This is a genomic window from Paenibacillus sp. HGF5 (assembly GCF_000204455.1).
Classification (GTDB): Bacteria; Bacillota; Bacilli; order Paenibacillales; family Paenibacillaceae; genus Paenibacillus_AQ; species Paenibacillus_AQ lautus_A.
The window spans coordinates 1-184,392 of sequence record NZ_AEXS01000067.1; the positions used below are offsets into that span (position 1 = coordinate 1).

At 52.1% G+C, this 184,392-nt stretch carries 163 protein-coding genes, 1 tRNA gene and 1 other annotated feature; of the genes, 49 read left to right on the forward strand and 115 right to left on the reverse strand.

Annotated elements, in window-relative coordinates:
* Positions 1-435: 435 nt before the first annotated feature.
* Both HMPREF9412_RS11075 and HMPREF9412_RS11080 read right to left on the reverse strand, forming a co-directional pair.
* Positions 436-3,234 (reverse strand): DEAD/DEAH box helicase family protein, encoded by a 2,799-nt coding sequence (locus HMPREF9412_RS11075; RefSeq protein WP_009591625.1) that lies wholly within the window; start codon positions 3,232-3,234, stop codon positions 436-438.
* A gap of 146 nt (positions 3,235-3,380) precedes the next feature.
* On the reverse strand, positions 3,381-3,824 hold the full coding sequence (locus HMPREF9412_RS11080; RefSeq protein ID WP_009591718.1) for a GNAT family N-acetyltransferase: 444 nt from the start codon (positions 3,822-3,824) through the stop codon (positions 3,381-3,383).
* Positions 3,825-3,956: 132 nt separating this feature from the next.
* On the opposite strand from HMPREF9412_RS11080, the gene HMPREF9412_RS11085 reads away from it, so the two are divergent.
* The 3 genes from HMPREF9412_RS11085 (at position 3,957) to HMPREF9412_RS11095 (ending at position 7,501) form a co-directional block, all read left to right on the forward strand.
* Positions 3,957-4,385: an EamA family transporter gene (locus HMPREF9412_RS11085; RefSeq protein WP_009591741.1), complete on the forward strand. Its 429-nt coding sequence runs from the start codon at positions 3,957-3,959 to the stop codon at positions 4,383-4,385.
* Between the two features lie 144 nt (positions 4,386-4,529).
* Complete coding sequence (locus HMPREF9412_RS11090) at positions 4,530-5,294, forward strand: class I SAM-dependent methyltransferase (protein ID WP_009591647.1); 765 nt, start codon at positions 4,530-4,532, stop codon at positions 5,292-5,294.
* 58 nt (positions 5,295-5,352) lie between these two features.
* Positions 5,353-5,578: a binding site (T-box leader), on the forward strand.
* 60 nt (positions 5,579-5,638) lie between these two features.
* Positions 5,639-7,501 carry an arginine--tRNA ligase gene (locus tag HMPREF9412_RS11095; protein ID WP_009591610.1) on the forward strand — a complete coding sequence of 621 codons (1,863 nt, stop codon included), beginning with the start codon at positions 5,639-5,641 and terminating at the stop codon, positions 7,499-7,501.
* Between the two features lie 84 nt (positions 7,502-7,585).
* On the opposite strand, the gene HMPREF9412_RS11100 is transcribed toward HMPREF9412_RS11095, so the two are convergent.
* The 3 genes from HMPREF9412_RS11100 to HMPREF9412_RS11110 form a co-directional block, all read right to left on the reverse strand.
* Positions 7,586-8,026: a hypothetical protein gene (locus tag HMPREF9412_RS11100; RefSeq protein WP_009591674.1), complete on the reverse strand. Its 441-nt coding sequence runs from the start codon at positions 8,024-8,026 to the stop codon at positions 7,586-7,588.
* 61 nt (positions 8,027-8,087) lie between these two features.
* Positions 8,088-8,552 (reverse strand): GNAT family N-acetyltransferase, encoded by a 465-nt coding sequence (locus HMPREF9412_RS11105; protein WP_009591700.1) that lies wholly within the window; start codon positions 8,550-8,552, stop codon positions 8,088-8,090.
* 282 nt (positions 8,553-8,834) lie between these two features.
* Positions 8,835-8,908: transfer RNA gene (locus tag HMPREF9412_RS11110), tRNA-Arg, on the reverse strand.
* A 158-nt stretch (positions 8,909-9,066) separates the two neighbouring features.
* Here HMPREF9412_RS11110 and HMPREF9412_RS11115 point away from each other — a divergent pair.
* Entirely contained in the window at positions 9,067-9,363 is a 297-nt protein-coding gene (locus tag HMPREF9412_RS11115; protein ID WP_009591576.1) for a DUF4870 domain-containing protein, read from the forward strand.
* Between the two features lie 50 nt (positions 9,364-9,413).
* Here HMPREF9412_RS11115 and HMPREF9412_RS11120 read toward each other — a convergent pair whose 3' ends face one another.
* From HMPREF9412_RS11120 to HMPREF9412_RS11130, 3 genes are all read right to left on the reverse strand, one after another.
* Complete coding sequence (locus tag HMPREF9412_RS11120; protein ID WP_009591695.1) at positions 9,414-10,895, reverse strand: copper amine oxidase N-terminal domain-containing protein; 1,482 nt, start codon at positions 10,893-10,895, stop codon at positions 9,414-9,416.
* Positions 10,896-11,191: 296 nt separating this feature from the next.
* Positions 11,192-11,557: a hypothetical protein gene (locus HMPREF9412_RS11125; RefSeq protein ID WP_009591743.1), complete on the reverse strand. Its 366-nt coding sequence runs from the start codon at positions 11,555-11,557 to the stop codon at positions 11,192-11,194.
* 52 nt (positions 11,558-11,609) lie between these two features.
* Positions 11,610-11,924: a hypothetical protein gene (locus tag HMPREF9412_RS11130; RefSeq protein WP_009591573.1), complete on the reverse strand. Its 315-nt coding sequence runs from the start codon at positions 11,922-11,924 to the stop codon at positions 11,610-11,612.
* Between the two features lie 162 nt (positions 11,925-12,086).
* On the opposite strand from HMPREF9412_RS11130, the gene asnB reads away from it, so the two are divergent.
* Positions 12,087-13,931: an asparagine synthase (glutamine-hydrolyzing) gene (gene asnB / locus HMPREF9412_RS11135; RefSeq protein ID WP_009591594.1), complete on the forward strand. Its 1,845-nt coding sequence runs from the start codon at positions 12,087-12,089 to the stop codon at positions 13,929-13,931.
* 74 nt (positions 13,932-14,005) lie between these two features.
* Here the strand turns inward: asnB and HMPREF9412_RS11140 are convergent, their stop codons facing one another.
* The 3 genes from HMPREF9412_RS11140 to HMPREF9412_RS11150 form a co-directional block, all read right to left on the reverse strand.
* On the reverse strand, positions 14,006-14,638 hold the full coding sequence (locus tag HMPREF9412_RS11140; RefSeq protein ID WP_009591642.1) for an XTP/dITP diphosphatase: 633 nt from the start codon (positions 14,636-14,638) through the stop codon (positions 14,006-14,008).
* Positions 14,639-14,642: 4 nt separating this feature from the next.
* Positions 14,643-15,401, reverse strand: coding sequence for a ribonuclease PH (rph, locus tag HMPREF9412_RS11145; RefSeq protein ID WP_009591725.1), 759 nt, complete (start codon positions 15,399-15,401; stop codon positions 14,643-14,645).
* 115 nt (positions 15,402-15,516) lie between these two features.
* A complete protein-coding gene (locus HMPREF9412_RS11150) occupies positions 15,517-16,575 on the reverse strand; it encodes a GerMN domain-containing protein (protein ID WP_009591740.1) in 1,059 nt (352 codons plus the stop codon).
* A 166-nt stretch (positions 16,576-16,741) separates the two neighbouring features.
* On the opposite strand from HMPREF9412_RS11150, the gene HMPREF9412_RS11155 reads away from it, so the two are divergent.
* Positions 16,742-17,305, forward strand: coding sequence for a phosphatidylglycerophosphatase A family protein (locus tag HMPREF9412_RS11155; protein ID WP_009591635.1), 564 nt, complete (start codon positions 16,742-16,744; stop codon positions 17,303-17,305).
* A 367-nt stretch (positions 17,306-17,672) separates the two neighbouring features.
* Here HMPREF9412_RS11155 and HMPREF9412_RS11160 read toward each other — a convergent pair whose 3' ends face one another.
* The 7 genes from HMPREF9412_RS11160 to HMPREF9412_RS11190 all read right to left on the reverse strand — a co-directional run bounded on the left by HMPREF9412_RS11160 (position 17,673) and on the right by HMPREF9412_RS11190 (position 28,054).
* Entirely contained in the window at positions 17,673-20,117 is a 2,445-nt protein-coding gene (locus HMPREF9412_RS11160) for a glycogen/starch/alpha-glucan phosphorylase (protein ID WP_009591716.1), read from the reverse strand.
* A gap of 37 nt (positions 20,118-20,154) precedes the next feature.
* A complete protein-coding gene (gene glgD, locus HMPREF9412_RS11165; protein ID WP_009591739.1) occupies positions 20,155-21,258 on the reverse strand; it encodes a glucose-1-phosphate adenylyltransferase subunit GlgD in 1,104 nt (367 codons plus the stop codon).
* Positions 21,259-21,271: 13 nt separating this feature from the next.
* Positions 21,272-22,453 (reverse strand): glucose-1-phosphate adenylyltransferase, encoded by a 1,182-nt coding sequence (locus HMPREF9412_RS11170; RefSeq protein ID WP_009591653.1) that lies wholly within the window; start codon positions 22,451-22,453, stop codon positions 21,272-21,274.
* 441 nt (positions 22,454-22,894) lie between these two features.
* Entirely contained in the window at positions 22,895-23,917 is a 1,023-nt protein-coding gene (locus tag HMPREF9412_RS11175) for an MBL fold metallo-hydrolase (RefSeq protein WP_009591749.1), read from the reverse strand.
* Positions 23,918-24,597: 680 nt separating this feature from the next.
* Complete coding sequence (locus HMPREF9412_RS11180; RefSeq protein ID WP_009591720.1) at positions 24,598-26,325, reverse strand: proline--tRNA ligase; 1,728 nt, start codon at positions 26,323-26,325, stop codon at positions 24,598-24,600.
* A gap of 372 nt (positions 26,326-26,697) precedes the next feature.
* Positions 26,698-27,003, reverse strand: coding sequence for an ArsR/SmtB family transcription factor (locus HMPREF9412_RS11185; protein ID WP_009591630.1), 306 nt, complete (start codon positions 27,001-27,003; stop codon positions 26,698-26,700).
* 4 nt (positions 27,004-27,007) lie between these two features.
* Entirely contained in the window at positions 27,008-28,054 is a 1,047-nt protein-coding gene (locus HMPREF9412_RS11190; protein ID WP_036671936.1) for a flavin-containing monooxygenase, read from the reverse strand.
* Positions 28,055-28,297: 243 nt separating this feature from the next.
* Here HMPREF9412_RS11190 and HMPREF9412_RS11195 point away from each other — a divergent pair, with 243 nt between their 5' ends.
* The 3 genes from HMPREF9412_RS11195 to HMPREF9412_RS11205 are packed head-to-tail and all read left to right on the forward strand — an operon-like array spanning position 28,298 to position 30,628.
* Complete coding sequence (locus HMPREF9412_RS11195; RefSeq protein WP_009591622.1) at positions 28,298-28,549, forward strand: FeoA family protein; 252 nt, start codon at positions 28,298-28,300, stop codon at positions 28,547-28,549.
* Positions 28,546-29,292 (forward strand): FeoB small GTPase domain-containing protein, encoded by a 747-nt coding sequence (locus HMPREF9412_RS11200; protein WP_009591632.1) that lies wholly within the window; start codon positions 28,546-28,548, stop codon positions 29,290-29,292. Before HMPREF9412_RS11195 ends, HMPREF9412_RS11200 begins: the two co-directional genes overlap by 4 nt.
* Entirely contained in the window at positions 29,243-30,628 is a 1,386-nt protein-coding gene (locus HMPREF9412_RS11205) for a nucleoside recognition domain-containing protein (protein ID WP_009591592.1), read from the forward strand. The genes HMPREF9412_RS11200 and HMPREF9412_RS11205 overlap by 50 nt, the downstream gene beginning before the upstream one ends.
* Positions 30,629-30,824: 196 nt before the next feature.
* Here the strand turns inward: HMPREF9412_RS11205 and HMPREF9412_RS11210 are convergent, their stop codons facing one another.
* The 7 genes from HMPREF9412_RS11210 to HMPREF9412_RS11240 form a co-directional block, all read right to left on the reverse strand.
* On the reverse strand, positions 30,825-31,709 hold the full coding sequence (locus HMPREF9412_RS11210) for a carbohydrate ABC transporter permease (protein WP_009591597.1): 885 nt from the start codon (positions 31,707-31,709) through the stop codon (positions 30,825-30,827).
* Between the two features lie 13 nt (positions 31,710-31,722).
* Complete coding sequence (locus HMPREF9412_RS11215; protein ID WP_009591638.1) at positions 31,723-32,604, reverse strand: carbohydrate ABC transporter permease; 882 nt, start codon at positions 32,602-32,604, stop codon at positions 31,723-31,725.
* A gap of 96 nt (positions 32,605-32,700) precedes the next feature.
* Positions 32,701-34,020 carry an extracellular solute-binding protein gene (locus HMPREF9412_RS11220; protein ID WP_009591727.1) on the reverse strand — a complete coding sequence of 440 codons (1,320 nt, stop codon included), beginning with the start codon at positions 34,018-34,020 and terminating at the stop codon, positions 32,701-32,703.
* 115 nt (positions 34,021-34,135) lie between these two features.
* Positions 34,136-34,921 (reverse strand): response regulator transcription factor, encoded by a 786-nt coding sequence (locus tag HMPREF9412_RS11225; protein WP_009591687.1) that lies wholly within the window; start codon positions 34,919-34,921, stop codon positions 34,136-34,138.
* Positions 34,896-36,689, reverse strand: coding sequence for a cache domain-containing sensor histidine kinase (locus tag HMPREF9412_RS11230; RefSeq protein WP_009591601.1), 1,794 nt, complete (start codon positions 36,687-36,689; stop codon positions 34,896-34,898). The genes HMPREF9412_RS11225 and HMPREF9412_RS11230 overlap by 26 nt, the downstream gene beginning before the upstream one ends.
* 178 nt (positions 36,690-36,867) lie before the next feature.
* Positions 36,868-37,140 (reverse strand): hypothetical protein, encoded by a 273-nt coding sequence (locus HMPREF9412_RS11235; RefSeq protein WP_009591732.1) that lies wholly within the window; start codon positions 37,138-37,140, stop codon positions 36,868-36,870.
* Positions 37,141-37,419: 279 nt separating this feature from the next.
* A complete protein-coding gene (locus HMPREF9412_RS11240) occupies positions 37,420-37,644 on the reverse strand; it encodes a helix-turn-helix domain-containing protein (RefSeq protein ID WP_006208732.1) in 225 nt (74 codons plus the stop codon).
* Positions 37,645-37,933: 289 nt separating this feature from the next.
* Between HMPREF9412_RS11240 and HMPREF9412_RS11245 the strand changes: the two genes are divergently transcribed.
* The 3 genes from HMPREF9412_RS11245 to nagA are packed head-to-tail and all read left to right on the forward strand — an operon-like array spanning position 37,934 to position 40,725.
* Entirely contained in the window at positions 37,934-38,809 is an 876-nt protein-coding gene (locus HMPREF9412_RS11245; protein ID WP_009591639.1) for a MurR/RpiR family transcriptional regulator, read from the forward strand.
* A gap of 3 nt (positions 38,810-38,812) precedes the next feature.
* The gene (nagB, locus tag HMPREF9412_RS11250) at positions 38,813-39,541 is read left to right on the forward strand and encodes a glucosamine-6-phosphate deaminase (RefSeq protein ID WP_009591745.1); all 729 of its coding nucleotides are present in this window, start codon (positions 38,813-38,815) and stop codon (positions 39,539-39,541) included.
* The gene (gene nagA, locus HMPREF9412_RS11255) at positions 39,538-40,725 is read left to right on the forward strand and encodes an N-acetylglucosamine-6-phosphate deacetylase (RefSeq protein ID WP_009591633.1); all 1,188 of its coding nucleotides are present in this window, start codon (positions 39,538-39,540) and stop codon (positions 40,723-40,725) included. Before nagB ends, nagA begins: the two co-directional genes overlap by 4 nt.
* A 94-nt stretch (positions 40,726-40,819) precedes the next feature.
* On the opposite strand, the gene HMPREF9412_RS11260 is transcribed toward nagA, so the two are convergent.
* The 15 genes from HMPREF9412_RS11260 to HMPREF9412_RS11330 all read right to left on the reverse strand — a co-directional run bounded on the left by HMPREF9412_RS11260 (position 40,820) and on the right by HMPREF9412_RS11330 (position 55,800).
* On the reverse strand, positions 40,820-41,977 hold the full coding sequence (locus HMPREF9412_RS11260) for a YhcN/YlaJ family sporulation lipoprotein (RefSeq protein WP_009591731.1): 1,158 nt from the start codon (positions 41,975-41,977) through the stop codon (positions 40,820-40,822).
* A gap of 187 nt (positions 41,978-42,164) precedes the next feature.
* A complete protein-coding gene (gene rfbB / locus HMPREF9412_RS11265) occupies positions 42,165-43,151 on the reverse strand; it encodes a dTDP-glucose 4,6-dehydratase (protein ID WP_009591626.1) in 987 nt (328 codons plus the stop codon).
* A 6-nt stretch (positions 43,152-43,157) separates the two neighbouring features.
* Positions 43,158-43,715 carry a dTDP-4-dehydrorhamnose 3,5-epimerase gene (gene rfbC / locus HMPREF9412_RS11270; RefSeq protein ID WP_009591604.1) on the reverse strand — a complete coding sequence of 186 codons (558 nt, stop codon included), beginning with the start codon at positions 43,713-43,715 and terminating at the stop codon, positions 43,158-43,160.
* Between the two features lie 172 nt (positions 43,716-43,887).
* Positions 43,888-45,063 (reverse strand): ATP-grasp domain-containing protein, encoded by a 1,176-nt coding sequence (locus tag HMPREF9412_RS11275; RefSeq protein WP_009591691.1) that lies wholly within the window; start codon positions 45,061-45,063, stop codon positions 43,888-43,890.
* Positions 45,060-46,211 (reverse strand): DegT/DnrJ/EryC1/StrS family aminotransferase, encoded by a 1,152-nt coding sequence (locus tag HMPREF9412_RS11280; protein WP_009591596.1) that lies wholly within the window; start codon positions 46,209-46,211, stop codon positions 45,060-45,062. The genes HMPREF9412_RS11275 and HMPREF9412_RS11280 overlap by 4 nt, the downstream gene beginning before the upstream one ends.
* Positions 46,212-46,220: 9 nt before the next feature.
* On the reverse strand, positions 46,221-47,258 hold the full coding sequence (locus tag HMPREF9412_RS11285) for a glycosyltransferase family protein (RefSeq protein ID WP_009591606.1): 1,038 nt from the start codon (positions 47,256-47,258) through the stop codon (positions 46,221-46,223).
* Positions 47,259-47,280: 22 nt separating this feature from the next.
* Positions 47,281-48,483 carry a glycosyltransferase gene (locus HMPREF9412_RS11290; RefSeq protein WP_009591603.1) on the reverse strand — a complete coding sequence of 401 codons (1,203 nt, stop codon included), beginning with the start codon at positions 48,481-48,483 and terminating at the stop codon, positions 47,281-47,283.
* A gap of 1 nt (position 48,484) precedes the next feature.
* Complete coding sequence (locus tag HMPREF9412_RS11295; RefSeq protein ID WP_009591684.1) at positions 48,485-48,748, reverse strand: hypothetical protein; 264 nt, start codon at positions 48,746-48,748, stop codon at positions 48,485-48,487.
* A gap of 23 nt (positions 48,749-48,771) precedes the next feature.
* Positions 48,772-50,106 carry a glycosyltransferase family 2 protein gene (locus HMPREF9412_RS11300; protein WP_009591582.1) on the reverse strand — a complete coding sequence of 445 codons (1,335 nt, stop codon included), beginning with the start codon at positions 50,104-50,106 and terminating at the stop codon, positions 48,772-48,774.
* Positions 50,103-50,867, reverse strand: a complete 765-nt coding sequence (locus HMPREF9412_RS11305) for a GT-D fold domain-containing glycosyltransferase (RefSeq protein ID WP_254664030.1) — start codon at positions 50,865-50,867, stop codon at positions 50,103-50,105. The genes HMPREF9412_RS11300 and HMPREF9412_RS11305 overlap by 4 nt, the downstream gene beginning before the upstream one ends.
* A gap of 346 nt (positions 50,868-51,213) precedes the next feature.
* A complete protein-coding gene (locus tag HMPREF9412_RS11310) occupies positions 51,214-52,341 on the reverse strand; it encodes a CgeB family protein (RefSeq protein ID WP_009591676.1) in 1,128 nt (375 codons plus the stop codon).
* 40 nt (positions 52,342-52,381) lie between these two features.
* The gene (locus tag HMPREF9412_RS11315; RefSeq protein WP_009591750.1) at positions 52,382-53,089 is read right to left on the reverse strand and encodes a sugar phosphate nucleotidyltransferase; all 708 of its coding nucleotides are present in this window, start codon (positions 53,087-53,089) and stop codon (positions 52,382-52,384) included.
* 28 nt (positions 53,090-53,117) lie between these two features.
* Positions 53,118-53,846: a glycosyltransferase family 2 protein gene (locus HMPREF9412_RS11320; RefSeq protein WP_009591572.1), complete on the reverse strand. Its 729-nt coding sequence runs from the start codon at positions 53,844-53,846 to the stop codon at positions 53,118-53,120.
* Positions 53,847-53,858: 12 nt separating this feature from the next.
* Positions 53,859-54,962, reverse strand: a complete 1,104-nt coding sequence (locus tag HMPREF9412_RS11325) for a glycosyltransferase family A protein (RefSeq protein ID WP_254664031.1) — start codon at positions 54,960-54,962, stop codon at positions 53,859-53,861.
* A gap of 31 nt (positions 54,963-54,993) precedes the next feature.
* Positions 54,994-55,800, reverse strand: a complete 807-nt coding sequence (locus HMPREF9412_RS11330; RefSeq protein WP_009591742.1) for a glycosyltransferase family 2 protein — start codon at positions 55,798-55,800, stop codon at positions 54,994-54,996.
* 186 nt (positions 55,801-55,986) lie between these two features.
* On the opposite strand from HMPREF9412_RS11330, the gene HMPREF9412_RS11335 reads away from it, so the two are divergent.
* From HMPREF9412_RS11335 to HMPREF9412_RS11355, 5 genes are all read left to right on the forward strand, one after another.
* Entirely contained in the window at positions 55,987-56,388 is a 402-nt protein-coding gene (locus tag HMPREF9412_RS11335; RefSeq protein ID WP_036671939.1) for a CHRD domain-containing protein, read from the forward strand.
* Between the two features lie 251 nt (positions 56,389-56,639).
* A complete protein-coding gene (locus HMPREF9412_RS11340; RefSeq protein ID WP_009591692.1) occupies positions 56,640-57,554 on the forward strand; it encodes a right-handed parallel beta-helix repeat-containing protein in 915 nt (304 codons plus the stop codon).
* Positions 57,555-57,670: 116 nt separating this feature from the next.
* A complete protein-coding gene (locus HMPREF9412_RS11345) occupies positions 57,671-58,687 on the forward strand; it encodes a glycosyltransferase (RefSeq protein ID WP_009591652.1) in 1,017 nt (338 codons plus the stop codon).
* Positions 58,688-58,734: 47 nt separating this feature from the next.
* A complete protein-coding gene (locus tag HMPREF9412_RS11350; RefSeq protein ID WP_009591753.1) occupies positions 58,735-59,181 on the forward strand; it encodes a hypothetical protein in 447 nt (148 codons plus the stop codon).
* Between the two features lie 167 nt (positions 59,182-59,348).
* Positions 59,349-59,681 (forward strand): hypothetical protein, encoded by a 333-nt coding sequence (locus HMPREF9412_RS11355; RefSeq protein WP_009591643.1) that lies wholly within the window; start codon positions 59,349-59,351, stop codon positions 59,679-59,681.
* Between the two features lie 48 nt (positions 59,682-59,729).
* Here HMPREF9412_RS11355 and HMPREF9412_RS11360 read toward each other — a convergent pair whose 3' ends face one another.
* The 14 genes from HMPREF9412_RS11360 to HMPREF9412_RS11425 form a co-directional block, all read right to left on the reverse strand.
* Positions 59,730-61,250 carry a glycosyltransferase gene (locus HMPREF9412_RS11360; protein WP_009591609.1) on the reverse strand — a complete coding sequence of 507 codons (1,521 nt, stop codon included), beginning with the start codon at positions 61,248-61,250 and terminating at the stop codon, positions 59,730-59,732.
* Positions 61,243-62,619 (reverse strand): nucleotide sugar dehydrogenase, encoded by a 1,377-nt coding sequence (locus HMPREF9412_RS11365; protein ID WP_009591708.1) that lies wholly within the window; start codon positions 62,617-62,619, stop codon positions 61,243-61,245. Before HMPREF9412_RS11365 ends, HMPREF9412_RS11360 begins: the two co-directional genes overlap by 8 nt.
* 244 nt (positions 62,620-62,863) lie before the next feature.
* Entirely contained in the window at positions 62,864-63,451 is a 588-nt protein-coding gene (locus HMPREF9412_RS11370; protein ID WP_009591613.1) for a GNAT family N-acetyltransferase, read from the reverse strand.
* Positions 63,448-63,678: an acyl carrier protein gene (locus HMPREF9412_RS11375; RefSeq protein WP_009591683.1), complete on the reverse strand. Its 231-nt coding sequence runs from the start codon at positions 63,676-63,678 to the stop codon at positions 63,448-63,450. Before HMPREF9412_RS11375 ends, HMPREF9412_RS11370 begins: the two co-directional genes overlap by 4 nt.
* Positions 63,675-65,090, reverse strand: a complete 1,416-nt coding sequence (locus tag HMPREF9412_RS11380; protein WP_254664032.1) for an HAD-IIIC family phosphatase — start codon at positions 65,088-65,090, stop codon at positions 63,675-63,677. The genes HMPREF9412_RS11375 and HMPREF9412_RS11380 overlap by 4 nt, the downstream gene beginning before the upstream one ends.
* 391 nt (positions 65,091-65,481) lie before the next feature.
* Positions 65,482-66,663: a phosphotransferase gene (locus tag HMPREF9412_RS11385; protein WP_009591593.1), complete on the reverse strand. Its 1,182-nt coding sequence runs from the start codon at positions 66,661-66,663 to the stop codon at positions 65,482-65,484.
* Positions 66,664-66,896: 233 nt separating this feature from the next.
* The gene (locus HMPREF9412_RS11390; protein ID WP_009591709.1) at positions 66,897-67,868 is read right to left on the reverse strand and encodes an aminoglycoside phosphotransferase family protein; all 972 of its coding nucleotides are present in this window, start codon (positions 67,866-67,868) and stop codon (positions 66,897-66,899) included.
* Positions 67,869-68,113: 245 nt separating this feature from the next.
* Entirely contained in the window at positions 68,114-68,407 is a 294-nt protein-coding gene (locus tag HMPREF9412_RS11395; RefSeq protein WP_036671944.1) for a hypothetical protein, read from the reverse strand.
* Between the two features lie 20 nt (positions 68,408-68,427).
* Positions 68,428-68,730, reverse strand: a complete 303-nt coding sequence (locus HMPREF9412_RS11400; RefSeq protein WP_015733940.1) for a hypothetical protein — start codon at positions 68,728-68,730, stop codon at positions 68,428-68,430.
* Complete coding sequence (locus tag HMPREF9412_RS11405; RefSeq protein WP_009591657.1) at positions 68,727-69,041, reverse strand: hypothetical protein; 315 nt, start codon at positions 69,039-69,041, stop codon at positions 68,727-68,729. The genes HMPREF9412_RS11400 and HMPREF9412_RS11405 overlap by 4 nt, the downstream gene beginning before the upstream one ends.
* A gap of 35 nt (positions 69,042-69,076) precedes the next feature.
* The gene (locus HMPREF9412_RS11410) at positions 69,077-69,433 is read right to left on the reverse strand and encodes a hypothetical protein (protein WP_015733939.1); all 357 of its coding nucleotides are present in this window, start codon (positions 69,431-69,433) and stop codon (positions 69,077-69,079) included.
* 84 nt (positions 69,434-69,517) lie between these two features.
* Complete coding sequence (locus HMPREF9412_RS11415) at positions 69,518-70,222, reverse strand: glycosyltransferase family 2 protein (protein WP_009591719.1); 705 nt, start codon at positions 70,220-70,222, stop codon at positions 69,518-69,520.
* Positions 70,223-70,576: 354 nt separating this feature from the next.
* Positions 70,577-71,158 carry a WIAG-tail domain gene (locus HMPREF9412_RS11420; RefSeq protein ID WP_009591589.1) on the reverse strand — a complete coding sequence of 194 codons (582 nt, stop codon included), beginning with the start codon at positions 71,156-71,158 and terminating at the stop codon, positions 70,577-70,579.
* A 76-nt stretch (positions 71,159-71,234) separates the two neighbouring features.
* Positions 71,235-72,380: a glycosyltransferase family 4 protein gene (locus HMPREF9412_RS11425; RefSeq protein WP_009591728.1), complete on the reverse strand. Its 1,146-nt coding sequence runs from the start codon at positions 72,378-72,380 to the stop codon at positions 71,235-71,237.
* Positions 72,381-72,663: 283 nt separating this feature from the next.
* Between HMPREF9412_RS11425 and HMPREF9412_RS11430 the strand changes: the two genes are divergently transcribed.
* The gene (locus HMPREF9412_RS11430) at positions 72,664-73,767 is read left to right on the forward strand and encodes a YheC/YheD family endospore coat-associated protein (protein ID WP_009591621.1); all 1,104 of its coding nucleotides are present in this window, start codon (positions 72,664-72,666) and stop codon (positions 73,765-73,767) included.
* A 53-nt stretch (positions 73,768-73,820) separates the two neighbouring features.
* Here HMPREF9412_RS11430 and HMPREF9412_RS11435 read toward each other — a convergent pair whose 3' ends face one another.
* From HMPREF9412_RS11435 to HMPREF9412_RS32875, 6 genes are all read right to left on the reverse strand, one after another.
* A complete protein-coding gene (locus HMPREF9412_RS11435) occupies positions 73,821-76,589 on the reverse strand; it encodes a DUF5704 domain-containing protein (protein WP_254664033.1) in 2,769 nt (922 codons plus the stop codon).
* Positions 76,590-77,531: 942 nt separating this feature from the next.
* A complete protein-coding gene (locus HMPREF9412_RS11440; protein ID WP_009591705.1) occupies positions 77,532-78,731 on the reverse strand; it encodes an S-layer homology domain-containing protein in 1,200 nt (399 codons plus the stop codon).
* Between the two features lie 325 nt (positions 78,732-79,056).
* A complete protein-coding gene (locus tag HMPREF9412_RS11445; protein ID WP_009591580.1) occupies positions 79,057-79,455 on the reverse strand; it encodes a helix-turn-helix transcriptional regulator in 399 nt (132 codons plus the stop codon).
* A gap of 114 nt (positions 79,456-79,569) precedes the next feature.
* Entirely contained in the window at positions 79,570-80,301 is a 732-nt protein-coding gene (locus HMPREF9412_RS11450; RefSeq protein WP_009591746.1) for a hypothetical protein, read from the reverse strand.
* Positions 80,302-80,486: 185 nt separating this feature from the next.
* A complete protein-coding gene (locus HMPREF9412_RS11455) occupies positions 80,487-81,221 on the reverse strand; it encodes a hypothetical protein (protein WP_009591628.1) in 735 nt (244 codons plus the stop codon).
* Positions 81,222-81,480: 259 nt separating this feature from the next.
* Positions 81,481-81,639 (reverse strand): hypothetical protein, encoded by a 159-nt coding sequence (locus HMPREF9412_RS32875; protein ID WP_009591751.1) that lies wholly within the window; start codon positions 81,637-81,639, stop codon positions 81,481-81,483.
* Positions 81,640-81,860: 221 nt separating this feature from the next.
* Here HMPREF9412_RS32875 and HMPREF9412_RS11460 point away from each other — a divergent pair, with 221 nt between their 5' ends.
* From HMPREF9412_RS11460 to queF, 6 genes are all read left to right on the forward strand, one after another.
* Positions 81,861-82,313 (forward strand): cell division protein ZapB, encoded by a 453-nt coding sequence (locus HMPREF9412_RS11460; protein WP_009591693.1) that lies wholly within the window; start codon positions 81,861-81,863, stop codon positions 82,311-82,313.
* A gap of 54 nt (positions 82,314-82,367) precedes the next feature.
* The gene (locus HMPREF9412_RS11465; RefSeq protein WP_009591651.1) at positions 82,368-83,072 is read left to right on the forward strand and encodes an AIM24 family protein; all 705 of its coding nucleotides are present in this window, start codon (positions 82,368-82,370) and stop codon (positions 83,070-83,072) included.
* Positions 83,073-83,350: 278 nt separating this feature from the next.
* Positions 83,351-84,028, forward strand: a complete 678-nt coding sequence (gene queC, locus HMPREF9412_RS11470; RefSeq protein ID WP_009591701.1) for a 7-cyano-7-deazaguanine synthase QueC — start codon at positions 83,351-83,353, stop codon at positions 84,026-84,028.
* Complete coding sequence (gene queD, locus HMPREF9412_RS11475) at positions 84,025-84,516, forward strand: 6-carboxytetrahydropterin synthase QueD (RefSeq protein WP_009591644.1); 492 nt, start codon at positions 84,025-84,027, stop codon at positions 84,514-84,516. Before queC ends, queD begins: the two co-directional genes overlap by 4 nt.
* Positions 84,509-85,303, forward strand: a complete 795-nt coding sequence (gene queE / locus HMPREF9412_RS11480; protein WP_009591611.1) for a 7-carboxy-7-deazaguanine synthase QueE — start codon at positions 84,509-84,511, stop codon at positions 85,301-85,303. The genes queD and queE overlap by 8 nt, the downstream gene beginning before the upstream one ends.
* 68 nt (positions 85,304-85,371) lie before the next feature.
* On the forward strand, positions 85,372-85,869 hold the full coding sequence (gene queF / locus HMPREF9412_RS11485) for a preQ(1) synthase (protein WP_009591586.1): 498 nt from the start codon (positions 85,372-85,374) through the stop codon (positions 85,867-85,869).
* A 112-nt stretch (positions 85,870-85,981) separates the two neighbouring features.
* Here the strand turns inward: queF and HMPREF9412_RS11490 are convergent, their stop codons facing one another.
* The 3 genes from HMPREF9412_RS11490 to HMPREF9412_RS11500 form a co-directional block, all read right to left on the reverse strand.
* Positions 85,982-86,887, reverse strand: a complete 906-nt coding sequence (locus HMPREF9412_RS11490; RefSeq protein WP_009591699.1) for an EcsC family protein — start codon at positions 86,885-86,887, stop codon at positions 85,982-85,984.
* 195 nt (positions 86,888-87,082) lie between these two features.
* Positions 87,083-87,553, reverse strand: coding sequence for a Dps family protein (locus HMPREF9412_RS11495; protein WP_009591755.1), 471 nt, complete (start codon positions 87,551-87,553; stop codon positions 87,083-87,085).
* A gap of 204 nt (positions 87,554-87,757) precedes the next feature.
* The gene (locus tag HMPREF9412_RS11500; protein WP_036671949.1) at positions 87,758-89,206 is read right to left on the reverse strand and encodes a potassium/proton antiporter; all 1,449 of its coding nucleotides are present in this window, start codon (positions 89,204-89,206) and stop codon (positions 87,758-87,760) included.
* Between the two features lie 211 nt (positions 89,207-89,417).
* Here HMPREF9412_RS11500 and HMPREF9412_RS11505 point away from each other — a divergent pair, with 211 nt between their 5' ends.
* The gene (locus HMPREF9412_RS11505; protein WP_009591747.1) at positions 89,418-90,527 is read left to right on the forward strand and encodes a GNAT family N-acetyltransferase; all 1,110 of its coding nucleotides are present in this window, start codon (positions 89,418-89,420) and stop codon (positions 90,525-90,527) included.
* 287 nt (positions 90,528-90,814) lie between these two features.
* Here the strand turns inward: HMPREF9412_RS11505 and HMPREF9412_RS32880 are convergent, their stop codons facing one another.
* Together HMPREF9412_RS32880 and HMPREF9412_RS11515 are read right to left on the reverse strand one after the other, a co-directional pair.
* On the reverse strand, positions 90,815-91,096 hold the full coding sequence (locus HMPREF9412_RS32880) for a hypothetical protein (protein WP_175320761.1): 282 nt from the start codon (positions 91,094-91,096) through the stop codon (positions 90,815-90,817).
* Between the two features lie 103 nt (positions 91,097-91,199).
* Positions 91,200-91,877, reverse strand: a complete 678-nt coding sequence (locus tag HMPREF9412_RS11515; RefSeq protein ID WP_009591703.1) for a general stress protein — start codon at positions 91,875-91,877, stop codon at positions 91,200-91,202.
* A gap of 236 nt (positions 91,878-92,113) precedes the next feature.
* Here HMPREF9412_RS11515 and HMPREF9412_RS11520 point away from each other — a divergent pair, with 236 nt between their 5' ends.
* Both HMPREF9412_RS11520 and HMPREF9412_RS11525 read left to right on the forward strand, forming a co-directional pair.
* The gene (locus tag HMPREF9412_RS11520) at positions 92,114-93,112 is read left to right on the forward strand and encodes a hypothetical protein (protein WP_009591577.1); all 999 of its coding nucleotides are present in this window, start codon (positions 92,114-92,116) and stop codon (positions 93,110-93,112) included.
* 26 nt (positions 93,113-93,138) lie between these two features.
* Positions 93,139-93,378, forward strand: coding sequence for an NHLP leader peptide family RiPP precursor (locus HMPREF9412_RS11525; protein ID WP_009591587.1), 240 nt, complete (start codon positions 93,139-93,141; stop codon positions 93,376-93,378).
* A gap of 91 nt (positions 93,379-93,469) precedes the next feature.
* Here the strand turns inward: HMPREF9412_RS11525 and HMPREF9412_RS11530 are convergent, their stop codons facing one another.
* The 3 genes from HMPREF9412_RS11530 to HMPREF9412_RS11540 all read right to left on the reverse strand — a co-directional run bounded on the left by HMPREF9412_RS11530 (position 93,470) and on the right by HMPREF9412_RS11540 (position 99,163).
* The gene (locus HMPREF9412_RS11530; protein WP_175320762.1) at positions 93,470-95,359 is read right to left on the reverse strand and encodes a sensor histidine kinase; all 1,890 of its coding nucleotides are present in this window, start codon (positions 95,357-95,359) and stop codon (positions 93,470-93,472) included.
* A gap of 153 nt (positions 95,360-95,512) precedes the next feature.
* Positions 95,513-97,426, reverse strand: coding sequence for a sensor histidine kinase (locus tag HMPREF9412_RS11535; RefSeq protein WP_009591669.1), 1,914 nt, complete (start codon positions 97,424-97,426; stop codon positions 95,513-95,515).
* A 285-nt stretch (positions 97,427-97,711) separates the two neighbouring features.
* Positions 97,712-99,163: a SulP family inorganic anion transporter gene (locus HMPREF9412_RS11540; RefSeq protein WP_009591698.1), complete on the reverse strand. Its 1,452-nt coding sequence runs from the start codon at positions 99,161-99,163 to the stop codon at positions 97,712-97,714.
* Positions 99,164-99,504: 341 nt separating this feature from the next.
* On the opposite strand from HMPREF9412_RS11540, the gene HMPREF9412_RS11545 reads away from it, so the two are divergent.
* The 4 genes from HMPREF9412_RS11545 (at position 99,505) to HMPREF9412_RS11555 (ending at position 102,144) form a co-directional block, all read left to right on the forward strand.
* Entirely contained in the window at positions 99,505-100,203 is a 699-nt protein-coding gene (locus HMPREF9412_RS11545) for a hypothetical protein (protein WP_009591575.1), read from the forward strand.
* A gap of 282 nt (positions 100,204-100,485) precedes the next feature.
* Entirely contained in the window at positions 100,486-100,662 is a 177-nt protein-coding gene (locus tag HMPREF9412_RS32885; protein ID WP_009591634.1) for a hypothetical protein, read from the forward strand.
* Between the two features lie 96 nt (positions 100,663-100,758).
* Positions 100,759-101,151: a hypothetical protein gene (locus HMPREF9412_RS11550; protein ID WP_009591738.1), complete on the forward strand. Its 393-nt coding sequence runs from the start codon at positions 100,759-100,761 to the stop codon at positions 101,149-101,151.
* Positions 101,152-101,421: 270 nt separating this feature from the next.
* Positions 101,422-102,144 (forward strand): peptidylprolyl isomerase, encoded by a 723-nt coding sequence (locus tag HMPREF9412_RS11555; RefSeq protein WP_009591670.1) that lies wholly within the window; start codon positions 101,422-101,424, stop codon positions 102,142-102,144.
* A 171-nt stretch (positions 102,145-102,315) separates the two neighbouring features.
* Here HMPREF9412_RS11555 and HMPREF9412_RS11560 read toward each other — a convergent pair whose 3' ends face one another.
* On the reverse strand, positions 102,316-104,424 hold the full coding sequence (locus tag HMPREF9412_RS11560) for a class I SAM-dependent methyltransferase (RefSeq protein ID WP_009591689.1): 2,109 nt from the start codon (positions 104,422-104,424) through the stop codon (positions 102,316-102,318).
* Positions 104,425-104,594: 170 nt separating this feature from the next.
* Here HMPREF9412_RS11560 and HMPREF9412_RS11565 point away from each other — a divergent pair, with 170 nt between their 5' ends.
* The 5 genes from HMPREF9412_RS11565 (at position 104,595) to HMPREF9412_RS11585 (ending at position 110,311) form a co-directional block, all read left to right on the forward strand.
* Positions 104,595-105,314 (forward strand): 3-ketoacyl-ACP reductase, encoded by a 720-nt coding sequence (locus HMPREF9412_RS11565; RefSeq protein WP_009591616.1) that lies wholly within the window; start codon positions 104,595-104,597, stop codon positions 105,312-105,314.
* A 324-nt stretch (positions 105,315-105,638) separates the two neighbouring features.
* Positions 105,639-106,562, forward strand: a complete 924-nt coding sequence (locus tag HMPREF9412_RS11570) for an AEC family transporter (protein ID WP_036671951.1) — start codon at positions 105,639-105,641, stop codon at positions 106,560-106,562.
* A 33-nt stretch (positions 106,563-106,595) separates the two neighbouring features.
* Positions 106,596-107,777: a MalY/PatB family protein gene (locus HMPREF9412_RS11575; protein WP_009591623.1), complete on the forward strand. Its 1,182-nt coding sequence runs from the start codon at positions 106,596-106,598 to the stop codon at positions 107,775-107,777.
* Between the two features lie 164 nt (positions 107,778-107,941).
* A complete protein-coding gene (locus tag HMPREF9412_RS11580) occupies positions 107,942-109,204 on the forward strand; it encodes an MFS transporter (protein WP_009591607.1) in 1,263 nt (420 codons plus the stop codon).
* Positions 109,205-109,216: 12 nt separating this feature from the next.
* Positions 109,217-110,311 carry an ArsR/SmtB family transcription factor gene (locus tag HMPREF9412_RS11585; RefSeq protein ID WP_009591690.1) on the forward strand — a complete coding sequence of 365 codons (1,095 nt, stop codon included), beginning with the start codon at positions 109,217-109,219 and terminating at the stop codon, positions 110,309-110,311.
* 156 nt (positions 110,312-110,467) lie between these two features.
* On the opposite strand, the gene HMPREF9412_RS11590 is transcribed toward HMPREF9412_RS11585, so the two are convergent.
* Positions 110,468-110,995 (reverse strand): hypothetical protein, encoded by a 528-nt coding sequence (locus tag HMPREF9412_RS11590; protein ID WP_009591730.1) that lies wholly within the window; start codon positions 110,993-110,995, stop codon positions 110,468-110,470.
* A gap of 174 nt (positions 110,996-111,169) precedes the next feature.
* Between HMPREF9412_RS11590 and HMPREF9412_RS11595 the strand changes: the two genes are divergently transcribed.
* The 4 genes from HMPREF9412_RS11595 to HMPREF9412_RS11610 all read left to right on the forward strand — a co-directional run bounded on the left by HMPREF9412_RS11595 (position 111,170) and on the right by HMPREF9412_RS11610 (position 114,012).
* A complete protein-coding gene (locus tag HMPREF9412_RS11595; RefSeq protein WP_009591696.1) occupies positions 111,170-111,763 on the forward strand; it encodes a M15 family metallopeptidase in 594 nt (197 codons plus the stop codon).
* Positions 111,764-112,032: 269 nt separating this feature from the next.
* Positions 112,033-112,419 carry a GntR family transcriptional regulator gene (locus HMPREF9412_RS11600; protein WP_009591591.1) on the forward strand — a complete coding sequence of 129 codons (387 nt, stop codon included), beginning with the start codon at positions 112,033-112,035 and terminating at the stop codon, positions 112,417-112,419.
* Entirely contained in the window at positions 112,409-113,287 is an 879-nt protein-coding gene (locus tag HMPREF9412_RS11605) for an ATP-binding cassette domain-containing protein (RefSeq protein ID WP_009591599.1), read from the forward strand. The genes HMPREF9412_RS11600 and HMPREF9412_RS11605 overlap by 11 nt, the downstream gene beginning before the upstream one ends.
* Positions 113,284-114,012 (forward strand): hypothetical protein, encoded by a 729-nt coding sequence (locus tag HMPREF9412_RS11610; protein WP_009591694.1) that lies wholly within the window; start codon positions 113,284-113,286, stop codon positions 114,010-114,012. Before HMPREF9412_RS11605 ends, HMPREF9412_RS11610 begins: the two co-directional genes overlap by 4 nt.
* 86 nt (positions 114,013-114,098) lie before the next feature.
* Here the strand turns inward: HMPREF9412_RS11610 and mmsB are convergent, their stop codons facing one another.
* From mmsB to HMPREF9412_RS11650, 8 genes are all read right to left on the reverse strand, one after another.
* A complete protein-coding gene (mmsB, locus tag HMPREF9412_RS11615; protein ID WP_009591707.1) occupies positions 114,099-115,265 on the reverse strand; it encodes a multiple monosaccharide ABC transporter permease in 1,167 nt (388 codons plus the stop codon).
* A gap of 2 nt (positions 115,266-115,267) precedes the next feature.
* Entirely contained in the window at positions 115,268-116,800 is a 1,533-nt protein-coding gene (mmsA, locus tag HMPREF9412_RS11620) for a multiple monosaccharide ABC transporter ATP-binding protein (RefSeq protein ID WP_009591641.1), read from the reverse strand.
* A 43-nt stretch (positions 116,801-116,843) separates the two neighbouring features.
* A complete protein-coding gene (gene chvE / locus HMPREF9412_RS11625; RefSeq protein ID WP_009591605.1) occupies positions 116,844-117,929 on the reverse strand; it encodes a multiple monosaccharide ABC transporter substrate-binding protein in 1,086 nt (361 codons plus the stop codon).
* 357 nt (positions 117,930-118,286) lie between these two features.
* The gene (locus HMPREF9412_RS11630) at positions 118,287-125,126 is read right to left on the reverse strand and encodes an invasin domain 3-containing protein (RefSeq protein WP_009591714.1); all 6,840 of its coding nucleotides are present in this window, start codon (positions 125,124-125,126) and stop codon (positions 118,287-118,289) included.
* Between the two features lie 262 nt (positions 125,127-125,388).
* Positions 125,389-126,609, reverse strand: coding sequence for a response regulator (locus HMPREF9412_RS11635; RefSeq protein ID WP_009591734.1), 1,221 nt, complete (start codon positions 126,607-126,609; stop codon positions 125,389-125,391).
* Complete coding sequence (locus HMPREF9412_RS11640; protein ID WP_441295367.1) at positions 126,606-128,549, reverse strand: cache domain-containing sensor histidine kinase; 1,944 nt, start codon at positions 128,547-128,549, stop codon at positions 126,606-126,608. The genes HMPREF9412_RS11635 and HMPREF9412_RS11640 overlap by 4 nt, the downstream gene beginning before the upstream one ends.
* On the reverse strand, positions 128,530-129,537 hold the full coding sequence (locus HMPREF9412_RS11645; protein WP_009591655.1) for a substrate-binding domain-containing protein: 1,008 nt from the start codon (positions 129,535-129,537) through the stop codon (positions 128,530-128,532). The genes HMPREF9412_RS11640 and HMPREF9412_RS11645 overlap by 20 nt, the downstream gene beginning before the upstream one ends.
* A 244-nt stretch (positions 129,538-129,781) precedes the next feature.
* Complete coding sequence (locus tag HMPREF9412_RS11650) at positions 129,782-130,372, reverse strand: TetR/AcrR family transcriptional regulator (protein WP_009591733.1); 591 nt, start codon at positions 130,370-130,372, stop codon at positions 129,782-129,784.
* A gap of 189 nt (positions 130,373-130,561) precedes the next feature.
* Here HMPREF9412_RS11650 and HMPREF9412_RS11655 point away from each other — a divergent pair, with 189 nt between their 5' ends.
* Positions 130,562-131,272 (forward strand): futalosine hydrolase, encoded by a 711-nt coding sequence (locus HMPREF9412_RS11655; protein ID WP_009591579.1) that lies wholly within the window; start codon positions 130,562-130,564, stop codon positions 131,270-131,272.
* Complete coding sequence (locus HMPREF9412_RS11660; protein WP_009591617.1) at positions 131,269-132,126, forward strand: 1,4-dihydroxy-6-naphthoate synthase; 858 nt, start codon at positions 131,269-131,271, stop codon at positions 132,124-132,126. Before HMPREF9412_RS11655 ends, HMPREF9412_RS11660 begins: the two co-directional genes overlap by 4 nt.
* A 215-nt stretch (positions 132,127-132,341) precedes the next feature.
* On the opposite strand, the gene HMPREF9412_RS11665 is transcribed toward HMPREF9412_RS11660, so the two are convergent.
* Positions 132,342-132,857: a mismatch-specific DNA-glycosylase gene (locus HMPREF9412_RS11665; RefSeq protein WP_009591661.1), complete on the reverse strand. Its 516-nt coding sequence runs from the start codon at positions 132,855-132,857 to the stop codon at positions 132,342-132,344.
* Between the two features lie 41 nt (positions 132,858-132,898).
* On the reverse strand, positions 132,899-133,402 hold the full coding sequence (locus HMPREF9412_RS11670; protein ID WP_009591702.1) for a hypothetical protein: 504 nt from the start codon (positions 133,400-133,402) through the stop codon (positions 132,899-132,901).
* A 155-nt stretch (positions 133,403-133,557) separates the two neighbouring features.
* On the opposite strand from HMPREF9412_RS11670, the gene HMPREF9412_RS11675 reads away from it, so the two are divergent.
* Together HMPREF9412_RS11675 and HMPREF9412_RS11680 are read left to right on the forward strand one after the other, a co-directional pair.
* Positions 133,558-134,076 (forward strand): RNA polymerase sigma factor, encoded by a 519-nt coding sequence (locus tag HMPREF9412_RS11675; RefSeq protein ID WP_009591721.1) that lies wholly within the window; start codon positions 133,558-133,560, stop codon positions 134,074-134,076.
* The gene (locus tag HMPREF9412_RS11680) at positions 134,073-135,041 is read left to right on the forward strand and encodes a DUF4871 domain-containing protein (protein WP_009591682.1); all 969 of its coding nucleotides are present in this window, start codon (positions 134,073-134,075) and stop codon (positions 135,039-135,041) included. Before HMPREF9412_RS11675 ends, HMPREF9412_RS11680 begins: the two co-directional genes overlap by 4 nt.
* Positions 135,042-135,276: 235 nt before the next feature.
* On the opposite strand, the gene HMPREF9412_RS11685 is transcribed toward HMPREF9412_RS11680, so the two are convergent.
* The gene (locus tag HMPREF9412_RS11685; RefSeq protein WP_009591735.1) at positions 135,277-136,155 is read right to left on the reverse strand and encodes a DUF6612 family protein; all 879 of its coding nucleotides are present in this window, start codon (positions 136,153-136,155) and stop codon (positions 135,277-135,279) included.
* 125 nt (positions 136,156-136,280) lie between these two features.
* On the opposite strand from HMPREF9412_RS11685, the gene HMPREF9412_RS11690 reads away from it, so the two are divergent.
* Positions 136,281-136,841: a DUF1273 domain-containing protein gene (locus HMPREF9412_RS11690; protein ID WP_009591650.1), complete on the forward strand. Its 561-nt coding sequence runs from the start codon at positions 136,281-136,283 to the stop codon at positions 136,839-136,841.
* A 16-nt stretch (positions 136,842-136,857) separates the two neighbouring features.
* Here HMPREF9412_RS11690 and HMPREF9412_RS11695 read toward each other — a convergent pair whose 3' ends face one another.
* From HMPREF9412_RS11695 to HMPREF9412_RS11750, 13 genes are all read right to left on the reverse strand, one after another.
* Complete coding sequence (locus tag HMPREF9412_RS11695) at positions 136,858-139,464, reverse strand: TPM domain-containing protein (protein ID WP_009591685.1); 2,607 nt, start codon at positions 139,462-139,464, stop codon at positions 136,858-136,860.
* A 185-nt stretch (positions 139,465-139,649) separates the two neighbouring features.
* Entirely contained in the window at positions 139,650-140,768 is a 1,119-nt protein-coding gene (gene ald / locus HMPREF9412_RS11700) for an alanine dehydrogenase (protein ID WP_009591645.1), read from the reverse strand.
* A gap of 273 nt (positions 140,769-141,041) precedes the next feature.
* A complete protein-coding gene (locus HMPREF9412_RS11705; protein WP_009591729.1) occupies positions 141,042-142,541 on the reverse strand; it encodes an alpha-glucosidase/alpha-galactosidase in 1,500 nt (499 codons plus the stop codon).
* A 107-nt stretch (positions 142,542-142,648) separates the two neighbouring features.
* Positions 142,649-143,566 (reverse strand): AraC family transcriptional regulator, encoded by a 918-nt coding sequence (locus HMPREF9412_RS11710; protein WP_009591629.1) that lies wholly within the window; start codon positions 143,564-143,566, stop codon positions 142,649-142,651.
* A gap of 157 nt (positions 143,567-143,723) precedes the next feature.
* Positions 143,724-145,712, reverse strand: a complete 1,989-nt coding sequence (locus HMPREF9412_RS11715; protein ID WP_009591722.1) for a methyl-accepting chemotaxis protein — start codon at positions 145,710-145,712, stop codon at positions 143,724-143,726.
* Complete coding sequence (locus HMPREF9412_RS33585; protein WP_009591659.1) at positions 145,712-145,840, reverse strand: hypothetical protein; 129 nt, start codon at positions 145,838-145,840, stop codon at positions 145,712-145,714. The genes HMPREF9412_RS11715 and HMPREF9412_RS33585 overlap by 1 nt, the downstream gene beginning before the upstream one ends.
* 222 nt (positions 145,841-146,062) lie before the next feature.
* Positions 146,063-146,731 carry a response regulator transcription factor gene (locus tag HMPREF9412_RS11720; protein WP_009591585.1) on the reverse strand — a complete coding sequence of 223 codons (669 nt, stop codon included), beginning with the start codon at positions 146,729-146,731 and terminating at the stop codon, positions 146,063-146,065.
* Between the two features lie 57 nt (positions 146,732-146,788).
* The gene (locus HMPREF9412_RS11725) at positions 146,789-149,083 is read right to left on the reverse strand and encodes a sensor histidine kinase (RefSeq protein WP_009591686.1); all 2,295 of its coding nucleotides are present in this window, start codon (positions 149,081-149,083) and stop codon (positions 146,789-146,791) included.
* Between the two features lie 541 nt (positions 149,084-149,624).
* On the reverse strand, positions 149,625-150,425 hold the full coding sequence (locus tag HMPREF9412_RS11730; RefSeq protein WP_009591620.1) for an ABC transporter ATP-binding protein: 801 nt from the start codon (positions 150,423-150,425) through the stop codon (positions 149,625-149,627).
* Positions 150,412-151,422 (reverse strand): ABC transporter ATP-binding protein, encoded by a 1,011-nt coding sequence (locus HMPREF9412_RS11735; RefSeq protein ID WP_009591640.1) that lies wholly within the window; start codon positions 151,420-151,422, stop codon positions 150,412-150,414. Before HMPREF9412_RS11735 ends, HMPREF9412_RS11730 begins: the two co-directional genes overlap by 14 nt.
* A gap of 7 nt (positions 151,423-151,429) precedes the next feature.
* Entirely contained in the window at positions 151,430-152,266 is an 837-nt protein-coding gene (locus HMPREF9412_RS11740; protein ID WP_009591588.1) for an ABC transporter permease, read from the reverse strand.
* Position 152,267: 1 nt separating this feature from the next.
* On the reverse strand, positions 152,268-153,278 hold the full coding sequence (locus HMPREF9412_RS11745) for an ABC transporter permease (protein ID WP_085981266.1): 1,011 nt from the start codon (positions 153,276-153,278) through the stop codon (positions 152,268-152,270).
* 104 nt (positions 153,279-153,382) lie between these two features.
* Positions 153,383-155,206: an ABC transporter substrate-binding protein gene (locus HMPREF9412_RS11750; RefSeq protein ID WP_009591744.1), complete on the reverse strand. Its 1,824-nt coding sequence runs from the start codon at positions 155,204-155,206 to the stop codon at positions 153,383-153,385.
* A gap of 246 nt (positions 155,207-155,452) precedes the next feature.
* Between HMPREF9412_RS11750 and HMPREF9412_RS11755 the strand changes: the two genes are divergently transcribed.
* Positions 155,453-156,706, forward strand: a complete 1,254-nt coding sequence (locus HMPREF9412_RS11755; RefSeq protein WP_009591665.1) for a sensor histidine kinase — start codon at positions 155,453-155,455, stop codon at positions 156,704-156,706.
* Between the two features lie 67 nt (positions 156,707-156,773).
* Here the strand turns inward: HMPREF9412_RS11755 and HMPREF9412_RS11760 are convergent, their stop codons facing one another.
* Together HMPREF9412_RS11760 and HMPREF9412_RS11765 are read right to left on the reverse strand one after the other, a co-directional pair.
* Positions 156,774-157,118, reverse strand: a complete 345-nt coding sequence (locus HMPREF9412_RS11760; protein WP_009591724.1) for a hypothetical protein — start codon at positions 157,116-157,118, stop codon at positions 156,774-156,776.
* Between the two features lie 169 nt (positions 157,119-157,287).
* Positions 157,288-158,586, reverse strand: a complete 1,299-nt coding sequence (locus HMPREF9412_RS11765) for an alpha-glucosidase/alpha-galactosidase (protein WP_009591631.1) — start codon at positions 158,584-158,586, stop codon at positions 157,288-157,290.
* A 191-nt stretch (positions 158,587-158,777) separates the two neighbouring features.
* Between HMPREF9412_RS11765 and HMPREF9412_RS11770 the strand changes: the two genes are divergently transcribed.
* Positions 158,778-159,662: a helix-turn-helix transcriptional regulator gene (locus HMPREF9412_RS11770; RefSeq protein WP_009591663.1), complete on the forward strand. Its 885-nt coding sequence runs from the start codon at positions 158,778-158,780 to the stop codon at positions 159,660-159,662.
* Between the two features lie 74 nt (positions 159,663-159,736).
* Here HMPREF9412_RS11770 and pepT read toward each other — a convergent pair whose 3' ends face one another.
* From pepT to HMPREF9412_RS11825, 11 genes are all read right to left on the reverse strand, one after another.
* Positions 159,737-160,969 carry a peptidase T gene (gene pepT, locus HMPREF9412_RS11775; protein ID WP_009591584.1) on the reverse strand — a complete coding sequence of 411 codons (1,233 nt, stop codon included), beginning with the start codon at positions 160,967-160,969 and terminating at the stop codon, positions 159,737-159,739.
* A gap of 145 nt (positions 160,970-161,114) precedes the next feature.
* Complete coding sequence (locus HMPREF9412_RS11780) at positions 161,115-161,951, reverse strand: MetQ/NlpA family ABC transporter substrate-binding protein (RefSeq protein WP_009591712.1); 837 nt, start codon at positions 161,949-161,951, stop codon at positions 161,115-161,117.
* 57 nt (positions 161,952-162,008) lie between these two features.
* Positions 162,009-162,707: a methionine ABC transporter permease gene (locus HMPREF9412_RS11785; protein WP_009591649.1), complete on the reverse strand. Its 699-nt coding sequence runs from the start codon at positions 162,705-162,707 to the stop codon at positions 162,009-162,011.
* A complete protein-coding gene (locus HMPREF9412_RS11790) occupies positions 162,700-163,461 on the reverse strand; it encodes a methionine ABC transporter ATP-binding protein (RefSeq protein WP_009591715.1) in 762 nt (253 codons plus the stop codon). Before HMPREF9412_RS11790 ends, HMPREF9412_RS11785 begins: the two co-directional genes overlap by 8 nt.
* A gap of 145 nt (positions 163,462-163,606) precedes the next feature.
* Positions 163,607-165,577, reverse strand: coding sequence for a tetratricopeptide repeat protein (locus HMPREF9412_RS11795; RefSeq protein WP_009591595.1), 1,971 nt, complete (start codon positions 165,575-165,577; stop codon positions 163,607-163,609).
* Between the two features lie 218 nt (positions 165,578-165,795).
* Positions 165,796-166,296, reverse strand: a complete 501-nt coding sequence (locus tag HMPREF9412_RS11800; protein ID WP_009591737.1) for a DUF3995 domain-containing protein — start codon at positions 166,294-166,296, stop codon at positions 165,796-165,798.
* A 170-nt stretch (positions 166,297-166,466) separates the two neighbouring features.
* Positions 166,467-167,141: a response regulator transcription factor gene (locus HMPREF9412_RS11805; protein ID WP_009591748.1), complete on the reverse strand. Its 675-nt coding sequence runs from the start codon at positions 167,139-167,141 to the stop codon at positions 166,467-166,469.
* 93 nt (positions 167,142-167,234) lie between these two features.
* Positions 167,235-168,221, reverse strand: coding sequence for an ABC transporter ATP-binding protein (locus HMPREF9412_RS11810; protein ID WP_009591636.1), 987 nt, complete (start codon positions 168,219-168,221; stop codon positions 167,235-167,237).
* A 15-nt stretch (positions 168,222-168,236) separates the two neighbouring features.
* Positions 168,237-169,037, reverse strand: a complete 801-nt coding sequence (locus tag HMPREF9412_RS11815) for an ABC transporter permease (RefSeq protein WP_009591717.1) — start codon at positions 169,035-169,037, stop codon at positions 168,237-168,239.
* A complete protein-coding gene (locus HMPREF9412_RS11820; protein WP_009591706.1) occupies positions 169,034-169,810 on the reverse strand; it encodes an ABC transporter permease in 777 nt (258 codons plus the stop codon). Before HMPREF9412_RS11820 ends, HMPREF9412_RS11815 begins: the two co-directional genes overlap by 4 nt.
* A 354-nt stretch (positions 169,811-170,164) precedes the next feature.
* Positions 170,165-171,076, reverse strand: a complete 912-nt coding sequence (locus HMPREF9412_RS11825; RefSeq protein WP_009591624.1) for a LysR family transcriptional regulator — start codon at positions 171,074-171,076, stop codon at positions 170,165-170,167.
* 119 nt (positions 171,077-171,195) lie between these two features.
* Between HMPREF9412_RS11825 and HMPREF9412_RS11830 the strand changes: the two genes are divergently transcribed.
* A complete protein-coding gene (locus HMPREF9412_RS11830) occupies positions 171,196-172,590 on the forward strand; it encodes an MFS transporter (protein WP_009591598.1) in 1,395 nt (464 codons plus the stop codon).
* Between the two features lie 306 nt (positions 172,591-172,896).
* Here the strand turns inward: HMPREF9412_RS11830 and HMPREF9412_RS11835 are convergent, their stop codons facing one another.
* The 8 genes from HMPREF9412_RS11835 to HMPREF9412_RS11870 form a co-directional block, all read right to left on the reverse strand.
* Entirely contained in the window at positions 172,897-174,759 is a 1,863-nt protein-coding gene (locus tag HMPREF9412_RS11835) for an ABC transporter ATP-binding protein (protein WP_009591688.1), read from the reverse strand.
* Positions 174,740-176,482: an ABC transporter ATP-binding protein gene (locus HMPREF9412_RS11840; RefSeq protein ID WP_009591615.1), complete on the reverse strand. Its 1,743-nt coding sequence runs from the start codon at positions 176,480-176,482 to the stop codon at positions 174,740-174,742. The genes HMPREF9412_RS11835 and HMPREF9412_RS11840 overlap by 20 nt, the downstream gene beginning before the upstream one ends.
* Before the next feature lie 283 nt (positions 176,483-176,765).
* Positions 176,766-180,080 carry an ABC transporter permease gene (locus tag HMPREF9412_RS11845; protein ID WP_009591697.1) on the reverse strand — a complete coding sequence of 1,105 codons (3,315 nt, stop codon included), beginning with the start codon at positions 180,078-180,080 and terminating at the stop codon, positions 176,766-176,768.
* A gap of 10 nt (positions 180,081-180,090) precedes the next feature.
* Positions 180,091-180,792, reverse strand: coding sequence for an ABC transporter ATP-binding protein (locus tag HMPREF9412_RS11850; RefSeq protein ID WP_009591627.1), 702 nt, complete (start codon positions 180,790-180,792; stop codon positions 180,091-180,093).
* 379 nt (positions 180,793-181,171) lie between these two features.
* A complete protein-coding gene (locus HMPREF9412_RS11855) occupies positions 181,172-181,762 on the reverse strand; it encodes a hypothetical protein (RefSeq protein ID WP_254664034.1) in 591 nt (196 codons plus the stop codon).
* A gap of 16 nt (positions 181,763-181,778) precedes the next feature.
* Positions 181,779-182,786: a C45 family autoproteolytic acyltransferase/hydolase gene (locus tag HMPREF9412_RS11860; RefSeq protein WP_009591574.1), complete on the reverse strand. Its 1,008-nt coding sequence runs from the start codon at positions 182,784-182,786 to the stop codon at positions 181,779-181,781.
* Between the two features lie 130 nt (positions 182,787-182,916).
* Entirely contained in the window at positions 182,917-183,399 is a 483-nt protein-coding gene (locus HMPREF9412_RS11865; RefSeq protein WP_009591680.1) for an SRPBCC family protein, read from the reverse strand.
* Positions 183,400-183,465: 66 nt separating this feature from the next.
* Positions 183,466-183,783: an ArsR/SmtB family transcription factor gene (locus HMPREF9412_RS11870; protein WP_009591672.1), complete on the reverse strand. Its 318-nt coding sequence runs from the start codon at positions 183,781-183,783 to the stop codon at positions 183,466-183,468.
* A gap of 160 nt (positions 183,784-183,943) precedes the next feature.
* On the opposite strand from HMPREF9412_RS11870, the gene HMPREF9412_RS31690 reads away from it, so the two are divergent.
* Positions 183,944-184,392: AraC family ligand binding domain-containing protein (locus HMPREF9412_RS31690; RefSeq protein ID WP_009591619.1), on the forward strand; the 449-nt coding region annotated here is incomplete at its 3' end.

Sequence of the window (184,392 nt, forward strand, 5' to 3'; positions counted from 1 at the left end):
CATGACGGTGTTTTTTATGTCCCGTGAGGATGAGAACCCCATATAGGGGTTCGTCGGAGTATACGCTTCGTTAGGACTGCTTTCGCAGTCGGCCTGGAAGGCCGTATCCCTTCTGATGCACTATCGACATTCTACATATGAACCTCATGGCCGATTCCAATACGTCCTACACCCTAACACGACTTTTGCGGACCGTAGGTTCGTTATTTCATCAAAAACGGCCCGATTTAGAAATTAGCGGACACCACAGCCGTTATTTAGCGAAATCACAGTCAAAATACCCTCATTTTTCATAAATAACGGACTTCAGGTCCGTTACCTTACCTATAAGAGTGTTTTTCACTCAATTAACGGCCCCTGTGTCCGTTAAGGCAGCCCAGCCCAGCGCAGCACATCCCATGACTCCCTCCACATTCCGCGAACAGTCCGGATCCTCTACCTCCAAGCACTAACCCGCTCCGATTTCTTCACGAACATGGAGGACAAAGCCCGCGTTCGCGCCGTCAGGAGCATTTTTCTGCCTTCCGGCGTACGGGTGTAGACCAGCTCGGCCGGACCGATATGCTTGCGCCACAGCCGGGCAAAGCGTTCCGCATGCTCTTTTCGACGCCCGATTTCCTCCGGCACGGCATGGTAATCCCGCCTGGTCGAAAACCAGCCGCGCGCTTCGCGGTACAAAAGATAACGCGGGTTCTCGATCGGGTCCAGCACCTGCTGCAGCGAATTCAGGAAAAGCGTTTTTTCCTGGGTGGTTCCGTCCTTCATCCAACACACGACGGCTCCTCCTTCCTCCTCCGCTCTCAACCGGTGAAGGCTTGGCTCGGTTTCGACCAGCTCCATATCGTATAGCGACGTATACACGACCAGAGCCACTTCTCGAATGCTCCGCTCCAGCGATTGATGACGCATTACCATTTTGACGGCTTTAAATATCCAAGGACCGGATGCGATCAAGGCAATGGCGACTGAGAACAGCAGGCTGAACCAAGCCGGCGCGTCCGATTGAAGCAAATGCGGCGACGTTAACGTCTCGATGAAGGCGCCCAGCCCCAAACCAACGGCAAAAGCAAGCACGGCCTTCACCGTATGCGAGAAAATCAAAGGCTTAGGAATACGCTCCCGATCCACCGTCAGTTCCTCCGTCATGGAGCTGTGAAGGGCAATCGCCGAATTCCATCGCTCCTTCAAAAGATGCCGCTGCCTCGCCCGCTCGCATGTGTCGCGGTTATAGGCGTTGATGCTTTCTGCGGTTGGGTTTTTCCGAAGATCAAGGCCCATGCGCTCCATGCCCGACTCTATGGTTTGATGCGAGATCGATAGACCGACGAGAGATCGAAATCTGCGCGCAAGCGAGCTCAAATCCTCGCCCCCATTGATTAGGGAAGTATCGACGCATGCCAGATGCCAGATCGCTCCGGTCTTATCCGGGTTCCCGCGTTGGGCCCGGATCGCCCGTCCCCGCATCTGATTGGACAGCATGAACGAGCCTACATACGATGCCATGATCAAGGAATTGATCACGGGAGCATCCCATCCCTCGCCCAGAAGAGCCGCCGTACCGATCAGCACTTGAATGCCCCCCTCTGAAAACACCTCCGTTATCATGGCGACGATAGCCGAGCGATTTGCATCTCGAACATCTATCGTTACATAGCGGCTGTCGTGGGCAAGGGGGCGTTCCGACAAGCGGAGGCCCCGGCGTTCGGCGCAAGCTATAGCCAGGGGCATAGCCGTCACCGGGAGCACCACAAAGGAGCCTGTCAGAATGCCGATGGGCAGCTCGTGCTCGCCCCGGGAGCCGCTTTTCTCCGCTAGCTGCCTGCGGATCAGCTCAAAAATCGGGACAACTCCGAGCCGATGCAGCGGTTTCTCGTCGTCCGCATCCTTCGGCAGGTCCTCCTTGCGGATATAATCGGTCAAGATCACCATCCGCATGCTCTCCCCCAGCATGGAGCGCTCGAATTCAAGAATGCGGCCAATGCTGTGCAGTTTCGAAACGCTCTGGACCAGCATTTTATCAATCGCAGGCGTCGATCTCATATACACCTTCCGCCGTTCAATCATCCCCAACCGGCTGAGCCTCTTCTGCAACGCCTTTAACTCCGGCAGCTCGCGATCAATATGGGCATCTTTATACAGCATGCCGCCAAGGAGCTCCTCCAGCCACTCCTCCGTAAAGTCGGGCGTTTCCTTCTCTTTCATGCCGAGCAGCTTCACCCCCTCCTTCCAGATCGGGCGATTGGCAGCTCGCAGATAGAGCACCATGCTGGAGTAATACCCCGGGGAAGACAAAATGTCCTCCATATACGCTTCGGACCGTGTTATCCAGGGGTGATGGACGATCAACTCCGCCAAAAACTCATCTCGGACCAACTCGTCTTTGACCTGTTGTGCCTGCATTCGAAATTCCCGCAGCTTAGCGGCCTCTTCATGAGTTGGCCTTGTCAGGCTGATATAATCCTGATGGGGACACAACTCCCCATGGCGAACCAGCTCGGGCACGCTGATCTCCTCGTCGATAGGGCCGCAAAGCTCGATATACCGCTGCCACTCCCTCGGATTGACATCGTATGGCGGAGTGGCCGTAAGCGCGATCTTGGTCGGCTCGTCCAGCATCTCGCACAGCTGCATGGCGCTTTGCCACCAAGACATTCGAAGATGATGCGCCTCGTCAAAAATGAGTGTATGATATCCCTGCCGCTTCAACAATTCCAGAGCTTCTTGAGCCTCGGTACCGTCCGTGATATCATCCTCGCGGACACCGTCCCTCCCGGCCGGTTCAGCCTCAGCGTCTTCCATGCCCGTATCCGAAAACTCCTGATTCTCATCACCGGTTTGGTCCGCTTGCACCATCCCCGCGGTGACCTTCTTCGCAGAAGTCGGCTGCCCTGCTGCACTAATCAGGCTGTGGAGGGCTTGATAGGTCGTAATCGTTACCAATGCCGGTCGCTTGAGCGAGGTCGAGACCCACTCCGGCTGGACATCTTCGTCAAGAAACAGCTCCACAAGACGGCTTGCCCATTGCTGTTTAATGGTGATGGTGGGAGCCAATATAATCGTCGGCCGATTTATCCGAAGCATGACCTCCAGTCCAAGAACGGTCTTCCCCGAACCCGGCGGCGCCACCAGATGCAGTTGGCGATTCTTCAGATGATGGTCAAGCCCGTGAAGCACGCGCTTCTGATAGGAGCGCCAAGGATAGCGAAACGACAGGTTGCTCGGAAAAAACTTCATTGACTCCTCCAGTTTAGCTGCACTCCCTTTTTCATTGGATAGCTTAAAATATACTGTCTATCGATGTTCTTTGACCAAAGAAAGGCTGCGTTTCGAAAATACTATACTCGCGATTATCGTGGACTCAGCTGTGCCGATCCATGACATTACCGCAGCTGCATATGAAGTAGCGGAAACGGCTTTCCGGAACCATCCAGCTCCGAACGGCCGATCTGCACGAATCCGTATTTTTTATAAAAAGCGTGGGCCTTGGGGTTCTGTTCATTCACATCCACTTGAAGTCCACGCCCCTTCAGCCGTTCGGCATGCCGGATCAATTTTGTTCCCGTCCCTTGGCCGTGGTGCAGGGGATCCACAAACAGCATCTCGATTTTGGAGCCGTCCAGTCCGATAAATCCAATCGCTTGCTGTTCCGTATTCAAGCATATCCAGATCTCCACGGACCTCAGTGCCCCGCTTTGCATCATGCCATAATAGAACCGGATATCTTCCTCCGTCAGAAAATCGTGCGTTTGAGATACGGCACGAAGCCATAATTCCACCAGCTGATCATGGTAAGTTTCCGTATAAGCCGCGATATGATGTGTCATTTTTCATCCAACCCTTTCCAAGTCGTTCAATCCTTTGAACACTCATGAGATCCTTCAAATTGCTCTATACTATTATAAAGGAATCCGGTACATTAATCAGAGACTTTATCTTGTCAAAAAGGAGAGGTACGCATGCCATTATGGCTTGTATACGCATTGCTGTCGGCAGTCACGGCGGCACTTGTGGCCATTTTCGGAAAAATAGGCCTGCAAAACATCGATGCCAATTCGGCAACGGCCATTCGCTCCGTCATTATGGCCCTGTTTCTGCTAGGGGTCGTAGGGGTTCAGGGGAAATTCTCGGAGCTCGGAGAAATTCTGGTTCAAAAAAAGGCACTCAGCTTTATTGTGCTCAGCGGCATCGCGGGCGCTTTGTCCTGGCTGTTTTATTTTCTGGCGTTAAAATACGGCAAAGTATCGCAGGTAGGTCCTATCGATAAACTGAGCGTGGTCATTGCCGTGATTCTGGCCTTTGTGTTTCTGGGTGAGAAGATCTCCTGGATTAACGCAGCCGGCGTTGCACTCATTGCCGTTGGCGCGCTTCTTGTTGCCGTTAAATAGTCCCCTGCATAAAACCGCTGACACAGCGGCTTTTTGTTTATTCATTTATTGTTAAAACCTATCAATGTTATCGAATTTATATATTTCTAATTATAAGACAATCATGTCACAATGAGGATAAATCATGCGTGGAGGGGTGTTGTTATGTCAGAGCAAGTATGGAAGCCTTACGATTACGATCGACAGCTATCGTTTGTATCTGCTTATGGAAAAGGAGCGGCAGAGCTGCTGGCGCCTCAACCCGGAGAACGGATTCTCGATCTGGGCTGCGGAACCGGCGACTTGACTCATGAAATTTCCAAATCCGGCGCTCATGTCACCGGCATGGATTATTCCAGCGAGATGATTGAGCGGGCCAAAAGCAAATATCCTGGACTTCCGTTTCTAGCCGGGGATGGCGAGAACTTCGAAACCGAAACGCCATACGACGCCGTCTTCTCAAACGCGGCCCTGCACTGGATGAAGGATGCTGAAGGCGTGGTACGCTCCGTACATGGAGCCCTTAAACCCGGCGGCCGATTCGTTGCCGAGTTCGGAGGCAAAGGGAATATAGACGGCATCTACCAAGCCTTGAAAACCGTGTTCGTCGATCATTATGGAATCGATGCGGACAGCCGGAATCCGTGGTATTTTCCTAGTCTTGGCCAGTATGCCAGCCTGCTAGAAGCCCAAGGGTTCCGCGTGCATCTCGCCCATCATTTCGACCGTCCCACACGATTGTCCGAAGGCAAGAACGGCATAAAGTTTTGGCTGCTGCATTTTGGCGATTGCTTTTTTGCCGGATTCTCGCCTGAAGCGAAGGACGAAGCGATCGCTCGCATCAGCCAAGCTGCTCAATCGACGCTATGGCAAGAGGATGCTTTCTACGCGGATTACCGGCGCCTGCGAGTATTTGCAGAAAAGATTTAGCCATTTGGGGGTTGCTTTTCTAAATAGAATGGTTATAATATGAAAAAACTTGAGAATATTATTTTCGTTGATTGGGAGAGTAACTGCACTTGACTTTAGTCCAAGCGAGCCGGGAGGGTGGAAACCGGTACAAAGTCGGCCGTGAAGCGGACCCAGGAGATGGCCTTCCGAAGCACCATGCTGTAGGGAGCCCCGGCTTACGCCGTTATCGTATGAAGGTGGTTAGACCCTTGCGGGGTTTAACAACAAGAGTGGTACCGCGAGCACAAGTCCTCGTCTCTTTAGGAGATGGGGGCTTTTTTGATTTTCTGAGTCGTTTTTATATTTTCAAAGGGGGATTTACCGTGTTAAGTCAAAAGATTATTTCGAGCCTTCAACAAGCCGTGAACCAGGTCTGCGAAGCTTACGGCACCAAACTTCCGGAGTCCACTCCGATTCGGATCGAGCAGCCTGCCAGCATGGAACATGGGGATTACGCAACCAACGTTGCGATGCAGCTTGCGAAGGTGCTCCGCAAGGCTCCCCTGCAAATCGCCGAGCTGATCCAAGCCGAGCTCGAGCAGGACGCATCCTACAAACAGCTCGTCCGCTCGACTGAGATTGTCGCCCCGGGCTTTATGAATCTGCGCATCGATTGGGAGTATTGGGCGAGCCACCATTTTGAACTCCCCCCGGCAGCTAACGAAAAGATCGTCATTGAGCACACGTCCATCAACCCGAATAAGTCCGCCCATATCGGGCATCTTCGAAATTCCTGTATCGGAGATACACTTGTGAGATTAATGAGGAAGCTGGGTTACGAGGTCGAGGTGCATAATTATATCGACGACCTGGGCAATCAGCTGGCGGATACGGTGGTCGGCTTGCTCCACACGCCCCTGACGAAGGAGCATGCCCGGTTCGGCGATTACTGCTGGGACGTGTACTCAAGCACCAATAAAGCCTACGAAAGGGAGCCGGGGCTGGTTGAGCATCGGACCGAGGTTCTGCACGCATTGGAAGAGGGCAATCAGAACCTTTCCTGGATTGGACTGCTCGTTGCCGAGCGAATCGTTAAGGAGCATCTTGAGGAGATGAAGCAGTTCGGCATTGAATACGATCTGCTTGTATGGGAGAGCAGCATTGTTAAGGAGGGATTCTGGGCGTCCGCGTTCGAGCTGTTGAAGAATACCCCGCTGTTCCATCAGGAAACCGAGGGTAAACTTGCAGGCTGCTGGGTACTCAAGCAATCAGGAACCGAAGCCGGAGACGAGGCGGAGTCGGACCACAGCATCGATAAAGTGCTGGTGCGCTCCAATGGCATCCTGACTTACACCGCCAAAGACATCGCCTACCACTTGTGGAAATACGGCGTGCTTTCCAATGATTTTGTATATAAAAAATTCACCGACGAGGTTTGGACGACGAGCTCGCACGCCGAGGAGCGTACTTACGGCAAAGCGGACATGGTCATCAACGTCATTGATTACAGGCAGCAGTACCCGCAGGCGATGGTGAAGCAGGCTTTGGAAGGCCTGGGCTTCCAACAAGAGGCTGAGAAGCTGCGCCATGTCAGTTACGGCGTCGTCTCGTTAAGCCCTTCCGCTGCAGCGGATCTCGGCATCGATACTTCCGACGGTAAGGCATCCTATGCGATGTCCGGACGTCAAGGAATCGGGATCAAAATCACCGAGCTTATTCATCAAGTAGCCAAGGTCATCGAGGACACCCGGTCCGATAAAAACGGTTTGTCCAGCCATGCGATCGCAACCGCCTCCATCCGTTACTACCTGCTTCGCTTTGCACTGCAAACCGAGGTGGTGTTCGATCTGAAGCAGGCCACTGAAATATCGGGAAATACGGGGGTGTATTTGCTCTATTCCTACGCGCGTGCACTCAGCGTGCTTAATAAAGCTCAAGAAGCCGAGGTTACGCCGTCTGTGCCTTCCCGGTTCCCTGCCATGGAAAAAGCGGAACATGCGCTGCTGCGGCATATTAGCACCTGGCATGATACCTTATATGCCGCCGGACGGGATCTATCTCCTAGTGCCATTTGCAACTTCACCTATGAGCTGTGCTCCCTGTTCAACAATTTTTACTCGGCATGCCCGATTCTGAAGGCGGAGGAGGAAGTTCTCCAATTCCGTGTATGGCTCACTTCCTTATTCAAGAACACCCTTGGCGAAGCGCTGGAGGTGCTGGGTTTGCCTACTCCGAGCCGGATGTAAATTCACTCTGATGAATGAGCGGATCATGACTTATAAAAAAGCCACCGTACTATTATGTTGATCAAGTACGGTGGCTTTCTTATTTTATTGCAATCCTCTGACGGTCAATCTGACCTGAACGCCGTCTGCCGCCGGCTCTTCCTGCAGGGTCCAGTTGACAGCCAGCGCTTCCTTCAAGCGAGCCAACTGCTCCTTCTGGAGCTTCAATCCTTCGATAATGCCCTCGCCCACGCTGAAATCGGATTCCGAGCTGATGCGGAAGGCTTCCTCCAGCCAGATCTTCAACCCGTTGCGGGTATTAAACGTAATTTGGTACCCCTCGCTAACGGCCTTCTCCAGATCTTCCCCATGCTCTTTTGCGTAAGAGAATAATTCCTCATAGTGAAAATGACCGTTATTGGCGATTTGGAATCTTTCTGCCTCACCAGAGCGCACAGCCTCCAGCAGATCGGAAGAAGTCAGCCCCGATTTTCTGGCATGCTCCAATAGAATGGCGGTATTCTGTGATATTTTAGTAAGCTGCATGCTCGATGCCTCCTCGATAGGGTTCGTAAAATATTTTTTCTTCTATTATAAGACCAAATGGCTAGGATGTCAGACTCTTCTCAAAACATAAACTATATTCGCTCCCGATGTATTCGCCAAACGGTTCAATCTGAGCATACCCCAGCTTCTTGTAAAAATGAACGGATTCCTTCTGCGGTTCGCCTGTTTCGAGGCGCGAGAGACGATAGCCCCGCTTCTTCGCTTGTTCTTCCAGAAAGAGCAGGATCCGGGAAGCTATTCCCCTATTCCGGTAAGGGACATCCACGAAAAACCGTTTAATTTCAACCGATTCTGCATCCAGCGGCCGGATGGCTCCGCAGCCGACAGGCTGGCCATCATGGTAAGCCACCACGAATAGCGTTTCGTTTACTTTGGGATCGGCCAGATCCAGCCCGAATATGCCTTCCGCCGGGTATAACGTCGATAAATAATCGTCCAGCTTCGCGATGAGCTCCTGAAGATCCTTGTGAGTCTCTCTTACCAAAGTCATAGTGATGTCATTCATCCCATGCATCCCTCCACTGTTCTAATCGTGTCACGAATACCATTCGTTTGCAAGAATGCCTTCCGGCCGACTGCGATGTAATCCTACCGAAGCGTAGGCGCAGGCGGAACCCCAACTCGGGGTTCTCATTCTCACGGGACATTTCGTCCCAGTCGGGATACGGCCCTTCGGGCCGACTGCGATGTAATCCTAACGAAGAGTAGGTGCAGGCGGAACCCCAATTGGGGTTCTCATCCTCACGGGACGTAAAAAAACACCGTCATATGACGGTGTCTTTTTTTACGTCCCAGAAGGGATTCGAACCCCTGACCGACGGCTTAGAAGGCCGTTGCTCTATCCAGCTGAGCTACTGGGACATATATGTATGAAAATGTTTTAAACAGTAACGAAGTATATTATATCGCATCTTTTGTTTTTTCAAAGTACTTTTTTTCGGGATGATCACCTATCCGAATCAGGAGCCTGCTTACTGGGTAATATGTAAACATGAGAATGACTTCAGGAGCGTGATACCATGAGACAGCTTTTATCCTCTTTATCGTATTTCAGCATCTTCTTTGCACCGTTCATCCTTCCTTTCCTTGTATGGATTCTGTCTCCGGACGCCTATGTGGCCAAGCACGCACGCCGCGCCCTGTTCTCCCATCTGTTCCCCGTTATAGCAGCGATCCCGTTAATCTACATGGCCGTGACCTCGGGCTCATTCGGTTCCGTCATCGGATACCTCATTCTGTTCAGCATCATCTATTTCGGGGCTTTTGTGTATAACGTGATCATGGGTATTCAGGTGCTAAGGGAGCACGCTTATTGAACTTACCCTATAAAAAAGGACCATGCGCATACCGCATGGTCCTTTTCGCATTATTTGGTCGTAATCAATACCATTTTCTCATTGCCGTCCCATTTCACTTCACAGCCCAGCGCGGATGCCACGAAACGCAGCGGTACCATCGTGGTGCCCTTCACCATCCGTGGCGCCGAATCCAGCGTGACGGTCTTCCCGTTAACGACCGCTTGCTTGGAGCCCATCTTCAGCTTGATTTGGGTCGAGCCTTTGGAGGAGGATACGCTTTGCGTCTTTTGGTCCCATTTGACCGAGGCATCGAGGGATTCGAAGATCGGACGCATAGGCACAAGAACGCTTCCTCCGACCATCACCGGCGACTGCGCATAGGATTGGAGCTGGCCGTTGATTTTGATGCGGATCGGCGCTTCTCCGATTTCTCTGCCGGATTGGTCATAATATTTCAGCTTCACGCTTTTGACCCGAGTATCGTAATCAATGCGCAAGGTCGTCGTTTCATTGGCGGTCATGAACATGGAGTCCGTATCGGTCCCCAAGGAGCGCCCCTTCGCATCGTACGCCGTCGATTTCACGGTAATCCGTTGCGACACATCCCCGTTCTCCACGCCGATCGTAACGACAAGCTTGTTGTTGATGGTCGTTCTGCCCTCGGCTATGATTTTAGGCGTCTGGCTGTTGCCTGTCAGGAACACCTTCAGGTCGCTGATGGCTTTGCCGCCTTCCAGCTCGGCCTGGAAATTCGCGATTTCGTTGGATGAAAGATACCCGGACGTCGTGTTGACCTCCAGAACCTTGCCGCTGGCGTTGCTGCCGACAACGATGACGCCGGCCTGCCCGCCTTTATTCCGGTTTTGAATCGAACCGGTAACGATAAGCTTTCCGTTCTCCAGGCGGCTGCCGGATTGCAGCAGCTTCACGGCATCTTCAACCGGATCAACGACCGATACCTTTACGCTCTTGATCAGCTTCGCTGCTTTAAGCTCTACGACGAAGGTGCCGACATCGCTGCCGCCAAAGTAGCTGTCCGCCGATGTCACTTCGACCGCTTTGCCGGAAGCATCATACCCTACGGCGAGCATACCCACATTGTGCCCGACAGCAGAATTCTGCACGACGCCAGAAACGTTGACCACGCCATTGCTTGTATAGTATCCGGATGCCAGCAGCCGCGCCTGATCACCGGCCGGTCCTGCCGGGAGCACTTCCACCCGCTTGACGCTGCTGCCGCTGTCAAGGTCCACTTCATATGTACCGATTTCGTCGCTCATCATATATTCGGAATCACCGACTGCCTCAAGCGCTTGGCCGTTTGCATCGTAACCGACAACATAGAATCCCGCTTCCGCTCCGGTTCCTCCGTTGCGAATGTCCGCCGTCACGCGCATCTTGCCGTTCACGAGCTCATGAGACGATTCAAGAACCGTAACGTTCTGCGTTGCTTCGGCGCTTGCCGGGATTTGCACGGATACCAAGGTAAGCGACAACGCCAGGAATCCCGCTCCCCATAGCTTGACGATATGTTTATTCCATCTGCCCAATTCCAATCTCCCCTTGTCCATTATGTTAGTAGATGACACTAATCCAACATTATAGGGAGGATTCTCCAGTAATCATATAGAGGAAAAGCCCTATTTGTATCTCTTTCGTAAACAAGGATACCGGATGGTCCATACTCCCTACCGCAGCAATATCGAAATCGACAAGAATCCTATCTTTGTTCGACCTTTTTGCAGAACTGCGTAAAAACCCCATGCAATCTTGCATAGATGAACCTGCACATGCAAAAAGAGACCTGCCGATGGTATCCGGTCAGATCTCTTCGTTCGTCAAAGCTCTAGAAATATTGAGGGCCTTCGCTGAGCCGCTGGTTCAGCTGCTCATATAGCTGGCCTGTCGAAAGCAGCTGCTGCTTGAATGAATCACGGTCTTCCTCTGCCGTGGACTGAACGTTGTTCTCGAATGCTTCGTCCGTGGCATCCACAAAAGCATCATGCATGCTGTTGTCGAACCAGTCCACCTCCATGCTGGCGTTGCTGCGGACAATTTTCACCAGCTCGTAGCCTCCCAATGGGGATGATGGCGTCAGATAAGCCAGCAACGCGCTTTCTCCTTCCGCTGCAGGATAGACCTCTACTTCTGCGCACGGGGCGCCGTTTACTTCCGTAATCCGGCGGATTTTTGCATCTCTGATTGCATACATCAAACATTCTCCTTCATCAAGATGTACTGGGACTACACGATCCTTAATATTTTCATGTCAAATCGGAGAACAGCCGCAGCTCTTCCATTTGCTGGCGCGTAGCCGGCGTACCCAATTGATAAATGGTACGATACACCTTGTCCAAGGAAGATTGAAACAGGGCGTTGGAGCTTTGTTGCGGCGTATCCGGCCAAGGAAACATGTAGCCTGTCGCTTCTTCGTCCTTCTCCTGCATCAAATCCAGCTCAATCCGAACTTGATCGGCCTCTTCCGGCGTTGCTTCGATCTCCCATTCATAAGCGCTCGCCCCCTGCTCGGTCAGCACGGACCGGCTCTGCACGGAAACATAATAGGTTGACTTCTCCATGGACGCATCTCTCCTTCTCTTTGATATTCGTCCTCTTTCTTAGTTTTCGTAAAAGGACAGACATTTTATGCCTTCCTTCGGCATATATCTGTATCACTTTGGCGACGTAGGATTAAAAAGAGTGGACAGCGTATGACAAAGACAAAGAGAGGATGAACCGTCATGTGCGGAATAACCGGTTTTATACAATGGAGCGGCGATTTGACGCAGGACTCGCAGCTGCTGGTAAAAATGACAGAAAGTTTGGCTCACCGCGGACCTGACGGATCCGGCACCTGGATTTCCAACCCGTGCGCATTCGGTCACCGAAGACTCAGCGTGATCGACCCCGAAAATGGCGCTCAGCCGATGATCATTCATCAGGAAGAGGAAGTCTATGCCATTGTATATAACGGGGAATTATATAATGCTGCGGAGCTTAAAGACGAATTGGTACAACGCGGTCATCGTTTCAATACCAAATGCGACACGGAAGTTTTGTTAGTCTCCTATATCGAATGGGGCCCCGAGTGTTTGGAGCGCCTCAATGGAATATTTGCGTTCGCTATTTGGGACAGCGTCCGGGAACAGGTATTTTTGGCTCGGGACCGGGTGGGAGTGAAACCCCTGTTCTACAGCTATATTGACGGAACGCTTGTATTCGGCTCGGAACCGAAAGCGTTGCTGCAGCATCCGAAGGTGGAGCCCGTCGTAGGGGCCGAAGGGCTTGCGGAAGTATTTATTATCGGCCCGGCGCGTACCCCGGGACATGGCGTCTACAAGGACATATCGGAGCTCCGTCCCGGCATGGCCATGATCTTTAACCGGGAAGGCTTGCGCAAGTATACTTATTGGAAGCTGGAAAGCAAACCCCACGAGGATGATGCCGACCAAACGGCAAGCTTCCTTCGCGATCTTCTCCGCGACACGGTGGAGCGTCAGCTGGTCTCCGACGTACCGGTCTGCTCCCTGTTATCCGGCGGGCTCGATTCCAGCGCGCTTTCCTCTCTGGCCGTCGATTACTACAAGCGGACGGGCCAAGGACAAGTGCACACCTACTCCGTGGATTATGTGGACAACAACAAACACTTTAAGTCCCATTCCTTCCAGCCCGGAGCGGATGCGCCATGGATTAAACGGATGCACGAGGAGCTGGGCACGAACCACCATTGGATCGAATTCGACACGCCCGAACTGGTAGAAGCGCTGGATGTCTCCACGCAAAAACGGGATCTTCCGGGCATGGCCGACGTGGACGCTTCCTTGCTTCTCTTCTGCCGCGAGATTAAAAAAGGCGCAACCGTCGCCATATCCGGTGAAGCCGCTGATGAAATATTCGGCGGTTACCCTTGGTTCCACCGGGAAGAAATGCTCAATTCCGGTACCTTTCCGTGGTCCGTCGCGCCGGATATGAGAGCCGGGCTGCTGTCTGCCGAAATCCGGGACTGGATCAAGCCGCTGGAATACCTCGGAGACCGCTACTCCGATGCGGTAGCCGAAGTGCCTAAGCTGGACGGGGAGACCGGGCAGCAGGCCAAAATGCGGATCATGTCTTACCTCAATATCACCCGCTTCATGCCAACCCTGCTTGACCGTAAGGACCGGATGAGCATGGGCGTTGGGCTGGAAGTCCGGGTACCCTATACCGATCACCGCCTAATCGATTACGTGTGGAACATCCCTTGGAGCATCAAAACGACAGGAGACCGGGAAAAGGGCATTCTGCGCAAGGCCCTTGAAGGCGTGCTGCCGGATGACGTCCTGTACCGCAAAAAAAGCCCGTATCCAAAAACCCATAATCCGAACTATCTGGCGGCCGTCAAAGCACAGGTGCTGTCTATTCTGGACGATCCTTCTTCGCCGCTCCTGCCGCTCATCGATACCGCCCGGATCCGGGAGCTGGCATCTTCGCCGGATGCTTCCTCCAATCTGCCTTGGTTCGGCCAATTGATGTCAGGTCCGCAGCTGTTTGCCTACCTGGCCCAGGTTCATTTCTGGCTCAAAGAATATAACGTATCCATCCGTTAAGTCCTTATGGACTTCGACAAATCAAAAGAAACCATACCGGCACATGCCGGTATGGTTTTTTCGCGAATGGTATATCAATTTAGCGCCTGCAGGTCCGCTACAAGCTTTCGCAGCGCCTTTCCCCTGTGGCTGATTTCCTGCTTCTCCTCCAGGGAAAGCTCGGCCATCGTCTTCTCATGGCTTGGCAAATAGAAGAGCGGGTCATACCCAAAACCGCCCGCTCCGGCAGGATCCGAAGTGATCCAGCCTTCAACGTTCCCCTCCGCCTCGAGCTTTTCTCCCGAGACCGGATCATACAGCACCAGAACGCAGACGAACCGGGCCGGACTTAGCAGGGGCTGCTCGGTGTCCTCGCCGAGCCTTAACCGTTCGAGCTCGCCGAGCAGCTTCTCGTTATTGTCCTCGTCCGCGCCATGCTCACCCGCATACCTGGCGGAATAAACGCCGGGCGCGCCGTCCAGCGCATCCACGCACAATCCGGAATCATCGGCCAGCACAGGCAATCCCAGTGCGTCGCCGACTTCCTTGGCTTTTTTGAATGCATTGGCTGCGAAGGTTGCTCCATCCTCAACGACATCCGGCAGATCAGGGTAATCGTACATGCTCTTTACATCCGTGCCGAAAGCAGCAAAAGCATGCGCGAATTCCTTGACTTTCCCCTGATTGCGTGTAGCTACAATGAGTGTATCTCCAAGTGTCAGTTTCATGGGATCAGACTCCGGTGCTCGCATTCACGGAACCGATCTTGGCCACAATCGGGCCAAGCGCCTCCTGCTGACGCTCGATAAGCTCGCGGATCCCCTGCTCTCCCAGCTCCAGGATCTGATCCAGCTCCTCGCGGGAAAACGGGCTCTCTTCGCCGGTTCCCTGAACCTCAACGAATTTGCCGCTCCCGGTCATGACCAGGTTCATGTCCACCTTCGCCTTGGAATCCTCTTCATAGTTCAGATCCAGCAGCGCCTGTCCGCCGGCAATGCCCACGCTAATGGATGCCAGGTAGTCCGTGATCGGGAATACCGCTAATTTATGTTGTTCTGCAATTTTATTTACAGCTATGGCTAAAGCTACAAATGCTCCTGTAATGGAGGTGGTCCGCGTTCCGCCATCCGCCTGGATTACATCGCAGTCCAGCGTAATCGTCCGCTCGCCAAGAGCATGCAGATTCACAACAGACCTGAGCGCTCTGCCGATCAGCCGCTGAATTTCCATCGTCCGGCCACTGAGTTTACCGCGATTGGCTTCCCGTTGGTTGCGGGATTGTGTTGCGCGCGGCAGCATTGAATATTCAGCCGTCACCCAGCCCTTTCCTTGTCCTTTCAGAAACGGGGGAACTTTCTCGTCCACGGTTGCCGTAATCAGCACCTTGGTGTCCCCCATCTCGATGTACACGGAGCCTTCCGCATATTTATTCACATGGGTCGATAAATTCATCGGTCGGAGCTCATCGCTCTTACGTCCGTTAGATCTCATGTTTTCTGCCTCCTACTTCTTATCGCAATCCTGATTAGCATTCCCTATTCTACCAAAGTGCAGGCACAAAAGCACCTTTTGCGGGGGAAATTTCCCAAAGATGGCGGAGAATCGGTCAGATCGAGATTTCGTTGATGAACTCCGGACGGCTGACGGGCTCGCTATAATTTCGGCTATCCGTTCCAACCACCTCCGTGAGGTCGTTCATCCGGATTTTCACTTTGGCATCATCCGCATTCTCGGCTACGGTAAGCACGACGGCCTGCAGCAGCTCGGTCGGAACCTGCTCTCCCTGTTCAAACATGCTGTCCTGAAGCGATACGGTTACGGCTCCGTCCTCCCCTTTTTCAACCGCCGCAACGGTGGTGTCATCCGGGATGACCTCAACCAATCCGTCGCCATACTGCGGTCCGCGAATCAGCTCGTTTAAGGCCGCCTTCACCGCGTCTTGTCCGGTTGGAACAAGTCTTGTGACCGGCACGTAGTACTGAATGCCTTCCGGCGTCACCGATGAGAAATAGACCGTGACCGGTGAAGAGTTCGTGTACAAGGCATCATCCGCTTTTTGAAGATTGATTCCCATCGAACGTGACAGCGGACGGTCCAGCGGCGTGTGATTGACCGGCATTTCCGTCAGTTTGACCCCGTCCACCCATACCTGCATCTGCTCGATGCCTTCATGTCCTGTCAGCGTCCACGTCAACGCCTCCAGGATTCTCCGTTCATCTGCCGCTTTATATTCCGCAAATGAATTATTGAATTCGACGACCGCCAATTTGCTCTCCGGATCGACTGTCACGTTATGGACCTGCGTACCGGCAGGCAATACCGCCTGGAAGCCCTGTGGAACATAGCCCGCGTAACGGCCTCCGTTCACCAGCACTTCAAGGGATTCCTTCACCACGCTGGCGCCCTCCACCTTCGGAATGCCCAAGGTTACAGGTGCCAGCATCCCCCGTGCATCCGCAAGATATACCGTTGTCTGCATGCCGATGTCTCCTTGAGCCGCCGTGGATCCGGCCGTGTTCAGCATCTGCTTCTCCACTTGCGCAGGCGGCGGGTCAATCGCTTCCGATTGCTTCCCGGATAACATGCCGCAGCCGGACATCACGATCGGAACAGCAAGCAGCCCGGCGGCGGAAAGCCTGCGAAGAGTACGTTGATTACGTTTCATGTATTGTTCCTCCCTAACATTTTTTTGTACAGGTTGTACTCCTATGTATACGAGCCCTTTCCAAAAAAATAACTCTCAGTTTTGCCCTTTCTGGACAAAGGGGTGCGGAAAAAGTACAATCGTCGTAAGCATCTTCATCAACCACGAAAATGAGGTGAGTTCCATCATGGCAGAAAACGATTCAAACATTCCATACAGCCTGAACAGCAAGAAGGTAGCGGAAGCGACACGGAGCCTGCTGCATAAACGTGGAATCAAGTTGGAGGAAATCGCGGAGCTGGTGATGATCCTTCAGAAAAAATACTACCCGAATTTGACGATGGAAGAGTGCATCGAGAACGTGGATGCCGTACTCAGCAAACGTGAAGTGCAAAACGCGGTGTTAACCGGCATTCAATTGGACATTTTGGCCGAGGAAGGCAACCTTTTATCCCCGCTTCAAGAAATGCTCGCCAATGACGAAGGGTTATACGGCGTGGATGAAGTCCTGGCATTTTCCATCGTTAACGTGTACGGAAGCATCGGCTTCACCAATTACGGGTATATCGACAAACTCAAACCCGGCATTCTTGAGCAATTGAATGATAAATCAAGCGGCCGCGTACATACCTTTCTCGACGACATCGTCGGCGCGGTTGCCGCAGCCGCCAGCAGCCGGATTGCCCATCGCAAGCAAGCCGACCGGGAGATCGAGCTGTACGGTACGACCGAAGAGCTTCCAAAAGAATAAACCACTTCAAAAAGGGAGATTCGCTCAGCGTGCGAATCTCCCTTTTCCTGCCTTCCGAAAGAGTGCGGCTTATCCGCAACCGCCACCTACCATTTTCGAACCGACGGGCTGATTTCAAAGAATCATAGACGATAGCAGGTAGAAACGCAGCCGGGATTCGGACCCGAAAGCTGAGTTTCTTCCTTTATAAGAAGGCTGGTCACCGCTTGAAAAACCGGGCTGCCCCTTACACATGAATCGGTGAATCTGTCTATTCATTTTTACGAGTCTCGATCATATGTTATGTTGAAGAACAATCCAATAGAGCACCTATGGAGAGCCCCGCCATTTCTATGACGGGGTTCTTTATATGCATCGAAATCGTAGACTATCCCTTCAGGCCAACCTTCACAGGCGAAACATTCCAGATGTCGGATGCATAGCGGTGAATCGTGTTATCGCTCGAGAAATGTCCCGAGTGCGCGATATTGACAATCGACTTCTGGGTCCAGGACCGGTCATTCAAATAAGCATCATCAATGGCCGACTGGGTTGCGACATAACTGGCAAAGTCCTCTAACACAAAAAACTCGTCATTATGATCCAGCAGGGACTGCAGGATCTGCCCGAACTCCAGCTCGTGGCAGCAGAACGGGCCTGAGGAAATCAACTGATTCAGCACGCGGGCGATTCTCGGGTCCTGCTCATACCGCTCCCTGGATACATAAGCTCCCGTCCTGTAATACTCCAACACGTCCTCCAGCTCCAATCCGAAGAGGAACATATTCTCTCTGCCGAGCAGGTCGAACATTTCCACGTTAGCCCCATCCAGTGTTCCGATGGTCAAAGCGCCGTTCATCATGAACTTCATGTTTCCCGTGCCGGAGGCTTCCTTGCCGGCCGTGGAAATCTGCTCGCTTACATCGGCTGCCGGAATAATCTTCTCCGCGAGTGAGACCGAATAATTTTCAAGGAACAGCACCTGAAGTTTGTCATTGACCTGCGGATCCTTATTCACGACATCCGCAACGACGTTAATGAGTTTGATGATGCTTTTGGCCAGATAGTAACCGGGCGCTGCCTTGGCGCCAAAAATAACGGTACGGGGAACGCGCTCCATGCCCGGCTGATCCTTAATCTCGTTATACACATGCATGACGCGTAAAATATTCAGCAATTGCCGCTTATAGCCGTGCAGCCGCTTCACGTGCACATCGAATATGGAATCGGGATTGACCGCGATCCCTTGTTTATTCGCGATGTAATTGGCAAGCCGCTCTTTATTGCTCCGTTTGATCCGCTGAATGCCCTGCTGGAAGGCGGAGTCGTTCTTCAGTCCCTTAAGCTGCATTAACTGACGCGGATCCGTAATCCATGAATCGCCGATACCATCGCAGATCCATTGACTCAGGCCGGGGTTGCTGTGCATCAGCCAGCGTCGATGGGTAATCCCGTTCGTTTTGTTGCTGAAACGCTCCGGATACAGCTCATAGAATGGTTTCATGACCTGCGTCTTCAGCAGCTCCGTGTGCAGCGCCGCCACGCCGTTCACGTGATAGCTGCCCACGATCGCCAAATTGGCCATGCGGATCTGGTCGCTTTCCATGATGGCGAGCTGCGATATGCGCTCATGATCGCCAGGATAGCGTTCCAGCAGCATACCGCAGAAGCGCTTGTTGATCTCTTCGATCATCATGTAAATGCGCGGCAGCAGCTCACGGACCATGCCGGCAGGCCATTTCTCCAACGCTTCGCTAAGCAGCGTGTGGTTCGTATACGATACGGTCCGGCTCGTAATGTCCCACGCCTCATCCCAGCCGAAGCCCTTGTCGTCGATCAGAATTCGCATCAGCTCCGGAATCACCAAGGTCGGGTGAGTATCATTGATATGAATGGCAACATGCTCGGGAAGCTCATGATAAGCCTTGCCCAGCTTGTCAAACGTTCTGAGAATGCTCTGAACGCCGGCCGAACAGAGGAAGTACTGCTGCTTGAGGCGAAGGAGCTTGCCTTCGTATGCCGAATCATCCGGGTACAAAAACTCCGATATCGATTCAACCGAACGGTTGTATTCCAAAAATTTATAATAGCTGTTATGATGATGGGCCGAACGGATTCTGGATATATCCGAGGCGGACTCGGCGCTCCACAGCCGCAGCGTGTTCACCTGCCCCTCGCCGTAACCGATGACCGGCACGTCATAAGGCACGGCCAGGACACGTTCGTAGTCCGCCGTGTGAAACACGGTCCGCCCCTCCTGCACGTCCACCTCCACGCGGCCCCAGAAGCGAACTTCCACCGCCTTGTCTGCCCGACGTTCTTCCCAGACGTTCCCCCGCTGGAGCCAATTGTCGGGCAGCTCCACTTGATGGCCGTCGATGATCTTCTGTTCGAACAGACCGTACTTATACCGGATGCCGCATCCATGACCTGCATAGCTAAGCGATGCCAACGAATCGAGAAAACACGCTGCAAGGCGTCCGAGCCCCCCGTTGCCTAGGCCCGCATCCGGTTCCTGCTCCTCGATCTCATTCAAATTCCATCCCAGTTCCAGAAGGCCGCTGCGGACCATATCCAGCACGCCCAGGTTCAGCAGATTGTTGCCCATCAGCCGGCCGATCAAAAATTCCAGAGAGAAATAATACACCTGCTTCTGCCCGGTATCCCGGTATATCCGGTTGGCATCGGCCCATTCCCGTCCGACATATTCCCGGATCATGCCGCCGATGATTTTGTAAACATCCTCAGCCGTTGCTTCCTCAAGTCCCTTCCCCAACCGACTCACCAATTGCTCCGTAAAGATCTGCTTGAATGTTTCCTTGTTGTTAAACAAAAGAAAGTTCCTCCTGACGGATCGTTTTATTTTAGGATCAGATCGAAATGTCCTTGGCAATGACAAAAGGTTTGCGAAAATCGCCTTGGAGCTTATGATCGCGAGAGATGATCACATCTTTATCGAGTATGACGTTCTCGAGCCTTACGTTTTCGCCGATGACGCATTTTTGCATAATGATGGAGTTATGGATGCTTGCGCCCCGCTTCACCTGCACCCCGCGGAACAGAATGCTGTTCTTCACTTCCCCGTCGATCTGGCAGCCGTTGGCAACCAGCGCATTGCTTACATCGGCCGAATTCAGGTATTTGGCGGGAACCTCGTACTTGATCTTGGTGTGGACCGCCTGCTTGCGGAACAAGCTGTTATACGCCTTCGGATTCAGGAGGTTCATGCTCGTGCGGTAATAGCTTTCCAGCGAGTTGATCACCGCGTGATATCCGAGATATTCATATCCCGCAATGTTCAGCTTGTGCCGGTTTTGCATGATCGCATCCCGAAAAAAGTTGTTGCCGCCATGGGCGATGCAATGATCGGCCATCTCGAGAAAGCGCGATTTCTCCATCACGAACATCTCCATGTATACCGCATCCTGCTTGTGTTCATAATGAATGTCCGTGACCATGCCGTCCTCGTCAACTTCCAGGCGGGCGCAGGAACGATGCTCCTCCCTCGGTGCATTTACCCTGGTATACACGAGCGTTACGTCGGCGCCTTGCTCCAGATGGTACTCGTACACCTCGTTCAAATCCACCGTGCTGATGTGCTGGCTGCCGGAATGCACGATAAACTTCGCCGCCCCCCGCTCAAAAAAATCGAGATTGTTATAAATATGCCGCAGCTCGCCGGCGGACACATCCGTTTCATCGTTCCAATCCGGCGGAAGTATGAACAGGCCGCCCCGTTTGCGATGCATATCCCACGGCCGGCCTTCGCCCAGATGATCCATCAAGGAGCGGTATTTCCTGCGAACGAACAGGGCGATATCCTCAATGCCCGCGTGCATCATATTGGACATTACAAAGTCGATCAGACGGTACCTTCCCGCGAAAGGGACGGCGGCCCCGCACCGGTAATACGTCAATTCACTCAGCACATCCCGTTCATGCTCCAAATTAATAATACCCATGAGTTCTCTCATCTGCGCACCCGTCCTAACCTTGATTATTGTGGGACGAAGACGATTGAAGCAGCTTCAGGACGTCTTCATCATGACCGCTTACAAGCACAATCTGGGATGGATCTTCCGGCGGCGGACCGATCCGGGCATGATCTTGAATGACCATGTCCTCGGTCACGATCGCCCGGTGTATGCGAACATGGCTGCCGATGCGTACCTTGGGCATGATGACGGAATCGGTAATGACGCTGCCTTCCCCCACCTCCACGCCATAAAAGAGGACCGAATGCTCCACCTCGCCGCACACGGTGCAGCCTTCGTTGATCATGCTGTTCCGGACGACGCCGTTCGGAGAAATATACTCTGCCGGCTGATTCGGATTCCGGGTGTAAATGCGCCACAGCGGATCGTTCAGATCCAGCTTGGGCTGCTCGCTCAGCAGATCCATATTGGCTTCCCACAAGCTCTCGATGGTGCCGACGTCCTTCCAGTACCCTTCGAACGGATAAGCATACAGCGTTTTGCCGTCCGCGAGCATCCTCGGCAGAATGTCGTTGCCGAAATCATGGCTCGTATCCGGAAGGTCCGCATTCTGCAGTAAATACGAACGCAGCAGCTTCCAGCGAAACAGATAAACGCCCATGGAAGCCGTTGTGCTCTTCGGATGCGCCGGCTTCTCCTCGAACTCGAAAATCCGGTAGTCCTCATCCGTGTTCACCATGCCGAACCGTTTCGCTTCATCCAGGCTTACTTCGATGACGGAGATAGTGCAATCGGCCTCTTTCTCCTTGTGGTAAGCCAGCATGCGGTCGTAATCCATCTTATAGATGTGATCACCCGACAAAATCAAAACGTGCTCGGGATCGTACTGGTCGATAAACTTGAGATTCCGGAAGATCGCATCCGCCGTCCCGCGGTACCAGGTCGTCCCGTCCTCGCGTTCATGCGGCGGGAGCACGAAAACGCCCCCATTCAGCCGATCCATATCCCAATCGCTTCCTACGCCAATGTAGGAATGCAGAACCAAAGGCTCATACTGGGTGAGTACCCCGACCGTGTCGATTCCGGAATGGGAGCAGTTACTCAACGGAAAATCAATGATCCGGTATGTACCCCCAAAATAAACGGCCGGTTTGGCCAGCGTCTTGGTCAGGCCCTTCAGGCGTTTGCCTTGACCTCCTGCGAGCAGCATCGCGACTACTTCTTTTTTCTTCATGACAGATTCTCCTTTGAGGGGCTTAATGAGATACGAATCCTATAACATGAAAATTGCAGAGTGAACCAAGGGAACGCTTCGATACGAAAAATGGCGAGTGGATCATGGTGATCAGTGTTAAAGAAACAAGCGCTTGAGGGAAGGCCTTGCCAAACAGCAAGGGTACATCAACTATATGCGGGGTAGAGAGAAACTCTGACTCGAATGAGGGAAGGCCCCCCATCTTGGGTATCACCTGCCTTCTCTTCACTAAAAAAAGGCCGTGACGACACTTGCCAAGCATCCTGATGGCGGCCGTTACGCCAGCGGCCTAGCGGCCACTTCAATATATCGGATGCTCCATTATGTAGCCTTCTGAATCTATTAAACAAAAAACCGCCCTTTCTACGCATGATGGAAGCCAACGTACAATTAGACGGTTTTATTCATGTCTTGATTATATCAGGAATGCGGCGGTTTCCGTACAGAAAAATAGCACATTCCGTCCCCGGTTTCGATCATCGCGGCGTCTCCGCGCCGGGCCAGCTCGGCGAGATGGGCCAGCGCTTCGCACATGGCGAAGCGCAGCTGGTGGATGCCGAGCTTATCGCCGAAGAGGGCGGTGCAGACCTCGTAGGCGGTGAGCCGTCCGGCAGCGCTCAGCATGCCGGCGATGGTGGTCAGGCGCTCCTCGTGATGGAGGAGGAGCGCTTCGATCCGTTCACGGAAATGCGTGAACGGGTGGCGGTGTCCGGGATACGCCGTCCGGACATGCAGTTCCCGCAGGCGGCGCAGTCCTGCAAGGAAGAGCGCCAGCGGCTCGGCATCGCTGCCGGGCACCAGGCTCACGTTAGGCGAGATTTGCGGCAGCACGGCATCGCCGCATAACAGGACGCCGCTGTCCGCATGGAAGAACGACAGATGCCCCGGAGCATGGCCGGCCGTTTGCACCGGCATCCAGATCCGGTTCCCCATCCGGAACGGCAGGTCCTCCCCGATGAACGAGATCTCCGGCTGCGGCGTGACTTGGGGAAAGAAGCTGTTCAAATGCTCCGGCAGCAGGGCAAGCTTGGTTTCCGGCATGCCATGCTGCCGGAAGAACGCGGGGAGCGCACGATCCATCGAGGAATCCGCTCCCCACATCAGCATCGCTTCCCGATGCGCCCGCTCTGACATCCACACCTTCGCTCCCGAGCGTTCCTGAAACCACCCGGCAAGCCCGTAGTGGTCCGGGTGATGATGGGTCAGCACGATGGAGACGATATCGCTGAAATCCATCTCCAGCTGCTCCATCGCCGCCAGCCATTCCTGCTCCGAGGAAGCCGTGCGCGGCCCCGGATCGATGACGGTCACCCCGTCATCTCCCTGCAGCACATAGCTGTTCACCCATCGTAACGGGTTGGACAGTGCAATTTTTACCTGACTGAGCTGATGCTCTTCTATATAATGAATATCCGGGCTGGAGCCCTTCTCTTCCTGATTCATCGTAGATGCAACCTCCGTCCGCAGTATGACTTATTATCCGACTCCTTCATCATAAGCTTGTAATCGGGATATGTATAGAAGGCTGCGGTGGTTTGTTTGCTCGCCTTGCCGAAGTGTCGGTTTCACGGAAAGATAAGGTGTCAGAGTAGCAGCAGTGTTAGTACAAGGATTCAAAGATTGATGTGAGCGGGTTACTATGTCTCATTATAGGACGCTGCGCGTACGTATCGTTCCTCCAATCGCTGTTGCCCTCGGATTTTTTTCACTGTATTTAATGACTGTAAAAATCCGATGGCAAAGGCGACCGCTGCCGCTTTTCCGGAATCGATTCGTCCGCTCCGCTGCTTCATGCTTGTTCATCATAAAGCGTTAAACATCTGGTCGGCTCCTTATGGCTTATTAGCAAATGAACCATCTTCATAAACAAAAAAGCATCCCTAAGGTCATACAACCTTGGGATGCCTTCTCCATTTACGGAAACTGTAGGTTCTCTTGAGCTAGCTGCGTACGCTCCATTATCAATCCTGTAAGTCGTTCTTACAGACTTGAAAGATGTGCACTTTCTCTATTCGATTCGCGAAGTCCCTCTCCGGGAATTGCTCGTTCTGCAACTTAGTCCATCCTTCTCATCATCTCCAACTTCATGAATCCTCGCCTCATACTGAGAGGCTCCATAGCATTCACTTCAGCTGACGGTCTGCCTCCTCGCGGGAACGCTGGATTGCTTCCTCGACAGGCAAACTGATCTTGATTCCATCCTCGCCCATCCATTCAACCTCCCCCGAAGCCGCACCGCGCCCGACGATGATGCGCAGCGGAGCGCCCGCAAGGTCGGCATCCTTAAACTTGACCCCGGCCCGTTCGTCCCGGTCGTCCAATAGAGGCTCAAGACCAGCACCGCTTAGCTCTCGGTAGATGTGCTCAGCCAATTGCATCTGGGTCTCATCCTTCACCGCAACCGGGATGATGTGGACCTTAAACGGAGCGACGGACATCGGCCAGACCAAACGTCCATCCGATATTCGCTGTTCGGCAATGGCCGCCATGACGCGGGAAACGCCGATACCGTAGCATCCCATGATCAGCGGTTTTTCCCGGCCGTCGGCATCCAGGTACTTGCCGTTCATGGCGTCACTATATTTGGTTCCCAGCTTAAAAACATGCCCGAGCTCAATCCCGCGATGAAACTGCAGCGGTGCTCCACAGCGCGGGCAAGGCTCTCCTTCCGCCACATTCCGGAAATCGCCGACGTACTCCAGCGAGAAATCAAGTCCCGGGCGGACCCCCTTCAGATGGGTGTCCTCCTGATTGGCACCGGTAATGCCCTCCGCCATGGCGGCCACCTCATGATCGACCACGATCTTTAGTTGTAAGCCAACCGGTCCCGCAAACCCGACAGGTGCTCCTGTCGCCTGTTTGACCTCTTCGGCACTCGCCATTTCCGCAGCTTCTGCTCCCAAGTAGGACTTCACCTTGGTCTCGTTCGCTTCCCTGTCGCCGCGGACAAGCACTGCAACCAGTTCCCCGTCCACGCGGTAAATCAGCGTCTTCATCAATTGCTCCGCACCGACCTGGAGGAAATCCGTCAGTTCCTGAATGCTCTTCACTCCAGGAGTTAATATGCGCTCCATAGCTGAGCTGCCGCCGGTTTTTACGGAATCCCTCATGGCAGCAGGCTCTCCCGGTGCCGCAGATTCCGCGCGTTCCAAATTCGCCGCATAACGGCAATCGCTGCAGGATACAACGGTATCCTCCCCTATGTCGGCCAGCGCCATGAACTCATGGGTCTCCCCTTGTCCGCCAATCGCGCCGGCATCGGCTTCTACCGCCCGGAACATCAGACCGCAGCGCCTAAAGATCCGCTCATACGTTTCATACATGTTCCGGTAGGAGGCGTCCAGTCCCCCCCAGTCCCGATCGAAGGAATACGCGTCCTTCATTAGGAATTCCCGGCCCCGGAGCAGGCCAAAACGAGGGCGTCGCTCATCCCGGTATTTGCTCTGAATCTGGTACAGGTTGACCGGCAGCTTCCGGTACGAGGAAATCTCCTGGCGTACGATGGACGTAATCACTTCTTCATGGGTGGGTCCAAGCACGAATTCACGGTCATGGCGGTCATGCAGCCTGATCAGCTCCGCGCCGTATACGTCGTATCTGCCCGATTCCTTCCACAGCTCGGCGGGCTGGACAGCGGGCATGAGAAGCTCCTGCCCGCCTGCTGAGTCCATCTCCTGCCGGATGATCGCTTCGATCTTCCGCAAGACCCGCCAGCCCAGCGGCAGGTACGAATAGATCCCTGCCGCCGTTTGACGGATATATCCGCCGCGGAGCATCCATTGATGGCTCAGTGCTTCCGCCTCGGACGGCACATCGCGCATCGTGGTCATCAATAATTGGCTTTGCCGCATTTTCCTCATACTCCTTCTTCTACTATCCATGAATAACACCAGCCGCACGCAAAAAAAAGCACATTCGCCTCCTAGGGACGAATGTGCTCGTGGTACCACCCTGATTCCATCTTGCAGACCGTCTGGACGCTCATAGCAAGATGCTTCATGAGGCGGTAACGGGCCAAACCGGCGCCGCTTAGTTACGGCGGGCAACTACAAGGTAGGAAGAATGCAGCCTGGCGGGGAGAAGCCTTTCAGCCGGGGGCTTCCTCTCTGTCTCGCCGAATCTTGCATTCTCATGTCCTTGATGATGGTTATTCACGGAATTTCATTTTCCAATACATTACAGCCGTGCGGCCGGAATGTCAAGCCTCGATAGGACGGGATGTTCTAATGAGCGATATGGTCCAGCACCTGCTGCAAAATCCCGATAACATGCTCATCTTCATACGTGTAATAATATATATTTCCGTCCCTTCGGTATTTGACCAGTCTCAAACTGCGCAGATAGCCAAGCTGGTGGGATACCGCCGACTGACTCATGCCAAGCACCTCGGCAATATGACCGACAGGGCATTCTTCCTGTGAGAGCAAATGAAGAATCCGGATCCGCGTCGGATCCGAAATGGCCTTCAGGAGTCGTGACGCTTCCATGGCCTGGTCTTCGTGCAGCAGCTCATGGTGTTCTTTTTCCATAAACTTACCCCCTCTTCTCCATAATGGCTTGAACGATTTCGCGGGCATCCCGTGAAACTCCTGCCAGCAGGGCGGAGCCCCGATGCGTCTGCCAAGGCAAACCTACATAATACAGCCCCTTCACCGGACTGATGCCGCGTGTATGAATAAGTGCCTTCTTGCGATCCAACGCTTGCTCTATATGAAGCCAATCATAACCGGCAGCAAAGCCGGTAGCCCAGACGATGTTCCGGACCTTTAACGCCGTCCCATCCTCGAATTGCATGCCGGAAGCGCCGGCACCAACGGCTCTCGTTTTCAACACCACTTTACCGCACTTGACCGCTTGTTTCAATTCATATCCGAAAATCGGGTCCCCCTGGCCCCTCAGCTTGCGTCCCACCCAGGAGGAACTGCTGGCTGAGAGAACGCCGAGCCTGTCCAGCCACCAGAACATCCCCTTCCCCCAAAGAGTCATTGGCAAATACCGCGGCGGCTGCCCAACCGCCAAATACGTCTCCCGGTCCCCGGACAATTCCACCGCGATCTGGGCCCCGCTGTTTCCGCCGCCAACGACAAGCACATCGCCCTCTTGAAGCTGGGAAGGCCTCTTGTACTCGGACGAGTGGAGCTGGAGAACATCCCCCGGAACAGATGCTGCAAACGCAGGTATTCTAGGCTGCCGAAACGGTCCGGTTGCGATAATAAGCGCCTTGGTTTGGAAGCTTTTGCGGTCGGTATCGACGATAAACATTCCACCTTCCTTGCGGACCGATGTTACATTCGTCGCGAACTGAATGGGCAGCCTGAACCGTGCTGCATAGGATTTCAAATAGGAAGCCACTTCATCTTTATCCGGGAACTCGTGCGGATCCCCCTCTAAAGCCATCCCATATAGCGCGCTATGCGTTCTGGGCGTGAACAATTTCAGGGAATCATACCGCGTCTTCCAAACCTCCCCCGCCTCCGATCCCCGATCCAGCATCAGAAACTTCATCCCCGCCTGCTGCAGCCAATAGCCGGATGCCAATCCCGCCTGTCCCGCTCCGATAACGATAACATCCCAAACCATATAGGAATCCCCTTTATATATGAATAATTGCTCATATATACATGTTACACGTATCTTGCTTCTCTTACAAGCATAAAATGGAAGTTTCAAGGGAAGCTGCATGGGGACCATCCGCATGAAACTGGAATAAATATCTGATGAATCCAGTTGACAATACACGCATTCGGTCATACTATAGGCATAAAGTTGCTTCAAGGAAACAATATATGCTCGGCCCAATTTATTAGGGAGAGGTTAAACTTTATGGATGAGACAAAACATCGGCAGCATCTGCATCAGGCAGCTCTCGGAGAGCGATTTTTGATTGAACAGGTGGATATCCGCGGCGAACATAAACGGCGGCTTCTGGACCTCGGTTTCGTTCCGTGTTCCGTCATCGAAGTGCTGAAGGCCAGCCCGCTCGGAGATCCCACCTCTTATAGAGTAGCAGGCACTGTCATTGCGTTAAGAAAAGAAGAGAGCCAGTTAATATGGGGTAAGGTGATATCATCATGAGAACGTATACCGTCGCGCTGGCGGGCAACCCGAACACGGGAAAAAGCACGCTTTTCAATGCGCTCACCGGCTTGAAGCAGCATACCGGCAACTGGTCCGGCAAAACGGTCAGTCTCGCGAGCGGCCATTACGAATACAAAGACGCCCGCTTCCAGTTCATCGATCTGCCCGGGACGTACTCCTTGTTCTCCAACTCGGCCGATGAAGAAGTCGCGCGCGATTACATTATTTTCGAGAAACCGGACGTCACCCTTCTGGTCCTGGATGCAACCGCGCTGGAGCGCAGCCTCAACCTGGCCCTTCAAGTGCTGGAAATGACCGACCGCGTCATCGTTTGCCTGAATCTGATGGACGAAGCGAAGAAAAAAGGAATCCAGGTTAACGCGCGCAAGCTGGCGGATCAGCTCGGCGTTCCCGTCATTCCCATATCGGCCAGAAACAACGAGGGGCTGGACGTATTGTCCGAACAGCTGCTGCTGATGTCCACGGGACAGACGCCGACCAAGCCCTACCGGATGAGATACAACGAACAGCTGGAGGCGCAAATTTCGGGATTAGAGTCCCAATTACGAGACATTGTCGGAGACGAATATCCGGCCAGATGGCTGGCCATCCGCTTTCTCGACGGAGACCGCAAGCTGATTGCGACGCTGAGAGATAAATTAAAGGCCGCGGATAAAGGGGGGATTTCACTTGGAACAGCTAAAGCGCTTGGAAGCTCTAACAGCGGCCATTCCTTCTGATCAGGTTGAGGATGTCCGGGAAGACATCGTGGGCGAGTTATTCAAAAAATCCCGGGAGCTGTGCAGCGACGCCGTCACCGTGACCAACCGGGAGCTGCTGTACCGTTCCGAGCGGCTGGACCGTATCTTCACCTCCAAGCTGTGGGGATTCCCGATCATGCTGGCCATGCTCGGCGTTATTTTTTACTTGACGATCGCCGGGGCAAACGTGCCATCTTCCATGCTGGCCAGTTTCTTTGGCTGGGTTGAAGGATACCTGACCATGGCTTTTCAGGCCATCCACGCACCCGATTGGCTCCATGGCGTGCTGATACTCGGGCTGTTCCGGGGAACCGCCTGGGTTGTCAGCGTGATGCTGCCTCCCATGGCCATCTTCTTCCCGGCCTTCGCGCTGCTCGAGAACTACGGCTATTTGCCGCGGGTAGCCTTTAATCTGGACCGACTGTTCAAAAAAACGGGAGCGCACGGCAAGCAGTCCCTCACCATGGCGATGGGATTCGGCTGTAATGCGGCCGCCATTATGTCGACCCGGATAATCGAATCGCCGCGGGAGCGGATGCTCGCCATTCTGACCAACAACTTCGTGCCCTGCAACGGTCGTTGGCCGACCTTGATCCTGCTGGCTTCCTTGTTCATGGCGGCAGGCTTTTCGGGAGGAGCCCAGACGCTCGTGACCGCCTCCGTTGTCATGGGCATGGTGCTGATCGGCGTCGTTGTCACGCTTACGGTGTCATGGGGATTATCGAAGACGGCATTGAAAGGCGTTCCTTCCCACTACACGCTGGAGCTGCCGCCATACCGCAAACCGAAAATCCTGAATACCATACTCCGGTCTACGCTCGACAAAACGATTTATGTCCTGCGCAGAGCCATCATCGTCGCAGCGCCCGCAGGCGTGCTGACCTGGATTTTGGCCAATATCTACGTCGGGGATTCCAGCATCCTGATTCACTTTGTAAGCTTCCTTGATCCGTTTGCACGCGCGCTCGGACTCGACGGCTTCATTCTGATGGCCTTTATCATCGGGCTTCCCGCGAACGAGATCGTGCTGCCGATCCTGCTTATGGGATATTTGGCAACAGGCTCCCTGACGGAGGTGGAGGATATGTTTGCCCTCAAGCAAATCTTCCTGGACCAAGGCTGGACCTGGCTGACCGCGCTGAACATGATGCTGTTCTCGCTGCTCCATTACCCCTGCGGAACCACGCTCGTCAACATCTGGAAGGAAACGAAAAGCGCGAAGTGGACGTTCCTGTCCTTTGCCATTCCGACGGCCATCGCCATCGGCGTGACCTTCCTGGTCGCCCAGGCCGCGCGGGCATTGGGATGGGTTTAAACGACAGGCTGCAGCAGGCAGAAGTTCATTTCATCATATACGGGGCATCCGCAAGGTTAATCCAACCTTGGGATGCCTTTTTTATGGCAAGCGGCCCTGCAAGCCAATCATTATGCAATAGATAACGAGCCGCTCCAAGAAATCCCTTGGAACGGCTCGATTTTTTTTATCCGAATATGGATGAGTTCGATGAAACTTAACCTTTAACAGAACCCGCCGCAATGCCCTCCACGATACGATCGCTGAGGAAAAGGAACATCAGCAGGATCGGCAAAATGCTGATCATCAGGGTTGCGCCGATAGCGCCCCAATCGGTCGTGTATTGACCGATAAAGTTCTGGACGCCGACGGTCAGCGTCTTGAACATATCCGAGCTGATGAACGTGTTCACGAAGATAAATTCGTTCCAGTTATAAATCATGTTAATGATGGCTGTCGTCGCCAGCACCGAGCCCGTCATCGGAAGCACGATCCGGAAGAAGACCCGGTGAACCGAACAGCCGTCCATGACCGCGGCCTCTTCCACTTCCTTCGGCAGCGTGTAATAGAATCCGAGCAGAATCATGATCGTGATCGGCATATTGAAAGCCACGTACGACAATATCAAAGAAACCGGATGATCGGTCAAACCGACCTTATTAAAAATGCTGAACAGCGGGATCAAGGTGGAGTGAACCGGAATCATCATGGCCACCATAAACAACCCGAGCACGAAAGAGCTGCCCTTCCATTTCATTCTCGTAATCGCGAAGGTGACGAGACTTCCCAGAATGACCGTAAGCGCAGTCGCGACAACGGTGATCCACACGCTGTTCAGAAAATAAACGCTGATGTTGCCGGCACTCCATACCTTCTCGTAATTCTCCCAACGTGGATTCATCGGAAGGGACAGAGGCGGAAGATCGAATACTTCCTGATTGTTTTTCAAAGAGAACAGCAGCAGCCATACGAGCGGGAACAGCTGGAATACGGCTACGCCGATCAGCACGATGTACAACAGCGCGTATCCGATCTTGCCTCCCGCTCCGTTTCCGGAACGGGCGCGCCCTTCTTGGAGCTGTCCTGTGGCTCCGGATATCATGAAGCATCCCTCCTTATGAATATTGGATCGTTTCTTTCGATGCCGTTAATTTCCGAATGACCCACGTTACGATCAGACAGATCACAAGCAGGAAGAACCCGATCGCGCTGCCGTAACCGAAATCATAAGCGCGGAAAGCCGTATGATACATGTAGGACGCCATCACTTCACTCGCGCCGTTAGGCCCCCCGTCCGTCATGACGAAGATGAGGTCGAAGTATTTCAAGGAACCTACCACCGCCAGCACGATCGTCACCTTGATCACTTCCATGATGAGCGGAAGCTTGATTCGGAACGCGATTTGGAAGGAGGTTGCCCCATCGATTTTAGCTGCTTCAACCAGCGAAGCCGGGATATTCTTCAAGGCTGCATAATAGATCAAGATATAAAAACCGGCATACTGCCACAAAATCGGAATAAACAATGCAAACAATACAAGCGACGGCTCGGCAAGCCATGCGGGCGGGTTCGTGATCCCGATGGACTCCAGGAAGCTGTTCACGACCCCGTTCGTCGGGTGATAGATGCGCAGCCATAGCTGCGCGATGGCAACGGAGGACAGCAGCATCGGAATGAGATAGATTTTGCGGAACAGGTTGGCGCCTTTGATCTTGGAGGCCAGCACCATCGCCACGGCCAGGTAAATAATCAGGCTTGCAGCCGAGAAGACGGCTAACAGCAGGGAGTGCCATGCACTGTCCCAGAACTTGCCGTCCGAGAGCAGGGCCTGGTAATTATCCAGCCCGATAAAGGTCATCGCACCGATTCCGTTCCATTCGTTCAGTCCGTAATAAGCGGTTAGCATGATCGGAATATACACGACAGCCATGATCACAAGCAGTGCAGGCAGAACATACAGCGCGATGATTTTTTTGTTGGACATCACTTTATCCAAAGTGTCCGACTCCTTTCTTCCTATGGTCTTGAGGATGCGATTTATCCGGCATCGCTGCCGGATAAATCGCATCCTGTTTCATTGTTGTCCCGAGTCTTAGTTCCCTTTGGAAATCGCTGCGTCATGCTCTTCGGAGAATTTATCCGGTGTGACGGCTTTGCCGAAGAGCGCCTGGATCATGTTCAGATGCGTTTCGGCGGCATTCGCCTGCATTTGAACATCCGCGAACAAGGTAATGCTGCTAGCTTTGTTCATTTCATCGAACAGATCGATGTACAACTGTGGAAGCTCAAGCGCCGAGGTATCCACCTTGGTCGCCGGGATGACGCCGGCACCCGTTACCGACTGCTCGCCCCACTTGGTCACGAAATACTCCACGAATTTCTTGGACTCTTCCTTCACCTTCGAGTTTTCGCCGATGAACAAACCGACGCCCGGTCCGCCTACCCAGCTGTTAATATCGCCCTTGCCGCCTTCGACGGTCGGGAATTTGAAGAATCCGACGCTGTCGCGGAATTCTTGCGGAATCTCTTCATTCGTCGTGAAGTTCGGCAGTTCCCAGGTACCCATCATGTACATGGCCGCTTTGCCGTTCAGGAATTCCGACTTCGCTTCCTCGTTGGACAAGCCGTTGAAGCCTTTGACAAACGCGTTGCCATCGACCAGCGATTGAACTTCGGCGGCTGCCTTGACAAGCGATTCGTCCTTAAACGAGCCCGAGCCGCTGATTGCACCGGCCAGCGTTTCTTGTCCGCCGATCCGGTCTGCCAGATACATGTACCAGAGCGAACCGGTCCAGCGATCCTTGTTGCCGAGCGCGATTGGAGCAATTCCGTTATCGGACAGCGTTTTCACGACCGTCTTGAATTCTTCGTAGGTTTGCGGAATCTCCAGGTTGTGTTGTTCGAATATCGCCTTGTTGTAGTAAACCGGAGCGATATTGAACTCGAGTGGAAGCGCATACGTTTTGCCGTCAATCGCATAAGCCTCGGTCGTGCCCGCCACGAACTTGTCGCCCAGCTGGCCGTCCAGCAAATCGTCGACCGGTGCAAACAGGTTTCCTTCCACGTACGGCTTCAGGAATCCGGCTGCCCAGGTCACGCCTACGTCCGGAAGCTCGTTCGATGCGGAAAGCACCTTCAGTTTGTTTTTGTATTGCTCATTATCCAGAACTTCCTGTTTGATCGTCACGTTTGGATTCTCTTTTTGATATTCTTCGATGATCTGATTCACGATTTTGTTCTGTCCCGCAGAGACGCCCGCCGGCCACAAGTGCATGAAGTTTACCGTAACTTTATCGCCTTCGCTGCCGCCGCTGCCAGATTCCCCCGTGCTGCTGCTGTTCGATCCGCAGCCGGCTGCAACCAGAGCGAGACACAATGTCAAAAGCAGAACCGTCCATTTTTTATTGAACACGTTTACAACCCCTTTTCTAGTATGCTGTTCGCGTTATGAAACCGCTTTAATCAAATTTTATCAGTGAGGGGAAGTTTGTATAAGGTCATAATGATTGGGACTAATTCCACTTTTATTAGATTTCCTCTCCGTTATCGGATACGCTCTGGCGATATTGGCTCGGGCTTACTTCCTCAAGGTCCCGGAACACTTTCACGAAATATTTCGCCGTCTGGTATCCGACCCTCTCCGCAATTTCCGAGATCGGCAGCGGCGTCCCCGCCAGCAGCTCCTTGGCCCGCTGCACCCTGCGGCGCGTCAAATACTCGCTGAACGTGAGCCCGGTCTGCTCTTTGAACAGCACGCTGAAATAACTGGAATTCAGATGAAGCACCTCCGCCACTTCCTTCAGCGATACCGGCTCCTGCAGATGCTGATCCACGTACTTCAGCGCTTCCTGCACCTGGACGCTGTAGCCCTTATCCTGCTGCGCCGCCTCCAGCAGCTTGGGGTCGACCAGTTTCTCCATCCGCTCAATCCGATCGATCTTTTCCCGCCGTTCCAGCGCCGATTCAACCGCGGTTACCAGCTTCCGCTTATCCAGCGGCTTCAGCAGATAATCCACGACCCCGTATTGCAGCGCTTTGCGGGCATAGTCAAACTCCGAGTAGCCGGATATGACGATAATGACTGGAGGATGCTCCAGTTCATGCAATCGCTCAATCAGCTCCAGCCCCCCGATTTCCGGCATGCGGATATCCGTTACCACCAGATGCGCCACCTGCTCCTGCAACCACTCCAGCGCCTCTACGCCGCTTGTAGCCGTCACGATTTTGCATCGGCCGGACGACCACGCCTCCAGGGTCTTTCTTACCCCTTCCCTCGTTCTTGGTTCATCATCCACGATCAGTATCGTTTTCATGCTTTTCCCCCTCCCCGTCGATAGCCGGGAAATCGTTCGGTATTTGAAATGAAATGGTCGTCCCCTGACCGACCACGCTGTGTATGCGCAGGCCGGCCTGCTCGGAAGCGTAATACAGCCGGATTCTCTGCTCGACATTGGCTATGCCGACACCGCTTTTTTTAGCGGATTCCGCATACCCTTTTTCCATGGAGGAATATAACGAGGCTACGGTCTCCTCGTCCATCCCGGGCCCATCGTCGGCAATCGAAACAACCGTGTAACCCGGTTGATCGGAGGCTTGCGCGCGCACAATGACGGTGCCCGGCCCCAGTCGCTGCTCGACGCCGTGCAGGATCGCATTTTCCACGATCGGCTGGATCAGCAGCTTCGGAATCGGCACGTTCTTGCTGGCTTCGTCCGCCTCGATTCTCCAGGATAACCGGTCGAGCATCCGCATTTTCATAATCATCAAATAACGTTCGGCATGATCCAGCTCGTCCCGCACCGATACCCATTCATCCTCGTCTTTGCGGTTGATGACGTAGCGGAATAATCCCGACATGGCGACCACGATCTGGGCCAGTTCTTCTTCGCCTTGATCGTCGAGCGCCCAGTAAAACGCTTCCAAGGTGTTAAAAAGAAAGTGCGGATTGATCTGCGCCTGCAGCGCTTTAAGCTCCGTCCGGCTCTGAATGATCTCCTTCTGATACACGACCTCGATTAATTCGTTCAGGGAATCCACCATCTGGTTATACGAATTGTTAAGCTCATTGATCTCCATCGTCTTCGAGGTGACGGCAATGGGCTTCAGCGTTCCCAGCCTCACGCCGCGCATGGCTTTGATCAAATTCAGGATCGGCCGGATAATCATCGTCGTCAGAATAAAGCTCAAGATCAGAAACAGCAGCGCACCGACGGCTCCGGATACGATAATCGCGGTCCGCAGCACCGATATCCCTTCGGTCGTATAGTCTACTGGCGTCAGGATGACCAAATTCCAGCCCGTTGCCGCAGACTGCCTCTGTACGGCGATATAGTCCTCGTCGCCGACCGTAACGGTCTCTCCTTCGCGGTGCAGAACCGCCTTCGAATCCACCGCCGTCGCAAAATCCGACGAGATTTCATGGCCCGCCTGATCAAACAGCCCCATTGTTTCACGCGAATCGCTGCCCATGCCGCCCGCGGAATCCGTCAGCGCAAAATAATCCTTCTCCAGCTTCACGAGCAGGTACCCGCCATGCATAAAAGAATGGTCGATCAACCGGATTCGTCGTACCGCTACCACTACGTCGGGATCCCGGGGATCCTGACCGAACCATACCAGCTTCCCCATGCCCTTGTCAGCCGCTATAATCCAATCGACCCCGACCCGGCTGGTCAAACTGCCTTCGTCGAGCGGAAACAGCCGCCGATAATCCGTAGTATACAATTCTAGCGACCGGATGCCCGTAGCGTATGCCTCATACTTGCGAACCTCCTGCTGCAGGGACTGCCGCTCTCCGAACGTAATCGGATGACCTGCGGTCTCCTGCGCGAGATAACGCTGAACCGTTGCGTTCGTGGACACTTGGGCCGTCAGCGTATCCACCTGCTTAAGCAGCGCATCCAGCTTGCCCGTGGCCTGTACGGCCGTCTGCTGGATATGCTTCTCGGCACTGTTGCGCAGAAGGGCGGAAACCTGGTCATATACAAAAACCCCGACTAATGCCAACACGATGATCATCACCAGCATAAACCCGAGGAAGATTTGATTCCGCAGCGTATTCAGCCTGCCAAACCTGTTCACGTTCTTACCCTCCCTTTCGCTTGGAACTGTAATTCACTATACACAATCTTGAAGAAGTTAGGGAGTCCTCGCTCATCTGCAGGGGCGGAAGCCATATGTACTTTATTACTAAAAAAGAGGAAGTGCGGGCAGGTTAGTTTTCCCTCGCACTTCCTCTTATATACCGCGGAAACTTCCGCTATACGGGATACAATTCCTGATGTCGTCCCAGCTCCTTTTTGCAATCGGTGCACAGCCCTCTTACGGCACCGGAATCATCCGCATAAAAGGTCAGCGGGCGCTTGCGGCGGCATTTGCTGCATGCTTGTCCACGCTGCCCGCTGCTCGATCGTGTTTTGGATTTCAGCTGGATGACATTGCCCTTTCTTCCGCTGCTTCGCTTGCGTCCAAACCCAATCAATACCAAGAGGACCAAAACGGTGCCGGCCGTAATCCCGATCATCCATCCCATGTTTATTCCACCTCCGACATGTGCAGGCTATTTGTACAAAACAGCTACAAAACGAAATGCAGGTTTGCATTCCAAGATCGACCCAAACGATCGTCATTGCCTCCAATACCAACTGCAAACATTTTACCATATCTTCATTGTTAATAGAGGTTCCTGCTTATTGTCCGTCACCATCGATAACCGGTTTCTTGGAGCCAAAACACAAAAAAGCCTTCTCACTCCCGAACAAACGGGAAGGAAGGCTTTCGCTGTGCTTTCGTTCATGCAACCGGCATGGTGTCAGATCTTCAACTCACCGAGTTTTATCAACTCAACGACAGCTTGCGAACGGCCCTTGACGTTTAATTTCTGCATGACATTGGAGATGTGGTTACGCACCGTCTTTTCGCTAATAAACAACTGCCCGGCGATATCGCGAGTCGTTTTGTCCTGCACAAGCAATTCAAACACTTCGCGTTCACGGTGGGTTAACAAGAACTTGCTGTTATGGTCGGTCCCCTTCAATGGTGTCACCCCTCCTTGCCCGGGTATGTGTGATCTAACAAGGTTAAGGGATACAGTCAACTCATCTTATGTCAGATCAAGGGGGAAGGTGCGAAAGAGGCGAATAAATTGGGCGTTTGGCCTGTATTGGCGATTTTTATCCTTGCTTCCCACCGCTTGTTGGTCTATGATGGGGGTGTAAAAATTATTTTCTTAAATTTTTCATATTTTTAAAAATAATTTTCAGAATGGAATCCCATTCGTTATGCCCAGGCAATAAGCTCACCGGGAACCTTGAAGGAGGCTTGTGATGACACCAATCTTGCATATTATTTCTGTCGAAAAGGAAGGTCTGCCCCGTCAGGAACGACGGCTTGCGGAGTTCATTTTGACAGCTCCATCCGAGATTGTGCATATGGGCATTAAGGATCTTGCCGATCAGTGCGAGGTCAGCGCTGCCACCGTAACCCGTTTTTGTAAGAATTTTCAGTGTAAGGGGTATCCTGATTTTAAGCTCAAGCTTGCGGCCGAGATCGCTCATGCCGAAATGGCCTCGCGGACGGGAAACACGCGCTATCAGGATATCGTGGCGGGCAACCCGCTGGCCGGGATCGTCGAGGCGATCGAGTCCAATCATCTGACTTCCATCCGGGATACGACGCAGTTGCTTGATTTGGGTCAGCTGGAGCGTGCCGTGGATGCCCTGTGCCGCGCGAAACGCATTGATCTGTACGGCGTGGCGACCTCTTCCATCGTGGCGCAGGACTTTTACCAGAAGCTGATCCGGATCGGAAAAAACTGCACCGCTTTTGCGGATTCCCATATGCAGATCACGTCAGCCTCCACACTGACCTCAAGCGATGTGGCCGTTGCCGTTTCTTACTCCGGCGAAACGCCGGAAACCATCGATGCATTGGCCTGTGCCAAAGACGCCGGCGCCTTCACGATCAGCATCACCTCTTACCGGAGCAGCGCGATCTCCGCCCTCGCGGATATTACGCTGTATTCATCGTCGCTCGAGGAAGGAATGCGCCGGGGTGATATGGCTTCGCGTATCGCTCAGCTTCACATTATAGACATCCTATTCATGGGAATGGCCAGCCGGGACTTCTCCACGTATGTCCCCCGTCTGGAGCAATCATATCTTAATGTTCAAAATTATCGCAAAAGCCGAGGAGGACAATAACCAATGAATATTTACACATTCCGCGACGAAGAACAATTCGTGCAAACAGGCGCTAACCTGATTTCCAGCCTGCTGCACACCAATCCGCGCGCCACGCTTGGATTGGCTACGGGAAGCACGCCGGTCGGGCTCTATGCCAAGCTGATTGAAATGAACCGTCAGGGGCTGGTCAGCTTCGCCCAAACCACGACGTATAATTTGGACGAATATGTAGGTCTTCCGGAGAATCATCCCGAGAGCTACCGCACTTTCATGAATGAGAAGTTCTTCAATCATGTCGACATCCAGATGGATCGCACCCATGTGCCGAACGGCAATGCTGCCGATCCGGAAGCAGAATGCCTGAATTACGACAAAATGCTCGAAGAATACGGCCCGGTTGATCTTCAGCTCCTCGGCCTTGGACATAACGGACATATCGGTTTCAACGAGCCTGGCGAATCCTTAAGCGGCGGTACCCATGTGGTTGAGCTGCAAGAGAAAACACGTAACGCCAATGCAAGATTCTTCCCGACCCTGGACGATGTCCCGACCCACGCGATTACCATGGGCGTTGCCACCATCATGAAAGCCCGCCAAATTCTCCTGCTCGTTCGAGGAGAGGATAAAGCGGAAATCGTACACCGCGCATTGACGGGGCCGATTACCACAGAGTGTCCGGCATCGCTGCTTCAATGTCATCCGAACGTGGTCGTCCTTCTGGATCAAGGCGCAGGGAGACTGCTGGTATGAGCAGCGAACGCAAAAATTCGGTCCAATTGTTGTACGGTCAAGTCTTGACGCCGGACGGCTTCTGTGCAGACGGCGTGCTGGCGATCCAAGGAGAGGACATTGCTTACGCCGGCGATGTTTCCGGGCTCCCCGCCGAGCTTAAGCAGGCTGCAGGGGAAGTGATCAACCAACCCGACGGCTACATTATTCCAGGATTTATTGATATCCACGTGCACGGCGGCAACGGCGAAGATTTCATGGATGCAAGCAAGGATGTCCTGGATAAAATCACGTCGTTCCACAGCTCCCAGGGAACCACGTCCATGCTCGCCACCACGATGACGGCGCCGAAGGCAGCCATCGACCACGTGCTTCGGGAAGTTAACGAGTACCGCAGCCAAGGCATGCCCTATACCAAACTGGCAGGCGCACATCTGGAAGGCCCTTTTATCAGTCCGAAATGGCCAGGTGCACAAAATCCGGAGCATATCGTCCATGCCAATATCGACTGGCTGGAAGAATGGGTGTCCACATACCCGGATCTGATCCGCCAGGTGACCCTGGCACCGGAGCGCGAAGGGGCGCTGGAGGCCATCTCCTGGCTCAGCAGCCACGGGATCGTGGCCGCACTGGGTCATACGGATGCCACCTACGAGGAAGTGGAGGCCGCCGTTGAGGCAGGACTGAGCCATGGCGTGCATACGTTTAATGCGATGACAGGACTGCATCACCGCAAGCCTGGCGTGGTGGGTGCGATGCTGGGCGATGATCGCCTAAGCTGCGAAATCATCGCCGACGGCATCCATGTTCACCCGGCTGCCATTTCGATTCTGGCCCGCATGAAACAGGACGGCAACCTGATTCTGATCACCGATGCGATGTCCGCTACCGGAATGGCTGACGGCGAATATACGATTGGCGATTTGCCAGTCGTTGTCGAGAACGGCATCGCCACGCTCAAGAGCAACAGGGATAGCTTGGCTGGCAGTACGCTGACGATGATCAAAGGATTCCAGCAGCTGGTCCGAGAGGTCGGTTTGAGCATTGAGCAGGCCTCCCGGGTCGGAAGCCTCAATCCCGCCAGAAAAATCGGCATCGATAATCGCACCGGATCCCTTGAGTCCGGCAAACTTGCCGACGTCCTGGTGCTCTCCAGCGACCTGGAGCTGCAAGGCGTTTGGATTCAAGGACAACGCAAGCATTAATCCGCTACCTTAACACCATTGCAAATAAGCAAAGGAGCTGCCTTAGTTAGGATGACTTCAATCCTAATGGGCAGCTCCTTTTGGTATAAGGGTTTTACCGGCTGTTACGATTGCCGCCAAACCAACCGTCATCCGTATCATTCTTCATCAGGTTGCCGCGGGTATCGTTCATTCCGTCACGGCCGCCAACATGAAGCGGGAATACGCGGTTAATCCATGTGCCGAAATCGCGCGAAAGCGTACCAACCGTGTTCGCTGCACGACCATCCGTTCCAAAACGACGGGCATGCTGATAAAATCCTTCATCTGCGGAAACATATACTTGACTGATATGTGGAGCGGTTTTGCGAATTTTGTTCGTTATTTCATTATGAACATGCTGAGGAACCTCTTCACGAGTACTCATCATACCCATGTTGTTATTGTTGTAAGTTCCATAAGGAACGCCATTGATGCCTGTTCCCATATAGGTGTTATTAGTCGTTCCCCTAGTTCCTGTAAGGCTGTTGGTTCGTAAACCGTCAGTACCCATAAGTCCATCAGTGCGTGTACCACCCATAAGTCCATCAGTGCGCGTTCCCATAAGTCCATCAGTACGTGTGCCGTTAGTACCCATAAGTCCATTCGTACGTGTTCCGTTTAACGTATTATAATTGCTGCCCCCAAATCCGCCATGGGTTGTCGTTCCATTTACACCGAAGCCACGGTTATCAGCCGTGCGACCAAGCCCTGTTGTGTTTTCTACAGCACGCGTGGTATTTCCCACGACACGTTCTGTACCCCTAGCCATGTTGTTCAGTAGGCCCACACTGCCCGTGCTCGAAGTTCCGAACGTACGGTTCCTAACATTTGTTCTGTTCATGCCTGTCGTCGTCCGGCCGTCTGTATAACGGTTTGGAGTGCTCAAGCCTGTGACATGCCCGTCAATACTGTTGGTGTTTGCGCCATCTTTGGACAGCGAAACATACGCAGTGTGATTCGTCACGAAAACATGTGCAGGTCCCACACCGCTGATATCTGACACTTTTTTGGACAGCGTTTTGCTGTACTTCAGGTTCGTCAGGTCATGCTGCTGCGTGTTTCGCACGTGCAGGTTATTATTACGCACGGATTTCACACCGACACGGCCACCGTCCACATTGTTCGTACGTGTCGTGTTACCGTCATTGGCGTTACCGCATCCTGCTACTGCAGCCATACTAAGCAGTAATGCCGCGGAGACGGTCAGGTTGAGGGCCTTGGATTTAATCATGATTCATCCTCCATCTCTATAATGAGTGTGTTAACATCGTATAGGATGACCTTGCGGCAGAAGTGGTATGCTGAAAGGTTTTAACATGGAGAAAAATACGCTACAGGCCATTTATGCACAAAAAATCGCCGATGGAATCATCGGCGATCATTTCATTAACTAATCCATTCAATTAAAGAAGTCCTTCTTAATGACCGCTGTCTGCTGACTTTTCAAGCACTTGTTCCACCCAAGCTAGGTTCTTCTGATACCATCGAATCGTCTCACGAATGCCGCTTTCGTAATGATATTGCGGTGCCCAACCGAGTTCCTTCCTTATCTTGTCTGCATTTATCGCATAGCGGCGATCATGTCCGGGACGATCTTTGATATGCTGAATCAAGGTTTCGGGTTTGTTCAGTTCAGACAGGATCGTTCGAATAACCTGCAAATTATTACGTTCATTATGTCCTCCGATATTATATATTTCGCCGTCGACGCCCTGGCGCAAAACCAGATCGACAGCTCGACAATGATCTTCCACGTACAGCCAATCGCGAACGTTCAAACCGTCGCCGTATACCGGAAGGGGCTTGTTATGCAAAGCATTGTAAATGATAAGCGGTATTAGCTTTTCAGGATACTGATATGGGCCGTAATTATTTGAACAGCGCGTGATATTGATCGGTAATCCAAACGTCTCATAATAAGCTCGAACCATTAAATCGGCGCCTGCTTTGCTTGCAGAATACGGACTGTTGGGTTGAAGCGGTGATTCTTCGGTAAATAGGCCGGTGGCTCCCAGCGTTCCATAGACCTCGTCTGTAGAGACCTGGACAAACTTGCCGACTCCATATTGCCTCGACAGATCGAGGAGCGTCTGAGTTCCTGCCACATTCGTCAAGACAAACAATTCAGGCTGCAAAATGCTGCGGTCGACATGGGATTCAGCTGCAAAATTAACGACCGCATCAACCCCCTCCTTAAAGAGGGGTTCTAAAGCTGCCCGGTCTCTGATATCCGCTTTCACAAAACGATATTTAGAATTCGTCCGCACTTCGCTCAGATTTCCTGAATTGCCGGCATACGTTAGTTTATCCACAATAATAAATTCGTCATTCGGATGTTGAGACAGCATATATCGTATAAAGTTACTGCCTATAAATCCCGCACCGCCTGTGACCACGATCTTCATGCGACCTCACCCCTCGTATATATAGTTATTTTCTGCCAAAGCCAATCGAGGATGCTTTGAATCTTTGTCCGAGAGAACAGGTTTGTTCACAGGCCAATCGATATTGAGATCCGGGTCGTTCCAGGCTATACCACGATCATGCTCTGGCGAATAGTAGGCATCGACCTTGTATATGACCTCCGTATCGTGAACAAGAGTACAGAAACCATGGGCAAACCCTTTGGGAACGAGAAGTTGAATGAAATTGGCTGCGGATAAGATAAAACCTTGCCATTGTCCATAGGTAGGAGAGCCCGACCGAATATCAACAACCACATCATAGATCGCCCCGCTTACAACGCGGATCAATTTCGTCTGTCCCTCGGGAGACAGCTGGTAATGCAGCCCTCTAATAACACCTGCCTCACGTGACATCGAGTGATTGTCCTGAATAAAATGGTCGTTAATGCCGCATCCTTTAAGAACTCGATCATTGAAACTTTCCATAAAAAAACCCCGATGGTCTTGGTGAACGGCCGGTTCAATCCGTTTCACGCCTTGGAGCTTTGTATCCGTGATTTTCATCTGCTGCCTCCGGTACATGGATTAGAGAGAGCTTTACCGAAAACCTCGGTTGCCGCTCTCCCAATTATTTATATGTCTAATCCCAAATTAGGATATAGGCAAAATACGCTCCCCCATGCAAAAATCCCGATCGGTGCTGCAGATCGAGATTTCGCAATGATATATATAAGATCTAACCTAAATCGATTCTTATCTTCTCTTTAACTTCTTCCAGCAGGCTCAGCACTTCTTCCAAACGGTCCCCTTTCACGATGATCTGGCCGATTCGGTCAGTGCCAACCCTGAATTTATTTACCTTCTCGCCTATATGATAATCAAATGATATTTGAATAATATTCTCATGCTGATCATTTCCGTTCTCAAGTCCAGTAATATCCCCATCTTTATCGGAGATCAGTAATTCACACGCACAAGGCTGTGAAGTATGAGAGGGAAATGACGGATTCATGCGAAGCGCAGCCTTGATGATCTGCTCATAGTAATCGAATCCATAGAAAGTGGACACCAGTTCGGGTAAGCATGTAGCTCCTGCTCTGCCTCCGATTTCAAGAACATACACATGCCCGTCTTTCAAAATAAAATCCGCATTGATTGCGCAATGATTTAATTCCAGCGCTTCGATACTTTGTTTCAACTGGGAAAACAAATCTTGCTGCACTTCTTCGGGCAATTCATATGGGACATAATGACCGATGGGAACACCGGTATCCCCATAAAAGACGAAATCCCCGTGCGGCATGATGAATTGAATTTGGTTATCGTAGACGAATGCCTGTGCGCCAAACTCGGTTCCTTCAATAAACTCTTCAACAATGAAAAAATCCAGTTTCGTATCCTTGCGCACGGTTTCAAATGCGTATTCCACATGGGCCATATCGGCAACCTTCACAATGCCCTTGCTTGCTCCCCCGTCCACTGCCTTAAAGATAACCGGCGGCGATAATACTTCGAAAGCGCTGTAAGCTTCCTGCAAGGTTTGGACTTTCAGAAATCGTGCCGTTCGTACGCCATGTTTCATAAAAGCCTGTTTCATCTTCCATTTATTTGAGGAGAGTAGAGCGGATTCATAACTCAATCCGCTTACTCCCAATTCATCCACGACTCTGCCGATCGACTTGACGGCCACGTCCGTACCCGTTGTACAGATTCCATGAATTCCTTCATGCCGGGCGATTTCGACAATCTTATCCATATGGGTCGTATCCTCGTAGTAAACCTTGTCTGCCTTGGCAAACCCGGGATAGTTTCCTTGGCGGCTCACAACGATAACGTATAATCCCATTCTTTTCGCAGTTTCAATTAATGGGAGCTGGGAGATTCCCGCACCTAGAACCAACAGTTTTCTCATGGCTTAAACTCCCTTATACGGGTTATGATCCGATCCAAGTCCTCCTCCGTAATGTTCGGATGAATAGGAAGGGTCAGAATTCTTTTCCAGATCTCTGAGGAGAGCGGCACGATCGCTTTTAGATGCAGGTAGCTTGGATGCAGATGGCACGGATAATAATGGACGCCCGTCGCGATATTGTGTTCCTGCAAGTGGCCAATCATACGGTCCCTCTGGCTTTCCTTGCTGAATTTAACCTGGAACAAATGCCAGGAGCTTTGAGCATACGATTGTTCATGAGGAAGTTCCAGCCATTCCAAGTCCTTCAGTTCGGATTGGTAACGAGCCGCTATTTCTTGTCGTCTTCCGTTCAATTGGCTCAGCTTATTTAACTGAACGAGCCCGATGGCGGCCTGCATGTCGTTCATATGATATTTGTATCCTACGTCATCAACGAAATACTGCCATGCATACACCTTCTCATGTGATGACCGTATCCACGTATCGCGGGAAATGCCTACCCACCTCTTCTCACGCAGCTTACGGTTCATCCACTCGGTATTGCAGGTAATTGCGCCGCCTTCTCCACTCGTCAAATTTTTGACGGCATGAAAGCTGAAGCAGGTAATATCGCTGATGGAACCGATCTTTTTGCCTTTATATTCCGCGCCGCATGCATGCGCAGCATCTTCTACTACCTTAATTCCATTCGCATGAGCCAACTCGTGGATGGTATCCATATCGCAGGGATGCCCGCCCATGTGAACGACGATAATTGCCTTGGTTTTATCTGTTATCTTCCGCTTGATATCTTCCGGTGATATGTTCATCGTATCGGGTTCAATATCCGCAAAAACCGGCGTTGCTCCCACATAGCTAACCGCATGGACAGTGGATATGAACGTGATGGAAGGCACGATGACCTCGTCACCCGGTCCGATACCCAAAATGTCCATGGCCAGATGGAGCGCGGCCGTACCAGAATTGAGCGCAACCGCGAAACGGCTGCCGACATACTTGGCAAATTCCTGCTCGAACTGTTCCGTTTTGGGGCCAAGTCCAAGCCATCCTGACCGTAAAACATCTGCCACAGCGTCGATCTCCTCTTGACCTATACTCGGTTGAAGAACGGGTATCAGCTTATGGTCCAAGTGAACCTCTCCTTTCATAATCCCTCGTCATTCTGACAGTAGTATTTGTGAACGCCAACGTTCGGCGCAAGCTTCCACTGAAAAATTCGCCCATGCTACTTGTTCGGCATGCTCCGCGATGCTCTGCCGTAGTTCCGGCTGTTCGATCAGTTGGACCATGGCTTCGTACCAATCATCGCTCTCACCGGAAACAATCAGGCCGTTTTCCTTCCCGGCAACCCATTCCTCGTAAGCCGGAGAAGAAGAATATATACCCGGAATCCTGCAAGCGGAATATTCGCGAAATTTATTGTTGCTTTTGCAATCATGCAGCAGCGTTCGCTCCAACGGCGCTAACCCGATATCCCAGTTGGACCGGTAAAGGCGCTTCAGAAAGTTTTTATAGTTCTCATCGTAGGATTCCGTAAACACCTGCGGCTTCTCCCTCAGTTCATCGGGAACATACCCGCAGAACTCGATTCTGAGTTTATCCCCGTACTTCCCAATGATTTTGTGCAATGCCCCGATAACAGGTTCAAAAGCTACCTGTTTTTTTCCGCCTTCATACCCGATTACGACTTTCCCTTCTTCTTTACGGTTCTTTTTCAAACCGGAAATAACGGAGAAATCAACGCTTCCCGGAAAATATACTATTTTTTGGGGACTAAAATGCGTTTCAAGATGCTTGGCAAAAAAACTGGAAGCAACCTTTACGCTCTGGGCGTTCTTCAGAAATTTAACATACGTCTTTCTTCGTGAAGAATCATGATAATATCGTCCCATATCAGAACCCGGAGACATCGCGATAAAATGGTCGTCGATCACGTACACCGTTCTTTTTCCCATCTCCCGGGCCATCTCCAGATACTTATAAGCTTCGGGCTGAACCGTTCGGAAGAAGAGGACGATATCCGCTTCAGCCAGCCTTGATCTGTCCATCTCATCATCGGATCTGACGTCAAAGTCGCAGACTCCCATCTTCTCCAAATGGCGAAGCGGCTGCTCAATGCCGATTTTATAGGAAGCGATTTTTTCGGATCCGACGATGAGTACGTTTATATCCCCTCTTTTCCCTCTTTTCCCCATGTTCCCGCTCTCTCCCCCGATTTTACGTTTTGAATATAAATTTCTTCCAATTATCGATGCATGTCTGAAGCGAAAAATGCTGCCGGGCTGCCCTATGCGCATTCTCCTTGATTCTTTGCCGCATCGTCGGATCTTCAATCATGGCCTTGATTCCCTCATACCAATGCTCCTCGGTATGCTCAACCAAGTAGCCGGTTTCGCCCTGCTCGACCCAATGCGTATAAACAGGGGATTTCGAGTATATGCCCGGAATGCCGCAGGCACCGTATTCGCGGAATTTGGTATTCGTTTTTCCCTTGTTAAATGAATTGTTGGCAAGCGGCGCAATCCCGATGTTCCAGTTGCTTTGATTTAGCTTTTTCAAAAATTCCTTATATTCCATTCCTCCGCCTTCATATTTGACGCTTGGATGATCAGCCAGCGAAGGCGGAAGATAGCCGTAAAATTCTAATCTCACGAATCCCCCATAGTAATCCAAAATTTTGTTCAACGCTGAAATGACGGGCACGAAGTCTTCCTCTTTGTCCCCTCCTGCATAACCAATGACCACTTGCCCCTGATCCTTAACCGACTTCTCGTTCTGATCCAGCCACTCGAAATCGATGCTGGCAGGGAAGTAAATCACGTGTCTATTGTACCGCTCATGAATATAGGTGCCGAGATCAGGTGCATCGACTTTAATGATTTGCGTGTTTTTCAAAAACTTAATAAACGTCTCTCGACGGATCGGATCGTTATAATATTCGCCCACCGGAGTTGTTGGCTGAATCTCCAGGAAATTATCGTCAATAACATAGACCGTCCTTTTATTCAGCTGATGGGCCAGCTCTAGTAATGCATAGGCTGCCGGTTCCACATTGCGAACGAATACAATCGTGTTCGCGGCAGCAATCATTTCGTGGGTCACGTCGGTTTCCAGTTTCACGTCGAACTGCAGGTTCTCTTGTTTATTCAGTGTTTGGAGGGGCTGGATTACGCCGATTTCAAGCGACGGTATCATGCCTGCCGCGATAACCAGAACGTCCATCACGGGCAGAGCCGTCTCGATAACGGCAACAGCAGTTTGAGACCTTTTCTGGGCATCGGCGCGCCCTTGAGCGAGCCCTTCCTCTTTTCCCCGCTGAAAACCGTCTAAACTGCCCTTTTGATATGCGCTAAGACGAACAGGATGGTGTTTTCGTTTTCCAGCTCGCTTTCGAGGCCTTATTTTTTTTCTTAAAGCCATCTTATCCTTCTCCTTTATAAGCTTCTTGATGACCGGCCTCCATACCCTCCGCATAACCAACGTTAAACCCTTCGTTATACGCTTTATCAAACCCCGCATCATAGGATTGATTGTATTCGGCAGCTGTTTGTCGCGGAGCTATTCTTCCTGGACCTTTTCTTCTCTTTCCCCCAAAAACTCGATTCGCCCCCTTCCCTCTTAAGCCTCTTCCACGGATTCCTTTTCTCTTCAACGCAGCACCGCCATGTTTTTTCCTTGCTCTCATCCGTCTCACCCTCTTCTCTTTAATTAAATGTTATCCGCCTTAATCACCGGAGGAGAAATGATTGGAATTTCCTCCCCATATTGCTGGATTTCGTGCTCGTTCACTAGCAGCGGCTCGTAAAAATCAAGGCGCCAAGCCGCTAAGACGAGCCGATTCATGAATCGCTGCAGCCGATTCCCCTTGTACTGATAAACGCTGCCGTTCTTATGCTTGATCAGTTTGCCTTCTTGCTCCCAAGATTCCGTGGATGGAAAATACACAGTCCTCATACGCCCAACGGCTTCCTCCGCAGCTATCGGATGCCCGAGCGGCCAGCAGCGGAGATCAACCTGTGAAACCCGTACTGCCTGAATTCCGACGGCTCCATGAATCGGATGCCTGATTCCGTTCTCAATCCAATAGATTACCGAGTCTGCCCCTGTAACGAAGACACACGTCGGATACATATCAACGGTCCGCAGCTTCATGTCCCGGTTTAAGCTCCGCTGCCACTCCAGGGACAACATCTCATGAGGATCTTCCCACTTGCTGGAGTAGAAAGTAAGATTATTCGCATACACTTGTTCGAATCTGGAATTTAACGTCTTCATGCTGACGCTGCCATAATGGTGAATAAACGTATCCTTGGCGATAATGAGCTGCATTCCAAGAAGACGGGCACGCAGCCCATAATCGTCATCTTCACAGTTGCCGATCTCAAAGCCCTCGTCAAAAAAACCCAATCGGTAAAAATCATCACGCCGAATCAACATGCAAAAACCTGTCAAGCGTTCTGTAACGGTCCAGCTGTGCGCATTAGAGTGATTGTATGATTTGGAGAATTGCTGCATCTCGGCGATATCGTGGTAGCTGACATGAATAAGCTGATCTCCGCTGATATAATTTGTCACCGGACCGACAATCCCGAACTGCGGGTCGCTGTGCAGACAGACGAGCAAATTCGAGAGCCAGTTGGTCGTTACAACGGAATCATTATTTAAGATCATCAACGTTGTTCCTTTTGCCATCATCAGTCCCTGGTTTACAGCCCCTGCAAAGCCTAAATTTTCTTCATTGATTCGAAAGCGGAGCCCTTGGGAAGATTTGAGGAATTCCGCAGTTCCGTCATCGGATGCATTATCAATAATAATGAGTTCATACGGCATGTCGGTATATCGAGCGATACTTTCAATGCATTCTTTTAAATAAGGAAGCTGATTATAGGTCGGTATGATGATACTTGTACCCTCAAAAACATTCCTGAATTGGGATATTCCCATATGCCGCCCCCGGCTGTATCCATCCTTGTAGCCTGATTGGAAGCCTTTGTTAAACCCGTCGTTGTAACCGTCCGTTTTATGGTGGCTGATGCGGTTCATAAGGTTGCTTCCCCGCTTGCCAAGGAATCAGCCAGATGCCCGAAATCGACAGCGACCTTTCCGAGCTCGGAGGCAATTCGCTCTGTAATGATAACAGCCGGAATGCCGGCGCCCACCAGCGCGATGTCGAATGGATGCCCTCGAATTTCCTCCATGATTCTGGGAATATCGTGGATGCCTTCCACGGGAGCGACCGTGCCCGCCACCTCGATTCCGCGGCCTGACAGCACACGTGAAAGACCGGGAGCGGAATTGCCCACCACGAGAACTCGACGTCCTGCAAGGATCCCTCCCAGTAAACCTTCCAAATGCAATGCATAGTTGACCGTCGATAACGTTAGTTGCAACTTTCGATAATCAATGCCATGGGCTCTAAAAACAGAAAAGCCCAGAGGTTGAAAGTTTGGCAATCTTAGTTTGGGAATGCCAACGATATCGGCCTTTCTCACGGAGGCTGCCAACATATCTCTTGCTTTTAGATCAGGTAAACGAACACCGGCATAACTTAAAAAATGTCCTTCTTTACGCACTTCATCCATGTTCAAAACCAACTCCTGCGCAAGCGTAAGCAGTTCCCCATCCCCTAAGCGGATAACGGACAACGGGGAGCTTGAATCCAAAGCTTCGTTAAGCCTCCTTGCAACCTCCGCCGCGCTTAGAAGACGATAATATTGAGAACTCATTTGCTCCATACCAGCTTCGATAATCTGGCGAACCGTAATTTCAGGAAGAATCTCTAGCTCCGGGAGTATCGAGTCCACGATCCCTTCTCCTCCTTCATATAATCCCTTCGCGTACTCCTCTCCCGAGCTTGGTTTTGCCATCGTTTCGGGTTCCGAATGCTGCGACCTCATCATCGCCTGGTCGTAGCCGGTATCAAAGCCTTCATTAAACGAAGCTGCCGCTTGCTCCAGCAATTTCTGGGTGCAGTCGCTTGGCGTTTGGCCTTTGTTTCTCTGGAGAATAACTTTTCGCTTATGTCGCCTCTTTACCGGCCTGTGTCTTCTTTTCTCTAAGTGCTGCCGTATGATGATCACCCCGTCTTACGCACAATATATTCTTTGGAACTCATTAGGAAACGGGTATAACAATCCAATTTGGCTTGACTCAAGGAAAAATGATACGAAGCATCGTACTCAATCGTTTATGGTAGGTATGATCCTTTCTTGTTCTCATCAAGCCGTTTAAAGCAATTCGCTGTCGCTCTTCCTCATGACGCAAGTAATAGTCGATTTTATCCATCAGTTCATCATAAGAGCCGTAGGTGTCTATTTCCGTACCAGGGGAATATAACTGATCCATATCGTGGCGGATATCCGATAACTGAAGCGTGCAGCAGCCGGATATTTCAAACGTGCGGGGATTGACGGAAAGCGCCTTTACCTTTCTGCTGTTGGCGTTGATTGTATCGTCATCGGATGAACGGTGATGGTTGATTACGATCTTGGCTCCATTGTAGTACGTTGCCGTGTCCTCCGGCGTCATCCAATCGCCGAGCTTAATCTTGTCGGACAGCTGGGCGTAATGTTTCATCCGGTCCCACCACCATCCGGAAATGACGACTTTTTTATTTTTCAATATCGGGGCCAGATGATCCATTAACTCCACTCTGTTCCAATAGGCCGTTCCGATAAAACAAATATCGGTCTGATTGGAGGTCGGCACATGCTTCGGATAAAATACGTTCGGATTGACTGCAAAAGGCAAGTGATACACATGCTGACAACCTAAATCGCGATAAAATGATACGCAGTTGGATTCAAGCGTAAAGATATAATCGTAACGGGGAGCGATCGAAACCGTCCAGTCCGTATAGTACGGGTCATCCGTAAACCAAATGGCCGTTTTAAATCCGCTATCCCGGAGCGCTTTGAGCGTATCGGCTTCCAAAACGACACCGTTTAAAGCAAGTACTAGGTCCGGCTGGAATTTCTTAGCCAAAAGGACGATATCTTCGGAAGGGCTCGCAACCGAGAGACTTCGAACCAGTCCCTTTAATGCGTCAGTCACCGCCTGATCCAGCGCAGGATACGGGACGCCAATGCCTGCAGTGACATAAAGAATACGGAGATCGCGGACCTGCTCCTCTTCCTTGGGTAAGGACCTTATTACCGCATCGGAAAAACCGAGCCTGTATCCCTCTCTCCGTCCCACTGAATAACCTTCTCTGTATCCTTCCGACTGGGCGGATTGCTCTCCCCCCTGAAGCAGCAAATGCTTATTCATTGTTCTCATGCGGTCAGGCCTCCGGATTTATTCATTCCCGAAATAGGGTTCACCACAATCGGCCGCTGGCTTGGTACAAGGACTGGAAGGTTCCGGCGTCCGTCCACCATCCGTCTAATATGTCATAGGTAAGCTGCCCCTTCGATGCGTACACATTGTTCACGTCGGTAATTTCCAATTCGCCTCGTGCCGATGGTTTTATGGTGCGGATCGTTTCAAACACCGTCGAATCATACATATAAATACCGGTTACGCAATAATCGGATTTAGGCTCCTCCGGCTTCTCTTCGATCATGACGATGTTGTCTTTCTCCAAGATGGGAACACCGTATCTCTTCGGATCAAGAACTTTCTTCAGAAGTACGCGCGCTCCAGCGGCCTGTTTTTCAAAAGCTTGCACAAAAGTGATTAGATGATCCTCAAACAGATTATCGCCAAGAAGCACCACGAACTTTTCGCCAGGTGTTATGAACGGTTCGGCAAGGTATAATGCTTGGGCAATCCCCCCGGCTTCTTCCTGGATTTTAAATGTGACGCTTACTCCCCATTCTTTTCCGCTGCCGATCAGGTCTGTATACAGACCAGCCGATTGCTTGCCGATCACGATGAGAATTTCCTCGATGCCCGCTTTTTTGAATTTCTCAATTCCGTGACATATCATCGGAACCTTCCCGACAGGCAGCAGATGTTTATTTATGACTTTGGTCAGTGGATAAAGCCGGGTACCCGTACCTCCTGCCAGAATGACGCCCTTCATATAATCCTTCCTTTCGCAAAATAGATGATTATACATAGATCGTTGGATCGACGCCCCATTTATCCATGAATTTTTGTTTGTTTGTATCGATAAGATGCTTCACTTGACTCATGTCCTGCTTGGCAAAGCTGGCACTCCCATGATGAAAAACGAAAACATCGCCCGCGATCCTGAACGTATATCCCGCATTCCTGGCCCGGTAACAATAGTCATCGTCTTCAAAATGACCTGGTGAATAACGTTCGTCCAGCAGACCGATGCGATCCATCAATTCCCGTTTAAACAGGAAACATAAGCCTACGATTCGATCCACTTGAAGCCACTTACTGGCATCCGGCTCATTCAGCTGGTTCGACATCTCTTCTAAACTGGTATAAGGCATATCGATCTGTTGTTTCCCGCTTGCATAGTTGGTAAGCGGCCCGACGATCCCGATATTGGTTTCGCTGTTCAAACAATTCAACATATTCTGCAACCAGTTGCGAGTGACGATGACATCATTATTCAGCAGGAGCAGCGTATCGCCGGTTGCAATTTTCAAACCCTTGTTGCATGCAGCTGGAAAGCCAATGTTGTTTGCCAATGAAATGAAGGTAATCCCCTCCTGACGGCAGATGTCAACGGTACCGTCGGAGGAACCATTATCAACAACGATGATCTCGTAAGGCTCATTCGTATGGCGTTTAATCGAATAAATGCAATCCTTTAGCAGCTCCCTGCCATTGAAAGTCGGAATAATGATGCTTGTTTTTTTCATAGCTACCACCTTCTAAACCTTGGTTAGCTGCCTTTGTCTAATCTGATCCATAAAAGATAGCCGCGGCCCCTTTATGTCGAATACCGTTTTGAGAGCTTCGATGTGGTCTCCGATGATCAAATCGGAAACTGCATTTTGTTGTCCGACATTTCGAGCTCGGAGCCGATTTTTTGTAATGACGTCTACACTGGCCGGTGCATTTATTTTCAAACCCTTTTCAAGGGCGATGACTTGCGCTTTCGGTGGGACAGATAAATTGGCGTATCCGATGATTTGGGCAGCTTCCTTCCTCATCGCGTGAGGTACCGCGGTAAGCGAATTGGCTTCGAGGTCCGCCCTGCCCATGGATCGGTTAATAAACTCCTTCACTATGGTTACGTAGTCTCTGTTGGAAAACATCCCGATCCATGGAGAAATATCATTTAAGGCAATATCGCTACCCTGTTCAATGGCATCAATGAAAGGTACGAGATGCTCTGCTAATACCGGAACATCTCCATCAAGGAACAGCAGAATTTCAGAATCGGCTAACTTCGCCCCGACCGCTCTGCCAACATCGTGTCCCAAAGCTTGTTGGTAGTGTACAATGATGGCTTTCGATTGGTTTCGGATCATTTCAAAGCTTTCATCGGTGGATCCGTTCACCACAAAAATGATTTCATGAAGCGGCAGCCGATGAAGCTGCTCCAGCAATTTTATAATCGTGTCTTTCTCGTTCATCACCAAGACGATCGCCGCTACCCTTTTGTCCGTTGGCAGAAGAACGGCATTTCCTAGATATATTCCGGAATGCTTACTGTGTCCTTCCACAAATTTAGACGCCGCTGCGTGGTAAACCGTCCATGGCAGTGGTTTGACTGAATGGTACCAGCGAATCCAGCTCTCGTTCACTTTGATATGGGGCGGTGTATCCGCCGTTGTTGAAGCTTCATGGGCCGCTTGCTGATAACCGGCAGCATAAGCTCTCTCTTTCCAATTGTCGACCACTTCGTTTGAAATCTGACGATTCTTGAAAATAAGAGCCCCCAATTTATGACCGCTCCGTTTTCTCTTGGTTCTTGCTCTTTTATTTATGGGTTTCATTGCTCTCCTAAAAGAATTTGAGGCGGGTATCATACCTCGTCTCCGCTTTCTTCGCACCATCTCATCACCACACGCTTTCTCTTTTTCGTGCGAGATCTGATCGATTTCCCCGCATGCCGGATTGAGAGATTAACCAATCTATTGCCTCCAAATGGTCCCCCACAATCAGGGTTTCAAGGGGATCATTTCCTCTGGTTCTCCCCCTCCTGGGATTTCTTTTTCCTACATCCACGTAATGAATCCCCCGTACCTTCAAGCCATTATAAATGGCCATTGCTTGAGCTTTCGGAGGAACGGCCAAATTGTCGATACCAATCAGATTTACCGCTTTTCGGCTCATTGCATGTGGAATGGTTGTAAGTGAAGCTCCTTTCAAATCGGGATTGGATACCAAAATGTTTAACGTATGCTTAGCGAGGATAACGCTGTGAACGTGATGTTTATCGGTCGGACCCAAATACTTGTTCAAAGCCACGTCCACCCCCTCTTCTACGGCTTTTGTCAAAGGGGTCATATCACTTGCTTTGATTACGATGTCTGCGTCGGTAAACAGCAGGATGTCTCCTCTAGCCGCTGCAGCGCCGATACTTCGTCCCACGTCATGACCGAGCGGAAAGGGCAGGCGGATCACTCTCGCTCCGATGCTCTGAGCAATTTCCGCCGTACCGTCCGTTGAACCATTGGCAACAACGATAACCTCTGTGTTGGCGTGCACTTGGCTGGCTTGCCGAATGACTGCCGCAATGCTCTTCGCTTCGTTCATGGCAGGAATGATGACGGATACCTTCGGAAACTCGGCATTTATGATCGGGGACAGGGATCTTCTCCTCTTGTTTCTGTTAACTGGACTCGCAGGACTTCGTTTCGACATGTTTCTCACCTGCCAAGTTTGGGATTAAGAACACTTCCTCCTCATTTTATGTATAGGTTTATTTACTGTAACGGCGTTCGTACCTTACACGAAATAAAATTGGGTTGAGCGGATGGACCAATAAACATACCAACTCTATCGAAATTGAATAAACTAGAGCATCAAAAAGGAAGGAAGTGAAGACCTATCAGAACATTCAGGGCATCATTATTAGGAAGAAACGAGGTACCACCTGTAAGAACGATAGCCTTCGGAAATACGGTTTTTCGGGTCAACAGAACAGGTACCCAACTTCGGTTCAGACTTGTGGTCAATAATATTAGCCGTGTTACCCAAGCTCATATTCATCTCGGAAGAGTTGGAGAAAACGGTCCCATTGTCGCCTTCCTGTTCGGACCATCAAAATTCGGTATCACCGTAAGACGGGGAGTCGTTCAGGGAGTATTGACGAATCAGGATTTGATCGGTCCTCTGCAAGGCAGAACGATTCGAGATCTGATTCGTGAATTCGAGCGTGGCAATGCCTATGTCAACGTTCATACGATCCAAAATCCGAATGGTGAAATTCGCGGGCAGGTCCGGCGATAAAATCACTTCATCTTATTTGTATATACGTTTTATGAAGAAAACCCTCCACTGTGCATAGAGCGGAGGGTTTTACACTTGGTCGGCTTTGGCAGCGGGAACATAGGTTTTCATCTATCTGTTCTTCCAACCTCTCGAAAAATGTGCGTTTCAACTCATCCATCTGCCTTTACATTACTCTCTCCCATTGCATTAACTGTTACTAGATTAAGAATACAAAACCTTAATCAATTCTATATAAGGAGGTAGACGTGATGGCCATTATTTCGGTCTTCCCTTCACCTACAGGGACGCCAATTGCAACTGCGGTAGCTTCAGCTGTCGCTGGTGATGTCGTATTGGTTAATGATGGAACGTATCCAGAGCCGGCGGTGACTGTAGCGACTTCCAACGTAAAAGTTATAGCTAAAAATGAAGGTGCGGCGATACGCCAAGGACTCAACGCTGCGGCAAGTGCATTCATTGTCACGGCAGCTACGGGGGTTGAAATTAACGGATTCTCCATTCAAAACTACACGGCCGATGCGATTGATGTTACCGCTGGTACCAATCACCGCATTATTGGCAATACCATCAACAACACGCTTGGTATTGGCATTGATTTAGCTGCCGGTACCGGACATGTAGCCTGGAGAAACAGTGTTCAAGACGCGGGCGGCGCTGCAGGAATCAACGTAGCAAGCACCGACAGCTGGATCGTACAGAATGTATTCTTCAGCAATACAAGTGTGGGTATTTTGTTGGCCGGCGCCAATAATGCGGCTATTGGTAATACTGTCTCTCAAAACGGCACAATCGGCATCTCGAGCACCGCAGCGAACAATCTGTTATTCGGCAACACGGTCACGCAAAACGGAACAAGCGGAATCACCGTTGCAGCAGCAAACAACGTACTGATACGCAACAACGTGGAAAATAATACAGGGATCGGCGTTTCGATCACAACCGGCGATAACGGATATCTTGGAGCCAACGATTCCGATGGTAACACTCAAACCGGTATCGCAATCGCCACAGACTTTAACAGTGTGGAATTCAACGAGATGGAGCTCAACCAGAATTTCGGACTCCTCATTTCCGGCGATGAAAACACCGCATTCGGAAACCGGTTCACCGGCAACACGCCAACTCAAATCTCCGTAACAGGTACGGACAATAACTTGTTCTAAATTCACTGTTTCAAATATGGCTTTTACGCTTGCTCTCCTCGTGAGGGCAAGCACTATTTTTCAACTGAGTTACCCGCAAGGGCATCCCGTAAACATGATGGTTTGGAGGTCATTTGATGAGAAAAATTCTTGTGGTCGGCTCAGAGGAAACCGCATCGTACCAAATCATTCTTCTCCCCCCTCTCCGTTATTTGGAAGGACAAGGATACTGCAGGTTCAAGATCCTTCCACATAAACAAGTAACCCGTTCTATCATTTCTTCATATGATATTATTTTGTTTTTGAGAAGCATTGAGCCTGCAGCGCTCCAATGTTTAGAATGGGCACACCGTGAAGGAAAGAAGACCGTATACGTCATTGACGACCATTTTCTCGCGATTCCTCAAACCACACGTCTTGGCCAAATTTACTCAAAACCCGCTTATAAAGAAACCTATACTTACTTTCTAAAAAACGTACACACAGTCAAAGTAGAATCACCCGTCTTTCGCGATCTGATTAAGATGCATTTCACTCCTAAAGTGGTCTATTTTCCAGGAAGCATTGATGTTTCCTATACACAATTGTCCAACAGTCCGAAAAAGGAAGATCGACTCGTGATCGGATATGAAGGTGCCAAAAAGGAAAGTTCTTTCCGCCCGGTTATTCCTGCATTGCAGCGCATACTTAAGGAATACGGAGATTTTGTTAGACTGGAGTTCTACGGGTACTGTCCTGAAGAATTGAAGGGGCATCCTAATATCTCCCATCGGAAACATAATGAAGATTACAGCAAGTTCATGCAGCAGCTGTATCGGGCCAATTGGGATATCGGTCTTGCACCCATGGATGATGGTCTGTTCTACCACTGCAAAAGCAATGTGAAGTTCCGCGACTATGCTGCCTGCCGCATTCCCGGCATTTATTCATTATCCCCCATATACCGAGATTGCGTATTCCACAAAAAAACGGGTTATTTTGTTCCTCAAACAGAGCAGGGCTGGTATGTCGGGATTCGAGAAATGATCGAGAATCCCAAACTTCGAAAAAAAATTTCACAAAAGGCCGCAAAGGCCGTGGCCAAGAACTTTACGATCAAACAGTGTGCGAAAAATTGGAAGTCTCTTTTTCAAGGCCTGCTCGACGTACCATAGAACCTGTAATAGATGATGACCTATTATCTGGAATGGAGAGTGATAGCATGCCTACTCTTCAAGAGGCAGCGTTAGTTCTTAACCAGTATTATGACATCAAAAAGCCGAAAATCGAATGGATTCAGAACGAGCCGGATAAGGCAGTGTGGAAGGTAATCGATAACAAAGAAACCTATATCCTTAAGTCGGATTACAGATCAAGTAAAAGCTTCACCCCTTCTATCACTCTACAATACGCACTATCCCAACAAGGGTTGAAGGTTCCTGAGGTTATCGCCACGAATCAACGGAAACTATGTACGAAGCAAGGTGAGCATCGTTATTATTTGTCTAAATATATCTCTGGAGGTCCTGCATCGATAATTGACCGCGTAAAGGTCATTGGGGATTTTCATCAACACGCTACATGGCCAAGTTCACTCACATCCAATCAAAAACCGAGCGCCTTGAAGAATGGAATTAACAGATGGATATCTGAATATCAATTAAATTAAAAGATTTGATGAAATGGAAAAACCAGTACTCCTTGCCGTATATTCAACCCTGTATACAATTAGCTGAGAAATGTATAAAAGTTTCTTCCCGAAGAGCGCCCCTCCTCGCGGATCATCTCACATCCGTAAACAATAAAAGATGGCTTGTACATGGGGATTTAACCCATTTGAACGTAATAAAAACGCCACCAGGAGATTTATGGATCATTGATCTGGAGCATTCAAGAATTGACTCTCCCATCAAGGATATCCGTTATTTATTGCCGAGGGTCGTGTTGTCTTCTTATTATAAAGAGTATTTTGCGAGATTTCCTGAAGGGACGTCCTTTAAAGAACTCTATTATATAGACGCGATTTTTCCTCACAGCCTCCACTTCTACCTCGGCGGATCGATCAGGCAAGGGAAACTTCCGCTGAAGAGTTCTCAGGTACAAAAGATCGTATCGGACGAACTAGCGAAGGATGACATGATAAGCAAGCTGTTAGGCGGCAGTAAATAAGGGAAAACAGAAGGGGCCGTTGTACGACAACAGCCCCTAAGTTACATATTAGCGTTTCAATCTTTTCATAACCGGCTTCTTGTGGTGCTTGCTCCAATTAAAAAATTCATTATTACGGATATTGCCATTGATCGCCGTAAAAGGAACCTTGTTCTTCCAGGCCACGTAATTAAAACTGATTTGGTCTCTTTTACTATAACTTATAATTTGTCTCCACCAAGTGGTCATTGCCCCCATAACGACAGGATCATTATGGCGTCTTAGGATCACGCCGGACTCAATCAGTCCGTTATCCCTCGGATATCCCGCATTCTTATACAAGGCTACTTGCTTTAATATGACTTCCTTGTTATCCTTCCCCAAGGCAATGCAAGCCTCAGCTTCTTTATAAATACAATTCCGATGTGAATGTTTGTAGAACACGAGCGGTGAGGCGCTATATTTTTCAATAAACCGATCGATATCTCCGACAATTCTGATATTCCCGTCAACCCAAACACTGTGTTTGTAGGTTGGGAATAATAAATGTGGCATAACTTTTACCCATCTAGCTTGACGGGCCGAATCAGCGAATATTTTATCCAACTTAATCATTTTCCAGGTTCCGGACTTTAATTTCGGATTATCGGTAAAACAATAGTAATCACAATGCTTGCTCATTTGTAAAGGATCCTGCAGCTTATCGTAATTGCCGGTTATCGCTGTGTATACTACGTTTTTTCGTTGATTACTTGTGATGATTTGTCGTCTGCACGCTAAGAGCCACTTTAATTTTGCCCTTGTTTCTCTGAGCGATTGATGCACGGCCATTTTTTGTACCGATCGTTGAACCCTTTCCTCGCCATGCTTGCGATAGAGAGCAGCTTTTCCATTCTGCACTAATTTCTTTCTTCTATCGGTTCCGAAACTTGCCGACTTTTGATGATAGATATAACAATGGGTGGCAACCTTTAATTTAAAGTTGGCAGCCCGGGCGCGAAGACAATAATCATCTTCTTCCCCGTAACCTACCGGAAAGTTCTTCTCATCAAAATATCCGATTTTGTCTAACACTTCCTTCTTGATCATTAAACAAAAGCCGTTTAAAAACATGACTCTCGGAAAAATCTTATCCGAGGCTTGATAGACAAGCTCGGCCATTTGTTCGATCGTCAAGTCGGGCTCCAATCCATTACGGCTCCAGTCCCGATGGGGAATGGATTGCCAGCTGGCTGCATTTGACAGCGGACCGACGATACCGATCCTGCGATCGGATTCCATGGTTTCCGTCAGCCTTTCCAACCACTGACCGGTTACGATCGTATCGCTGTTGAGGAGGACGCAGTATCGTGATGTTGACTCCTTTAATCCTTGATTCGCAGAAGCCGTATAGCCTTGCGGCTTATCGTGTCGAATTAATCTATGGTGAAATTGTCGTGTGTACTGTTCCAGATAGCGCTTTGTGGTTTGATCGCTTCCATCATCTATGATAATTAAATTAATTTTTTGCGTCGTATTGTTTTGAATGGAGTTCAAGCATTGTTTTACCGCATTCAAACCGTTATGCACACATATGACAACATCAATCAATCCCTTCCCTCCCTTCCCCGTTATCTTTGATCGACACAACCGGGGGTGAGCTTTTCTCCAATCGCTTATGTCCGCCGAGCAATACGATGTTTCCTTTAATCGACCGAGTCACATTTTTCGTGTCATATAGCAAAGCGGCATGCTCAGCAATAAACCGGTAATCGATCGTACTATGATCGGTAGTAATAACGACCAGGTCGGCGGAGGCAATCAGATCCGGCAAAAGTTCTATGGAAGATATCCTTTGACCGTTGTCCATAAACCATGGAATGAGCGGGTCATAATAGGTTACCGCAGCCCCCTTCTGCTGTAGAAGCCTGAACACTTCGAGTGCGGGCGATTCCCGCATATCGTTGACATCCTTTTTATAAGCCATGCCAATGCATATAATATTTGAGTTTTTTAGCGGCTTTTCATGGTCATTGAGTATGTCGGTAATCTGCGATATGACATAGCGGGGCATATTGCTGTTGATATCGCTGGTCAATTCAATAAATTTGTTATAGAAGCCGAACTTTTTAGCTCTCCATGACAGATAGGTCGGATCGATCGGGATGCAGTGGCCGCCGATCCCCGGCCCCGGGAAAAAGGGGATGTAACCAAACGGCTTGGTCGAAGCAGCGTCGATCACTTCCCAGATGTTAATCCCCATTCGGTCACACATGAGCGTCAGCTCGTTCACAAGCGCAATGTTAACGCTTCGAAACGTGTTCTCGAGCAACTTAACCATCTCGGCCGCGGCCGTTGAGCTTACCGGAATCACGTTATCCAAAAAAGAACGGTAAAATTGAAGACCGAGATGTGTACATTCCTCCGTGATTCCACCTAAGATTTTAGGTGTGTTTTTTACATTGAATTTACGGTTTCCAGGGTCCACTCTTTCCGGAGAATAACATACAAAAACATCCTTACCCGTTTCCCATTGCGTATTGGCCTCAATCACATTCTTAATTAATTCTTCGGTCGTTCCGGGATAGGTGGTGCTTTCCAAAATAATGAGCGTATCTCTCGAAGCATACCGGATGATGGAATCAACCGCTGACCGAATCATGGAAACGTCAGGATCTCTGTTGATGTTAAGCGGGGTGGGCAAGCAAATAACGATGATATCTGCCTCAGCCAGCGCTGAAAACTCATGAACGGCATACAGGCGCTGATGGATCAAAGAATCGATGTCTTCATCCTTTATATCCGTAACATACGATTTTCCGCGTTGCAGCTGTTCCGTTTTATTCTTATCAATGTCAATTCCGTACACCCTGTAATTGGCTCTTGCCGCCTCCACTGCCACGGATAGTCCGACGTAACCAAGACCGATCACGGCCACCGTTGCCGTCTTGGTTTTTATTTTATGCAAGATTTCGCTCATCCTGGTTGTCCATCCTTTCTTGAAGAGTAAGTCCTTGTTCAAAAAACACCCATGATGAAATTACCGGGCGATCATGAATTTCCTTCTCCTGATAAAATATGAAATACGCCTGAGAGTAGCAACGGCGAATTCACCAGACATATTACCCATGTCATTCCTGTTCGTCCGGTACATACAGAAAAGACAGCGAACGATTTCGCTGTCGTAGTATACAAGCCATATTGTCTTGCCTCCCGAATGCATATTAATTACTTTCCGGAGTCTCCCCGAGCAAACGCTCCGCTAGAATGGCGGGCTTCTCTAAACGTTGTTGTACCGTTGGCCAGTTCTCCTTCGTAGCCGTATGAATAACCATATCGTAAGGGACCCCCCTGATCGTCAGGCCATTGCGTTCGATTCCGGTTCGCGGCAGCCCGCAGTGATCATGAAAAGAAACGACGCTCGCATTCTCGATAACCGTATTGGAAAACACACTGGACAAACCCAGAATATCAAACGCAACGTGAAAAATAAGCCATACGCTGGCAGGAGCGGCTGGGATCGAATCGGAAATGATCCATCTTCCCCAATTGCCGGCTTGACCATCAATATCATAGATCGCGATGGTTCCGATCGGCACTCCCGAGAGAAGCTCAATGCAGAAGTAATAATCGCCCTCTCTATGAAAATATTCTTTCAACCATGCTTCATGCACAGCATAACGAGAGTCGATTTCTCCGATGTACTTCGATAACTCAGGGGACCTTCTTAGCTTGAAAATAAATTCGGCGTCGTCCATCGTAATCGGTCTTAATCGAATGCCGAAACGTTCAACGGTGATGTTGTGGTTCACGACTTCACCTCAATGATCCTGGCGATGTCATCCAAGCTTTGAATACCCGCTACTTCCCTGATGGAAAAGCGAACATCGAACTGCTCTTCAAGGCGAAGAATGAGCTCCATATGCTTTAAAGAATCCCAATTCGGCAATTCTTCCCGCTTTGGATTACCATGAGGCGGTATCGGGGTGTTCAACACCTCGGATAAGATCGACCCAATTTGTTTGCGTATTTCCGTCATCGATTTACCTCCACTCTGGCAGGATGGTTCCCGCAAGCAGCTTTTACACGTGCATAGAGATCCCTAAGCGGCAGCTGTTCCGGCGAGCCCTCAACAAAACGCTTTATCCAGTCCAAGGCGGGGGCATTCCGCGGCCCCTGGGACATCTCAATGTGGATACGCTGCACTCCGCGATCCATCAATTTCTCCAAGATCCAGGCAAAGGTTACCGTTTCAATGTCGCGTCCAAGCGCCCTGCAGCTAAAAAGCGTCTCGATTAGATGCGCTTGTTCGCCATCCAACCTGCATACAAAGGTGCCGATAATTCCGCTGTCTGACAGTATATCCGATAGGCCAACCGTAATCGTAACGTATTTGGAGGCGTCCATAACGTCATTTGCTTCATTTTCTGTCATACGCCTTAGAGCCAGGTTAAACTGATTTGTTTTATGACTTAGATCATACAGCCGTTTGACATGGGAAGCTTCATTCTCATAAATGGTAATGACCATGTTCAAGCTGTCTAAATAGGAATGGTAATCCGCTGCTGTTTGCCTGATCTTCTCTCTGGCCTGATTGGCCTGGATATCCGTTGTTCGGGATACGGCAATATCATCCCGTTGAAGTTGATACAATCCGGGAAAATGACATAAACCCAGCATCGTTTCTTCACCGTTTCGTTTGGCACGGAGCAGGCGTACCTCCGGTAGTTCTGCAGCCATCTTCACCAATTCCGCCGGATTGTCATCCACAAACAAGAAGGCAGACGGATCGATATTCAGTATTTGAGAGAGCCGATTCAGATTTTCTGCTTTTGTCTGCCAATTTGCACGAACAGCGGCAAAATCGTCCCATCTCAGCGGAAAATCGGTACGCGCATCGAACAGTGCTTTAACATCTTCCTCCTCATTGCGGCTGCACAAAGTAAGCATAATTCCTGATTGTTTTAGTTGAAGCAGCAGCCTTTGCAACCGATGATGGCCTTCCGTTAGCGTTACCCCTTCAGCTCCTTCTTCTCCCAGGACTCCGTGATATAGCGTATCATCTAGATCCAGGGCAATCGCTTTAAGCCTCGGAACCAAGGAAGCGGGCAAGAGTTGGACGCCAAGGTGACGGGAAATAATCGTTGTTGCCTGATTGGAAAATGGGTAGTTGCTAATTTCCTCGTTCCGATAATCATAGAAGGATTCGGTGCCTTCATGGGCCAATTGGGCTAAATCGATCAGAACACAGCCCGTGTTGTTCTCAACCGCTCCCAACAAAAACGAATTTAACTTCCGGAACCATCCACGGTCACTGGCACGGAAGCTGAGCACCCTATTGGCATCTTCCAAGGACTCCGGCCAGGTATTTATCCAAATCGGTTTATCCGTTACCATTCGCAATTTAACGATCCGTTCATTCAGCCATTGTGCAGCTTCTTGTGCACTCATAGAGCGGGCGTAAATCCGCCAATCTAACCAGATGATATATACATCCGCCTGAGCTTCCCCTCCAATACCGGACAGAGCGCTATCATAATCTGAGTAATCAAAACAGACATCAGCCTCCCATAATCCGCAAAACGGAGACATCAAATTGGCAACAAACTCAAAGGGCATCGTTCTGTCAACTCGTATTCGGAAGGTTCGAATGCTTGGAAGCTTCGGGCTTCCTGCGATCCGACTCCTGGAGGGAAGGGAGCACAGCAGAGAATCCGCTAAATCTAAACGGGTTAACACATGATTCATTCCTATACCTCCCTCCTGTTTTCAGAGCTTTGACCTGGCCATCATGCCAATGTTTCTGATACTCCGGGATCCTATCCCGCTAAAGCCATTGGCATTAATATAACCCGAGCTCCTTACCCCACACATTGATTCTTTCCAAATAATGATCCAATAAATGAACCGTCTTCAGATCCTCCACGCCCCAAAAAAGCTGCTGGAATAAGCTGCGTTCCAAAACGCGCTGCAAATAGGCCATTTTGTACAACGTAACCGGGTCCGTATCGAACCGGATTCCATATTTGAGCATTTCTGCGGCATATAAAGGCGCACAGCGTTCAATTACGGCATATTCGTCGCCTCTCCAGTCCTTGCGGTATGCAAAAAACACACCCATTAAATTAAACATATCGAACCAGCAAGGTGAGAAACGTGCACCTTCCCAATCGATAAACTTAATGTTCCAGTTCTCTTCGGCTACATTGTGGCAGCCGATATTCGGTGTTTGCAGATCATTGTGAATGATGCTTTTACCTGCCTGCAAAAGCTCGGGAAAATAAATAGGCCCCTTTTGTAACATGGTACGGACATTAACGTAGCTAGACTCCAGCCTCGCCTTTAATTCGGGACGTTCCATTGCCTTATCCAGATATTCTATAGTTCTTTGATGCGTCTTCTGGCGTTCTTGCGTTGAGGTGGGGGAATCGTAAAGCGGGAGCCATTCCTCGAATGTTTCCCAATGACTATAAAAATTGTCGTTATAGGTTAGCGCGTGAAGTTTCGCCAAGGAAGGGATAATCCGGTCGAAATAATCAGGTGTAAAGATAACCTGACCCTTTACTTGAGGGACGAACTCCATGAATACCCATACATCATCACCATTCATACCTTCCACGATCAGATATATGTTAGGTATCAGATCCGATAAAATATGGGTTGCTTTTCGGTACATGTTTAACTCGATAAGTTTCTGTTCGTTCACGGGTGCTTTGAATATCTTTAAAATCATTGGATATTTTTGTCCGTTTGCCGTAATTTCGAGTTTCCAGATTGCACTCTTGAACGTTTCTTTCAAACACTCCATATTTCCATCGTTCAAAACAACGGTAGATCCGAAATGGCTTGCAATCTGATCAGCGCATCCAAGCTCCCGCCACTTCAGACTTATATCGTTAAGAGGCGGGTTTGCCAATAAGGCCTGTGCATCCTCAAGCCCTTTATTATATCCATCTTCTTTTCCCTTTTTAAATCCATCCGTACGACCTTGCTCGAACCCTTCCGAATTTCCTGTTTTCACCATATAAGCGATCCTCCACTCCGTATTCCTTTTATATCCTATGTGGAGGAGCTCCGACATGACATTAAAAAAACGCGATTTAACATTCCGTATACACGATTTTACATCCTGCGAATAATTGGATCTTTTTGCGGATAGGCGCTGGATAAACATTATAAGACAACGCAAAATAACCCGCAGAACACGCGGGTTAACCGTGTAGCATTCAACTTCGTATTCATAGGACCGAATGTTCGCTAATAAAGCTCCAAATTTTTTCCTAAGACCTTGATTTTTTCTAAATACGCCGGCAGCAGCTTCGCCTCTTTTTTTCCGGTAACAGCCCAATTCAGCTGAAGATACAGCCCTTTCTCGAGTATTCGTTTTGCAAATGCCATCCGGTACAGTTTTAGTGGATCCGTATTAAAGATAACTCCGTGCTTTCTCATCTCATTCGAATATAATTGAACGCAGCGGCGGGTTATATCCTCTTCCTGATCCCCCCATTCTCGGCGGTATGCCAAGAAAACCCCGATCAAATTGACGAGATCAAACCAGCACGGGGCATATTTTGCGCCTTCCCAATCGATGAACTTGATATTCCACGACTTCTCCTTAACATTGTTTGTCGCTATGTTTGCAGTGTGAAGATCTCCATGGATAATGCAGCAGCCTTCATGAACGACCTCCGGGAAATAATCCGGCCCTCTCAGCAGCAGGCCCTTCACGAGTGAGTAGTATGGATTAATCATATCTTTCAACTTGTGGTTTTTCATCGCTTCATCTAAATAAAATAAGGTTAACTTATTTATGTTTTTTCTTTCTTGTCTCATAACCTTGGAATTATATCGAGGCAGCCAATCACCGAATAGTCCCTCATACTGTATAAAGCGTTCATTCATCGTAGAGGAGTGGAGCTTCGCTAATGTCGGAATGATTTTGTCAAAATGATCCGGATTATACTGAACTCGCCCTTTGAGAGGCTCAATGTATTCCATGAACACCCACAAATCGCGTCCGTTCATATTTCGTTTGGTCTTATAGACTAGTGGCATGAACGGTTGAAGCACTTTTTTTCCTTTACGGTATATATTTTTCTCAACCGTGCTTTCCGGCCGGTCTTTTTTGAGCGCTTTCGAAATTTTAAGAATGACGGGAACGCGCTTTTGGTCATGTTCGATTTCAAGTTTCCATATGCTGCTTTTGTAGGAGTCTTTTAAACATTCCATAGTTTGATGAACCCATCTCGCTTCGGCGCCAAAGGACTTGAATGATTGGGGGAAACCCATCTTACGGCATGTTCTTCGAATGAATCGCTTGTCTATTCTACAGGTTCGACTCATTAGTCCTCACTCCATTTTTCGCTTTTAACCATCGTATGTCGAACATAGCCTTACGTATCCATTCCTTCGCCTAACAAACGGAAATGTGCTCAGGCTCAAGCCTTAGTTATATAGAATGCTGCCTGTGTCGTCTAGGCTAAGGTAACAGCCTGTCTCCCATCTTCATAACCTTTAGCAAATCCGGCTTTAAAATCTTCCATGTAGGAATGATCATGCCCTTTGTCATGGATTTGGGATAAAGGCCGGGTTCTGCCGGCCTCAGATCTGGAGCTGTAGCGGCCACCGGCTCGATGGCGCTTTACTGGCTTGCCATGGCGGCGTTTAGTACCTGATGACTTTAGGCTCCTCAGCCCTTTTGCGAATGACTTCTTCCGTGCCATGGGTGAAGCCTTACGATAATTCCTGACCGTTAATGCCGTGTTCATGCCGAATCCTCCTGCAAGGTTCAGTTCGTAGCTTCTAACCCGGCCTCATTGTAAAATAGCTGGCACTCGGATGTTATCCAGGGCGATGCCGGACTGCCTAATTTGTACCGATTTAACGGAATGCCTGTCAACATTTCAGCCATCACGGATTGATAGCCGACAAGCAGCCGAATATTCTCCGCAAGCGTGCGCGCGGTTGTTTCGGAATGAGCCGTAACCTCTGCGATACTTTCCAAAATACTTGCCAGCGCTTGCTGGCTTCTTGCAATGGATGATACCATAGCAATCTTGGCCTCATGTTCCCGTTGTATGCGCGCGATCATGAGTCCGTATCTCCGAAATCGAATGCATCAAATCCCATGGCATCATCTTGTTCAGCATCCGTTCCGAGAATAATTCGCAGATTCCGGCACAGACCGGAGCCTATTTTCGTCAAGCCCTCGATTTGCTCGACAATTTGCTCGTGAATGGATAACGAATCCTTCAACTCTCCCTTGGAACGAGGATATTGAGTCAAGACCCATTGACAAACCTTTTCGGCTTCTACCGCTTTCCCTTGAAGAATGAGATAGGTATTATATTGAATAGTCACGGATGCATCGAGAATCCGCATGAACGATTCCTCTTTACTCACATACATTCCCCCTTAACCAACGAAGTCGGATCCCATTATTCTTCGCCTTGCTCGTTCGCTCTAAGCTCTTTCATTACGATTTCCAAACTGTCTGCCGATGTTTGTTGCAGGTCGGCCATGGCGTTCAAATAAGCAGCAATGCTGCTATTGACTTGTTCCACCTGGGATCCTGACGACCGGCCTCCTAATAATTGTCCCCCTAACGATGGTCCTCCTAACGATGATCCTCCTCGTGAATTCGGTTCTTCGGAGGCTTGGATTTCATGATTCGGTAAGGAATGTATAATTTGAGCCATGCGGACTGCTGCATGACGCTGAGCTTCTAGAATGCGCGCTAATTGCTGCTGGGAGTGCGATAGGTATTCGACCATATCATCTATTTTTTTCTCCACGACATAACTCTCCTTCGCTCATCATATTTTTCAACATATGCTTCGACAAGCTTCCTGGTGCCATGAATAATGCCGTCCTTCGAATCAGGTGAATAGATCCTTAGCCGGCAGCATCGTTCTATATTGCTTCGGAATTCGCCCTAACCATTCGCTTATGCTTTCCTGTAATGATGGAAGCCCCTCATCTAGTCCTCCAACCTCCGTTAACAGCTCGGGGCGGAACAGAGCACAGCACGCATTTAACCGATTATGGATATCCGTTTCATCCCCGGGAAGTACGGGGGTTCCTGACTGTGCAAAACTCACACAAACCGTTTTGATAGCCGGTGCATGTTCCAGCTCATCCATCAGACCGCCGATCCAGTTATCCATAACAGGTGTACAGCCATATAGAATAACTAACTTCTTCCCGTGTGCAGCACGAAGTGCCTTATTAAGAACAACCGCTATGCCTTGACCACTTCTCTCCATAATGTGTCGTACCGCTCCGATCCTGCCGCGCACATATTGCCTCGTTCCTTCCGAGGAGCCGGCATCAGCTATGAGCAGCTCATATGGATGCGGCGTTAAGGCTTCGATTCTTCTGATCTTGCCAATAGCATCTTCGTTTGGATCATGAATGGGGATGATGATGCTGATGCCCTCAAATGAGGATTCTCCGTTTTTTTGTCCGTGTTGAACGCCATAAGAATAGCCAACGATAAATCCATCCTTCCGTCCTTCAACCGGATCAGCTTTGGGAAGAGTCGCCGATAAAGATGTCCGTAAGCGAGCGCCGCGTCTCTTCATCGTAAAAAATCCTTCATATACATTCCGCCTCCCGTTTCTCATCACTGCGTGAGGACCGAATAATCTTTTGGCAATTCATTTCTATTGTATGTTGACTTTCTCGCTTCGTGACGGCATCCACAGGGACCATTCCATTCTCTAAACGTATGATCATCTTCCATATGTAAACAACACTTGATTGGAGTAACATGTTCGTAAATGAGCGTCATGCGGAGAACTCCTTAGTATTCACTTCTGCGGATGATTGCACTAAGGCTCTTTTCGGAACGGCATCTCCATCATGTTGACGAATGGGATCCCCCTGGTTACAAAAAGGATGGGTGGAATCTCGCTTCCCCCCATCCTTCTCCTCCATTATGTTACCATCCGGCCTATTGAGATCCAGTACAGCCAGCCTTCTGAGATCATAGTGCCTGTCGGCCGTGTAATTCCGATGGCTACCTCCGCATGCTGCCGTTTTCGAATGCCAGCTTGAAACACCGGATCACTGCACGATGCCACCACTACATAATGTTCATCTTGATAGGAGGTCTGAAGCGGTATTGTAATTTCGATCGTTTCTTGTTCATCAGAAAAGATGAAGGGGAAATATCCAAACTGCTGAAGTAAAGGCGTATCAGGAATCCCTTGAACCGGATTAAAGGAAAGATGACTCGGTTGAACCGACTCAAGTGCTAGTTTGGAAGAAATAATGGATTCGGATGACAGATGAATACTGTGTACGGCATAATCCTCAATCGCTTCACTTCTTACGCTGCGATGCTGCAGATGGGAAGCACTGATTACATCATCAGCCAACGCGTGATCCATCACATCATTCTCTAAATCTGACCACTTGCCGGAAGTTCCTCTGATGGCTATCTTCTTATTATAGCCATCGTACCGCCGAAAGGGCCTTCCCTTTCTTATCCTGGTGATCCTTCTGGCTTTGTTCACTGTCAGCTCTCTCCTCTGCTTCTAATCGTTACCTTCCTTCATCCTATTCAAGAGAAGGGGCTACTGCCACTGTCGGTTAGATGGTTTGCATCAGGCTGGCCCATCGTTCTGCCGTATGATCCCATCTGAAACGCTGACGCACCGTTTCACGACCAGCCATCCCGATTCGGGTACGCAGATTCTCGTCCTGAAGCAATCCGTTAATCCGTTCGGCAAGCCCGCCAGGAAAATCATCCCTTTGAACCAGGTAGCCCGTCACGCCGTTCTCCACGATCTCCGGAATACCGCCTGCATTCGCAGCGATGACGGGAACTCCTGCAGCCATGGCTTCAACGTTCACGAGCCCAAAGGCTTCCCTCGGCGCCGAGGGGACAACCACAATATCGGCAAGCGAGTACCAGTCTGCAATTGCGGGATAAGGGATAAAGGGGCGGAAAAATACCCATTGGGTATAAGGTCCGGCCGTTCTTTTCAGTTCCCGTACATATGCGGTTTCCCGATCGGATCCGTAGGCCGCACTTCCGATAATAAGCAAAAGAACATCCGGATGCTTGTCAATGATATGAGGCAATGCGGCAATCAGATGGTGAACCCCTTTGTCAGGGATGAGCCGTCCCGCAAACAGAATGATTCGCCGTCCGCTCCATCCGTAATGAGCAAGCTTTGCCTCTCTTAGTGCCTTGGCAGCAGGACTGAAAGCAGGAGTAAAATGATCAAGACTCACACCAAGATGATTAATCGTGATCTTCTCCAGAAGCCCAGCATGTTTTGAAGTGATATCCTCCAGCAGGAAACGGCTGTTCACCACAATGCCGTCCATCCAGCGAGCAATGGCCCCAAAACGCTGCTCGCTCATATACGGAGGTGAAATAAATGTATTGGAGTGAAGATTCAATACGATTTTCACATCCGGCAGATGCATTTTGAGGCGCTGCGCCAGCAGCGGCCGATTGTGAACTTCGATAATATCCGGTCTCCACTTCTGAAGCCTCCGCAGCAAGGAAGGATAATAATTCGTTCCAGATGGCAGGCGGTAGCACGGAACGCCGTTGATCGTGTCTTTTGAAGGGAGCCCTTTTCCCAGTACTCCGAATATGCGCACATCCATGGCACCCTGTGCTAATGGAATGGTCTGCTCTACTACCCGCTCGACGGAGCTGCTCCTCCCCGATGGAATGACAAACGATCCCGGCGTCACAACCGCCACCTTCCGCAAACCCATAACTCCACATCCTTCTCACATCTTATCTATATGAAAAACACCTACTGATATATCAAAGGTTCCCCCTTGACCCGTAGTGTTTCGTTGCCATATCCAAAATGCGCATACCTGTTCATTTGTATGGTTAGATACCTTAACATATACCGAATCAGGGCCTGTTGGTGACTAATTCCCGACAAAGAATAGGCCAACCACGGGCGACACCCGTCCATCCGGGACAATCATCCTCACGCATACGATATGGTACAAAGAGTACAGGATTATGGTGACAAGGAGGGTGACCATGCATCTGGAATATGTCGGCATTCTGCTCAACAACAATACGTATCGCAGAATTTCCAGCGGGAGTATCGGCACTGAATCACTGACCAACTACGAAGAAGCTGCTGCCATGAATGGGTTGGTTCCTTGTTTTTTTACAATCCATCATATTTCACTAGAGACTGGAAAGGTGACTGGTTTTGTTCCGGCTCCAGCTGGATATTCACAAGTGCATATTCCCATCCCACGCGTTATTCATATGCGGGCTATTTATCATAAAAAACAGGAGCAGACGCTGATTGATCAACTGATCAAGCGCGGGGTATTCGTTTATAACGGGCGTACGCGTTACGGTAAAAACGTTATACATCATATGCTGGAACAGGACCAGGGGATATTACCATCCCTGCCTCATACGGTAGAAGCTACCCCTGCCTCGATTCGCTCCATGCTGAGCCAGCACGGGGATCTCGTTCTAAAACCATGCAATGGAAGCATCGGGGTTGGTATTATGCGATTAAAAGGTAACTCTTTTCGCAGTCAATTCACTTACTCCCGCTCATCCCCATCGGCCAAAGGTTGGAGGACGGTTACCTTGCCGCCCGGAAAGCTCCATCCACTGATCTATCAGCGGATTAGGCAAGCTCCATTCGTTGTACAGCAGCGCATACCGCTTGCCGAATATGATGACCGCCCCTTTGATATCCGAGTTACCGTTCAGCGCGGGGGAAGCGGGCGCTGGGAAGTCGCCGGCATGTTCGCCAAAACATCGGCTCCACGAACGTTTGTCTCCAACATTGCTCAAGGCGGCTCAGCCTATCGGGTCCCGGACATACTCGCCCGCTGTATGCCTGGCTTGCCTGTAGGACTTACCATAGAACGAATTGCTGAGTTTTCCCTCCATGTCGCCAAGACGCTGTCCTTGTATATTCCGTACGCAGCTGATTTTGGAATGGATGTCGGCATTACCGAGAATGGAAAGATCTATTTCATTGAATGCAATGGCTGCGATCAACGTTATGGATTTCGGGAAGCCGGAATGGAGGAAGTTTGGAAATACTCATACTACAATCCGATGGCTTTTGCCCGGTATCTTTATGATAACGGGGTCTGGCCGCATTATTGAATGGAAAAAACCAGCCTCCCCCTGAGAACGGGAGAGGCTGGTTCATGACGATTTTAATGGGGAACCTGGGATTTGAAATCCCCTTTACTGGATTGATCTGCATGGTAAAATACGACATCCCCGTCCAGCAGCGTAAATCTCTTGCCATAAGGATCGGTATAGGTTCGACTGTACCCTTCAAGCTGCCACTGATTCATGAGCGGTGCATGAATGTATTGCAGATGGGGCTTGGCCGTATTGCCCTCACGGATCGTCTCGATGTTGAAATTGACCACGATATACCCCTTCTTCAGAAATACAGAGGACTTCTCGTCCAATCGGTTACTCCGCCCATAAGCCGCCAGATCCGTTCCTTTCTTCACTACATAGACGTCGGCGGGAAGACTGTATTCACCGTACCAGCGCTGAACAGCGGCGTTGGCCCGCTCTCCGTCAACGGAGGTTGGCAGCCCCGACTTTGGCCCGATCAATGTTCGAATGCCGGACGGCAGCAGCATCCAGTCAAGCCGGCCTACCCAGGTCTTGCTCTTGCTGATCTTCTCCATATACTGCTTCGCATAGGCCGCCGGGGACATTCCCGCCGGTGCCCCACCGTGGTTGTATAGATACGAAGCGGTATCCTGCAGTTCCTCTTGGGGTACATTGCGCAGCCTTTCATTCAGAATGACGTAACGCTTTTCTGTATCCTGCGGGGAACCGATGCGAATGAACTTCCGGTCTCCACTGTGGTAATACAGATCGACAGGCTGACGTCCGCTGCCGTCTTTATTCACGAAATAAAAGCTCGGCGTAACCGAAATGCCGTCCTGCGCCCCGAACATATTGCCCTTAGTCTTCAAATCGAATTTGAAGTGGTATCCTGTCTTCACGGCCGCATTCTTATACCCCTGTGCCGGATGCTTGCCCGGAGCGATGGGAAGCGTAAAAGGCAGCGCGTTCCCCCGGGCCTCGCCGTCAATGCCGCGGAGTCCTGTCCAATAGGACGCCCCGCTTGGTGACGCGTTCCCTTTTTGTTTGCGGAAGACGGTCTCCCAGTTATAATCGGCAATATCCGTGATATGAAAATCATACACGCGCCCGATCACTTCCACAGGTTCTATATCCGTAGCCACATGGTGGGATAAATTCGTGTTGGCATCGGGCTGCGTCGTATAGTCGGGCGGCGCGTTCTCCGCAATCGTACGGAAGTACACCTGGTAATCGCCTTCATCTACCCACACCGGCAGAAAAAACTCCGTATCCAGCTGTGCCGTCGGGATCGTGATCCAGGTGTCTTTTGGATAGAAAGTGCGCTTGTCGCTGCTGTACACATCGAACGGAAAATAAACCTGCTTCGATCTTACATACTTCGCATAGTCCCGGTTTCCGTATCCCTGAATGTTCCGATGCTGGCCCGAGGTAGGGATGCGTACCGTAAACGGCCGATCCAAGATGAAGGCAGACCGATTCGGATTGGGGGTCGTCTTCTGGTTGTGGGCCTGATCATCCGTTACGGAAGAATAGTTGACGACCGGGGTGTGGACCGTGACGGTGTTTATGGCGTTGACCGGGAACGATTGATGGGACCCGCCATTAATGTTGCCCGGGATGAGCTCGTAATCAATCGTACCGGTGCTCGCCGTATTCGCTTTATTCAACAGCGTACTGCTGATAAGATAGTTTCTGCCGTACAATACGTCTCTTTGAATCGTCGCGGCCGGAGGGATAATCCCTGGAGATGGCGCCGTTCCCTGTGCCCAGCTGTCACTCATGACGGTAGATCCGTTAAATAGGACTTTATCGTTTCTTACCTGGTTTTGGCCCACGGCCGACTCGGCTGCGGACATAAAATCGGTTGTCGGCACCGCCGGTCTGCTTGAACCGCCTGGAACGGTTTCCGTCCCTAAATCCACTTCTTCGCATGAAGCAGGCTCCACATGATCGTCAAGACTCGTGCTGTGATCGGACGTAAGAACGGGAGGTGTGTAACCGGCTGGAGTGAGGCTCACCGAACCGCCTGGTAAAGCATAGTTGCTGACAGTCGTTTTGGACAGCTTATAAACCTCCAGGTTATCGATTTGCCAGTAGGAGTACGGCCTCGTTATCGTCACCTGTTCTTCTACCGGAACCTCTTCTTCCATAGGTTCATCGGGCGTGCCGGGATCATCCGGTCCTGAGCTTGGCGTTCCCGGAATCGTCCAGGTGAGAAGGTATGTTTTTTTGACGGGAACGGTGTAGGTGATCTCCCCCGTCATGTTCGCCCATTGGTTCTTGTACAAATAATTGAGACCAAACACATTGACGTACAGGGATTCCGAAGTCGGTATCCCGTCCAGAACGTCAAACTTTTCTGAATCCCGGTTATCCGCATTAATAACGCCCGTTGCCACGGGGTCCATTACCGTGTGCGAAGTAACAGTTCCCTTTCTCGCAGCACCGATTTGGATCCCGCATGTGTTGGGCGGACCGCCTGAGCCTCCATCTCCACCGCCTCCTCCTCCTCCGTTATTTCCGCAAGATGACCCTGTCCCGACCTGAATCATGGCATCGTCGGTTTCGTCCAGGGCTTGGGCCGTGTCCTTAAAATGAGCCGTAATCGTCGCTTGCCCCGTCGTTGCCACGGCTGTAACCACACCGGAAGCGTTCACGGACATGATGCTGTTATTCGAGCTTCGCCAAGTCAACTTATCGTGTCTTTGCAGATTGTATGTACTTCCGTCTACCTTCGTTAATTTCGCTGTAAGTTGAATGGTACCGCCCGGTGGAACACAGGTCGGACCGGTAATTTCCAGGCTTGATGTTCCATCTGCAAATGTGGCTCGGAGAAGTTTGTCTTTGTACATATAAGTGTAGGAATCAAAGTCTACAAAGAATTTGGAGAAGTACCAGACCTGCTTGGCTCCTGGATTTGCCCAGTATCGGTTGTAAGTGTCGTTGTTGAAAGTCTGGGAGAAGTTAATAATTATTACGTCTAGATCGCTATTCTTGTTCTCTACTTTGGCAACCTCTCCTCCGACAGTACTTGCATCCGTTCTCCCAGTCGTACCATGGACATCTGGAATTAATGTTCTAAAATCTATTTCTATATTAGAAGCCCTCAATTCATCCGATATTGCCCCACTTCGAATCCATGTACCGTTTAAGGTGTTACCTGGCTCGAGTATCAGAAAGGCTTCTGTGCGATTGATCCTTGCTTCTAATTTTGGATCTGTACATCCTGGATACTTAGGCAATTGACGTCCCTGAATTGTTTCTTTCTCAACATTCACATTACATCTCGGATCAGTATTATCCATAATTAATCCAGTTGTACTTGAAGCCTTCCAAAGTTGTCCATAACCGTTACCAGCATCATTCACAGACCATCTATCCCAATAATACACTCCTCCATAATTTGTATTCCCTTGAGATCTTACGTTTAATTTTGTTCCACTCAAAGTATCCTTTCCTGACCAAGTCGTTGAACCAGAGGTAAATCCGTTTATTGCTCTTATTGGTGTATTAGTGGTTTTATTTACCCATTCAAGTTTCTTAATTATCTTTCCTGGCGGTGCATTTACAGTAATTCTTTGAGTTTCTAATTCTTTTTTTGCTGAGAAGACATAACCACTATAATCATAGTCTTTAGAATCGACTACAAATTCATAGCTAATGTCTTTAGTGACTTCATTAGCTGCATTTACTGCTTGTCCAATTGGAATAAAGATAGATAGCAAAATTATTAAACTGAAATTAATTAGTACAAAATGGTACTTCGAGTTTTTTTTCATCTGATCCTAATCTCCTTATTTGATTAGAATCGATCTAGAAAGAGTACTTTGATAAACTCGTGCGCCAGCTGTAATAGTCTCTACTATTACATTCAAATTCCCCCTTGTACTAAACCCCGTTTTGGGAATAACTAAACCATTTACTTGTCTCTTGGAATCCTTCGATTCAATAGCATACGGCATATTCAGATTGGAGCCATTGGGCTTGCCATTATAACCCAAAATATTTAAACTTAATCGATCAAAAGGGTAGGACTTAGGCTTCTTATTTACTACATAGTGAGATTTCAAAATAAGAACGTAAGCCTGCAGGTCATCTGTAAAAACATTGGATTTCGCTCCGAAAACCCACACCATCTTATCTTTACTTGGAAGTAATTTGCGATTTGGATCTTTCGGATCGTTCCAGTCAATAGCTATTAATTCATCCACCTGAGCAACAACAGACCCATCCGGTGCACCGAATTGCAGCTTAGACAACTTCCATGAATCGATACCTACATTTTTGTTATGGTTATCCGGCCCATTAAAAATCTCCGGTGCCACCGAGAAAATATTCGTCTTGTGCCAATACACCTCAGCAGCAGCTACTGCATATTTATCCACGGGAAGCTCCTTGCCGCTTTTTACCTGAAGCAGTCGCTCAATGACCGCAATCGCTTGAGCTCTTGTGGTAGCGCCCGTTGGTGATATTACGCCCGGGGCGGTCCCGGATATGATGCCATCCTTGGATGCAAGATACATCCACTGCTTATCCTCCACATTTTTGTACCCCAGTGCTTTTACCGCCAGTTTGGACATCTCTTCACGCGTCATCCGTTGAGTCAGGTTACCGTCGGCATAATCGCCGGCTTTATAGATCTCTGCCGATTCTGCCGCCGTCACGTAAGGAGCATACCAGGAACCTGAACTTGTAGAAGCTGCCTCAAGCTCCAGGGCCGACACCGCCATTTTGATGAATTCCGCTCGGGATACCTGTTGGTTAGGCAGGAATCTTCTATCCGGGTACCCATCCACATAACCTCGCTGTACCGCATCTTGAATAGCTGCCTGGGCCCAGTGGCCCTGAATATCCGTAAACTGGACAGCCGCGGTCTCACGAGACTCCACCGCTTTGCCGACCGCATTGTCTTGGGCCGCCTCCGCCACGACCGAATTCAAGCTTCCGATGATCACAGTTAGCATCGTTAATACACTGATCAAGATCTTCTTCATGCATATCCTCCTGAAAATCGTTATAGATAAACCCTATGTCATTGCTTCATATCTCCTTTCTACGCCCTTGCTTAGGGACATCTACCGCCAACTCTCACAATTACACAACACTTACAGTTTTGTATGGATGAGAGAAATTGTAGTTATTTTATCATATAATCCACTATTTTGGTATAATATTCCTAACCTGATTCTAGTTGACTAGTTGATTGATCATCTCTATTCACGACCGCAGATGCACCCTAAACATGACAAAACCTCGACGATAGTCACATGAATTTGTGTCCATTCGTTCGAGGTTTAATTGTTACATGTAGTGGAAGTGTTATAAACCGGTTGAGGATTCTTCCCGGTCCCCGGCCTGAATTTCAGCCTTCTCCGCGCTTTGCTTATATACAGCAGCCAACACCTTTTCATAAGCGCTTTCAAATTCATCCGGCAGGATCGGCTTGATTTTGTCCATTACATTCAGCAGTTTAAATAATGCCTGTACCTCCTCTTCCGTTAAACCAAGGGGGTACATTGCAAAATGTCCAATGAAGGTATAGCCGCGGCCGCGGCCTTGGTGAGTGATGGGGATATGCATGGCACTGAGGGCATCCATATCCCGATAAATGGTTCTTTCACTGGTTCCACAGCGTTCGGCAAGCTCCCGAGCAAGTATTCCTGGTCTTGCTTGTACAAGGGTAATGATTCTCATTAGTCGGATCAGTCGGTCTGTCATATGGCATTCTCCCTATCTTTCTAGTAAATTAGACATATTTTTGTTGACTGCTAAATAGTACATTCGACCCTGATATCATTTTTCCTTTTTTATATAGGGATTCTTGTTTCCTGGTTATGACTTAAGTCTAAAGTCCCTTTTCCAGTTCGCATTTTCAGAATAAAACTGCTGATATGTATTCTTATATAGAACACTAAGTTTATAAAGGACTTCGGCCTCCTTTAAATATTCCGGATCTCGAAATCGGGTTGCGTATAAAAGCATCTCATCTGCCTGTCTACGAATCAGATCTTCACCTTGAGTCAAATTCCCCTGTTCCAGTTCTTCTCTTGCCTGCTCCAGGATGAAAGCATTCTGGTATAATTTCAGCACTTTCTCTACCCGGTAATCTGCTTTTCGGTATCTCAACGTCGTATGATTGCTGAATTGAAGCGGTATCGTTCGGGACGGCTGCAAAACCACCTTCTGCTTTAGAACATCCATATAAGTCCATAAGGCAGTAACGATGGGATACACCCCCGATTGACGAGCACCGACACTCAGCTCAAGAACCAATCGCTTGGTTCTTCCTTCGGACAAAGAGCCTAAAGACAACGAGATGTTGCGATCATTCAGAATCTCCCCTTGGCAGCCATACATCTGTTCCACTTGAACGCCTTCCCCTAATTGAAGGTGCAGCTGGACTTCTTCGGCTATGCGCCGACGAAGGCCTTTGGACTGCGTTTTCTGCTTCTGGACACCAGCCCTCCACTCGATCAGCAGAAAGACTTGACTAGTGCCGCCAGCGAACACATGGCTGTGGCTCCATGTATAATCCGAATACAAGCCTGACTGCAATACATCCACCTCTTTCCTCTTCTTCTAATAATGTACCAATAGAGAGGGACATCTTACTGTCACGGAACATATGTTCCCATCCTAATTTCGACAAAAAAAGACCACAGCCCTATGAGCTGTGGTCTTTCGTGGATATGCTTTACTGGCAGTTCCCGTACAAGGAAATCTGCGGCTACCTTCAAAATGCCGTTCCTTTACAATAAAATGGTGTTGACCACGGCAAGCAGCACAACATATATTCCTAAAGCGATCCCAATGAATTTGACCAGCTGGGTTGAGCCGATCCGGTACAACTCGATTGCGGCGGCGCTGTTTGCCGCCAAACCGGTCATTAGAGCAAATACAAGGAGGAAGAAAGCCGGCTTTACCAACAAGAAGCTGAGCAGTCCACTAACGATAAGCACCGCTCCGAACGGCAGCTGGAACGAGCCCATTTTGGCTATGTATTCCTTCATGTCGAGCTTTTGTTTGGTCATCATGTTCCCGGCAAGCCAGAACGAACCCAGCAGGATGACGGTTGAGAACAATCCCAGCAGAAGAAAACGGCTCCCCATCCCGAAATCGCTTAACAAGGCGGACATCATGCCCAGTCCGGAATAGAACATCCGCTTGACTCCAAGGCCGAACAACCAGAAACCGAGGATGCTGGATGCCATCCCGATCAGGCCGTAGATCATGCCTGTTTGATCCCCCCGCATATTCAGGGCACTCATCGGATTTTTCAATAGATTCAGCAGCACCTGACCATCGACTTGAACGGCCGATGAAGTTTTGGCATGAGAGCCTCCGGCCGATGCGGAATCGTGACGCCTATGTTCCTGCTCCGCCGCTGCCGCCGTATATTTCAGAGGATTCGCCGAGATGTCGTTAGCGCATTGATGTGCGACGCCATCCGTTAATTCTTTACCGCAATGAATGCAAAAGCCCATTTTCTTCAAAACTCCTTTTCTCCTGTTATGGTTTATGTATACTGATTCATGTTACGACCTAGTATAAAGGATAAATGTATTATTTTGTAACTGTTTCTGCCATAAAACGTCATATTCAGACGATAATTTCTGTTTGTTTAGGATACTCCCATCCCGCAGCAGAATGAAAACGACTTCGATAGATTAACCCAACCAACGCAAAAAAGCCCGGAGCGTTCTCCGGGTTTTAAAGGCTGCTTATTTGAATATACGGGATCTACTAACCTATCACCGCTGCCGAAGCGGACTTCGTATCTCCCATAAATCTTTCAGTGCGTTGAATGGGCGCGTACGTGACTTTATCGATTAATAAGCCGTTGCCTACGGGCTTTCCATTCACCGTTATCATAATTTTCTTCACGTTGTTATCTTTCATCATAATCGCAATCTCCTTTTATCTGCTAGTTCATTTTATGTTCATTTCGTATGGGATGGCCTCTATGCGCTTGCTTGAATACATTACCCGCCGCATTGGCAAGTTAAACAACTTAGCTGCGAATGGATTCACTTCCCATGCGAATGTGGGTAATATATATTAATAGAAACCTGTCGAAATCTGATTCGTATTTACTATAAATAATCGAATGGTGGTGACCCCGCATGTTTAAGCCGTCAAAATCCAGGCTCATCCAACTTTCTCTTATTCTGCTGGTGGCAGGAATCGCGCTGCCGGCCGGAGGACGGACCGCCAGCGCCAATTATTTCAACAATATGTACGATAATATCCAGCAGTTCACGGGACTCCCCGACGAAATAAACCAGCTTAAGAGCAACTATAACCAAGCCTTGCAAGAGCTTGATAAAGCCAAGATCGCTTCCGAACGGCTGCAGCAGCAAAATCTGACCCTGGCGGAGCAGAACTCCAATCTTGCAGAGCAGAACCAGCAATTAACCCAAATGGTAAGCCAGTTACAGGAGGCTGAAGCCGCACGAAAGCGCGGGGCGGAACGCTTAAAAACGGTAGCGATCACCGCCGTGGCGTTAGCTGCCGGATACTTTGTCATCATTCGCGTCCTGCGATTCGGCATGCGCCGAACGAACCGTTCGAGATAGGACAAGCTCTTATCCAAATCCATCCCATTCAACCAGGCAAAAGGAGGCGCGGCGATGATTATCCGAATGGAAGATGCGGCCGGCAGCGGAGCAGGTCAAGCGGTTACGTTCTCCTTGACGGAGGGGGACACGGCGCATGTCCTTCATCCCGAGCAGATCGTTGCCTATCGTGGACCGTCCTCCGGGCGCAGCGATCGACTTATGAACGTGAAGGGCATCTACCGCAAAAAAAAGCTGATCCGTGCCGACATTACGGGACCCAGCCAGTTTACGGCTGCGCTTCCCCCGGGCTTCAACATGCATGAAATTCAGCTGGAAGGCGAACAGGACATGCTCTATGATTTTCGTCATGTTTTCTTTTATACCCGGTTTGTTACGATGCAGACAAGAATACTGAAAATCAAAAACATGCTGGTCACGCGAGATGCCATTAAGATGAAGTTTTCCGGGAATGGCAGCATCGGCATTCTGACCCAAGGCCCGGTATGCAAAGTCAAGCTGCATCCTACCGAGCCGCTGTATGTGGACGCCGGAAGCATCATCGCCTACCCCGAAGCCGCTAAGCTGGATCTGACCGTATACGGCAATCATCTGGCCAGCCAGCATATGAACTATCACTGGAAGCTGACCGGCGACGGTTATGTGCTGTTTCAAGCGGGACGCCAGAATCAGCGGCTCGTGAACGATTTAAACGACGAAGGCATCATCAAGCGATTCCTGCGGGAAGCAATTCCCTTCGGCGGAGTGTTTATCAAATAATCCGGCCGTGTTATAATGGAGGGCGTAATCGGACCGCATGCCGTTCACGGCTCTCCACGCGGTCACAAGGACAACAGAAGACAATCCATGCGCCTATTATCGGTGCGTGGGAGAGGTTCGTGAACTCCCTCTATAAAAAACTATCGTGTCTTATTCGGTGTTACACCCTAAGAATAAGGCTTGTTTTTTTACGGATTCAGTTCAATGAACTTCTCTTTCTTCTACGGGATCGGCCCTCTGGGGCTGCTCTTAAATTATGAAGGATGAGAGGTTTTTTTATGCTTAAAAATGAAAAAGCAGTCGTTGTTTTCAGCGGGGGGCAAGACAGCACCACCTGCCTGTTCTGGGCGAAGGAACGCTTCGCCGAAGTGGAAACCGTAACATTCGATTATGGCCAGCGCCATAAGCTTGAAATAGAATGCGCTGCACAGATTGCCAAGGAGCAAGGCGTGAAGCAGACGGTGCTTGATATGAGCCTGCTTAATCAGCTGGCACCGAATGCATTAACGCGCAGCGATATCGAGATCGCCGAAGGCGACGGCTTGCCTACAACGTTTGTGGATGGCCGGAACCTGCTGTTCCTCAGCTTTGCCGCCGTGCTGGCCAAGGGAGTCGGAGCGAAGCATCTGATCACGGGCGTATGTGAGACGGATTTCAGCGGTTATCCCGACTGTCGGGACAGCTTCATCAAATCGCTCAACGTTACGCTGAACCTGGCCATGGATTACCCGTTCGTCATTCATACCCCGCTCATGTGGCTCGACAAATCCGAAACCTGGGAGCTTGCCGACCAGATGAATGCGCTCGAATATGTTCGCGATCATACGTTAACCTGTTATAACGGCATCAAGGGAGACGGCTGCGGGGAATGTCCTGCATGCAAGCTGAGAAAAGCGGGGCTCGACAAGTATATGCAGCGCCGTAACGGCATCTCCGAGAGGGGGCGCCTGGTATGAGCCGCGAGCCCGGGGCTTTCCGCATTGTAGAGCATCTGCAGAAGCTTGGCGAAGACATCGATGCCGGAAGCCTGCGTTACCATCGGAAGCGGGTGCTTGTTTCCAAAGAGTTTACCTTCGATGCTGCGCACCACCTGCATTGCTATGAGGGAAAATGCAAAAACCTGCATGGCCACACGTATAAAGTGGTTTTTGGTATCAGCGGAACTCCAAACGAGGTCGGCATTACCGTGGATTTTGGAGACATCAAGGATTGCTGGAAAACGAGTATCGAGCCTTACCTGGATCACCGTTACCTGAACGAGACCTTGCCTCCGATGAATACGACAGCAGAGAACATGGTGGTCTGGTTGTTTGAGAAAATGGAGGAGGCCCTCCGCAGCAGAGAATCCTACGAGCAACAAGGCATGCGAACGGAGTTTGTTCGCCTGTTCGAGACGCCGACCAGCTACGCTGAGGTCAGACGGGAGTGGATGATCCATGAATAATGTGCATGAAACGCCTGTTACGGATTCAAACGGGGGCTCCTCCCCTGCCATGACGGTGGAACGTCCGATTCCCGTGATGGAGATTTTCGGTCCTACCGTTCAAGGCGAAGGCATGGTCGTTGGCCGCAAGACGATGTTCGTTCGGACGGCGGGCTGCGACTATCGCTGTTCCTGGTGCGACTCCGCATTCACGTGGGATGGTTCCGCAAAGGACTCCATCTCTTTGTTGAGTGCTGATGAGATTTGGCAAGAGCTGTACCGGCTGGGCGGAGAACGCTTCGATCACGTCACCCTGTCTGGCGGCAATCCCGCTCTTCTTCCCCAGCTTGGAGCGCTTGTGGATGAGCTGCATCGGTACGGAATTACCGTTGCCGTGGAGACTCAAGGCTCACGCTGGCAGGACTGGCTGAATCATATCGATGAAGTCACCATTTCCCCCAAGCCGCCAAGCTCGGGCATGGATACGGACTGGGGCAAGCTCGACGATATCGTCTCGCGTTTATCCGCCCGTCCGCCCGGCAGAACCTTCAGCCTGAAGGTTGTGGTCTTTGACGATAAGGACTTAACCTACGCGGAAACGGTCCATGAACGATACCCGAACGTACCATTTTACTTGCAGACCGGTAATCCCGATGTAGGCACAGGGGACACGACTTCGCTTGTCTCCCATCTGCTGGACCGGTACGAGTCGCTTGTTGATGCGGTCATGCAATCCGACCGGTTAAACGATGTGCGCGTCTTGCCGCAATTGCACACGCTCGTCTGGGGGAATAAACGCGGCGTATAGCACGGCATCAAGAAATTACCAATGATCTGATGAAGCATGAATGAATATAAATGAAGGAGTTATCATATATGGCTGGAAGACAAAAAGAAGAAATGGAAGACGTTACCCTGCTCGGCAACCAAGGCACGAAATACACGTTCGAGTATGATCCCGGCATTCTGGAGAGCTTTGACAATAAGCATCCCTACCGCGACTATTTCGTCAAATTCAACTGTCCCGAATTTACAAGCTTATGCCCGATCACAGGCCAGCCTGACTTTGCAACCATCTACATCAGTTACATTCCGGATATCAAGATGGTGGAGAGCAAGTCCTTGAAGCTGTACCTGTTCAGCTTCCGCAATCACGGGGACTTTCATGAGGATTGCGTCAATATCATCATGAATGACCTGATCAAGCTGATGGATCCGAGATATATCGAGGTATGGGGCAAATTCACCCCGCGCGGCGGCATTTCCATCGATCCGTACTGCAATTACGGTCGCCCAGGAACCAAATACGAGGAGATCGCCGCGAATCGTCTGATGAACCATGACCTGTACCCCGAAAAGGTGGATAATCGGTAAGAAACCACCTTTATGGCTGCGTCATGATATTTTCCGAGATATTAAGAAAAAGGGATGTCCGCGCATGGCGGGCATCCCTTTTTGTCGTGTCGATCCGTATATCATCCTTGAATTACAGCGGATATTCCATATTCCGAAGACGGTAATGAACACGCCGCTTCTTGTAGAGCATTTTCCCGGCTTCGGCCACATCGCTTATGGTGCCTTTGTTGCTGATCGAACCGAATACGATCCCGGCGATCGGAATCAGCTGAAACAGCTTTTTCATCCCGAAGTTATCGGTATACGACTGGACGACTTCACGCCAGCCCTGCAGCTGCGAGAAGACCTGCTCCGTCGCCTGGACGTCGTCAAAACTGGCAAGCTCCTCAAGCACCGCTTTCTTTCCGACGATGTCGGCGGATGCAAACTGCAGGCATTTCACGATAAACACCCGCTCCCGGGGATCGTTCGGATCATACCCGTAACAAAGGGCCATCTCCTGGAGCACCTTGAGCGATTGACCGAGCACCATGGGCAGATCGGCCGCTATCGTAAATACGCCTCCGATTCCCGTTGCCGCCCCTTGGGCCGCCGCGAATTTGACCCGCTTTACCGTCAGCGTATCCGCTGCCGCATCCATGACCTGGAGCGGCAATTTCGCGGCTGCTGCCAGCGTAAGTCCGGAAGCCACCGCCTGCTCTTCTCCGTTCCCAGCCCCGCCCGACCCCGCCTCGCCGGATTTCGCGGAAGGGTCGTTCACCGCGCCTGAACCATCCAATCCAGCGGTCTGAGCCAGTACGTTCATGACCGACTTCTCGCGAACCAGATGCTTCCCGCCGCTTTGAATAAATCCGCCGACCTCGTTCAAGGCGCTTCCGATTTTCTCTTGAACAGCCTTGGGCGTGAGGCGATCCAGCAGCATAAAGGGAATTCTTCCGAGCTTCTCCCAGAACATGACGTCCTTCTGCTCCTTCTCCCATTTCAAAATCTCTTGAAGCTGCGACTCCAGCTGTTGTCGTGATTCCATCTCTGCCATCCTCACTACTCCTCTATCCGAATTAAACGATCTATGAAGGTTATACGCGTAAAATTGAAGAAAGGCGCAATAAATTTCAAATTGAATCTTACAACAGCATTCGCAAGGCAAACAAAAAAAGAGATCGACCCTGATCCGGCCGATCTCCCTTTGCTTTCGTTAGCCGACATGAAACGGCAGCAACGGATATGAACTTTATTTGCCCAAAAATGCGTTCAGCATCCACGAATGCTTCTGCACATCGCTCACCATACCGGTCAACAGATCAGCAGTTGCATCGTCGCCCTCTTGGTTTGCTGCCTCGATACCGGACTTGAGCTCTCCGGCCACTTTCTCGAAATCCGCAACCAGCTGTCCGACCATCTGCTCGGCCGTGTTTTCATTCGAAACCTCCTGCAGCGTCGTCAGCTTCAAATATTGAGCCATGCTGGCGGCCGGTTTGCCGCCGATGGCCAGCATTCGCTCTGCCAGCTCATCCACATAACCGGCGGCCGTGTTGTACAGCTCCTCGAATTTCTCGTGCAGCACGTAGAACTGAGGGCCTTTCACATACCAATGATAATGGTGCAGCTTCACGCCAAGCACACTCCAGTTGGCTACCTGCGTATTCAGTATCTGTTGAAGTTCATCGGTTGTTCCTTGCGCTTGTTGGGTTAAGTTACTCATCTATATCGTCTCCTTTGATATTGTATTTAGACTTATTCTAATTCCTTGAATTAATCATAACAGATTCCTGTCTCTTTTGCAAAGAAAATCGGAACTTCTCGGATGAAGATAGGATGAAGAAATTACCTCCGATTTATACCTATCCTAAATTATTTTTAAGACCGTCTGCTGTGATGGGCATCATATAGCTTCAGCCCGAAATTTCTAGGATAACCCAAGAATCGTTTTCATTTCCTTCCGTTTTTGCTTCGGGTTCATTACGTATAACGTGTCCCCTGCCTCAATGACGGTGTTTCCTCTCGGCGTGATGATGCGTTTCTTCCGAATAATGGCGGTAAAGAGGATATCGTCCGGCAGATTCAGCTGCTGAATCTCCTTGCCGACGATGGGCATATCCTCATCCACCAGCACGTGGTTGATCTCGGAATCCGTTTTTCCTAGAGCCATCAGCTCCAATAAGGACGGGGCCTTTCCTTTATCTTTCTCCACCAGCGCAAGCCTTTGCGTGAGCGGAGAGATGGTGGTGCCCTGGATCACCGCTGAAGTCAATACAACAAAGAACACGACATTAAAAAACAATTCCCCCTGCCTGATTCCCGACAGTACGGGATATGTAGCCAATACGATCGGTACGGCCCCACGGAGGCCGGCCCATGAAATCAATATTTTCTCGCGGACGGCAAATTTGGCGAACAACAGACTGCTGAACACGCCGATCGGCCTGGCGATGAAGATGAGGATCAGGGACAACAGGAGTCCTTGCCATACGACCTTCGACAGCTCGTTCGGGAAGACAAGCAGCCCGAGCAGCACAAACATCACGATCTGCATCATCCACGCAAAACCTTGATTGAATGCTTGAATCGTCTTACGGTACGTCAGCTCGGTATTGCCAAGCAGCAAGGCCATAACGTATACGGCCAGCAAACCGCTGGCTCCAAGCCATGCGGCGGCGGCATACGTCAGCACGGCAAATCCTAAAGCAGTCACGGGGTATAGCCCCGAAGAATCGAAGTTGATGCGATTGATCACATACACGGCCAGCATGCCGACAAGAATGCCGACCACCAGCCCTAATCCCATCTCCATCACAAACGAAAAAATAAGCCCGAACAAATTTAGGTCCGGATGTTCTATCCATTCGATCAAGGACACGGTAAGAAACACCGCCATCGGGTCATTGCTCCCGGATTCCGCCTCGAGCGTCATTCGAAGCCTTTTCTTCAGATTCGTTCCGCCAAGAACCGAGAATACGGCTGCCGCGTCCGTCGAGCCGACGATAGCGCCGATTAACAGTCCTTCTTTTAAAGAAATATCAAGCACAAATGAGGCGCATAGTCCGATTACAACGGTTGTCAGCAGGACGCCTATCGTGGCAAGCGAAATGGCCGGACTCAGTACCGGCTTGATTTCTTTGAAGTCGGTCTGCATTCCGCCCTGAAACAAAATGACGATCAGTGCAAATATGCCGACCAACTGCGTGAGCTCCGCATTATCGTAATAAATGAAACGGCTGAGAATCATCCCGATCGCGATAAACAGCACCAGAGCGGGCATGCCGAAACGGGAAGAAAACTTGGTGGTCAATACGCCTGTCAGAAGCAAGGCGCCGCACAGCAAAATCATGGAATCAACAAAACTTGGCAAGCTCATCCCTCCGGCGTCAGATTCGTACATTTATTATTACCCGAAAAACACCGCCTTTTCGCACACGCCCAAACCGTAAACGCTTCGATCCAGGGCTGGCTAACTCCGCCAACCGGACAATTCCGAAAAGCCTTAGGAAACGTTTACTGGAAATTCCGTGCCCAATGACTTTATACTAGTAATAACAAGCGACATACATAGGGGAGGCGTCAATCGAGTGAACATTTCTATGATGAAAAGCGATCAACTGCAACAAGCCGTCGAGCTGTCCGACCGTATTTTTCTTAAACAGCCGGAACAGCCTTCCATGGGGGTATCCTTCCCTCCGATATTCTCGCCGGGTATCAGCCATTCCTACGGTGCCTGGGATCAGGACAAACTGGTGTCTTTCATGGGATTCGTGCCGTTTACCATCCAGACTCGCGGTGCCCGATTAAATATTTTCTCCATCGGCTCCGTCTGCACGGACCCCGATTACCGGGGACAACGGCTTGCGGGCAATCTCCTGGAACAGTGCATCCGGCATGGCGAGTCCTCCGGTGCATCCCTCATCCTTATTTCCGGCGGCAGATCCCTGTATACCCGGGCAGGCAGCCGTTTATTCGGCCGGGCACTCCGGTTCCGTCTATCTCCCGCCGTTGTGGAGCCGCTGCGTGCTGCAACGGGAAAAGAAGTGAACATCCGGGCCATGCAGCCGCACGATCTGTTCCAGATCCAAAGACTGATGGAACAACGGGAGGCTGGATATGTTGCAACGGCTTCGGAGCTTAACAAGCTGCTGGATGCAAGCGCATACTCCAACGTGATCCGTCTTAAGCAGCAGGTGCTCGTCGCCGAAGAAGGCGGGGCGTTGACCGCTTTTGCCATCATCGCCGTACCCGGAAACACGATGACGCCTTCCAGGGAGTCCACCCTCGTCGAGTGGGGAGGAAGCCCTGAAGCGGCCGCACTGGTTATAGCCTATGCCATCGCGTCCTTCAGCCTTTCAGAGCTTACGGTTCCGCTGCCTTGGCAGGATAAGGAGCTTGCCGCTTTAATCCAATCTGTCGGTATCCTGCCGGAGTATATTCGCAACGAGGGAACCATTTATTTGGTAAGCGGGCCAGAGCTGCTTCGTCAGCTGGCTCCTCTGCTTCCCGAGGGGTTGATCCAGGCCGACGGCGAACATGGTCCGTACCGTCTTACCCTGAGCCATGAAACGTTGGAGCTGGATGACGAAGGTTTGCTTTCCATCCTGTTCGATCCGGAATCCCCGTATCGGGCTAACGGGAGCGTAACCTTCGATCCTGTCCCTCTCCCTTACGCAACCGGCCTTCAATATATATAATGAAGAACTAAAGGTGCATCTGATCCTTCCCCTACGCAGGGGGGGTATATGCGCCTTTTTTACTTTCACTTGAGATTGAGTAACCTGGAACCTGTTCATCCCAAGCAGAACCAGTCGATACTCGCGTCCCAAGGAGTGGCCGTCCGCCTATTTTCCCAGGATAAGTGCCCTTCCTCTCCGCTTCCACATAGGATGGGGTAACCGATCTGATAGAAAGAGGTGCAAGGCCTTGAGTCATCAACCGAAAAGAGGGCTTCAATCCCAAACAAGCCTCGGTATCCCGGGTCTCATCCCTGGATACCCTTACTATCCTTATCCATACTATCCACCGTTTTATCCGCCGGTCTATCCGTTTCCTCCGTATTACCCGGGGTATCCCGGATTTCCCGGACATGGGCATGGGCATGGGCACGGTCCTTGGCATCCGGGACATGGCCCAGGACCGTGGCATCCGGGCGGACCTGGACATGGCCCCGGTGGACCTGGCGGTCCTGGACATGGGCACGGCCCCGGCGGTCCCGGGTACGGGCCGAGGGGTGCGAGAATGCAGCGCAACAAGCGTTAAACACGATTTCAAGCAAGCCCTGTGAAGCCGGATTGTCGCCGCAAACAAACCGCCCGGAAGAATCCGGGCGGTTTGTTCATCGTTCATGATGCATATGAGAATAACCCTTATCGTCTCTTCGTGGTTTCTTCACGATCCGGGCTAACAATGTTAGGACTCACGGCGCCGCCGTTGCCATCGCCATAGCCTTGATACAGGTTAGGGTCCGGCACGGCATCCTCGGTGGCGGCAGCCGCTTCAGAACGCGAATCTACCGGTGCTCCTGTACCGCTGTAGGTACCTTCTTCACGGTAATGGTGTTCATTGAGCGCGCTGTTGCTCCGGAATATATCATATACCTGGCCACCGTTCGACTCATCGGCATCCACCATGACCAGAATATGCCCTTCATCGACGTAGCCCCCATATTCCTCCGCTTGATCTTCCGGAATGCCAAGGCCGATCAGGCCTCCTACCAACCCGCCTGCACCGGCACCCACGGCGGCGCCCGTCAGCGTTGCCGCGATCGGCCCAGCGGCAATGATCGGACCAATGCCCGGAATGGCCAATGCGCCGAGACCTGCGAGCAATCCGGTGACGCCTCCCAGCACGCCGCCGGTAGCCGCTCCGGAGGCCAATCCCTCGGGCGCTTTGGTTCCGGTCTCGTCCTGAATATGGGAAGATTCGCCGCGATCCTTGGCAATGACAGAGATTTCATCGGCTCTGAATCCTTGCTGCTTTAGTTCCTCAATAGCTCGGGTTGCTTCCTGCTCCGTCCGAAAAGCTCCTACAATTTTCTGAGTCATATGAATTCCTCCTATTTGGTCATTTTCGGTTATCGCTGTACATCCCTAAATTAAACGCCAGCCGCCATAATCAAACAAGGAAACCGAAATGACCGCTTGTAAAGAAACCCGTCGCAGAGCCGAAACTTCCACATATCGCCATGGAATGATACTGGTAATATATAACTCCATGAACATTCATGTTAATATAGCAAGTAAGCACGTGTGCCTTAAAAATTGAATAGGTTGGTGATTCCATGAACTGGTTCAAGCCTTTCGAGGACGATCTTGCCGCCGCTTTCTCGGCCTGCGAAGCAAGGCTGTCCGAATTCCCTGCTCCCCTGAACCAAATCGGTCTTTCATACCTCAGAAAGTTTGACGTCTTCGAGCAGGACAGTTCCAAAAATTACATCTGCTATCTGCTTCCCTTCTGGATGAAAGAACGGACCGCACTTCCCGCCGAGATATACCGTGATCTCTCCACCGCTAACATTATCGGCATGTTATACTACTTCATTCAAGACGACATCATGGACTCGCCTCATGACGGCCAGTCCTCCATCGATCCGAAACACCATCTCGCGCTTGCCAACCTGCTGTATTACGAATTTCTCACATCCTATCAACCTTACTTCCCGGCAAATTCAGAATTCTGGTATTATTTCAAACACTATACGCACGAATGGTCGGAAGGCGTCATCCATGAAAACCGGGAGGATTACTTTAAGCACGACAGGACCATGGTTGCCAAAAAAGCGGCTCCCGTAAAGCTGGGAAGCACTGCCGCACTGCTTCTATCGGATCAAGCAGACCTTATTTCACGAACGAACGACGTGATGAATCATGTGCTGCTTACCTTGCAGATGATGGACGATTGGACCGATTGGAAGCAGGATCTTGCGGATGGCAGCTACAACTGCCTGCTCTCCCTCATTAAATCGGAACGGGGACAACCGCAGGACGCTGTTCTAACGATATCCGAAGTACAGGAAGCCATCTTTATCAACAACATGCTGAAGCCTTATGCAGAAATTGCTGCTGTCACCCATGCCCATCTCTTATCGGTAGATATAGAGGCTCCGCATCTGATTTCCTTCCATCAAACGATGGTGGATGAACTTCAGAACGAAGCGAATCATATCGAAAACAGCAAAAAAACCTTGTCTTTTGGCGGGTTAAATTACCATTTGTCTATTCTAAACAAAAATAATAGATTTTATATTTGTTCCATGGTATTCTTTAAGAGTAAAAAATAACCAATTTATTTGAAAGGGTGATTCTTATGACGACAGAAGCCATCTTTCAAACACAATTGATTCAAAAAGCCTGGGAGGATCCTAGCTTTAAGGCAAAACTGCTCAGCGATCCAAAGTCCGCGATCAAGGAAGTTCTTGGTGTACGGATTCCCGACCACATCGAGATTCGAACGCTTGAAGAGAATCCGGGCGAGCTGTATCTGGTCATCCCTCCGAATCCGACTAGCGTGATCAAATCGGAAGCCAAGGAAAGAGCCATCTGGTAAAGACTACATAACAGCCTGGACATTTCATAAATAGATGAATAGGTAAAAAGAGTGGGGACGGTAACCGTCATCGCTCCCGCAGCTTAGCGAATCATTCGCAAGCCGCGGGAAGCGTAATGACGGCATCGGTCCCCACTCCTATTTTGCTCGTAAAATAAATGTCCCCGTCCATGGCTTCTATAATTCGGAAGGTCACCATCAAGCCAAGGCCCGTCCCCTTCGTTTTGTTCGAGAAATAGGGCTCTCCCAGACGTGCCAGCACCTCCGGTCCCATCCCCTCGCCATTATCCACCACATGAATAAACACCTGGCCTTGCTGTCGGTAGCAGCGGATATGAACCAGCCCATCGTCGCCCAGCGCCTCAATGCTGTTCTTTACGATGTTAATAAAGGCCTGCTTGAATTTCGAGGAATTGCCCCGAATCGTAATATCCTCCGGAATATCGACGGTAATTCTGCCTCCTTGCAGATGGGCAAGCGGGCCGAGTATGCCTTCGATATGCTTGAACTCCTCGGATATCCTCAGCACCGTGTCTTTGCCGAATTCCGGTTTGGCAAAGGTTAAAAAATCCGTAATGATGCCCGAGGCACGGTCCAGCTCTACCAAGGCCAGATCCAGATACTCCCGTTCGGTGGACTGGGCTTTTCCGGTGAGGAGCTGCAGGAATCCCCGCGTCACTTGCAGCGGGTTGCGAACCTCATGCGCGACCGATGCCGCAAGCTCACTGATGATCTCCATCTTCTCCGAACGCTGCAGCTCATTGTTGAACATCTCAAGCTCTTTGGAGTATTGAAGCATCTGTTCGTGATTTTTGGCAAAATGCCGTCCGAGAATAACGATCAGCGCAATGATGAAGCTGACGATGCCCCATTTCCAGAGGAACAGATTGTAGCTGCCCCGGGTCAGGAAAAACTGCAGCAGCTCGCCCAAACCCACAATGGCAAACACCGCAAAGCCAGCGTTGAAAATAACGGCGTCCTTATTTCCCTTAACGGCATAGTACATCGAGCTGCCGACCAGCAGTACGAATTGAACAATCATGCCAAAACCCAGGACCTGAACGGAGAAGAAATAATACAGGTCGAACCATTGATTAGAGGCCCATTGATTGAAGATCAGGAACAGGCCGCAAAAGAGCGAATAGAATACCTGGAACTTCCGAAGTTTGCGCAGTACGCCCCTCCAGCCGGGACCGAAGATTTTTTCAAAAAAGAGACTGAACGAAGGAAGTAAAATAAATAATGAAATGTCATATAACTGAGTATATAAATTTCCATATTCATCAAAAATCGTATAAAGAAACGGGGAGTATGTAAATACCAGTACGCCAACGGATAAAATAATAAACGATAATGACAGGACGGTAATCAAATATTTTCTGTTCAGGAACACGGCGCAGATCAGCATCACCAATGCAATAAAAATAAAGGCGCTCCCGAGGATGATATCCACCAGATTCGACTTCACGAACTGGTTCAACAGATCATGATAGTTGCCGACCAGTATTTTCCCTTCCATCGTCACATGATCTCGCGCGGTTTCCAGCCAGATGTACAGATCCTTCCCGAGTAAGTCCTGGTGAAGGGGAAGCAAAATGTAGTTCAGCTCATAATTGTACGTACGGGTAGATTCGTAAATCTTCTCATGGTCCGCATATACCGCAACCTGCTGTCCGTGCAGCTTGTCAATTAAAATGCCGGGGGATGCCGATGATATTTCGGGAATCTTCATTTGAATCCATGCGGATGCCTTGGCATGCGGCTTGGAAGGCGTCGAAGCTCCGGTCGAAGTTACCAGCCAGTCATCCCTGTGGGCCGGTACGCTGTCCGGTACCCCACGGGTTTCGGACCAAAGGATTCTCCACTCCTTAATCGCTGCCCGAGCTGCCGTTTCTTCGGTGGCAAAGACAAGCCCGGGTAACCCCTGGCTAAAAGCTATAACGATGATCAGGAACACAGCGATTCTCCATCCAGACCTCATGGACGCACCTCAAACATTATAATGGGTGATTCTCTTACTGTGTTATTCGCTGCGACAAAACCTTCCACCTTCTAATTTTCGGAAAAATGATAAAATTTTCTATTATTGATATAACAAAGAGAGATGCACGCGGCATCTCTCTTGATTGGAAATCTAAACTTCCACTGAATCAGGAACGGACGGAAAGCGAATGATCGCCTCGGTACCGCTTCCTTTTTCACTGATAAAATGAATGGTTCCTCGCATCGCTTCGATGATCCGGAAGGTGACCATCAGGCCAAGCCCCGTCCCTTTCGACTTATTCGAGAAATACGCCTCGCCCAGCCTCTCCAGATCCCCAGCTTCTATTCCAATGCCGTCATCTTGGATGTGAATCACGACTTCATCAGATTCGGCATAGGCCCAGATACGAATAGTCCCTTCTCCATCCAGTGCCTCGATGCTGTTCTTGACGATATTAATCATCGCTTGCTTCAGTTTGGATGAATTGCCGGTGATGTATAATTCCTTGGCGTCATCCAGTTCGATCGTGCCCCCGCTCAGATTCGCAAGCGGCAGCAGAATGCCTTTCACATGCTTCAGCTCCTCATACACGTTCAGCCTGATCTCATGCTCCAATTCAGGCTTGGCAAACGTGAGGAAATCCGTGATGATCCCGGAAGCCCGGTCCAGTTCTTTCAGCGCCAAGCCAAAATACTCCTTTTCCGTCTGCTTGGAGTTCTCGGACAGAAGCTGCATGAAGCCGCGCGTCACTTGCAGCGGATTTCGAACCTCGTGCGCAACCGAAGCGGCGAGTTCGCTGATGATCTCCATTTTCTCCGATCGCTGAAGTTCGTGATTAAACATCTCCAGCTCCCGGGAATATTGCAGCACTTGCTCATGGCTTCGGGCGAATTTACGGCCCAGCAATATGATCAGGGAGACGATCAGGCCGATAACGCCCCATTTCCACAGAAAGAGCTCATAATGCCCGTCATGGTAATAGAAGGCCAGCATATCTCCGAGCGTCGCTATCGCCATCATGCCGAAGCCGGCTGTAAAAATATAAGCGTCCTTGTTACGCTTGGCAGCGTACAGAATCGTGGTACCGATCAGCAGCACCATCTGCAGGATAATCAGGACGCCGAGAATCTTCACGGAGAAGAAATAGTACATATCATAAAACGAATGATGGCTCAGAACATGTACCGCAAGGAAGACCAGGCAGATCCCGGAGTAGGCCATCTGAATTCTTCGGCCGTAGCGAATGAGCCGGTAGGGACCGGGTCCGTAGATTTTCTCGAAATAGAAATACAGCGCCGGCAAAACGGTGAAAAGCGAAATATCAAATACCGAGACCCATACACTGCCGAGTTCGCCATAAAAGGTGTACAGGAACGGCGAGTACGTAATTAGCAAGGCTCCGCTTGCCAGAATGATCACGCTCAGGGACAGCCAGCTGGATACCGTATGCTTCGGAAGGAACAAGCAGCAGAAGAACATGACCACCGCAATAAACAAAAAGGAGCTGCCTAATATAAAATCCTCCAGATCCTTCTTGATAAAACCTCTACGCAGATCATCATACTCGCCGAGCATGATCTCGCTATCGATGCCTAACGTCATATCGCTAGAACCGTTTGTCCATATATAAACGGTTTTGCCGGCATCATCAGGATGAAAAGGAAGCAGCAGCGAATGATTCGTATACATATAGTCCCGCTTGGCTTCATACACCGGTTCGTCGTTCAAGAAAGCCAGAACATCCTGCCCCTTGATCCGGTCAATCATAATGGCCGATTGTTTCCAAGGAAGGTCAGGCAGGGTAAAACGATTCCATGCTGAAGATACCCCATCTGACTTTGGGGGTTCTTTGTTCTCTGGTGTCCCTGTCAGCCAACCGCTTGAATTCCGAATGCCGGCTGGCGAAACAACCTCCTGTTGTTCGTTATCCCACATAAACTGCCAATCAGGTATCACGGTATGAGCACGCTCAGCATCCGATTGTCCCGGTGATATAATCGATATAATCAGCAGCAGCGGCACGACCAGCAGAAGCAGGAATATGGATTTGGGCATATCCTTCATCTAGTCAGCACCTCTAACCGTTATTGTCAATATAAATCCGTATTCTTCTCCATCCTTTGCCGATTCGACAAACTTCGTGTTCATTTACAATCAATATAACATGAAATGCCAGGTATCGTTTGTAAAATTTTATTTACGTTCATTGCGACAACCGGCCGAAAAGCAAGAATGGCGGTGCAAGGATCATATCCTTGAGCACCGCCATTTCTTCATTTGGCATGTTTTTCATCTGACAAACCTTACTTCTATTGAGCACGCCTGCTTACAGCACAATGACTAATGCTTCTAATGCGTAGAGTTTGAAGCAAGCCCGACTTTATCGACCATCCGCTGGCTTTCGTCGTTCAACCCTATGAGCGTAAGGTCTTTCCCCGCTTCCTTGTACTTATGCCATACCTTCGAAATGGCATTCGTGGCTGACTGATCCCATACATGGGATTTGGAAAAATCAATCACGACATGTTCCGGATCATCGTTCACGTCAAACAGATTTACAAAATACATCATCGTTCCGAAAAACAGCTGTCCCCGGATTTCATATACCTTGGTGCCGTTCGGCTGCATATGGGGCACGGCGTGAATTTTGGCCATCTTCCACCCGAAATTCAGGGCGCTTAAGATAATCCCGATCATGACCCCGATGGCCAGATTATGAGTCGCTACCACAATAATGACCGTTGCCAGCATGACGATGGCATCGCCTAACGGCACGCGGTGAAGCGTGCGAAGCGATCCCCATTCAAACGTGCCGATCGAAACCATAAACATGACCCCGACAAGCGCCGCCATCGGAATCTGTTTCACGACATCCCCGAGCACAATGATGAGGAACAGCAGAAACACGCCGGAAACCAAGGTGGATAACCGGGTTCGCCCTCCCGATTTCACATTAATCACCGTCTGTCCGATCATGGCGCAGCCCGCCATGCCGCCAAAGAATCCGGTGATCACGTTGGAAACGCCCTGACCGCGGATTTCCCGGTTCTTGTCGCTGCCCGTCTCGGTCATCTCATCCACCAGCGACGCGGTAAGCAGCGATTCCGTCATCCCGACGACAGCAAGAGCCAGGGAAATAGGCAATATCGTCATGATCATGTCCAAACTCACGGTTACATTCGGAATGTGGAAGAACGGCAGTGCCTGGGTGATGTTGCCCATGTCCCCGACCGTTTGCACCGGGGCCTTGAACCAAACCGCAACGATCGTCATCACGATGATTGCAACGAGTGCCGATGGAATCGCTTTGGTTACCAGCGGCAATAAATAAATGATCAGCAGCGTGCCGATCACCATCAAGTACATCGGCCACGATTCGCCCTTGAAATTCGGAAGCTGGGCCAGAAAAATGATGATGGCCAGGGAATTCACAAAGCCGGTGATGACCGGCTGGGGAACAAACGTGATAAAACGTCCGAACTTGAGCGCTCCCATCAACATTTGCAAGATTCCTGTCAGAATCGTTGCCGCATACAAATACTCGATCCCGTGCATAGCCACAAGCGGTCCCATCAATGACGCCATGGCCCCTGTCGCCGCCGAGATCATGCCGGGACGGCCGCCGAAAAACGAAATGCTGACGGCAATCACGAAGGACGCATAGAGTCCCACCATCGGATCAACGCCTGCCATGATGGAGAAGGCGATCGCTTCCGGGATGAGAGCGAACGCTACCGTCAGACCCGATAAAATATCTTTGCGCGAGTTGCCAAAGAAGCCTTGTCTAATCCATTGAAACAAAGTCCTGATCACTTCCTGTTCTGTTGTTAGTTGTTGACAATCCACTCTCAGAATTGTCCCGGTCCGTTAGTCGCTTTTTCGATTATAACGGGATCATTTTAAAATTTCATTGTTCAATTTAAGGGAAATCATCCACGAAATCATTCATTTTCTCTCATTTATCCTGTGTTTCGTCTATTTTTCTTATTTGAAAATTTTCATAATACGTCAACCGACAGGGAAAGATAGAGCTTGCTTGGTTTATCATAACCTGAATGTTTCGGGATTCATTCTTGATTCAGCGGGTAAAGTCGAAGTATAGAAACCTATTGTAATTGAAATCAAGGAAGGAGATGGACACCATGCGAGACGAAAACAATCGGAATACGCTGGCAGATTTGACATATTTGGAATTCGAGGCCAAACGGAAAGTCGAGGATACGGATTTGATTCCGCAAGACGATCTGAGAGACGTCAACACCTATACGGAGCAGAGCCTAAGCAGCGAAGACGCGGATCATATCGCGTACGATCAGAATGAAGCGGCTCCTGCGGATGCAAAACCGGAGGAGCGGATGAACCCCGATCACAGCGCCATCGATGCATGGGAAGCTACCAGCGCCGATCCGGATCAGCGGACCCTTGCCGATGAGCGGTTAACCTTGTCATCCGATGCCGGAGAAGCCGACGAGGTGCGGCTGGACCGCACCGCCGACGAAACGGTTATTCGCGATGTCGCGGATGATGCGACGGACCCGGAATGGCGGGCCATCGAGGGTGAGCCTCCAACTCGTCCGGGTGACGAGGTCATCGCCGAGTATACCGGCGATACGGAGCAGAGAGTCGCAGCCGACGCAGCGTTGTCAGGCAGCGGTACCGCCTTTTTGAATCAGGACATTTTTATGAATTACCCTTCGGGTGAAGAGGAGTATACGCCCTTGGAGGATGTGCCGGACGCGGACGCGATTGCGGCCAACAGCCCCGTGGATCCCGCCGCGCCTCCGACGGAACAGATGCACGGAACCGATCTGCTGAACGGCAGCAATGGCGAGGACGACTAAAACCTGCAAGACCCGCCTCTCCTTAAAGGAAGGCGGGTCTTATACTAGCATCTGTACGATCCCTCTATTTTCCGAATATGATATCCAGCCAGCCAAGAAATGACATCCACAGCAGGATGCCGATCAGGGTCCCCCATATGAGTGCCGTTAATATGTTGCCCTTTCTTTCCATGCCTACGCCTCCCATACAACCATCTTTATAGTAAAACAGTATGGGTCAAGCTATCAGTTCTTATACCAGCCGTTCATTTCAAAGATTCGATTTCATAGGAGGAACAGCCGATGAAGAAACAACCTGACGAGAAGCACCGTTTAGTGACCGAACGCGACATCGATGAGGAATTCGGCCTGTTTGTCGAGGATTCCTATCCGGACAGCATTCCGATACCCGACAGCATCAAACACGAGAAGCCGGATGGCAGTGATACGAGTAACCGCGGAAATCCTCCGTCATCCTAAACAACACCGGGCAGGAATCGTGGACCTCTTCTTTCACCCATGCCATACCTTCCAACATACACTACACCATACGACCCTGGAAGGATGATGCCTCATATGAAAGGATTGCCGATCCATCCCTGCAGACATAAGATCACCCTGCAGCAGCGACTAGCCTCGTTGACCGGACATCTGGTGGAAATCAACGCGCCGAACACCGGATTGGAACCCGGACGGCTGCAGCGGGTATTCCCGAAAAATTTCATCAAGGTGCAGGGCGAGCTTTTTGTGCCGTCCAGTCTCAACTCGGTTCGGGTATTCGATGTCAAGCCGCCGGGCAAAACGGTGCGGGTTGGGGTGCGGACCACTTTCCCAACCCGCGGCGCCTTTGACCGGATCCGGCTTGTCAGAATCGGAGCCGATTTCATCGAATTGCTTGCCAAGGACAAGAACCGTTCGCGGATTCTGCTTCCTCTAAACAAAGTGGAGGGCATATTTCCTGTCAAGTAGTGACGTACAATGCTCTCCATTTCCTGAAGCTTCCGGACTTGTACAGGTTCGGGAGCTTATTTTTTGCATTCTGAGCCGCTGGCCTTGATTCATTAATCGCAAGGAAAACATCCTCTACACGCGGTCGGTCTTCTATGACGTTACGTCGATACGTTTTCCTTAATATATACTCCGCTATTTCGATTTTCAGTACTTGTCCAACCTGTGATAAAATATGATACAGATTACATGCTTAAGACCTGATAAGGCAAAGCACAGGAGGAGTCAATGATGTTGAAACGCAGAACACGCTGGATGCCGGCCCTACTCGTCATCCTTGCGCTGCTGTTCGTGATGACGGCATGCGGCCAGAATGACAAGGAAACCGAAAGCGGCGCAGGCGGCGGAACAGGTTCGACGAACGGCGCCGCGGCGCCCGAAGCGGAACCGCCGAAGGAAGCCGAGGTCAAGCAGAACGTGCCGGACCCGAACGCCAGCCACCCCATCGTCACGATTGAAATGGAGAACGGCAAAACGATAAAGCTTGAGCTTTACCCGGAGGTTGCGCCGAATACGGTGAACAATTTCATCTCTCTGGTGGAACAAGGGTTTTACGATGGCACAGGCTTTCACCGCGTCATCCCCGGCTTCATGATTCAAGGAGGCGATCCTGACGGAAACGGCACGGGGGGACCCGGCTACGCGATCGCCGGAGAATTTACGTCCAACGGGTTTCAGAATGACCTGAAGCATACGACAGGTGTATTATCCATGGCGCGGGCGCAGGATCCAAACTCCGCCGGGTCGCAATTCTTCATTATGGTCGCGGACGCGCCTTCGCTGGATGCCCAGTACGCCTCCTTCGGTAAGGTCATCGAAGGCATGGAAACGGCTGAGGAAATCGTGGGCTTGGAGCGGGATCAGATGGACAAGCCGCTTGAAGTGCCCGTCATGAAGAAAGTGACGGTCGATACGCTCGGGAAGGATTATCCGGATCCCGAAAAGCAGGAATAGCTTTTTGGGGATAATCGCTGCTGTCAGCGAACCATTTTCCTTCCTCGCTTGTGAATGAGCACAGAATCCGGACGGCTTACCAAACAACATGCGAAAGAGGACCGACGCACGCTTGAAATATAGCTGCGTTCCGGTCCTCTTTTTTTTATACGTTACAGCAGGGTATGGCCATTACGGACGGGCCGGCTTCTCGATCACGTAAAGACAGGTGCTGTCCGGCAAAGTTACCGCCTTCCCATCCTCATCCATGAATTCGATGCGGTCAGCCAATGCCTCGGCATATCCTTCCTGCAGATAATGCTGCTGCACGCGGATCAGCGCTTCGGGACCCAGCGTTTTGCGGATGCATTCCGCAAACTGCGCAGGCGTGAAATATCCGAACTGCTCCTGCACTTCATGAACATACGCTTCGGCACCCCAAGTATAGGTATACAGAAACTCCATCGCATCGTTGACAGGCATGCGCACCTCCGCGTCAGCCAGCTGCTCGTAGGATATGACCCGGCCTTTGAAATCCGAGGCATACCGGTTAAGCCATTCCATGCCGTCGGCCTCATGGAAACGGATCCTTCTCCAGGTATCCTCGGGCTCGGTCATGATCCCGTCACGGATAATAATGCGGCCCCCGGGTGCAAGCACTTCATAGGCACTGAGCAAAGCTGCCTCCACGGTCGCCGTATTGAAACGCGAACCGTCCGTCTCAATGTACGAATACAACTCGTGCAATATCGAGGAGAAGATGACCGTATCGACGCTTCCGGGCTTCACATAGTCCCTGAGATTCAGCGCGTCCCCCTTCAGAACTTCCCATGCTTTGTGCTCCAAGCGTTTGCGTTTCTCCAGCGCTTCGATCACGTTCGAGGAGATATCGATCCCGACGGGACGCGCATGCGGGAGCCGTTCTTCGATCAAGTCAAGCAGCACGCCGCCTCCGGGACCGATATCCAGCACCGCCGTTCCCGTGATATAATCCAGAATCACTTTCTTGTAATCTCCCGTGCTGTTCATATCGTTTAAATAACTCTCTTCGTTATGAAACCGGTCATAAGCATCCCGCCTCAAGCCAAACAGATCGAATAGCAGCAGAACCGCCTTCTCGTAGAGCGGGGATTTCTCCGCCTCGATGCAAAATTCAATTAATTTCTCCGCGGCCTGCGAGAATTCGAAGGTAAAGAATACCGTATCCTGCAGCTCCGGCTTTCGTTCGATGCGGTGGCGCAGATGCGGATTGGCAATCGCCTGCCCGCGAAGGCAAGCCTCCCAATCCGTCTGGCGCAAATATTGCTCGATCATTCTTTTCTTGTACACGTTCAGCTTCTTGACGCCTTTGTAATCGTAATACATATCGTTCATCAGCGGCTCAAAGCTCAGGTGGCTCACCGAATCCGAAGACAATCGATCCTCCGGGCTCTGCTCCTCCGAATGGAGAGCCAGCAGCAGAACCTTCACGAACTCTTCCAACGAGAAATCCTGCAGGGCCGCTTCCACATACCAAAGCGTCATGTCCTGAAACCCATGCAGGGCAGCAGGCAGATCCGTCTGCTCCCGAATCTCCTGAAACTGCCTGTCGAAATCTTCCCCCCGGGCAATGGAAGCGGTCCGAAGGCGGCGCAGCCTTTCCTCGTAAGTCCAACGATCCGGGACGCTCCCTTCGGCAAGCTTGCGAATCAGCTGTTTGATTTCTTCCTCAACGGAATGCCAAAGCTCCTCCGATACGGCAGCAATGATGCAGTGATTCAAAGGGATCAGCAGCCGGATCAGCTCATCTTCGGTCAACCGTCCTTCCTCCATAAGCTTAATCAGCGGCAGGTTCTCCTCGAAGGCGACTTCCCCCCGGATGTGTTGCCCGAGCAGTCCATGGGTAAGTATGAGAGTATGTACCATCTCTTCGTGCGGTGACAGGGTTCCCCTGCCTTGCCGGATATGTCTTTCATACAGCTGCGCGGACCCGATATTATGCAGGAACAAATGGATGCCCGACTGCTGCCAGCGCAGGCGATCCCTCATCGTTCCGCCCTTGGCCGTTTCCGCCCACACCAGGACTTCTTCCAGCAGCTCTTTGATCCAATAGGAAACAGGCAGCGAATCCAGTATCTTCAATGTGCGTTCTACATAATCCAGCACGGGGTTGGCGTGGGCCAATTGCCCGATGGACGTGATCCGTTCCAGATTGACGATTCGTTCCTCGGCCGATATCAGCTTCATTAGCCATGGATGCGTTCCCGCAGCCGATTCATCCCCCTGACGAAACGCGGTTATGATATTCAGCGTTTGCAGCATAGGTTGTTCCTCCATCCTGTAATAAAAATGAACAAGTTTATCTTGGTTTCGCTGCTACGATTATAACAAATTGTTAAGGGTGGATCGCGGACATTTGGTAGTTGCGGATGGTACAGGGTATACTGGTCAACGAAACCATATTTTTTATCAATATGAAGGAGTGAATGTACATGAGCCTGAAAAATAAAACAGCCCTCATCACGGGTGCAGGCAAAGGGATTGGGCGCGCCCTGGCCATCGCACTTGCCAAGGAAGGCGTGCACGTTGGACTCGTCGCCCGTACGGCAGCAGACCTGGAGCCGCTGAGCGCCCTGGTTGCCGAGCAGTATGGTGTCAGAGCCGTCGCGGCGGTGGCCGACGTTTCCGTGCAGAGCGAGGCAGAGGCTGCTTTCGCAGCGGTAAACATGGAGCTGGGCTCGGTGGACATTCTGATCAACAACGCGGGCATCGCCCAGTTCGGCAACCTGCTGGAAATGGAACCGGAAGCCTGGAAGCGTATCGTCGACGTGAATCTGATGGGGACGTACTATATGACGCGTGCAGCGCTGCCCGGCATGATCGAGCATAACCAAGGAGACATCATCAACATCTCTTCTACCGCCGGAGAACGCGGCTTCGCCACGGGCTCAGCCTATAACGCTTCGAAATTTGCCGTGATGGGACTGACCGAAGCCGTGCTGCAGGAGGTCCGCAAGCACAACATCCGCGTGACGGCGCTGACTCCGAGCACCGTGAACACGGATCTCGCCGTCAATGCCGGCCTGAAGATCGGGGACGAGGACCGGATGATGCAGCCGGAAGACGTAGCCGAGCTTGTGCTGGCGGCGCTCAAGCTGCCGCAGCGGGTATTCGTCAAATCCGCCGGGATTTGGACAACCAACCCGCAATAAGGACGCGTCGACAGACGCTCCCATTGCAATAACCAATTCAAGGGTGTTCTTTGGTCTGGGGCCAAGGAACACCCTTTTTGCATGCAGCTTGCGTGTAATGCGATGGTTTGCGCCAGCGAATCCTGCGCAACCCTTCCCCCAAGGCAAGGTTCCGATGAAGTCAAGAACGTTTCGCTTAATGGCCCGGCAAGATGCGCGTGCTTTGTTCTTTTTTCCATGCGGAATCAAGTGTCAACAATCCGTTGTCATGATATAATGGCATGGCGTCATACGCACAGCCAGACCATTACCAAGCTATACTCATGGAAAGAAGATGACAACAGCATGATCGCCGACATTTTACTTGAAGTGGTACTTCCCATCTTTGTCCTGATAGGCTTCGGCATTATTATGCAATATGCCTTTAAGCTCGATTTGTACACACTCGCCAAAATCAACTTTTACTACATTACGCCTGCAGCCGTATTTATGAGTATGTACGAATCCAAGATGTCACCGCAGCTTCTGGGCATGGTGGCGTTATTTTATGCGCTTTATATCGGCGTCCTCTACTTGATCAGCATGCTGGTTGCCAGACAGCGCAAGTTCAACCGGGGGATGAGAGCCGCATTTACCAACAGCCTCCTGCTGGATAATTCGGGAAACTACGGCCTTCCGATCAATGATCTGGCCTTCAAGGGAGATCCGATGGCCGGCTCGGTGCAAGCGCTGATCATGTCTTTTCAAAGCCTCCTTACGTTTACGTACGGAGTTATTTCCATTCAGGGAGCCAAGACGGAGGGATTATACAAACAGGCCATGATCGGATTTCTGAAAATGCCCGTCCCCTATGCCCTCGTCATCGGCATTGCGCTGCATGCCCTGGCCTTGCCGCTTCCGGTCTTTATCTCGCAGCCGCTGACCTATGCGGACCAGTCCATGGTGGCGATCGCCCTGCTGACGCTCGGGGCACAGATCATTAAATATCCGCTGCGCCTGCGCCGGCTCGATGTTTACCTGAGCGTCCTGCTCCGTCTCTTGGTCGCGCCGGCTATCGGCATTCTGATCGTGCTGCTGCTCGGGCTAAAAGGCGTTCCGGCGCAAGCGCTCATCATCGCTTCCGGCATGCCCGTTGGCGTCAATTCGTCCATCCTGGCGGAAGAATATCAGAATGAGCCTGATTTTGCTGCACAAACTGTCCTTATATCGACCATACTAAACGTAATTACGATTACCGGCCTTATCACCCTGGCCAAATTCATAGCCTAAAGACTAACTCTACTCAGCTAGGAGGAATTACATATGAATTTTGATCTTGCGATTGACCGCACCTGCACCAACTGTCAGAAATGGGACAATGTCCCCACCGTCTTCGGCGTGCCGGACGCGCTTCCGATGTGGGTGGCCGACATGGATTTTGCCGCGCCGCCCGCCGTTGTAGAGGCGCTGCATAAACGGGTGGAGCATGGCGTATTCGGCTATACGTTCCCGTCCGACTCTTACCGTGAAGCGATTAGCGACTGGATGAAGAAACGCCACAGCTGGAGCATACAGCAGGAGTGGATTCAATTCTGTCCGGGCGTTGTTCCGGCTCTCAGCCTTATCGTGGATGCGTTCACCGAGCCGGGCGATCAAGTCGTTATCCAGACGCCGGTCTATCCGCCGTTCTACAGCGTCGTTCAAGAACATGGCCGCGAGTTGGTGCATAATCCGCTTCTTCTTAGCGAAGAGGGGGATTACACGATGGATTTCGAGGACCTGGAGAAGAGCTTTTCCACCGGCCATGTCAAAATGATCATTCTGTGCAGTCCGCACAATCCGGTGGGCCGGGTGTGGAGCCGAGCGGAGCTGGATCGTCTGGCTTCCCTCTGCCAGCAATACGACGTGCTTGTCGTATCGGATGAAATCCATGCAGATTTGGTGTTTGAACCCGGCGCGCACACGCCGTTCGCCGCGCTGTCCGACGATGCCGCCGAGCGTTCCATCATCTGTACCGCGCCTAGCAAGACGTTTAATATCGCCGGCCTGAACACGGCGAACATCATCATCCCGAATGCGCAGCTGCGCAGCAAATTCCGCAAAATATTGAACCGTTACGCCATCGGCTCCATTACGCCGATGGGTGCGGCCGCCACCGAGGCTGCTTACCGTGAGGGCGAACCGTGGCTGGATGAGCTTCTGGTTTATATCCGCGGGAACATGGAGCTGGTAGCCCAATATGCACAGGAACATCTGCCCGAGCTGAAGGTGGTTATGCCGGAAGCCACCTACCTGCTGTGGATTGATTTCCGCGGCATGGGCATGTCCCACGAAGAGCTAAACCGCTTCCTCGTCCAAGAAGCGAAGCTCGGTTTGAACAGCGGCGCAGCCTTCGGCAAGGAAGGCGAAGGCTTCATGCGCATGAACCTGGCCTGCACGCGCGCCACCGTTCAGGAGGCGTTGTCCCGCCTGAGCAAAGCTGTCGGGGAATGGCGGAAGGCATAAGAACATACAAGATCCGGAATGAAATAATAAACGGAGTCAAGCCCATGGCTGACTCCGTTTATTTTTTATTTTACGATAACGAAACTTTAGATAATCATCTAAAATAATAATTGACCATCATCTAACAATTGTGTTTTACTTCTATCTAGAAAGGTGGTTAGATAATGATCATACAAGAAAACGCTCGAGTGATTCGTTATCGGGATCTGTCATCCCAAAAGGAGTATCTGAAGTTAATGATGGCCAATGCCGTGAACCGGTTCGGCGATTCCATCGACATGATTGCTTTTTCCTTGATGGTATACCAGCTTACCGGTTCCGCCTCATGGGTAGCCGTCATTTTCGGCATCAATGCACTCCCTTCCATCCTGTTTCAGCCCTTTGCAGGCGCCATCGTTGAAAGACTTCACAAGAAAACCATCATGATCCTTGCGGATATCGGACGTGGAGTGACTGTAGGCGTCACTGCCGTCCTGCTTATGCTTGATCTGCTTCAGCCCTGGATTCTGCTTGTACTTACGTTCATCAATTCCACGCTGGAATCCCTTCGTATTCCCGCCGGGTTAGCCATCATTCCCCAAGTGCTTGATAAAGCCTTATATACCCATGGTATATCCTTAAATTCAACCATCAAGAAAATCGTGGAGTTAGCCGGTCTTGGCGCTGCCGCAGCCATCATCGGATTATTCGGCCTTGGAGTGGCTATTATGATCGACGCCGTCACCTTTTTACTGTCCGCCCTCTTCATTCTGGGCATCAACAGCAAGGAAACATGGCAGCGGAGCCCGATTCGGCCGGATCTGAAAAGCTATCTCCATGCGCTGGCCGAGGGATTCATCTATCTAAGAAAGGCAAAAGTCGTATTCGCCGTCTGCATATTAGGCGGCATCATGGGCATCTTCCTGATTCCCATTAACTCCATGATGGCTCCATACACGACGGGAGTATTAGGACTGTCCGCCAATGGGTTGTCCGTTGCGGGCATTTCCTCAACGATCGGTCTTGGCATCGGTGCCTTCTTGTTCCCTTACATAAGAAAACATTTCTCTGCCCACATTCTGTTCATCACTGGCGGGACGTTCATTGGAATTTGTTATCTGGTATGGTTCTGGATATCGCACTATTCCGGACAAGTCATGCTGACCTATGTCATGTTGGCTTCTACCATGCTGATTTTCGGTTTTTTTGCTTCCTTCGTGGAAACGGTGATCGGGGTATCCTTCATGGAACACATTGAGGAATCCTACTTGTCTCGCGCCGGTGCCATTTTTAACGCGATCGCAAGCTCAACCATTCCGCTCGGTTCGCTGATCGTCGCCACCGCGATGACGTTTATAACCCTTGAACAGCTATTTGTCGCCACTGGTATTTTTACAATCATATTGTTTGTTGGTATGCTCTTCATAAAGACATTACGCCAGCTGTAAAGGAGTTATCCCATGAACATAACGGTATTGGCAAGGCCGGATATTCCCCGTGAATGCATCGAATTGCTCTATCGGTATACGAATCATGAAGACACCCGGTCCGTGAAGAATGAACTCACGATGAAATATAATCTGGACTCGCCGGACCTATTGCAAACCTTCGACCCCATCATCGAGATAGGAGAGCTGGTGTATGGCCAACTGGAAGCAGCGCCTGATCGCATGGCTTTTTTCTTCGAAAGCCGGGGACAGGCGGGCTGGTGCTGCGCCAAGCTGCTATTGGATGAATATCTCCGCTCAGCGGGTACGAATGCGAATATTCTTCGGCTGTCCCCTGTCATGCAGGATGAACGGCGGCGCAAGTACGCGGAGTCTCTCGTCCGATTATTTATGGGGGATGCCGAAAGCCGCGAATGCCAAGCGACTCATACCGATGCCGATCTGACCAACATGATTGACGGACTCGAACTGGACGTTCAGGAGAAATGGACACTGCATCTCTTATATCAGAACTTTGATATGTACATGCAGGAATTGCAGAGCATCCTTGAACAGGCCATGGCCCTGTACGAGGAACAATTGCCCTTGCTAGAGCCTCTGCTGGAGCGCTTTGCGGCAAGATACCATCAAGTGGTTCAAACCGAACCGCTGGAGTACATCAATAACCGATTCCAAATCAATCTCATGGACGATAAGGAAATCCGAATCGTCCCGCAAATCATGGGCTTCAATATGGTCACGCTCCATCCTCAAAAAAGCGAGAATTCAATAGAAACGCTGTATATCGGCATTCTCTTTGAAGCTCTTCAAGAAGCGGTTAGCCGGGTCATCTCAGACGAGAAGATATGCAAAACGTTGAAAATGCTGAGCGATGCCAGCAAATTTGCGATTCTGAAGTCGATTTACCGTGAGTCGGCGTACGGTTCGGAACTGGCAGACCGGCTGAATCTAACCACGGCTACCATCTCGCATCATATGAACGCACTTATACAACAAGGGTTTGTCATGATGGAAAAGCGGGCAAACCGCATCTACTACCGAATGAATCGGACGGCTGTCGAGACTTACCTCGAACAGCTGCGATCCAGCTTATTGCAGCAGGAATGAGCAGTTGTCCTTGCATGCCCGGTACGGGATGGATCGTCTCCTCATAAGGAAAAAGAAGGGTGAGCCAAGGCCCCTCCTTTGGCTCACCCTTCTTGTGCAGCTCTTTCTCTTCCGCAGCCGTTAGTCGCTTCGGTCCCGCGATCCTTCCAAGCATGCTTACATCATCGTTCCGCTGTCGTCCGTGCTTGAAGTCAGTTCCTCGATAGCCACTGCCCCGTTCAGGCTGCCGTCGGCCGATTGCGCCCGCTCCATTTGGTACCCCGCGTCCAGCATCGAGCCATCCAGCTGATGCAGCTGCTGGCTGACTTGATCCATCTGCTTGAACAGCTGGCGATACTGATAGGCTTGCGCATACTCGCTCTGCTGTGCGGCCTCGTCCATCTGCTCGAACATCGTTTTATTCTCGCCCAGCACCTGACGGTACTGCTCCGCCGCAGCGGTTCGGATATCCTGCGCCGCCCCCATCATCCCATGCAGCACCATCCTGCAGTTCACCAGCTCCTGGCGCACGGCGGAAGAAGTTTCCGGCGTGACCGCAGCCTGCGCATTCTGAAGCTCGGTGTGGATCCCGCCGAGCTCGTTCACGATCATCAGGGCTTCGTCCATGCGGCCGTTCTGCCCTGCAGCAACCAATTGACTGGATAGCTGATTGAGTCTCATCGACATGTTTTGAATATTGCTCATTCGTCATTCCCCATTTCCGGACCAAGTCCTTTTTATGAACTAGGATGCGATAAACCATGGATTGCTATTCATTCCGGTATCTGGGCGTGATATCCGGTCTGCTGGAATGCGGGGCGGGATGCCGATATAATAGAGTAAGCCATCATATGAAAGTAGGTAGATTAAAGAGTCCGCATGATCAAACGCAAAAAAACGACGCTTTTCCTTGTTGTTGCCTTATTGCTCGCCATATTCTACATGCAGCTGCAAACCGCCATACCCGGATTTATCAACGATCTCGATTTTGATTTTAATAGCAAAGAAACCCCTGAAATCACCCAGCTCCACCCTTATGTACTGCAGCAAAAGAATGAGCTTGTTCGTCTCACCAAGAAAAAAGGGATCACGATTGTCATAACGGACGGTTACCGAAGCCACGAAGAGCAGACCCGCATCTACAATCAGGGCCGCAGCACCGAGGGCAACATCGTGACGAATGCCAAGGCCGGGGAATCTCTTCACAACTACGGGCTCGCCATTGATTTTGCGCTGAGGCTGAAGGATGGCAGCGTCATCTGGGATATGGAATACGACGGGAACGGAAACGGCAAGGCCGACTGGATGGAAGTCGTGGAGATTGCAAAAGATTTAGGCTTCCAGTGGGGCGGAGATTGGGCCAACTTTCCGGATTATCCGCATTTGCAAATCGATTTTGGATTGTCGATCCGTGATTTGAAACGGGGAAAGCTCCCTCCCATGGACGCTTCCGAGTATTCGGAAGCCAAGTGAAATGAGATTGTTATTTGTTTTTATTGAGCATCGAGGTACGCATAGCATACTTTAGCTATACTCCAATATGACTAACGCATCAGGTAAATAATCAAGGCCGACCAGATCCTTCTGGTCGGTCTTTTTTGACGTTGTTCGCTGTTAAAGCGTCTCGATGAAGGTGTGATGTTCAACCAAATGCTTGACATGCCGTTCACATTTTGGTTATATAGTCATATATATAAGCATATAACCTTAACAGGACAATGAAGGCAAGGTGGTGATTCTTATTGAGCGGTACCGTGCATCCAGATAATAGGCCCCTGTTCATCCAGATCAAGGAAAAGATCGAGGACCAGATCGTCAATGACCAATTGCTTGAAGGTGAACAGGTTCCTTCCACGACGCAGCTGTCCCAATTTTACAAAATCAATCACATTACGGTGTTGAAGGGCATCAACCTGCTGGTTGATTCCGGACTCATCTATAAAAAGCGAGGTGTCGGCATGTTTGTTGCTGAGGGGGCCAAGGAAATGCTGCTCCGGACCCGAAAGAGTGCATTTGCGGAACATTATGTGGTGCCTATGGTACAGGAAGCGGACAAACTCGGTTTGTCCACGGATGAGCTTGTTCAAATCATAACCCAGTTAAAAGGAAGTGACCCCCATGAATCTTGATGTACAGTTAGATCAGGTATCGGTGACATACGGCAGCGTCGAAGCCGTCCGCGATATTTCCCTCCGTCTCCCGGCCGGCAAAATTTACGGTCTCCTCGGTCGCAACGGCGCAGGCAAAACCTCGCTCCTGTCGATCCTGGCTTCATTTCGCGAACCATCGTCGGGATCGGTTACGATTGGCGGCGAGCAGCCCTTCGAAAATGCCAAAATCATGAGGGAAGTTTCCTTCATCTACGATGTCGACTATAAAGAGGAGACGGACAAGGTCAAGGCCGCAATTGAATCCGTTGCCAGGTACCGCCCCCATTTTGATACGGCTTATGCCCTGGAGCTTGCCCGCAAATTCAATTTGCCCCTGGATAAACAGCTGAAGCAGCTCTCCAAAGGCATGCAGTCCGCTTTTAACGTATGCATCGGCCTCGCCAGCCGGTCGCCGGTTACCATTCTGGATGAAGCTTATCTCGGCATGGATGCGCCATCGCGCGAAATTTTTTACCGGGAACTGCTGAAGGACCAGGAGCGCCATCCCCGTACGTTCATTCTTTCCACCCACTTGGTTTCGGAGATGGATTATTTGTTTGAGGAAGTCATTATTATCCACAAAGGCCGGTTCATACTGCAAGACGATTATGAAAGCCTTACGTCCAAGGGAGTATCCATTACGGGCCCCGCGGCCAAGGTGGACGAATTCATCCAGGGCATGAAGGTGCTGAACGTGCAGCAGCTCGGTTCCACCAAGGCCGTCATGGTCTACGGGGAGCTTAGCGAGGCATCTCAATCAGCCGCATTGAAGGCAGGACTTGAGATCGGGCCGATCTCGCTTCAGGACTTGTTTATCCATCTGACGGGGGAGGAATATTCCGCATGAAAAAGACGTCATCGCCCGTAAGCAAAGTATCGACGGAGATGTTTATTCAGCAAGGCAGCTGGGCATTGGGTTTTCTAACGATTGTGCTGCTGATTTATATTGGAGTCGGCATCGCTAACAGTATTGGTGTCAATGTTCGGGAAGGAATGACAGATGAGGACTTCTTCTCCATCGCTTACCGCTCCACCAAAGGATTTATGCTCGTCATCGGCATCATTTCAGCTTACGGTTTTCTGAGCTATTATGTAAGACACGGCATTACGCGCCGGGATTTCTTTGGTGGTTCAGCTTTAGCCGCCGTCTTTCTGTCCCTGGCATTTCCGGTTGCCGCGGCTCTGATCCATTGGATTGTCTCGCTGTTTGCATCACAAGATGCGGGAAGCACCCGGCTGCTGCAGGAGTTCGACAACAGCTGGCTGCTGACGCTCGTTTCCTACGGTATCCAAATCTTCATCTATTACCTGATGGGGTGGATGATCGGATCCGGATTTTACCGGTTTGGCTGGATTCGCGGCTTGGGATGGATCGCCGTTGCCCTTGTTTTGATTGGCTTCATGGATGCATTGTGGCAGTTCGAGCTGGCTTCCATATGGGAACAGTGGTTGCCGGTCACGACAGACTTTTCCGTCACGCTGCCGGTTTCGCTCGCAGGCTCCCTGGCCGTCATCCTGATTGCAATGATTCTAATTCGGCTGATCACCCGAAGAGTTACGATCAAAATGTAACCAATACGCAAAATAAATGGCTGATCCATGGGTAGCACCTTCTACCCCGGAATCAGCCATTTTATGATATAACGCCACCGTATAGATTAAGCGGCACTGCTCTTCTTCTTATTGTAAATGTCGAAGGCTACCGCCGCGAGGAGAACCAGGCCCTTAATGCCTTGCTGCCAGTCGATGCCGAGACCTACGAGCGACATCCCGTTATTGAGGACGCCCATGACGAGACCGCCAATGATCGCGCCGAAGACCGTCCCGATCCCGCCGGTGGCCGAAGCGCCGCCGATGAAGCTCGCCGCGATGGCATCCAGCTCGAAGTTCGTACCGGCTCTCGGCGTCGCCGCGTTCAAGCGGGCGGCAAAAATCAAACCGGAGATGGCGGCCATGACGCCCATATTGACGAATACCCAGAACGTGACCTTCTTGGTTTTCACGCCGGACAGCGCCGCCGCCTTTTCGTTGCCGCCAAGCGCATAAATATGACGGCCCATCACGGTTTTGTTCATCACGAAGGAATAGATGATAATGAGCACCAGCAGCAGAATCAGAATGTTCGGCAGGCCGGCGTAACTAGCCAGCATGAACGTAAAGGCATTGATCACGGCCGCGATGAGCACCAGCTTCAGGAGGAACAAGCCGCTTGGCAGAACGTCGAAGTTGTATTTTTTGTGGGCTTTTCGTTCCCGCAGCTCATTGATCAGGAAAATAACCGTAAAGATGATGCCGGCCAGAATCGCGATCAGATTGGTGCCGGTATTGCCGAAGTCCGGAATGAAGCCGGAGCTCAGCTTCTGGAAGCCGCCCGGAAACGGCGCAATGGATTGGCCCTCCAGCACAATCATCGTCAGGCCGCGGAACAGGAGCATGCCGGCCAGGGTTACGATAAAGGCCGGTATCCTCACGTAAGCCACCCAGAATCCCTGCCATGCTCCGATCAGACCGCCGACGATCAAGGATACGATGACGGCAATGACCGGATGCAGCTGCATATCAACCATCATGATTGCAGCAACGGCGCCGACGAAGGCGGCTACCGAACCGACCGACAAATCTATATGACCCGTAATGATGACAAGCACCATGCCGATGGCCAGTACGAGAATATAGCTGTTTTGGAGAATCAGGTTCGTGATGTTGATCGGCTCCAGCAGCAGCCCTCCCGTAATGATTTGGAAAAAAATCATAATGACAACAAGGGCGATGATCATCCCGTATTGGCGGATGTTGTTTTTAAACATTTTTTTGAGCGTCTCCATGCTTAAGCCCCTCCATTCTTGGTCATGTATCTCATCAAGGTTTCCTGCGAAGCCTGCTCTCTGCCAACTTCTCCGGTCATCCGTCCCGCGCTCATGACATAAATCCGGTCGCAGATCCCTAAAATTTCAGGCAGCTCCGAGGAAATGACAAGCACCGCCTTCCCCTCATCCGCCAGCTGGTTGATGATCGCGTAGATTTCGTATTTGGCCCCGACGTCAATCCCCCGCGTCGGCTCATCCAGAATCAGGATGTCGGGCTCGGCATAGATCCATTTACTCAGCACAACCTTCTGTTGATTCCCCCCGCTGAGGTTCCCCGTCTTCTGGAGAATGTTCGGCGTTTTGATCTTGAGCTTCTTCCGCATGTCTTCCGCCACGAGGATTTCTTCCCGATCGTCAATGACCATCTTCTTTGCCAGCTTGGACAGTCCGGTCAGCGAGATGTTGCGTTTGATATCGTCCATGAGGATCAGCCCGTATTCCTTCCGGTCCTCGGTCACGTAAGCAAAGCCGTTTTCAATCGCCTCGTTGATGGACTGATTCCGGATTTCCCTGCCGTCTTTCCGAAGCGTACCCGTGATGTTCCGGCCGTAAGCCCTGCCGAAAATACTCATCGCAAGCTCGGTCCGGCCGGATCCCATCAGCCCGGCAATCCCCACGACCTCCCCCCGGCGGATATTCATGCTCACATTGTCAATCACTTTTCGGCCTGCTTGCTGCTCGTGATATACCGTCCAATCCTTAACCTCCAGGATGACCTCCCCGATCTTCGGGCTCCGCTCCGGATAGCGCTTCGTCAAATCCCGCCCGACCATGCCGCGGATGATCCGGTCCTCGTTCACCTCGCCGCCTCTCATATCCAGCGTTTCAATGGTCTGGCCGTCGCGCAGAATCGTAATGGAATCCGATACCTTCGACACCTCGTTTAATTTATGGGAGATCAGGATGCAGGAGATTCCCTGCTTCTTGAATTCCAGCATCAGCGCAAGCAAATTCTCGCTGTCGTCCTCGTTGAGCGCCGCCGTCGGCTCGTCCAGAATAAGCAGCTTCACCTTCTTGGATAAGGCCTTCGCAATTTCGACCAACTGCTGCTTACCGACGCCGATGCTGCCCACCTGCGTATTCGGGTTCTCGCTGAGCCCCACCTTATCCAGCAGCTCTTTGGCCCCCATCATCGTCTCGTTCCAGTTCATGATGCCCTTCTCGGCGCGCTCGTTCCCCAAGTAGATGTTCTCGGCAATCGACAAATAAGGAATCAGCGCAAGCTCCTGATGGATGATGACGATGCCCAGGTCTTCGCTTTGCTTGATGTTTTTAAATTCACAGACGCTGCCTTTGAACAGAATATCTCCCTCATAGCTGCCGTAAGGATACACGCCGCTCAGCACTTTCATCAGCGTGGATTTGCCTGCTCCGTTCTCCCCGCACAGGGAGTGGATCTCTCCTTCGCGAACCTTCAGATTTACCTGGTTCAGCGCCTTTACCCCGGGAAACGCTTTCGTAATGTTCCGCATTTCAAGAATGTACTCTGACATCTGGCTTCACCTTCCTATCCTTTCGTATTCGCTTGCCTAAAGACTATTTCAATCCGACTTCTTCCTTGGAATAGTAGCCCGTCTCCACAACCTCTTTCTCCACGTTGGAAGCATCAACGGATACAGGGGGAAGCAAATAGGCAGGCACGACTTTGATGCCGTTGTCGTACGATTCCGTATCGTTCACCTCGGCCTCTTCTCCCTTCAGCACGCTCTCCGCCATCTTCACCGCCTGCTCGGCGAGCTGGCGCGTGTCCTTGAACACCGTCTGGGTTTGCTCACCGGCCACGATCGACTTAATGGAAGCAAGCTCCGCATCCTGACCCGTGATGATTGGCAGCGGCTTGCCGGCCGTCCCGTAGCCTACGCCTTTGAGCGAGGAGATGATGCCGATGCTGATCCCGTCGTAGGGCGACAGCACCGCATCCAGATTCTCGCTGGAATAGTTGGCGCTGATCAGGTTATCCATCCGCGACTGCGCCAGGGCGCCGTCCCAGCGCAGGGTCGCAATCTGGGCCATGGTGGTCTGTTTGCTCCGAACGACGAGCTTGCCCGAATCCATGTAAGGCTTGAGCACGGACATCGCGCCGTCATAGAAGAAGTAAGCATTGTTATCGTCCGGCGATCCGCCGAACAGCTCGATATTGAACGGCCCCTTCCCTTCCTTCAGGCCAAGCTTCTCTTCAATATAGGAGGCCTGCTGAACGCCGACCTGGAAATTGTCGAAGGTGGCATAATAACTCAAATGCTCGGTGTTGCGGATCAACCGGTCGTAGGCGATGACCTTGATTCCCTGATCATGGGCCTTCTTGATCACGTCGGTCAGCGTATTGCCGTCGATCGAAGCGATCACGATCACGTCGACCCCTTTCGTAATCATGTTCTCGATTTGGGAAATCTGGTTTTCAATCACGTCTTCGGCGAATTGAAGGTCGGTTTTGTACCCTTTTTCCTGAAACAGCCGCTCCATGTTCTTCCCGTCAGCCACCCAGCGTTCGGATGATTTGGTGGGCATCGCAAGGCCGACGTAACCCTTCTTTGCATCGCCGGTTTGGCTTTCGGCGAGGTTGCAGGCCGTCAGGGCCAAGAGCAGCACCGCGATCAGCAATCCTGGCAATCCTCTCTTCATCGGTAGTTCCCCTTTCCGAAAAATGAAATCGAGAGCGCTTACAACCGAAGGTTCGAAAAGCCTCTCTGTACTAAAAAGGATACCTCCGTTCGGGTGGAGGGGTCTTTCCACGAAAACAACCTTTTTTATAATTTTCATACTTTTGTTGTTCGGCATTCTTGCGAGATGTGCACAATGGGAACCGGTCCGAACGACTTTATCGTCATCAAAAAGAGCCTCCGGTTTGTTGTATACCAACGAACCGGAGGCTCTCTCCATGCTGCAGCGTATATCCGACCGCAACCAGATGTTCTCTTTCCATGCGTCCATGGAAATAAAAAGGCCGGCGGGCACTAACGCCCGCCGACCCTATTGCGATCACATGCCCGATTGCAGCATTCTTGCCAGGATGGCCGCCGTTTCCGCGCGGGTAGCCGCCCGCTCCGGCGCCAGCCTGCTCGCTTGGTCGCCCGTCAACAGTCCTGCCTGCGAAAGCTGATCGACTGCCCCGCGAGCCCATGATGCAAGCTTGTCATCGTCGGCATATTGCACCGGCGCTCCCTCGGTCTCCTTGCCAAGTCCCGCCGCTTCCATCGCCCTTGCGATCATAACGATCATTTCCTGCCGGGTCACGGCCGCGTCTGGGCGGAAGCTGCCGTCCGCATACCCTTGGATCAATTCCGCCTTATAGGCGGCTTGAACGTCGGCTGCAAACCATCGGCCCGCCACGTCGTTGAACGAAGCAGGAACCGCGGCTGCTCCGCTCGGATGGATCCCCAGCATCCTGACCAGCATGGCAGCAAGCTCCGCCCGCGTGATGGAGCGGCCGGGTTCAAAACGGCCGCCCTCCGTCCCCTGCACGATGAGCTTGTTCGCGAGCAGTTCGGCGTCGGCTTTAGCCCAATGCCCGCTCATGTCGGTGAATGCGCGGCGGCTCTCCAGAACGGTATAGGTTCCCGATGCCTTCAAAGTGAGAAGGGCATTTTCGGCCGAAGCGAAACGGGCCGGAACGTGCTTCCATTGTCCGGCGGCTTCATCGAGGTAAGCCGCCGTCAAATACCGGCCGTCGGCCAGCATTCGCTCTGAAGGCGCGAAGGTTGCGGATAATCGGCCATCTGCCAGCGGCTGTGCCGTTCCGTCCGGCTTCCATGCGTTCAGCGACACGGAGAACGGCTTAAGCCGCATACTCGCTCCCGTTTTCCGCGAGAGCTCCCCGAGCCTCGTCTCCGTCTCGTCATCGGCCGTTCTGATCGTGAGCCCGATGAAAGCCGCAGATAAATCCGATGGCAGCTCGCCCAGCTCAGCCAGTGAGAAGACAAATACGCCCTGCGGCGTGCGCCACTCCATCACCGCGCCGCTGACAAGCTCCCGCAGCCGTTCCACGACGGCAGGCTTCATGAGCAGCGACCATTCGTTCGTTCCGCCCCTCGTTTCAATCACGATGCGGCCTGAACTCAGCTGTTCGTGCTCGAGCGTGATCGTCTGGCCGAATTCCCCGTCGAGCACCAGATCGACGGGGAGTCCGCGATTTTCCCCTGCGGGCGGTTTCACCCCGCCGGCATCGTCCGGCATGCCGACGGCGTTGCCCGGGCTTCCGCCGGAACCAGGGTCACCTGAGTGAACCGGCGGCAAAACGGCAACCTCGGCTGTGGTGCTTAAACCTTCATAGGTCACGGTCATGGACGTTTTCCCTGACCGGATGCCGTACAGCCGGCCCGCTGCATTCAGGGATGCATAGCCCCTGTCTGCAAGACGGTATGCAGCTTCCGTGGTCACATCGGAGGAGGTGCCGTCCGAGTAATGTGCAGTTACCCGGATCTGGCGATATTCGCCCTCCCTCACTTCATACCGGGAAGCATCCAGCGTCAATCCGGTCGGCACGGCATAAACCGTGACGGGGGCGGCGGCTGTCAGCCTGCCGGCATCAGCCTCATAGACGGCCTGCATGACGGTACGCCCGGTACGAAGACCTGTGACATACCAGTAACCGTCCTCGGCCCGCACCACCCGGATCAGCCCATCATCATATTGGAAGCGGGCATCTGCCGTTACGTCCGAGGTAGCATCCCCGTAAGTCACCTCGACGACCGTGCGCACCGATTCGCCGATTTGAAGGCGGTACGAGGGCGGCGTAAACCATATGCCGTCGGCAAAGGTCACCTGCACGCCATCCCGAATCGGCTCGCCGCCGATCCTGGCGTGAATGTCGGCCACTCCCGGCTCGGTTGAACGGACTTCCGCCGTATACACGCCGTTCTCGCGGTACGTGGCTTCCGTCACGGTGCCGAGCGTAGTCTCAAGCCGAATATCGGCCCCGCTCCCCGTGTTGTTGCCAAAGGCATCCCTCACCGAGATGGTAATCGTCGAGGCAGCGGAGCCGTTGGCCGGGATTGCCCCGCTGTCGGCTGAAAGCTCCGATGCAGCGGCCGAAGCGGGACCCGGCAGAAATTCGACCTTAGCCGTGTCTGCGAGCTCGCTATTCTCCACGGATGCCGTAATGATGGCGATGCCGGCCTCGGTGGAGATAAGCGAGGCCGTGTACCGCCCCTCGGCCTCGTATACGGCCCCGGAAACGGTGCCGATCGAGGAATGAATCCGAATGTCCGCGGGCCCGCCGTCATCCGGAATCGTATTGCCCGCGGCGTCCTTCAGCTGCACCGTAATCCGCGCGGACTGCATGCCGTCGGCTGTCAGCCCGGTCCGGTCCGTATCGACCGTCGAGCGAAGCGCAGAAGGCTCCCCCGGCTCGAAGGATACCGTCACTGCCGAGGCGATCCGAATGCCGTCCAAGGTTCCGGTAATGACGGCTGTTCCGGCCCTATTCGATGCAACGCCGGCCGTGTAACGGCCATCCGCTTCGTACTTCGGCTCCGTCAGCAGGCCAAGCGTCGACGCCAGCTTAAGCTGGAGCGGTCCGGCATCGGAGCGGAGCTCGTTTCCGTAAGTGTCCTTCAGCTGTACCGTCACGTTTGAACGGCTTAGCCCGTCAGCGGTAACGACTGCCCGGTCGGCTGACAATATCGTTTGGTCCGCTGAAGCCGGGCCAGGCATGAACTGCACCGACGCCGTGTGCACCAGCGGCACATCGTTGACTCTTCCCGTGATGACGGCCTCGCCTGCCGCCGTGCCAGCCGTCAATATGGACGTGTACGTACCGTCATGATGATCCGTCATCAGACCCAGCGTTCCGGACGTCGTCTGCAGCAGGACCTTGTCGCCCCCTGCGGTCAACGCATTGCCGAAGGCATCCTTCAGCCGAATCGTGACAACCGTTGACGTGCTGCCGCCCACGGTGATTGCTTTGCTGTCCGTCTCGATAATCGATTCGGCCGCGGATGCCGCCCCGGCGAGAAGATCCACCGATACGGGGTGCTCCAACGGCACGCCGTTTACGGCACCCGATACGACGGCTGAACCGGAAACCGTACCAGCCGTCAGCATGGCTGAATACGTGCCGTCGCCATGGTCTTGAACGCTGCCTAACGTTCCGGCCGTCGTGGTTAACACAACCGCATCACCGCCCGTCTTCAATTCGTTGCCGAAGGCATCCTTCAGCTGCAGCGTCACGGTTGTTGTGCTGGCGCCATCAGCCGGCATCGCCGGGGATGCTGCCGTCAGCAGCGATTCGCGCGCCGAAGCCGCTCCGGTTTGAAAGTCAACGGACGCGGTCTGCAATAGCTTCGCACCGTTTACCGTCGCGGTGATCGTTGCCGGACCGGCAACCGTCGGTGCCGTAAGCACGGCCGAGTAAGTGCCGTCGCCATGATCCGTTACCGCCCCGACCGAGCCGGCCGTCGCGCTCAGGCTCACCCTGTCGCCACCGGACGTCAGGTTGTTGCCGTAGACGTCCTTCAGCTGCACGGTCAGCGCCGTTGTGCTTGACCCGTCAGCCGGTAGAGCGGACGCCCCCGCTGTGAGGAGCGATGTTGCCGGGGAAGCGGCGCCCGGAACATACACGATGTCCGCCGTCTGCGTGACGGTCTTGCCGTTCAGCTCAGCCCGGACGACGGCCTTGCCGGCAGTCGTCGGCGCCTTAACGGTAGCCGTATAAGTACCGTTACCGGGGTCCATGACGGCGGAGAGCGTGCCTCCGCTTGTTTCGACGGATACCGCGTCCCCACCTTGCGTCACCGGGTTGCCGTAGGCATCCTTTGCTTGGACCGTAATGAAAGCCGTACTGACTCCGTCAGCCGTAATCGAGGCCGGGTTGATCGACAAGCTCGTCGCTGACGGCGATGCCGCCCCCGCAACGAAGTTCAGGCTTGCCTTGCCGGCAAGTGCCGAGCCGTTGACAGAACCCGACACCGTTGCGGTTCCTGCGGTCGTCGGCGCCGTCCAGGTCGCGCTGTACGTCCCGTCGCCGTGATCCGTTACCGCACTCAGGCTGCCTGCAGTAGCCGACAAGGTTACGGTACCGCCCGAAGCAGTCAAACGATTGCCATGCGTATCCTTCAGCTCCACGGTAACCCTGGTCGTGCCGGTTCCGTTAGCCGGAACGCTTGCGTTCGCGGCGCTGATCGTGGAGGCCGACAGAGACACGGGGCCGGGCACGATGCTTACGTTCGTCGTTTGCGCGAGCCTCACGCCATTAACCGATGCCGATACAACCGACATGCCCGTTGCCGTCGGCGCCGTCAGCGTCGCGGTATACGTTCCGTTGCCTTGATCCGCAACGGAACCGATCGAGCCGATGCTGGCCTGCATCGTCACGGCATCGCCGCCAGTCACGAGATCATTGCCTCGCGCATCCTTCAATTTTACGGTTAACGTCGTGGTCCCCGATCCGGCCTGGAGACTGCCTGAAGCAGAGGCTAGGCTGGACTTGTCCGCGGAGGCGGCCCCCGGGACGAACGAGACCACGGCCGTTTGTTTGATCAATGAACCGTTCAATCTGGCCGATACTTCAGCGGTGCCGGTCGTGGAGGCCGAGGTCAGCGTTGCGGTATAGGTTCCGTTGCCTTTGTCGGACACGGCCGCGATGGTGCCGCCGCTTGTGCTCATGGACACGGTACCTGCGGAAGCCGTCAACGCGTTACCGTAGGCATCCCGGAGCCGTACCGTCAGCATCGTTTTACTGCTGCCGTCCGCAACGATCGAGACGGGAGCCGCCGACAGCTCCGAGGTTTGCGTAGACGCTCCCGCGGGAAGAATCTGAATCGCGGCCTTCTGCTGCATCGCCGCCCCGTTCACCGCGGCACTGACGGTTCCGCTGCCGGCAGCCGTGCCTGCCGTCAGCACAGCTGTATAGGTCCCGTCCCCATGGTCGGTTACCCTCCCGGCCGTGCCGTGCGAGGACTGGATCGTTACCGTGTCGCCTCCGGACACCAGCGGATTACCGTGCGCATCCTTTAAGCGGACGGTCACCGCCGTGCTTCCGCTTCCAGCCGTGAGCGTGTTCTGCCCCAGGTTGATCGTGGATGCCGAAGCCGATGCGGCTCCCGGGACGAATGTGACCGTTGCCTTCTGCGCGATCGGCGTTCCGCCCAGCTCCGCCGTTACGGTTGCCGTACCGACGGAAACGGGCGCTTTCAGCTGTGCCGTGTACGTCCCGTTCTTCCGGTCCGTCACGCCGGACAGCGTACCGGCGGTCGTCTTCATTTGCACGGCGCCGCCGCTCGCCGTCAACGGATTTCCATTGCTATCCTTCAGCTGCACCGTCACGGTGGAGACACTGCTGCCGTCCGCCGGAATCGATGCCGGGCTCGCGGTGACCGTTGAAGTGACGGCCGAAGCGCCAAGCGGATTGAACTTTACCGTGCCGCTTGCGCTCATGGGATAACCGTTAATGATGCCCGTAATCGTTGCGGTTCCGGTCGTCTTGGACGACGTCAGTTCAGCCGTATACGTCCCGTCCCCGTGATCGGTAACCGGACCGAGCGCGCCCGCTGTCGTGCTAAGCTGAACGTTCCCTTCGCTCCTGCCGATGTTATAATTGCTTCCTTCCTTGAGCGTTACGGTGACCATCGTCTTGCTGGTCCCGTCCGCGTCGATGGAAGCGGGACTGGCGCTGATTTGCGTCCGGGCCGGATATACTTGCAGCGCAGACGTGTAATATACCAAAGGGCTGGCATCCGATATGCCCAGTTCTCCCTTGCTGGTCCAGCCCGCGCCCCATACGGTACCGTCCGCTTTAATCGCAAGGGCATGATTGTCACCCGCAGCCAATTGACCTGCGTCGCCGAGCAGTTTTGTCGCGACTTGGAGGTTCCGGTTTTGCATGCCCCACCACCACAAGGTTCCGTCGCTTTTCAGAGCCATGCTCAAGCGGCCGCCGCCAGATATCCGGACCACGTCCGTAAGCGGTCCGGAACCCGTCTGCTGAACCTGAATCGCCGTGTTGGAAGAAGTCAGCCCCGGGTTGCCCAAGTTGAAATTCTCATTGTATCCCCAAGCCCAAACGGTGCCGTCTCCCTTCAGAGCCATGCCGCCAAATCGACTGCCTTGGATATCGGCTATGCCGGTTAACGGCTGTCCGGAGGAATCGATCACCTGTACCGGATACACGGAGTCGGCCGTTGACCCGCTGCCCAACCCTCCAAAGCCTCCGAAGCCCCAGGCCCATACCGTGCCGTCGTTCAGCAGCGCTACGGAATGGTAATCGCCTGCCCCTACGGCCTTCACATCGTTGAGATAGGATCCGCTTGACGCCTTGATGCGTACGGCTCGGGGGTTGCTGATGTCATAATAATCGGTAAGCATGTCGCTTGAATTGGAACCCCATCCCCAAGCCGATCCGTCTTCCTTGATGGCCAGAACATGGTCGTAAGCCGCGGCGATGCTGCGTACACTCGTTAGCGGCCCCCCGCCGGACTCCGTCACCTGGACGGCACGATGCCGGTCATCCGATGCACCGTTCCCCAGCTGTCCATAGGTTCCCCTGCCCCAGGCCCATACCGTACCGTCGTTCAGCAGCGCGACCGAGAAATAGCCTCCGCCCGTGACGAACTTCGCGTTTCCCAGGGGCGTACCGTCGAATTTGGTCACCGGAACGGGCCGAAACGACTTTGCCGTTGTGCCGTTGCCCAGTGCTCCCGCACTGTTGTCCCCCATCGTCCAAACCGTGCCGTCTCCGGCAATCAGCAAGGAATGAAGGTATCCCGCTCCGATTCCTTTGATGCCGGCGGGCGCCGCGGATGCGGCATGTGCCGGCTGCGGCAGATTAGGCACGATCATCAGGAATGCGAGCACAAGCATCGCGATTTTTTTCAATCTGCGCAATGGAATCTCCCCTTCTTGTAATAAATAGTAAGTAAATATAGCAAGGAATCGAAACTCTGGTGCATGTTGTCCATGATTCCACGGTCCTGACCGCATTCTAGCAAAAAAGGATGTCAATAATAATTAACAAACGTTAACGATTCGACAAAAAATTTATCTCGGATGAGTCCCCTCGGATTGCAAGAAAAAAAGCGGGGATTGCCATGGAACGCAATCACCGCTTCTTATCGCTACCTACCGTGGGCTCCGCTCTTCGTATCGTCTATTCTTCCAGAACCGCCGCCCCTTTGCGGTACCGGTTCGGCGACACCCCCATCACCTTCTTAAAGGCCGTGCTGAAATAATGCTGGCTGTCATACCCCACCCTCTCCGCGATGTCCAGGATGCTCAGCTCGGTGGCGTTGAGCAGCTGGATCGCTTTCTGAATCCTCGTCTGGGTCATGAGCGTGATAAAGGACGTGCCCAGCTCTTTCTTTAGCGTCCGGCTCAGATAGACCGGCGATACCTGCAGGGCCTGGGCGAAAGATTCCAGCGTCAGCTCCCGAACGGCATACTGTTCCTGGATGAGCTGCCGGGCACGCCGTACCAGCGGAGACAGCTGCGCCTCCTTGAATACCCCTTCCCGGCAAGCCTCGTAGGCGGCCGCAACCGCGCCGCCGTCCGCCCCTTCCGAAACCGGCTCCAGATGTACATTCACGGCCAGCTTCAAGTACTTCTGGATCAACTGCTCGGCATCGGCCGCAATCTCTATATCCGCTTCTCCCCAGCAGCAAATGCCGATCCAGCCGGTATGGTCCCGGAATAAAACGCAGGGTGCGGGATGAAACAGCTCGGCGATTATATTTTCCATCGCGAACAGATACAGCTGGCGGTCGCTTTCCTTCATCAACGGCTGCGGAGCCGTCATCTCCGGCCATCTGGCAATGCCGATCCGGGTGGGACGGCAAGGCGGCAGTCCCAGGAACTCCAGCTGCTCGATCGCCTCCTCCTCATCCAGCAGGCCATGCATCCATTCGAGGCAGAACCGTTCCCGCAGCAGCGGAATGTTCTTCTCGATTTGCTCCGACGCCTTCTTCAGGTAGCTTTCCTGGATTTGATGGTCGTTCAGCTCATCCCGAACGCTCCCGAGCACCTGGATCAGGTGCTCCGCATTTACCGGCTTCAATATATAATCCTTAACGCCAAGCCGGATCGCTTCCTGCGCATAAGCAAATTCGTCATGGCCGGTAATAATGACGAACCGGCATGCGGGGCGTTCTTCCTTCATTCGCTTCATGAGCCCGATGCCGTCCAGGAACGGCATATTCATATCGACCAGCATAATGTCAATCGGCTGGCTGAGCGCAAGCTCCAGCGCTTCCTCGCCATCCTCCGCTTCGGCAGCCACTTCCATGCCGAGTGCCCCCCAGTCGACCGCATCCCGAATCCCTTCGCGGATAATCGGCTCATCGTCGGCAATCAAGACTTGATACGCTTTCTTCATCGTGAGTCTCTCCCATCATGATCGGAGGACGAAGGAACGGCATGCAGCAGTGGATGCGTAATCCGTACCGTGGTTCCCTCGTTCTCTATACTGTCAATCGTGATTCCGTACGTCTCCCCGAACGTTAGCTTGATACGGGCCTGCACATTCAGCATGCCGTAGCTGCGGCTTCCTCCCGGCCCTTCTACCGGGGTCGCCTCCATGGCCGTTACCGGATCGGAAAGCTGCCTGCGAAGCGCCTCCAGCCGTTCCTTCGGCATTCCTGCTCCGTCGTCCCGTACGGCAAGCACCAGCACATTTTCCTCAACATCCGCTTGGATCCAGATTCGCCCCGGGCCTCTTCGGGCCTTAATTCCGTGATATATCGCGTTCTCTACCATCGGCTGGAGAATCAGCTTCAGGACGTACAGTCTCTCGGCTTCAGGCGAAAGCTCCATCTCAACCTGCAGCCTGTCGCGGTAACGCGTCTTCTGGATTTGCAGGTAACTGCTGATATGCGTCCATTCGTCGGACATGGGAATGATATCATCGCCTTTGCTGAGCCCGACCCGAAACAGCCGCGATAAGGACTCTACCAGATCCGATACATCGTCCGCCCCTTTCTTGCGAGCCATCCAATGAATCGTATCCAGCGTGTTGTACAGAAAATGCGGCTTAATATGCGCCTGCAGGCTGCGCAGCTCCGCCTCGCGCTTCTGCCTCTCCCGCAGCTCGCTCAGCTTCATCAGCTTGCGGATCTGCTGGAGCATGCGGTTAAAGCTGCGGCCAAGCATGCCCACCTCATCCTGCCGGTTTCCCCAGTAGCGGATCGTCAAATCCCCGGATTCGGCTTTTTGCATGAAGGACATAAGCTGCCAGATCGGCCTGGATATGGACTGCGAAAGCGTGTAAGACGCCGTTACCCCAAACAAGCACACCACAAACAAGAAACAGATCATATAAAAACGAATCTCCCGCACCTCATAGACCGATTCGCTGGTTGGAAATACGCCGATCGTCCGCCAGCCGGTAAAGGAGGAGGTGCCGTATATCAGTTGCAGCCGTTCCCCGTTCACCTCGCGAATCAAAGCGCCGCTGTCCTCTTCGGGAAACCACGAAGGCGGAATGGACGGAATGATGGAATCCTCCGGGGTATAAATGCTGGAGCCGCCAGCCTCTGCCACCATCAAATAACCGCTTTTTCCGAGCGTCACATCCCGGACCGTCCTAGCGACCGCCCGCAGCTTCAAATCGATCAATACCGCGCCGGTCACTTCCCTCGTATCCGGATCCACAAACGAGCGTACGACCGACACCAGCTCCTCGTTGCCGTAATGAACATGGGTGGTGACGTTACGGTCTGCCGGATGGCCGAGCACGGTAAAGATCCCTTCGTTTAAAGCAGCCTCGCGGTACCATTCTTCCTCCGTCAAACTCGCCGGACTTCGTGCATACATTTCGTTACTGATATAGGCTCCTTCGCGATTGACCAGAAGAATGGAGGCGATTTCCGGATACAGCGTCGTGAAGCCTTGAAGGTACCGCTTAATCTCGTAATTCTCCTCATTATCCTGCTTGACCAAGGACGTTTGCGGGATGTAGGTTCCCGCAGGAATATCGGCTCCTGCCGCCGGCTTATCGCCTTGAATGTCCCCTTGCAGAAACCGTTCCGTGCGAGGATCAAAGCCGATCAAATACGTAATGTTCTGAAGATTCTCCATATCACTGTCCAAGGTTTGGTTGACCTTTCCGATCAGTTGAATGGTATTCGAGGTTACCTGCTGGTCCACAATGCGGTTTACCGTCCAATTGACAAGAACGCCAAGGGCGATGGAGGGCAGGATTCCAACCATGAGGAACAGGATGACCAGCTTGTACCTCAGCGGCAAATCCCCGAACCGCAGCCAATGCGAAAAGCCCTCGCGCCAGGATTCCACTCTGCTATTTCGCATAATAATCATTCACATTCTCTCGGGTCACAATCGAGATCCCGGTGTCCACCCTCACGGGAAGCGGGGATACATCATTGCCGAGCGTCGGGGCCGGTACGGTAAGTCCGTGATGCAGGTGAAATAAATACTGCAGGGACCAGTAGCCCATATTCCACGTCCCCTGAGCGATCGTTGCCGCGATGGTTCCGTCGGAAATCCGGTCCAGCGTCCCTTTGTTCGTATCGAATCCAATGATGGTCACCCGGCCCGCCTTACCAGCGCCGATAACGGCATCCGCCACGCCCATTCCGCCGCTGGCCTCCGTCACGAAAATCCCCTTGAGATCCGGGTGCTTGCCCAGCATATCCGCGGCAGCCTCTTTGGCTACGAGAGTGTCCCCTTTCCCTTCCCTGACCTCCACCACGGACATGGAAGGATATCTCTGCGCCAACGTGTCCCTGAAGCCTTCCGAGCGGTCGTCATGGTTCTGCTGCCCGGGCTGGGTCACAATTCCGATTTCCCCTTCCCTGCCGAGAAGCTGCGCCATCTTGTCCGCGGCCGCAACCCCTGCGTTGTAATTATTGGTTGCAAGAAAAGAATACGCCTTGCTGTCAGGTGCATCCGCATCGAACAGGACGACCGGAATCCCGGCATCCACGGCCTTGTTGATCGTAGACGTCAGCGCCTTCGAATCGATGGCCGACAAGGCGATGCCGGCCGGACGCTTCGCGATGACCTGCTCCAGAACGGTAATCTGTTCCTCCACGTCATATTGCGTGGACCCGCGATAATCGACGGTTACGCCGAGCGCATCCCCTCCATCCTCGAAGCCCTTCAATATATTTTTCCAATATTCCATCCCGGATTGAAATGTGACCATAACGTAATTCTCGCCCATGCTGCCGTGCAGCCCGCCTTCCTCCCAGGCCGAGGAGCGCTTGTCTTCCAGCCTGTACATGAACACATAGGTGAGAAAAGCCAATATAAGGGCGCCGTACACCAGCATCATCTTCTTCATGAATGAGTCCCCCGATTCTTGATCCTTCGTGTGCCATCCACCAGTTGCAACCGGTTACATATCGTATAATGAATATACTGCAATTCTCTGAAAAAGATCAAACGCTTTCTAGAATTTGGCAGCGTACAACAGCAAAAAACAGGCTGTTCCAGGTTCCCCTTAACCATGTTCACAGCCTGTTTCTATGATTTTAAGCATCTGCATTTCGTTCCTGCAGGAACGAGGTTTGGGTTGCCCGTGCTGCTCACTTAGCCGGATAGATGCTAATGCCGTGCATAAATAAACTCACCACGTGACGCGCAAGATCCTCAGGAGTCCGCTTGCCTGTCAGCAGCTGCTGGGAGGTCAGCCTTTCGATGACGCCGACCAGGCACTCCGCAACAATGTGCATGTCGGAATCACGATCAAAGTACCCGTCCTGCTGCTCTCCCTTCAGATTTTGCTCAATCATGGCTGCCATTTCAGCCTTTACGATGGCGGAATCATCCCCGATGAAAAAACCGATTTGCGTCAAATCCGGGTCCTTGCCAAGAAACGTGAACAATCCCGTAAGCACGCCAAGCAAACGCCCGGCCACATGAGCCTCATCGATTCCGCTCTCCAACCGGCTTCCCTCGATCAGGCCTTTAAGCTCCGAACGAAATTTCTCCATCAGTTCCCTGAAAATCGCCTCTTTGCTCTCAAAATACAAATAGAATGACGGCTGCGTCAATCCTGCCCGGGAAACGATGGTGCTGATCTTGGTCTGATGGTATCCTGACTTCGCAAATTCATTGGCGGCAACAATCAGTAGTCTTGCCCGGCTTTCTTGTCCGTTCGCACCCTTCTTCCGCAAAGCTATCCAACCTCCGAATCTACCCATGATGTATGTATGCTAGTTACCCTTCATTATACTCTATATCGGAAAGTTGCTGCTACACATAAAGAGTCCCGCCTGGACCGAAGACTTTACATCGCCCCCGGAACGTTATAACGTAAAAGGGATAAGTTGCTTAACGTTTCAGCCAAAAAGGAGATTAATCACATGCAGGAACATACCCAATCCAACTCGGTAGATACAATCGAGTCATATAGCTCGGCCCCGCATTCCTCCAAGCGCGTGCTTATCATCACGGCGGTTGATGCCGAAAAAGATGCCGTGTTGCGCGGGCTAAAGAATGCGTCCGGATTCGAGGTTATCGCGGGCGGAGTCGGTCCGGCGGCCACGGCTGCCGCTACTGCCCGCCGGCTGATGCAAGCCTCCTACGATTTCGTTGTCAGCGCAGGCATCGCCGGAGGTTTTGCCGGTCAGGCTGAGGTTGGCTCCATCGTCATTGCGGACCTCATCCTTGCGGCGGATCTTGGATCCGAAACCGAAGACGGCTTCACCAGCGTTCAGGAGCTCGGCTTCGGAACGGATCGGATTCCGGTCGATGCTGCCGCTGCCGGCAAGCTTGTCGAGGCCTTGGAGGATGCCGGCGCCGCCGTGACCCTTGGTCCCGTGCTGACCGTATCCACCGCGACGGGAACGGCAGTGACGGCCGCCAGCCTTCTCCGCCGGGTGCCGAACGCCTGCGCCGAAGCGATGGAAGGGTTCGGCGTAGCCACCGCTGCCGCTGCAGCCGGTGTACCCGTGCTTGAGATCCGTACCATATCCAATCAGGTCGGTCCGCGGGACCGCGGCGCATGGAAGATCAAGGAGGCGCTGCAGGCGCTTGAGACAGCAAGTTCATTACTACCGGAGGTGCTACGATGAAAATCGCTTTTTCCCCTTGCCCCAACGACACATTTGTCTTTCATGCCTGGGTTCACGGTCTTATTCCCGGTGCTCCCGAGCTTGATGTATCCTATGCGGATATCGATATCACCAATCATTGGGCGGCCGAGGATCGGGAACATGACATCTTGAAAATATCCTATGCCGCGCTGCCCTGGGTGCTGGATGAATACGCCTTGCTGCCCTGCGGGGGAGCGCTCGGCCGCGGTTGCGGGCCTCTCGTTCTGACGGCGGACAAGCTGACGGACGGAAAGACCCCGGACAGTCCGGCTGCGTTGTCCGGCCGGCGGGTAGCCGTTCCGAGCGAGCGCTCCACGGCTTATCTGTTGTTTCGCCTGTGGGCCGCCCAAAACGTACCCGGAGGACTCGGCGAAATCGTGGTGATGCCGTTTGACCAGATCATGCCGGCTGTCCGCGACGGTGCCATCGATGCCGGGCTGGTCATTCACGAAGCGCGATTCACTTACCCGTCCTACGGATTGAAGCTGATGACCGATCTCGGCAGCTGGTGGGAATCCGATACGAATCTGCCGATCCCGCTGGGAGCCATCGTGGCCCGCAGGTCGCTGGATCTGGCCAGCATCTCGAGCTGGATCCGCTCCTCGGTCGAATACGCCTGGGAACATCCCGGGGAATCCCGGGATTATGTCCTCCGGCACGCACAGGAAATGGACCCGGACGTCGCCGATGCCCACATTGACTTATATGTCAATCCATTTACCGCGGAGCTGGGCGAAGACGGCTATGCAGCAATTTCCGCCCTGCTGAACCGCGCTGCCGATGAAGGGCTCGTGCCGCGGATCGATCCCGCGCTGCTGAAACGTCCGGAATAGCCGGATGATAACCGTATAACGACGTATTCTCTCGAAAGACCGACTGCATGCAGCCGAAGTTTTTCTTGGGAAAGTAGGAGGAGGCTCCCTCCGAAGTCAATACTGTATTTCTCTAAAAATAGAGGAACGCCCATGAGCCCGACCAACCGTGTCCGGCTTCTCTTTTGGCGTTCCTCTTTTTCCTGCCTGCGAATCGTTCATCCGAACTTTCCAAGTCAGAACTTGTTCCTCGCTATCCAATCATACAGCTGCCTGTAAATTCCGATAATTTCATCCATGGGCATCCTCACCAGCCCGCTGGACGATGGAGCTACAAACCCATGGACGCCGTCTACGACGGAGTCCGGCTGGATTCCCCAGTCCGCCTTGGCCTTGCCGCTGTATTCAGTATACACGCCCTTGCCGACAAAACAGGCAACCTCCGGTCTGTATTCCTCCAGCTTCTTCCGCAGCGTCTCTCTTCCGAGCCTATACTCTTCGCGGGTAATGTCTTCCGCGCCTCGGGTGGGCCTGGCTACAATATTGGTGAATCCATAACCCAGTTTAAGCAGTTCCCCGTCCTCTGCGGCTTCATATAAGCGTGGAGTCAAACCGGACTTATGCAGTATCCTCCAAAAATTGTTGCGCGGGTTTGCGTAATGGTGCCCCACTTCGCCCGATCGCAGACTCGGGTTAAAGCCGATAAATACAAGGGTTAATCCATAATCCAGATGATCGCTGACTTCGTCCATGCTTGATTCCTCCTCATCATCTAATCTGGGTTCCCTTAAGTTTAATGAGAGCTCGATGCGGCAGCGCTATTGTTGCGTTTGCGTATTTGGTGAATGCCCATCACGACGGCAACGAGCTCCCAGTCATCGAGAACATCGCTCTCATTCTGCAGCTGATAGGCTCCGGCTTGGAGCCAGCCGCTAATGCGGGAAAATTGGGCGATGCCCCTTCCGGTCTCATCCGTTATTTCATATTCATTGGAAAAGGCAGGCGAAGTGATCTCATACACGCCACGCGCCCCCGCATCGTATTCGAATTTTTTCGTAAAGAAACTCATCCGCATGCGCAGCAGACCCAGTTCTTTCCCATTGCCGCCCGTGATATTCCATTTGTTCGAGAAGAATCGGAACGAGCCGCTGCATACGGTCTCTCCCCCGGCGTTATACACGTCCAGCGAGGAGCCGAAAGCACTCTTCAAGTCCAAGCTTCCTATTACACGACCTTCCCTATTCATAATATCTGTCATCCCCGAGCTAAAAAAGTTATCCTTAAAATACAAATGCATGCCCCTGCTCCCCTTCCTCGATTTCCTGCATCCCTGTTATTCATACAACGATTTGCAGGTTAAATTGTTTCAAATTTTTTGCGGGAAATTCGGGAACCGATCCATGTTTCGATTGTCTAATATTCGAGGTGATGCTATTGGAGACCCTTAAATCTATGGTAGCCGTGAATGATCCAAGCACGCTGCTGAGCGGCTGGATGGAGTCCTTCGGCCAGGACGTGTGGAACTATGCGTTCTTCTTAACGAAACGCAAAGATGCGGCGGACGATATCAGTCAGGACGTGTTCCTTAGGGCTTATAAGCACTGGAATGATTTTGAGGGCCGAAGCTCGGTCAGAACGTGGCTGTTAACCATCACCCGCAATCTTTCCCTGAACTATCTCAAATCCTCCTTCATGACAAGGGTGTCTTTAACCGGCTGGATCACCTCCAAGCAGACCGAGCCTTCCGCGGAAAAAGAGTTCATGGATGCCGCAGCCGTCTCGCAGATCTGGAAATGCGTGATGGAGCTGCCGCCCAAATACCGGGAAGTGCTGATTCTGGAATTCCACTATCAGCTGCCGCGAAAAGAAATGGCCCAGCTGCTCGGCCTATCCGAAGGAACGATCAAGTCCAGACTGCACCGGGCGCGCGCCCGAATGGAAACGATGTTGAAAGGAGCGGATATCCCATGAAAACCGAACAAGAGCCGCAGCCGGATTGGATGCAGGAGCTTGCTTCCCCTCCGTTCAACGAGCCGATGTTCACCGCGAAGATGAAATCCGATGTATCTCAGAGCGCCGCAAACGGCTCCTTAAGCCGTAAACGACGAAGAGCTCCAGCGCGTCTTATCAGCATGACCGCGGGCGTATTGGCGCTGCTTCTCATAGCGGCGGCGTGGGGATGGCGCGAGTCCCCTGCGCTTCAACGGATGATCCCCATCCAGGGCTGGGGATACGCTGCCAAGTGGACTCCCCGCAGCGTATACACGGTGGATGGCGTGGATAAGCTTCAGGTTTTTCCGGGCGGGGAAACTGCAGCGGGCTCTCCGGCCGGAGCCTGGTGGAATTTATTAACCCCGATCCAAGAGCTTGAAGGGAAAACGATCAGCATATCCGCCGTTCACCGGGATACGGGAACTACCATCGAGGAGCTTGCCGAGACAGAGATTACCTCCGATATGGCTTACAATGACTTGACGCGAGTTTCTTCCCGCTTCGCTCTGCCGCTTTCCGGTTTATGGCGTTTCGACGTGATGGTGGACAACGAAAAATATGGCGATATCGTTATCGATGTTCCGGATGGCAGCTGGGAGCCGAGCCCGAGCTTCGTGTCCGGCAGTTATGCCATGACCGGCGTCGAAGGACGATTGGGCTTTATACACTCAGGCCTTATCGCTGGCAAGCCGAACAAATACATGTGGCATTTCTGGGGGCTTGACGAAGAATTAACGGGGGAGCTGGTCATCACCGCCGTGAAACAAAATTCGTCCGAAATCATCGATGTATTTAAATCTCGCGTCGCTCCTTATCCTCATAATGGTGCCGATGCCTCATTGCCGACAACGATGTTACTTCCTTCGTCTGGACTTTGGCGCATTATGGTCTCGATCGACGATCAATTGTTCGGCAGCGTCATTGTCGAAGTTGCTAAACCTTGAATTGGGGAAGCCGCAAGATACATGAGCCGCGGACCCTTAACACAAGCATGCCTCATGACAAGCCTCCTCGTGCAATCATGGAGGAAGCCGCTGCCTTGACCCTGCCGTTGAAATGAAACGGATTCCATTAAATAAGGCTGCCCCGGTCCGTAGAACATCTACGGAGAACCGGGGCAGCCTTTTTCAAGAGGAATATGACGGTTCATATTCCTCTTGTTCCATCAGCCAATACGCATTATTTCGCTTCCAATGCTTCCTTCGGCACTTCGATCTTGCTGATTTCGTTATGCTTGGAGTAGGCGCTCTTCATTTTCATATCCAAGGATACCTTCTGACCCTCGGCTTCCATTGCCATCACCATGTCCAAATCCGTTGTTACAGGCAGGTAAGATTCCTTCTGCACGCCATAAGTAATATGAATGCTCTTGATATCCATTTGGTCCATCATGGCTTCCATCTGCGGATCGTTGCCCGCTTGGCTCATCATAGACTTGGCAAGCTCCTTCAGATTGTCGCCGGAGACATCCGCCGTCAGGACGTATGCGTCTCCGTCCTCCGTTACTTTGAAGTCCTTAGCGAGGGTCTTGAATTGCTCTACCTGCTGCTCAGGACTCGCACTGCTCGGATCCAGGCTGTCGCGGATCTCTTGCTCCGATTCCTTCGGAACCTGCATCCATTGACCATCCATGAGCATGTAGATGCCGTCTTCCGTTATATACTGCTTCATCTCGACCTTGCCTTCCGGCGAATCCATCACGACGTTCTGCATCATCTCCACCGGCTCTAGCGTAAGCTCCGAATCGAGCGACATATCAACGTTTTGCTCCTGTTTCTCTGCGCCTTCAACAACGATGTGCTGCTTGACATCGGCTTTCATGGCAAAGCTCTTCAAGTTTTTCGAAGCTTCGGCCGATTTTTGAAGAAGCTCGTCAGCGGTTGGCAAAGCCTCCTCCTTCGGCTCTTCTTTAGCCGGCGGCGTCTCTGCCGGAGTCGTCGTCCCTTGTTCCGCTGCAGGCGGTGTTGCGGCATCATCTGCTGCTTTGTTGTCTTTGCCGCATGCCGTCATGCTCATAACCAAAATTGCCCCTAGTAATACTGCCGTCCACTTCTTCAATCGAATTTCCTCCTAAAATATGTATTCCGGATTACTTACCCATTCTATACGATTTGTAACATCCGTTGATCAAAATTTCCGAAAAAGGTACACTAGACCTAATTCTGTTCAGGAGGCGTGCTCGATTGGAAAACATTCTGATTACCGGATATCGAGCCCATGAGCTCGGTATTTACAATAACAAACATCAAGGCATTCCTTATATACGCAAAGCGATCGCCAATCGTCTGGTTCCGCTTCTGGAGGAAGGCCTCCAGTGGGTAATCACCCCCGGCCAATACGGCGTGGACCTGTGGGCCATTGAGGCGGCAATAGAACTAAAGTCCCAATACCCTCACCTGAAATGCTCCATTTTGACGGCGTACCAGAATCCCGAAGAACAATGGAACGATGATAAAAAAGCTTATTTTCAGGAAGTCATGAAGGGGGTAGACTTCTATGCGCCGGTCAGCAAGAGTCCCTACCAGGGGCCATGGCAGTTCACGGCCAGAGACGATTTGCTCCTCCGCAAAACCGATGGCATTCTGCTCGTGTATGACGAAGACGGCGGCGAAGCCAGCCCCAGGTTCATCAAAGAACGCGCGCTGAAGAAGCAGGCCGCGGACGGCTACCGCTTCATCAGCATCGGTTCCGAGGAAATCCAGGCGGTTGCCGACGAAGAGAGCATGTCGCAGGATGATTACTAGGTCGGCTGCCCTCCGGTTACCACTTCGATCCGCCGGAGGAATTGTTATTGTCCCAGCTTGATCCGCCGGACGAATTTCCGGATGGCGAATCCCCCCAGCCGGAACCGCCCGAGGAATGCGAGGAATGCGAGGAACCGGAGGAGCTTCCCCAGTTGGAGCCCGATGACCGGCTGCTGCTCTGCGCTGCCGCTTTGCGGGCGTCCGCCGCGGCTCTTCTCGCTTGATCGGCTGCTCTTTGGAGCTGCTGGGCCGCCCTGCGCTGCTGCTCCAGCATTTCCTGATGGCGAATCTCCCTCTCTACCCGATCGATATATTCCGCGATATTCAACAGTTCATGCGAGGCTTCCGCATACATCCCCTGCTCAAACAACTGCTCGACCCGGAGCCGATAAGACTTGTAATTTTTCTTGAATCCCCTGCTGGCCCTCCGCGAAACTTGTTTGAAACGCTGCTCGACCTGCACGGATAATCGTTCGGCTTCCTCCTTCTGACGTACAATGTCTTGAACCCCGTAGGCAAAATGCTCGGCCTCCTGGGTACAGCTCCTCGCTGCGCTCTCCAGATAATCCAGGTCATACAACGGGGATGAGAGCGCATCGCCCACGGTCTGTACATTTCTCCAAAATGAATCAGGCAGCCCTAACAGAAGCGAGTGGTTGCTCGTGACTACATTATGAATCTGCAGGGTCTTCTGCTGACTGACAAACACTTCTTGAGCCGCCGCCAATTCATGGCGTACAGCCTGGAGCCGATCATCCAGGCCTTCAAGCGTTTCCTTCATTTCCCGTACCCATTGCAGCACGCGGGCCATCGTCATTGACTCGTCCTCGATGATCTCGCTCGCCTCTTCGAACTCCTGCACCTCGTCGTGCGTCAAGCGTTCGGCCTCCGGAAGTTTACCGTCCGCCATGCGGACCCCCTGCGATTCCTTCGCCAAGGCCTGCTCCCAGCTTTGCCAATGCCTCGGCACATACTGGCTTCTGCAATGATTCAGCATCGATTGCAGCACGGAGCTTTCGTTATGAAATTGTTGTATTTGCCCGTATAACCGATCCAAATCGTTTCGATTCTGCCTTCTCAGCTCCGCCTGCCGTCTGGTCATGCCCAGCGCCTCTTTCAGCATAGCGTGCGCACGTTCCGAAGACTTGCGAACTTCACCCATATTCCCTTGTCGGAGATAATTTTCCAGTTGGTTCATCTGCTCCCTTGCATCATCCAGCCGCTCGAAAGGCCGGACCTTGATCCGATACAACTGGTGGGTCTCTATGATTTTAACAATCTCGGCGCGAATCGCCGCCGACTGATCCGAAAATTCATGAGCTTCCTTAACATAAACAGCCACGTCTTCGATGTTGCTCTTGCTCATGGAGTGCTTCTGCTCGGCTGCCTTTAGAACCTCCTGCGCCTCCAGCGGGTCAAACAGCTGGAGCTCGACGGCGTGCTGAATATCTTGTTCCAGCCCTTCAAGCTCCTGGTACAAGATCGGGAAGGGATATCCCGTATCGGCTGCTGTCCGGTCAAGGGTTTGCTTAAGCACCGTGTAATCCGCGTGCAGCTCCGTGGTTCTCCCTTTCGCCGTTTTATCGGCATGCTCGATGACGGTAATCCGGTTATCTTCGGCCTTGATCCCATGCTCCAGCCGATCGGCGATTTTCGAAAACCGCTGGATGGCTTCATCCATGGAAGCATAACGCAGGATGAAAATCCGGGTCTCCTGCAGCTCGGTACTACTCTCTGCGGCAGCCACCATAAACTCGGACAAACGATCTGCGATTTCCTGCACCGCTCTGCCTGTCCTGCCTTGAGCAATCCCCTGATAGGCGCCTACCTTCTCGAGACTTGCGTTGCATTTGACCAGCAATTCAGCGAACTGCTCCGAAATCATGGACAGTTTCCGCTTTTTAAGGTAACCCCTGATCAACATAAAGACTAGCGTGATTCCCAATCCCCCAGCAACCATTTCAATCCATGGGAGCTTCGGAAGCTCGATCTTCAGAGGAGCGGCAGTATCTGCCGTGGACGTTGACCGGGTTGTTTCATCCGTGGTTTTGACATTCCCCTTGTTCTCGGGTGTCGGTGATACCGCTTCGGCCTTACGATCATCTCCCTGAACGGGAACTTCACCGGCAGGCAGAGCTGCCAGGCGATGGACCTGGTGGATCATGCTCGCGCTGGCCTTCGAGAAACTTCCCTCTTTCGCATGCGGTATGAAATAAGCGTCCAGCATGGCGGTTATGGCGGAACTGCCGGTACCCTTCCCCTTATTCCTGCTCCATTCGTCGATGGCTTGCTGCAGCCGCGGATTGTTAAAATTGAATTCCACGCTCCGATCACCCGAAGAGATCAGCAGCAAAACATCCGCCGTGCCCAAATTCCAGGCATCGTACGCTGCATTGGCGTAATCCGTCGGACTTTGACCATCCAAACCCGGAACCGTCAATACAAAGACATGGATCTGCTCCCCATTGGCGATTTTACTCAAATACTGCCGCTGCGACGAATCAAACAAGCCGGCCGTATCTCGCACCAGCCCTTGTTTGGACGGAATACCCGCGGCCCATACCGATGTGCCGGTCCCTATGATCAGAACCAGCATGACAATCAACCATCGCATACGTTTCATTTCAAGCCTTCTCCCCCATTCCTACAAACAAATGAACTTTCTATATATATCGGATATCCAAGCCAACATAAAAAGCCATCTTTCAACTTTGCCCACGTCCGTCTAAATCGGTCGTCCCCAAGGTTTACGCAATAAACCTTGGTATCGTGTCAAATTTTTGAAAAATGGCTCTTTTCATGTTTTCTCTATGCCAGCAGATAGTCGTCAATGCTGGTATGCGCATAACCATGAGCTGCCGCCACGGCTCCATAGGTCACTTTGCCTCCGATGACATTGATGCCCTTGGCCAGCGCCTTGTCATGGCGGGCGGCAGACCGGATTCCTTTGCTTGCTATTTTCAACCCGTAGGGTGCCGTTACATTGGTCAATGCCATGGTGGAGGTACGGGCTACGGCGCCCGGCATATTAGCAACGGCATAGTGGATGACGCCAAACTTTTCATAGGTCGGATGATCATGAGTGGTGATCCGGTCGATCGTCTCGATCGAGCCTCCTTGATCAATCGCCACGTCCACGATGACCGATCCCGGGCTCATCTCTTTCACCATCTCTTCCGTGACGAGGCGCGGAGCCCGGGCGCCGGGAATCAACACCGCACCCACGACGAGATCGGCAGCCTTAACCGTTTCCGCAATGTGATACGGATCGGACATGATCGTTTTGACCCGCCCTTGAAAGAGATCATCCAGCTGACGAAGCCGGACGGGATTAATATCAAGAATGCTGACGTCCGCACCGAGTCCCAGCGCAATTCGTGCCGCATTGGTGCCGACGATGCCGCCTCCGATGACGGCGACCTTACCAGGTGCAACCCCCGGGACGCCGCTTAGCAGCACGCCTTTGCCGCCATGCGCCTTCTCCAGGAAATGCGCCCCGATCTGAATGGACATTCTTCCCGCCACTTCGCTCATCGGGGTCAGCAGCGGCAAGCTGCCATCCGCCAGCTGTATCGTTTCATAAGCAACGGCGCTCACCTTACGGTCCACCAGCGCTTTGGTCAGCTCCGGTTCGGGGGCCAGGTGCAGGTAAGTGTATAGAATCATTTCCTCCTGGAAGTAGTCATATTCCTCCTGCAGGGGTTCCTTTACCTTCACCACCATCTCGGCTTTCCAAGCCTCCGCAGCCGTTGCAACCACTTTGGCTCCGGCCGCCTCATAATCTTCATCGGTAAAACCGATCCCCAGACCGGCTCCGGATTGTACAAGCACTTCATGCCCGGCATTCCTGAAACTGATAACGGTACCCGGCGTCATGCCTACGCGGTTTTCGTTATTTTTGATTTCTTTGGGAACTCCAATAATCATTCCCATGGCCTCCTTCGTGGTCAGCTTTGCCTATCTAATTGCATTGTACCCATTTTTACCCAAACTGTGTACCTGTCTAAGGTCAGGGATTGTCCATCCGAATTTTTATCTATATATCCGTAGTATATGCCGGGACAAGAAGAACGACATACAAAAAATCACTCCCGGCAGACGGATTATAACGGATTTTTGTCCGTTATACCATCCTCTGCCAGAAGTGATACCATACTTGCGTATACATGTAAGACTTGCCTTCGCTGATGTGCAATCAGCTTACACTTTTTCGCGATCTTTCCCTTTATCGGATTCACCTGCGTTTTTATTCGCTTTCTCCCGATCGAGCTGCATCTCCTCCACCGTTTTCACCTTGAGTCTGGCTGCTCCTTCATACGAGCGGGTCGGGATCAGATTGCCGGCCGCCAGGCGTTCCTTCGCCTCGGCGATCGAAGCCGAATACTGAGGAAGCCATGCTTCACCGGCTACCAGCATTTCATCGACCAGCTGCCAGATTTCCTTCGGATTGCATACCGCCCCGATCAGCGGATCCATCATAAAGGCCTGCCGAAGCAGCTTGTCATCTCCATGAACCGCCGCTTCAACCGCCAGCCGTTGAACGGATATGCTTACGCTGCATACGGCAGCCGGGCCAAGAGGCAAATTCCCGACAAGCGGCATGGAAATGCCGTTGCGGTCAACGTATCCCGGTGCCTCGATGACGGCATCCTCCGGCAGGTTAGCGATAATGCCTTCATTCACAACATTAAAGTGTCCCCGGTATACCCTGCCGGTCTCCAAGCCTTCAATGATGTAGGAGCCGTGCTCCTCTCCCCGGTGCTCCGGCTTGAATTCCATTGCCGGATCCTTCATCCAGTTCGGGAAATCGGTCTCGAACCAGTTGCGCCCCTCGGTGCAGACTCGCAAATACCCGCCCGTCTCTCCGTTGATCCAGCTGCTGAGATCAATCCACTCCGTAATTTCCTCCGGCCGTTTGCGGTACCAAGGCACGTATTCGCTTAGATGGCCGTTGGATTCGGTGCTGTAATATCCGAAACGACGGAGCATATCGATGCGGACCTTCTCCGTCCTGCTGTATTCGGGATGGCGCTCGAACGCCTCCAGCAGCCCGGCCGTCAAGTCCTTGCCTTGATGCGAAGCTTGAATATACCAAGTCTGATGATTGATTCCGGCACAGACAATATCGACGTCCTGTTTCTTTAAACCGTAAACCTCGGCAATCTGGTGGTGCCCATGCTGCACGCCATGGCATAAACCCACCGTCCGTACGCCTCCATACTGATTGCATGCCCATGTCAGCATGGCCATCGGATTCGAGTAATTCAGCAGCAGGACATCGGGCGCGCACACCTCGCGAATATCCCGGCAGATGTTCAGCATCTCGGGGATTCCCCGCTGGCCGTACATGATGCCTCCTGCGCAGAGCGTGTCGCCCACGCACTGATCGATGCCGTATTTTAGCGGAATGTCCACATCCGTGCGGAATGCCTCCAGACCGCCCACGCGGATGGTGCAAATGACGTATTTGGCATCCTGCAGTGCCTGCCTTCGATCCGTGGTGGACTGGATCGCAATCGACAGCCCGTTCTCATTAATGTCCCGCTGACATAATTCCGTGACCATCTCCAGGTTATGCCGGCTGATGTCGGTGAAAGCGACCTCGATATCACGGAACTCCGGTACGGTCAGCAAATCGCGCAGAATCCCCCGGGTAAAGCCGATGCTTCCCGCTCCGATAAAAGCAACCTTAAATGACATTTTATCCTCTCCTAAGCTACTAATTAGATTGTACCCATTGTAGCAATGGAGGGGCGGTAAGCGTTATCAAAATCATGACCTCTTGGACCCTTCGGAGTCAAAAATCCTCACTTCTTATCTTCGACATCGTCTTCACCGTAGTTCCAGGCATTCCGGTCTTTCCGAAGACGATATTCCACCGGCGTGCTGCCTGTATACTTCTTGAATAACATATGAAAATATTGCCTGCTGCCCACACCCACATAATCCGATATTTCATGGATGGGGATATCCGTCTGCTCCAGCAGCATCTTGGCCTTTTCCATTCGGATCGTTGTCAGGTACTCGGTTATCGTCCTGCCTGTCCCTCTGCGGAATACCCGGTGCAAATAGCCGGGATGCAGATTCACTTCCGCAGCTACGTCCTTCACCTGAATCTGGCGGTCATAGTTCTGATGCAAATAATCGACGCTGCGTTTAATATAGAAGTCGCTCTGCTGCATGTCGCTGCGTTCTCTTTCTTCATACAAACGGGCGATGCATACCAGCAGCTGTATAAACAACGCATGCGTCATCATCCTGCCGTCGGTACCTCTCTGATCGAGCTCAAGCACAAGGCTTTTCAGCACCGGATATACCTCCTCCTGATCAGCCAGAACCAAATAGCGGAACGGCCGCTTTAAGAGAAAAGATACCTCTTCTTCTTCTCCGACGATATGCCTTAAAGATGGCGCCTTCCCTTCACTTTCCATAGAACCGAATTCCACGTTCAGCATTCGGCATGAGGCTGCCTGATCCACGATTAACCGATGCGGAACACCGGCATCCAGCACCATGAATTCTCCTTTCTTCAAAATGACGCTCTTCTCCGTATCGCCTGCCTTCACGTCAATCCGGCATACTCCGGAAATCATATACATGATTTCGGTTGAATCATGCTGATGGTAGGGCATTTCATAATTCATCCACTGTTTATAATAATAGGCATAAAAGCGCGGGACATAATCCCCCTCTTCCAGCATTTGCTGAAACAAGCTGCCGTTCACAACCACTCCTCCTCCCCTTTGTCATAAGCAGAACAGCATTCGGTTTATAAAAAACGCCCATCGACGCCATAAACTTACAGAACTCGGTGACCACGGCTACGCGCATATAAAAAAGCCTGGCCCTTAGGCCAAGCTTATCATCATTATGGCAGTGGTGCTACGAGATTTTGAAAGCGGAGACGGTATGGTTCAACTCTTCGGCAAGCTCGGCAAGCGATTGTGCCGTTGCAGCCGATTCCTCGCTTGTAGCCGCCGTTTCCTCGGTGGACGAAGAGATCGTCTCGATCGCCGTCGCCACCTCGGCGGCCTGGGCCGCCTGCTCCTCGCTGGCGGCGGCAATATCCATGACTTTGCCTGCCGACTCGTTCACCATGCTTGTAATATGGGCAAAGGCTTCGCCGGCTTTTTCCGTATGGATGACGCCCTGATGCACCGCCTCCACGCTATCGGCCGTATTCTTCTGCATGCCTTTGATAATGTCGGCAATCTGCTTCGTGGCTCCTCCGCTTCGTTCGGCAAGTTTGCGCACCTCATCCGCCACCACGGCGAACCCTCTCCCTTGATCCCCTGCGCGTGCAGCCTCGATCGTGGCGTTGAGCGCAAGCAGATTGGTCTGCTTGGCGATATCGTCGATTACCTCGATGATTTCGCCGATCCGCTGGGAGTCTGTCTCTAGCTTGGCAACATGCTCGCGTATCCGATTCATGCCTTCCACCGACTGCTGGACGATTCCGCTGCCTTCCGCTGCAATCCCGGAAGTCTGGTTCACGAGCTCGGACGCTGCCGATGCATCGCTTGCAACGGAATTGATGGCATTGGACCATTCCTGAAACAATTCGCTGACCGTTTGCACGGATTCAGCTTGGCTGCTGCTGCCCACCGCAAGCTCCTCGGCACCGGCCGACAGCTGCTGCGAAGCGGCGGCAACCGAGGATGCATTCATATTCACTTTGCCTATCATTTCCCTCATGCTCTCCAGCAGTTGAGCGAATACCCGGGACAGCGTTCCGATTTCATCCGCCCTGCGAAGATAATCCGCCGGAACCTCCTTCGTGAAATCTCCCTTGGACATGGATTCGCCGATCGCTACAGAAACGCCCAGCGGTTTCACGATGGATCTCGTTAACAGGATTACGATGGCCGCCAAGGCTGCCAAGGTGATCACGCCTGCCGCTATGATGGAGATGATCAAGGCATCCGAATTCGCGGTAATCTCGTCCATCGGAATAATGATGGCAGCCGACCATGGCGTTTCGGTCAATCCGGTCTTAATCGGCGTATACAGCTTGTACAGAGCGGTGTCTTCCTCGGTATAGACATCCCCTTCCCGAATGGCATCCAGTATGAGAGGAACCGTCTTGCCAGGATAGGCTTCTTCCAGCTTCTGTCCCATCAATCCGTCCTCCGGCGACGTTACGATCACGCCGGTATTCGAATAAATATGCGCATACCCCGTATCAAATAATCGGAATTGCTCCATGACGCTTTGCAGATGTGCGAGGGATATATCGACGCCCACTACGCCGACGGTCTTGCCGTTATCGATAATCGGCACGACGAGCGACGTCATCATGACATCCTCGTTGCCTACTTTGAACTCGTACGGATCCATAATGATCTCTTTGCCGCTGTTCTTCGCCAGAAGATAGAAGTCGCCTTCCCCTTCCTGCTCGTAATCCTCTATAATCGAACGCTCCAGACCTGCTTCCGTCCTTGCCCAGTAGGACATCATGCGTCCCGAATGATCGCTGCCGAGTTTGTTTCGGTAATCGTTATCCCGGCCGTCAAAAGCATCCGGCTCCCATAACGTCCAGATTCCTTTCCAGGACGGATTATCCTCCAGGTTTCTTCTCAATATTTCATTAACGGCTTGACGATTCGTTGTGTCGGTCTCTTTCATGCCAACGAAGCTTACGGCCAAAGTACGTGCAGAGTTCATGACATCGTCAAGCTCGGCCTGAACCAGCGCGCCGATCTTCTCACTCGTTGTCACTGCAAGCGTCTTGGCCGAATCGAGAGCTTCTTCCGTTGTCGTCATGCTGATATAGGTCATCATGCTGCCTAAAAATATTGTGATTGCTCCCAAAATAATAAGCAGCATGCGACTTTGAAGTTTCATCGCAAACAAAGATTTCCATCGTTTCATTATGAGTCACCCTCGCTTCTTCCGGCTGTTAAATCATTCCACTCTTCTTCAAGCTGCGCCAAAACTTCCTCAATCTCTTCCCGTGACAAGAGATCATCGACGCCATATTCAAATAGGTCCTTTGTCATGCCGCGAGTTACCATCCTTCCTACTTACAGACTATATCCATCCAGTAACATAAGCATATACACTTGCTTACCGTTCGTAACCGAAATTCTCTTGCGTGCTCACGCAAGAATTTTGCGGGATGCCTTTGCGGTTTATTGTCGAATCTTTACGAAATGAATAGGAATCATGTCGAAACATGCTTTTTGATATCGTCTGAACTTATAGAAAAAAGACCGAGTTTATCAGCTCATCTGGACAAAATCGGAATCCGACAGAATCCCCATTTGCTTCGCTTTCAGCGCAGCCTCTATGCGTGACTTCACATTCAACTTTTGAAACAGGTTGGTTAAGCAGTACTCCAGCGAACGCTGGCTCATAATAACCGTCCCCGCAATTTCCTTATTGCTCTTTCCCCGAGCGATTTCCTTGAGAATGCTGTATTCTTTATCGGTTATAGACTGGGCTGCCGGCGCACCCGCCGTCCGTTCCGGGCCATTCGCGGTCACGCGGCGGAGCTGCTTCACAAGTGTCAACGGAAGAACCACTTCGCCTCGCAGCGCACACCGAACGGCCGTCACCAGCTGCTCTTTGCCTGACGTTTTCGAGACAAAACCAGCCAGTCCCGCCTCCATGATCAGGTTAAAATGATTGCTGACTTCAAAGCCCGTATAGATCAGCATCACCGCGTTCGGAGCGATCCGGAGGATCTGCTTGGCCAAATCGATTCCGTTTATCCCCGGCATATGCATATCGATCAGCATCACGTCAAAGCGCTCCGTATTGACCAGTTCCAGCGCGCGCTCCGGCGTATTCGCAAGCTTGACGAACATATCCTTTTCCTGTTCGAGCAGCACCTTGGTTCCCTCCATCACCGAGGGATGGTCATCCACCAATAAAATATCGATCTTCATAACCCTCATGACTCCTTTAGTCTGGTATCTTGTTTGCTGCTTTGCCGGTATCCATGCTTACTTTGCCGTTATCGATATATAGACAGCCAGCCCCCCGCTCTCCGATGAGTCGAACTGGATTTTGCCGTTCATGCTTCTCACCCTTTCCTTCATGCCGCCGATTCCCATACTGTTGAATTGATCCGGCTTCTGGCTGGGATCAATTCCGACTCCGTTATCTTCATAACTCAGATTGACCTCATCCGACTGGGTGGACAAACGAAGCTTTACCTCCGTCGCATTGGAATGCTTCGTGGCATTCGCCAGCAGCTCCTGAACGATCCTGTACAACCCGATCAAATGGTCGTCACTGATATCATCAACGAAGCTCGAGCAGTCGAACTGTATGGAGTAATTGGTGCGGAGCTGGGTGAATTCAAACAATGCCTCAAGCGAACGTTCCAGCCCCTCTTCCTTCAGCAGCGGTGGGCGAAGCTCATTGCACGTAATTCGGATCTGATAAATGACATCCAGAAGCCCCTGCTCAATCTCCTCCAGCTGTGGACGCAGATGTTCCGGCAGATCAAGATCCGATGTAATCTGATTCAATTTCCTGTACCAGATAATCTGTTCCTGGAGCGCGGCATCGTGAAGATCCTGGGACAGTCGCTTCCGCTCATTCTCGGAGAGATGCAGCATCAGCCGCAGCAGCCAAAGGGGCATGATCTGCTGTGAGGATCCCAGCTTCTCCAGCTCCCTCGTCAAGTCCTCAATCACGCGAAAATTATCGTACAGGACGCTTGCATAGCGGGTAATCGTCTCCAGCCATATTTTCTTGGCCTGAATCAGGAGCAGCGGAGTCTCGCCGCCGATGCAGACGATGCTGCTGTCCCCGTTCATCTCCCCGATCTTGACGAAATATCCGTCGCACGTCTCAAACAGCTTACAAAGCGGAACATGCTCGGGACCGCATTTATGGATCGAATGAAGCACCCTTTGCGGCAGTTCCTTGCTGCCGCCTTGAATCTTGATATGCAGGCTGTGGTGGTTGATCCGGATCAGGCTCACCCGGTCCGTTCCCAGCACTTTCCTGATCTCCTGCACGATCCGGGCGTTCAATTCGCTGATCTTCACCATCCCGAACAGATCGGAGGAGAATTGATCCAGGCTCATCTGAAGCCTGAAATACCGGTCCTCGCTCTCCCGGACAAGCCGCTCTGCAGCAATCCGCTCCCGTTCGGCCTGCTTCTGTTCCGTTACATCCCGAATAATGGTAAGTGCCGTATTATCGCCTATATAAGGGATCGGCGTCGTGATGGCCTCGATATCGATGATCATTCCATCCAGCCGGACCAGCTTATTTCCCGCGAGCTCGGAGGTATTCCCGCTTTCGTACACATGTTCAACCTCAGACGTCACGAACTCGAGCTGGTCGGAAGGAATCACGTCCTGGAAGGAGGTGCCGTCCAATTGCGCGATGTCCCTGATTCCCAATAAGGATAAGCCAGCGGGATTCGCATAAATGTAAGAAAAATCGGAGTGCAGGAACATCGCGACCGGTGCGATATCCAGAATGTGGCGGTTGATACGGTCGCTCTCCATCAGAGCCCGTTCCGCTGATTTGCGGGCGGTAATATCCTCGAAGAAAATTTCAATGGCGTCCGATTCCTCGTCATACAGGGCCGTCGCCACGACATCGACCCGCTCTCCGTCCACCCGCTTTATGGATAACTCCTCGGGAACGACCCGCCTGCTGCGAATCAGCTGCGTGAGCCGTTTGCGTGCCCACTCCTCATAGGGATCAAACACCCAGTCCCAAGGATCGGTGCCCAGGATATTGTCGGGTCCAGCGGCACCAAGGATCCGAAGTCCGGCGGGATTCACGTACATCAGCTTGCGTTCTTTGCACACTGCGATGGCAATAGGCGATAATTCCACGAGGCGGCGATACCGGTTCATGCTTTCCTTGAGCGCCTGCTCCATCTTCTTGCATTCCGCCATATCATACAGCGCCTCTTCCATGCGGAATCGGGTGGTGATGTCAATGGCAATGCCATCGGTCCGGACGATTTGCCCGGACTCATTCATCGTCGGAATCATTTTCACCTGAACCCAGCGTACGTCGCCCTCCGCATGGAGGATGCGGTATTCGGTATGAACGGCCTCGCCTTTCCGAAGCTTGTCAACCAAGGATCGGAACAGCGCCATATCCTCGGGATGGATCATCGTTTCCCAGGAGAGCCCGTCCGAGAAATCGCGATGCGAATAACCCGTGATTTTATGAAAAGCCAAGGATGTATTTTGTATGGTCCTGGTGCCGACATCGTACGACCAAATCCCGACATCCAGCGTAAGCAGCATATCGTCAAGCATGCGGAACCTGCTCTCGGCCATGTCCAAGGCCCGATGGCTTAACTTCCGTTGATAGCCACATCTGTATAAGATAATCAAAAAAAGAATTGTCATGGCGGTCAACACCAAAACGGTTGCCCCCAAGAAGTAGCTGTGCATGATGTTTGATAGTCTCCTTATGAAGCATACACGCAATTCACGACAGGGCTTTGCGTTATGCCGAATGCAGGCTGCGGGACGCCCAATGGCAGCCATATCATTTATCGGCAGATCCTTCACAAATGCGAAGATCAGGAACTAAGAAATTTTATGTCACGTTTCTGAGTGTCATATCTGCGAAAATACACGAAGCGCCAGTGGTCCTATGCATGTGCATGCCCTAAGTGAAAAGGGTCGATCGACGTACATGCCAAGATGACAGACTACGTATCGAAGGGAGTTTTCTTGCGTGTTCAGGAGGGTAAACACCTGTGGAGGTATCCCCGTTCCTTGTCTCTTGCCAAAATAAAAGCTCGAAGCCGTTTCTCGCTTCGAGCCTTCCATAAGCTTTACATAGCTAACCTTATGCCAAATCCCACTCGGAATGGATCTTGGGCACATCCGATATCAGCTGCTGCGTATACGGATGCTGCGGATTCAGGATAACCTCTTCCGCAGGTCCGCGCTCCACGACTTTCCCCTGTTCCATAATATACAGCGTATCGCTTACATAATAAGCAAGCCCTACGTCATGGGTAATAAATATAATTGTCATGTTGTTCTCATCCCGCAGCTTCAAGAGCATATCAAGGATCGTGGACCGCGAGCACGCATCGACCATGGAGGTCGGTTCATCCGCAATAAGCAGCTTCGGATGAAGCATGAAAATCCGGGCGATCATCAAGCGCTGCATCTGCCCGCCGGACAATTCGAACGGATATTTATTGTGCAGCTCTTCGAATTTTAGATTGACGAAGGAACACGCTTCCTTCATCTTGCGGAATTGCTCCTCCTTCGTCAGTTTATCTCCCTGCAGCTTAATGCAGTCGAGCAGCAGCTTCTCGACTTTGTAGAACAGGTTGAACGAAGAGAACGGATCCTGGAAAATCGCCTGAATGTTCTTCCAATAGCGTTTGCGGTCTCCATGCCGCTTCAGCCGTCTCGGCTTGCCCATATATTCAATCGTCCCGCTGCTCTCTTTCAGCAAGCCCATGATCATTTTTGCCAGCGTCGTTTTGCCGCTTCCGCTCTCGCCGACAATCGATATGATTTCGCCTTCATGAAAGGTAAAGCTGACATCCTCCACGGCGGTTGTCTTCTGCTTCCCGTATCCGAACACCTTCGTGAGGTGTTCTCCCCGAATCAGTACGTCATTCCCCTTCATTCGCATACCACTCCTTAAGCACATCAGGCTCCACGATGCACCTATAGATTCGATCCCCCACGGTCCGGGACGTTATCTTGCCCTTCCGGCAGGCATCCTGCACATAGGAGCAGCGGTCGGCGAACCGGCAGCCCTCCGGCACGTTCTTCAGATTGGGCGGGGTCCCCGGAATGGCGGCAAGCTTATGGCCCTTCATGCCCTCCTCGGGCACGATGATGGAGCCCATCAGCTTTTTCGTATAAGGATGGATCGGGTCAAATATCATTTGCTCTGCGGTTCCCCGCTCCACGATTTCCCCCGCATACATGACGATGATGTCATCCGTTACATGATAGAGCAGCGGCAGCTCGTGCGTGATGAAGACAAGGGATTGGATAAAGCCGCGGTCCAGCAGGCTCTTCAGCAGCTTGATTACCGCTTTCTGCGAGGTTACGTCCAGAGCCGAGGTCGGTTCGTCCGCAATCAGCACTTTCGGATTCAGAATGGTGGAAATCGCGATGACCGTTCTCTGCTTCATGCCCCCCGACAGCTCGTTCGGATAGGAGTTCAGCACCTTGGTCGACAAATTCAAGGTCTCGAACCGCTCCGCCGCCATATCCCACACCTGCTTCTTGTTCAGCTCGGGGCGGTGCTCCTTCATGATATCCTCGATGAATCGAATGATTTTGAGCGTAGGATTCAGGGCATTCATGGCCGCTTGCGGAATATACGATATCTCTCTTCCCGACACCCGGGAACGAAGCTGTTCCTTGCCAAGCTTCATAATGTCCGTGCCGTTGATGACAATCGAGCCGCTGCCGAAATGCAGCGGCGGATAATAGAATCCCATCAGGCTGAGGGCAAGGGTCGATTTGCCGCAGCCGGATTCGCCGGCAATGCCAAGCGTCTTCCCCTTCTCGAGCGAGAAGCTCACGCCGTCTACGGCATATACATGCTCCTTCAGCCGGGTACGGTAAAAGGTTTTCAATTCGTTAACTTCCAATATATTTGTGCTCAAGGCCCCATCAGCTCCTAATCTTCGGATTGAATATTTCGTCCATGCCGGTGTTCATCATGTACAAGGAGAAGGTGATGATGGCGATGGAAATCGCCGCCGGGATAAAGGCCCACCAGGCCCCGGCAACCGGCGCTTCGAAGACGAGCGCCCAATTCATGATGATGCCGAGGGAAATCGTGTTGTAAGGGCCGAGTCCCAGCATCGAAATGGAAGCCTCAGAGAGAATGCCCGATGCCGTCTGCAGCACGAAAGCCATCACGACATAGGAGGCGATGTACGGCAAAATCTCCGAGACAATGATGCGCGGCGTGCTGTACCCGGATATTTTCGCGATGTTCACGTGATCCCGGTTTCGCAAAGAGGAGGTTTGCGCCCTTACGGCCCTGGCCGTCCAGGGCCAGCTGGTGATGCCGATGATGACCGCCGTGACAAACGAGCTGCGCGAATCGATGCTGACCGAGATCAATATCAGGATGACAAAGGAAGGAATCACGATGAAAATGTTGGTGATCGCGGTCAGCAGATTATCGATCATGCCTCCGATATAACCTGAGGCTAACCCGATCACAAGGCCGATCACGGTAGCAAAGACGCCGGCTATCAGCCCCACCTGCAGGGAAGTCCGAATGCCGTAGATCAATTCAAGAAATAAGTCCCTGCCGAAGTTATCCGACCCCAGCAGCAGCTTCGAGTCCGGCGGCTGATAGGCCAGCGCGATCATCTCCAGCGGGTCATTGCGGTTAAAGAGCGGGTAGATCAGCACCATGCCGATCATGGCCAGCAGCATGCAGGCTCCGAACATAAACTTTGGCGATTTGATCAATATGCGAAAGGAACTGTTCATATTATTGATCCTCCATCTGAGCGGCCTTGATTCTCGGATCGATCCAGCCGTAGATTAAGTCAATCGTAAAGTTGGCCAGCAGCACAGCCAGAGCGATCAAGAGGGTGCAGCCCGAAATTAACGGATAATCGAGCTGACGGATCGCCGTGAACATCCAGGTTCCGATTCCAGGATAACTGAACACGATCTCGCAGATCAGAGAGCCGCCCACCATCGTGCCGATGGATAACGCCAGTCCCGTTATCTGGGGCAGCATGGCATTCCGGAATACATATTTCGCGATCTTGGAATCCCGTATCCCGAGCAGCTTGCTGTACAGCACATAATCCGAATTCAGTTCATAGATGGACATCTCGCGCATGCCGATGGCTTGACCGCCGATGGTCACCAGCACGATCGACAGGAACGGAAGCGTGTGATGCCGAAGCACCGAAGCGAAGAATTCAAAGCTGAGCGTCGGCACCATCTGATAGTCGTAGCCGCCATGCAGCGGAAACCAGTTCAGGGACAGCGCGAACACGTACAGCATGATGATGGCCAGCGTGAAGAACGGAATGGAATTCACGAATAAAGCCACCGGAAAAATCACTTTATCGAACACGCCCTTGCGGTATGCCGCAACGGCGCCAAGCACGTTGCCGATGATCCAGCCAACCAGGATGGCCGGAAGCTGGAGACCGATCGTCCACGGCACTGCCGAGGCCAAAATCTCCGTGACCGGTTTCGGATACAGCCCGAACGAAGTGCCCAGGTTGCCGGTCGCCAAATTTTTCAGATAGATGAAGAATTGTTCCCATAAAGGCTTATCGATGCCGAACTCCACGAGAAAGGTCTCATAGACCCGCTTGATCGTATCGCTGTCGGTCATCCCCTGCGTCATCTCGGACACGATCATGCTGACCGGATTCCCCTCAATCATCCGGGGCAACAGAAAGTTTAGCGTAACGGCGATTACCAGCGTCAGAAAATACCAGAAGAACTTCTTGACGATATATTTTCCGTAAACACTCAAGCAGCTCACCCCCATGAATCGCACCTTCGAATTTGGTGGAAAAGAGACCTATATCAGGGGTGCTAATCCGCCAATACAGGTCTTCGTTCATTGAGTTATATCGCTCAGTTATGAATCTGATACAGCGACTTGATGCCGGCCCCATCCATTGAAATTTGAGGAGGGATGTTGCTGCCGTCCCCTTCGGTCGGGAAGCCCTTCCAGACCGATTCATTAACCGTATCGAATACCCATGGACGATACATGAGCGGAATCGACGGAATATCCTTCAACCAGATTTGGGTCAATTCGGTGTAGAGCGCTTTCAATTCGGCTTCGTCCGAAATGGTAGGAATCTTCTCGATGATGGCATCCGCCTGATCGTTCTTGTATCGGCCCCAGTTGTAGAATGCCATTTCGCCCATTGGCGCAACGCCTTTGGAGTACATGATGGTCATGGCGCGGTTCCACGGCTGGCTCGGGCTGACTCCGCCCGCAGGCGTGTTCATGATAATGTCGAACTTGCCGGTCTGAAGATCATTGGTCCATACCGGCGCTTCCGGGAATTTGGTCCGAATCTCGATGCCGATCGCTTTCGCGTTCTGGGCGACGATCTCAAGCGCCGCATTCCAATCCGACCAGCCGTACGGACACTCAATCTCAAACGGACCCAGTCGGGTACCGTTCAGAACGCGGATGCCGTCTTTCCCTTTCGCGGCGCCGATGGAATCAAGCAGCGCATTGGCCGCCTCCACGTCCGTTGTCCACTGGAGCGGTTTGATGGCCGCCTGGTCCACATATTTTGCTTCGGCCTCCGTATTGAGCGTCAATGACGGCTCCATCGGGGCGGAGTAGCCGCTGATGGCCAGCTCCGAGATTTTGCCGTAGTCGATCGCCATGGCAATCGCTCTGCGGACATCCGCATTGTCGAGTCCTTCCTTCGTCATGTTGAAGAAAATCGACGGCATGGAGCCGGGCACATAATAAGGCGCCTCTTTGATATAGGTTTTGACCGGAGCCCCGCCTTCCCACATTTTCCATACCTGCGGAATAAACTGCTGCGATACGTCGACCTGGCCGCTCTTGAATGCCAGATCGCCCGCGGCATTATCTTTATAGATGACATGGGTGATGTACTTTGGAGCCGGCAGCTTGCCGAAGAGCGCCTGGCCCCAGTAGTTATCGTCCCGTATAATCGTGATTTTCTGGTCATTGTAAAAATACATTTTATATGGCCCCGTTCCGATCGGGTCCTCGTTGACTTCCTTCCGAATGGTGGCAAGATCGTTATTGGCTTTCTTCTCGACCTCTTCCCAGACATGTTTGGGCAGCATCGGCATGATCTCAATGCTGTCGAGCACCGTCAACTTGTTCGGATTGTCTTTATTGAGTGTAATGTTTACCGTTTGCAGTCCGTCTGCCGTTACGTCCTCGATGTACGTCCAGAAGCTGCTCCAGTTGATGTCATACTTTTTGCCAAGCTGGTAGGTATAGACGACATCGTCGGATGTGAACGGCTTGCCGTCGCTCCATTTGGCATCCTGGTTCAGCTCGATCCGCAAATTAAGATCGTCGGTCCATTCGTACTTGGTCCCAAGCAGCGGCTCTAACTCGCCTGTGAGCTGGTTGACCATAAACAACGTTTCATACACCAGTTCCCTCGAATTTCCGTAGTTGATCGGAAACGCCGGGTTTCCGCTAAGCAGGTTGAAATTCGTGGGCGCTCCCCATTGCAAGCCGTTCACATAAAGCGTTTCGTTTCTCGGCGTTGCTTTCGCATCGCCCTGCGGTGCCGGTTCTTCGCTTCCTCCGGGCGTCTTAACTTCTTCATTAGGCGGAGGTGTTTCTGATGCTGTCGGCGGCGGCGTCACGCTTTGGCATCCGGCGACAAAAAAAGACGCGGCCAACAATAGAATGAACATGGGTCTCAGAACGATTTTCAGCTTCACTTGTGAACCCTCCCATTCATGGAAATGTGTTCTCACTTAAGTGCTGAGTATCCGAGTCGAACATCGGTTGTCTGCAAGCGCTTTCTTGATGGATTTATATGTGCCTCTGTTCAATCTGAGTACGAATTATTTTTTTTGTCATTTTTATTCAAGCCTCAAGGATTTTTCCATTTGACGTCGAACTTGAATGGACATGGTAATCTAGCGGACGATCCGATACTCTTCAAAGGGGTGGGCCTACTGCCTGTGATCAAAGATGTTTTGCTGCAGTTGTTGTTTGCATTGATGCCTTTTGTTGCATACAACATCTATTACAGAAAACTGACAGTCAACTATTCCCGTAATTTCATCATTGTCATTTGTTCGCTGTGCATGCTGCTGTCCATGACCTTTGCTTCGTCTGTCCAAAGCGGGCTGATCTTTGACGTGCGGTATGTCATTATGTTCTTCGGCATGCTGTTCGGAGGGTTCCTGACAGGGGCAATTCTGCTCGTGGAATTTCTAATCTACCGGTTGTACATTGGCGGATCCGGCATGATCGACGCCATTATAATCTTGATCTTTACGTTCCCGCTGTCCGTTCTGCTGTCATTCCTGTATCACCGAAGCAAACACAAATTATGGATCATTTTTATAGCCGGCATCAGCTTCTCGGTCCTTCCGCTCCTGGTGCTCTATATAACCAAACCCGACTACATCATGAATTACTTTGTTTTTAATATTTTTGCCATGCCGGTTCATAACTCGCTCGGGATATGGCTTCTCGTGACCCTGTTTAACAAATCCGTATCCGACAAGGAGCTATATCTGCGGTATATCCAGAATGAAAAAGCCGAAGCCGTGAATCATGTCGCCGCCTCCCTTGCCCATGAGGTCCGCAATCCGCTGACCACCGTGCTGGGGTTCCTGCAATTGATCAAAAGCGGCACGTTCCCTCCGGAAAAGACCGAACGATTCCTAGAAATCAGCATGGAGGAAATTCGCCGAACCGAACAGATCTTGTCCGAATACCTCTCGATCAGCAAGCCTCACTTGCCGTTTCAGCAGCGAATCGAGCTTGCCGCCCAAATCAAGTCCGTCGTTGAGCTTATGACTTCATATGCCAATATGAGCAACGTCACCCTCAGCACGGACTCCCCCCAGTCCAATCTCTACATTTCGGGGAGTCCCGCAGAGCTCAAGCAGCTGCTGGTCAACTTTATTAAGAATGCGATCGAGGCGTGCAAAGACGTCGACAACGGCATGGTCAACATTACCGTCTATGAAGAAACGGAGCAGGTGGCCGTGGAAATCAAGGACAACGGGATCGGCATGACACCCGAGCAGCTAAGCCGTCTCGGTTCGATCTACTATTCCACCAAAATGAGCGGCACCGGACTTGGGCTCACCTTCTCCTATCAAGCCATCCGCGCCATGAACGGAAGCGTCTCGGTACGAAGCTCGCCAAGATCGGGAACCGTGTTTCTCATCACGCTCCCGCGCGCGAAACTGAACCCGTAAGAGATGACGCACGAGGTCCGTTAACGAAAAAGAGAGGCGTCTTTCCGGGCGAAAGAGCGTCTCTCTTTTATTGGGCTTGCAGCATAATTTCTTTAGCCTCAAAACTTCTGTTGTTTTTGCTTATGTTCAACGGCTTTTTTAACGTGATGCGGATAAGATCGCCTTCCTTTAGCTCATCCAGCGTGATAGCTCCTCCTCCACTTGCCTTCAGGGAAGTCGCTTCGGTGACCAGCACCTCACAGTGGTACCCCTCATCCGTGTGATTCTTCCGGTTACGATTCACTTCGTCGGAGCAGTCCACGGCAATCCTGTCGTCTTCCAGCGAATAAACCGCGGACTCGAACACCGTTACATCACGGGCACATCCTGCCGTAAACAGGAACAGCAGGCACATAAATAGCCTCAGCTTCATACCGCAAACCTCCATATACCTGCTTAAGCAGTTTTCATAAACATAAAGCGACAGGTACGTGTCATCATTAAGTTTAGTGTAACATCGGCCCGTCCATTGCGCTTCAAAAAAACGCAAGGAGCGGGGAGGATCCCCTGCTCCTTGCGTTACTTCGTTCATCCATTCTTCCTTACTGGTATTTAGGCAGCCAGTCTCCGTGCGCTTCGATCAAGTCGTCGCACAGGCTCTTGATGTCATCCATGGACAATTCGGCGGCCGTATGCGGATCCAGCATCGCCGCATGATAGATATGCTCCTTCTTGCCGGTTGCCGCGGCTTCCAGCGTCAGCAGCTGGGTGTTGATATTGGTGCGGTTCAGCGCGGCACACTGCGGAGGCAGATCGCCGACATAGGTCGGCGTCACGCCGCTGGCATCGACCAGACACGGAACTTCGACGCAGGCTTCCTTCGGAAGGTTCGTGATCAGTCCCGTATTCATCACATTGCCGCCGATTTTGAACGGCACATTGGTCTCGATTGCTTCCAAAATGTAGGAGGCATATTCATGGGAGCGGTTGTGCTTCAGATCCTGGTTGTTGACCAGATCCTCGCGCATCGCCTTCCAGCCCTCGATTTGGTTCACGCAGCGCCGCGGGTATTCATCCAGCGGGATGTTAAAGCGTTCGATCAGCTCCGGATAGTTGCGCTTGATGAAATACGGATGATATTCGGCGTTATGCTCGGACGATTCGGTAATGTAGTAACCGAAGTTCAGCATCATCTCGAGACGGACCATATCATGGTGCTTCTCCTTCTGCTTCTCCGCCGCGCGCTTCTTGATTTCCGGATACAGGTCCACGCCGTCCTTCGTTACCTCAAGCAGCCATGCCATATGGTTGATGCCGGCGATTTTGGCCTGCACGCCTTCCTTGTCTATTCCCAAATTATCGAACAGATGCGGGATGCATGCCTGAACGCTGTGGCACAAACCTACGGTTTGCACGCCGCCCAGCGTGTTCATGGCATTGGTCAGCACTGCCATTGGATTCGTATAGTTGAGGAACAAGGCGTTCGGACAAACCTCCCGCATATCAGCCGCGAAATCCAGCATGACCGGGATGGTACGGAGGTTTCGGAATATCCCGCCGATTCCCACGGTGTCCGCTATCGTCTGTCTTAGCCCGTATTTCTTCGGAACCTCGAAGTCCGTGATCGTGCACGGGTCATAGCCTCCAACCTGAATCGCGTTAATGACGTATTTTGCTCCGCGAAGCGCTTCCTTGCGGTCACCGTATGATTTTACGACACAGGTGCTGCCGCTGGTTTTCTTTATGTTATTCAGCATGTTCTCCGAGTCTTTCAAACGAACGGGGTCAATATCAAACAAAGCAAGTTCAAATCCCTGCAAAGCCGGCGTCTGCATGCAATCACCCAGGACGTTTTTGGCAAATACGGTACTTCCTGCTCCGATGAATGTAATCTTAGACATCAATAAATGCCCTCCTTAAACTCCATAAATTAATACGCTTTCACATGACTAACTATAAGATAATCGGCCTTTTTTGAATATGGAGCAAAACAAGTGCCATATGGACATTTGTCGTGCGATTATGTAATCTAACTCTATCTCATATCCGCTCATCGATCGATATAGCACACGTTTAAGGAGGAGCCAAAAAGATGTCCATTTTGCCGGACCATACCCTTTACACGATTGGCATGAACCCTTCGCCCGGCGGCCATGACCTAAACATTCTGTTCAGCGGCGAAGGCACGCCCGTACCCCGCCACAAAATCGGGCCCATCATCCATGATTACTGCCTTATTCACACCGTCCTGACAGGCCAAGGCGTGTTCGAGTGCGCTGGCACGGTGCATCACTGCCGGGCAGGCGATACCTTCGTGATCCTTCCCGGCGTTCTGTTCAGCTATGAAGCGGACGACCGGAACCCCTGGCACTACAACTGGGTGGCTCTGCAGGAGAAAGGCACCAACCTGCTGCTGGCTGATATGGGCGTTACACCCGTCAGGCCGATTATCCGCTGCACGGAAGAAACCGAACTGAACGCCCTGGCCGAGATGTACCGTCATCTGCGTCTCGGGTTTAACCAATCGGATCACCCTTGGCTGGAGGATCTTCAAGCATCCGGGTGGCTCCGATTGCTGCTCCATAAGCTGGCGATGTTAAACCGCGAGCATCTACCGTCGAGCTCCAATGACGTGCCGGATATTGAGCGGGGCGTGAGACAGACGGAGCGCTGGATTTCGACCCAATATCACCAGCAGCTGTCCATAGATCAGATGGCGAAGGCACTCGGCTATCACCGGGCCCACCTGTCCAAGATGTTCAAACAGCATACGGGCCTTTCGCCCATGCAGTACCTCATGAAGGTACGCATCGAGAAGGCCAAAGCACTCATGAGATCGTCATTCTCCATCCATGAAATTGCCTCCTCCGTCGGTTTCAACGACGCTCTCTATTTCTCCAAGCAGTTCCGCAAATGGACAGGCATGACCCCCAGCGAATATAAGTACAGCCTGGAAAAAAGCTCGAATAAAACATGATCCTGCAAATGAAAAGGAGCTCCCGGCATGAATGCCGGGAGCTCTTCTATAAATAACACCAAGTGCCTTTTAACTTATGCCTGCGCCTCATACAGCTGGACAATCTCGATAATCGTCTTGACGGCCAGTACCATATTGTCGGCGGACACGTATTCATATCGTCCGTGATAATTCTCCCCGCCCGTAAAAATGTTCGGTGTCGGCAGGCCCATGTACGACAGTTGGGAACCGTCGGTCCCCCCGCGGATCGGTTCGATGATCGGCTTGATTCCCAGCTTCTCCATCGCGGTCTGCGCGATGTCGACCACTTCTTTGACCGGCTCGATTTTCTCCCGCATATTGTAATATTGGTCTTTCATCTGAAGCACGATCCGCTCGGCTCCATACTTGTCCTGAAGCTCTTCGACGATGGAAGCCAGCTTGGCCTTCCTGCCTTCGAACAGCTCCCGGTCATGGTCGCGGATAATATAACGAAGCTCGGTCACCTCTACATCGCCTTCGATGGAAGTGAGATGAAAGAAGCCTTCATACCCCTCGGTATGTTCAGGCGCTTCTTCCGCAGGGAGCATGCCGTTCAGCTCCATGGCGATTTTCGCCGCGTTGACCATTTTGCCCTTGGCCGTTCCGGGATGGACATTCTTGCCTTTGCAAGTCACGAGCGCGGCCGCCGCATTAAAGCTTTCGTATTGCAGCTCTCCCAGCGGCCCCCCGTCCATCGTATACGCGTATTTGGCACCAAAGGCCTCCACGTCGAATTTGTGCGGTCCTCTGCCGATCTCTTCGTCGGGCGTGAAGGCCACGCGGATTTTCCCGTGCTTCAGCTCCGGATGCTGGATCAGGTAATTCATCGCCGTCATGATCTCTGCAATGCCCGCTTTATCGTCGGCGCCCAGCAGCGTTGTGCCGTCCGTTGTCACGAGCGTATGTCCTTTGTAACCGCTCAGCTCCGGAAAATCTTGCGGGGAGAGGATCACGTTCTGCGCTTGATTCAAAACGATGTCTTGTCCGTCATATTGTTCGACGATCCGCGGTTTGACGCCGGCACCCGTAAAATCGGTCGCCGTATCGATATGTGCCAAAAAGCCGATGGTCGGGACGGGTTTATCCGTGTTAGCCGGAAGCGTAGCCATCACATAGCCGTTCTCATCCATGGTGACTTCCTGCATGCCGATGCCCTTCAGCTCGTCCACCAGCAGCCGGCCCAGCGTCAGCTGCCCCGGGGTAGAAGGGCAAGTGTGGCTGTTCTCGTCGGATTGCGTATCCATCTGCGCATAGGTAATGAGTCTGTCGATTACTTCTTTTTTCATAAATTCTCAACTCCAATACGTATGGTATGTAAGGTGCACCTCTCAAATCCATCAAGAGTATACCATATTTGCCCGCGCTCAAAAAAATAACCGCTCCCCGAAAACCAGGGGAACGGTCAGGCTATGGCCAAGATGAAACGTTGATTTATTCAAAAGCCGGCAGCGCAATCTCGGAATAGTTCTCCTCGAAGAACTTCTTCACTTCGGGGCTGGTCATCGCCTTCGCAAGCTTCTGAATCGGCTCGGAATCGACGTTATCCTTGCGGGCCACCAGCGTAATGGTGAAATCGGAGTCGTTGCCCTCGGTTACCAGGGCATCCTTCTTAGGCGTCAATCCCAGCGGTTTGGCATAAGCCGGCGTCATGGCCACCATATCGACGTCGTCGAGGGTGCGGGCCAGCATCAGCAGATCCACCTCGGTGAACTTGTATTGATGCGGGTTCTCCACGATGTCGGCCTGCGTCGCTTGGATGCCGACGCCTTCCTTCAGCTTGATCAGACCGTTCTTCTCAAACATCACCAGGGATCGGCCGATGTTGGAAGGATCGTTAGGAATCGCTATCGTTGCGCCATCCGGAAGCTCTTCGATGGTTTTGTATTTTTTGGAGTACGCGCCGAAAACGGCATTATAGATCGGCGTGACCGGAACCAGTTCCGACCCGTTGTTCGCATTGTACTCTTCCATGTACGGTACATGCTGGAAGAAATTCGCGTCCACCTCTTTATGGGCAAGCGCATTGTTCGGCTGCACATTATCGGACAGAATCCGGATGTCCAGATTGATGCCTTCTTCCTTCAGCATCGGCTTCACCAGCTCAAGCACCTCCGTCATCGGCGGAATGAGCGTTGCGACCTTCAGCGTCACTTCTTCTTTCGCTTCGGGCGCCGCGCTCTCCGGGGCTTCGTCCTTGGCTGGCTGCTGCCCGCAGCCCGCAAGCGCAAGCATGAGGGTCAACAGAAGCAGCGATAATTTCTTATTCATTTTAGGTTACCTCCAGGTAAAAAAATAGAATCCGTGCAAGCATGTTCAAAACCGCAATTATACTTTTCTTTTGTCCAGCAGCCTGGAAGCCAGGTTCCCGCCGAACTGGATCGATTGTACCAGAATGATCATGATGATGATCGTAAACGTCATGATCTCTTCCTCGAATCGCTGGTACCCGTAGCGGATCGCGAAATCCCCGACGCCGCCCCCGCCCACGATCCCCATGACCGTGGAGTACGAAATAAAACTGATCGTGGAGGTTGTCAGTCCGAGCGCAAGGCCCGACCTGGCCTCCACATACAGGAACTTGAATATCATCTGGATCGTGGAGGCCCCCATGGAAGCGGCGGCCTCCATCACTTCCTTCGGCACCTCCAGCAGGGATTGCTCAACCAATCTGGAGTAGTAGGCTACTGCTACGACGGATAGCGGCACGGCAGCGGCCACCGTGCCGAGCGATGTACCGACAATCCACCTTGTGACCGGAATCATGGCAACGACAAGCAGCAGAAACGGAAATGACCGTATAACGTTGACCAGAGCATTCAGAATGGAGAACAATAGCCGGTTCTCATACTGCTGTCCTTTTCGGCACAGAAATAGCAGTGTTCCGACCGGAAGACCCAGTATTATAGCGGCAGCAATCGATATGCCCACCATAATGAACGTCTCGCCAATCGCCCGCCATATTTCATGCTGATACTGGAGGACATAGGCCAAATAATCGTTCACGTATTGAATGATGTCATTCATAGAAGCCCAATCCCCCCGTTTCTCCAGCACCGTTAATTGGAGTTCCGGTATCTCGAGGCACCTCTTCATCCTGTTGGCGATTACGGTACGTTCGGATCAAGCGGCCGTCCTCCATCACGGACACATGGTCGCAGATGCCGTTCACCACGTCCATTTCGTGCGAGACGATGACGATCGTAACTCCGAGCGTCCGGTTAATATGTCTTAACACTTCCAGAATATCCGCCGTCGTCCGCGGATCCAGGGAAGACGTCGGCTCATCGCACAGCAAGACGGTCGGCGAATTGGCCAAAGCTCTGGCAATCGCTACCCGCTGCTTCTGGCCGCCGCTAAGCTGAGCAGGATATGACTTCGCTTTATCCTCCAGCCCGACAAAGCGCAGGACCTCCTGAACGCGCTCCGCACGGACGGCCTTGGGTACCTTTGCCAGCTCAAGCGGCAGGGAAACGTTGCCCCATACCGTCCGGTTGCTGACCAGTTGGAACAGCTGAAAGATCATGCCGATGGACCTTCTTGCCTCCCGAAGCTCCCTGCCGCCAAGGGCAGTCAGCTCCCGTCCATTCACCGAGACTTTCCCGGCGTCCGGTCTCTCCAGTACGTTCATGATGCGCAGCAGCGTCGATTTACCGGCCCCGCTGGCGCCGATGATGCCGTGTATGCTGCCCTCTTCAATATCGAGAGAGACGGCATCGATTGCCAGGTAACGGTCCGTGCCGTTGCCATAGCTTTTACTGACCTCTTGCAGCGAGATCATCCTAGAATCCCCCTCCTTGCCACATGAAGAAAGCCCGCGTGGCGATACCGCCTGCGAGCACATGATGCTGCAACAACAATTGAATCATACCATAATTTTAGACAAAATGTGACACCCCTTGCTCACTGCCAGAAAGTGCATGCTCTCAAGATAAATAAAGCTGATGTCCATACATGCCCGTTAAGCGTTCAACCGCCTTATCCAGCAAACCTTCCTCAAAACCCTCCAGGCTTTCGATGGCTTGAATTTTCTCCGCAGCCGGCATCTCCTTCTGTAGATGCAAACTCCAGTTCACGATCGCCTGCACCGCATCTTCATGCTCAAACTGGCCGTAATAGATATGCGCTTTGTACAGATAGCTCTCGGCATGCTCGGGCACCACCTTCAGCACCTCGTCAAATGCAGCCAATGCCGCATCTTCGTCCTGATCCTTGTAATAAATCTGCCCCAGCCTGAAATATGCCCCGGGATGACCCGGCGAAAGCTCCAGCACTTGCAGCGTATCCTCCTTCGCGCGCGCGTAGTCTCCCATCGAATAATAAATTCCGCTTCGCAGGCTGTACAGGCTTCCCTGCCCCGGGTTCAAGCTGAGCCCCTGAGCGCAGTCCGCCAGTCCCCGCTCGAGCTGGCCGGTCTCCACGAAGCAAACGGCGCGGAATTCATAGAATCGCGGATTGGACGGATGCGCTTGAATCGCCTGGGAATACGCATCGATGGCAAGATCCCACATGCCCATCTCCTTGTAAATATGACCGCTGGCCGCCAGGTATGTCGGGTGCTCGGAAAAGGCTTCTTCCTGCTTAACCGCTTCCTGCAGCTCCAGCAGCGCTTCCTCGTTGCGTCCTTGAAGATAGAGCACGTAGCTGAGCTTGTTGCGGATCTCGGTCCCGTCCTGGAGCGCGGCCGCTTCCTTCAAAGCCTGCTCCGCAGACGGCAGATCGTTCATCTCCATATAAATATCGGCACGCTGCACATAATTGGGCGCGTCATCATGCTCAAGCTTAAGCAGCTTGTCATTGGTCGCCAACGCCTCCTCCTGGCGACCCAGCCGGTAGTAGCAGTCGGCCATCCAGTAGCAAGCCAGCGGGGAATCCGGCTGTCTCGCATACAGCTTCGAAATCAGCTCGAAGGCTTCCTCTTCCCGGGCATCCTCGCGGTAGATACGGGCCAAATCGAAATAAGCGCGGTAATCGTCCGGTTCCGCCTCGATCGCCCACTCCAAATCGGCTTTGGCCGCAGCTTTGCTGCCGGACCGATTCAAGACCTCCGCCCTCTTTAAGTAAAGTTCGTACGTATCCGGATACCGTTCAATGGCCTCCGACAGATAGTGCTCGGCCTGCCCCAAATCCCCCAGCTGCACGTACAGATCCGCCATGGGCTTCCGGAAGGAATACGCCTCGCGCGCTTGCCGCTGAAACGTCTGGAAGGCGCCATAGCTGTAATTGGTGCTTCCCGCGAACATCGCATATCCGCCATCCGCTTCCGCTTCATACCGGTCAGCCAGCTGGATTCCCTCCTGCAGGACGCCCACGGCTTCCTGCACATGATCCATCAGATCCAGCGACACCGACAGCATGTAGTAATACATCGGAATGGCGCGCTCCGGCTTCTGGATGCTTAAACGAAAATAGTGCGCCGCTTCCGCCGGGTTCCGGCTCTCGTAATAGGCCATGCCCAGTTCATAGTAGGTCGAAATTACCGTGCTGTCGTCCTCACGCTTGATGCTTTCCTTCAGATCCCGGATCGCCTCGTCGTACTGGTTCAAATCCTTGTGCGCAATGCCCCGGGTATACCAGTTCATATAATTGTCCGCATTCAATCGAATCGCTTCATCCAAATCCTCGATGGCCTCGCGCTCCCGATTTAGCTCGCGCAGAATATGGGCGCGCCGCTCGTACGCGCGATGGCTGCCGCTCGTTTCGATCACGCGTCCCAGATAAGCCACGGCCTCATCCGAATAGCCGCTGTTGTGCAGCAGTTCCGCATAGTGCAGCTTGTCATTAAAACTTGTAATGGCGCTCTCGCCTTTTCTCATATATTTAAGGGCTTGCTCAAAATCCCGCTTCTTCCTGTAATGGTTACCGATACGGAACCAGATCCGCTTCATCAACTTCATGGTGGCTCATCCTTTGTATGTAGATGTTATTCTTGGGTTTCTTGGGCTCGTATGATTAGAGCCGGGGCAGCTTTCCGCCTTATCTCTATATTATACTTCCTCTATGTCCATTTGCACCCAAATTAAAGAGGAACCTCCTGCAGGCTCCTCTTTCGGTGTGTATCCTATTATATTGTATAAAGATACCAAAAATGTGCAATCCAAAATATTACTTCCGATTATTTAGTGAAATGCTCTTCCATTTTCCGCCATCGGGTTTTTCCGGCATGGTATGCGGCAATGCCTAGCGAAATTCCCCAGACCAGAAAAAGCGCATACCAGAAGTATCCCCACACCGCCATGGGGCTTGCATCTTGAGCAGCGTGCATCGGGGCCGACTGAACGCGTCCAACCGCTAACAGATACTGCAGGGCGAAATAGATAAATCCCCATAATGACAACAACACCGAACCGGCTGTTGCAGGAACAATTAACATCCATTTCGGCAGTCGTCTCCCCCAAGGCCTGATGAAAGCAAGCGCGAAAACGGCAGCCAACATAGCGATGGTTCCCATTCCCCAGTAGCCGATCGCATGTGACCAAAAATCATCCGGCGTCTCCTGGAAATCCCCGGGGAATGCAAACCCGAAGCCGAGCCCCCACCAATAATGGGGGAGGGCATACAGCACAGCAGCAATGCAAGCAACAACCCCCGCTTTTTTCATTCTTGAATCATTCATTTCATCACCTCAAGCTCATCTTACCTATCTAAAGAGAGCATTAAGTTGACTCGAAGTTTAAGTTTCGTTTAAGTTTCCGCTAAAACATAGCTGAGGTGCCGCTAGGAGTGGACTTCACTTCCCATGGCAAGTTCATTTCCTTTGTCTGCTCATAAGCGAGCGCTCCACATTCATGAGCACACCCGGTATCCGACCCCCCGGATCGTTTCTATTATTTGAGGAGAGCTTGAATCGATCTCGATTTTCTCCCGTAAATGGCGAATATGCACCATAAGCGATTTGTCGCCATGAATATACGGTTCCCTCCATACGGCCTCGTAGATTTGCTTTTGGGTCAATATTTGATTCAAATGATCGATTAAATACATGAAAATGTGAAATTGCTTGCCCGTAAGAACGATTTCATCCATCGTTTCCGTATTTAATATACGGTTCGTTCTCCGGTCAATATTTAAATGCTTCACCTGGAGGTTATCCGAAGCCATAGAACCAGAACGTCTTAACAGCACCTGAATGCGCGCAGCCAGTTCGTCGGGATGAAACGGCTTAGTCATGTAATCATCGGCAAAGGATAGTCCTTGCAGTTTATCCTCCATTGACGTTCTGGCAGTCAGCATTAAGATCGGTACATCCGGACGGCGCTGCTTGAACCGCTGGCCGATCGTATAGCCATCCAATCCTGGGATCATGATGTCCAGTATGACCAGGCTGCACTGTTCAAAATATTCCATAGCATCATGACCTGAAGTCCTCCAGATCACTTTATAGCCAAGTTCGATTAAAAAATCTTTGGACCAAGCGCCGATCTCCTTATCGTCTTCTATGTATAGAATAGTAAAACTCATCGTCTATGTTTGACTCCTTATGAGGGATATACTGGTAGTTTAGCATATTGGAGAGATACGAGGGCTCCTATTTGAAGCCCTCTCCTGATTTTGTCAGTATACCTTATGAATCACGTCTTCAAAATCGGGATCTTCCATATCGATATCATCCAGCTCGCCCCAGCGGCCCAGCTCTTTAAAAATATCAAGCGTGTTCATCTCGCGGCGGTTCACCTCAATCGTGACGGTGTTATCCAGAGAACCTGTCACGCGGATCGGGACGGAAAGATTGCCTTCCCCCTGAAACTGCTCAGGGATGGCAAAAGGTCCGCTGAAGGTCACGGTGATGACCGTAGGCAGCCCGATCGTCTCGCGCAGGGACTTCACCGTTCCATCATAGGAAAGCTCGCCGTTGTTAATGACCATCACGCGATTGCAGAGCTGTTCGATATCATCCATGTCATGCGTCGTAAGCAGGATGGTCTTGCCGAATTGCTCGTTGATCAGCTTGAGAAAATGGCGGATGTTCCGCTTGGCGTTCACGTCCAGGCCGATCGTCGGCTCATCCAGGAACAGCACGTCCGGATCATGCAGCATCGCGGCCGCGAGGTCGGCGCGCATGCGCTGCCCGAGCGACAGCTTGCGCACAGGCGTTTCCCAGAACGCCCGTAAATCCAGAAGTTCGGCAAACTGTCCGAGTCTGCGCTCCTTGTCCGCCTGATCCACGCTGTACATTTTCGCCAAAATATCGTAGGAATCCTTCACCGGCAAGTCCCACCACAGCTGGCTGCGCTGACCGAATACGACGCCTAGATTGTTCACGACGCTGCGCCGTTCCTTGTGCGGATTCATGCCTCCGATCGAAACGCGGCCCGAGGTCGGGTGGAGAATGCCGGTCAGCATTTTGATCGTTGTGGATTTGCCGGCGCCGTTCGGACCGATGTAACCGACGAATTCCCCCGGCTCCACTTGAAAGCTGATCCCCTTTACGGCTTCCTTCGTCCGGTATTCTCTCGTAAACAGGGTTCGCAGACCGGAGAAGCGCCCCTCCTTCACGACCGGCGTTTTGAACTCCTTGCGTATGTTGCTCACTTCAATCATGGACGCATTCCTCCTTTAGCTCCCTGTACTTTGATATTTCGTCAAACCAAACTGCCAGAATTTCAGACTTAAGATGAGACATAACAGAGCCGCTCCAGCCAACGCAGGCAGCACCCAGGCTCCGAGCTCGCCCCGCAGTATGTATAGCGACGGGACATAATTGACCAAACCGACCGGGACCACGATCAGCAGGATCGACGACATCCATTTGGGATACAGCGTGAGCGGATACTGGGCCGCGGTCCGGGCCGCATCCTCCGTCAAGTTCTGAAGCTCGGTGATCCGGGTCGTCCAAAAACCGAAGGTTGCGGTCGCAAGGCCGATCGAGAACAGGATGACGGCACCCGTGACGATAATGTACAGCGATTGCGGCACCGCGCTCCATCCCACCTGACCTGCCGCCATCATGCCATGCAGCGACCACCAGAGCAGAAATCCGCCCTGCAGCACTTCGCCCAGCATGATCCGGAATTTCTGCGGCATGAGCGCCAGCAGCACCGGCATGGGACGGGTCAGCAGCTGGTCAAGCTCCCCGTTGACCAGATATCTCTCAAGATGATGCACTTCATCCGCAAGCGTCCGGTAGAGCGTCTTCGACAGCGTCATAACGGCAAACAAATACCCGATTTCATGCATGGACCAGCCCTGAATGGCTCCGAACTTGTAGAGGACGATGGCGACCATGAGAAACTCGGAAATTTGGATCAATGCGGCAAGAAACGAAGCCAGGATGAAATTGAATTTGTACTGCATGCGGCTTTTGATGCTCGTACGGATCAGCAGCGCATACAGGGATAGCCAGGATCTCGCGGTCATCCTCCCTGCACCTCCACTTTCCGCCTTAGGAAGCGGGTAGCCAGCAGGCTTGCCAGCGTCAGCAGCACGCACCATGACAACGTGCCCCACAGATGAGAAACGTCATCGAAGCCCAGATAGATCCGGGTCGGCACATAGAGCAGATACGGATACGGCGACCACCAGGCAATCGCCTGAAGCCAGCCCGGCAGCCATTCGATGGGAATGAAGAAACCGGCCAGGAGATTGATCATCGCGTGGTTGCCCCAATACAACCAAGACGATTCCGTTGTCCATAATGCCGATGCGCCGATGAGATAGTTGATGCAAATCGATAAGTAGGCGGCGCCTGCGAGCGCAATGGCAACGTAGAGGAAGGTGACTGCTTTTCCGGGAAGCTGCAGCGAGAAGGCAAAATAATACACCAGGTAGATCGGGATTGATTTGTAAACGAATTGGTAGCCGATTTGACCCCATTCCTTGGCCATCAAATGACTGAACAAATGAACGGGACGCATCAAATCCAGGGAAATATGGCCGGTTCGCACGGCTTGGGGGATGCCGAGGCCATTCGTGACGAAACTGGAAACCCAGAGCGCGGCTTGCGTAAAGGTGATGTAGCCGACCATTCCCTGCGTTCCGTAATCTCCGAGCGCGTAATCGGCACCGAGACCGAGCCAGATACAGGCATACATGAAGCCGAACATCGCACTGGCGACATTGTGCACCATGTGAGCGCCGCGGTACTGCAAATTGCGGGCATAGGCTTTGGAAGCCAATGTGAAATAAAGCATGAAGCACCTCCGATAAGCATTTTAGATGGCGGACCCATCCACTTCAGACAAGGCGAAAATGAGAGAAGGACAATAGCATACCAGAACGTTCCATTTCTGGCAAGGATTTTTTCGCAAGGAACATCGGGTGATTATCGGGCCGAAAATCCGGCATGCAAAAAAAGAAGCCTTCTTTTCCCTAGGCCGGTTGAGAACAACAGTCATGGGCGTGCGAAGACTTCATCGTCATGAAAAGTAACCAACGGGCGGCGGGGCCATCTACTTCTCCCTGTTCGTTGGTCTATAAAACGGTATGAAGGGATGCTCGGCTTATGTAGAAGGGAGACGGCCGGGACAGAAAAAAGACGTGATTTGTCAGATCACGTCTTTATGCTTCATCGGCTCCTGAAACTCGCGGAAATAGTCTACCAGGAATGACTGGAACTCCGTCGCGGCCTTGGACAAGTAGCGCCGCTCCAGCCAGGCTACGGTAAAGGTGCGGTAGCAGGAAGGCTTCTCAATGCGCACCATCGCGTACGGGGGCATGTCGTCACCTTTGCATCCGGGTACAAATGCGGCTCCAAGCCCGGCCGATACGAGGCTGGACAATGCTGCCGGCTCATCGACTTCACATACGACTTCCCGGCTGATCCCGGCCAATCGGCAAAACTCTTCGTTCATTTTACGAAACGGATGGCCTGCCTTGTACTCGATGAAGGCCTCCCCCGCCACCTCCTGAAGGGAAATGCGGGACCGTCCCGCCAATCGATGGCCGTGAGGCACCGCCAAGAACACCTCCGCATGGAGGACCGGAATCTCCCGAATGTGGTCTTCGTCCAGGGCCGCCGCGGTAAAGCACAGATCGACTTCTCCGTTTTCCAGCATCTGCACCATCTCCATCGTGGAGTCGGGCGGAATCTGAATGATGCGAAAATTCACATCAGGATATCGCGCGCGGAAAGCGCCCAGGGTTTTGGACAGCCGAGGCAATGCCGTCGTTGCTATGCGGATGCTCCCCCGCTCCATGCCTGCCAAATCGGACACTTCCCTCCTGCCTTCCTCTAGGGCCGATAACGCCGTATCGACGCTTTTCAGAAAAGCCTTCCCGAATGAATTGAGCTTGATTTGCCGGCTCTGCCGATCAAACAGAGGCACCCCCAAATTTTCCTCTAAGCGGGCAATCGTCTTGCTGAGCGCAGGCTGGGCAATGCGAAGTTCCCTCGCGGCCTTGGTCATGTGCTCCATTCGGGCCACCGTCTGAAAATAATGCAGCTGAAGCAGTTCCATGAGATTCTTCCTCCTTTATTGATATCCTTGAGTATATGAATGCATGTCATAATATATATTTTTATTTATTAACTATCGATTGTAGAATAAATCGTAACCAAAGGAAAGGGGGAAATCACATGAACGAACATCAACAACCGCAACAGCCGTCGGCTGAAAAATTAATACGCATTCTGGCGTTTACGATGATTCTCTCGTCGATGAGCGCAACCATGTTTAATATCGTGCTTCCTGAAATCAGCCAGGAATTCCAGCTTTCCTTCGCCCAGGTCAGCTGGGTATCGTCGATTTACATGCTCATCTATGCCATAGGCTCCGTCCTGTACGGAAAATTGGCCGACACCTATAAACTCAAAAATCTGGTCACCTTCGGATTGCTTCTCTTCTTTGTCGGTTCCATCACGGGCTTGGCCGCACAGGCCTACTGGATGGTGCTGCTGGGACGAATCCTTCAGGCAGCGGGGGCAGCCGTCATTCCGGCAATCGCCATGATCATTCCCGTCCGTTACTTCCCTGCGGAAAACCGGGGCCGCGCACTCGGCATAACGGCGACCGGGCTCGCCATCGGCAACGCGATCGGGCCGGTGGTTTCCGCATTGGTCGTTAGCACGTTCCATTGGAGATGGCTCTTTTTCATTCCGCTGCTCATCCTGGCCACCCTCCCTCTCTATCGCAAATATCTGGACAATGAACAGGGCCAGGGCGCACGGATCGATTGGCTCGGCGGCGGCCTTCTGGCCGGAACGGTTGCGCTGCTGCTCCTCTCGGTGACCCAAGGCGGCTGGATATTCGGTTTAGGCAGCCTGATCCTGTTCCTTGCGTTCCTTCTGCGCATTCGTTCGGCTAAAGCGCCTTTCGTCCAGCCCCGTTTATTCCACAACCGAAGCTACACGGTCGGACTTGTCCTCGGCATGTTCATCATGAGCGTCGGTTATGCGCTGCCTTTTCTTACTCCGCAGCTGCTGTCGGATTTGAACGGTCTGGCTCCGGGATGGATCGGATTTGTCATGGTGCCCGGAGCCGTGGTCACGGCCATGCTGGGCGGAAGAGGCGGCAAGCTCGCGGATACCAAGGGAACCCGCTATTTATTCTATGCGGCTTCCACCCTGCTGCTGCTGTGCTTTGCCCTGTTGTCCACCTTCGCTGGCGTATCGCCGCTCCTGATCGCACTGTTCCTGATCTTCGGCAATGTCGGTATCATGTTTATGCAAATCTCGCTCTCCAAGACGATTTCCTTATCGCTGCCCAAAGAGCAAACCGGCGTCGGCATGGGACTGTTCTCCCTGCTTAACTTCCTGTCCGGCGCGATTGCCACCGGGGTTTACGGCAAAGCCGTCGACCTTGGCGCCGGCACCCGCTGGAACCCGCTGAGCATGGTACAGGGAGCTTCAACCTACAGCAACATCTATATCGTCTTGGTGGCGTTGCAAGCAGGAATCCTTCTGCTGTTTATGCTGCAATTTGGCAGAACGGCACAGCATAAGCTGCAGGTTCAAACTACCGGATCCAAATAAGGAACGGCAGCCAATGCGGGGTCGTTTGATGAAACATGCCTGCCCATCCGAAAATGATCCGGGGCTCTCATACAGGCCGCGCAGATCTGAATCCGCGCATGTCAACACAAAAACCACCGGAGCAACGCTTGGCTGTAGCCGCTCCGGTGGTTTTGATGATGTCCTGATGCCTTTAATTTTGTTGGATGCGATGGCGATGCTATGGATACTATGGTGCCTGCCTATACCTGGTAACCCTTATACGTCCAAACGCGGCTGCGGGCAGAGAAGAACATGCGCTTCTTCCTCTTGGTGCCGGCTCTAAGGTTACATGGCGGCGCGCTTCAGCTGTCCATGATATAAGTCGCTGTAGAACCCTCCCTGCTTCAGCAGCTCATCATGGGAGCCCTGCTCCAGCAGGCGTCCGTCTTTCAGCACCAGGATGCGGTCGGCGGAACGGATGGTATTCAGACGATGGGCTATCACGAAGCTCGTCCTGCCCTTCATCAATCGCTGCAGCCCTTCCTGGATCTTGATCTCCGTTACGGTATCGATGCTGCTTGTCGCTTCATCCAGCACCAGCATGGAGGGGTTGGCCAGAATCGCCCTTGCGATCGCAAGCAGCTGCTTCTGCCCTTGGCTGATGCCGCTGCCGTCAGGCTTGAGCATTTTGTCGTAACCGTCCTTCATGCGCACGATGAACGAGTGGGCGTTAGCCAATTTTGCGGCTTCCTCCACTTCTTCGTCGGTCGCATCCAGCCGGCCGAAACGGATATTCTCACGGATGGTGCCCTGAAACAGGAACGAGTCCTGAAGCACGAAAGCCATCTGCGAACGCAGGCTTTCCCTGCGGATCGAAGAAATGTCCCGGCCGTCCAGGGTAATGCTTCCGCTGTCCGGATCGTAAAACCTGGAGAGAAGCTGAATCAAGGTGGTTTTTCCCGCACCGGTCGGACCGACCAGCGCAATCATCTCGCCGGGCTTCGCTTCAAAGCTGATGCCTTCCAGGGTGTCCCCGTCTTTATCGTAAGAGAACGAGACGTTGTCGAACTTGACCGCCCCCTCTACGCTCTTCAGCGTGACGGCCGCTCCTTCATCCTTCGCTTCAACCTCTTCGTCCAGCACTTCGAATACGCGTTCCGCACCCGCAATGGCGGACAGCAGCGTATTCCATTGGTTCGCCAGATCGTTCAGCGGTCTCGTAAACTGCCGCGCGTAACTTTCGAATATAATGATGACGCCGATCGTAATATGCCCCTGGATCGCCAGGATGCCGCCAATGCCCGCCACGATCGCAAAGCTCAAGTTGTTGAGCCCGTTCATCAGCTTCGGAATGAAGCCCGATATGCTCTGCGCCCAGAAGCCCGATAGACGAATCCGTTGATTGCGATCATCGAATTCGCGGACCACCCGTTCCTCCTGGGAAAAAGCCTTGATGATTCGCTGCCCGGACAGCGTTTCTTCAATGTAACCGTTCAGATCCCCCAGATTGCGCTGACGCTCTTTAAACAGCGGGCCGGTCCGGCGGGTAATCCAGCGCATCCCCATCATCATCAGGGGCACGACCAGGAACGTCAGAAGCGTAAGCAGCGGGCTAAGCCATAACATGACGGTTAACGTGCCGATTAAAGTCAGCACGCTCGAGAAGATTTGAATGGCCGAGCTGTTGAGCGTCGAGCTCACGTTCTCGATGTCATTCGTCAGACGGCTCATGATTTCGCCCTGTTGACGCTTCCCGTAGAACGGAATCGGCAGCCGGTGCAGGTGCGTGAACAGATCCATCCGCATCCGGTACACGGTTTCTTGGGCGATGCCGATCATCCAGACGTTGTGCAGCCAGGTGGTTAAGGCCTGAAGGACATATACGACGGCCAGGCCAACCAGAAAGTACAGCCAGGCGGAATCGATGGTGCTCTCGGGATTTCGTACATCATCCAGAAATTTGTCCACCCCGACGCCGAGCAGATAGGGACCCAGCAGCGCCAGGCCCGAGCTGAACATCACCATCAGCAGCACGAGCGCGAGTTTCCCTTTGCGCCGGGCAAGATAGGTCCATATCCTGGAGAGGGTGCCCGACCAGTTTTTGGCCTTGGCTTTCGGCTTGCCGCCACGGCTGCCGCCATCCTTGTTCTTGTCAAGATCGAGCTTCGGTTTCGGGTGACGAAACGGTTCAGTGAATGCCTTGAGCATGATGCTGCGCCTCCTCTCCATATTGGGATTCATAGATGCGTCGATACAGAGCGGAGCTTTTCATCAAAGCGTCATGATTCCCTTTTCCGATCAAACGCCCGTCATCCAGCAGCAATATTAAATCCGCCGAAGTGGTCGAGCTGATCTTCTGCGTAATCAAAAACGTCGTGCAGGATAAATCCTTGAGGGCATCCAGCAGAGCGCCTTCCGTTCGGACGTCAAGCGCGCTGGTGCTGTCGTCCAGGATGAGGATGGCGGGCTTTCGCACGAGCGCCCTCGCAATCGACAGGCGCTGCTTCTGTCCGCCGGACAAATTGACCCCGCGCTGGCCCAGCATCGTGTCATACCCGTTAGGCAGATGCTCAATGGTCTCATGAATCTGAGCTCGGCGAGCAGCCTCCTGAATTTCTTCCATCGTTGCATCCTCGCGTCCCCAAGCAATATTCTCCCGCACCGTCCCAGAGAAGAGCAGCACTTCCTGCGGCACATAGCCGATGCCGCTGCGCAGGTTCACCTCATTGATCGTCGCGGCGTCCACGCCGTCCACGAACACGGTCCCCTTCTCTTCCTCGTAAAGCCGCGGAATCAGCTGGACCAGCGAGGATTTGCCGGAACCTGTGGCTCCCATGATGGCGATGCGCTCACCGGGCTTCGCTTCAAAGGAAATATCCGTCAGGACGTCGATGTCGCTGCCCGGATAACTGAAGCTCACTTGCTCGAATTTGACGCCCCCCTGAATATCCACTTTTCCGGCTTGGTCCTTGTTTGAGCCTGCCGCCGTATCCTCCGTGCCCAGCACCTCCTGCGCACGCTGGGCGGAAGCACGTCCGCGGGAAAAGGCAACGACGACCCAAGACAGGGCGGACATGGCGCCGATGCAGCGCAGGGAATAGTTGACGACGGCGACCACCTCGCCGACGCTGGCACTCCCGGACGCAATATCTTTGCGGCCGAACCACAGGACCGCCATGATCCCGGCGTTCATAACGAGGAGAATAAACGGCATCGTGGTCTCCGTTAATCGCAAGGTCGAGACGGTGGTGCTCATCAGCTTGCCGGAGGTACGGGCAAAGCGCTCGATTTCATGGCCCATGCGCACGAATACGCGGATCAAGCGAATCCCGGTCAGATTCTCCTGAATGACGCCGTTCACCGCGTCAAGCCGCTGCTGGACGGTGCGGAACGCATCGGCAGCCCGCTTCATGATCCAAGCGATGAAAATGAACAATACGGGCACGGTCAGCACAAGCAGCAAGCCCAGCTTCACATTCACTACGAGTGCCATGATAATGCTGCCGAGCACCACCAGCGGGACGCGCGTCATGAACCGCAGGCCCATGAACACCGTGTCCTGGATCTGGGTGACGTCACCCGTAAGCCTGGTAATCAACGATGAGGTGGCGAACCGGTTAAATATCGAATAAGAGAAAGACTGCACCTTGTCATACAATTGATCGCGAAGATCATAACCGAGCCCCTGACTCGTATGCGCCGCAAAAAAAGAGCTGGATATCCCGGCGATGAAGGCTATAATAGCGCTTCCAGTCAAAACGGCTCCCCACATCCATACGACGGACATGTCCTGCTTCTGTATGCCGTCGTCGATGATTTTGGAGATAAGCAGCGGCTGAATCAGCTCGACGGTGAGCTCGATCAGCATCATGGCAAGTGCCGCAATCGCTGCAACGCGGTACTTTTTCAAGATCGAGAAGACGATTCCCATATGCATTCCTCCGAGTGTCGAAGACCCTTATCCTATTCTTACATCATTTACCCATAGGTCTTCATGTAGTAGCAATATTAGTTCGTACCATGGCTGGATATGTCCATTATAATATATTTTCTCCTAGATCTTGCCGAAGGATGAAAATTATCGCGGGAAATCGCATTCCATTACCACTACACGCATGGCACAACATAAAAACCAGGATGACAGGCAGCGAAAAAGAGAGCCCGTTCACAAGGATCGTCTCCCGCGAATATGGCTCTCTTGCCGAAATATATGTCTATTCCACGGACTTCAGCGCTTCGATCATGTCGATCCGTTTCAGCTTGTAATGCATGGAAGCCATGACGATGGCCGAGAACAGCAGCGTCAGCAGCGCCGCGTAGCCATAACTGATTTCATGGATGGTGGGACTGAACATCATCGCATCCACTTCTGCGGTCAGGAGCACGAACCGATGCAGGAAAATGCCTGCCAGATTGCCCGCTATGATCCCGAGCACGGTCAGGATCATGTTTTCGCGATAAATGTACATGGTTACTTCCTTGTCATAGAAGCCAAGCACCTTGATCGTAGACAGCTCGCGTATCCGTTCGGATACGTTGATATTCGTCAGATTGTACAGCACGACAAATGCGAGGGCCGCAGCGGACACAATCAGGACGACCACCACGACGTTCATGCTGTCCATCGTATCGCTGAAGGCGTCGCTTACGCCGCTCGTGAAACTCACCATGGCGACCCGTTCGCTTGCGGTTAACGATTCCCCGAGCCGATCCTCCCACTCCGGATCGTTACGGTCATAAGTCAGCAGCTGGCTGTTTACTTCGGGCGCTGCTTCAAAAATATCTTCGTAGTACTTCGGCGTCATGTACACGTAGTGCAGGGCATAGTTCTCCGTGATCCCCGCCACGCGTATTTCAAAGGGTTCATTGTCGCTGTTCTGAACCGTGAAAGTGCTGCCAATGCCGAGACCGAACAGCTTGGCCAGCTTCTCGGTAATGATCGCGCCGTCATCCGTCAGCGACAGCGTCTGCCCCTGTTCGCGGGGCTTCAGCACGATAAACGAATCGATCTTCTCCGGCGATTGCGGCACGAACAAATTCACATCCTGGCCGTTCACGCCGGGGGCCGCCGCGGTCATCGCCTCCTGGGTCACGTTCAGGATTCCCGTAATCTCCGGAACTCCCGCTAGGCGCTTGTTATAGTCCTCCAGCCCGCCGCTCTCGCCGTTATCTTCTTGGAATACCACGGTCGCCTGGTGCTGCATGATTTTGCCGTATTGCATCGGCGCGATATCCCCGATGGAGTCCTTAAGACCGAAACCGGTCAGAATCAGGGCCGTGCACCCGGCCACGCCGCAGACCGTCATGAACATCCGCTGCTTGTAGCGGAAGAGATTTCGCGCGGTTACCTTTCCAATAAAGCCGAGCCGATTCCACACCCATGGCACTCGCTCCAGCCATATGCGGGATCCGTTCTTGGGCGCCCTTGGACGCATCAGGACCGAGGCGTTGCTTCGAAGCTCCACCCGCACGGCCACATAAGCCGTCATGGTGGTACAGAGCACAGCCACGACAACCGAGACGACGCTGTAGCTGAGATAGAAGCTGGTTCTTACATCGGGCAGATTATATAAAGCGCCGTAAGCATCATAGATGATGGCGGGAAACAGGGTAAAGCCGACGGCCAGTCCGGCAGCCGATGCGGAAACGCTCGCCAGCGTCGAGTAGACCAGAAACTTTTTCATCACGTCCCGGTTGCTGTATCCGAGGGCTTTCAGGGTTCCGATCTGGAGCCGCTGTTCCTCAACCATCCGGGTCATTGTCGTCAGGCTGACGAGGGCCGCAATCAGGAAAAAGAATACCGGGAACGCGGTGGCAATGGAAGATAAACGGTCCGCGTTATCGCTGTACTCGGTATATCCCGGGTTAACGCTGCGGTCCATGACATAGACCTTGGGAAGCTCAAGCTGATCAAGCTCCTTCTGGCCCTCAGCCACTTCCTTTTCGCCGTCTGCGATCTCCCGCATAGCCTTTGCTTTTTCCTCTTTGAATTTCTCCTGACCTTCCCGGTAGTCCGCCTGTCCTTGGGCAAGTTCCGCTTTCGCATTCGCGAGCTTGGCTTCTCCCTCCCGTCTGGCGGCTGCAAGCTCTTCCGTTCCTTGCTTGAACGTTGCCTCTCCCTGCGCGAGCTGACGCTCGGCTTCCCGAAGCTTAGCCTGCCCGTCCTTCAGCTCTGCTTCGCTTGCATCCAGCTTCTGCTGAGCCTGATCCAGCTGCAGCGAAGCCTCGTCCAGGCCACGCTGGAACTCGGAAGCCGCCTGTCGCAAAGCAGCGCCGTCCGATGCGCCGTCCATGAAGCCGGCGGCGGCCGCCCCTAGCTTCGGATCGGCTGACTGAGCTGCCGAGAGCAGCTCTTGCCTCTGCTCGTCCGGGATGGCCTCCGGGTCCAAGCCGGAGATTTGCTGCAGCGCCTTGGCCAATTGCTGTCCTTGTGCCAGCTTCGGCGCAAGCAACGCCCATTGTTGATCCAATTGGCTCTGACCCGTCTTGAGCTGATTCCGGCCCTGTTCCAGCTTCTGCTGATTGCGTTTCAGCTCCGCTTTGCCTTGCGAAAGTTCTTTTTCCGCCGCATCGAGTTTAGCCTGCCCTTGGGCCAGCTCGGCCTGAAGCTTGTTCACCCCATCGCGGTACGCTTGCTCGCCTTCATTCAGCTTGAGCCTGGCATCCGTTAACTCCTGCTCCGCATCGGCAAGCTGCCTCTTGGCATCCTCGATCTTGCCCATCGCCTCGTCCAGCTTCTTCTGCCCTTCTGCACGGATTTCCGCCAGCCGCTCCTGCGGCATGGCCTCCAGCGCCAGTTCAACCGCTTCTTTGTGGCGGCTGATTTTATCGTCGTACTCTGCTGTATAAGGAGCAGGTTCCGCCGTGTCTTGAAAGGTCATATAGACTTCCGTATAAACAGGCAGTTTAAAATCCTTCTCCGGAATAACGGCAAATACATCCGCCGTCCCTTTGCCGATACCGCTCGTTCCCCGGCTCATGCTGCTTATGAACAGCGGGCTTTTCGCTCTTCCAACGACCGTATACGTCAGATGATCAAACGTTTCCCCCAAATCCGTTTCCTGATCCGGATTGGTAAAGGTGACCTGATCCCCTATTTTAAATTCGTTTCCTCTCTCTCCTGCATCGATGACGATTTCGCCTGCAACCTCTGGCATTCGCCCCTCTGTAAGCACATATTGATTCAGATTATTTCCTGGGTCATAGGAGAGCACCTTCGCGATCCGCCCGCTGTCGCCGAGAAATACGTCCGCGCCGTAGCCCGGTTGAACCGCATCCACGCCGGCAACCCGTTTCAGCTTTTCAATATCGCTTGGTTCTAGACCCAAGGTCGATTGAACCTTAAGGTCCATCAGTTTTAAATCCTTATAGTAGTGATCCGCCGTATCCAGCATATCCGGCCCGGTGGCCTTGATCCCCGCGAAAAAGCCAACGCCGAGCATAATAATCGCAAAAATGGACAGAAACCGTGCCTTTGTCCGCGATATTTCCCGGAAAATATCAGTCCATAACGCTTTCTTCTTCATCATCGATGTCTCCCTACCACTCAATGCTGTCTACGGAAACGGGATTCGGATTCACCACCGTCTTCCGAACCTTGGCATTGTTGATCTCAATGATGCGATCGGCCATCGGTGCCAGGGCAGAATTATGCGTAATGACGATAACGGTCGTTCCCGTGTGGCGGCAGGTGTCCTGGAGCAGCTTGAGCACCTGCTTCCCGGTATGGTAATCAAGGGCACCCGTGGGTTCATCGCAGAGAAGCAGCTTCGGCTGCTTGGCAAGCGCCCTGGCAATCGCCACCCGCTGCTGTTCGCCGCCGGACAGCTGCGCCGGAAAATTGTTCAGGCGCTGCTCCAGGCCGACATCCCGCAGCACTTGTTCGGCATCCAGAGCTCGGGGCGAAATCTGCGAGGCTAACTCCACGTTTTCTTTTGTCGTCAGATTGGGAACCAGGTTGTAAAATTGGAACACAAATCCGACGTCATTGCGCCGATATCCCGTCAGCTCCTTGCTGTTAAACTTGGCAATGTCCGTTCCATCCACCAGCACTTGCCCCTCATCGGCGGTGTCCATGCCGCCCAATATGTTCAGCACCGTGGATTTTCCTGCCCCGCTGGGACCGACGATAATCGCGAACTCGCCCTTTTCGATCTCCAGGTTGATTCCGTCGTTGGCTACAATGGTGGTCTCGCCCATCCGATAGCGCTTATATCCATCCTTAATGCTCACAAAAGCCATGTCACTCCATTCCCAACTCATCGTTGCCTTTTCGGCCTGGAACGTTATGTAGAATCTTAAGTAACCCAAGCGGTCTATAAGCGCGTCAGCTGCAGGATGGTCAATGTTTATACGGATACGTACTGCGGCGTCTGCCTAAACCTGTGCAGCGGACTATTCTATTTGCGCGTTCTTCGTTGTTAGATTCACTTGTTTGGCTTGTCCTGATCCGTGAGTCCATCCTTAAAACCAGTGTAGCATAAACAAATCCGCCAAAGAAAACGCTGAATAGCCCCAGACGGCTAAGTCACAGAATGTTCCAAATTCGCATGCACGAATGGCACAAAAAACGCTTCTTCACCCGGGAAGAAGCGTTCATTATAAAGCAATGATAAACATCCTATGATTTCCAGAAGATCGCCCGGTCCTCCGCACGAAGCTTCATTACGAAACCGGAAGGGTCCTGAGCCGTGTACCCGATCGAATCCACGATCCATCTGCCCCCCGCGTGCTTGTATTGAATCGTGGCCAATCCGGTATCCCGGAGACGATGCTCGCTGGTTCCCGTCTCGTGGGTCGCGTCGGTCATAAGCTTAAAATAGGGATCGATCCGTTTGACTTCTTGAGCAAGGGCTTCTCCTGGAACCAAAACTTCAAACTCGCTCCGCTCCGGGAGGCGGCTAAGCCGCCATTGATCCGTGAGATGTCCGCCTCGGGGATAAAAGAACGAAACCAGCTTGCTGCCATCCGCCATTTCGTGAATTTCATACGTATAGTCCCGTTCCTTTCTTACGATATCCGGTTTGCCGTATTGGCTTTCAACCGTATATGAATCCGGGGCATACGACATTAGCAATCGATATACAAAAGGAATGTTGATCTCGTTATGAAGCGTAATATCCTCATCGGCTTTTCCGATACAAAGCAGCAGGAGGACTAACAACACCGCGATTGCACCCAAGCGCAATCCTGCTGCCCGAGCTTTAAACACGCCGTCCGTCCTCATATCATTCGATATGTCCCGTCAACGCCGCTTCGGGGATATTTTGGCCCCGGATCCAATCCCTGAACGAAAAATCAAGCACGCCGCCCTGAGCAAGCGAGGTCATGACCCTTCCATCTTCGAAGGCGTACGAAAAGGTATGCAGCGTTCCGAACAAATCGTCGTAATCCGTAAAAAACAAAGGGGATTTGGGATCCTTAAACAAACCGAAGACCTCGGTTTGGGTTAACCGTTCCGCATCCAGACTGTCGAGGTAACGTTTACGCCGCAGGGAATGCTCGATGGCAGGCCTGTTTTTGCCCGTCAACTCCTCATAATGGTTAACGCAGGCAATTGCCGCCTCCCCGCCCGCACGGGGAATCACTTGGTCCGGGCTTGCCTCGACAACGGCCATGTTGCCCTGTGCATCTCCTATTGAAAAGTTATAACAAGCCGCATGGGGAATATGGCGCAGCATATAAGACGCTTCTTCTGTCGTGCCGCACGATTCCAGTATCATCCGAACGCCGACCCAAGGCGACAGTCCCGTCTGGTATCCGTCAAAGCTGACAAAATGCAGCCCGGCGGCAAGCCCTTGCTCATTCACCCCGTCATGCCTGCCTATGGCCTGCAAATTATAGCCCGCGGTTGCCAGGCCTTGATCGGCTTGAGCCACAGTAAAATAACCATCGTAAAACGCAGGCGTAAAATCGTAATTTCTTACGTAATACGAAGCCGTGATCATCGCCGAGCAGCCCATGGCCGCGATTTTCGGGACGTCGTATCCGCCCAGAAGCGCCGCGGCTTTGGGAAAGGACATTTCCAAGCCTTCCGCCAGTCCCTCAAGCTCCGATAGCAGCTGCGGGGCAAACTCGTTATAGATGCTCTTCAGCTGTTCCGTGTCGATCTCCGGTTTGGTGGCCGCTTCAAAAGCTTTCAATATGGGCTGATTTCGCAGGCTGCGGCCCAGCTTCAGCCCGTTATGATAGTTATCTTCTCTAAGCTGCAAGATGTTTACCTTGTAATCTGGCATTTTGATCCCTCCACCCAGACGGTATTCCTTATGGGAATATATCCCTCATCCGATTATAGATGGAATTCGCTCTCCTTCCAATAAAAAAAGCTCCACCCCCGCATGTTTGCATGCTTGGAAGGAGCAAAATTTATGCTCGGGGCAATTGTTCAAATACGTGAACGTATTGCTCGTATTTTTCGGACCAGGCGTCTTTGCGCGATTCAAGCATCCTGCCATCCAGCAGTGCTTCGATGACGTCCAGGCATACGTCCCAACCGGCTATATCCTTCGGCGTATGATCCGTGATGTTCGTTATCGTCTCGATCAGCACCAGACGGCAGCCTTCGGCCTCGGGATGCAGCTCAAAACGCACCCGGTCCTCTCCCCACGTATACTCCAGTACCGATAACTCCCGATAGTCCGTAATCTCAAACTCTTCGAACGTTCCGTCCTGCATGTCAAAGGTAATTCTTCCGCCTTGGCGCAAATCCTCCACCTTCAGCTCCGAGAACCACTGCTTCAGCTTGTCATTATCCGTTAGATAGGACCACACCTTCTCAACCGAATGCTTCAGGCGGCGTTCAAATCGGACGGTCGTTCCGAACTCGTCTTGCTGTACAACAGCCAGCATCACTCATCCTCCTTATGGAATGTTTGATTCAAAAATGGTTCATCCAATCCGGCGGCCTTAGGATGATTACGGAGCTTCATCCTCATCCAGGAGCCTCTCCAGATCATCCAGCTTGTTCGTCCAGAACTGCCGATAGGGCTCCAGCCAGTCGTGGATCTCCTCCAGAGGCTTGGCATTCAGGCTGTACACATGCTTCTGTGCTTCTTTCCGCAGCGAGACAAGGCCTGCGTCCCGCAAAATGCGCAGATGTTTGGACACGCCGGGTTGGCTGAGCTGCATGAGCTCTACAATCTCCCCCACCGTACATTCTTTCACGCGCAGGTAGTCCAATATCGTCCTGCGGTTCGGCTCTGCCAATACTTCAAAAAGGTTGTCGTTCAACATGTTTATTATATTACTATGCAGTTATATTTCCGTAAAGTTATATAATAGGCTTACGCCATCTTTGAACAAACATAACGCCTTCTTTATAATGTAGCTATTGATGTCCGGTTTTAACACGGTAATACGGGATTGCCCCAGCCAAGAAGGAGGAATGACGGAAATGCCCAATATTATATTTTTGCGCGACCCTGATCTGCCGTTTTTGGAAATCAAACAATGCGATGCTTTGGATCATCTGGCCTACAAAAAGCATTTTCACGAAGAAATCTCCATTGGTCTCATTGAGCAAGGGGCTACCCGCATATGGTCTGCCGGGAAACGGTATGAGGCTGCTCAGGGACATATTGTGCATTTTCCGCCGCTGCTCCCTCATGCTTGCCACCCCGAGAATTCCGCCGACTGGAAATATACGATGGTCTTTATCCATCCCCGGTGGCTCGACCCTGCGCCCGCCCGCTATCATCCCTCCCAATCCGATATGCCCATCCTGCTGCCGAAATATCAAAACGATCGCTGCCGAAATCTGGTTCATTCCTGTAGAATAGGGCTTCAGCAAAAAGCCACTCCATTGGAGATTGAATCCATGCTGATGGCATTAATGCGGGAAAC

What these genes read in the sequence shown, in the direction of transcription:
- HMPREF9412_RS11675 (WP_009591721.1), top strand. Translation starts at nt 133,558, where the DNA reads ATGGTAGCCGTGAATGATCCAAGCACGCTGCTGAGCGGCTGGATGGAG.
- HMPREF9412_RS11805 (WP_009591748.1), bottom strand. Translation starts at nt 167,141, where the DNA reads ATGAGTTTTACTATTCTATACATAGAAGACGATAAGGAGATCGGCGCT.
- HMPREF9412_RS11500 (WP_036671949.1), bottom strand. Translation starts at nt 89,206, where the DNA reads ATGAGCTTGCCAAGTTTTGTTGATTCCATGATTTTGCTGTGCGGCGCC.
- HMPREF9412_RS11590 (WP_009591730.1), bottom strand. Translation starts at nt 110,995, where the DNA reads ATGAGCAATATTCAAAACATGTCGATGAGACTCAATCAGCTATCCAGT.
- HMPREF9412_RS11825 (WP_009591624.1), bottom strand. Translation starts at nt 171,076, where the DNA reads ATGGAACTGCTTCAGCTGCATTATTTTCAGACGGTGGCCCGAATGGAG.
- pepT (WP_009591584.1), bottom strand. Translation starts at nt 160,969, where the DNA reads ATGAAAAAAGAAGTAATCGACAGACTCATTACCTATGCGCAGATGGAT.
- HMPREF9412_RS11570 (WP_036671951.1), top strand. Translation starts at nt 105,639, where the DNA reads ATGATCGCCGACATTTTACTTGAAGTGGTACTTCCCATCTTTGTCCTG.
- HMPREF9412_RS11115 (WP_009591576.1), top strand. Translation starts at nt 9,067, where the DNA reads ATGAGACAGCTTTTATCCTCTTTATCGTATTTCAGCATCTTCTTTGCA.
- HMPREF9412_RS11655 (WP_009591579.1), top strand. Translation starts at nt 130,562, where the DNA reads ATGCAGGAACATACCCAATCCAACTCGGTAGATACAATCGAGTCATAT.
- HMPREF9412_RS11780 (WP_009591712.1), bottom strand. Translation starts at nt 161,951, where the DNA reads ATGAATAAGAAATTATCGCTGCTTCTGTTGACCCTCATGCTTGCGCTT.
- HMPREF9412_RS11860 (WP_009591574.1), bottom strand. Translation starts at nt 182,786, where the DNA reads ATGCCAGATTACAAGGTAAACATCTTGCAGCTTAGAGAAGATAACTAT.
- HMPREF9412_RS11195 (WP_009591622.1), top strand. Translation starts at nt 28,298, where the DNA reads ATGGATGAGACAAAACATCGGCAGCATCTGCATCAGGCAGCTCTCGGA.
- HMPREF9412_RS11665 (WP_009591661.1), bottom strand. Translation starts at nt 132,857, where the DNA reads ATGGACGAAGTCAGCGATCATCTGGATTATGGATTAACCCTTGTATTT.
- HMPREF9412_RS11075 (WP_009591625.1), bottom strand. Translation starts at nt 3,234, where the DNA reads ATGAAGTTTTTTCCGAGCAACCTGTCGTTTCGCTATCCTTGGCGCTCC.
- HMPREF9412_RS11090 (WP_009591647.1), top strand. Translation starts at nt 4,530, where the DNA reads ATGTCAGAGCAAGTATGGAAGCCTTACGATTACGATCGACAGCTATCG.
- rfbC (WP_009591604.1), bottom strand. Translation starts at nt 43,715, where the DNA reads ATGAAAATCACGGATACAAAGCTCCAAGGCGTGAAACGGATTGAACCG.
- HMPREF9412_RS11435 (WP_254664033.1), bottom strand. Translation starts at nt 76,589, where the DNA reads ATGTACAAAGACAAACTTCTCCGAGCCACATTTGCAGATGGAACATCA.
- HMPREF9412_RS11395 (WP_036671944.1), bottom strand. Translation starts at nt 68,407, where the DNA reads ATGAACACGGCATTAACGGTCAGGAATTATCGTAAGGCTTCACCCATG.
- HMPREF9412_RS11725 (WP_009591686.1), bottom strand. Translation starts at nt 149,083, where the DNA reads ATGCTTGACGATATGCTGCTTACGCTGGATGTCGGGATTTGGTCGTAC.
- chvE (WP_009591605.1), bottom strand. Translation starts at nt 117,929, where the DNA reads ATGAAGAGAGGATTGCCAGGATTGCTGATCGCGGTGCTGCTCTTGGCC.
- HMPREF9412_RS11445 (WP_009591580.1), bottom strand. Translation starts at nt 79,455, where the DNA reads ATGACAGACCGACTGATCCGACTAATGAGAATCATTACCCTTGTACAA.
- ald (WP_009591645.1), bottom strand. Translation starts at nt 140,768, where the DNA reads ATGATTATTGGAGTTCCCAAAGAAATCAAAAATAACGAAAACCGCGTA.
- HMPREF9412_RS11150 (WP_009591740.1), bottom strand. Translation starts at nt 16,575, where the DNA reads ATGAAACGTAATCAACGTACTCTTCGCAGGCTTTCCGCCGCCGGGCTG.
- HMPREF9412_RS11490 (WP_009591699.1), bottom strand. Translation starts at nt 86,887, where the DNA reads ATGGCAGAGATGGAATCACGACAACAGCTGGAGTCGCAGCTTCAAGAG.
- HMPREF9412_RS11870 (WP_009591672.1), bottom strand. Translation starts at nt 183,783, where the DNA reads ATGTTGAACGACAACCTTTTTGAAGTATTGGCAGAGCCGAACCGCAGG.
- HMPREF9412_RS11770 (WP_009591663.1), top strand. Translation starts at nt 158,778, where the DNA reads ATGTCCATTTTGCCGGACCATACCCTTTACACGATTGGCATGAACCCT.
- HMPREF9412_RS11300 (WP_009591582.1), bottom strand. Translation starts at nt 50,106, where the DNA reads ATGAACCGCATCAGCCACCATAAAACGGACGGTTACAACGACGGGTTT.
- HMPREF9412_RS11715 (WP_009591722.1), bottom strand. Translation starts at nt 145,712, where the DNA reads ATGAAACGATGGAAATCTTTGTTTGCGATGAAACTTCAAAGTCGCATG.
- HMPREF9412_RS11100 (WP_009591674.1), bottom strand. Translation starts at nt 8,026, where the DNA reads ATGCAGCTTACTAAAATATCACAGAATACCGCCATTCTATTGGAGCAT.
- HMPREF9412_RS11315 (WP_009591750.1), bottom strand. Translation starts at nt 53,089, where the DNA reads ATGAAGGGCGTCATTCTGGCAGGAGGTACGGGTACCCGGCTTTATCCA.
- HMPREF9412_RS11820 (WP_009591706.1), bottom strand. Translation starts at nt 169,810, where the DNA reads ATGCTTTATTTCACATTGGCTTCCAAAGCCTATGCCCGCAATTTGCAG.
- HMPREF9412_RS11585 (WP_009591690.1), top strand. Translation starts at nt 109,217, where the DNA reads ATGAACATAACGGTATTGGCAAGGCCGGATATTCCCCGTGAATGCATC.
- HMPREF9412_RS11210 (WP_009591597.1), bottom strand. Translation starts at nt 31,709, where the DNA reads ATGATATCCGGAGCCACAGGACAGCTCCAAGAAGGGCGCGCCCGTTCC.
- HMPREF9412_RS11520 (WP_009591577.1), top strand. Translation starts at nt 92,114, where the DNA reads ATGAACTGGTTCAAGCCTTTCGAGGACGATCTTGCCGCCGCTTTCTCG.
- rfbB (WP_009591626.1), bottom strand. Translation starts at nt 43,151, where the DNA reads ATGAAGATCGTGGTCACAGGCGGTGCGGGATTTATAGGCAGTAACTTT.
- HMPREF9412_RS11530 (WP_175320762.1), bottom strand. Translation starts at nt 95,359, where the DNA reads ATGAGGTCTGGATGGAGAATCGCTGTGTTCCTGATCATCGTTATAGCT.
- HMPREF9412_RS11495 (WP_009591755.1), bottom strand. Translation starts at nt 87,553, where the DNA reads ATGAGTAACTTAACCCAACAAGCGCAAGGAACAACCGATGAACTTCAA.
- HMPREF9412_RS11330 (WP_009591742.1), bottom strand. Translation starts at nt 55,800, where the DNA reads ATGTCGAAACGAAGTCCTGCGAGTCCAGTTAACAGAAACAAGAGGAGA.
- queC (WP_009591701.1), top strand. Translation starts at nt 83,351, where the DNA reads ATGCTTAAAAATGAAAAAGCAGTCGTTGTTTTCAGCGGGGGGCAAGAC.
- HMPREF9412_RS11705 (WP_009591729.1), bottom strand. Translation starts at nt 142,541, where the DNA reads ATGTCATTTAAGGTTGCTTTTATCGGAGCGGGAAGCATCGGCTTTACC.
- HMPREF9412_RS11455 (WP_009591628.1), bottom strand. Translation starts at nt 81,221, where the DNA reads ATGGGCTTTTGCATTCATTGCGGTAAAGAATTAACGGATGGCGTCGCA.
- HMPREF9412_RS11175 (WP_009591749.1), bottom strand. Translation starts at nt 23,917, where the DNA reads ATGAATCAGGAAGAGAAGGGCTCCAGCCCGGATATTCATTATATAGAA.
- HMPREF9412_RS11085 (WP_009591741.1), top strand. Translation starts at nt 3,957, where the DNA reads ATGCCATTATGGCTTGTATACGCATTGCTGTCGGCAGTCACGGCGGCA.
- HMPREF9412_RS11385 (WP_009591593.1), bottom strand. Translation starts at nt 66,663, where the DNA reads ATGGTGAAAACAGGAAATTCGGAAGGGTTCGAGCAAGGTCGTACGGAT.
- HMPREF9412_RS11550 (WP_009591738.1), top strand. Translation starts at nt 100,759, where the DNA reads ATGAAAGGATTGCCGATCCATCCCTGCAGACATAAGATCACCCTGCAG.
- HMPREF9412_RS11430 (WP_009591621.1), top strand. Translation starts at nt 72,664, where the DNA reads ATGCATCTGGAATATGTCGGCATTCTGCTCAACAACAATACGTATCGC.
- HMPREF9412_RS11605 (WP_009591599.1), top strand. Translation starts at nt 112,409, where the DNA reads ATGAATCTTGATGTACAGTTAGATCAGGTATCGGTGACATACGGCAGC.
- HMPREF9412_RS11185 (WP_009591630.1), bottom strand. Translation starts at nt 27,003, where the DNA reads ATGGAAAAAGAACACCATGAGCTGCTGCACGAAGACCAGGCCATGGAA.
- HMPREF9412_RS11795 (WP_009591595.1), bottom strand. Translation starts at nt 165,577, where the DNA reads ATGAAGTTGATGAAGCGGATCTGGTTCCGTATCGGTAACCATTACAGG.
- HMPREF9412_RS11440 (WP_009591705.1), bottom strand. Translation starts at nt 78,731, where the DNA reads ATGAAGAAGATCTTGATCAGTGTATTAACGATGCTAACTGTGATCATC.
- HMPREF9412_RS11740 (WP_009591588.1), bottom strand. Translation starts at nt 152,266, where the DNA reads ATGAACAGTTCCTTTCGCATATTGATCAAATCGCCAAAGTTTATGTTC.
- HMPREF9412_RS11400 (WP_015733940.1), bottom strand. Translation starts at nt 68,730, where the DNA reads ATGATCGCGCGCATACAACGGGAACATGAGGCCAAGATTGCTATGGTA.
- HMPREF9412_RS11295 (WP_009591684.1), bottom strand. Translation starts at nt 48,748, where the DNA reads ATGAGAGCAAGGAAAAAACATGGCGGTGCTGCGTTGAAGAGAAAAGGA.
- HMPREF9412_RS11365 (WP_009591708.1), bottom strand. Translation starts at nt 62,619, where the DNA reads ATGAGCGAAATCTTGCATAAAATAAAAACCAAGACGGCAACGGTGGCC.
- HMPREF9412_RS11695 (WP_009591685.1), bottom strand. Translation starts at nt 139,464, where the DNA reads ATGAAACGTATGCGATGGTTGATTGTCATGCTGGTTCTGATCATAGGG.
- HMPREF9412_RS11320 (WP_009591572.1), bottom strand. Translation starts at nt 53,846, where the DNA reads ATGAAAAAAACAAGCATCATTATTCCGACTTTCAATGGCAGGGAGCTG.
- HMPREF9412_RS32875 (WP_009591751.1), bottom strand. Translation starts at nt 81,639, where the DNA reads ATGATGAAAGATAACAACGTGAAGAAAATTATGATAACGGTGAATGGA.
- HMPREF9412_RS11575 (WP_009591623.1), top strand. Translation starts at nt 106,596, where the DNA reads ATGAATTTTGATCTTGCGATTGACCGCACCTGCACCAACTGTCAGAAA.
- HMPREF9412_RS11235 (WP_009591732.1), bottom strand. Translation starts at nt 37,140, where the DNA reads ATGGGATGGATGATCGGGATTACGGCCGGCACCGTTTTGGTCCTCTTG.
- HMPREF9412_RS11800 (WP_009591737.1), bottom strand. Translation starts at nt 166,296, where the DNA reads ATGAATGATTCAAGAATGAAAAAAGCGGGGGTTGTTGCTTGCATTGCT.
- HMPREF9412_RS11390 (WP_009591709.1), bottom strand. Translation starts at nt 67,868, where the DNA reads ATGGAATGTTTAAAAGACTCCTACAAAAGCAGCATATGGAAACTTGAA.
- HMPREF9412_RS11140 (WP_009591642.1), bottom strand. Translation starts at nt 14,638, where the DNA reads ATGAAACTGACACTTGGAGATACACTCATTGTAGCTACACGCAATCAG.
- HMPREF9412_RS11845 (WP_009591697.1), bottom strand. Translation starts at nt 180,080, where the DNA reads ATGATGAAGAAGAAAGCGTTATGGACTGATATTTTCCGGGAAATATCG.
- HMPREF9412_RS11155 (WP_009591635.1), top strand. Translation starts at nt 16,742, where the DNA reads ATGGCAGAAAACGATTCAAACATTCCATACAGCCTGAACAGCAAGAAG.
- HMPREF9412_RS11245 (WP_009591639.1), top strand. Translation starts at nt 37,934, where the DNA reads ATGACACCAATCTTGCATATTATTTCTGTCGAAAAGGAAGGTCTGCCC.
- HMPREF9412_RS11720 (WP_009591585.1), bottom strand. Translation starts at nt 146,731, where the DNA reads ATGAAGATCGATATTTTATTGGTGGATGACCATCCCTCGGTGATGGAG.
- HMPREF9412_RS11765 (WP_009591631.1), bottom strand. Translation starts at nt 158,586, where the DNA reads ATGTCTAAGATTACATTCATCGGAGCAGGAAGTACCGTATTTGCCAAA.
- queF (WP_009591586.1), top strand. Translation starts at nt 85,372, where the DNA reads ATGGCTGGAAGACAAAAAGAAGAAATGGAAGACGTTACCCTGCTCGGC.
- HMPREF9412_RS11180 (WP_009591720.1), bottom strand. Translation starts at nt 26,325, where the DNA reads ATGCGGCAAAGCCAATTATTGATGACCACGATGCGCGATGTGCCGTCC.
- HMPREF9412_RS11200 (WP_009591632.1), top strand. Translation starts at nt 28,546, where the DNA reads ATGAGAACGTATACCGTCGCGCTGGCGGGCAACCCGAACACGGGAAAA.
- HMPREF9412_RS11830 (WP_009591598.1), top strand. Translation starts at nt 171,196, where the DNA reads ATGAACGAACATCAACAACCGCAACAGCCGTCGGCTGAAAAATTAATA.
- HMPREF9412_RS11565 (WP_009591616.1), top strand. Translation starts at nt 104,595, where the DNA reads ATGAGCCTGAAAAATAAAACAGCCCTCATCACGGGTGCAGGCAAAGGG.
- HMPREF9412_RS11170 (WP_009591653.1), bottom strand. Translation starts at nt 22,453, where the DNA reads ATGAAGAAAAAAGAAGTAGTCGCGATGCTGCTCGCAGGAGGTCAAGGC.
- HMPREF9412_RS11080 (WP_009591718.1), bottom strand. Translation starts at nt 3,824, where the DNA reads ATGACACATCATATCGCGGCTTATACGGAAACTTACCATGATCAGCTG.
- HMPREF9412_RS11285 (WP_009591606.1), bottom strand. Translation starts at nt 47,258, where the DNA reads ATGGGGAAAAGAGGGAAAAGAGGGGATATAAACGTACTCATCGTCGGA.
- HMPREF9412_RS11290 (WP_009591603.1), bottom strand. Translation starts at nt 48,483, where the DNA reads ATGGCTTTAAGAAAAAAAATAAGGCCTCGAAAGCGAGCTGGAAAACGA.
- HMPREF9412_RS11815 (WP_009591717.1), bottom strand. Translation starts at nt 169,037, where the DNA reads ATGACCGCGAGATCCTGGCTATCCCTGTATGCGCTGCTGATCCGTACG.
- HMPREF9412_RS11640 (WP_441295367.1), bottom strand. Translation starts at nt 128,549, where the DNA reads ATGATTATTATGCGAAATAGCAGAGTGGAATCCTGGCGCGAGGGCTTT.
- HMPREF9412_RS11375 (WP_009591683.1), bottom strand. Translation starts at nt 63,678, where the DNA reads ATGACGGAAATACGCAAACAAATTGGGTCGATCTTATCCGAGGTGTTG.
- HMPREF9412_RS11275 (WP_009591691.1), bottom strand. Translation starts at nt 45,063, where the DNA reads ATGAGAAAACTGTTGGTTCTAGGTGCGGGAATCTCCCAGCTCCCATTA.
- HMPREF9412_RS11670 (WP_009591702.1), bottom strand. Translation starts at nt 133,402, where the DNA reads ATGCATTTGTATTTTAAGGATAACTTTTTTAGCTCGGGGATGACAGAT.
- HMPREF9412_RS11790 (WP_009591715.1), bottom strand. Translation starts at nt 163,461, where the DNA reads ATGATCTCGCTGCAAGAGGTCAGTAAAAGCTATGGCAACGGCACGGAC.
- HMPREF9412_RS11325 (WP_254664031.1), bottom strand. Translation starts at nt 54,962, where the DNA reads ATGATACCCGCCTCAAATTCTTTTAGGAGAGCAATGAAACCCATAAAT.
- HMPREF9412_RS11785 (WP_009591649.1), bottom strand. Translation starts at nt 162,707, where the DNA reads ATGAATGACATCATTCAATACGTGAACGATTATTTGGCCTATGTCCTC.
- mmsB (WP_009591707.1), bottom strand. Translation starts at nt 115,265, where the DNA reads ATGGAGACGCTCAAAAAAATGTTTAAAAACAACATCCGCCAATACGGG.
- HMPREF9412_RS11680 (WP_009591682.1), top strand. Translation starts at nt 134,073, where the DNA reads ATGAAAACCGAACAAGAGCCGCAGCCGGATTGGATGCAGGAGCTTGCT.
- HMPREF9412_RS11525 (WP_009591587.1), top strand. Translation starts at nt 93,139, where the DNA reads ATGACGACAGAAGCCATCTTTCAAACACAATTGATTCAAAAAGCCTGG.
- HMPREF9412_RS11835 (WP_009591688.1), bottom strand. Translation starts at nt 174,759, where the DNA reads ATGCTCAAGGCATTCACTGAACCGTTTCGTCACCCGAAACCGAAGCTC.
- HMPREF9412_RS11850 (WP_009591627.1), bottom strand. Translation starts at nt 180,792, where the DNA reads ATGGCTTTTGTGAGCATTAAGGATGGATATAAGCGCTATCGGATGGGC.
- HMPREF9412_RS11125 (WP_009591743.1), bottom strand. Translation starts at nt 11,557, where the DNA reads ATGTATGCAATCAGAGATGCAAAAATCCGCCGGATTACGGAAGTAAAC.
- HMPREF9412_RS11635 (WP_009591734.1), bottom strand. Translation starts at nt 126,609, where the DNA reads ATGAAGAAAGCGTATCAAGTCTTGATTGCCGACGATGAGCCGATTATC.
- HMPREF9412_RS32885 (WP_009591634.1), top strand. Translation starts at nt 100,486, where the DNA reads ATGAAGAAACAACCTGACGAGAAGCACCGTTTAGTGACCGAACGCGAC.
- HMPREF9412_RS11560 (WP_009591689.1), bottom strand. Translation starts at nt 104,424, where the DNA reads ATGCTGCAAACGCTGAATATCATAACCGCGTTTCGTCAGGGGGATGAA.
- HMPREF9412_RS11260 (WP_009591731.1), bottom strand. Translation starts at nt 41,977, where the DNA reads ATGATTAAATCCAAGGCCCTCAACCTGACCGTCTCCGCGGCATTACTG.
- HMPREF9412_RS11595 (WP_009591696.1), top strand. Translation starts at nt 111,170, where the DNA reads ATGATCAAACGCAAAAAAACGACGCTTTTCCTTGTTGTTGCCTTATTG.
- HMPREF9412_RS11545 (WP_009591575.1), top strand. Translation starts at nt 99,505, where the DNA reads ATGCGAGACGAAAACAATCGGAATACGCTGGCAGATTTGACATATTTG.
- HMPREF9412_RS11340 (WP_009591692.1), top strand. Translation starts at nt 56,640, where the DNA reads ATGGCCATTATTTCGGTCTTCCCTTCACCTACAGGGACGCCAATTGCA.
- HMPREF9412_RS11345 (WP_009591652.1), top strand. Translation starts at nt 57,671, where the DNA reads ATGAGAAAAATTCTTGTGGTCGGCTCAGAGGAAACCGCATCGTACCAA.
- HMPREF9412_RS11225 (WP_009591687.1), bottom strand. Translation starts at nt 34,921, where the DNA reads ATGAAAACGATACTGATCGTGGATGATGAACCAAGAACGAGGGAAGGG.
- nagA (WP_009591633.1), top strand. Translation starts at nt 39,538, where the DNA reads ATGAGCAGCGAACGCAAAAATTCGGTCCAATTGTTGTACGGTCAAGTC.
- HMPREF9412_RS11555 (WP_009591670.1), top strand. Translation starts at nt 101,422, where the DNA reads ATGTTGAAACGCAGAACACGCTGGATGCCGGCCCTACTCGTCATCCTT.
- HMPREF9412_RS11645 (WP_009591655.1), bottom strand. Translation starts at nt 129,537, where the DNA reads ATGAAGAAGATGATGCTGGTGTACGGCGCCCTTATATTGGCTTTTCTC.
- HMPREF9412_RS11535 (WP_009591669.1), bottom strand. Translation starts at nt 97,426, where the DNA reads ATGAAGGATATGCCCAAATCCATATTCCTGCTTCTGCTGGTCGTGCCG.
- HMPREF9412_RS11610 (WP_009591694.1), top strand. Translation starts at nt 113,284, where the DNA reads ATGAAAAAGACGTCATCGCCCGTAAGCAAAGTATCGACGGAGATGTTT.
- HMPREF9412_RS11280 (WP_009591596.1), bottom strand. Translation starts at nt 46,211, where the DNA reads ATGAAAGGAGAGGTTCACTTGGACCATAAGCTGATACCCGTTCTTCAA.
- HMPREF9412_RS11730 (WP_009591620.1), bottom strand. Translation starts at nt 150,425, where the DNA reads ATGAAGGGGAATGACGTACTGATTCGGGGAGAACACCTCACGAAGGTG.
- asnB (WP_009591594.1), top strand. Translation starts at nt 12,087, where the DNA reads ATGTGCGGAATAACCGGTTTTATACAATGGAGCGGCGATTTGACGCAG.
- HMPREF9412_RS11105 (WP_009591700.1), bottom strand. Translation starts at nt 8,552, where the DNA reads ATGAATGACATCACTATGACTTTGGTAAGAGAGACTCACAAGGATCTT.
- queD (WP_009591644.1), top strand. Translation starts at nt 84,025, where the DNA reads ATGAGCCGCGAGCCCGGGGCTTTCCGCATTGTAGAGCATCTGCAGAAG.
- HMPREF9412_RS11580 (WP_009591607.1), top strand. Translation starts at nt 107,942, where the DNA reads ATGATCATACAAGAAAACGCTCGAGTGATTCGTTATCGGGATCTGTCA.
- HMPREF9412_RS11865 (WP_009591680.1), bottom strand. Translation starts at nt 183,399, where the DNA reads ATGCTGGCTGTTGTACAGCAAGACGAGTTCGGAACGACCGTCCGATTT.
- HMPREF9412_RS11515 (WP_009591703.1), bottom strand. Translation starts at nt 91,877, where the DNA reads ATGACTCAGAAAATTGTAGGAGCTTTTCGGACGGAGCAGGAAGCAACC.
- rph (WP_009591725.1), bottom strand. Translation starts at nt 15,401, where the DNA reads ATGAGATCTAACGGACGTAAGAGCGATGAGCTCCGACCGATGAATTTA.
- HMPREF9412_RS11380 (WP_254664032.1), bottom strand. Translation starts at nt 65,090, where the DNA reads ATGAGTGCACAAGAAGCTGCACAATGGCTGAATGAACGGATCGTTAAA.
- HMPREF9412_RS11310 (WP_009591676.1), bottom strand. Translation starts at nt 52,341, where the DNA reads ATGAGAACAATGAATAAGCATTTGCTGCTTCAGGGGGGAGAGCAATCC.
- nagB (WP_009591745.1), top strand. Translation starts at nt 38,813, where the DNA reads ATGAATATTTACACATTCCGCGACGAAGAACAATTCGTGCAAACAGGC.
- glgD (WP_009591739.1), bottom strand. Translation starts at nt 21,258, where the DNA reads ATGAGAGAACTCATGGGTATTATTAATTTGGAGCATGAACGGGATGTG.
- HMPREF9412_RS11460 (WP_009591693.1), top strand. Translation starts at nt 81,861, where the DNA reads ATGTTTAAGCCGTCAAAATCCAGGCTCATCCAACTTTCTCTTATTCTG.
- queE (WP_009591611.1), top strand. Translation starts at nt 84,509, where the DNA reads ATGAATAATGTGCATGAAACGCCTGTTACGGATTCAAACGGGGGCTCC.
- HMPREF9412_RS11810 (WP_009591636.1), bottom strand. Translation starts at nt 168,221, where the DNA reads ATGATTGAAGTGAGCAACATACGCAAGGAGTTCAAAACGCCGGTCGTG.
- HMPREF9412_RS11660 (WP_009591617.1), top strand. Translation starts at nt 131,269, where the DNA reads ATGAAAATCGCTTTTTCCCCTTGCCCCAACGACACATTTGTCTTTCAT.
- HMPREF9412_RS33585 (WP_009591659.1), bottom strand. Translation starts at nt 145,840, where the DNA reads ATGACAAAGGACCTATTTGAATATGGCGTCGATGATCTCTTGTCACGG.
- mmsA (WP_009591641.1), bottom strand. Translation starts at nt 116,800, where the DNA reads ATGTCAGAGTACATTCTTGAAATGCGGAACATTACGAAAGCGTTTCCC.
- HMPREF9412_RS11840 (WP_009591615.1), bottom strand. Translation starts at nt 176,482, where the DNA reads ATGGGAATCGTCTTCTCGATCTTGAAAAAGTACCGCGTTGCAGCGATT.
- HMPREF9412_RS11465 (WP_009591651.1), top strand. Translation starts at nt 82,368, where the DNA reads ATGATTATCCGAATGGAAGATGCGGCCGGCAGCGGAGCAGGTCAAGCG.
- HMPREF9412_RS11130 (WP_009591573.1), bottom strand. Translation starts at nt 11,924, where the DNA reads ATGGAGAAGTCAACCTATTATGTTTCCGTGCAGAGCCGGTCCGTGCTG.
- HMPREF9412_RS11425 (WP_009591728.1), bottom strand. Translation starts at nt 72,380, where the DNA reads ATGGGTTTGCGGAAGGTGGCGGTTGTGACGCCGGGATCGTTTGTCATT.
- HMPREF9412_RS11190 (WP_036671936.1), bottom strand. Translation starts at nt 28,054, where the DNA reads ATGGTTTGGGATGTTATCGTTATCGGAGCGGGACAGGCGGGATTGGCA.
- HMPREF9412_RS11760 (WP_009591724.1), bottom strand. Translation starts at nt 157,118, where the DNA reads ATGAAGCTGAGGCTATTTATGTGCCTGCTGTTCCTGTTTACGGCAGGA.
- HMPREF9412_RS11415 (WP_009591719.1), bottom strand. Translation starts at nt 70,222, where the DNA reads ATGAAGAGACGCGGCGCTCGCTTACGGACATCTTTATCGGCGACTCTT.
- HMPREF9412_RS11350 (WP_009591753.1), top strand. Translation starts at nt 58,735, where the DNA reads ATGCCTACTCTTCAAGAGGCAGCGTTAGTTCTTAACCAGTATTATGAC.